176 protein-coding genes and 13 pseudogenes (1 of these 189 cut by a window edge) are annotated in these 230,686 nt (G+C 45.6%); 161 read left to right on the top strand and 28 right to left on the bottom strand.

Annotated elements, in window-relative coordinates:
* The 17 genes from IEY34_RS04935 to IEY34_RS04860 all read left to right on the top strand — a co-directional run.
* Positions 1 to 71: the 3' portion of a DUF4871 domain-containing protein gene (locus IEY34_RS04935; protein ID WP_189008422.1), read on the top strand. It extends 892 nt beyond the left edge of the window; the window shows 71 of its 963 coding nt (coding positions 893-963); its start codon lies off the left edge, out of view; it ends in the stop codon at positions 69 to 71.
* A 212-nt stretch (positions 72 to 283) separates the two neighbouring features.
* Positions 284 to 1,327, top strand: a complete 1,044-nt coding sequence (locus IEY34_RS04930; protein ID WP_189008419.1) for a multicopper oxidase domain-containing protein — start codon at positions 284 to 286, stop codon at positions 1,325 to 1,327.
* Positions 1,328 to 1,348: 21 nt separating this feature from the next.
* Positions 1,349 to 2,527: a ZIP family metal transporter gene (locus tag IEY34_RS04925; protein WP_189008416.1), complete on the top strand. Its 1,179-nt coding sequence runs from the start codon at positions 1,349 to 1,351 to the stop codon at positions 2,525 to 2,527.
* 25 nt (positions 2,528 to 2,552) lie between these two features.
* On the top strand, positions 2,553 to 2,729 hold the full coding sequence (gene tatA / locus IEY34_RS04920; RefSeq protein ID WP_189008413.1) for a twin-arginine translocase TatA/TatE family subunit: 177 nt from the start codon (positions 2,553 to 2,555) through the stop codon (positions 2,727 to 2,729).
* 679 nt (positions 2,730 to 3,408) lie between these two features.
* Positions 3,409 to 5,439, top strand: a complete 2,031-nt coding sequence (locus IEY34_RS04915) for a serine hydrolase domain-containing protein (RefSeq protein WP_189008410.1) — start codon at positions 3,409 to 3,411, stop codon at positions 5,437 to 5,439.
* A gap of 99 nt (positions 5,440 to 5,538) precedes the next feature.
* Positions 5,539 to 7,464, top strand: a complete 1,926-nt coding sequence (locus IEY34_RS04910) for a sensor histidine kinase (protein ID WP_189008407.1) — start codon at positions 5,539 to 5,541, stop codon at positions 7,462 to 7,464.
* Positions 7,457 to 8,077, top strand: a complete 621-nt coding sequence (locus IEY34_RS04905; protein ID WP_189008404.1) for a response regulator transcription factor — start codon at positions 7,457 to 7,459, stop codon at positions 8,075 to 8,077. The genes IEY34_RS04910 and IEY34_RS04905 overlap by 8 nt, the downstream gene beginning before the upstream one ends.
* Positions 8,078 to 8,582: 505 nt before the next feature.
* Positions 8,583 to 10,184, top strand: a complete 1,602-nt coding sequence (locus IEY34_RS04900) for an ABC transporter substrate-binding protein (protein WP_189008401.1) — start codon at positions 8,583 to 8,585, stop codon at positions 10,182 to 10,184.
* Positions 10,172 to 11,146, top strand: a complete 975-nt coding sequence (locus IEY34_RS04895; protein WP_189008398.1) for an ABC transporter permease — start codon at positions 10,172 to 10,174, stop codon at positions 11,144 to 11,146. The genes IEY34_RS04900 and IEY34_RS04895 overlap by 13 nt, the downstream gene beginning before the upstream one ends.
* On the top strand, positions 11,143 to 12,000 hold the full coding sequence (locus IEY34_RS04890) for an ABC transporter permease (protein WP_373291152.1): 858 nt from the start codon (positions 11,143 to 11,145) through the stop codon (positions 11,998 to 12,000). The genes IEY34_RS04895 and IEY34_RS04890 overlap by 4 nt, the downstream gene beginning before the upstream one ends.
* A 30-nt stretch (positions 12,001 to 12,030) precedes the next feature.
* Positions 12,031 to 12,948 carry an ABC transporter ATP-binding protein gene (locus tag IEY34_RS04885; RefSeq protein WP_189008395.1) on the top strand — a complete coding sequence of 306 codons (918 nt, stop codon included), beginning with the start codon at positions 12,031 to 12,033 and terminating at the stop codon, positions 12,946 to 12,948.
* Complete coding sequence (locus IEY34_RS04880) at positions 12,938 to 13,546, top strand: ABC transporter ATP-binding protein (RefSeq protein ID WP_189008392.1); 609 nt, start codon at positions 12,938 to 12,940, stop codon at positions 13,544 to 13,546. Before IEY34_RS04885 ends, IEY34_RS04880 begins: the two co-directional genes overlap by 11 nt.
* A gap of 66 nt (positions 13,547 to 13,612) precedes the next feature.
* Positions 13,613 to 15,028, top strand: a complete 1,416-nt coding sequence (locus IEY34_RS04875) for a PAS domain-containing sensor histidine kinase (RefSeq protein WP_189008389.1) — start codon at positions 13,613 to 13,615, stop codon at positions 15,026 to 15,028.
* A gap of 475 nt (positions 15,029 to 15,503) precedes the next feature.
* Positions 15,504 to 16,859, top strand: coding sequence for a cytochrome ubiquinol oxidase subunit I (locus tag IEY34_RS04870; RefSeq protein ID WP_189008385.1), 1,356 nt, complete (start codon positions 15,504 to 15,506; stop codon positions 16,857 to 16,859).
* Entirely contained in the window at positions 16,856 to 17,881 is a 1,026-nt protein-coding gene (locus IEY34_RS04865; protein WP_189008382.1) for a cytochrome d ubiquinol oxidase subunit II, read from the top strand. Before IEY34_RS04870 ends, IEY34_RS04865 begins: the two co-directional genes overlap by 4 nt.
* Before the next feature lie 45 nt (positions 17,882 to 17,926).
* Positions 17,927 to 18,034, top strand: coding sequence for a cytochrome bd oxidase small subunit CydS family protein (gene cydS / locus IEY34_RS37690; protein ID WP_444544023.1), 108 nt, complete (start codon positions 17,927 to 17,929; stop codon positions 18,032 to 18,034).
* Positions 18,035 to 18,055: 21 nt separating this feature from the next.
* Positions 18,056 to 18,454, top strand: a complete 399-nt coding sequence (locus IEY34_RS04860) for a cupredoxin domain-containing protein (protein ID WP_189008379.1) — start codon at positions 18,056 to 18,058, stop codon at positions 18,452 to 18,454.
* A gap of 165 nt (positions 18,455 to 18,619) precedes the next feature.
* Here IEY34_RS04860 and IEY34_RS04855 read toward each other — a convergent pair whose 3' ends face one another.
* Positions 18,620 to 19,357 carry an IclR family transcriptional regulator gene (locus tag IEY34_RS04855; protein WP_189008376.1) on the bottom strand — a complete coding sequence of 246 codons (738 nt, stop codon included), beginning with the start codon at positions 19,355 to 19,357 and terminating at the stop codon, positions 18,620 to 18,622.
* A gap of 307 nt (positions 19,358 to 19,664) precedes the next feature.
* Here IEY34_RS04855 and IEY34_RS04850 point away from each other — a divergent pair, with 307 nt between their 5' ends.
* The 6 genes and pseudogenes from IEY34_RS04850 to IEY34_RS04825 all read left to right on the top strand — a co-directional run bounded on the left by IEY34_RS04850 (position 19,665) and on the right by IEY34_RS04825 (position 25,327).
* Positions 19,665 to 21,035 carry a dihydroorotase gene (locus IEY34_RS04850; RefSeq protein WP_189008374.1) on the top strand — a complete coding sequence of 457 codons (1,371 nt, stop codon included), beginning with the start codon at positions 19,665 to 19,667 and terminating at the stop codon, positions 21,033 to 21,035.
* 41 nt (positions 21,036 to 21,076) lie between these two features.
* On the top strand, positions 21,077 to 22,087 hold the full coding sequence (locus IEY34_RS04845) for an HD-GYP domain-containing protein (RefSeq protein WP_189008371.1): 1,011 nt from the start codon (positions 21,077 to 21,079) through the stop codon (positions 22,085 to 22,087).
* Positions 22,088 to 22,317: 230 nt separating this feature from the next.
* Complete coding sequence (locus tag IEY34_RS04840; RefSeq protein ID WP_189008368.1) at positions 22,318 to 22,764, top strand: RrF2 family transcriptional regulator; 447 nt, start codon at positions 22,318 to 22,320, stop codon at positions 22,762 to 22,764.
* Between the two features lie 132 nt (positions 22,765 to 22,896).
* Positions 22,897 to 23,541, top strand: a complete 645-nt coding sequence (locus tag IEY34_RS04835) for a nitroreductase family protein (RefSeq protein ID WP_189008365.1) — start codon at positions 22,897 to 22,899, stop codon at positions 23,539 to 23,541.
* 453 nt (positions 23,542 to 23,994) lie between these two features.
* Entirely contained in the window at positions 23,995 to 24,765 is a 771-nt protein-coding gene (locus tag IEY34_RS04830) for a DUF3891 family protein (protein WP_189008362.1), read from the top strand.
* 63 nt (positions 24,766 to 24,828) lie between these two features.
* Positions 24,829 to 25,327 (top strand): annotated as a pseudogene (locus IEY34_RS04825) (GNAT family N-acetyltransferase).
* Positions 25,328 to 25,442: 115 nt separating this feature from the next.
* Here IEY34_RS04825 and IEY34_RS04820 read toward each other — a convergent pair.
* The 4 genes from IEY34_RS04820 to IEY34_RS04805 all read right to left on the bottom strand — a co-directional run bounded on the left by IEY34_RS04820 (position 25,443) and on the right by IEY34_RS04805 (position 28,705).
* The gene (locus IEY34_RS04820; RefSeq protein WP_189008358.1) at positions 25,443 to 26,105 is read right to left on the bottom strand and encodes a stalk domain-containing protein; all 663 of its coding nucleotides are present in this window, start codon (positions 26,103 to 26,105) and stop codon (positions 25,443 to 25,445) included.
* A gap of 445 nt (positions 26,106 to 26,550) precedes the next feature.
* Positions 26,551 to 27,078 carry a DedA family protein gene (locus IEY34_RS04815; RefSeq protein WP_189008759.1) on the bottom strand — a complete coding sequence of 176 codons (528 nt, stop codon included), beginning with the start codon at positions 27,076 to 27,078 and terminating at the stop codon, positions 26,551 to 26,553.
* Positions 27,079 to 27,130: 52 nt separating this feature from the next.
* A complete protein-coding gene (gene pssA, locus IEY34_RS04810) occupies positions 27,131 to 27,673 on the bottom strand; it encodes a CDP-diacylglycerol--serine O-phosphatidyltransferase (protein ID WP_079417750.1) in 543 nt (180 codons plus the stop codon).
* 15 nt (positions 27,674 to 27,688) lie between these two features.
* Positions 27,689 to 28,705, bottom strand: a complete 1,017-nt coding sequence (locus IEY34_RS04805) for an AI-2E family transporter (protein WP_189008355.1) — start codon at positions 28,703 to 28,705, stop codon at positions 27,689 to 27,691.
* A gap of 185 nt (positions 28,706 to 28,890) precedes the next feature.
* Here IEY34_RS04805 and IEY34_RS04800 point away from each other — a divergent pair.
* The 5 genes and pseudogenes from IEY34_RS04800 to IEY34_RS04780 all read left to right on the top strand — a co-directional run bounded on the left by IEY34_RS04800 (position 28,891) and on the right by IEY34_RS04780 (position 31,554).
* A pseudogene (locus tag IEY34_RS04800) lies at positions 28,891 to 29,398 on the top strand (winged helix-turn-helix domain-containing protein).
* Positions 29,395 to 30,216, top strand: a complete 822-nt coding sequence (locus IEY34_RS04795; RefSeq protein ID WP_189008352.1) for a hypothetical protein — start codon at positions 29,395 to 29,397, stop codon at positions 30,214 to 30,216. The pseudogene IEY34_RS04800 and the gene IEY34_RS04795 overlap by 4 nt, the downstream one beginning before the upstream one ends.
* 42 nt (positions 30,217 to 30,258) lie before the next feature.
* Positions 30,259 to 30,729, top strand: a complete 471-nt coding sequence (locus tag IEY34_RS04790; RefSeq protein WP_189008349.1) for a GNAT family N-acetyltransferase — start codon at positions 30,259 to 30,261, stop codon at positions 30,727 to 30,729.
* Positions 30,730 to 30,783: 54 nt separating this feature from the next.
* The gene (locus IEY34_RS04785; RefSeq protein WP_189008347.1) at positions 30,784 to 31,314 is read left to right on the top strand and encodes a GNAT family N-acetyltransferase; all 531 of its coding nucleotides are present in this window, start codon (positions 30,784 to 30,786) and stop codon (positions 31,312 to 31,314) included.
* Positions 31,315 to 31,347: 33 nt separating this feature from the next.
* Positions 31,348 to 31,554, top strand: coding sequence for a hypothetical protein (locus IEY34_RS04780; RefSeq protein WP_189008344.1), 207 nt, complete (start codon positions 31,348 to 31,350; stop codon positions 31,552 to 31,554).
* A gap of 299 nt (positions 31,555 to 31,853) precedes the next feature.
* Here the strand turns inward: IEY34_RS04780 and IEY34_RS04775 are convergent, their stop codons facing one another.
* The gene (locus IEY34_RS04775; protein ID WP_189008340.1) at positions 31,854 to 32,282 is read right to left on the bottom strand and encodes a hypothetical protein; all 429 of its coding nucleotides are present in this window, start codon (positions 32,280 to 32,282) and stop codon (positions 31,854 to 31,856) included.
* A gap of 317 nt (positions 32,283 to 32,599) precedes the next feature.
* Between IEY34_RS04775 and IEY34_RS04770 the strand changes: the two genes are divergently transcribed.
* From IEY34_RS04770 to IEY34_RS04655, 25 genes and pseudogenes are all read left to right on the top strand, one after another.
* On the top strand, positions 32,600 to 34,831 hold the full coding sequence (locus IEY34_RS04770; RefSeq protein WP_189008337.1) for a helix-turn-helix domain-containing protein: 2,232 nt from the start codon (positions 32,600 to 32,602) through the stop codon (positions 34,829 to 34,831).
* 225 nt (positions 34,832 to 35,056) lie between these two features.
* A complete protein-coding gene (locus IEY34_RS04765; RefSeq protein WP_229757473.1) occupies positions 35,057 to 36,025 on the top strand; it encodes an ABC transporter permease in 969 nt (322 codons plus the stop codon).
* Between the two features lie 24 nt (positions 36,026 to 36,049).
* On the top strand, positions 36,050 to 36,925 hold the full coding sequence (locus tag IEY34_RS04760; RefSeq protein WP_189008335.1) for a carbohydrate ABC transporter permease: 876 nt from the start codon (positions 36,050 to 36,052) through the stop codon (positions 36,923 to 36,925).
* 66 nt (positions 36,926 to 36,991) lie between these two features.
* The gene (locus IEY34_RS04755) at positions 36,992 to 38,626 is read left to right on the top strand and encodes an extracellular solute-binding protein (protein ID WP_189008332.1); all 1,635 of its coding nucleotides are present in this window, start codon (positions 36,992 to 36,994) and stop codon (positions 38,624 to 38,626) included.
* A gap of 14 nt (positions 38,627 to 38,640) precedes the next feature.
* Positions 38,641 to 40,395, top strand: a complete 1,755-nt coding sequence (locus IEY34_RS04750; RefSeq protein ID WP_189008330.1) for a hypothetical protein — start codon at positions 38,641 to 38,643, stop codon at positions 40,393 to 40,395.
* 15 nt (positions 40,396 to 40,410) lie between these two features.
* A complete protein-coding gene (locus tag IEY34_RS04745; protein WP_189008327.1) occupies positions 40,411 to 41,442 on the top strand; it encodes a glycoside hydrolase family 88/105 protein in 1,032 nt (343 codons plus the stop codon).
* 14 nt (positions 41,443 to 41,456) lie between these two features.
* The gene (locus tag IEY34_RS04740) at positions 41,457 to 46,979 is read left to right on the top strand and encodes a glycoside hydrolase family 99-like domain-containing protein (RefSeq protein WP_189008324.1); all 5,523 of its coding nucleotides are present in this window, start codon (positions 41,457 to 41,459) and stop codon (positions 46,977 to 46,979) included.
* A gap of 118 nt (positions 46,980 to 47,097) precedes the next feature.
* A pseudogene (locus IEY34_RS38075) lies at positions 47,098 to 47,432 on the top strand (transposase zinc-binding domain-containing protein); the annotation flags it as partial.
* Positions 47,433 to 48,081: 649 nt separating this feature from the next.
* On the top strand, positions 48,082 to 49,920 hold the full coding sequence (locus IEY34_RS04735) for an AraC family transcriptional regulator (protein ID WP_189008320.1): 1,839 nt from the start codon (positions 48,082 to 48,084) through the stop codon (positions 49,918 to 49,920).
* A 97-nt stretch (positions 49,921 to 50,017) separates the two neighbouring features.
* Positions 50,018 to 51,031, top strand: coding sequence for an ABC transporter substrate-binding protein (locus IEY34_RS04730; protein ID WP_189008317.1), 1,014 nt, complete (start codon positions 50,018 to 50,020; stop codon positions 51,029 to 51,031).
* A 127-nt stretch (positions 51,032 to 51,158) separates the two neighbouring features.
* Positions 51,159 to 52,430: an FAD-binding protein gene (locus IEY34_RS04725; RefSeq protein ID WP_189008314.1), complete on the top strand. Its 1,272-nt coding sequence runs from the start codon at positions 51,159 to 51,161 to the stop codon at positions 52,428 to 52,430.
* Positions 52,430 to 53,182, top strand: coding sequence for a response regulator transcription factor (locus tag IEY34_RS04720; RefSeq protein ID WP_189008311.1), 753 nt, complete (start codon positions 52,430 to 52,432; stop codon positions 53,180 to 53,182). The genes IEY34_RS04725 and IEY34_RS04720 overlap by 1 nt, the downstream gene beginning before the upstream one ends.
* Complete coding sequence (locus tag IEY34_RS04715; RefSeq protein ID WP_189008308.1) at positions 53,179 to 54,933, top strand: sensor histidine kinase; 1,755 nt, start codon at positions 53,179 to 53,181, stop codon at positions 54,931 to 54,933. Before IEY34_RS04720 ends, IEY34_RS04715 begins: the two co-directional genes overlap by 4 nt.
* Before the next feature lie 730 nt (positions 54,934 to 55,663).
* Positions 55,664 to 56,632, top strand: coding sequence for an alpha/beta hydrolase (locus IEY34_RS04710; RefSeq protein ID WP_189008305.1), 969 nt, complete (start codon positions 55,664 to 55,666; stop codon positions 56,630 to 56,632).
* A 982-nt stretch (positions 56,633 to 57,614) separates the two neighbouring features.
* The gene (locus IEY34_RS04705) at positions 57,615 to 57,866 is read left to right on the top strand and encodes a hypothetical protein (protein WP_189008302.1); all 252 of its coding nucleotides are present in this window, start codon (positions 57,615 to 57,617) and stop codon (positions 57,864 to 57,866) included.
* 391 nt (positions 57,867 to 58,257) lie between these two features.
* Positions 58,258 to 59,517, top strand: a complete 1,260-nt coding sequence (locus IEY34_RS04700; RefSeq protein WP_189008299.1) for an ATP-grasp domain-containing protein — start codon at positions 58,258 to 58,260, stop codon at positions 59,515 to 59,517.
* Positions 59,514 to 60,347 carry a Rossmann-like domain-containing protein gene (locus tag IEY34_RS04695; protein ID WP_189008297.1) on the top strand — a complete coding sequence of 278 codons (834 nt, stop codon included), beginning with the start codon at positions 59,514 to 59,516 and terminating at the stop codon, positions 60,345 to 60,347. The genes IEY34_RS04700 and IEY34_RS04695 overlap by 4 nt, the downstream gene beginning before the upstream one ends.
* Positions 60,348 to 60,352: 5 nt before the next feature.
* Positions 60,353 to 61,150, top strand: a complete 798-nt coding sequence (locus IEY34_RS04690) for a class I SAM-dependent methyltransferase (RefSeq protein WP_189008295.1) — start codon at positions 60,353 to 60,355, stop codon at positions 61,148 to 61,150.
* 41 nt (positions 61,151 to 61,191) lie between these two features.
* Positions 61,192 to 62,778, top strand: coding sequence for an ABC transporter substrate-binding protein (locus IEY34_RS04685; protein WP_229757472.1), 1,587 nt, complete (start codon positions 61,192 to 61,194; stop codon positions 62,776 to 62,778).
* Between the two features lie 8 nt (positions 62,779 to 62,786).
* Positions 62,787 to 63,758: an ABC transporter permease gene (locus IEY34_RS04680; RefSeq protein ID WP_189008293.1), complete on the top strand. Its 972-nt coding sequence runs from the start codon at positions 62,787 to 62,789 to the stop codon at positions 63,756 to 63,758.
* Positions 63,739 to 64,578: an ABC transporter permease gene (locus tag IEY34_RS04675; RefSeq protein WP_189008291.1), complete on the top strand. Its 840-nt coding sequence runs from the start codon at positions 63,739 to 63,741 to the stop codon at positions 64,576 to 64,578. Before IEY34_RS04680 ends, IEY34_RS04675 begins: the two co-directional genes overlap by 20 nt.
* 11 nt (positions 64,579 to 64,589) lie before the next feature.
* Positions 64,590 to 66,233 carry an ABC transporter ATP-binding protein gene (locus IEY34_RS04670; protein WP_189008289.1) on the top strand — a complete coding sequence of 548 codons (1,644 nt, stop codon included), beginning with the start codon at positions 64,590 to 64,592 and terminating at the stop codon, positions 66,231 to 66,233.
* The gene (locus tag IEY34_RS04665) at positions 66,214 to 67,353 is read left to right on the top strand and encodes a PLP-dependent cysteine synthase family protein (protein WP_189008287.1); all 1,140 of its coding nucleotides are present in this window, start codon (positions 66,214 to 66,216) and stop codon (positions 67,351 to 67,353) included. The genes IEY34_RS04670 and IEY34_RS04665 overlap by 20 nt, the downstream gene beginning before the upstream one ends.
* Before the next feature lie 30 nt (positions 67,354 to 67,383).
* Positions 67,384 to 68,571: a staphylopine family metallophore export MFS transporter CntE gene (gene cntE / locus IEY34_RS04660; RefSeq protein ID WP_373291149.1), complete on the top strand. Its 1,188-nt coding sequence runs from the start codon at positions 67,384 to 67,386 to the stop codon at positions 68,569 to 68,571.
* 418 nt (positions 68,572 to 68,989) lie between these two features.
* Positions 68,990 to 70,507: a malate:quinone oxidoreductase gene (locus IEY34_RS04655; RefSeq protein WP_189008283.1), complete on the top strand. Its 1,518-nt coding sequence runs from the start codon at positions 68,990 to 68,992 to the stop codon at positions 70,505 to 70,507.
* Between the two features lie 1,006 nt (positions 70,508 to 71,513).
* On the opposite strand, the gene IEY34_RS04650 is transcribed toward IEY34_RS04655, so the two are convergent.
* Both IEY34_RS04650 and IEY34_RS04645 read right to left on the bottom strand, forming a co-directional pair.
* Entirely contained in the window at positions 71,514 to 72,536 is a 1,023-nt protein-coding gene (locus tag IEY34_RS04650) for a serine hydrolase domain-containing protein (RefSeq protein ID WP_189008281.1), read from the bottom strand.
* 18 nt (positions 72,537 to 72,554) lie between these two features.
* Positions 72,555 to 73,379 (bottom strand): MerR family transcriptional regulator, encoded by an 825-nt coding sequence (locus tag IEY34_RS04645; protein WP_189008749.1) that lies wholly within the window; start codon positions 73,377 to 73,379, stop codon positions 72,555 to 72,557.
* A 186-nt stretch (positions 73,380 to 73,565) separates the two neighbouring features.
* On the opposite strand from IEY34_RS04645, the gene IEY34_RS04640 reads away from it, so the two are divergent.
* The 11 genes from IEY34_RS04640 (at position 73,566) to IEY34_RS04590 (ending at position 84,790) form a co-directional block, all read left to right on the top strand.
* A complete protein-coding gene (locus tag IEY34_RS04640) occupies positions 73,566 to 73,991 on the top strand; it encodes a hypothetical protein (RefSeq protein WP_189008279.1) in 426 nt (141 codons plus the stop codon).
* A gap of 48 nt (positions 73,992 to 74,039) precedes the next feature.
* The gene (locus IEY34_RS36570) at positions 74,040 to 74,309 is read left to right on the top strand and encodes a hypothetical protein (RefSeq protein WP_229757471.1); all 270 of its coding nucleotides are present in this window, start codon (positions 74,040 to 74,042) and stop codon (positions 74,307 to 74,309) included.
* 202 nt (positions 74,310 to 74,511) lie between these two features.
* Positions 74,512 to 75,717, top strand: coding sequence for an ROK family transcriptional regulator (locus IEY34_RS04630; RefSeq protein ID WP_189008277.1), 1,206 nt, complete (start codon positions 74,512 to 74,514; stop codon positions 75,715 to 75,717).
* A gap of 31 nt (positions 75,718 to 75,748) precedes the next feature.
* Entirely contained in the window at positions 75,749 to 76,852 is a 1,104-nt protein-coding gene (locus IEY34_RS04625) for a carbohydrate ABC transporter permease (RefSeq protein ID WP_189008275.1), read from the top strand.
* Entirely contained in the window at positions 76,849 to 77,679 is an 831-nt protein-coding gene (locus IEY34_RS04620) for a carbohydrate ABC transporter permease (protein WP_189008273.1), read from the top strand. The genes IEY34_RS04625 and IEY34_RS04620 overlap by 4 nt, the downstream gene beginning before the upstream one ends.
* 33 nt (positions 77,680 to 77,712) lie before the next feature.
* On the top strand, positions 77,713 to 79,044 hold the full coding sequence (locus IEY34_RS04615) for an ABC transporter substrate-binding protein (RefSeq protein ID WP_189008271.1): 1,332 nt from the start codon (positions 77,713 to 77,715) through the stop codon (positions 79,042 to 79,044).
* Between the two features lie 27 nt (positions 79,045 to 79,071).
* Positions 79,072 to 80,109: an aldose 1-epimerase family protein gene (locus IEY34_RS04610; protein ID WP_189008270.1), complete on the top strand. Its 1,038-nt coding sequence runs from the start codon at positions 79,072 to 79,074 to the stop codon at positions 80,107 to 80,109.
* Between the two features lie 27 nt (positions 80,110 to 80,136).
* Positions 80,137 to 81,645, top strand: a complete 1,509-nt coding sequence (locus tag IEY34_RS04605; protein WP_189008267.1) for a PHP domain-containing protein — start codon at positions 80,137 to 80,139, stop codon at positions 81,643 to 81,645.
* 36 nt (positions 81,646 to 81,681) lie between these two features.
* On the top strand, positions 81,682 to 82,782 hold the full coding sequence (locus IEY34_RS04600) for a Gfo/Idh/MocA family protein (RefSeq protein WP_189008265.1): 1,101 nt from the start codon (positions 81,682 to 81,684) through the stop codon (positions 82,780 to 82,782).
* 24 nt (positions 82,783 to 82,806) lie between these two features.
* Positions 82,807 to 83,814 carry a Gfo/Idh/MocA family protein gene (locus IEY34_RS04595; RefSeq protein WP_189008263.1) on the top strand — a complete coding sequence of 336 codons (1,008 nt, stop codon included), beginning with the start codon at positions 82,807 to 82,809 and terminating at the stop codon, positions 83,812 to 83,814.
* Positions 83,807 to 84,790 carry a Gfo/Idh/MocA family protein gene (locus IEY34_RS04590; protein ID WP_189008260.1) on the top strand — a complete coding sequence of 328 codons (984 nt, stop codon included), beginning with the start codon at positions 83,807 to 83,809 and terminating at the stop codon, positions 84,788 to 84,790. Before IEY34_RS04595 ends, IEY34_RS04590 begins: the two co-directional genes overlap by 8 nt.
* Positions 84,791 to 85,201: 411 nt before the next feature.
* Here IEY34_RS04590 and IEY34_RS04585 read toward each other — a convergent pair whose 3' ends face one another.
* Entirely contained in the window at positions 85,202 to 86,587 is a 1,386-nt protein-coding gene (locus IEY34_RS04585) for an MFS transporter (protein WP_189008257.1), read from the bottom strand.
* A gap of 113 nt (positions 86,588 to 86,700) precedes the next feature.
* Between IEY34_RS04585 and IEY34_RS04580 the strand changes: the two genes are divergently transcribed.
* Complete coding sequence (locus tag IEY34_RS04580) at positions 86,701 to 87,588, top strand: LysR family transcriptional regulator (RefSeq protein WP_189008254.1); 888 nt, start codon at positions 86,701 to 86,703, stop codon at positions 87,586 to 87,588.
* A gap of 61 nt (positions 87,589 to 87,649) precedes the next feature.
* Here the strand turns inward: IEY34_RS04580 and IEY34_RS04575 are convergent, their stop codons facing one another.
* From IEY34_RS04575 to IEY34_RS04565, 3 genes are read right to left on the bottom strand one after another with little or no spacing between them, the layout of a single operon-like run.
* The gene (locus IEY34_RS04575) at positions 87,650 to 88,735 is read right to left on the bottom strand and encodes a Ger(x)C family spore germination protein (RefSeq protein ID WP_189008250.1); all 1,086 of its coding nucleotides are present in this window, start codon (positions 88,733 to 88,735) and stop codon (positions 87,650 to 87,652) included.
* Entirely contained in the window at positions 88,732 to 89,793 is a 1,062-nt protein-coding gene (locus IEY34_RS04570; protein ID WP_189008247.1) for a GerAB/ArcD/ProY family transporter, read from the bottom strand. The genes IEY34_RS04575 and IEY34_RS04570 overlap by 4 nt, the downstream gene beginning before the upstream one ends.
* Entirely contained in the window at positions 89,790 to 91,133 is a 1,344-nt protein-coding gene (locus IEY34_RS04565) for a spore germination protein (protein ID WP_189008244.1), read from the bottom strand. The genes IEY34_RS04570 and IEY34_RS04565 overlap by 4 nt, the downstream gene beginning before the upstream one ends.
* 184 nt (positions 91,134 to 91,317) lie before the next feature.
* Between IEY34_RS04565 and IEY34_RS04560 the strand changes: the two genes are divergently transcribed.
* Positions 91,318 to 91,704 (top strand): VOC family protein, encoded by a 387-nt coding sequence (locus IEY34_RS04560; protein WP_189008241.1) that lies wholly within the window; start codon positions 91,318 to 91,320, stop codon positions 91,702 to 91,704.
* A gap of 91 nt (positions 91,705 to 91,795) precedes the next feature.
* Here the strand turns inward: IEY34_RS04560 and IEY34_RS04555 are convergent, their stop codons facing one another.
* A complete protein-coding gene (locus IEY34_RS04555) occupies positions 91,796 to 92,374 on the bottom strand; it encodes a TetR/AcrR family transcriptional regulator (RefSeq protein ID WP_189008746.1) in 579 nt (192 codons plus the stop codon).
* A gap of 230 nt (positions 92,375 to 92,604) precedes the next feature.
* Here IEY34_RS04555 and IEY34_RS04550 point away from each other — a divergent pair, with 230 nt between their 5' ends.
* Together IEY34_RS04550 and IEY34_RS37685 are read left to right on the top strand one after the other, a co-directional pair.
* Positions 92,605 to 94,095 carry a DHA2 family efflux MFS transporter permease subunit gene (locus IEY34_RS04550; protein WP_189008238.1) on the top strand — a complete coding sequence of 497 codons (1,491 nt, stop codon included), beginning with the start codon at positions 92,605 to 92,607 and terminating at the stop codon, positions 94,093 to 94,095.
* Between the two features lie 106 nt (positions 94,096 to 94,201).
* Complete coding sequence (locus IEY34_RS37685; RefSeq protein ID WP_189008235.1) at positions 94,202 to 94,528, top strand: transposase zinc-binding domain-containing protein; 327 nt, start codon at positions 94,202 to 94,204, stop codon at positions 94,526 to 94,528.
* A gap of 625 nt (positions 94,529 to 95,153) precedes the next feature.
* On the opposite strand, the gene IEY34_RS04540 is transcribed toward IEY34_RS37685, so the two are convergent.
* Positions 95,154 to 95,822: a helix-turn-helix domain-containing protein gene (locus IEY34_RS04540; RefSeq protein WP_189008232.1), complete on the bottom strand. Its 669-nt coding sequence runs from the start codon at positions 95,820 to 95,822 to the stop codon at positions 95,154 to 95,156.
* Between the two features lie 221 nt (positions 95,823 to 96,043).
* Between IEY34_RS04540 and IEY34_RS04535 the strand changes: the two genes are divergently transcribed.
* From IEY34_RS04535 to IEY34_RS36560, 29 genes and pseudogenes are all read left to right on the top strand, one after another.
* Positions 96,044 to 97,582 (top strand): FAD-dependent monooxygenase, encoded by a 1,539-nt coding sequence (locus tag IEY34_RS04535; RefSeq protein ID WP_189008229.1) that lies wholly within the window; start codon positions 96,044 to 96,046, stop codon positions 97,580 to 97,582.
* A gap of 581 nt (positions 97,583 to 98,163) precedes the next feature.
* Positions 98,164 to 98,943: a DUF817 domain-containing protein gene (locus tag IEY34_RS04530; RefSeq protein WP_189008226.1), complete on the top strand. Its 780-nt coding sequence runs from the start codon at positions 98,164 to 98,166 to the stop codon at positions 98,941 to 98,943.
* Between the two features lie 118 nt (positions 98,944 to 99,061).
* Positions 99,062 to 99,685, top strand: a complete 624-nt coding sequence (locus tag IEY34_RS04525; protein WP_189008223.1) for an FMN-binding negative transcriptional regulator — start codon at positions 99,062 to 99,064, stop codon at positions 99,683 to 99,685.
* Between the two features lie 205 nt (positions 99,686 to 99,890).
* Positions 99,891 to 100,838: an ABC transporter permease gene (locus IEY34_RS04520; protein WP_189008220.1), complete on the top strand. Its 948-nt coding sequence runs from the start codon at positions 99,891 to 99,893 to the stop codon at positions 100,836 to 100,838.
* Positions 100,839 to 100,850: 12 nt separating this feature from the next.
* Complete coding sequence (locus IEY34_RS04515) at positions 100,851 to 101,720, top strand: carbohydrate ABC transporter permease (RefSeq protein ID WP_189008217.1); 870 nt, start codon at positions 100,851 to 100,853, stop codon at positions 101,718 to 101,720.
* A gap of 71 nt (positions 101,721 to 101,791) precedes the next feature.
* Complete coding sequence (locus tag IEY34_RS04510) at positions 101,792 to 103,378, top strand: extracellular solute-binding protein (RefSeq protein WP_189008214.1); 1,587 nt, start codon at positions 101,792 to 101,794, stop codon at positions 103,376 to 103,378.
* Between the two features lie 89 nt (positions 103,379 to 103,467).
* On the top strand, positions 103,468 to 105,207 hold the full coding sequence (locus tag IEY34_RS04505) for a sensor histidine kinase (protein WP_189008210.1): 1,740 nt from the start codon (positions 103,468 to 103,470) through the stop codon (positions 105,205 to 105,207).
* Entirely contained in the window at positions 105,207 to 106,829 is a 1,623-nt protein-coding gene (locus tag IEY34_RS04500) for a response regulator transcription factor (RefSeq protein ID WP_189008207.1), read from the top strand. The genes IEY34_RS04505 and IEY34_RS04500 overlap by 1 nt, the downstream gene beginning before the upstream one ends.
* Before the next feature lie 100 nt (positions 106,830 to 106,929).
* Entirely contained in the window at positions 106,930 to 109,167 is a 2,238-nt protein-coding gene (locus IEY34_RS04495; RefSeq protein ID WP_189008204.1) for an FAD-dependent oxidoreductase, read from the top strand.
* Complete coding sequence (locus IEY34_RS04490; RefSeq protein ID WP_189008201.1) at positions 109,164 to 110,375, top strand: SGNH/GDSL hydrolase family protein; 1,212 nt, start codon at positions 109,164 to 109,166, stop codon at positions 110,373 to 110,375. The genes IEY34_RS04495 and IEY34_RS04490 overlap by 4 nt, the downstream gene beginning before the upstream one ends.
* 272 nt (positions 110,376 to 110,647) lie before the next feature.
* A complete protein-coding gene (locus IEY34_RS04485) occupies positions 110,648 to 115,768 on the top strand; it encodes a golvesin C-terminal-like domain-containing protein (protein ID WP_189008198.1) in 5,121 nt (1,706 codons plus the stop codon).
* Positions 115,769 to 115,985: 217 nt separating this feature from the next.
* Positions 115,986 to 116,876, top strand: coding sequence for a protein-tyrosine phosphatase family protein (locus tag IEY34_RS04480; protein ID WP_189008195.1), 891 nt, complete (start codon positions 115,986 to 115,988; stop codon positions 116,874 to 116,876).
* A 115-nt stretch (positions 116,877 to 116,991) separates the two neighbouring features.
* Positions 116,992 to 117,999, top strand: a complete 1,008-nt coding sequence (locus tag IEY34_RS04475) for a LacI family DNA-binding transcriptional regulator (RefSeq protein ID WP_189008192.1) — start codon at positions 116,992 to 116,994, stop codon at positions 117,997 to 117,999.
* A gap of 155 nt (positions 118,000 to 118,154) precedes the next feature.
* Complete coding sequence (locus IEY34_RS04470) at positions 118,155 to 119,351, top strand: ABC transporter substrate-binding protein (protein ID WP_189008189.1); 1,197 nt, start codon at positions 118,155 to 118,157, stop codon at positions 119,349 to 119,351.
* A gap of 24 nt (positions 119,352 to 119,375) precedes the next feature.
* Entirely contained in the window at positions 119,376 to 120,260 is an 885-nt protein-coding gene (locus IEY34_RS04465) for a sugar phosphate isomerase/epimerase family protein (protein ID WP_189008185.1), read from the top strand.
* Positions 120,257 to 122,095, top strand: a complete 1,839-nt coding sequence (locus IEY34_RS04460; RefSeq protein ID WP_189008181.1) for an ABC transporter permease — start codon at positions 120,257 to 120,259, stop codon at positions 122,093 to 122,095. The genes IEY34_RS04465 and IEY34_RS04460 overlap by 4 nt, the downstream gene beginning before the upstream one ends.
* 6 nt (positions 122,096 to 122,101) lie before the next feature.
* A complete protein-coding gene (locus IEY34_RS37240; protein ID WP_268240105.1) occupies positions 122,102 to 122,350 on the top strand; it encodes an ATP-binding cassette domain-containing protein in 249 nt (82 codons plus the stop codon).
* Positions 122,347 to 123,198 (top strand): ABC transporter ATP-binding protein, encoded by an 852-nt coding sequence (locus tag IEY34_RS04455; protein ID WP_373291157.1) that lies wholly within the window; start codon positions 122,347 to 122,349, stop codon positions 123,196 to 123,198. The genes IEY34_RS37240 and IEY34_RS04455 overlap by 4 nt, the downstream gene beginning before the upstream one ends.
* 34 nt (positions 123,199 to 123,232) lie before the next feature.
* On the top strand, positions 123,233 to 124,006 hold the full coding sequence (locus tag IEY34_RS04450) for an MgtC/SapB family protein (RefSeq protein ID WP_189008178.1): 774 nt from the start codon (positions 123,233 to 123,235) through the stop codon (positions 124,004 to 124,006).
* 33 nt (positions 124,007 to 124,039) lie between these two features.
* Complete coding sequence (locus IEY34_RS04445; protein ID WP_189008175.1) at positions 124,040 to 124,903, top strand: Cof-type HAD-IIB family hydrolase; 864 nt, start codon at positions 124,040 to 124,042, stop codon at positions 124,901 to 124,903.
* Entirely contained in the window at positions 124,848 to 125,642 is a 795-nt protein-coding gene (locus tag IEY34_RS04440) for an inositol monophosphatase family protein (protein ID WP_189008172.1), read from the top strand. Before IEY34_RS04445 ends, IEY34_RS04440 begins: the two co-directional genes overlap by 56 nt.
* Before the next feature lie 8 nt (positions 125,643 to 125,650).
* Positions 125,651 to 125,893, top strand: a complete 243-nt coding sequence (locus IEY34_RS04435; RefSeq protein ID WP_189008170.1) for a metallophosphoesterase — start codon at positions 125,651 to 125,653, stop codon at positions 125,891 to 125,893.
* A gap of 25 nt (positions 125,894 to 125,918) precedes the next feature.
* Positions 125,919 to 126,386, top strand: coding sequence for an MgtC/SapB family protein (locus IEY34_RS04430; RefSeq protein ID WP_189008168.1), 468 nt, complete (start codon positions 125,919 to 125,921; stop codon positions 126,384 to 126,386).
* Between the two features lie 10 nt (positions 126,387 to 126,396).
* Positions 126,397 to 126,525 (top strand): TetR family transcriptional regulator, encoded by a 129-nt coding sequence (locus tag IEY34_RS37680; RefSeq protein WP_189008743.1) that lies wholly within the window; start codon positions 126,397 to 126,399, stop codon positions 126,523 to 126,525.
* Positions 126,526 to 127,327: 802 nt separating this feature from the next.
* Positions 127,328 to 127,550 (top strand): annotated as a pseudogene (locus IEY34_RS04420) (hypothetical protein).
* A 157-nt stretch (positions 127,551 to 127,707) separates the two neighbouring features.
* Positions 127,708 to 129,963 (top strand): ATP-binding cassette domain-containing protein, encoded by a 2,256-nt coding sequence (locus tag IEY34_RS04415; RefSeq protein ID WP_189008166.1) that lies wholly within the window; start codon positions 127,708 to 127,710, stop codon positions 129,961 to 129,963.
* Positions 129,964 to 130,002: 39 nt separating this feature from the next.
* Positions 130,003 to 130,596 (top strand): YdeI/OmpD-associated family protein, encoded by a 594-nt coding sequence (locus tag IEY34_RS04410; RefSeq protein ID WP_189008164.1) that lies wholly within the window; start codon positions 130,003 to 130,005, stop codon positions 130,594 to 130,596.
* Positions 130,597 to 130,842: 246 nt separating this feature from the next.
* Positions 130,843 to 131,334 (top strand): TnsA endonuclease N-terminal domain-containing protein, encoded by a 492-nt coding sequence (locus IEY34_RS36565; RefSeq protein WP_229757470.1) that lies wholly within the window; start codon positions 130,843 to 130,845, stop codon positions 131,332 to 131,334.
* Between the two features lie 27 nt (positions 131,335 to 131,361).
* A complete protein-coding gene (locus tag IEY34_RS36560; RefSeq protein ID WP_268240103.1) occupies positions 131,362 to 131,667 on the top strand; it encodes a TnsA endonuclease C-terminal domain-containing protein in 306 nt (101 codons plus the stop codon).
* Here IEY34_RS36560 and IEY34_RS04400 read toward each other — a convergent pair.
* A pseudogene (locus IEY34_RS04400) lies at positions 131,658 to 132,206 on the bottom strand (Tn3 family transposase); the annotation flags it as partial. The gene IEY34_RS36560 and the pseudogene IEY34_RS04400 sit on opposite strands and share 10 nt — an antisense overlap.
* Positions 132,207 to 132,705: 499 nt before the next feature.
* Between IEY34_RS04400 and IEY34_RS04395 the strand changes: the two are divergent.
* The 7 genes and pseudogenes from IEY34_RS04395 to IEY34_RS04370 all read left to right on the top strand — a co-directional run bounded on the left by IEY34_RS04395 (position 132,706) and on the right by IEY34_RS04370 (position 136,995).
* A complete protein-coding gene (locus IEY34_RS04395; RefSeq protein WP_189008160.1) occupies positions 132,706 to 134,184 on the top strand; it encodes an alpha-L-fucosidase in 1,479 nt (492 codons plus the stop codon).
* Between the two features lie 249 nt (positions 134,185 to 134,433).
* Complete coding sequence (locus IEY34_RS04390; RefSeq protein WP_189008157.1) at positions 134,434 to 134,814, top strand: spore germination protein; 381 nt, start codon at positions 134,434 to 134,436, stop codon at positions 134,812 to 134,814.
* On the top strand, positions 134,715 to 134,972 hold the full coding sequence (locus IEY34_RS37675) for a spore germination protein (RefSeq protein WP_189008740.1): 258 nt from the start codon (positions 134,715 to 134,717) through the stop codon (positions 134,970 to 134,972). Before IEY34_RS04390 ends, IEY34_RS37675 begins: the two co-directional genes overlap by 100 nt.
* Positions 134,914 to 135,390, top strand: a complete 477-nt coding sequence (locus tag IEY34_RS36555; RefSeq protein ID WP_229757468.1) for a spore germination protein — start codon at positions 134,914 to 134,916, stop codon at positions 135,388 to 135,390. Before IEY34_RS37675 ends, IEY34_RS36555 begins: the two co-directional genes overlap by 59 nt.
* Positions 135,351 to 135,641 carry a spore germination protein gene (locus IEY34_RS37670; RefSeq protein ID WP_373291148.1) on the top strand — a complete coding sequence of 97 codons (291 nt, stop codon included), beginning with the start codon at positions 135,351 to 135,353 and terminating at the stop codon, positions 135,639 to 135,641. Before IEY34_RS36555 ends, IEY34_RS37670 begins: the two co-directional genes overlap by 40 nt.
* A 375-nt stretch (positions 135,642 to 136,016) precedes the next feature.
* Positions 136,017 to 136,255: pseudogene (locus tag IEY34_RS37665) on the top strand (Ger(x)C family spore germination C-terminal domain-containing protein).
* A 203-nt stretch (positions 136,256 to 136,458) separates the two neighbouring features.
* A complete protein-coding gene (locus IEY34_RS04370) occupies positions 136,459 to 136,995 on the top strand; it encodes a GerAB/ArcD/ProY family transporter (protein ID WP_268240102.1) in 537 nt (178 codons plus the stop codon).
* Between the two features lie 428 nt (positions 136,996 to 137,423).
* Here the strand turns inward: IEY34_RS04370 and tnpB are convergent, their stop codons facing one another.
* Positions 137,424 to 137,585, bottom strand: a complete 162-nt coding sequence (tnpB, locus tag IEY34_RS37660) for an IS66 family insertion sequence element accessory protein TnpB (RefSeq protein ID WP_373291147.1) — start codon at positions 137,583 to 137,585, stop codon at positions 137,424 to 137,426.
* Positions 137,586 to 137,812: 227 nt separating this feature from the next.
* On the opposite strand from tnpB, the gene IEY34_RS04360 reads away from it, so the two are divergent.
* The 11 genes from IEY34_RS04360 to IEY34_RS04310 all read left to right on the top strand — a co-directional run bounded on the left by IEY34_RS04360 (position 137,813) and on the right by IEY34_RS04310 (position 157,409).
* A complete protein-coding gene (locus IEY34_RS04360) occupies positions 137,813 to 138,502 on the top strand; it encodes an RICIN domain-containing protein (protein WP_189008146.1) in 690 nt (229 codons plus the stop codon).
* 143 nt (positions 138,503 to 138,645) lie between these two features.
* On the top strand, positions 138,646 to 140,169 hold the full coding sequence (locus tag IEY34_RS04355; protein WP_189008143.1) for a sialate O-acetylesterase: 1,524 nt from the start codon (positions 138,646 to 138,648) through the stop codon (positions 140,167 to 140,169).
* Between the two features lie 335 nt (positions 140,170 to 140,504).
* Complete coding sequence (locus IEY34_RS04350; RefSeq protein ID WP_189008140.1) at positions 140,505 to 143,261, top strand: glycosyl hydrolase family 95 catalytic domain-containing protein; 2,757 nt, start codon at positions 140,505 to 140,507, stop codon at positions 143,259 to 143,261.
* Between the two features lie 132 nt (positions 143,262 to 143,393).
* Positions 143,394 to 146,750: a golvesin C-terminal-like domain-containing protein gene (locus IEY34_RS04345; protein ID WP_189008137.1), complete on the top strand. Its 3,357-nt coding sequence runs from the start codon at positions 143,394 to 143,396 to the stop codon at positions 146,748 to 146,750.
* A 179-nt stretch (positions 146,751 to 146,929) separates the two neighbouring features.
* Positions 146,930 to 147,823 carry a carbohydrate ABC transporter permease gene (locus IEY34_RS04340; protein ID WP_189008134.1) on the top strand — a complete coding sequence of 298 codons (894 nt, stop codon included), beginning with the start codon at positions 146,930 to 146,932 and terminating at the stop codon, positions 147,821 to 147,823.
* 12 nt (positions 147,824 to 147,835) lie between these two features.
* Positions 147,836 to 148,738 (top strand): carbohydrate ABC transporter permease, encoded by a 903-nt coding sequence (locus tag IEY34_RS04335; protein ID WP_189008131.1) that lies wholly within the window; start codon positions 147,836 to 147,838, stop codon positions 148,736 to 148,738.
* A gap of 61 nt (positions 148,739 to 148,799) precedes the next feature.
* Positions 148,800 to 151,112 (top strand): FAD-dependent oxidoreductase, encoded by a 2,313-nt coding sequence (locus IEY34_RS04330; RefSeq protein WP_189008128.1) that lies wholly within the window; start codon positions 148,800 to 148,802, stop codon positions 151,110 to 151,112.
* Between the two features lie 33 nt (positions 151,113 to 151,145).
* On the top strand, positions 151,146 to 152,468 hold the full coding sequence (locus IEY34_RS04325; RefSeq protein WP_189008125.1) for an alpha-L-fucosidase: 1,323 nt from the start codon (positions 151,146 to 151,148) through the stop codon (positions 152,466 to 152,468).
* 129 nt (positions 152,469 to 152,597) lie between these two features.
* The gene (locus tag IEY34_RS04320; protein ID WP_189008122.1) at positions 152,598 to 154,385 is read left to right on the top strand and encodes a sensor histidine kinase; all 1,788 of its coding nucleotides are present in this window, start codon (positions 152,598 to 152,600) and stop codon (positions 154,383 to 154,385) included.
* Complete coding sequence (locus tag IEY34_RS04315) at positions 154,382 to 155,989, top strand: response regulator transcription factor (protein ID WP_189008119.1); 1,608 nt, start codon at positions 154,382 to 154,384, stop codon at positions 155,987 to 155,989. The genes IEY34_RS04320 and IEY34_RS04315 overlap by 4 nt, the downstream gene beginning before the upstream one ends.
* A gap of 79 nt (positions 155,990 to 156,068) precedes the next feature.
* Complete coding sequence (locus IEY34_RS04310) at positions 156,069 to 157,409, top strand: ABC transporter substrate-binding protein (protein WP_189008116.1); 1,341 nt, start codon at positions 156,069 to 156,071, stop codon at positions 157,407 to 157,409.
* Here IEY34_RS04310 and IEY34_RS36550 read toward each other — a convergent pair.
* Complete coding sequence (locus IEY34_RS36550; RefSeq protein WP_229757467.1) at positions 157,402 to 158,145, bottom strand: transposase; 744 nt, start codon at positions 158,143 to 158,145, stop codon at positions 157,402 to 157,404. The two genes, IEY34_RS04310 and IEY34_RS36550, sit on opposite strands and share 8 nt — an antisense overlap.
* A gap of 142 nt (positions 158,146 to 158,287) precedes the next feature.
* Between IEY34_RS36550 and IEY34_RS04300 the strand changes: the two genes are divergently transcribed.
* The gene (locus IEY34_RS04300; protein ID WP_189008114.1) at positions 158,288 to 158,878 is read left to right on the top strand and encodes a TetR/AcrR family transcriptional regulator; all 591 of its coding nucleotides are present in this window, start codon (positions 158,288 to 158,290) and stop codon (positions 158,876 to 158,878) included.
* 801 nt (positions 158,879 to 159,679) lie between these two features.
* The gene (locus tag IEY34_RS04295) at positions 159,680 to 160,300 is read left to right on the top strand and encodes a hypothetical protein (protein WP_189008111.1); all 621 of its coding nucleotides are present in this window, start codon (positions 159,680 to 159,682) and stop codon (positions 160,298 to 160,300) included.
* 610 nt (positions 160,301 to 160,910) lie between these two features.
* On the opposite strand, the gene IEY34_RS04290 is transcribed toward IEY34_RS04295, so the two are convergent.
* Both IEY34_RS04290 and IEY34_RS04285 read right to left on the bottom strand, forming a co-directional pair.
* Positions 160,911 to 161,489 carry a transposase gene (locus IEY34_RS04290; RefSeq protein ID WP_189008737.1) on the bottom strand — a complete coding sequence of 193 codons (579 nt, stop codon included), beginning with the start codon at positions 161,487 to 161,489 and terminating at the stop codon, positions 160,911 to 160,913.
* Between the two features lie 12 nt (positions 161,490 to 161,501).
* Positions 161,502 to 162,515, bottom strand: coding sequence for a transposase (locus IEY34_RS04285; protein ID WP_505816271.1), 1,014 nt, complete (start codon positions 162,513 to 162,515; stop codon positions 161,502 to 161,504).
* Positions 162,516 to 163,172: 657 nt separating this feature from the next.
* Between IEY34_RS04285 and IEY34_RS04280 the strand changes: the two genes are divergently transcribed.
* Complete coding sequence (locus IEY34_RS04280; RefSeq protein ID WP_189008105.1) at positions 163,173 to 163,538, top strand: winged helix-turn-helix transcriptional regulator; 366 nt, start codon at positions 163,173 to 163,175, stop codon at positions 163,536 to 163,538.
* Positions 163,539 to 163,564: 26 nt separating this feature from the next.
* Here IEY34_RS04280 and IEY34_RS04275 read toward each other — a convergent pair whose 3' ends face one another.
* The 3 genes from IEY34_RS04275 to IEY34_RS04265 all read right to left on the bottom strand — a co-directional run bounded on the left by IEY34_RS04275 (position 163,565) and on the right by IEY34_RS04265 (position 166,225).
* The gene (locus IEY34_RS04275) at positions 163,565 to 164,128 is read right to left on the bottom strand and encodes an NAD(P)H-dependent oxidoreductase (RefSeq protein ID WP_189008103.1); all 564 of its coding nucleotides are present in this window, start codon (positions 164,126 to 164,128) and stop codon (positions 163,565 to 163,567) included.
* A 109-nt stretch (positions 164,129 to 164,237) separates the two neighbouring features.
* A complete protein-coding gene (locus tag IEY34_RS04270; RefSeq protein ID WP_189008101.1) occupies positions 164,238 to 165,542 on the bottom strand; it encodes a sensor histidine kinase in 1,305 nt (434 codons plus the stop codon).
* Positions 165,539 to 166,225, bottom strand: a complete 687-nt coding sequence (locus tag IEY34_RS04265) for a response regulator transcription factor (RefSeq protein ID WP_189008099.1) — start codon at positions 166,223 to 166,225, stop codon at positions 165,539 to 165,541. Before IEY34_RS04265 ends, IEY34_RS04270 begins: the two co-directional genes overlap by 4 nt.
* A 204-nt stretch (positions 166,226 to 166,429) precedes the next feature.
* Between IEY34_RS04265 and IEY34_RS04260 the strand changes: the two genes are divergently transcribed.
* The 3 genes from IEY34_RS04260 to IEY34_RS04250 are packed head-to-tail and all read left to right on the top strand — an operon-like array spanning position 166,430 to position 168,267.
* On the top strand, positions 166,430 to 166,771 hold the full coding sequence (locus tag IEY34_RS04260) for a DUF6220 domain-containing protein (protein WP_189008097.1): 342 nt from the start codon (positions 166,430 to 166,432) through the stop codon (positions 166,769 to 166,771).
* A gap of 27 nt (positions 166,772 to 166,798) precedes the next feature.
* Positions 166,799 to 167,638: an SGNH/GDSL hydrolase family protein gene (locus IEY34_RS04255; RefSeq protein WP_189008095.1), complete on the top strand. Its 840-nt coding sequence runs from the start codon at positions 166,799 to 166,801 to the stop codon at positions 167,636 to 167,638.
* On the top strand, positions 167,635 to 168,267 hold the full coding sequence (locus IEY34_RS04250; RefSeq protein WP_189008092.1) for an NAD(P)-dependent oxidoreductase: 633 nt from the start codon (positions 167,635 to 167,637) through the stop codon (positions 168,265 to 168,267). Before IEY34_RS04255 ends, IEY34_RS04250 begins: the two co-directional genes overlap by 4 nt.
* A gap of 101 nt (positions 168,268 to 168,368) precedes the next feature.
* Here the strand turns inward: IEY34_RS04250 and IEY34_RS04245 are convergent, their stop codons facing one another.
* On the bottom strand, positions 168,369 to 168,530 hold the full coding sequence (locus IEY34_RS04245; protein WP_189008089.1) for a hypothetical protein: 162 nt from the start codon (positions 168,528 to 168,530) through the stop codon (positions 168,369 to 168,371).
* Positions 168,531 to 168,776: 246 nt separating this feature from the next.
* Between IEY34_RS04245 and IEY34_RS04240 the strand changes: the two genes are divergently transcribed.
* From IEY34_RS04240 to IEY34_RS04155, 20 genes and pseudogenes are all read left to right on the top strand, one after another.
* Complete coding sequence (locus IEY34_RS04240; RefSeq protein WP_189008087.1) at positions 168,777 to 170,621, top strand: cache domain-containing sensor histidine kinase; 1,845 nt, start codon at positions 168,777 to 168,779, stop codon at positions 170,619 to 170,621.
* Entirely contained in the window at positions 170,618 to 172,183 is a 1,566-nt protein-coding gene (locus IEY34_RS04235) for a response regulator (RefSeq protein ID WP_189008084.1), read from the top strand. Before IEY34_RS04240 ends, IEY34_RS04235 begins: the two co-directional genes overlap by 4 nt.
* A 119-nt stretch (positions 172,184 to 172,302) precedes the next feature.
* Positions 172,303 to 173,649, top strand: coding sequence for an ABC transporter substrate-binding protein (locus IEY34_RS04230; RefSeq protein WP_189008081.1), 1,347 nt, complete (start codon positions 172,303 to 172,305; stop codon positions 173,647 to 173,649).
* A gap of 116 nt (positions 173,650 to 173,765) precedes the next feature.
* Entirely contained in the window at positions 173,766 to 174,644 is an 879-nt protein-coding gene (locus IEY34_RS04225) for a carbohydrate ABC transporter permease (RefSeq protein ID WP_189008077.1), read from the top strand.
* Positions 174,641 to 175,444 carry a carbohydrate ABC transporter permease gene (locus IEY34_RS04220; protein WP_189008074.1) on the top strand — a complete coding sequence of 268 codons (804 nt, stop codon included), beginning with the start codon at positions 174,641 to 174,643 and terminating at the stop codon, positions 175,442 to 175,444. The genes IEY34_RS04225 and IEY34_RS04220 overlap by 4 nt, the downstream gene beginning before the upstream one ends.
* Positions 175,445 to 175,606: 162 nt before the next feature.
* Positions 175,607 to 176,449 carry an AraC family transcriptional regulator gene (locus tag IEY34_RS04215; protein ID WP_189008071.1) on the top strand — a complete coding sequence of 281 codons (843 nt, stop codon included), beginning with the start codon at positions 175,607 to 175,609 and terminating at the stop codon, positions 176,447 to 176,449.
* A gap of 166 nt (positions 176,450 to 176,615) precedes the next feature.
* Positions 176,616 to 179,591 (top strand): glycosyl hydrolase family 95 catalytic domain-containing protein, encoded by a 2,976-nt coding sequence (locus IEY34_RS37235; RefSeq protein ID WP_189008068.1) that lies wholly within the window; start codon positions 176,616 to 176,618, stop codon positions 179,589 to 179,591.
* Between the two features lie 239 nt (positions 179,592 to 179,830).
* Positions 179,831 to 180,418, top strand: a complete 588-nt coding sequence (locus IEY34_RS04205; protein ID WP_189008066.1) for a TerD family protein — start codon at positions 179,831 to 179,833, stop codon at positions 180,416 to 180,418.
* On the top strand, positions 180,415 to 180,528 hold the full coding sequence (locus IEY34_RS04200) for a TerD family protein (protein WP_189008734.1): 114 nt from the start codon (positions 180,415 to 180,417) through the stop codon (positions 180,526 to 180,528). Before IEY34_RS04205 ends, IEY34_RS04200 begins: the two co-directional genes overlap by 4 nt.
* A gap of 735 nt (positions 180,529 to 181,263) precedes the next feature.
* Positions 181,264 to 181,905: pseudogene (locus tag IEY34_RS04195) on the top strand (Gfo/Idh/MocA family protein); the annotation flags it as partial.
* Positions 181,890 to 182,069: pseudogene (locus IEY34_RS04190) on the top strand (aldehyde dehydrogenase family protein); the annotation flags it as partial. The pseudogenes IEY34_RS04195 and IEY34_RS04190, both read left to right, overlap by 16 nt.
* A gap of 24 nt (positions 182,070 to 182,093) precedes the next feature.
* Positions 182,094 to 183,116, top strand: coding sequence for a Gfo/Idh/MocA family protein (locus IEY34_RS04185; protein WP_189008061.1), 1,023 nt, complete (start codon positions 182,094 to 182,096; stop codon positions 183,114 to 183,116).
* A 2-nt stretch (positions 183,117 to 183,118) separates the two neighbouring features.
* The gene (locus IEY34_RS04180; RefSeq protein WP_189008058.1) at positions 183,119 to 183,844 is read left to right on the top strand and encodes a ThuA domain-containing protein; all 726 of its coding nucleotides are present in this window, start codon (positions 183,119 to 183,121) and stop codon (positions 183,842 to 183,844) included.
* Between the two features lie 223 nt (positions 183,845 to 184,067).
* Positions 184,068 to 184,272: pseudogene (locus IEY34_RS38070) on the top strand (transposase zinc-binding domain-containing protein); the annotation flags it as partial.
* A 606-nt stretch (positions 184,273 to 184,878) separates the two neighbouring features.
* Positions 184,879 to 185,172, top strand: a complete 294-nt coding sequence (locus tag IEY34_RS36535) for a hypothetical protein (protein ID WP_229757465.1) — start codon at positions 184,879 to 184,881, stop codon at positions 185,170 to 185,172.
* Positions 185,153 to 185,833 carry an AraC family transcriptional regulator gene (locus IEY34_RS36530; protein ID WP_229757464.1) on the top strand — a complete coding sequence of 227 codons (681 nt, stop codon included), beginning with the start codon at positions 185,153 to 185,155 and terminating at the stop codon, positions 185,831 to 185,833. The genes IEY34_RS36535 and IEY34_RS36530 overlap by 20 nt, the downstream gene beginning before the upstream one ends.
* Positions 185,830 to 186,252, top strand: a complete 423-nt coding sequence (locus IEY34_RS36525; RefSeq protein WP_229757463.1) for an ABC transporter substrate-binding protein — start codon at positions 185,830 to 185,832, stop codon at positions 186,250 to 186,252. The genes IEY34_RS36530 and IEY34_RS36525 overlap by 4 nt, the downstream gene beginning before the upstream one ends.
* A 157-nt stretch (positions 186,253 to 186,409) precedes the next feature.
* A complete protein-coding gene (locus IEY34_RS04165; RefSeq protein WP_189008055.1) occupies positions 186,410 to 188,074 on the top strand; it encodes a helix-turn-helix domain-containing protein in 1,665 nt (554 codons plus the stop codon).
* 65 nt (positions 188,075 to 188,139) lie between these two features.
* Positions 188,140 to 189,228, top strand: coding sequence for an ABC transporter substrate-binding protein (locus IEY34_RS04160; RefSeq protein ID WP_229757462.1), 1,089 nt, complete (start codon positions 188,140 to 188,142; stop codon positions 189,226 to 189,228).
* Positions 189,229 to 189,441: 213 nt separating this feature from the next.
* Entirely contained in the window at positions 189,442 to 191,787 is a 2,346-nt protein-coding gene (locus tag IEY34_RS04155) for an FAD-dependent oxidoreductase (RefSeq protein WP_189008051.1), read from the top strand.
* Positions 191,788 to 191,790: 3 nt separating this feature from the next.
* Here the strand turns inward: IEY34_RS04155 and IEY34_RS04150 are convergent, their stop codons facing one another.
* Positions 191,791 to 193,392 carry a helix-turn-helix domain-containing protein gene (locus IEY34_RS04150; RefSeq protein WP_189008048.1) on the bottom strand — a complete coding sequence of 534 codons (1,602 nt, stop codon included), beginning with the start codon at positions 193,390 to 193,392 and terminating at the stop codon, positions 191,791 to 191,793.
* Complete coding sequence (locus IEY34_RS04145; protein ID WP_229757483.1) at positions 193,370 to 195,130, bottom strand: cache domain-containing sensor histidine kinase; 1,761 nt, start codon at positions 195,128 to 195,130, stop codon at positions 193,370 to 193,372. Before IEY34_RS04145 ends, IEY34_RS04150 begins: the two co-directional genes overlap by 23 nt.
* Positions 195,131 to 195,397: 267 nt before the next feature.
* Here IEY34_RS04145 and IEY34_RS04140 point away from each other — a divergent pair, with 267 nt between their 5' ends.
* The 5 genes and pseudogenes from IEY34_RS04140 to IEY34_RS04120 all read left to right on the top strand — a co-directional run bounded on the left by IEY34_RS04140 (position 195,398) and on the right by IEY34_RS04120 (position 204,014).
* Positions 195,398 to 196,360, top strand: a complete 963-nt coding sequence (locus tag IEY34_RS04140; protein ID WP_229757461.1) for an ABC transporter permease — start codon at positions 195,398 to 195,400, stop codon at positions 196,358 to 196,360.
* Between the two features lie 31 nt (positions 196,361 to 196,391).
* Entirely contained in the window at positions 196,392 to 197,282 is an 891-nt protein-coding gene (locus IEY34_RS04135) for a carbohydrate ABC transporter permease (RefSeq protein WP_189008042.1), read from the top strand.
* Between the two features lie 27 nt (positions 197,283 to 197,309).
* The gene (locus IEY34_RS04130; RefSeq protein WP_189008039.1) at positions 197,310 to 198,932 is read left to right on the top strand and encodes an extracellular solute-binding protein; all 1,623 of its coding nucleotides are present in this window, start codon (positions 197,310 to 197,312) and stop codon (positions 198,930 to 198,932) included.
* 248 nt (positions 198,933 to 199,180) lie between these two features.
* Positions 199,181 to 199,390 (top strand): annotated as a pseudogene (locus IEY34_RS04125) (sugar-binding domain-containing protein); the annotation flags it as partial.
* Positions 199,391 to 199,568: 178 nt separating this feature from the next.
* Positions 199,569 to 204,014 carry a 3-keto-alpha-glucoside-1,2-lyase-like domain-containing protein gene (locus IEY34_RS04120; protein ID WP_189008036.1) on the top strand — a complete coding sequence of 1,482 codons (4,446 nt, stop codon included), beginning with the start codon at positions 199,569 to 199,571 and terminating at the stop codon, positions 204,012 to 204,014.
* Positions 204,015 to 204,080: 66 nt separating this feature from the next.
* Here IEY34_RS04120 and IEY34_RS04115 read toward each other — a convergent pair whose 3' ends face one another.
* The gene (locus IEY34_RS04115; protein WP_189008034.1) at positions 204,081 to 205,148 is read right to left on the bottom strand and encodes a Gfo/Idh/MocA family protein; all 1,068 of its coding nucleotides are present in this window, start codon (positions 205,146 to 205,148) and stop codon (positions 204,081 to 204,083) included.
* 182 nt (positions 205,149 to 205,330) lie between these two features.
* Here IEY34_RS04115 and IEY34_RS04110 point away from each other — a divergent pair, with 182 nt between their 5' ends.
* The 4 genes and pseudogenes from IEY34_RS04110 to IEY34_RS37230 form a co-directional block, all read left to right on the top strand.
* Positions 205,331 to 206,149 carry an AraC family transcriptional regulator gene (locus tag IEY34_RS04110; RefSeq protein WP_189008031.1) on the top strand — a complete coding sequence of 273 codons (819 nt, stop codon included), beginning with the start codon at positions 205,331 to 205,333 and terminating at the stop codon, positions 206,147 to 206,149.
* Between the two features lie 85 nt (positions 206,150 to 206,234).
* On the top strand, positions 206,235 to 206,759 hold the full coding sequence (locus tag IEY34_RS04105) for a GNAT family N-acetyltransferase (RefSeq protein WP_189008028.1): 525 nt from the start codon (positions 206,235 to 206,237) through the stop codon (positions 206,757 to 206,759).
* A gap of 74 nt (positions 206,760 to 206,833) precedes the next feature.
* Complete coding sequence (locus tag IEY34_RS04100; RefSeq protein WP_189008025.1) at positions 206,834 to 207,430, top strand: DUF1003 domain-containing protein; 597 nt, start codon at positions 206,834 to 206,836, stop codon at positions 207,428 to 207,430.
* Between the two features lie 109 nt (positions 207,431 to 207,539).
* A pseudogene (locus IEY34_RS37230) lies at positions 207,540 to 207,644 on the top strand (transposase zinc-binding domain-containing protein); the annotation flags it as partial.
* Between the two features lie 541 nt (positions 207,645 to 208,185).
* Here IEY34_RS37230 and IEY34_RS04090 read toward each other — a convergent pair.
* Positions 208,186 to 210,174, bottom strand: a complete 1,989-nt coding sequence (locus tag IEY34_RS04090; RefSeq protein ID WP_189008022.1) for an SH3 domain-containing protein — start codon at positions 210,172 to 210,174, stop codon at positions 208,186 to 208,188.
* Between the two features lie 148 nt (positions 210,175 to 210,322).
* On the opposite strand from IEY34_RS04090, the gene IEY34_RS04085 reads away from it, so the two are divergent.
* The 10 genes and pseudogenes from IEY34_RS04085 (at position 210,323) to ppsA (ending at position 228,286) form a co-directional block, all read left to right on the top strand.
* Positions 210,323 to 210,490 carry a hypothetical protein gene (locus tag IEY34_RS04085; RefSeq protein WP_189008019.1) on the top strand — a complete coding sequence of 56 codons (168 nt, stop codon included), beginning with the start codon at positions 210,323 to 210,325 and terminating at the stop codon, positions 210,488 to 210,490.
* A 409-nt stretch (positions 210,491 to 210,899) separates the two neighbouring features.
* Positions 210,900 to 214,010, top strand: coding sequence for a glycosyl hydrolase (locus IEY34_RS04080; protein WP_189008016.1), 3,111 nt, complete (start codon positions 210,900 to 210,902; stop codon positions 214,008 to 214,010).
* 115 nt (positions 214,011 to 214,125) lie between these two features.
* On the top strand, positions 214,126 to 216,330 hold the full coding sequence (locus IEY34_RS04075) for a helix-turn-helix domain-containing protein (protein WP_189008013.1): 2,205 nt from the start codon (positions 214,126 to 214,128) through the stop codon (positions 216,328 to 216,330).
* A gap of 169 nt (positions 216,331 to 216,499) precedes the next feature.
* Positions 216,500 to 218,035, top strand: coding sequence for an extracellular solute-binding protein (locus IEY34_RS04070; RefSeq protein ID WP_189008010.1), 1,536 nt, complete (start codon positions 216,500 to 216,502; stop codon positions 218,033 to 218,035).
* A gap of 68 nt (positions 218,036 to 218,103) precedes the next feature.
* Positions 218,104 to 223,176 carry a DUF4962 domain-containing protein gene (locus IEY34_RS04065; protein WP_189008007.1) on the top strand — a complete coding sequence of 1,691 codons (5,073 nt, stop codon included), beginning with the start codon at positions 218,104 to 218,106 and terminating at the stop codon, positions 223,174 to 223,176.
* Between the two features lie 329 nt (positions 223,177 to 223,505).
* Positions 223,506 to 223,580, top strand: a pseudogene (locus tag IEY34_RS04060) (DUF4275 family protein); the annotation flags it as partial.
* 14 nt (positions 223,581 to 223,594) lie between these two features.
* Positions 223,595 to 224,395: a P-loop NTPase family protein gene (locus tag IEY34_RS04055; protein WP_189008005.1), complete on the top strand. Its 801-nt coding sequence runs from the start codon at positions 223,595 to 223,597 to the stop codon at positions 224,393 to 224,395.
* Positions 224,396 to 224,526: 131 nt separating this feature from the next.
* On the top strand, positions 224,527 to 224,937 hold the full coding sequence (locus IEY34_RS04045; RefSeq protein WP_189008003.1) for a GNAT family N-acetyltransferase: 411 nt from the start codon (positions 224,527 to 224,529) through the stop codon (positions 224,935 to 224,937).
* A 354-nt stretch (positions 224,938 to 225,291) separates the two neighbouring features.
* Positions 225,292 to 225,411: pseudogene (locus tag IEY34_RS04040) on the top strand (Rieske 2Fe-2S domain-containing protein); the annotation flags it as partial.
* 253 nt (positions 225,412 to 225,664) lie between these two features.
* The gene (gene ppsA, locus IEY34_RS04035) at positions 225,665 to 228,286 is read left to right on the top strand and encodes a phosphoenolpyruvate synthase (RefSeq protein WP_189008001.1); all 2,622 of its coding nucleotides are present in this window, start codon (positions 225,665 to 225,667) and stop codon (positions 228,284 to 228,286) included.
* Positions 228,287 to 228,379: 93 nt separating this feature from the next.
* Here ppsA and spoVB read toward each other — a convergent pair whose 3' ends face one another.
* A complete protein-coding gene (gene spoVB / locus IEY34_RS04030) occupies positions 228,380 to 229,930 on the bottom strand; it encodes a stage V sporulation protein B (RefSeq protein WP_189007999.1) in 1,551 nt (516 codons plus the stop codon).
* A gap of 106 nt (positions 229,931 to 230,036) precedes the next feature.
* Here spoVB and IEY34_RS04025 point away from each other — a divergent pair, with 106 nt between their 5' ends.
* Positions 230,037 to 230,534 (top strand): AAA family ATPase, encoded by a 498-nt coding sequence (locus tag IEY34_RS04025; RefSeq protein WP_373291146.1) that lies wholly within the window; start codon positions 230,037 to 230,039, stop codon positions 230,532 to 230,534.
* Positions 230,535 to 230,686 lie beyond the last annotated feature (152 nt).

Raw genomic sequence — 230,686 nt, 5'->3', positions numbered from 1 at the left:
TTGGACGTTGGCGTTTGCTGCCATATGTACATGGCCGATTGCTTGATCCGATTGTTGTAGAAGTTAAATAGGTTCCTATCGCGCAAGGATTTTGGATGCTCAATATTTATCTGTTTTTCCAAGTGAAAAATAGGTTTACAAACCATAACTTTCAGCTTATAGTTAAATTACATTGTTTCCTTTGGTAAACTTTTTGTCCCATTGGAAACAAATTTTTTTATGCTAAATGTTTCCCTAGGTCAAAAGAATTGCGAACAAGCAATAATTGTTGGGAGGGCCAAAGATGTTTCAGAAACAAGATAAAAAGGTATCGCGACGCAATCTTCTGAAGATGGGAACGGCAGGGGCTTTTGCTGTCATTGGCAGTACGTTATTGAATCCGTCATCTTTGTTTGGTAAATCAACATTAGCGGCGGATAAGCATGACATTCATGAGGCTATGAAGGGACAATTGCACAAGGGTATGAAGCACGGTTATGTACCCAGTGGTGAAGTGACGGAGGGGTTTAAAGCAGCGCAGAAAGCACTCACCACATTTGATTATGGGAAGGTGAGCAAGCAGCCGGACGGAAGAACCTTGCGGGAATATGAGATTACTGCCTATGAAGCAAACGTTGAGATCGCGAAAGGGATCAAATTCCCCGGCTGGACTTTTAATGGCACAATACCTGGCCCAACGATTCGATGTACAGAAGGGGATGTCCTTCGCGTGAATTTTTCCAATGCAACGAGCCATCCGCATTCCATCCATTTTCATGGCATGCACCCTACGAATATGGATGGGCTGGAAGCGGTCAATTCAGGGGACTCTTTTACATATGAATTCGAAGCCAAACCAGCAGGCATGCATGTCTATCATTGTCATGTAGCGCCTCTTGCCAGACATATTCATAAAGGACTATACGGCAACTTCATCATTGATCCTAAGAAGCCAAGAGCTGTTGCCAAGGAATTCAATATGCTTATGAATGGCTATGATCTTGACCTCGATGGGGAAAATGAAATTTATACCGTGAATGGGTATGCCTTTGCTTATCAGCAAGAGCCGATCAAAGTGAAAGTCGGAGAACTTGTCCGTATTTATCTAAGTAATTTAACGGAGTTTGATCTCATTAATTCATTTCATCTGCATGCCAATTTCTTTAACTATTATGCAACTGGAGCAGATCCAGAGGCTCGCCCCAATTTCACGGATACGATTATGCAGTGTCAAGGTGAACGTGGCATTCTAGAAATTGTTTTCCCCGCCCCAGGACGATATATGTTTCACGCCCATCAAAGTGAATTTGCCGAGCTCGGATGGATGGGATTCTTCATTGCAGAATAAGAAAGGAGGCGAACGATTGCTATGCGTTCTTCTAACAAGTTAAAAGCGATTCTTTGGGGCATTCTTCCATTGGTATTATTAATTGCAATTATCATAACGATAGCTAAAGTAGGGACTGGAATTGAAAGTGAGCCTGCTGCTCCAATTGAAGTCTTGAATGTTGAAAAAATTACACTCAATGATGAAGGCATTCAAGTTAGAGTTTTAAACTCAGGACCTGAGGCAATAACTATTGCTCAAGTTGTTGTTGATGGAGCCTTCTGGAACGCTAGTTTTTCGCCAAGTGATACCTTAAAGAGATTTGAACAAGGAACTGTGAAAATTCCATACCCTTGGGTACAAGGGGATCCTCATGAAATTAAATTTATTACCTCGAACGGTTTAATCTTCACGGGGGAAGTGGCTGCAGCGGCCGCAACGCCGGAACCGAGTGGCAAACTCTTTTGGCAGTATGCTTTAATTGGGTTCTATGTTGGGGTTATTCCTGTTGGACTTGGTCTATTATGGTATCCATTCTTACGTAGATTTTCTGTTAAAGGGATGCATGCTATTCTCGCAATGACGATTGGCCTGTTATTCTTTTTAGTTATTGATACCTTTCAAGAAGGGTTTGAAATGGCAACGGAAGCGCCAAGCGTATTTCAAGGGACCGGATTAGTTTGGTTCGGTGCACTCCTTAGTTGTCTTTTCTTGATTGCTGTGGATCAGTCCAATGAACGCAAGTTGAGCAATAAAAGCGATGGAAGAAGGGTGGCTACCAAAATTGCCACAGGCATTGGCCTGCATAATTTAGGCGAAGGTCTTGCAATCGGATCTGCGTTTGCTGTTGGAGAGGCAGCTTTAGGCACATTTCTCATCATTGGATTTACCCTGCACAATATCACAGAAGGCGTCGGAATTGCGTCTCCACTTCTTAAAGAACGTCCAAATTGGAAGATATTTGTTAAGTTAGCTTTGATAGCTGGCGGACCTGCCATTATTGGAACTTGGGCCGGAGGATTCCTATTTAACGATACACTGGCTGCGTTATTCTTTGGCATAGGTGCTGGTGCTATTTTACAGGTCATTTATGTGATTTCTAAAATGATTCTTAAAGAATCGGAGAAGAAGGGACTTTCTCCCGTTTCTTGGTTGAATTTTGGAGGCTTAACAGCTGGAATTCTCATTATGTATGTGACGGCCCTAATGGTGAAATTCTAAAAAACATGAAAGGTAGATGATGAACATGTTTTCTGGCATTGGTGTATCAGGAGTTATCATCCTATTAGCTGTTGCGCTGCTGTTATTTGGTCCTACGAAGCTTCCGCAATTAGGCCGTGCTCTCGGGACAACGATTAAAGAGTTTAGACAGGGAACGAAGGATTTGTTAGAAGAGGACAAGAAAGAGAGGTACAAAGAATAGGGGATAAGGGTAGGAATAGACGAGGGAAGATTAGGGGGGGGCGAGAAATACGAGATAAGACGAGATAAGACGAGGGATGATGAGGGAAGACGAAAAAACGAGATAAGACGAGGAAGATGAGCAATGACGAAAAAAGCGAGATAAGACGAGTGAAGATGAGAAAGATAAGAAATACCGAGAAAAGCCGGTTAATACGAGAAATACGGCTTTGCCGACCTGAGGAATCGGTCTCTAAATTAGCGGAAGAACCGATTAAAAGGAACTCTGGTACGTTATTTAGGAAAATAGAGGGATGCGAGGGGCATAGCGGAACTACAGGGTCTTATTTCCACTAAAACGCTGAAATTGCCCTTGAAACAGCAGAATAGCGTACTATAGTTCCCCCAGCCTCGCGATAATGCCACTTTTTGCTAAAATAGCGCACTGTAGTTCCCACTCGGCTCGAGGCAGCTAGAGTGACTCCCCGATAACCCTCCGCCAGCTTATGGGTACCCAGCAGCATTAAAATTGAGGTCGAGAATCCAATCTCTTCCTCCATTGGTTAGGCGCGATCACGCAATACAAATGCGCGAACGGCGCGGATACCGCGTGGCGATACGGATTTGTCGCTTGAGAGAATGTGCTACGGTAAGGATAGGACGTTAAGTCCCTAACCTATCTCAAGGCAAAGGAGATCCCTATGTACATTCGCTCAGCTTTCCCCGCTTCCAAGATCCGCAAATCGCTTTTGGCTTTGTTGATTGCCACTTTGTTCAACGCAGCTCTGTTCATCCCGCCAGCCAGTTATGCGACCGAGACGAAGGTGCCTCAAGGCGGACCTTCCGATCCGAAGGAGACGGAATCGTTCATCGATGGCTTCTTCAACCGGGCGGACATTCAAGCAAAACTCGCGGGCGCCGTTATTGCCGTCGTCAAGGACGATCAGACGCTGCTGGCCAAAGGATACGGCTACGCCGACGCGGAGCGTCAGATACCGGTCGATCCAGACAAAACACTGTTCCGTCTGGCCTCCCTTTCCAAAACGTTTACCGCCACCGCCGTCATGCAATTGGCCGAGCAGCACAAAGTCGATCTGGACCGCGATATCGGCGGCTATTTGAACGGGCTCCGGATTCCGAACAATACGGGCGCTCCGTTGACACTTAAGCAGCTGATGACGCATACGAGTGGATTCGACCAAACGGAGGCGGACACGGACGAGGGCGCCCCGCAGGATGTGTACCCGCTGGAAGCCTTTGTCAAAGATAACCTTCCTACCGTTATCCGAAAGCCGGGAGAAGCGTTCCGTTACGACAACTACGCATACGATCTGCTGGGTTATATCGTACAAAATGTCTCTGCTAAACCGTTCGATGAAATCGTCGCTGATCACATATTCACGCCGCTCGGTATGACCGACAGCTATTTAATCCTCACACCGGACGTGCAAAAACGACTTGCCGTCCCGCATGACGGAGCCGGCGAACCGCTTGCGCAGTACGCCACGTATCCGAATAATTCGCCAGACGGAGGCTTGATGTCGACAGCTGCCGATATGGCCCGGTTCATGAGGGCTGAGCTGAACGGCGGCAAACTAGGAGAAGCATCGATCCTGAGTGCGCAGTCCATTCGGGACATGCAGCGGCTTGATGTATCGATTCATCCCGACATTCCTGGCGTGGGCTACGGCTTCGAATCCTCGTTCCCGGAGTACGCGAACGGGCAAACCGTCATCGACAAGGCCGGCGTTTCCTCAGGCTTTCAAGCACAAATGTGGCTGCTGCCCGAACGCAAAACAGGGCTGTTCATCGCATTGAACAGTGCGCAGCAAGCGAGAACGATCCGTTCTCAGCTGTTCAAATCGTTCATGGATCATTATTTTCCGAAATCGCCAATTCCGCCGCAAGAAACAGCGCCCCCCATAAGCCAAACGAAAGATCAGCTTAGGCGTCTGGAAGGCTTTTACCGCGATTTAAGGCTTCCAATGTGGCATTACGATGTAGTTGCTCAAGACGGCGGACTGCTCGTCACCGATTCTTACGGGACGCATCGCTTGAAGCAAATCAAGGAGCTGCTGTTCGAGGATGAAGCCGGCAGAAAAGCGGCATTTAAGGATGGCGGCGAAGGCAAGCTGTACTTTTCCTATAATAAAGCGGACAGTTGGTCGGAAAAGCTGCCAGGCCCGAAACCCTTCTCCGATGTGCCAGACAACCACCCCTATGCGAGATTCATCTACTATGTTCAGCAGCAGGGCATGCTCGGGAAAGAAGACAGCCTGGCGTTTAGCCCTGACCAGCCGATCACCCGCGCCCAATTCGTCGGGCAGTTGTTGAAACTATCGGATATCCCTTTGTCCCCGGAACCAGTGTCGTTCGCCGACACCGCGCAAAGTCCGTATGCGGCCGAAATCCAGACGGCTCTTGCGTTAGGCCTCGTCAACGGCACGACCGGCGACGCTTTCGAGCCGGACCGGCCGATCACCCGCCAGGAAGCGGCCGTCATCTTGTCGCGTGCGCTGCTGCTTGGCTTCGGCTCGGCCGGAGCCGTTCCGCTTGAAGCTGCGCTGCAAGGAGAGACCGACGACTGGGCGTTGGAAGGCGTGCAAACCGTCGTCGCCAGAGGCTATTACGGCCCGGAGGTCGTTCCGGACGCAACCGGCGCGGTTGACTACCGGTCGAAACAGCCGATGCTGCGCAAAGAAGCCGCCGCTATGTTTTATCGTTTTCCGTAAAGCAGTCGTTGTTGACATAGAGCAAATCTCCCTTAGGCGGCGAGGTTTGCTCTATTCTTGCGGCATGCATGTTATACTTGAAACGGGTGATCGCATACAATGAACGGACTTAAACGTTTGCAGTCAAAACAAAAAAATGGCCGATGGATTGCCGCATCCGTCGTTTGTTACCTCATACTTGCCTTTTATATACATATCCTTTCTTTCAATGCGCCTTACCTCGGCATCGAGCTTGGGCAATCGTCCAGTGCCGGATGGAAGGTCGAATCGATTGACGAAAGCGGTAAGGCGGCGGTTTGGGATATTCGGCCAGGCGACAAGATTATAGCCATGGACGGCAGTCCCCGTCCGAAACTGGTAGCGACCGTTTCCGGGACCATCTTGACCAGAGCGGCTTATATCGCCGTGGAGAAGCAGGACGGAACGCGGCTCGAGTTCCGAAGCTCGCCACGCCCGAGCGACATCGTCCTGATGATAATCTCGGCCGCCTTGGAAGTGACGCTGCTCGCCATCGGCATCTTTGCCGTCCGGACGAAGCCGGAGTCATGCATTATCCGCCAGTTTTATATGCTGAACGGGATGATGGCACTATGCGTGCTGAGTCAGTTTTCAGACGAGAAAACGGTGTCCGAACTGATCATTATTTTATGCTCGATTTGGCTGCCGCATCTGCTTCTTTCTTTTTATTTGCTGTTGGTATTCCGAACTGTCCATACCCGGTTCAAGAAGCTGCTTGCAGGCTATTTGGTTTATTCGATCGTCCTCTCGCTATCGCTTGTTTCCTTTATCGCTGTGGGTCAAGATGTGTACAATTGGGTCGTGGACATACTCAATTTGACGGTTGTCGGCACACTCCTGCTGCTGGCGGGCATCACCTTCGCTTACTGGAAAACGTTCGGCCAGCGGGAGCAAAACCAACTGCTCGTCCTGTTCGCCGGGCTGTTCTTAAGCCTGTTGCCGTATACGTTTCTATTCGCCATTCCGATACTCGTCGGGGAGGAGCCTATCCTCCCTGTCAAATATACGCTCATCGGCCTCATACCATTTTCCGGTGCGATCACGTATCTGCTTATCGACAGGAGCATGCTCGATATCCGGCTTTATTTTCCCCGGCTGCTTATTCACGGCATTTACTTTGGTAGTTCGTTCGCGTTGTTCACTCTGGCTGCCAAAGGGCCAATGATTGCGACCTACCTGCTTTTTGGGCTGTTTGTCCTGCTAACTTTCATTTATCACAAATGCTTGCACCGTTTTCAGCGCAAATCCGAGCGGCAGGCAGAATGGCTGGAACGGCAAAAGCTGCAGCTGTATAAGCAATTGGCGGAGAATGGGAACAAGTCGCATGCACAAGGCAGTATGATCCCATACAACCGAATCCTTCTTGAGGCGCAGCAATCCGAACGCATTCGCACCACCTATTATTTGCATGATCATTTGCTGCAAAATTTGATCTTTTTGTCGCGGGACCTAGAGGAGCTGCACGATACGGGGATAGCGGACAAAGAGCAAATCGCCGTTTGGCTGAAATGCGTCTACGACTCGCAGCGGGAGATTCGAACACTTTGCGACGACTTATATCCGCCTATCATCGACAAAGGCGATTTGAAAGAGGCGCTGCAATGGCTCATGCGCACGATGCGGGAAAAAGGAGATATCCGAATCGAACTCGCTTATGGGCTCCCTCCCGGAGAACTGGCAAATGAGCTTATCAAAACGAATTTGTTCCGAGCTACACGCGAAATCGTCCATAACGCCTTCAAGCATGCTGAAGCGACTGACGTGACCATCCGATTATGGAAGGACCGGCAAACAATCTGCTGTGAAATTGCCGATAACGGCAAAGGATTCGACATCGCGTCGGTTTTGTATCCTGCTCCTGAGAGGGAAAGAAGTTTCGGCCTTCTGTCCGTGCACAGCCAAATTAGCCATCTCGGCGGGTGTATGGACATCGACTCCTCCCCAGGAAACGGAACGGTCGTCACGATCAAATTGCCAGACGGAACGGAGGCGCATGCCCATGCCTGACCCAATAAGAGTCGTGCTGCTAGACGACCATCCCCTTGTGCTCGAAGGGTTGAAAAACCGGCTCGATAAGGAGCCGGACATCGAGGTGCTGCGAACGTTCGGCGATCCTCGCGAGCTGTTGGAAGAAATTGGCGAATGCCGGCCGGACGTGCTCGTCATGGACATCTCGATGCCGTATATGAACGGATTCGAGTTGGGGAAAACGTTGAAAGAACGCTTCGGCCATTCTCTGAAAATCATCCTGCTGTCCGGCTATACGTATGATGAGTTTTACGCCAAAGCCTATGAAATCGGGGCGCATACTTACTTGTCCAAGCAGAGCACCTATGCCCAGATTATTAATGCCATTAAACAAAGTGTGATGGGCTATGCACTCGTTTCGGAAAAAATGATGTCCCGGTCCCCGGACCATCTTACCCCGAAGGAACGAGAGGTGTTGGAACTGGTCGCTGTGGAGTTGACGAACAAAGAGATCGCCCTGCAGTTGGCTATCAGCCAGCGCACGGTCGAATACCATCTCACGTCGATCAATCAGAAGCTCGGCGTCAAAACACGCATCGGTGCGGTGGCCAAAGGATACAAGTCAGGTTTGCTCGGTTCTTATGACCAATAAAATGAGCTCGCTAGCTTAGCTATCGCGTGGAGATAAGAGAACGTCAAGCCGCGAAACTAGCAAAATGTGTCCAGGATAGCGAGTTCGAGGGAACTACAGTGCGCTATATTTCTGAAAACCGCCATATTCCAAGCCAGAGGGAACTGAAATCCGCTATTCCACCTTTTCCCGGTTGGAATCAGCAGGTTCCGCTTAAATAGCGGATCTCAGTTCCCTTTCATGCTACATTTATCCCAGTTTCCGCCAGTTAGCGGATCATAGTTCCTTTTCATCGACGCTCTCTGTCATTGCAAAGCCCAAAGGGAACTACGATCCGCTAATTTGTCGAAAACCGTTATGAATACACTCATCTCTTGGGGTGGCAAAGCCGCTTTTTTTGCTGTGGAGTCGTAAGAGGCTGGAAGAGTATGGGTTAATATTTTGAATTTGATAATGACTAGATCGACATAATGTGTTACTATTTTATAAAATCGTGTTACTGCACACGTGAACATTAAGGGGTGTAATGAATTTGAGGCATCGTTTATCCATTATTTTGATTTTGTTGTCAGTACTAATTTGTGTATCTGCATGTAAAGCAGAGAAGCCTCAGCGAGTGGCTGAGACTGAGAGAACAGAAATTGTTCTAGCTATCGGTGGCGAACCCGAGGCAGGTTTTGATCCGACAACAGGTTGGGGGCGTTATGGTTCGCCGTTATTTCAAAGCACGCTGCTCAAACGCGACAAAGATTTGAATATTGTTAATGATCTGGCTACTGAGTATGAGGTAAGTCAGGATGGAACGATTTGGACAGTAGAGCTGCGCAAGGAAGTTAAGTTCAGCGATGGACATCCGTTAACGGCAATTGATGTTCAGTATACCTATGAAACCGCAGCAGCCAGCGGCTCATCGATTGATCTAAACAACCTAAGAAGTGTGCAAATCTCAGATGATACAAAGGTAAAGTTTATTTTAAAAGAACCGCAATCAACGTTTGCCCAAATGCTTGTGTCTACAGGCATTGTTCCTAAACATGCCCATGGAAAAGATTATGCTCTTAAACCGATTGGCTCTGGTCCGTACAAGTTGGTTCAATGGGATAAAGGACAGCAATTAATGGTTGAAGCTAATCAAGATTATTACGGAAATAAGCCTTTTTTCCAAAAGATCACCTTCCTTTTCCTAGGTGAGGATGCTGCATTTGCTTCTGCTAAGGCAGGGACAGTTGATATGGCTGCGATTCCTGCAGCATTCAGCAAACAGGCGGTGAACGAGATGGACTTGATAGGCGTCCAGACGGTTGACAATCGAGGCATCATGTTTCCTTATGTGAAATCTGGAAGTAAAACGAAGGAAGGTTATCCGATCGGAAACGATGTTACAGCGGATGCTGCCATTCGTAAGGCGATTAATATAGCGCTGGACAGGAAAGCTTTGGTAAAAGGTATTCTAGAAGGTCATGGCACACCCGCATACACTTTGAATGACGGACTTCCTTGGTTCAACGAAGAAGCAATTTTCGTGGATGCAGACATGCATGCAGCGAAGAAGCTGCTGGCCGATAACGGATGGAAAGACATAGATCACGATGGAATAGTTGAAAAAGAGACATTAAAAGCAGAATTAAATCTGCTTTACCCCGCCAGTGATGTGACGCGTCAGTCGCTTGCTATCGCAGCAGCGGATATGTTGAAACCGTTAGGCATCCAGGTTAAAGCGGAAGGGAAGAGCTGGGATGACATTGAGAAGCAAATGCATGCCAATCCTGTTCTTTTGGGTTGGGGGAGCCATGATCCGCTCGAAATGTACAATGTTTACAGCAATAAATTTGGCGGAATTGAATATTACAATCCTGGATATTACAGCAATCCCAAGGTTGAGGACTACATGACGCAAGCCTTGCGGGCAACGAATGAAAAGGATGCCTGGGCATTCTGGAGAAAAGCCCAATGGGATGGTGAAACCGGGTTAAGCGCAAAAGGGGATGCGCCATGGGCGTGGCTGGTTAATCTCGATCATCTCTATTTAGTTAAATCACGACTCGACATTGGTAAGCAAAACATACATCCACATGGACATGGTTGGCCGGTAACCGCGAACATCGAGGAATGGCGATGGAAATCTTAGTACGCAAAGGAATAGGTCTGATCCTACTGCTGTTTGCCGTAAGCGCTATTTCATTTATGCTGGTTCATTTATCGCCAATAGATCCCATTCAAGCCTATGTTGGCGCGGATATGATCAGGGTTAGTGTGGAACAGCGAGAAGCAATTATGCAATATTGGGGGTTAAATGACCCACCATTCTTGCGATACTGGAGTTGGTTGAGCGCACTGGTGAGTGGAGACTTAGGAACTTCTATGATCTACCGCCGTCCTGTGTTGGAAGTGATCGGTGAACGTTTCGCCGCATCTCTATTCCTTATGGGGGCTGCCTGGGTTTTGTCAGGGTTGATTGGATTCATTTCTGGCGTATTCGCTGCGATGAATCGGAACACTTGGATCGATAAATTAGTCCGTTGGTATTGCTACACCCTTTCTTCAACGCCGACTTTCTGGATAGGCTTGCTTTTCATGCTTGTTTTTGCTGTATGGCTCGGCATCCTGCCAGTAGGGCTTGCGACCCCGGCAGGCATTGCCTCAGATCAGGTTCAATGGATGGATCGAGTCCGGCATATGCTGTTGCCAGTACTGACGCTTAGTGTGACAGGGATCGCAGCAATCGCGCTGCATACGAGAGAAAAGCTAATTGAAGTGATGGATAAGGACTATTGGTTGTTTGCAAGAGCACGTGGCGAACGAGGATTCACAATCTTTTGGAGACACGGGCTGCGCAATGTGGCATTGCCAGCTATCACCCTGCAATTTGCTTCATTCAGCGAGCTGTTCGGCGGAGTCGTTCTGGCTGAGCAAGTATTTTCGTATCCGGGTTTGGGACAAGCGGCTGTTGAAGCTGGACTTCGTGGCGACATTCCTCTGTTATTGGGAATTGTGTTGTTTAGTGCAGTATTCGTGTATACAGGAAATGCGATGGCTGAGCTAAGCTATCGTCTAATCGACCCTAGGATGAAGAAGGGCAGGCGATCATGAAGCATCTTATGCGCGTCGGTATGACGCTTCCCCAATTTCATTATCGACTGAGAATTTGGATTTCATCCATGGCCGCATTGTTCGTATTACTAACTATTATCGCGATGTCCGTGTGGTTCGATGCCTCCGGTCTAGCTACGAACTTGGAACAGCGTAATTTAGGCCCTTCCATCCGACATCTTTTTGGGACAGATTGGCTTGGGAGGGATATGCTCACGCGGACGATCAAAGGTCTTGGACGCAGTCTTCAAGTTGGCCTGATCGCGGGATCTTCAAGTGTGATAATCGCCAGCATGATGGGGATTGCGGCTGCCGTTATGGGTAGTATGGTCAATCGTTTCATAAGCTGGGTGACTGATTTATTTCTTAGTGTGCCACATTTAGTGACGCTGCTCTTGATTTCATTTGTGCTTGGTGGAGGGGCGCAAGGCATTATCATCGGTGTCGCATTGACCCATTGGCCAAGTTTGTCGAGGGTCATTCGCGCGGAAGTCATGCAGATTCAAACAGCGCCCTATCTAGCCATTTCACGCAATTTCGGTAAATCCAGCTGGTGGATCGTGACCAGGCACATCATTCCTCACCTGATTCCGCAACTGTTGGTCGGACTCATACTTATCGTCCCGCATGCTATTCTACATGAAGCATCGATTACCTTTATCGGCATGGGGCTATCGCCTCATGAACCAGCAGTTGGTATTATTTTATCGGAATCCATGCGCTATTTATCTTCCGGGCTCTGGTGGCTGGCCTTGTTTCCTGGGTTGTGTTTGTTATTCATGGTAATGGCCTTTGCTAGATTGGGAGAAAACTTGAAACAAGGGGTGGATCCACGGCATGCTCATGATAAATAAAGTCAGAAATTTGGAAGAAAGGGGCCACTTATGCTGGAAGTAAGTAAGCTTTCTATTCGTTTCAAGCGGTTTGATCGCCGTCTGCGATCGGTGCAGACAGAAATCATTCATAACCTTCAACTATCCATAGCTTCAGGTGAAATTTTGGCGGTGGTAGGATCCAGCGGTTCAGGCAAAAGTCTGCTCGCTCACGCAATACTCGGCATTCTTCCTGGGAATGCTGAAGTTGCAGGCGACATTTATTTCAAGGGAGAAGCATTGACGCCGGACAGGCAAAGACAGTTGCGTGGACAAGAAATGGCGCTCATCCCGCAATCTGTTCAGTATTTGGATCCTTTAATGCGCGTTGGCGAGCAAGTACGGCAATCCGTTCGCCAGGGCGATCCTGCGGAGCTGCAACGGAAAGCTTTTTACAAATATAACCTTGCCGGCATGGTTGCAAAATGGTTTCCATTTCAATTATCCGGCGGAATGGCGCGGAAAATTCTCATTTCGACGGCAACGGTAAGCGGAGCTCGCTTGCTGATCGCTGATGAACCGACGCCTGGTCTTGATGGCTCAGCAATGACGGAGACTCTGAGTCGCTTTCGACAGTTGGCGGAAGAGGGGTGCGCCGTTATGCTGATTACGCATGATATCGAGGCGGCCTTAACAGTAGCGGATCGAATCGCCGTTCTTTATGCAGGAACCGTAGTAGAAATCGCTCTTCGCAGCGACTTCACTGGAGCAGGAGCACTGCTGAGGCACCCTTATACCAAGGCTCTTTGGCAAGCGCTGCCTGGGCAACAATTTGCAGCTTTACCCGGCTCTCAACCGTTGCCTGATAACTTGCCCAGAGGGTGCTTGTTTGCTCCGCGATGCTCATTGGCTACTTCCGAATGTGCTGAGGCTCTTCCAGAAATTCGTACTGTGAGGAACGGCGAAGTGAGGTGCTTGCATGCGACTTGAGGGGAAGTCTCTCGGATATCGTTATCACAAAGCATCATGGGTTTTTCAACATACGGACATCCATATTGAGGCGGGGGAGATCGTAGGCCTGGTTGGACCTAGCGGTTGTGGGAAATCCACGCTTGGAAAATTGCTTGCCGGTCATCTTCATCCCGATCAAGGACAAGTTATTCAAGATGGGAGGCCTATCGCCGCAGGTCAACGGAATCCGGTACAATTGGTATTCCAGCATCCCGAGCTAGCGGTGAACCCAAGATGGAAACTGAAGCGCACTCTTCAGGAGTCAGGAGTGCCCGACGATAATTGGATGACAGAACTCGCCATCGAAGACCATTGGTTGAATCGTTATCCGAACGAGCTGTCTGGTGGCGAGTTACAACGAATTTGTGTAGCGCGCGCGCTTGGAGCAGAGACCCGATATCTGATTGCAGATGAAATGACAACTATGCTGGATGCGATTACGCAGGCACAAATCTGGCATTCTGTGCTGAAATGGTCGAAACGAAATGCTGCGGGTATATTGCTCATCAGTCATGAGCGTCAATTAGTCAACAGGTTATGTGATAGGATAATGGATTGGGAGAATATGACCGGATAAAAAAGGGATTTTCCTATCGGAGACGAATTATCCTAGAAACACTGTTGAATTAGGGGATGTTTACTCATGCGTCTGAAAGAACATCTAATTGATTCCTTAATGAATTTAACCTCTGACGGGATCGTGATTGTTGATACACATGGCACTGTGTTAGAGGTTAACAAGAAATTTGAAGAGTTGCATGGCTGGACAAGGGAAGAAGTTATCGGAAAAGTACTGCCGATGACTCCTGATATTCATAAAGCAGAAGCTCTACGTTTATATCAGACTTTAATAAACGGCGGGCAAGTCAATGATTTCGAAGCGCTTAAACTTAGAAAAGATGGCTCTACCTTTTACGCCAATGTGACGGTTTCACCTGTGAAGAATAATGAGGGAGTCGTTATCGGGTTTGTCGGTGTGGAAAGGGACATTAGTGAAAAGAAAAGAGCGGAAGAAGAGCTGCTGGAAAGAGAAAAACAGTTCAGAAGATTAATCAAGCTTAGCCCTGAACCAATAGTTCTGCATAAAGATGGATACGTGAACTTTGTGAACGATGCTTGCTGCAAACTTTTTGGCGGCGCTACAACAGATGACTTCAAGGGAAGATCAATCTATGATTTTTTCAGTTCAAATGACAAGGATCTCATTTCAGCGCAGCTTGAGCAGGTTATGCAGTCGGATAACTACACGGATTTTATGGAGAGAAAACTTCAGAAATTAGACGGAACTTTTTTTGATGCAGAAATATCTTCTATTTATGTCCACAAAAATTTGGGGTTTCCAGTCGTACAAACCGTGATTCGTGATCTGACAGAGCGCAAAAAGTCGGAAGAAGCGATCATTAGATCTGAAAAACTATCACTAATTGGTCAATTGGCGGCTGGTATCGCGCACGATATACGTAATCCCTTAACTTCTTTAAAAGGGTTTGTTCATTTACTAAAGGCTAAGAAGGCAGACTATGTTGATGTCATGATGGAAGAATTAGAACATATCAATTATGTAGTCAACGAATTTATGACGCTGGCCAAACCACATCTTCATTTTTACATGGAGAGTAAGACGCAAGAGCTTGTGCAAAGTGTAGTTGGTTTTCTGCAACCCCATACTCATCTATATAACGTTCAAATACAATTGAACATGCAGCAAGACGTTCCTGCCATTTATTGCAACCCGGACCAAATCAAACAAGTTTTGCTTAATGTATTAAAGAATGCAATAGAGTCTATGACTGGCGGAGGGTTCATACGCATATCATCCCGAAAGTTAAATCATAGCTTGGTTATCTGCGTCGAAGATCAAGGGGTAGGCATCACGGAAGAAAGATTATCCCAATTAGGGGAACCATTCTTCACTACAAAGGTTAATGGCAACGGTCTAGGTTTAATGGTTTGCAAACGGATCATCGAAGGACATGGAGGCAAATTGTCTATTCGAAGCCAAATTAATCTGGGAACTACCGTTGAAATTGAATTGCCTTTCAAAAAAATAATGGCATAGATTCTTATCCGCCGAAATGGGCGGATTTTTATTTTTCACAGAAATGACTGACTGCCTTGTCTTTTATTCAAATAACTGTTGCAATTATAGCTCTAAGGAGTCATATAAATTATTCATCTTCCAGGTATACTTTAAGACAGATAATTCGATTGTAGAAGAAAAGGAGTAGAGAAACGGAAGTTCATAGATCTGCAACAAGATATTCAAAACCTTGCCACATTCTTTGTGAAAAAAATCACATATCAACTCGCGTTTCGTTTATAATGCCAGTATATCGTTATTTAACGCTAGCTAATATGCCATGGAGGGATGGGTGGCTATGAATCCTAATGAAGAAAACAAACGAATTGTTAAGCAAGAAAAGCGCCTAATTATTCTGTGCATCACCGTAGCAGGCATTATGCTGCTGTCTTTATCCAAGTATCTCTTTAAATAATAATTGTTAGTTAGCCAAGCTTTAGGAGGGGGAATCATCATGTTATTAGCTAGCTACGATCCAGTCATGTATAGCCGAATGCTAACAGGGCTAACGCTTGCATTCCACATTATATTCGCTACCATCGGGGTAGGCGTTCCACTTATGATTGCTCTTGCGGAGTGGATCGGTATTAGACGCAATGATGAGCATTATCTGCTTATGGCAAGGAGGTGGGCTCGCGGCTTTGTCATTACCGTGGCCGTCGGTGTCGTAACGGGAACCGCAATTGGGTTGCAACTCAGCCTGCTATGGCCCAGCTTTATGAAAGTAGCCGGACAATCGATCGCTATCCCGCTCTTCCTGGAGACTTTCGCCTTCTTCTTTGAAGCGATTTTCCTCGGCATTTATCTGTATACCTGGGATCGCTTCAAGAATAAAATGACACACTTCTGGATGCTCATTCCAGTCGTCATTGGATCATCCGCATCCGCGTTCTTTATTACGGTTGTCAATGCCTTCATGAATGCGCCAGCGGGTGTAACTGTGGTAGACGGCAAAATTACCGATATTTCTCCCTTCGGCGCCATGCTGAGTCCGGCGATGCCGACCAAGGTTTCACATGTCCTCATCACTGCTTACCTGACCTGTGCTTTCATTCTAGCCGCTATTTCAGCATGGTCCTTGCTCAAGGGCCGCAATCATGTGTACTACAAAAAAGCCCTCAAGCTCACCATGATTTCTGCTTGTGTATTCCTTCTTTCAAGCGCGATTATAGGAGACTTATCGGGTAAATACTTGGCGAACTATCAACCCGAGAAGCTGGCCGCGATGGAATGGCATTTCGAAACGACCAAACAAGCCCCACTGGTCTTCGGAGGTATTTTGACAGAGGATAACGAGATCAAATACGGCATTAAAATCCCGTACGCACTCAGTATTCTCGCTCATGGACTTCCCAATGCGGAAGTCACAGGACTTAATGATATTCCGGCTGATGAAACGCCGCCGCTCTGGATTCATTATCTGTTCGATTTGAAAATGAGCTTCGTTGCCATGATGGTAGTGGTCGCATTGGCGTTCTTATACTTATTATGGCGCAAACGCTCGCTTGTTTATTCAAATAAATGGCTGCTGCGCGGCATCATTCTTGCCGCTCCGCTCGCGATGCTGACGATTGAGCACGGCTGGATCTTCGCCGAAGTTGGACGCCAACCATGGATTCTTCATGGCATCATGAGAACTTCTGAAGGAGCAACCGTCTCGGATCACGTGGATACGATGCTTATCGTCTTCGCACTTCTCTATATTGTACTTGGATTAACGGCCGTTCGGGTACTGATCCGCATGTTCCGCAACAATCGGGCTGAGGATGAAATCGCGGCGAGAGGGATAGAAGGGGGCGGCCAGCAATGAGCTATGAAGTAATTGGAATTACTGTGTTATGGATATTCCTGTTCGGCTATTTAATCGTAGCTTCCATTGACTTCGGCGCCGGCTTCTTTAGCTATTACAGCACGATAACCGGTAAACGGCACCTGATCAATAAAGTGATCGAGCGTTATCTTTCCCCGGTATGGGAAGTCACCAATGTGTTTCTTGTTTTTTTCTTCGTCGGCTTTGTCGGATTTTTCCCAGATACGGCGTACTATTACGGCACTGCGTTATTGCTTCCAGGCAGTGTGGCTATCATTTTGCTCGCCATTAGGGGATCGTACTATGCCTTTAGCAACTATGGAAGCAAGAAAGACAGTCGGTTTTACTTGTTCTTATATGGGGCAAGCGGACTACTTATTCCGGCTTCGCTATCAACCGTCTTGACCATTTCCGAAGGCGGCTACATTGCCGTAGACAATAACAATCAGATAACTTTCCTGTTCAGCAAGCTGTTCACGAGCGCATACTCTTGGGCCGTAGTTCTTCTTGCGATTGTGAGCGTGCTCTACATCTCAGCCATGTTCTTGTGTTACTACGCCAATCGGGCAAATGATCGAGGAGCGTTCGAGGTCGTACGGAAATATGCGATTGCCTGGAGCGGCCCGACCATTCTGAGCAGTCTGCTTGTATTCTTCGCGATCCGCGGGCATAATGCCGGACATTTCCAGCGGATGGAGGACTATGCTTGGATGTTCGTTCTATCCTTTGTCTGCTTCGTCGTGGCCATTTATCTGGTATGGGCGCGCAAACGGCTAGGGCTGTCATTCATCTTCGTCTTGCTGCAGTTTGGATTCGCCTTCTTCGGCTATGGGGCAGGGCATTTACCATACATTCTATATCCTTATTTAACAATCTATGATAATTTCACCAGCGAACCAATGGCGATTGCGTTAATCTCTGTGTTCGTATTGGGGTTGCTGCTGCTTATTCCATCTTTGTATCTTCTAATGCGCCTTTTCTTGTTCGATGCCAATTATGTGCAGGGCAAGCGCAACAAATGATATCTGATAATTATGCCATGACGGAAAGAAGGGGGTTCATCTATGCTGGAAAATTTTCTTATCTTCGTCGCACCTTTCCTCGTTGTTATTGGCGCCATTGGATTGTTGTTCTGGTTAGGAGGGCGTAAAAGAAGCAGTAATGAGCCACTATAATGAAACGGAAAGGTGGTTCCTATGAGGAATATGACAAAGTTCAGGGCAATTGGGATTATGGCGGGCATCCTTTTTACATGCCTCTTCATCTTGGCTTTATTTTATTTCCAGAACACAGAGTCATCGGCCAATGAACCTGTCATGACGGAAAGCGACGGCTATCAAATTGCGACAATTCAAGTGAAGGACGATGGCTTTTATCCAGCCAATATTGAAGTTAAGGCAGGCGTTCCAACAAAGCTGAATTTCAAAAAGCCAAGCGGCTTTACCTGCATAAGAAGTGTGGCTTCTCGGGACATAGGACTTGATCTCTATCTGGAAAAAGGGGATAATTTCACAACCTTGCAAGATTTAAAGCCGGGAACCTATAAGTTGCACTGCGGTATGTATATGTACTATGTCACACTTACAGTGAAATGAGCAGCAGCCGGCTTCAAATAACCAAAAAGCCATATCCAACGATGTTGGATTATGGCTTTTTGGTCTATGGCTGACTAGGTTGTCGCTTCTTCCATCCGATACCCGATACCCCATATGCTTCTAATCATAGAGGCGGCAGCTGGTGAATAGAGGTGCAATTCTTTCTCAGTATTCATTTTTCATACCAAGCTTTACTGAAAGCGAAGTTGTTGTATGAACGATCTTTTGAATGAGTGTTTCATCTATACTCTCGCGAGAGACAGGACCTGCAATGGTAAGAGAAGCAATAACCTGATTGCGGTAGTCGAATACGGGCGCAGCGATGGCAATAACATCGGGGTAGATTTCGCCGGAGGAGATGGAGTAGCCGTCTATTCTTATTTTGGTTAGACTCTGGATGAGTTCAATCGTGTCAGAATCCTTGATTCCACTTAGGAATTGATCGACTACTTTACTAGGCTCGAATGCAAGCAAAACTTTCCCAGACGCACCTAAATGCAAGGGGAACGCTTTTCCAATTTCAGCTTTTAATCGAATAGGTCTGCTGCTTTCAACGTAATGAATACAAATTACGCTCCCTCCCGATCTTAAGGCGAGGATTGAGGTTTCACCTGTCTCTTTGGTGAGGTCCTCCATGAAAGGGATCGCGAGTTCAATCAATTGCTTGTTAATTTGGTGGTGCACATTGCGGGCAAGATCGAGAATTCGCAGACCCAAAGTAATTTGTCCTTTGCCTTTTCGTTCAATAAGGCCGTGTTGTTCCAAGGTTTGAAGGAAACGGTAGGCTGTACTATCAGGGATTCCAACATTATCTGCGATTTGACTAACCGTTAACATTTCCTGTGTTTCTGCCAAAGCGAACAAAATTTCTAAAGCTCTGTCCAATGTTTGAGTCCCGTTCATAAACTGTACTCATCCTCATCTCATTAAAGTAGGCACAATTTGGGGCGTAATCGTTAAAAAAATCGAATTATCATATATTGATAATAATCTAATGGTTACTAATAATCAATTTAGAATAAGACATCATGTTATTGATGTGACATAACTTGACATTTTAGATTAATTGGTGTTAAAGTCTGCATGTATAATGATAATTCATTATCATATTATGATAATTATGGCGGTGATAAGAATCGAATGACTGCAAACGGGGATCTCGATTTTTGCGAGAAAACTGTGATTACATTACTCCATAGGAGGCAGAACAATGAAAGTCGATCTTGCAATTAGAGGGAATATTGTGCTTCCAGACTGCGTATTGAACAATAGCATTATTGGGATCGAGAATGGTGTTGTCGTATACATCGGGGATCGCAATGACACCTTAGAAGCTGGAGAATATCTTGACGCATCTGGGAAGTTAGTCTTACCTGGGGCCATTGATGCACATGTTCATTGTTACTCATCGATGGAAGAGGGGGTGAGCAACCTCACACGCGCTGCCGCTGCAGGAGGTGTAACTACCATCATTGAAATGCCCTACAATGCAAGTGGGATCATATGTACAGCACAGTTGCTTTCAGAGAAGAAAGAATGGATGGAACAAGAAGCCGTTGTAGATTTTGCTTTATTGGCTACGATACAGAAGGAAGGATCACTGGACGAAATCTATGCAATGGCAGAGGCTGGTGCCTGCGGCTTTCATGTTTCCATGTTTAATAATGACTCCACTAGCATTCCTCGTATAGATGATGGCAGATTGTTGGACGCATTTAGCATCATTGCTGAAACCGAATTACCTGTTGGCGTCCACTGCGAAGTTGATGAAATTATTAGAGCTGCAACTGTCAGTATGGCGCCACTGGGGGGCGATCCTCGAGCTCACTGCTGGAGCAGGCCTAAGATTGCAGAATCCATTGCTGTGAATACGGTGATGGAATTAGCACTGCTGACAGGCGTCAAATTGCATCTGCTTCAATGCACCTTCCCCGAAATCTTCGATTCTGTTCAACATTATGCGAAGTTGGGAGCAGACGTAACGGCAGAAACTTGTACGCATTATCTGGTTTTTCATGAAGACGACATGCTTCAATTAGGGGCTAAAGGGAAAATAAATCCTCCACTCCGGCAGGCAATAGACGCCGAGGGATTGTGGACGTACCTGGCTTCAGGACGTATCTCAATGGTCACTTCGGATCACGCGTCATGGAAACTGGATCGCAAGAGCTCACGAGATATTTTTCAGAATGCCTCGGGCGCACCTGGTGTTGAGTCATTATTGTCTATCCTTTATAGCAGTGGTGTAGCTACGGGCGTTATTAATTTGCATGACTTCGTTCGAGTTATTAGTCAGAACCCAGCGGATAGATTTGGCATGGGGAAATCAAAAGGGAGACTGACTGTGGGATATGATGCGGATATCGTCATCTTTGATCCGGAAGCGCAGTGGAGGATAGATGAGTCCGAAGAGTATTCATCCGCGGGATGGAGCTTATATCACGACATGATCGTCAAAGGAAGAATTGAAAGAACTTATGTGAGAGGACAACTCGTTTATGATGGCAAGGAAGTGTTAGCAAGCGCTTACGGACGATTTGTTAAAGGATCTTATCAGGCAAAGGAATGGAATATGTTGTGATCATACAAATCTATTAGCCGAAAGGGGATCCTGTAACCGAGATGCACAATGAAGACTATACGCGACTGATTGGGAAGAGACTAGTACATAGCATCTGGAACCCGCATGGGGTTTTGATGATTTCTTCCAATGTTATTCTCACTGAATTACATATTAGCCAATTGAAGAAATTAAACATTAATATGCAAGATATTCATGTAAAAGAAGCTATTCTTGATCCTTCCTATGAACAAATCAAGCAAGCGGAGTCCGGATTTCAGGAAATTCAGGATTTTGTTTATCACAATGGAAAGCTGCCTGATAAAACTGCACAGGATAAGGTGCTTCCATCCATTATTGCAGCTACGAAAAAGCGAAACCTGTTTAGCTTGCTTGAACAAATGCGCTCCCAAGAGGATTTCAGATATAAGCATAGTCTCGCTGTAGCAATCGTTGCCATTAAGTTGGGGAAATGGCTTCATCTTCCTGAGGCAGAATTAGAACTCCTCTCTCTAGCTGCTAGCCTCTTTGATATCGGTTCCGTCAAACTTCCCTCTACGATGCTGGATAGCAACGGGCGTTACCAAGCACACGAGAAGGATATAGTCAAGCAACATACGATTTTCGGTTATGAAATTCTAATGAATTCTGACGTGAATCCCCGTGTCGCACTGGCTGCGCTTCAACATCATGAACGGATCGACGGAAGCGGATATCCTAGCGGTTTAATTGGAGATGAGATTGATCCAATAAGTCAAATCATAGCTGTCGCTGATGTGTATGTTGCCATGATTTCAGAGCGTCCACATCGAAAGGCATTGCCATTCCATGAAGTTATCCAAACCATGCAGAATGATGTATTCCAAGGTAAATTCGATTCGAAAATTGGCTTAACCTTTCTGAATATGCTTATGTCTATGCAAGTTGGCAAAGAGGTTCGGTTATTGGATGGCCGACTTGGAACTATTGTACTAACGAATGTGAATTATCCTACACGTCCTGTTGTAGAGATCGAAGGGAAATTGTTAGATTTAAGAGTTTTAGAATTGGAGATAAAGGAAGTACTGGGTTGATAAAGAAATGCAGTCTTCGTTATGGAACCAGCCAAACAGGCTGCCAAATGTCCAAATGGACGATGGCAGCCTTGTTCATATAGCTAGACGCAGATATTCGGTAGATGATGATGAAATACGGGAGCTGGTGCAAGACACACATTCCTTGAATTAAAGCCTATTCTTTGGTACGATGTGAGGAGTTTATTAGTATCAAGTCACTATTGCAGATCGAAGGGAGCAGATTAACATTGAAAAAGTCCAAGCAAAGTCCCCCTTCAAATAACAAAGCTTTTGGATTAGCCTTGCAGGCTCTGGCTGTCATGTCCATGAATCCGAATCGTTTCGCAAGCAGTAATATTGCTAATCACTTATGTTCTGAAGCATCGCTTATGCGCCGTATTATGGCTAAGCTTGCTCATGAACATATATTGGAAGTAAGAGAGGGACGTGACGGAGGCTATTGGATTAAAAAGCCGCCCGAGTCCATAACATTTGCAGATGTGTATACGGCGCTTCAGGTAGGGGAGTCACTGTGCTCTGGGTTGTTAGATTCTACAGGAGACCACCCATTAGGGCTTCAAATGAATGATGTTTTTGCCGATATGGCGGAAGAATTACAACAAGGCATTTTGGATGTACTGAAGAAACGCACGATTGCAGATTTGGCGAACGAAGCCATCATTAAAAGTAATTGACACGTATCTTAAAACAAATTATACTGTGCATAATATCACGCAGTTAACTTTCAGTTTTTTTTAGTGTAAACTGTGTGTATTTTTACTCAGTTTGAATTTGGTTTTATAGAAAAGAATCGGAGGCGCAGAAAGATGGAGACGAACACGAAACAAGGGCAGGACTTTTTTGAGGTAATTAAGGAAAGACGCTCGGTACGCCATTATGACCCTACTGTTCGCATTTCAGAGCAGGAACTGAAAGATATAGTGACAGAAGCGACCCTTGCACCGTCAGGCGCTAACTTGCAACCATGGAAATTTATTGTATTCAATGATCAAGCTGTCCAAGAGAAGCTGCTTCCGATTGCCAATAATCAGAGGCAAGTTGTTGATGCATCAGCGGTAATTGCGGTTTTAGGAGATTTGGAGAGCTATAGTTATTCGGAGAAAATATATGCCGCTGCCGTAGAGGCAGGCTACATGACGGAGGAAATAAAAAACACGATAGTAGCTAATATTAATGGTGTATTGTCCCAAATAGACTCGAATGATCTTAAAAATAGTGTGCTGATTGATTGCGGATTAGTTTCGATGCAGCTTATGCTTGTTGCCAAAGCTCGTGGTTATGATACTGTTCCCATGGCTGGATACGACACAGTTAAATTCAAAGCAGAGTTTGGCATATCCGAGCGTTATGTTCCTGTGATGCTTATCGCGATAGGCAAGGCAGCACAAGCAGGGCACCCAACCGTGCGTTTACCGATAGATGATGTCTTGTTCTGGAATGGTAACCTGTAGTAAGAGAGTGGAAGTGAACCGATGAAAATAGTTCGGGTATATCCTCGGAATCGTAACAGAATCCGCAGGATATACCTTTTTTGTGTTTGAGTGAGTAAGCAAAATTATGGACATATTACAAAAGATGCCATCTGTAATGGGCCAAGCTCCTGTTATCCACAATGCGATCAAAATTATTTTAAAACCTAAAGGTATACTTTAGCTCTGTAACAGGAGCTCCTGTCACACCATCCCCCTGTTTGACGGAGTTCCGATGTGCTGCTCTGACGTTTTGGATACTCTGTTTGGCTTGCCATACATATCAGGATTAGCTGTACGGACGCCAGAGCCCCCGTATAAGGCTACCATTGCTTGTTTGTTTTTTGTTTGACAAGGTTAACTATATTCATTATTTCCATTGACATCCCCTAAGTTAAAAAATAATATTACGTTATAAAAGCTGGGGGTGGAGTGATGATCGTTTATGAGCATAAGGGCACTTTGCGATTCTATGAGCAACATCAGCATGCTCAATTGGCGGGGAAGATAGCGGCTGCCTGGAAAAAGGATTATTTTATTGGAGCGGAGTACTGGGATGATGTGATGTATGCAGTGAAAGAGCATGATCGAGGTTGGATTGATCTGGATGACAGCCCGATGTGGGAAGTTGGTCAACGGTTGCCCTATGGCTTCTGGAACTATCCGCTTGCTATCAAAAAGCATTTTTACCACTTGGGCGTAAATGAAGTAGAGGACGTAAATCTTTATGCTGCTCTTCTTTGCAGCCTTCAATTCTGCAAGCTCTTGCAAATGCTACCTGAAGACCCTCACGCTATTGATTTTCTTAAATTGGAAAAGAAACGTCAGGAAAGGCTCGAGGAACGACTTCATCTCCAGAGCCAAGATGCCAAGGAAAGACTTGCGTTTCACCTAGCCTTGCTCCGTTTCTGCGATGATTTGAGTATATATATGTGTATCCATCCTCCGGGCACTGTGAAGTCGAAGGAGACTTGGTTTCGTGATGGATTGACGGAAACCTTTGATTTTCTCGGGGGGAATCCGGTGATCCCTAGTTGGGACGGAGAAGCGATTGTCCGGCTTACCGCGTTCCCTTTTCAATCCGATTTGCAGCTGGAAGTTCCATATCGTGAAGTTGAGACAGCCGAAGTTTCACTGCTTGGATTAACTGGCGCCTATAAGCAAGCCAAGCTTTCCAAGCTATGCCTTACGCTGACAAAAGCTTAAACGATAAAGGAACTATGGATGGATGAGCAGCCGCGGCGTTGGAATGAACAAGCAATAAAGACGATGAAATGGGGCTGTTCAAGGGTGTATTTTACCATTAGACAAGAACTTTCTGAGGATTATAGCAGGACTGAAAAAATCGTAAAGCAAGCATTTGCTGAAATGGAGCACATTGACAAAAAAGAACATGAATTAGTTTCCCGAATTCGAAAATCCAACATATTCATCCCTGAATTGTCACTGGTGGCAACGAATGATGAGCAGTCTGCGGAATCATTGGCTCTTGCTCCTATTTCCGTTGTACCAGAATATCAAAACCTAGGAGTAGGAAAGCTATTAATGAACGAAGCCCTACAAAAAGCCGCTGAGCTTGGATATGATTCGATTGGTATTGGGGCATCCCGATTATTATCCCAAATTTGGCTTTGATAAAGCCTCCAAGTGGGGGATAAAGGCCCCATTCGAAGTAGCAGATGAGGTATTTATGGCATTAGAATTACGAGAGAACTCTCTTGATCATGTTTCAGGGGTTGTAGAGTATCCGAGCGTGTTTTTTGATTAAAAGTCTATCCCTAATCTGCAGGGTTTGAATATTGTCTTGTATAAAAAAGTCCTTGAAATCATTGATTTCAAGGACTTTTTCGGTATTTGGGGAGGTAAGCGTTCATTCGCAAGCTTTATTTATAGTAAGAAGTTGTTAAAGGTACGAAAATGCCTGATTTATCGTCATTTTCATAAGAATAGAAAACGGTGACATCACTTAATCCCGCTATATTGACTTCAATTGTTTTTAATCCGTCAGCGATACTCACGGTATCTTGTTTAAGCAAAACGCTGTTCTTGTCTTGAATTTTAAGTTGAACATCAGAACCGATAGCAGCAACTTGCAAATAAAGTTTTTGGTACTTGCCTTTTGGCTCTAAGGTGAAGTTGGATCCTGAGCTTTTAGTATCTTTAATGACTTCCGTATAATCTTTGCTTTTATATTTCGTCAAATTAGGATCTTTAATAGCTTCATAGAAAGTTTGTCCAGCATTAACGGGAGTGCCATCAACCTTTTCACCAAATAATACGCTGTTTGAAGCGGCATCATAGTCTACGGCTACGTTTAAAGAATTCGCTATAGCACGTGCTGGCAAGTAGGTGCTTCCATCATATGAAATCGGAGTTACTACATTCCCTTGTGCATCCAATAGCTGAACTGTCGCCCCGTTTACTTTTACCTTTATATCGTTGTTCAGATAAGCCTTAATTTCTTGTAAATTAGCTCCTGCATAAACGCCGCCTGCTGCGCCCAAAAGCAATGACAACCCGACGATAGAAACTATCGTTTTTTTCATCCGTATCTCTCCTCGTATCTGTATTAGTTCCAACTCACCTTTTACACTATATATAACAAATAAAGGAAATACAAGGGTCAAAAGGAGGAATATCCTTGTGCTTGAGATCAAGTCCTGCAAGGTGAAATATTCAATTGGACTGCTTGGAATCGACTAAATTCGAATGTTGAACTCCAGAGGGAACTGTGTTCCCTTATTTAGCCTCGAAACGACCATTTGGCTTGTCAAAGGGAACTATGGTACGCTAATTGGCCTAATTTGCCGGGATATCATCAGAGGTGAAATAAGGGATCCTACTTCCCTTTCAGCTGCAAAATAGAAGGTTCTGGGGCAAATAGGGGATCATAGTTCCTTTTCGCGCGGGAGTGCAGACGATTTGCAATTTGCTATATAAGGTAAGTCTTGTCCATCCTATGACTTAACGCAAGGACGGCTCAAAGCGTCTCTAGAAGAACAAGCGCAGCAAAGAAGCATGATAATTGGAAAAATCGACGGATGCTCCAAGGAAGTAACCGATTGAAATAAAAATAGCACACCAGACCATGGCTCCCATGCCCGAATAGAGCAAATATTTCCGGGGGCTCATAGCGCTTACCCCTGCCAGGTAACAAGTAAGATGGCGGAGACCTGGGATGTAGTAGCCGATGCATATGGCCCAGGGGCCGTAGCGCTCGAACCAAGTCTCTGTTTTCTCCAGCCTTTTTGACGTAAGCTTGATCCATTTGCCGTATTTCCAGAGCAGCGGCTTGCCGAATTTCCGCCCGAGAGCGTAGCTGCACAGCATGCCTGTCATGGCCCCGAAGAAGCTGACCGCAAGGGATAGCGGGAAAAGGAGCAGCCCCATCGAGGAGAGGTAGCCGACAATCGTCATTAGGATTTCATCAGGGACGGGCAAGCCGATAATACCAAGAGCCAAACAGAAGAAAATGGCGATGTATCCGTATTGTATAATGATGTCTTGTAGGAAAGCTATGGCGGCCACGCTCCTTTTCTACTGGAAGTCTGCTGATTTATCGGCGGTTGCCTCAGAAGCTTTTTTTGTGGATAAGATGGGGTTTGCTGATTTTAGGTATTTTGATTCGGCTAACCATCAGGCCGCACAATGCGATTACCAGGATCACCGTTAATTCCATATGATTCAGGATCGGTGACCAAAGCGTAAGCACGGCTAACAGGCATCCTGCAATATGGATAGGCAAACCTGTATGATGACGATGAACACAGGTTGCAATGTTAAACCGAGCCAGGCGAAGTGCTCCGCAAATGATGAAAAGGGAAGCAAGCAGCAGCCCTGAAACGGGCAATTTGTGCAAGCTGATTAGATAAACGATCAAGGCTGGGGCTGCGCCGAAGGAAATCAGCTCTGCGAGCGAACGGAACTCTTTGCCGAATTCGGTGGCAAGGTTCAGTCTACTGACGATATACTCGTCAAATCCGGCCAATACAGCCGCTAGTACAATGCAAAGCACCGCTTGGGATGGTTTATCGTGAAACGAGAAAAACATGGACATCATGCCCCCACTGAGAACAGCCATTTTGAGCAAAGTGGGAATGGTTTGAACTGACATGGGATCACTCCTTTTCTAGGTGTTGGAAAGTTTGGTTTTTTCCGTTTTTTGAATATCCAGAATATCAAGTAAGAAAACAAAGGTTGGGATGCCGATGATCAATCCCCAAATGCCGAAGAAATGCTCGGAAAAGAGCAAAACAAGAAAGGTGTAGAAGACGGGCAAATGCGTTTTGGATGCCATCAGCCGGGGATTGAGCATGTAAGCCTCCACCGCATGAATAATCGTTACAGCAACAACTAGGTAGATAATATAAGTGAATCCGCCCAAACTAAAAGCAATCATACTTAATGGAATCAGTGATAGAAAGACGCCAGCCACCGGGACAAGCCCAAGGACATAAATAAGCAAGGCCAAACCGATCAGATTGGGAAAGCCCATCAGCCATAGCGCGAAGGTTGTCAGCAAGGAGTTGATCAAGGCGATCAGCAGTTGGGCTTCGATGACTTTGCCGAACGTCTGAACGAGCTTTTTGCCGAAAAACTCAACTTCCCTGGAGAACCAGCCCAGCTTGCTGGTGTGGAATTGCGCGGTAAATCGAATGACGTTTTCTTTGCCTAGCAGCAGGAACAGGCTGAGCATCAAGGCCAAAAAGGCTTGAAATCCGAGGTTGCCGATTTTGATCATAAAATCGAAGCCTGGCTTCACCATGCTTGGAAGGTCGAGACTGTCCAACCATGTGGTTATGTAGCCCGCCACTTCGTTTTGAGGATTGTCATAGAGCTGCCTGACAAGCTCGAACAGCTGGGCGATTTGTCGGACCAGAGCAGGGAAGAATTTTGTGCCTGCAACAATCAACAGCGTTAGAAGGGCACCATATATGAGCGCAAGCAGAAATTTGGAGTTGACGGGAACAATTTTTTCGATCCATCGCTTACTGTATTGGTGCAGCCGATTCATTAAAAAAGTCAGCAAGAACGTCAGTAGAACAAGATTCAGCATGCTGCGAATAAAATAGAGAACAAGGCAAAACAATGCTAATACGGCAAAGCGCTGCACTTCTTTTTTTTGCAAAATAGCCTTGATATTCATAAACGACTTCCTTTCAGGACCTCAATTTCTATCTGCTCCATCCTGATTATAGCGGCGTGTTGTGTCCTTCATGTGTTTTATCGGGAGTAATTTTGTATAATAGCTCTATCTGAGAACACATAGAAAACACCAGAATCCGCTATTCTTGTCTTATAACGTACGAGCGTAGAGGAGGCAGCTGCAGCATGGATCGCAAGGTTTTGCTTATTGAAGATGAAAGTTTGATCCGCGAAATCGTAGGCGATTATTTCAAAAGGGAGCAATGGATCGTCTATGAGGCGGAGAATGGCTTGCAAGCGCTAGAAATGCTGGAAAAGCTGGATGCCGATCTGGTTGCTCGTAGCTCGAGCCATCAGTCTGATGAAGCGTGTCGAAGGAACCGTAGGGAAAGACGAGCACCTTCTGAATTTTTGGCAGATTTCCATTAATTGAAGGTCGCATCGGGTCGAAGTGAATAGACAGGAAATCGACCTGACGCCCAAGGAATACGAACTCCTGCTATATTTGTCCAAAAATGAGGGCATTGTGCTCTCCCGCGAAACGATTCTCGATCACGTATGGGGGTTTGATTATTTCGGTGACCTGCGCGTCGTAGACACGCACATCAAAAAGCTGCGCGGAAAGCTCGGAGACGAAGCCCACCATATTCGCACAGTCATTCGATCCGGGTATAAATTCGAGGAGGAACGATGAGAAGAATAGGGGTTACGATGAAGCAGTTTGCATTCACAGCCTTCTTTTTTCTGTTGTTCTACGCGATCATTTTGGTGGGGCAGCTTAATTTATTTGAAACCTTTTATCAGCACCAGAAAACCGCTTCATTAGAAAAACAGCTTAAGACTTTTAGTGACACTTACGAGAAAAAGCGTTGGGATGATCGCCGTATCTCTCGCGAAATGGCGCTGTTCATCAACCAAAATAAAGCGCAGCTTGCCATTCTGGGACCTGAAGGCAATATGAAGTATGATAACTTGTTTCGTATCGTCATTAAGGATGATAATGGAAACTCAATTCGCATCTCCCTCTCCTTTCTACTGAATTCCAACTTGAGGAAGCTGCTGGATGCGAACCTTCAGCGCGGAGATAAGATCGAGGTGCAGGGATACTTTGAGGAACAGAGCACGAAAGATTTCTTCTACCCGGTAATGATTCATCGAGAGGATGGCCCCAAGGATATAGGCAATTTAGATACGGTAACGAACGAGCCATTGGTTAAAATTTCGGGCGTTATCACCGACGGTGTACTGCCTTCGACTAATCAATGGAATTCGCGGCAAGGCATTTTGTTTCTTGCCCTTGAAGAATGGTTCCCGCTGACAGAAGAACGGAAAAGCATTTTAGATAACGGGAAAATGATTGAAGAGGAATGGACAGATACGATTAGTGGGACACGCAGCGTTGTTTTCATTCGACCCCTTATGCGCGATGGGAAGGTGAGTGAGCTGATCATTGTGCTGGCTTCCCTTCAGCAAATCAGTGAAGCTTTTGTAGCTTTTCTGCCGCCGCTGTGAAAAGACATTTTGTCATGTTGATACCTTGCAAGGAGTGGAATTATGGAATTCAGAACGATTGATGTTAAGAATGATAGAGAAACGATTATCTCTTTCCGCAAAGATTCCTATAGGGTGAGCTTTGGAAGCGATGAAGGTTTTGGCGATGAAGATGACTATGTAAAACGCATTGAAGAACGAATCAAATCCTTTCCTGATGGATTAGTTCTTGTTGAAGATAACGGCAAACCGATTGGCCAAATTGAGCTTCAAATCGTTCCCTATGAGGGGAGTGATATTGGTTACGTAAATCTGTTTTACCTAACACCTGAGTATCGCGGCAAGAGGATTGGGCGGCACTTGTTGGCATATGCAGAAAGCTTTTTCAATAGGCATCAGGTGAAGGCGTATCATTTGAGAGTTTCTCCGACCAATCAATTTGCTGTTAAATTTTATGAGAAATGCGGCTTGAGGCTGCTGGAAGAAGAGACAAGCAAATATGTGGTTTGGAGGATGATCAAGGAGCTAGACTGACGGATTATCCACGAGTATCGGTGAGTATATTGGGAAACAAGGGGAGGAAATGATTTGAGCAGCAGCAACATCTATTTGAAACTTCTCGAAATGAAGGACGCCGAGGCTATTCTTGATATAAAGCGAAGAAATCGCGATTTTTTCCAACCCTTTGAACCGATCAGGGACGAATCACATTTTACCTTAGAAGGACAAGAAAATGAGATTGCCAATGGTATTCAAGGGGCGAAAAACGATCAATCTTATTTTTTTGGAATCTTTCTTAAAGAAAATGATGAGTTGGTCGGAAGAATTGCATTAACAGGCATTGCTCGCGGCGTTTTTCAAAACGCATTTATGGGTTATTATATAGACCAAAAGTACAACGGCAAAGGGTATGCAACCGCGGCAGTTTCATTATGTGTAGAAATTGCGTTTAGCGAGCTTAATTTGCACCGTGTTGAAGCTTCGGTCATGCCAAGAAACTTACCGTCTGTTCGAGTGTTATCAAAGGCAGGCTTTAGACACGAGGGCTTAGCTAAAACGTATTTGAAAATTAACGGGGCGTGGGAAGATCACAACATATTTGCAATTACGGCGGAGTAGTATGACGCTGGCAGGGCAGATGGAGGAGAGCCAATGCATATACGTATCTTGCACGAACGAGATGCCCACTTGTATCAAGAGCTGCGGTTGAGTTCGTTAAAAGTCAGCCCTGATGCATTCGGGTCAACGTATGAGAGAGAAGTGGAATTTTCATTAGAGACGGTAGCGGAACGTTTAAAGCCGACCTCTGGCAAATTTGTTTTAGGGGCTTTTGATGGCAGTGTAAGCCGAATTAAGTAGGAAAGCGTCGATAGATGATGGGGTTGATTACTTCCATGTGGGATGAAGGGGTTTCCAGACCAGATCCGTTCACCCAAGTGTAAAAGCCTGTAAAAATATTCCAAGTGGATTCGGTTAAAAAGTGGAAATGCCTGCAATTGGAGCAAACGCAGGAATTTAATCGTTGCGGCTATACCAAGAGCAAAAAAGATGTATAATTGCAGGTTTAGAGAAAGTCGAACCTCTCCGAATCCCAATAGAAAAAGCAAAAAGCTGTCCCTCAAGTAGGTTTATCTACTTATGGGACAGCCCCTCTTTTGTTAGTTGCTTAGGCTTTCTAGAAGTGCTCGCAAGCGTACAGGTATTTCTGCTTTAAGCTCGTCCCATGTCACAAACATGTCGGCTGTCCATTCATAAGGTGTATAGATGAAGCTGGGCTGGAAGCTGAAGGTGCGGAGATGATCTTCGGCGAGCTTGTCGATGTTAACGCCGAATTTGAACTGCCCCTGGAACATCTCGTTTTCCAATACTCCGCCGTTTCCGGCAAATTCGTTGTTGACTGCTTCTACATCCGGAAGTAAGCGGAACAGCTCATCAAGCGCGGCCATCGCATGCTTCCCAGGCTGCACATACACCTGAACGCGGCCATCTTCCTGTATATTGCTGCGATCGCTTAATAAACCAATCATATATTTCCCGTGGAAGCTTACTTCGCAAGAAATGATCTCATCGTTATGTCCAATGTACACCCAAACATGCTCTAAATCGTAAATATGCTGAATGTCGTAGTCCCAATAAATAGCATACATCCATGTAAAGTGCGGGAGCTAAACGAAGCGCAAGCTCCCATAGTTTAGGCTGCTCTTGGCGCATGAAATCGGCAGTTAACATCGGCGGGATCTCCTTTATGTGTAGTACCGATATTATATAAGAAAAATCATCCAGGAAGGTCAAATGAATAATAAAATGAATGTAAAGAAATGAGAATTGTGCATGATTCTTCGAATTGCGTATTGACTTGGCGAACCGTCTCGTTGTACTTTGTACGAATAAAGGGGCTGTGCACATGAGGAAAAAGTGGAGAAATCGCCTTGTATTTGCTTATTTACCCGTCTTCATTCTCGTTATTGTTGTGCTGCTGTGGATTTTTTTCGTCACGATGAGCGAGTTGTCCAAGCAGCAGGCGCTGAAGGCAAACGAGATCTACGCAGAAAATACGATGCAATATGTGGATTCTAAACTGCGAACCGTCGAACAATATATCGTGCAGACCTTTCTCGATGACCAATCTGTGATTGATTTTTACAATGTATCTCCGTTAGCGCAGAATCGTTATTTGAATGACCGCGACGTATATAAGAAATTGATTTTGCTCCGAGACAGCTTCAGTGAAATTGATTCCGTTTATTTATATCGCACCCGCGACCAAATCGTTTTAAGTGACTCGTCTATGGTGGGGCTTGAACAATTCGCCAACAGCTCTTATTTGCATACTTTACTAGCCGCTCCTTCTGCTAATCGCTGGAGCATTGGTCGCGAGTATCTCGACAATTCCGGTGTAACGACACCCGTGGTGTCTCTCATCATGCGAATGCCTTTGCCGCTGGGAACGGATGGCGTACTGGTTGCCAATATCAAATTGCATACGCTCTCAAAACTCATCGACAATGTGTCGCGTTCTAAATTTAGTTATCTGCATCTCCTTGATGCCCGTGGCGAATACCTTATAGGTGACGACACGATAAGCGGAGCAGCAAGCACGAATCGGGAAGATGTTACCGTCATAAAATCGGAATACACGGGTTGGACGATTCGTAGCGGATTTGTTGACGGCGTCGTTTTTCGCTTTCTGTCGAACCTCAATGCATTCTGGATGGTGATCGGCATCTTAACGGTTCTCGCAGGTGCTGTATGGATCGTATACGTGAGCCGGCAAAACTATAAGCCGATAGAGTCGCTACTAGAGCGGCTCTCTTCCGTTCCCTTGCAGAAACCGCATATTCTGGGCCAAGTGAAGCACGATGAATTCAAAATTATTGACAATCTGCTGGATCATCTACTGGAGCAATTCGGTAAGTATCGACTGGAAAACGATGAGAATTTCAGCTATAGACGGCGATATTTGTTCGAAGAATTGCTGACTGGAACGCTGCTAAAGCTGGAAGATGGCTGGGACAAGGAGCTATCGCGTTTCGGCTTTCAAGAGACTAGCGATACATACAGGGTAGCTATTCTTGAGATTGACAAGTATTTGAATTTCACCTCAACTTACACGAATAAGGATCAATATTTGATTAAATTTATCATTGATAACGTCGTTCAAGAGCTGAGTCAGAATGCAGGCATCCTGATTTGCCCGGAATGGATCGAGAAACATCGTCTTTGTGTCGTCTGTCAGATGCCGAACGAGCAAGTATCCAGTGATCTGCTTCATGAGATTATGCGCAAAACGGTGGATTGGGTCCGAACCAATGCAGCAATTACGATTACCTGCGGTCTTGGAACGAAAGTATCAGGCCTGCAACGAGTATCCAGCTCGTATGAAGAAGCTTTGGAAGCGCTCAGCTATAAGACGACGTTCGGAATCAGCAGCGTAATTGATTTCAAGGATATTACTACCAAGTCGGGGGAAGAAATATTCCGATCGCTTCCATCTATACGTGAGCTGGTTCAACTATTCAGGATCGGTGATGCTCAGTGGGAACAGCACTATAAGACCTTGTTTGGAGAAATTCGCATCCAATTGTTTTCACGGGAACAAGTTGTTAATCTGATGAATTATTTATTATTTCATTTTTACAAGGAAATGTCAGGGTTGTCCCCGGAATATTTGGAATGCTGGCGAGAATATGCGCTGAATCCAATTAATGAATGGATAGCGAGCTTCGATACTGTAGATGAATTGGAGCATGAACTGCACGCTATTCTGCAGGATGCCTGCCATCGGCTCGATAACCTTCGCGCGCAGCGAAGCCAACATGATCTGATCGATCAAGTAAAAGCTTATATCGAAGATGAATTTAACAATCCCGATTTCTCGCTTGTTATGCTGAGTGATCGATTTAAGTTGACACCGAATTATTTAAGCCGTTTGTTTAAAGAAGAATTCGGTGAGAAATTTATTGATTATTTGGCTGGGTTGCGGATTGAACAGGCCAAACATTTGCTGGTAACAACATCTACTGCAATCCAGGAAATCGCCGTGAAGGTTGGATATACACATACCTTTTCATTCATCCGTGTATTCAAGAAACTCGTGGGCCGGACACCTGGCGATTATCGCAAGGAGTTTCATTAGACGAAAACGATCTCTTCAAGGATTGCTTCACAAAGTCCTTGAAGGGGTCGTTTTTTGTTGATAAAACCCTTATGCACTGCGGATTATTGAAGTTGTGCATCGCGTCTAAATGTGTGAATTGCCGTATCGATAGACTTCCGTGTACTGTTGTGTTGTGAGCGGAATAGAAACGATCACAACCATGCGATATCACGCTCCGCAGGGCGACATAGGAGGTAAAGTCTCATGCAAGTATCTTCGAAGCACATAGCTATGGATAGGGAAACAGAAACTTGGAGTCAAACGAAAGATAAGAAAAAGAGGAGCAGCAAGTATATAAAGCAAAATATTCCGCTATATATCATGCTAACTCCAGCCCTTGTTTGTTTTATCCTATTCAAGTATGCGCCGATGGGCGGGATCATCCTTGCCTTCAAGGACTACAACTTCTGGGAAGGCATTTGGGGCAGTCCTTGGGTTGGACTCAAGCATTTTGATTATTTATTTACGAATCCGCAAGGATGGAAGATCATTCGAAATACATTCATGCTGAGTTTGCTTAGCTTTATTGGATTTCCAGTTCCGATATTGGTTGCTTTGATGCTGAATGAAGTACGGAAAATGTGGTTTAAGAAAATCGTGCAAACGCTATTGTATTTGCCTCATTTCCTATCCTGGGTCATTGTTGGCGGTATCTTTATTACGCTGTTTTCACAGGATACCGGCATGGTGAACGACGTTCTGGAGAAGCTTGGGTTTGAACGGTTTGCCTTTCTGTATCAACCGTTTTCCTGGATTACTGTATTTATAAGTTCAGGTATTTGGAAAGAAGCCGGCTTCTCTGCGATTATTTATTTGGCGGCGCTTACGACGATTGATCCAAGCTTGTACGAATCGACCGCCATGGATGGTGCTGGCAAATGGCGTCAGATGTGGCACGTGTCGCTTCCGGGCATTCGCCCGACCATCATTTTGATGCTGATTCTTGGCATAGGACGTGTGATGGAGGTTGGCTTCGACCACATCTATGTGATGCAGAATCGCGTAGTCGCCGATATTTCGGAGGTTATCAGCACGTACACATTCAAGATAGGCATTCAGGGGGGCGAGTTCGGCGTTCCCGCAGCGATGGGATTATTTGAATCCCTAGTAGGCTTCACACTGGTACTAACAGCCAACCAAATTGCCCGTAAATTTAACCAGAGTCTATGGTAACTCAGCTTGAAAGGAAGTGAGAACATGAGAGAAAATACCGCAGGGAAATGGTTCCATGCATCGGTGCATACCATTCTGCTGCTCGCAGCCGTCAGCTGCCTGATACCGCTGATCAATATTATCGCTGTTTCGTTCAGCGACTCAGCGGACATTGATTCCGGGTTCGTCTGGCTTTGGCCGATTCATTTCAATCTGGAAGCGTATAAAACCCTTTTTATCGGTTCGAGAGTCATCCCTTCCTTCATGAATAGCTTGTACATCACAGTAATAGGAACGGGGTTAAGCTTGCTCTGTACGACTCTTGCGGCTTACGCATTGTCCCGTAAATACTGCTATGGGCGTAAATTTATGACGCTGGCTATGGTGTTTACGATGATGTTCAGCGGCGGACTGATTCCCTTTTTTCTTCTGATGAAAAGCTTAGGGCTCATTAACACCTATTGGTCCCTATGGCTCCCAGGGTTGGTTGGCGCCTATAATTTGCTGCTCATGCGAAGCTATTTCGAAGGAATTCCCGCCGAAATCGAAGAGTCTGCGCGCATCGACGGCTGTGGGGAATGGCGGCTTCTTGTGCAAATATTTCTGCCTTTGTCCATGCCTGTGATTGCTACGATTTGCTTATTCCTGGCGGTTGGCTACTGGAACTCCTTCCTAAATGTGCTTATCTTCATCAATGATGCAGAAAAAATGAATTTGACCGTATTCGTGCAGCAAATGGTGCAAAGTCAGAGCATGCTGATTCAGACGATTGCCTTGCAGCCGGAAGATCTGGAGAATATGTCGCCTGAAGCTGTCAAAGCCGGAGGCATTGTGGTCATGACCTTGCCGATGCTGATTGTTTATCCACTTCTGCAAAAGTATTTTGTAAAGGGTGTGATGCTTGGCGCTATTAAAGGGTAACCGAGAAATCGTGATAGGATAATGGGATTAGAAATCAGTTGATACATACAAAAGGGGATGAACGAATTGGGAGACTATAAGAAGAAAAGTACGTTATTGACAGTGGTGGCTTTGTTAACAGTAGGGACGGTAGCTGCTGGTTGCAGTAAACCGCAAGAAGAGAGCGCCGTTTCCCCAACCAAAGCGGGGGCATCGACATCCGCACCTGAGAAACGGGGCAAAATCAAAGTGTCCCTTTACGACCGTGGCAATACGCCAGCGGCGGAAGGCTCGATTACGAACAATCGCTGGACGAAATGGATTAATGAAAACGGGCCAGCAGATGTGGAATTTGTTGCCGTTCCAAGATTTGAATCCAAACAGAAATTTAATACGTTGTTTGCTTCCGGAGAAGCGCCAGACGTGATCAATGAGTTTGAGACGGGCTATCGGGATCAGCTCTACAGTCAGAAGCAGCTAATGCCACTGGATGATCTGGTCAAGCAATATGCGCCCAACTACACCGCTATGCTGGAAAAGTATCCGATTTTGCGCAAAATAGGTACGAAGCCTGACGGTAAAATGTATGAAATGGGACGTGTGATTCCCAGCTCCGTGCAAGTAGCTGTCTTCATCCGCACCGACTGGCTGAAAAAACTTTCGCTGCCCATCCCCCAAACACCGGATGAACTGCTTAAAGTTGCGAAAGCGTTCACAGAGCAGGATCCCGACGGTAATGGGAAAAAGGATACATACGGCTATTCGCTCGCTTATTTAGGCGATGAGGCGATTGATGCTATGCATGGCAATACGATGTTTATTAAAGATAACAAGCTGGTCGAAGATGAGGCTAGAATGAAAGCGGCCGTTTCCTTCAAGAAACGCCTGTTTGACGAAGGGGTCGTAGATCGTGATTATTTGACGGATAAAAACGGCGAGAAGGCGAAGAAAGATTTTCTGTCCGGCAAGCTTGGCATCTATGTGGCTGACAACGCGAACGTTGATTTTCTGACGACGCTTCGCAGCACGAATAAAGAGGCAGCGATAGCCCCTATGCTCATGCCGAAGACAGAATTCGGACAATACACGATCAGAATGCTGAATCCGCTTCAGATGACGACAGTCGTGTATGCGGGCTCCAAAAATCCGGCCGCTGCCATGAAAGAGATGGACTTCATGCTGGCTGAGAAGACCTGGAAAACGCTCAAGTTCGGCACGGAAAACGTCCATTGGAAAAATGATGAACTCGGATGTCCGAGAGCGATTAATCCGGATTTGCGCAAAATTGAAATTGGGTATAACACGGATTTGTATATGTCAGCGACAACGATTGATTCCAAAGAGATTTGCAATATTCCAGTTGTTAACAAGGAGATTCCGAATGCCGAGGAATGGAGTAAAATCAAAAATGAAACCCGCGATCTATACGAAAATCCTGCCGTTCCGCTGTATACGCTAACTCATCTTGAGCATATGCCAACGCTTCCGGCTGATTTGCTCAAAATTAACAACGATTGGACGCAGCAAAGCAAGGACTTGATCGCCAAGACAGTCGTTAGCGGAGGCAGTTATACGGTTGATCAAGCAATGAACGACCTGAAAAGCTTAAAACAGAAGATTGGACAAAATCAGACGTTGGATTGGTACGCGAAGTGGTATGAGCAAAATAAAAAGAATGCGTTCCTGACCAAAGACATTTACCAATTCCTAGCCAAAAAATAATAAGGTGAGATAATATGGATTTCATTCAATTGTCCGATGATGCAGAGCTTCTGGCAACCAAGGCCATCATGAGCTTCGCAGAAAGAAGCGCCTACTTGCTCGATAAGCAAATCCAGCAGGATTTGTCCAAGGATCTATACGGAGGCATCGCCATAGCAAACCTAAGCAAAGCCATGTATGTAGAGGCAAGCAATCAGAGTTTAGTGCGATCCGCTGAGTGGTTTCAGCATCCGCATCTGTATGGCCGCGATCCGCAAGGAGAATCCGATTTTGCCGCGATAAAGCTTATACGGGCCCTGTACCAATTTGAATCGGTTGGGCTCTTGGAGGAACAAACCCGCAGCGCCATCCGAAATTTTTATCTGAATGATGATTTTGAAAGCAAATACAAGTCAGAGAATCATATGCTGCTTTTCCATACGTCGCGCTATCTAGCTGCACAGAAGTTTCCGCTAGAGTGCTTCAAGGCGTATGGAAAAGAAGGCAGGGAGCTTCTGGAGGAGGAAGGAAACTTCCTCCGGGAATACCTTGTTTTTCGCGCCAAGCGGGGATGGGCAGAGTTTGATTCCTCCAGCTACATGCCGGAGGTCATGGAGTGTCTGCTGTGTCTTTATGATTATGCCAATGATCCGGAACTGGTTAAGCTTGCCCGGATGATGCTGGATATATTGCTGCTGGACATGGTATGCGATAGCCTCGACGGTTTGTACGGCGGCGCTCATGGCCGCATCTATGCGCCTGTCGCCTTGGATCATGCCCGCAGCGGTACATTCCCTATATACGAGCTGTATTTCGGGCATGGATACAGAGAGATGATTCAGGCTCCCTGCCTGATTGCTGCCATTTGTTCCAGTTATCGGCCTTCTGAGCATATTTATGAGATTGCACTAGGGCGAACGAAGGCCTATGTGCATCAAGAAAGCAAGCATTTACACTGCATCACCTGTGAAACGCCGCACAAGCAGCTGCCGCAGGAGGATGGAAGCATCAACAAATATACGTATTACACACCCCGCTTTATCATGGGGGCCGTGAATTATCAAGATGCCTACGCTCAGGGCAGCGAAGCGGGCTGGTATGCCCATCATCAGCAGCACCAGTGGGATTTGAGTCTTCCAGAGGCAACCAACTTGAAAATATTCAGTCATCATCCAGGGCATCACGGCACAGAAGGAAGCGAGCATGGCTACTGGACGGGAGATTTGGGCTGCGGCTGCGGCCACTTTTTTGGCGAAAAAAATGTCGTAATGGCCATGTATCAGATTCCAGAGGCACAAGCGCTGCATTGGATTCACGTCCATGTTCCGAGGGATGGTTTTGATGAGGTGGAGGAAGAAGGCAACTACCTATTCCTGCGAAAATCAGGAGTCTACATCTCCTTATTTATCCACAATGGCTATAACTGGACAACAGAAGGTGAATTCGCCGGAAGGGAAGTCATCAGCCATGGAAGGCGCAATGCGGTTATTTGCGAAGTGGGAGATGATCGGACCTATGCGGATTTTGCGTCGTTTCGCAGGATGATTTTGGAGAACCGCCTAGATTTCGATTCTGTCCGAATGCAGATAACGTACCGTTCCTCCCAAGTGGGGGAGCTGTTCATGAACCAATCCATGCGAACGGTAGAAGGAGAAACGGTGATCTTTCCGTATCCAACCTATAACGGTCCTTATATGATTTCCGCTTTTAACAGTGGAGTGATTGAAGTGAGGTCGAATGGAAATAAGGCTATTTACGATTTTAACCAAATAACGGTCAAACATGAATAACCGGAGGTGTGTAAAGTGAAAGGAATATTGGAGCAAGTGGTGCAAGCAACGATGAGGATGGATTTTAATGTAGACAAGAAGGGCGATTGGGACTGGGGGGCAGGCGTCGCATTGTACGGATTGCGGAAAGTTTATGAGACGACAGGAAGCCAGGAGATTTATCACTTCATCAAGACGTTCATCGACGCTAACATGGCGCAAAGCCAGAAGATTTCGTATAACATCAATACCACTGCACCGCTGCTTTCCGTTTTGCTGCTATATCGAAAAACAGGAGAACCTCATTATCTTGATTTTGCCGAAAAATTCGCTAATTGGCTGATGAAGGAAGCTCCAAGGCTGTCCAATGGGGCTCTTGAGCATACCGTCATTAACGATAAGTTTGCCGGAGAAATGTGGGTCGATACCGTATTTATGGCCGGGGTATTCCTAACCGAGTTGGGACAGTTGGTGAGTAATGCTGCTTATATAGAGGAAGGGCTGCTGCAGGCAAGGCTTCATATCGAATGCCTGCAAACCGGGGACAATGGCTTGCTATTCCATGGTTACAGCTTTTCAGGCAACGATCATCTCAGCGGTTGTCTCTGGGCCAGAGGAAACAGCTGGGTCACGATCAGCATACCAGAAATATTCACAACCTTGAAAGGTTATGAGCAGGAGAAGGAATGGTTTTTCGGAAGAATTCAGCGGCAAGTCGAAGCACTGGCGGCTGTTCAGAATGACTCGGGCCTGTGGCCTACTATTCTAACTGACGCCTCCTCCTATGAGGAAACCTCCGCCACGGCGGGCTTTGTATATGGCATATGGAAAAGTGTGCAGATAGGGCAACTGGATCGCAAATACTTGCGCTGCGCGGAGAAAGGCTATAAGGCTGTACTTCGGCATATTACGGAGGAAGGGACGGTGACGAGTGTTTCGGCAGGAACGGGTATTCAACCAAGCATACAGGAATACAATACGATTCCTCGGGACTTGATCATGCCATGGGGCCAAGGGATTGCCTTGTTGATGTTATGCCAGGAGATGCACGAGCATGTTGAATCGTGAAGGGGGCAGGTGATATGGGGCCAAGGCGCAGGTACATAGCGATCCTTATGTTGGTATGTATGTTGTCCACGTTAATCGTAAATCCTTGGGAAGCTTCCACGGTTTATGCCGATCCGACAGCTTCTCCGGACAAAGCGGAATATATCTTGGATGAAGATTTTTCTAACCTTGCCACTTCCTATGAGCCTACGGACATTGTACCCAGTGGTTGGGATGTGAAAAGAGCGGGGGGCTCCATTTCCTACAGCTTCAACAATTGGTTCAAAATCAGTGATACCAGTGATGTGCTTCCCGTTTCCATGAATAAAAAAATCCGCTCCCAGGCTAGCGGGACCCTTACTCTGGAGTACCGCTTTAAGATGCCAGCTGTCGTAAACGGCGTAAAATGGCAGCTTCGAAGCGGAGTCACCGAAGGGGTTAGCCTCGAGGTGAAGAATGGCAATCTAGTTCTTGAATCCAGCGATGCCAGCTACAACCTCCAAACGATCAATGCGAACACGGAATATGGGGTCAAAGCGATCGTTAATCTGGACACCAAAAAAGTTCAGGTTTATGTAAACGGTTTATTGAAAGCATCGGCGAAGAACTTTACTCATGATGTGGCATTGCTAGATAACTTTCTCGTTACTACAGGTGATGTTACGACGGGAGAGCTGTTTTTCGCTCCGGTAAAAATTCACAAGGGGTATGCCATTAATGAAAGGTTTCTTTCAACGGTTCAAGGTCCCTTGCCTGCGGATTGGCAGTCACAGACGAACGGCGGTGTGATCGCCGTGGAGAAGATGGATAATGCCAAGCCGCCGGATGTGTTTAGTCTGAAAATGAACGCAGCCCAAGCTGCCTCGGCTATGCGTATAGAGAAATCTATCCCTGCTCAGAATGGAAATCTGATTTTTGAGTATAAAATATTTATTCCAGTCAAAACGGACGATTTCTCAGCAGCGCTAAAAAATGAAAACACAACAGTCTTCCAGTGGCTTACCAAAGACGGCAAATTCGCTTATAAAAACACAAGCGGTCAAACGGTGGGTTTTTACGACTATATTCCTAACCTGTGGTATCATGTGAAGCTTAAACTGAATACAGAGACAGGCAAAGCAGATCTTTATTTGAACGGCAAATTGAAAGTAGAGCAAATCGATGTCCCATTAAGCCCAGTTAACCGTGTTGATTTTTCAATCGAAGGCGCCAATAAAGGGAGTATGTCCTTGGATGATATTCTCCTGTATCACGAGGCGGCAGAGCCTCAGGATTATGTGCCCGCACCTGTTCCGGTGCCTTCGGATGGCGAATTAGTAGGGACTCAGGCTTGTTCCTTATGGAGAGAGGGGCAGCATCTTGGTTGGGATCGGATCAATCCGTATCCAGAAAGGGTGCCCTATCTTGGATTCTATGATGAAGGCAACCCGGAGGTCGCCGATTGGGAAATCAAATGGATGGCTGAGCATGGCATTGACTTCCAGATGTATTGCTGGTACAGACCAACAGGCACGGAAGGGAAGCCGATCAAGGAGCCTCGCTTGGGAGCGGCGCTTCATGATGGTTATTTTAATGCCAAATACAGCAATAAAGCTGATTTTATGATCATGTGGGAGGCTTCTTCGTCCAAAGTTAGCGGGAGCGCTGATTTCCGGAACAATGTCGTGCCGTATTGGATGGAATATTACTTCAAAGATCCCAGATATGTCGTCATCGACAATAAGCCTGTTATTGGCATTTTCAGTTATTCCGGTTTGAAGCGGAATTTTGGCGGCACGGCTGCGGGAGTTAAAGCTGAAGTGGAATATTTAAGACAGGCATGCAGAGATGCCGGCTTCGATGATGTCATTATTTTGATCTCCAATTCAAGCGCTGACCCTGCTGTTATCGAAGAAATGAAGACCGAAGCGGGACTGGATGCGATGTTTTCCTACTCATGGGGAGCTTATGCAGGCAAGGAAGAATTGCAGAAGACAAAGCTCGAGCAGCAAAGAGATGCTGGTTCCATGGATGTCGTTCCCGTTGTCAGCATGGGCAGGGACGATCGCGCCTGGGATGGTCCTGCGGGATATTATGCATCGCCAGCCGAGTTTCAGTCAACAGGGCAATGGGTGAAGGACACTTTTGTGCCATCTTTGCCAGCAAATAGCGTGGGCCGGAAGATGGTTCTCTTGGACAACTGGAATGAGTATGGAGAAGGTCATTTTATTATGCCAGCTGGACTTAGCGGTTTCAATTACTTGAATGCGGTTCGTAACGTGTTTACGGAAGGCGGAGAACATTCGGATGCGATGCCTACTGAGGCGCAGAAGGAAAGACTCCGTGGCTTGTATACCGAGGGGCGGATTGTGCCTCCCAAAACGGTAGAAGTTCCGCCGATTACGGAGACCAGCCCGATAATTTACAGCAAGTTGTGGGATTTTAACACCGCTGGGGACAGTCAGGGCTGGACGGTTGCGAAGCAAGTGTATCATGTGAGCGTTGCGGGAGGCCACTATTCCGGTACATCGACAGGCAGTGATCCAGGCATCCATTCGCCGGCTGGCTTGGGCCTATCCGCAGAAGACAATCCGTATATCCATATCCGCATGAAAAATAGCTCCAGTGATACAGCCGGGCAGATTTATTTCATTACGGAAACCGATAAAACATGGAATGAAGCCAAAGGAATTGGTTTATTTATAAAACCAAATGACAGCGGTTACACGGACTATTATGTTCCCATGTGGAGCAATAAGAAATGGACGGGAAGCATTGAAGCCATCCGGTTCGATCCCCTGACAACGACAGGTGATTTCAGCATTGACCAGATCGGAATCATCAACGTTCCCCTAACGGGTGTGAAAATGTACCTGAATGGGCAAACCATGAAAACGGTAACACCGCTGGAAATGAGGGACGGCAGCGTCATGCTGCCGCTGGCCGAAGTTCTGGCGAAGGAAGGGATTCCCACAGAACGGGATGATACAGGCGCCATCCTTGCTGTCAAGAATGGCAGCGTTATTCGGGTCGTACCAGATCAGCTTACCGCTTATAAAGGAAATACGGCTGTAACTTTGCAGCATTTTCCTGTAGCGTCCAGCTATGATGTGCTTGTTTCATCTGATGCGCTCAAAGAATTGTTTGGATACAACATAGCATGGGATGCGCTTGCGGAAACCTTGTATGTTTCAGGCCCCTTCAAACTGACAGGAGATAATCTGTTGACAGACCCGGGGATGGAAATGAGCACGCTTGCCTACTCCGGCGAAAGAGTCGCCATGGAGCTAAGCACCACGGAGTCTCATTCCGGTCATCAGTCTGTGAAAATCACCAAGGATTATGCATATGGGAAAATACTTTTCCCCGGCGTAGAGAATGGCAAAGAATACTATTACTCGGCTTGGGGCAAGCTGGCTGCCGGCTCCACAGCGGGGGAGAAGCTCCGAATTTGCCTGCAGTACAAAGTGAACGGAGAAACCAAACAAGTGGTCATGGTTACGGGGCCAGCCATGGATGCCTCCACCTGGAAAAAGGCTGAAGGGTATTTTAAGCTTAATGAAACCGGTAATATTACGAATTTGACGATGTATATCTATACGGATTTTCCGGCAACCGCAGACAGCTATTATTTGGATGACGTGGAGATCCGTCCAGTGACGTATGCCAATGATCCAATTCCAGCTAAAGTGTCGGGGGTCAGTTTGAATAAAACGGCGATAGAGATGAATCCTGGAACGATCACAAGGCTAAAGGCGGCAATACTGCCACTAAATGCGGTGGAAAGATCAGTCATTTGGAGCTCGAGCAATCCAGAAGTGGCCATCGTAGACGTGAATGGTGCTGTTTATGGGAAAAAAGAGGGAATCGCTCAAATCACGGTTACAACCGTGAATGGCGGGAAAACGGCTGCTTCCTCTGTCACCGTTCGGGAAGGCGTTCATGAAACGGTTACTTTGACCGTTAAGCCTGACGGAACCGGCGATTTCCTTTCTCCTAAACTAGCTAATGACAGCATCCAGGATAGCAGATCTGCGAAGCCGTATGTCATTCAAATCTATCCAGGCGTATATACGGAGAAAAATTGGGTGGTGAAGCCATTTACCACGCTGCGAGGAACCGACAGGGATCAAGTTATCCTGAAGGGAGAGAATGCGGCCTCGGCCACGAACAGTGAAATTACCAATCAATCGACACTATGGTTGAAGGCGACAGCCAATCTGGAGAATCTCACAGTCACCGCCAAAAACATGCGTTATCCGATTCACAGCGAAGACAATGGCAATAATAAGGATGCGATCCATATCGTGAAAAATGCTCATATCGAACATTACGGCAATCTGGAAGCAGTCGATTATCGAAAGAGCTGGGTGGCTGCGCATCCGGGAATTACGCCACCGGACGACTTAGATCCGGCTAAAGTATGGGGAGGGATCAGCGGGGTTGGTTCCCACGCTTGGGGTTATGGCTCCGCCAGCGGCGTAACGGAAATCGTGTATGGCAGTACTTTTGTATCCAAAGCTGATGGCTGGTATGTGCATAATCGGGAGGATTTCACCAAACCTCAGATCAATGTCATCAACAACAGTAGGATAGTTTCTACGGAAACTTTGAAGCCAATTATGATCGAGTCGTTAGGCAGCGGGACCCGAGATGAGGTTATCTTCAATAACACGGAGATTATAGGCACGTATATGGTTCAAGATGATTTGCCGTGGATTACCCAAAAGCCGGAAAATCAATATGCCAACCATGCGGATTATCGGGTTACTTTGAACAACAGCACGCCTATTGGCTATTCGGATGAGCACCGGGGAAGAGCGCTGGCCATATTCAGCAAGTCGACTGGCAGCAGTTCCAGTGTAAGGGTCAGCGGCAGTGCTGTGCCTGCTCTTCTGGGGTCGTATGAAACCCGGGACGGAGGCGGTGGGCTGAGCGGTTATTTATACGGGTATTGGGATATTTCCGGGATCAAAGTAGGTCTAAACGCCAATATTGATGTTACTAATACGCTTGGCAGAAGGCTGGGGGATTGCACGTACTTGAACCAAACACTGCAAGTGACCTTTGAAGATGGAACAACCAAAACAATCCTATTTAATGAGAATTATACGAATCAGTCCAATGCCTATATTGTGGCGCAAATGAATAGCGTTCTGGGAGCATCAGGAAGAACGGCGGAGTATAACGTCACAGGGACGGAATACTATCCACAGGTGCCAGATAAGCAGTTAACCTTGCAAAATCATACAGCGGTGGGCATTCCCCGATTTGCGGCCGTGCGTTATGATACGGACACTAACACGCTGCGGCTCATGAGCGCCGGTGATTCTGCTGAGAGCTTTGTAGGCATCACGCTGGAGCGGATTATACCTGGGAAGTCGGGAAGAGTGCTGACAGAGGGGATTATGAAAAAAAGCCAATTGAATGGATTTACGGGAACCTTGGCGAAAGACTCGCCGATTTCCATCGGCACGCAAGCTGGGAGCTTCGTGATTGGAAGTTCCATTCAACCTGTACTTCTTGTGGGCATACAAACAGATTGGGCTTATTTTAAAGGGAATAGAGATCCGAATTAAGTAAACGTAGACGCATCTTCTCTTTCGGGGGAAGAGCGTCTTTTTTAGAATAATAAAGTATAGATTTTGCGTGGATTTAAGGGGTTCTACCTTTTTAGTTTTTGGGTCCATTTCGAATATGAAACAGGACATCCTACACCGAATGTTCTTTGATGAGAATCGGCACTGGGAAGCCTTTAAAAGCAAGCATGGCAAAAAGATACGTCCCGTAGTGCTGAAAGAAATCCGGACATTTCGAGATTGTGGAGACCCGAATAAGAGTTTAAGCTGCTCGCATGTGAAGGGTGCCATGATCTTAAGGTGATGTCCTGTCGGTGCCAGTGACTTTTCTGCACGATGTGTTCATGCGGAGAAACGGAAGAGAGGAGCCGGGTCTTGTCTGGGGACGTATGTCCAGTCAACCATCGACAGGTTATCTTGACCGTCGACGAAGGTTTAAGAGACATGTTGTTGGGTTGGGGGGAGTGAAGCTTGCCCAGAATTTAAATGTTGGAGATTGACGCGAGTCTCCAGGCTTGGGTTGTAGGCTACCCCAGCACGATGGAGTGGTTCGATGAGATGGGATGCGATGCAATGAAAACAAGTTAACTGTGAACGTACTTATGTGTTCGAATTGCTGCTGGTGTGGAGGTATAAACAAGCTATTTGGCAGAATGAGATCCTCTAGCTTTGCAATCGTGCGGAGGTAAGAGAACGTGAAGCCGCGATACTAGCAAAATGTGTCATGATAGCAAGTTAGAGGGAACTACAGTACGCTATAATTCTGAAAACCGCTATATTCCACGCCAAAGGGAACTACGATCCGTTATTGCACCATTTCCCGGTTGGAATCAGCAGGTTCCGCTTAAATAGCGGATCTCAGTTCCCTTTCATGCTACGTTTACCCCAATTCTCGCCATTTAGCGGATCATAGTTCCTTTTCACACGACGCACTCTGTCATTGCAAAGCCCAAAGGGAACTAGGATCGGCTATATGGTAGAAAATCGTTCTGAAGACGCTCATCTCTTAGGGATGAAAAGGCGCTTTTCTTATTGCAGGAAGACCTCGTATAATAAGTATAGTACCCAACATAGTCACCAAAATAATGGAGGAAGAACCCTCATGTTTTTAAAGAAAAGTAGTTTTACAAGAAATGGAAAGTCCTATCTCTATTATAAAATTGTCAGCACCTATAAAGATGATACTGGAAAAAATAAGCACCGTGTCGTAAAGCATCTGGGCAAGCTAACGGACGAAGAAGCAGCCGAGGTGCGTCAGGCATTGAAGGAACAAGGTCAGTGGCAAGCTGGGCAGAAGGTTGGATCAGTGGAAAGTGAAGTCAGTCATTTGGCTGAGGTGCGTCAGGATATCCCCGTATTTGTCTTATTGGATACGAAGCAGTTGAGCTACGAACCTTTCGCTCAGAAGGAATGGAATGTGACAGAAGTGGATATGCTGCTGCTCGTTCGTGAGGGAACTGGCGAGTTGTTCATGGATGGGAAGAAGGTCGTACTCAGGTACGGGATGGTTGTATATGCTCCTTCCGGCAGCGGGATGCATGTCGTCAATACGAGCAGCAGCCTGCTGCAGCTTGATAGGATTGCCTTCGATGTGGTGCAGCGAAGCAGCACAACTGCAGATCGGGTCGCCTATCTTCCGCATAAGATGCAGCGTTTGTTTCAAGAGCCGATTCAACTGCAAACGCCATATTGGGCGCTGCAGGTATCCAAAGAATTGGATGCGATGCAAGTGAGTGGACAACCGCAAGGAATGTTCAAGCGGCAACTATTATTTTATACAATGATGGATCGGATTGTTCGCAATACAAGTGAAGAGCGACCACTGGAAACGCACAATGTCATTACACATGCGGTTTCCCTCATCGATCAGCATTATCGGGATGATTTGACACGCGATCAGATCGCTGAGCAGCTTGGCATTAGCCCGGAACATTTCTCCCGATTGTTCAAAAAAGAGAAAGGCATGAGCTTTATCGACTATTTGCTGCATCTTCGCATTGAGAAATCGCGGGAGCTGCTGCTGCTCTCCAAATTCAATCTGCAAGAAATTGCCGAGGAAGTAGGCTTTCAAAGTCAATATTATTTCAGCCGGAAATTTAAACAATTAGTCGGTGTTTCACCTAGCGCATACCTGCTGCAGCCCAAGAAATATGTGTCGCTGGATGCTTGCATGACATCAAGCTTGCTTACCTTGGGTGTCGTTCCGCGTGTTGGTATCATGAACCCGTGGATGTCGGAGCATTACCAGAGCTTGCTCAGTCAGGCGGAGTTCAAGCCGATTGAGGGCTTGGACGAGCAAAGCGCAGAAACGGTCACGGAGCTGCAACCTGATCTTATTTTCTGTAATATCCATAAGCAGGATATGAATTGGATACGCAGTTTAGGCCCAGTCGCGTCGGTCGATATGGAAAATATGGATTGGCGAGCCCAGCTCCGCTTCATTGCGGATGTTGTGGGCAAGCAGCAGGAAGCGGAAGTATGGCTGCAAGCGTTCGACCAGCAACTTGCAGCGGCTAGAGAGCAGCTAGGATGTCATCTATCTGCACAGGATACCTTTATCATCATGAAAATTGTATCCGGCAAAATATATATTTACGGTGATTTGAGAAGCATGGGCGGGCCCATGCTCTATCAAGGGTTGCAACTGTCTCCACCGCCAATCGTCAAGGAGCAGATTATCGATGCGAAGCTGCTGAACCGCTGCATATCGCTGTCTGAACTAGGCGAGTACTCCGCCGATCATGTTTTCCTAATTAATTATGAATCTAATTGGCTGGAAAGCGGGGAATCCTTCAAAGCGCATCCGAACTGGAAGAAATTAGCAGCCGTTCGCAAAAATCAGGTCTATGAAGTCAATCGTGATGTCTTCTATAGCTTCGACCCGCTTTCCTTAAAGCTTCAATTGCAGGAAATGATTGAGCGGCTTTCATCACAATTGTAGGGAATAATCGTCATGAATGTGTATGGACGGCAGGAGGAACAGATTGTTATGATTCCGGTGAGAACTATTATCATTATCAAAGGGAGAGATACACAGCATGATCGTCAAGAAAACATGGTTATCCGCAGGGATGACAGCTTTGCTGCTCGTTTTGAGCGCTTGCGGCAACGGTACAGATACAACAAGCTCAACCAAGACAGGCTCGCAAGCAACAACAACCCCTGCGGCAACTGCGCAAGCAGAAGCGACGGCTTCACAGCCGAAAACATATGCAGCGAAAACTGCGAAGGGAGATGTGACAATTCCGGCTGCCCCCAAGCGTGTCGTAGCTGCTTATTATCATGGGACATTGGCCGCACTAGGCATTACGCCTATCGGCGCCAGCAAGGAATGGTGGATGGGCAGCCCGTTCCTGAAGGAGCAAGAAGCGAAAATGGCGGATATTGGTTCTCCTGCTTCTTTGGAAAAAGTGACGTCCATGGACCCCGATTTGATTGTCATCAACGGATTCTCGGAAGAGAATTACGATAAGTTTGCTAAAATCGCTCCAACCGTATTTATTCCTTATACCGCTTATAAAAATGTCAGAGAAGAAATGAAGCTGCTCGGCGATACCTTCGGTCGACAAAAGGAAGCCGCAGATTGGTTGGCTAAATATGAGCAGAAAGCTAAGGAGAGCCGCGAGAAGATTAAAGCTTCGGTCAAAGAAGGCGAATCGGCTGTCATTATCAATGTCCGCGAGAAAAAGATTTCGCTGCTCGGTGATAATTATGGGCGAGGCGGCGAAGTCATCTATAATATGTTGAAGCTGAAGGTGCCTGATTTTGTACAAAAGCAAGCCATTGACAGCGGTAAGCAGCTAGTCGAAATCTCGATGGAAACACTGCCAACTTATGCTAATACGGATCATATTTTCATCTGCATGAATGCCGGCACAACGGAAGAGCAGGTGAAAGCTGTTCTGGATAGTCCCGTCTGGAAGACGCTGCCCGCTGTGAAGAACAATAAAGTGCATATCTTGGACTATAATACGTACCTATATTACGATCCGATCTCCATACTTGGCCAAGCGGATTTGATCACAGATATGCTCGTTAAGAGCGGCTCTTAAGATTATTTCCGTGCAAACAGCGTTAACACATTCCTTTATGTAGGGTGGGTTAGCGCTGTTCGCGTTACCTAGCTTGCAAAGATATGATAAAATCAACGAATAACAGCTTTGAAAGGAGTGCGAAGATATGGAGAATAATCGGAATTGGGCTGGGAATTACACGTATAGCGCTACTCAACTTCATGTTCCAGCAAACGTGGAACAAGTACAAGAATTAGTAGCTCGCAGCAAACAAATCAAGGTGCTGGGCACGAGGCACTCTTTTAATAGCATCGCCGACTGTGCGGAGGGGCTTCTCTCCCTTCAGAATTTGAACCAAGTCATCGCCTTAGATCGCGCGAACCATACAGTAACGGTAGAGGGCGGAATAAGATACGGAGAGCTCGGTCAATATCTTCACAATGAGGGCTATGCGCTTCACAATTTGGCGTCGCTGCCGCATATTACCGTCGCAGGTGCATGCGCAACGGCAACGCATGGTTCAGGTGATCGGAATGGCAATTTGGCTACCGCAGTAGCTGCTATGGAGATTGTCCAAGCTGATGGGAGCATAAATGTGTTCTCTCGTGGGCAGCAGGACGGAGATTTCTTAGGCGCAGTCGTTGGGCTTGGAGCATTGGGCGTAGTCACGAAAATCACACTGGATGTAATTCCGGATTTTCAGATGAGCCAGCATGTTTACGACAACCTGCCTCTGGCACAGCTTGAAGAACACTTCGATGAAATTTTCTCCAGTGGCTACAGTGTCAGTCTGTTCACCGATTGGAAGATGGCTAATTTCAATCAAGTCTGGCTGAAGCGTCAACTGGTTAATCAGACTTCTGATCAAGTTGAACCTGAATTTTTCGGCGCGAGACTTGCCGACTCGCCGCGGCATCCGGTACCTGGACATACGGCTGAGAATTGCAGTCAACAGTTGGGTGTACCGGGGCCTTGGCATGAACGATTGCCGCACTTTCGCATGGACTTCACCCCGAGTGCTGGTGAGGAACTCCAAAGTGAGTACTTCGTGCCGCGAAGCGATGCCTATGCTGCCTTGTGCGCGCTTGATCGCATTCGGGAACATATTGCGCCGCTGCTTTATGTCTCTGAGGTTCGTACCATTGCAGCAGACAACTTATGGATGAGTCCCTGTTACAATCAGGAGTCAATTGCTATACATTTTACTTGGAAACCGAACTGGGAAGCCGTCCGGCAAGTGCTGCCGATGATCGAAAAGGAGCTTGCGCCTTTCCAAGCACGTCCACATTGGGGGAAGCTGTTTACCATGCCGCCCGCTCAGGTACAATTACGCTATGAGAAGCTGCCAGACTTTCACAAGCTGCTTCTGCGTTGTGATCCGCAAGGTAAGTTTCGCAATGACTTTTTAGATACATATGTGATGGGAAATGAAAGATAATGAATGATGCACGGATTTTGCTTGTTGATGATGAGCAATCGATTTTGGAACTCTTACAGACGGTATTGCGCAAGGAGGGCTTCCTGCATTTGGATACAGCGAAAACTGGTGAAATGGCAGTTGCCGCGTGTGAAGCCCAGAAATATGATTTAATCGTCTTGGATGTGATGCTGCCTGGGCGCAGCGGCATTGAGGTGTGTCCATTTATTAAGCAAACGACAGATGCACCCATTTTGTTCCTGACTGCGCGATCGTCCGATTTGGACAAGCTGACCGGTTTTGTTATTGGCGGTGACGATTATATAACCAAACCTTTTAATCCGCTTGAAGTCGTTGCCCGCATACGGGCGCAATTGCGGCGATATTATGGCTTGAAAGGACTAGCGGCAGAAAAACGGTCAGAAGTACCCGGTCAAAGATCCGCAAACGTTTTTGATTACGGTCGATTTAAGCTAGATGAGCTAGCAGGGGAACTGGTCGTAGAGGGTCAGGCCGTATCCTGTCCGGCACTTGTGTTCCAATTGCTGCTTTACCTATGCAAGAACCCTAATCGCATTTTCAGCAAAAGCGAATTATATGAGAAAGTTTGGGGCGAAGAAGCTCTCAGTGATGATAATACCGTGATGGTGCATATTCACCGTGCAAGAGAGCGTATCGAAGCAGATCCGTCCAATCCTAAGTACCTCATTAACGTCAGAGGACTAGGCTATAAACTTGTGAAAAATGAGCAGCAGGAACCAGCCACTCCATGAAAATCAAACGCAGGTTAACATTAAAGTTCGTTTTCCAACTTACTGTCGCGGGTATGGTCGTCCTGCTGATTGCCGGGATAACACTCTACTGGATGAAGCAGCGCTTTGTCGAAATCAGCGTCACGCGTGATTTTGCCAGTGTAGGATTGGAAAGGCTGGTAGAATCCTCTGTGCTTGAAAAAGAGGGGATTCGGTTTGCGCCTAACTTGCTGGAACAAGTGAAGCAAAATAAAGGCTGGTTGCAGAGTCTAGATGAGAACGGTGATGAAGAAAGCAGCTATTATACACCAAATGACGTGCCCAAGCATTATAGACCAGGCGAGTTGGTAGCCTACTGGACAGGAGTCAAGCCATTTCCCTATCAACTGGCGCTGTTGATTCAACAGAAGAATGGAAGGCTGTATACGCTGGTGTATGGAGCCCCTAATCTATTAGATCCGTTATTAAAGCAGGTGAGCGAGGGAACATTCCCAGTTGCGGATAAACAGTTTGTGCTGCCTGATGCCATAGCTGGGGAAATCAAAGCAGCTCATGCTTATTTCCAATTGCTTGATCCGGAAGGTTTGGAACTGGCCTCCTATAACAAACCTAATGGGGTACCATCGCAATATACCGTTCAGGAGATGGCGCTTCGCACATTATATAGCGAACGATACGGCTTTCATATGAGAACATTATACGACGAGCAGACGGGACGCACATGGTTGGTAGGAGAGCCGAATAAAGGAGTAGATTCGGATTCAGGCACAAAACCCTGGATTCCGGAGGAGTATCAGGTTGTCTTCCTTGGTTTAGCTGTCATGTTTACCGTCTTAGTGGTCTTGTTTGTACTGCTCTCATTATGGCAGGCCCATCGCTTTGGGGCACCGATGCTCCACATGCTGGTATGGCTTGACTCCATCGGCAATGCCGTGTATCAAGAGCCTGTTGATCGGCGTGGATTTCAGCGCAGCCGAACACCTGCTGGCAAATGGCGGCGGAGGTACCGTGTTTATGCCGACATGATGGTTTCTATCGCCAAATTATCTGCTACATTGCAGAAAGATCAAGCTATGCGAGAGCAGTCGGAGAGCATGCGGGAGGAATGGCTTGCAGGCATTACGCATGATTTGAAAACACCGTTGTCTTCGATAACGGGCTATGCCCATTTGCTGGTTGAGCCTTCCTATGACTGGTCGCAGGAGGAGGTACGCAAGTTCTCAGCGCTCATGCTGGACAAATCGGGCCATATGGATAATTTGATCAACGATCTGGCTATGACGTACCGACTGAAGACAGGAATCCTTCCTCCAGAGACTACGGAGGTTGAATTGAACGCTTGGCTCCAGCAAACGCTTGTGCTGGCTGCTGCTGATCCTGCTTACGGGAAGCAGCGAATTGTATTTCATGCTGCGCAAACCGATGTCATGGTTCGAATGTACACCCCTTGGCTGGAACGCGTCGTCAATAATTTAACGGCTAATTCGCTGCTGCATAACCCGCCTGATACGATTTTGACTGTCTCGCTCTTGGCGAGTGAAGACCGCAGCTTTACTATTCGATTCGCCGACGATGGCGATGGCATGGATGAAACTACATTGAGCCGGCTGTTCGAGCGTTATTACCGCGGTACGGATACGGCGTCCACGTCCAACGGCTCCGGTCTCGGCATGGCTATATCCAAGGGACTGATTGAAGCCATGGGTGGACGGATTTCTGTTGAGACCCAACCTGGTCAAGGAACCATTATTTTGTTGATATGGAACGGATAGCCGCAAGTGAGGACAGCAGCAGATAAGCATGGTAGGAGGGACATCTTCAAATGATGATTGAAAAGAGCTAAGCGTCTGCTTAGCTCTTTTGTATGTGTCGTCATCGCCACGTTAGGGGCAAGCGCTAGTCCGAACCAAGCCCGAACCAAGCCCGAGCCGAGCTCGAGCCTTGGTCCCCTAGGCCTTACTGCCCGCGCTGCCGAGTTGAGCTCCAACTGAGTCCACTAGGCCTACTCCCGCACTGCCGAGTTGAGCTCCAACTGAGTTCCTAGGCCTACTCCCGCACTGCCGAGCTTAGCTCCAACTGAGTCCCTAGGCCTGCCCCTGCGCTGCCGAACCGTCGCCGTTTCGGCCCCCGCCCACCGAGCCCTCCGCATCATTAATCTGTCAATCTAATGAACCGCATGATGCTTATAGACGAGAAATTGACTAGTTTGTGCGATCTAATGAATTGTATTGGTGTTATCGACTAGTTTTCAGGCGGAATGGTGATCATTTGCTTGAAATAAGGCATTGGGAATTCATTAGATTTTTCAAATGACCCATTTTGATTAAATAAGGGTTATTGAGTTCGTCAGGGGGCATGCCTCACAGTTCAATGACTGTTTGGAAAGCCACTATTTCAGTTATCGTTGTCACATCATAAATAATTAAGCTGGAATTAAGATACTGTTTTTTCTTGCGTAAGATTGGGCATGTATACTTAAGGGACTACAAGGGAGTGTGAGAGATGAATAAATGGCTTAGAAGATTATGGAAGACTGTTGTTGTCGGGTTGGCAGCTATTCTTGTTCTACTGGGATCAGGTGCGATATATGAGCAGGTGAGCGTCCGAAAGGATCTCAAATCATATACCCCTAGCGGAAAATTGTACAAAGTGGATGGGAAAAACATGCATTTATATTCCGGCGGTCAAGGGGATGTTACGGTAGTATTCGCATCTGGTTGGGGTACAGCCAATCCGTATGTTGATTTCTCTCCTTTATATGAGAAGCTTATGCCACATGTTAAATTCGCCGTCTATGATCGGTTCGGATATGGGTACAGTGATACGACGGACAAGAAGCGCGACATCGATACGATCACGAACGAAATACACGAAGTACTGCAGCTATCCGGCCAGAAGCCGCCATATCTATTCGTGGGGCATTCTCTAGGTTCCCTTGAAACGCTGCGGTTTGCGCAGAAATACCCGGGCGAAGTAAAAGGCATCGTGATGCTGGATAGCGGAAGTCCCGAATATTATTACAACGACACGGATCCAGTAAGCGACGGCTTTATGAAAAAGCTGCTCATAAAAACAGGCGTGATTCGGTTGCTTTTTCAATCTGACAGTGTTGTCGCTAGCTCGCGTTCAATTCGTAACGACTTGAAGTTCGTGCCAGAGGAACTGAAAGGGATTGACCTGACAGCCTCATTGCTGAAGCTTGAAAATGCCAATATAGCGGACGAGCTGCAGCAATTCAAGGTTAATGCGAAGGTCGTATTGGATAACAAAAAGCCATTCCCATTCCCACTTACCATACTGACATCGGATTACTTAGGGGTTACCAATGACGTTTGGAACAAATACGAGGCGGAATTTACTTCCTGGTCCTTGCAAGGGAAGCAGCTAGTGGTCAAGGATACGGAACATTATATCCATCAATACCGCCCTGATCTCGTAGCAGATGAAATATTGGCCTTGGCCAAAAAATAGACCATTGGCGTCAACGAAATGTGATTGGACCGGCCATACAGCCAGAATAAAATCCTGCCCACAAACGATTGAATTCTCGTTTGTGGGCAGGGTTTTTACTTTGAATAATAGAAAGTATAAGTTTTTTCGGTGGATTTAAGGGATTCTCCCTTTTTAGTTTTTTGGTACATGTAGAGTATGAAACAGGACATCCTACACCGAATTTTTCTTTGATGAGAATCGGCACTGCTCGCATGTGAAGGGTGCCACGATCTTAAGGTGGTGCCTTTTTGGTGCAAAGGAGTGTTTCTGCACGACGTGTTCATGCTGAGAAACGGAAGAGTGGAGCCGTGTCTTGTCTGAGGACGTATGTCAAGTCAACCATCGACGAAGGTCTAAGAGACATGTTTTTGGGTTGGGGTGAGTGAAGCTGGCCCAGAATTTAAATGTTGGAGATTGACGCCAGTCTCCAGGCTTGGGTTGTAGGCGGCCCCATCACGATGGAGGGGTTCGATGCGGTGCGATGTGTTGAGAAGAAAAGAGAAGAGTTGTAATAAGATGCGATGATACGAGACGAGATGCGGTGCGATGAGAACAAGGTAGCTGTGAACGTACTTGTTTGTTCCAATTGCTGCTGGTTTGGAGGTATAAACAAGCTATTTGGCAGAATGAGATCCTCTAGCTTTGAAATCGCGCGGAGATAAGGGAACGTCAAGCCGCGATTGTAGGAAAATGTGTCATGATAAGGATCCAGAGGGAACTACAGTCCGCTATAATTCCGAAAACCGCCATATTCCACGCCAGAGGGAACTACGATCCGCTATTGCACCATTTCCCGGTTGGAATCAGCAGGTTCCGCTTAAATAGCGGATCTCAGTTCCTTTTCATGCTACTTTTACCCCAGTTCCCGCCATTTAGCGGATCATAGTTCCTTTTCACACGACGCTCTCTGTCATTGCAAAGCCCAAGGGAAATAGGATCCGCTATATTGGTGAAAACCGTTATGAAGATGCTCATCCCTCAGGGCGGCAAAGCCGCTTTACTTTTTCAAAAAAATGTTGTAATTCAGCAACGCTGGCAGGAAAGTGTAGTTGAGGAGAAGATCCTTGATCTCGTTCATAACAGAGCTTCGCAAATGAATGGCCGCGGCCCAACCCCAACCCTGTTCCCGAATTCCACTGGAAAAACTCCAGTGTTATCGTGTTTTGGAGGTGGAAATGCAACTTTGACTGGAGTTTCTCCAGTGAAAAGCTAAAAACGGCCATCCTAGTGGCTGAAATCCGAATTCCACTGGAAAAACTCCAGTGTTATCGTGTTTTGGAGGTGGAAATGCAACTTTGACTGGAGTTTCTCCAGTGAAAAGCAAAAAACAGCCATCCTAGTGGCTGAAATCCGAATTCCACTGGAAAAACTCCAGTGTTATCGTGTTCAGGAGACGAATAAGCTAATTTGACTGGAGTAAATCCAGTCAAAAGCATAAACCCGCCCACCTAGAGGCCAATATATTTCGTTAGCAAAGCAAGTATGGTTGCAAGGGTCAAGAAGTGGAAAAAATTTCTTTAGACGATTGACAATGTAAAACAGGTGACGTATACTCGCTACTAATAGTAAAATTTACTATTAACGAAATTCCAAGGAGGTATCCCATGGCACATCTTTTAATGATAGAGAGCTGGGTAGGAGCAAGCGGTATTCTGTTGCCGGCTTTGCTCAAGTCGCAAGGGCATACGTACACGTTTGTAACTCGAAAGCTGGAGCATTATCAGCATGCACATAGCCCAGAAAAGCATCCAGTGATCAGAAATGCCGATTCAGTTTATGTAACAGAAACGAATGATATCCCTCATCTAATTGCATTTTTGCGCCCCATGTCATTCGATGGTGTCATTACTGTTTGTGATTACTACATTGAGGTGGTGAGGGAGGTAGCAGACGCTTTGAATCTCCCATGTCCGTTCCCTAAAGCAGTGAAAACCGTCCGTCATAAACATCTTATGCGCCGCGCACTTGATAGAGCGGGTCTTGCCAACCCTAAGTATCGTCTTGCGCATCATCTCGCAGAGGTCGAAGAAGCTGCTCAAGACATCGGCTTTCCGCTAGTTATCAAACCGGTAGATCTGGCATCCAGCGCATTTGTTAGGCTCATTCAGAATGCAGATGAGCTAAAGGACGCTTATCAGGCATTGGAGGACTTCCCGCTTAATTTTCGAGACCAGGCAAGGGACTGTACCTATCTTCTCGAAGAATTCATGACAGGGGAAGAAGTGAGTGTAGAGAGCGTCACCTATCAGGGTGAAACAACCATAATCGGCATTACAGACAAATCCGTAACCGGCTCCCCCTATTTTATTGAGAATGGGCACATGTTTCCTGCAAAGTTAAGCGAAGAAACGCGAATGGTAGTGACCCAGTTTGTTCTAGACGCGCTGAAAGCCGTAGATTTTAATCATGGGATTGCCCATACAGAAGTGAAAATTACCGCAGATGGGCCGCGTATCGTCGAGATCAATCCAAGGACGGCAGGGAACTATATTGTTGAACTTATACAAAATGTTACGGATATACATTTGCTTCAAGCATTTGTAGATATCTCATTAGGCTCCAAACCGTACATCGCTCCCCAAAATAACGGGATTACAAGCAGCGCTGTGATGTTCCTCGTTCCTCCGCATGGTGGCAAGCTTACTCGCATTCAAGATATTGATTTACTAGCGTCGGATGACCATATTACCCGCTTCAACGTCGAAGACTGTGAGTGCACAACAATTGCCACTCCGATAGATAACGCCTGCTACTTAGGCTATGTCATCACCCATGATAAGGAAGGTTTAAATGCTAGAGCTTATGCAGAAGAAGCGGTTAAGCGTATGATCTTTCATTATGATCTTCATGAGGCATCCGAATGAGACCACCCCTGACAGATTCACCGCATACAATTGCGGAATTGCTAGAAGCCGTACTGGAAGGCAAGCTTGGACCAAAACCAGAAACGTTAACAGTTACGGGATCATCTTACATTTATCAAACGACGCAGTTTCCAGCCTCCATTACCAAGTATCACAATTACTATTTACTAGTTAGAGTGGAAGCGGCTTTCGGCGCTTGTTCACATACTTCGGAGCAAGTGGAAATGGAAGCGGCAGCGCAGCTTTCTGGAATGCCGTTGCATATTGCGCTGCAGGATAAGAGGTTGCCAGTGCAGATCGCGGCTTTGGATGCTTACCTAGGCAGTGTCTACCCGCATGAAGCGTTAAGCGACAGGATAACGCGAATCCCCGCTGGAACGCCTATTCAGAAAGCGAAGCTGCGTGATGCCCTTATTGCGGATATGGCGAATATTCAACCCTCGCAGAAAGTGGCGCTCATCGGCGTGGTCAATCCACTAATTGAAGCGATTCGAGCACATGGCGGGATTTGTTTGCCTTGTGATTTGCAGCTCGCGGAAACCCAGTGGGGAGATATTGTGGAGAAGGACATGGATAACGTGCTGAATGATGCGGATAGTGTGATCTGCACAGGTATGACGCTAAGCAATGGAACGTTTGATCATATTTTGGAAAGAGTCCGGGCAAGGCAAATTCCTTTAACCGTATATGCACAAACAGGAAGTGCTGTTATTGCTCAATTTATCAATCAGGGCGTCACAGCGCTAGTTGCTGAGCCGTTCCCATTCACCCAGTTCAGTGCAGGCGAATCACTTCTCTACGGCTACACAAGTGAAAAGGAAGGAAGATGACGCGAATGAACCTCAAGTTGGATACAGATAATTTCTTGCATACGAACCCATCGCTTTACTTGGCATTCAGTGGCGAACATGATCTAAGCATGGCGCATTTCATACATAAGCTTTTGAGCGAATATAAGGTAGGCAAAAAAGTGCTGGATATCGGCTGCGGACCTGGTCGTGAAGTAGCTTATCTGAATCGTATGGGATACGAGGCTGTCGGGCTTGACAACTCGGAAGAGATGCTCTTCTGGGCAAAAGAACATTATCCCGAATTGTCATTCGTATACGGTGATCAAGCTAATTTCTCGCTTCACCAGCAGTTTGATGCGCTCTTTTGTGTGGGAAGCACCTTTCTATACAACTTCTCCAATGATGCTGTTCTCTCAAGCTTGCAGTGTTTCCGCAGGCATCTTCATACAGATGGGCTGCTGTACCTTGATATGCGAAACGCCGCTTTTTTTCTGACGAAAGAAGGGCAGCGTTGGCTTACAGATGAACTGGTTGAACAGAGGCAGGTGAAAGAAAAGGTTGTTTCTCTGCAAACACGATTCAGCATAGACTTGGCAAACCAAATACTGGAGCGTGATTATTGCTGGACAGTTGATGGCTTTAAGCCGATTGTAGAGCATCTCAAACATCGTCTCTTATTTCCGCAAGAATTGGTGCAGTATCTCGCTTCTTCTGGTTTCCGCCTCGTGCAGCTCTTTGATAAACCAGCGCCTCATATTAACAATTACGACCTGCAAGGCCCGCTTACTTATAGCAATGAAATGGTAGGCAGACGAATGCAAATCATTGCGCAAGCGATATAAAATTTTGCATTTCTTAGGCAACGAATCATAAGGAGGCTCACATGAAGAAAGTTTTTCTTTCAATATCGTTATTATTCGTAATTATTACAGTAATGGGATGCGGCAGTAACAACGATAACAGCACTAGCAAGAGCAGCATTACGGCATCACCAAGTGCTCAGTCAGCCAAAGCAGAAGTTAAAGACTTGGTTATTGTCGGTCAGGAGATCGCAGCCAGCTTGGACCCTGTGCAACCATTGACTTCCAGCTATTTGAGAAACATTGGCGCAGCAGAGGCTTTATTTAAAGTGAATTCATCCGGGAAAGTTGAACCGTCTCTGGCCGAGAATTCCCAAGAAGTGGACGCTCTGACTTGGGAAATTAAATTAAGATCCAATGCCCATTTCTGGAGTGGGAAAGCTATCGATGCTGCTGCTGTAATCGCCTCTTTGGAGCGTTCCAAGGCCAAGGACCTACAAGCACTGCCATTTCTGGCTGATCTAACGCTCACGAGACTTGATGACTACACCATACAAGTGAAAACGACCAGTCCGCATGTGCCGGTGCCTTTGAACCTTTCCTACTACCAAACGGTTATTCATAACACGGAAGCGAAGCAAGCCGCTGTAGATTCCATGGATTTATCAGGGATGTATAAAATCGTTGAGTTCATCCCTAAGCAGAAAATGGTGGCAGTGCTGAATGAAAACTATTGGGGGAAGAAGCCAACGATCAAAAGAGTGATATATGAAGAAATCACGGATGGCCAAACTAGAGTGCTTTCTGTATTAAGCGGGAAAAGCCAACTGGCATTGAATATACCAGTAACCAGCTTGGCACAATTCAAAGACAATAAAGACGTAAGAATTTCCACTGCTCCGGCAGCCAATACGCAAACCATCTATTTAAATGTAAGCAAACCGCAATTGGCGGATATCCGAGTAAGGCAAGCACTTTCCTGGTCGTTAGATCGCAAGGAGCTGGTTGTTCTTGGTGCAGAAGGGCAGAGTATTCCAGTATCCACATGGCTAAGCTCCAACCCAGAATTTGCAGAAGCAAGAAACGCTGTTTACCCCAAATCTGATTCCGCTAAAGCCAACCAATTACTGGATGAAGCGGGATGGTTGAAAGGTGCTGATGGCATAAGAATGAAGGACGGCAACCCCTTATCGATTCGCTTGATGACGTGGGGCGGCGATAAAGCGCTTGGGGAAGCCTTGCAGAACCAATGGACCAAGCTTGGTGTGAAAGCAGACGTACAGCACGGTGACTACAGTCTAATCCAGGCTGCTCGTGACAAAGGCGATTGGGATGCTTCTATTGAAGCATGGAGCACCTTTGGCAATACGCACACTCTGCTAAGCGGGCAGTTTTCACCCAAAGGCAAAGGAAACTATGGCGGTTACAACGATGCTCAAACGAATGCCTTGCTCGATCAATTGAAAGCCGCTGGAGATGCGGCTGCACGTCACGAGATCGCTCTGCAAATGAATGAACGAGTCGCTCAGCAAGCTCCGATTATTGCTTTATTCCCGCGTCCACAACTGACAGCCGTAAGCACAAATCTCGCAGGATTCGAAGAACATTTCATGCAATTCGAGAATGCCGTGAATGCCAACCTTTCCTTCGGTTCTGGCATCGGTAAATAAGGGACTTTATGAGCAAAGCATTGTTCGCAAAGGGATTACAAGGCTTCATTACGCTATTTTGTGCAACGCTGCTTATATTCATTTTGACTCATTTGGCTCCAGGAGACCCTGTGAGTTTGCTGTTGAACCAACCGGCGCAAGTCGCGGGCAGCCACACGGAGGCGTATGAGCAGAAAGCGGCGGAGCTGCGCGCGGAGTGGGGTCTCGATCAGAACATCCTTGTTCAGTATGCGACATGGATGGGGCATCTAGCCCGGTTGGATTTGGGTACGTCCATGCATACGGGGAGAGATGTTGGCATGGAAATAGCAGGAAGACTCCCGGCAACTATGCTGCTTTCCCTATCAGCTTTGTTTATACAAGTCGGCCTGGGGCTGTTGTTTGGCATCGTTTCAGCCCTTCATGCAGGCAGGTCCTTGGATACCATTATTCGCTTTATTTGTGTGGCGCTCGCCTCGCTCCCGGCATTTGTCATCGGCTTGATGTTATTATCCCTCTTTGCCGTGACGTGGCACATGTACGAAATAAGCAGCGACGCCAGCCTGAGCAGGTTAAGTCTACCAGCCATTACCTTAGGCCTAATTGGCGCGCCACAATTGATTCGCTTAGTGAGAGCAAACATGCTATCCGAGTTTGGTCAGAGTTATGTCCTTTCAGCCCTTTCAAGAGGATTGTCAAGAAAGTTGGTCGTCGGGCATGCCTTAAGAAATGCTTATCTGCCTATCGTAACGATGGTTGCTTTATCACTTACAACACTTATAAGCGGAGCAGTCGTCATTGAAAGCATCTTTTCATGGCCTGGCATTGGCAAATATGCGCTTGATAGTATCCTTGTCAAAGACTATCCAGTCATTCAAGGCTATGCATTTGTCATGGTTACGATCGTGGTACTTATCCATGTACTTGTTGATGTGGTCTATCTCCTCATAGATCCTCGAATCTCATACAAAGGAGGGGCAGATGCCAAAGCGAAAGCGTAAATTCAAATTTCCGATCAGCTTCGTTGCAGGCTGCGTATTACTTGGTTTAATCGGCATTCTTGTTATAGGAGCTCCCTTGTTTACGCCATATGACCCCTTGGAGCAGCATGTCTTGGAACGGCTGGAGAAACCAGCTATGGCTCACCCTTTAGGCACAGACCGATTTGGCAGAGATGTTCTTTCACGAACACTTCACGGTGGGCAAACGACGCTGGTATCAACCATCCTCGCGCTTGGAGCAGCACTTCTTATTGGACTGCTCGTGGGATTAGTTGCCGGCATGTTCCACGGAACGATCATCGATATCCTATTGATGCGGCTGATTGATGTGCTGCTGGCTTTTCCCTTCATGGTGCTTGTAATGGTCATCGCGGCGCTGTTCGGCACAAGCTATATTCACTTGCTAATTGCTGTCGTATCTGTATGGTGGGTATCTTTTGCCCGATTAACGCGCAGTGTTGTTCTGTATGCCAAGAGTGAAACTGCTTTTGCTGCAGCCCAAGTACTCGGGGCCAAGAACGAGGTCATCATCCTGCGAGAATTATTCCCAAAAGCTTTAAGTCCAGTGCTGATTTTGGCGACTTTTGAGTTAGGGAGCTTGATTCTTGCCATCTCAGCCCTTTCATTCTTAGGGCTAGGCGCACAACCGCCGACGCCTGAATGGGGCAGCATGTTAGCAGATGGACGTGATCACTTTCTGCAAGCGCCCTATATTTTACTAGGACCAACACTTTTTATCATTCTTACTGTTTTAGCTTTCAATTTAATTGGCGAGGGACTGCGAGACCGGCTTGATCCATATGAAATAACCAGGCTATAGGAGAATCGTACATGGCAATCAAACAGCGCGAGGCCATCCTGCAAGTAAAGAATCTACATGTGGCTTATAAGCAAAGTTCTCAAGAAGTGAACATCCTGAATCAGCTTTCTTTCGAGCTTAGAGAAGGGGAAATCCTGTCGCTGTTGGGCGAAAGCGGTTCGGGGAAGTCAACGATTGCCAAGGCGCTCACGGGACTGCTTCCTGCTTCTGCCCATATCCAAAGCGGGATGCTGCATATTGGCACTCAAGTTGTTGCCGAACTTGCCAGCACAACAGTGAATTGGAAAGCTATCAGGGGAAGACAGATCGCTATGCTTTTTCAGGATGCTCGGCAAGCCCTTAATCCGGTTCTTAAGATCAGAGACCATTTCAAAGAAACACTGCTTTTCCACCGCGCGGCCGCATCTGATCAAGTCATACCGATTACAATTCAATTGCTGAGGAAGCTTCATTTTGAGGATGAATTAAGGATACTGGATTGTTACCCGTTTCAGCTCAGCGGCGGCATGTGTCAACGTATTTGTCTTGCACTGGCGTTGTGCCTCAAACCATTAGTGCTAATAGCCGATGAGCCAACGTCATCTTTGGATATCGTGAGTCAGAAAGAAGTGCTCGATTTGCTCAAAAGTATGCAGGAAGAATTCGGCTTATCCGTTCTCCTTATTACACATGATATAGCCGTAGCTAACGCAGTGAGTGATAGAGTCCTTGTTTTACATAAAGGTGTCATTGAAGAAGAAGGGGATGCCCGAAGTGTTTTCACCAACCCGCAGACTGCCTATATGCGCCATTTGCTCAATTCTCGCTATCACATAGCAAGTCCTTCCCAAGTACTCGGGATGCGGGATGAGCATGAACTGATTCTCGAAATTAGCCAACTGGAGAAGAGGTATGATCAGAAGCCTGTTCTGCATGATGTCAATTTGCAGCTTCACAAGGGCGACATCGTAGGGATTCTAGGAGAGAGTGGATGCGGTAAATCAACTTTGGCTAGATGTCTAACCGGTTTGGAACCTCTGAGTCGAGGGAGTATCCTTTATCGCGGCAGAGAGATTAGCCGCCTGAAAGGCAAGGAAAAGCGTGAGATGTGCCAGCATATTCAAATGGTATTTCAAGATGCCAGAGCAAGTCTCAATCCTGGACGTACGGCTTGGCAATTGGTGCAAGAACCACTGAGATACTTGCATATTGGTCAGAAAAAAGAATGGAAAACGATGGCCAAATTGGTTTTGGAAGAGGTAGGGATCTGTGGAGATGCACGGAATAGGAGACCTCCTCAATTAAGTTCAGGTCAATGTCAACGTGTTGCCATTGCAAGAGCGCTGGTGCTTGGCCCGGACATCCTGATTTGTGATGAGGCGGTATCATCACTGGATATGAGCGTACGAGCACAAATATTAGAATTGCTGCAGCGTATGCAACAACAACTTGGTTTCTCGATCATCATGATTTCACACGATATTCGTGTGCTTGAGTCTTTTTGTCATCATATTGCGGTGATGAATCAGGGGAAGTTTTGTGAGACGAGACCGGCAGATCAACTCCGCGCAAGTACGCATGCTTATACCCAGTTGCTGCTCAACTGTGCTGGCGATTTGGAAGATGGCTTTTATGCAAAAGGAGGGAACAGGACATATGATTTGCAGTATTCTTGAGACCATTGGCAACACGCCGCTGCTAACGATAGCAGGTAGCAATAAGGCGAATGAAGGCCAAGTTTTGTTCAAATACGAACGATATAATCCTGGAGGAAGCATCAAAGATCGCGCAGCCATGTATATCATTAACGAAGCCGAACGAAGAGGTTTACTCAAGCCTGGAGGCACGATTATTGAATCTTCAAGCGGCAATTTCGGTATTTCCCTGGCGATGATTGGTGCGGCCAAAGGCTACCGTGTCATCATCCTGGTAGATCCCAAAACGACCAAGTCTAATCTTGCGCTCCTAAAATGCTTTGGGGCAGAGGTCATTGTCGTCACGGAACAAGATGATACGGGCAGTTATCATAAAACAAGAATTTCACTTGCCAATAAACTGGCCAAAGAAATTGATAAGGCCTACAGGCCTGATCAGTGCTTTAATCTTCTTAACAGTGAAGCCCATTACAAGAGCACAGCTCGTGAAATTATGGATGACTGCTCCAATCAGATCACTGCTTTCATAACAGCGGTTAGCACAGGAGGGCAATTAGGCGGCATTTCCAAGTATCTCAAGACATTCGCTCCTCATGTGCAAATCATTGGCGTGGATGCTGTTGGTTCTTCCATATTTGGAGGCGACACCCATTCCTATCGAATACCAGGTGTAGGCCTCGGTTGGACGCCTATGAATTTGAACATGGACAACATCGATTGCACGTATAAAATTACAGATGAACAAGCCTTCCTGACAGCCCGCGCTTTTGCTCGCAATGAAGGCATATTGATGGGACCTTCCAGCGGGGCTTGTGCGTTAGTTGCCCTCAAAGTTGCCCAGGAGCTTACACCCCAAGATCGTGTTGTCTGCATGATTGCAGATGGAGGGGAGCGTTACATCCATACGTTATTCAATGACGAATGGATAGAGCAGCAAGGGTTCGCAGCCAAAGTTAAGATGGAAACAATACGTGCGATGGCACAAGAACTTCAGCCTTGGAGTCAAAGCCCTGCCGCTAGCGCAAATTATAGGCTGGACTTAACTCAAAGCCTGGATGTTCCAGAATCTACCCTGCACATGAACTCAGAGTTGTTAAGGCGAGACTGTGATACGCATGATAGCTGCATTTATATTGATTAAATCTACCCTAGCTGTTGGAGGAGTTTGGCATTGAGTACTCAACTGGCCACTTCGTGGCCGTATCTGCGCCTTTATGCGCTCGCCTTCCTCTTTTTCAGTGCAAATGCGATCTTGAATGTGATTGTTCCGATAAGGAGTGAATCCATGGGCGCGAGCAACACGATGATTGGAATCATCATGGGCACGTATATGCTGACGTGCATGCTATTTCGCCCGTGGGCAGGTCATTTTGTACACAAGTATGGACCAGCTAAGGTGCTGCGTGTGCTATTGATTATCAATGGAGGCGCGCTCATTTTATATACGGTGACCGGACTTGATGGCTTTATTGTGGCACGATTTCTGCAAGGCGCCTCTACTGCTTTTTTTTCCATGGCGCTGCAAATAGCTATTATAGAATCCCTCTCGGACGAGCAGCGATCTCAGGGAGTTTCCTTATATTCTCTCTTTACTTATATGCCTACCATCGTGGGACCTTTGATTGCTTTAGGGATTTGGGGATGGGGAGGCATGCAGGCATTCACCGCTACAATGATTGCTATTGCGGTCATTACAGGTTTATTTGGATACCGTACACGCATCGATCATGTTTCCAGTGGGAGGGAGGAAGAGAAGACAGGTCAAGGCGTGCTGAAAGCAGTTAGCCAATTAGTTCGGCAGCCGGATTTGCTCATTTGCAGTGTTTTGATGCTCGCGGCTTCGGTCGTTTTCGGATCGGTTGCTTTTTTTATTCCACTTTATGTGAGCCAAGTTGAATACGGCAATGCTGGTATTTACTTCATGTTGCAGGCGGGGGTCATCGTTCTGTCACGCTTTATGTTTCGCAAGCGCGTACCTTCCGACGGGAAGTGGCATGCCCGTTTCGTCAGCGGAATTATGCTGCTGGCTGCTGTCGCTGCACTGTTGTTATCGATATCGGCGACCGCTGGACCGCTGTTTCTCTATTCGGCTGCTATCCTTATGGGCATCGCGCAAGCCATGCTATACCCAACGTTAACGACCTATTTGACGTTCGTGCTGCCAACTTCCTCGCGAAACGTCATGCTCGGTATATTCATTGCTTCGGCGGATCTCGGAATATCGCTCGGAGGTGTTGCGATGGGACCCATTGCGGACTTGATGTCCTTTTCTGCTGTGTATGTGCTCTGCTCCTGCTTAGTGTTAATTACTGCCAGTCTGGCAGTTGTTTATAAAAAGAGATTGAATCGTTATGTATAATTGTAAAAGTTGAGAAGTAAGAAAGAAAGTTCTCAAATTGGAAAAGATTAGTTCAACATTAACAGCGGCAGTCTACGACTTTTTTAAGTCCTAGACCGCCGCTGTTTCATTTTTGGGTTTAGTTGTCGTTCCTTCCTGATTTTTCGGAAAAGGTTCACACAATTGTAAGTATTATTTGGAAATTCATTAAACATTTGTTCTATATTATAGTGATTGAACTTATAAGCGTGGACTTTCACGCTATTCCGATTCTCCGATAAGGCTTGTCGTATAGCTTATAACTATCATATAATAGTATATAAATATGTAATCGATAGGGTAATAATTGAACCAGAAAAGGTGTGTAACTAGGTCGCGCCATGGCTTGCTGTAGCGCCTACATCCTTTCTGCAAATTTTAGGATATAAGGATGGTAAAGATGAGCAACAGAGAAACGAAAACAGACGTAATCTTAATTGGTGCCGGAATCATGAGTGCGACTTTAGGGACACTTCTGAAAGAACTAAAACCGGAATGGAAAATTACAGTGTTTGAGAAGCTCGAGAATGCAGGTGAGGAAAGCTCAAATGAGTGGAATAATGCAGGAACAGGGCATGCAGCACTTTGTGAGCTTAACTACACTGACGAAAAATCAGACGGATCTATAGATATTAGCAAAGCGATCAAAATTAATGAACAGTTTCAGCTTTCCATGCAGTTTTGGTCTTATTTAGTAAATAGCAAGCTGATACGGAATCCGCAGGACTTTATCATACCATTGCCTCATATGAGTTTGGTACAAGGGGAACAGAATGTAACGTTTTTGAAGAAGCGTTTTGAAGCAATGTCAACGAATCCTTTGTTTCAAGGGATGGAATTTTCCGATGACCCTGCAAAACTGATGGAATGGATTCCACTTATTATACAAGATCGACCTACGAATGAACCTATAGCAGCAACGAAAATTGACTCGGGTACGGATGTGAACTTTGGTGCTTTAACGCGCATTTTGTTTGATCACCTCAAGAGTAAAAAAGTCGATATTAAATACAAGCATAGCGTAGATAATATCAAACGTGCGGAAGACGGCTCATGGGAATTGAAAGTAAGAAACAACAGCGATAAAGTTGAACGCCACACGGCTAAGTTCGTTTTCATCGGAGGCGGGGGAGGAAGCCTGCATTTACTGCAGAAATCCGGTATTCCTGAAGGGAAACATATTGGCGGCTTCCCGGTAAGCGGCATTTTCATGGTGTGTAATAATCCGGATGTTGTAGCGCAGCATCATGCCAAAGTATACGGTAAAGCCAAGGTCGGAGCTCCTCCAATGTCTGTTCCGCATCTTGACACCAGATTTATCGATAATAAGAAATCATTGTTGTTTGGACCGTTTGCCGGCTTCTCGCCAAAGTTTTTAAAAACAGGTTCCATGTTTGATTTGGTAACTTCCGTAAAACCGGACAATCTTGTTACGATGTTGTCGGCAGGTGCCAAAAACATGTCACTAACCAAATACTTGATCGAGCAAGTTATGTTATCGAAAGAAAAGCGCATGGATGAATTGCGCGAGTTTATCCCGACCGCCAAAAGCGAGGATTGGGATTTAGAAGTAGCAGGCCAACGTGTACAAGTTATCAAAGATACAGAAGCAGGCGGCAAAGGTACGCTTCAATTTGGAACGGAAGTTATTAGCGCAGCGGATGGCTCGATTGCAGCATTGCTAGGTGCTTCTCCAGGTGCTTCCACGGCTGTTCACGTTATGCTTGAGGTCATTACCAAATGCTTCCCAGAGCATATCAAAGAATGGGAATCGAAAATTAAAGAAATGATTCCTTCTTATGGCGTGTCACTCTTGGAAAATCCAGAGCTTCTGCAGGAAATTCATACTTCAACAGCAGAGACCCTTGGTCTAAACGGAAACTTACCGTTACAATTAGCACGTCGAACCGTATCATAAAAACCTTCGGAGTCTGCCTCGCGGCAGAGCTCCTTTTTTTTTATTGGAAGGGTCGATGCGCTGAGAATAAGGCAGCTAGAAGTGCTTACTTGTTTGAATGGCTGCTAGCTGGGGCAGTCCAGAGAGGGGCTGTCCAATACGTCGATGAACCTGGGGGCACGCACCCCGCGTACCCCGCGCATCCCTACAGAATCCCCTTGGCCGGCTACCGAACTTTCCCCATGCCCCCTAACGAACCCTCTCCCCACGCTTCCTAACGAAGCCTCCCCCCCATGCTCCCTAACGAACCCAATACCCGTTATTTAACAAAAATGGGGCATTTGAAAAATCTAACGAATTCCAGATGCGTTATGTCATGTAAAATGACCACAATTCCGCCTAAAAACTGCTCGTAACGCCTATTCAGTTCATTAGATCTCAGAAGTAGCCAATTTTTCGTCAATAAGCATCATTCAGTTCGTTAGATGTCAGATTGATTGTGCAGGGGTTCGGGAGCGTTGCGCGGGATGCTAGTGCTCGGAGGGCAGTGCACTGCTGTCCAATAAGTCGATGAACCAGAGGGCCCGCCCGCTGCTGGGGGCACGCACCCTGCGTACCCCGCGCATCCCTACAGAATCCCCTTGGCCGGCAATCGAACTCTCCCCATGCCCCCTAACGAACCCTCTCCCCACGCTCCCTAACGAACCCAATACCCGTTATTTAACAAAAATGGGGCATTTGAAAAATCTAACGAATTCCAGATGCGTTATGTCATGTAAAATGACCACAATTCCGCCTAAAAACTGCTCGTAACGCCAACTCAGTTCATTAGATCTCAAAAGTAGCCAATTTTTCGTCAATAAGCATCGTACAGTTCGTTAGAATGTCAGTTTGATGTGCAGGGGTTTGGGAGCGTTGCGCGGGGATGCTAGTGCTCGGAGGGCAGTGCCCTGCTGTCCAATGAGGGAGCTAGGAGCAGAGGCTAGTCTGGCTAATCTGGCTAATCTGGTTAATCTAGTTAGTCTAGTTAATCAATCAAAGCCGGAATAATATGCTCCTTAATGAGAGTCCACCTATCACGAGGATTAAGAATGAACTCCGATGCAATAGCTACAACCAAGTCCTTGTCTGGTAAGCAACAAATAACATGACCACCGTCACCTAAAGCGAGGTATGCCAGAAGCCCGTCCTCTTCGCGTAACCACCATAAATAACCGTAGTTATTGGGGTTCATAGCTGTTGATTTATCAATCCACGAACTAGAAATAATTTCCTTGTTGTCCCAAATCCCTTGGTTCACATACAGCAAGCCAAAACGAGCCATTTCACGGGGGGTTAGCGTAAGTCCCCACCCGCCAGTGGAGTTACCAGCTGGGTCATTCACCCATCCTTTCACCTTTTTCCCGAATAAGTCCTCAAACTCGAATGATTTCATTTCATAATGCGGAATTTCTTTGATGCCGATGGGTTTAAATAATCGTTCATTGGCAAACTCCCTAGCACTTTTACCTGAACTGCGGGTAATAATAGATGAGAGCAAGTGTGCACCAGCAGTGGAATACTTGAAATCCCCGATAGTACCATTTTCCCCCAGCATATCCAGCGTATACGTCACCCAATCCGGTTGCATACACATCTTATCCAGGGGTTCATGCCAGTTCACGAATGGATAGGGGACTGTCATCGTGAGAAGATGGCGTATCGTGATTTCACGTTTCGTGCCATTCGAAATCTTGGGTACATATTCAGGGAAAAAATCCAGCACCTTCTGGTCTAGATGTTTAATAAATCCTGCATCTATGGCAATGCCAATGAGTGCTGATAAAATACTTTTCGTTACAGATGCCACGTGATGCGTATCATCCAGGCCATACCCATTATAATAATTCTCATAAGCAATATATCCATTTCGCACAATAACAACAGCGTTTATATTGCTATACTCGGATTTTATCAAAGGTTCAAGCTCGGAAAGTTTATCAGAGTTCATTCTCAGGGATTCCGTAGCTAAGGTTTGCCATTCTTTCGTCGGCCAGTAGTTTCTTTGCATGACATATGCCTCCTGAACTTATTTTTTCTTCACTGGAAAATATACCTCGGTTATTATTTCCTCGGGGTCGGTGGCATGATTTGGGTCAGTCACATAGATTTCATAAGGAGAATTGACCAATTCATATCCTTCCACTTCAACCCATTCACGGAGCTTAGCATATACCGATGTCAATTGTGAGTACGATCCTTTCAAAACAGACATCGCACAAAGGCCCCCGGATAAATCTCTCGTTCCTTTTACGGTTTCCTTGATGGAAATAGCAAACTCAGTATCATTACCAGCTGGATTGTATTCAGCCCTGTGATAAATCGTCATTGGCGTGCCAAGCAAAGTGAGTTTCTCTCTAGCAATAATTTCATATAGCCTGCTAAAATACTTGCCATATCCGGCAGCATGGTCATCACTAGTCAACATCTGACGCATACAAAGAATATTCAATGGCTGGGTTTCAACAAGTTTCACTTCTAATTCGTCAATGTAAGATAAAACAGATAATCCTTTCTCCATAGCCAAAATATCAGCGCTCATTTGGTTTAGGGTATATTCAAAAGCATTTAGCTTTGACTGAATTTCCCTTCTTTTGCTGTGAAGAGCCGAGTAAAGATGATCTTCGGATTGATTCTTATCCAATTCGAGAATAGCTTTGATTTCATCCAAAGAGAAATGATAGGATTTCAAGCGGTTGATGAAGAGCATCTTTTTAAGCTGCTTGATGGAATAGTACCTGTACCCGTTCTCAGGATTAATTTGATCAGGAGTAATTAAGCCAATTTCATCATAGTAGCGAAGCGTTTTGGTTGATACTTCGCATATCTTTGAGAATTCCCCTATCGATAGCATGCGGTTATCTCCTTTCTTCAGGACTTGGTTCAGTTCCAGTATCCACCTTACCCTAAGGGCAAAGTCAACTGCCAAGTCGTAAGGTTTCCATAAAAAACACAGAAAACCTTTAAGTTTCACCATGGTGTGCAGGGTTCCACAACGGTATGATGTAATTCTATAAATTTGAATCATACGGAGGCAATAATGGAAATCGTTAGAACATGGTTGGAACATCCAACTCTCGTCATGGAACTCGGTCAACCAGCCCATCTCCAGCTTGGTGACGTATTTCCGAGTGTACGTATTCAATCATACACAGAGTTGACGATATGCGCATCCGTACATACGGAGGCAGGAGAGGACATCCATACTCCGTACCAAATGTTTCAACCGGGAGATGAGCAAACAATCACTTTTTCAGGAGTCGTTAAGAGGTTTGGTACGCACAGTATACAGCTAACACTCTCTCGTCCTGGTTATCCGAATTTGCACGATGCCTTTTACTATTATGTAGAAGATCCATTGCTAGATAGAATCGATCAATTGAACCTGGAGAAGGGGATGCTATATCGCGCATTCAGGAAGCCATTGATATGTGTTTCTCGATTGCAAGTCCAGCATGGACTATAACACAAGTGAACCGCATCATCGCTGTCGGTAGGCGGATTGTACGACAACGTGAAGGCGCCCATCGCTATTCAAGACCGCATTTGGCTTGGCAGTGGACACGGTTGGGCTGGAGCCAACTATGTCACATGGAACACGGAGGGAGATTTAACACTACAGCCGCCGCCGACTGCGCAGAATTATGCGGTTGGTCACGTTGGTGAAAGGATGAAAGGGCGGGCACCGAATGAACATTGGAGGACCGACTCAACAGGTAAACGAAAATGTGGAGGATCTAATGCTTATAATGAGATAAATAGTCAACCGTTGATGAACCGGTAACCACTTAGGGGGGCATTTTTTTCCTATTTGTTTGCCGGATCACATGTTGATGAAGGGGGAATGAATTGCAAGAATTTTGTGAAAATAACAATTGACAAGTACTATATCTGATACGTTATAATACGTGTATAAGGTTAGTTAGTTTTTCTAACTAACTAAATGGTTAAAATTACTACATCAGCTGACTAAGAGGGCAAATGACATGAAACAGATGAAAATGATCAGTAAAAATGACATGAAAGAAACGAACCGCATGAGTATTTTGCGCACAGTCAGAAGGGGAATTTGCTCGCGAGCAGAAATTTCTACGGAGCTTGGTTTAAGTAAGCCTGCTGTATCCGCGCTGGTTGATGAATTGATCAAAGAGGGTTTGATTTACGAAACAGGTCGAGGTGATTCTACAGAGGCTGGGGGAAAAAGGCCGATATTGCTTGATTTAAATGCGGATGCTGCCTACATTGTGGCGGTATCTTTCAACAATGAGCGCTATGAAGTTGCTTTATGCAATCTGGTTGGTAAAGCTTTGTTTTATGTCAAAAAGAAGATCGAGATCTATGAAGATTATAAACAAACGCTAAACATGATTGTGGACGACATTCACCAGATTATTGAGGAGTCACGAGTACAAGGAAATAAGCAGCCTGTTATCGGAGTTGGCATGGCTGTTCGCGGTTTGGTTGAAACAAGATCTGGCATCTTTCTCCATTCTTCGGCATTACCTTGGAGGAGCGCACCGATCGGAGATTATATGAAGGAACGTTTAAACATCCCAATTGTTATTGAAAATGATGCTCGAGCAGGGACTTATGTGGAACTTCTGAATAGCAACGGCGAATATAAGGAAACGCTTGTCTGCGTGAGTGTTGGATTGGGAATAGGCACTGGGGTGGTCATTCACAACGAAGTTTACAGGGGGGCTTTTGACGCCGCAGTTAATATTGCGCATGCCACGATCAACCATGACGGACCACTATGCCGCTGCGGTAATTATGGGTGTTGGGATGCTCTCGCTTCGATTACGGCTCTAGGTGAAGAATTATCACGAAGGGATGGGAAGTACAACGCGCTCGATTTCGAGTCGATCCAAAGCTTGTATCATGAAGGTGATCAGGTAGTCGTAGATGTACTGCTGAATTATACTGGCTATTGGTTAGGCGTTGGGATTGCCAATATACTGAATATTTTCAATCCAGAAGAACTGATCATTCAAGGTGATATTACGAAAGTCGGGCAGGAGTTGGAGCGTAAAATCATCGAAGTTGTTCAAAAAAGAGCACCGTCCGCTGTCTCCAAAAACGTCAAAATCAGATTCTCCAAAGATTCAGAAAAACTTCAAGTTAGGGGAGCAGCCGCCGTTATCAGCAATCATTTTTTCTCTGATACCTTGCACCGCATCTTTTGGAACTAACCCAATATACCATGGAGGGAGGGATGGGTTGATGCAATTGGAGAATAGAAAGCCTGCAATTTTATTTCTCCTGCTGTCTGTAATGGGAATCGTCACTAATATTTTTGCATTGACAAGCAACATAGATCCTGCAGCGAAATTTAGCATCATCGGCGTAACGATTGTATTCATCTTCTTATGGTCATTGTTTTTTTTCGGAGATAAGTTTATACGTTACACACTCACGATCCCGTCCTTCATTATTCTTTTCTGTGTAACGTCAATACCGGCCATATTCCTCCTGTATCTCAGTGTTTTTGATGTATCGTTGTTGAATTTCAAGGGAGATTGGTCGTTCGTCGGGCTGACGAATTATATCTACTTTTTTACCAAAGACAAGCTGTTCTATGCGGCTGTAATCCGGACCGTTGAATATATGGTTATTGTGCTAATGCTGCAAATCGTGATCGGGATGTGTCTGGCGCTGCTGCTGCAGCGGGAATTCCGAGGTCGCTCATTGGTATCGACGATTCTTGTTATTCCGGTTATGACATGTCCAATCGTGATTGCGATGCTATGGAAATATATGTACAGCAGCTATAACGGATTTATCAATTTAGTGCTGAATAAACTAGGTTTCGCCGAGGTGCCATGGCTGACCAATCAACCATTACCCTTCATAGATTCTATCCCGGTCATCGGAGATTTTCTGATTAAGCATCTGAATGCCAATATCGGATTTGTATCGGCGATTATCGTGAATATTTGGCAGTGGACGCCGTTTGTATACTTGATGTTTCTAGCAGGTCTAAGCTCCTTGCCAAGAGAGCCGTTTGAAGCTGCCAAAGTTGACGGAGCCAGCAGTTGGCGTACATTCTGGCATCTAACGTTTCCAATGCTTCGCCCAGTGATTGGGGTTGTCATCTTGATCCGAATCATCGATTTAATGAAAGTATACGATCAGATCTGGGCATTATTCGGTGATTCGGTAGCGATGCGAACGCTTAACATTCATATATTCTCCGTTGGTTTGACGGGTCAGGATTACAGCAAAGGTGCAGCATTATCGATCATCGTACTTCTTTTCATCATTGCAGTTAGTTTCGTGTTTTCCGGGATTGGAAAATGGGTTTCTACAAGGGGGCATAGCCAATGAACCTTTCGATAAAAGTAGCTGCCGCAAAAATAGCGCTCGCCTGTGTTATTGCTCTTATTCTATTCATTTGGGCTGTGCCTATTCTCTGGATGCTGTTAAGCAGTTTCAAACCCACTCAGGTCATCATTGAGCCTAAACTTGTCCTATGGTTTAAACCTACTTTGGATAATTATAAATTTATTTTTGAATCGCAAAATTTTCTCCAGTATTTAGTGAATAGCTTGATCGTCGCTATATGCGCTACCTTCATATGTACCACTGCAGGAACACTCGCTGCCTATAGTATTGCCCGATGGCGAACCGGAGGCAACGCTTTTGCGAACTGGATCATTATTACGAAAATGGCGCCTCCCGCGATCCTCATTATCCCCTTTTTCCTTATGTTCAAAAGCATTGGCTTAATTAACACCGTATGGGCGCTTGTCATTGCCAACATTACGTTCAATATTCCTTTTGTTATCTGGACGATGCGCGGTTTCTTCGATGAACTGCCAGCCGAAATGGAAGAATCAGCACTCATTGACGGATGTTCAAGGCTTGAAGCATTTTGGCGCATTTCCCTTCCAGTTGCCCGTTCCGGGCTCGTGACCACCTGCATTTTCTGCTTCTTATTTGTCTGGAATGAATACCTGTTTGGATTAACGTTGGCGCTTTCTGAGAAAAGCAAAACACTGCCTGTGGCAACAGGCGACTTCATTACAGGTTATTCGATTAATTGGGGACCGGTTTTCGGCTCGGGCAGTTTAATTCTATTACCTGCTTTTATTATGGTTTTGTTCTTGCAGCGCTATATTGTGCAAGGCCTAACCGTAGGTGCAGTTAAATAGATCAAACAAAAATGAGCAATGGAGGGGTAAGTCATGATGAATTGGAAAGGGAACAAAGGGATGGCTGTACTATTAGGAACATCGCTGGCCGTTGTAAGTGCTTGTTCAGCAGACAGCGGTAAGCAGCCCGATCAGGGAAGTACACCAAGTGGTGGAGTGGCGACACAAACCGTACAAAAAACACGAGAAATTACTGTCTTTACACGTACAGGTCCTGACACAAGCGACTATGTTAAAGAGCAGGCGAAGGAGTTTACAAAGCTAACGGGTGTTAAAGTAAACTTCACCGAACAAGGCGCGAGCAACTACTTTACTAACTTGACGAATCAATTGGTCGGCGGAACCGATGCGTTCGACTTAGCGACTACCAATAACACGTATGTCGCCCCGCTGGCTGAAGCTGGAGCAATTGAGCCATTCGACGAGTACATCAAAAAGTTTGACCCGAATTACGACTGGAAGGACATGGCTTTCCAGTATAAGTACAAAGACAAGATTGTTGCGATACCGTACAACTTGAGCATTCATTTGTTTTATTACCGTTCAGATCTGATTCCGACACCGCCTCAAACATGGGATGACTTTGTGGCGGAGTCAAGAAAATGGACGAAATCCAAAAACCCGAATTCGCCGACGCCATATGGCGCTTCGTGGACCGCTTTATCCGGCTCGGAACAGCCTAAAGTGTTTTATTCGATGATGTGGTCTTACGGCGGAGAGATTTCCAAAGATAACAAAGCTGGCGTTGGATCTCCAGGAGCGATCAAGGCAGGCGAACTTTGGCAATCGATGATGAAAGAAGGAGTGATTCCTAAAGATACGCCGAACTGGGGGTTTACGAATGTATTTGATGCTTTGAAAACAGGTACGATTGCAATGGCAGCCCCAATGTGGAGCGCTGCGTATACGGAGCTAAAGAAAAGTGATAGTCCGTTCAAGGACAAAATTAAAATTGCTGTCGTTCCAGGCGTGAAGCAGGCTGATGGGAAGATATTGAGGACGCCATTGTTCCATTCATGGTCGCTGATTATGAATAAAAAAGCGAAGAACAAGGAAGACGCGGCCCAATTTGTTGAGTTCATGACAAGTAAGGATGGGGCCATGCGCGAAGCCAAGCTCGGAGGACTGCCGATTCGTTACTCGGTTCTAAATGATCCTACGCTGCAGCCGAGAGAGTTTTACGACACTGTGATGGAATCGTTAAAGGTGGGCAGGGATGAGCCGCTAGTGCCTTATTATCTGAAGCAGCATGAGCTTATGAACACTGCTCTTTCCAGTATAATGACCGGAACCAATACGCCTGATGCGGCGCTTAAGAGTGCTGAGAAGGATTTGCAGACGATTATTGACAACAACAAAAAGTAAAAGTTGTACGTATGAAGGAGTGAGATCATGCGGAATTCTTCCTATCCTACAGATAAGCAGCGCCTACTCGGCTATGTCGGCGATATACGTCAATTAGCAGGATTCCAGCGAATGGAACTGCTTCAGGGAAAGGGCAAGGGCAATGAGATCATCCAAGTTCGCAACGGGTCCGGGCTGCAGTTTCAAATTGCGGTAAGCCGTGGCTTCGATATCGGAATTTGTGAGCTCTATGGCGTCCCGCTGGCCTGGATGTCGCAAAATGGCCCGGTTTCTCCCTATGCCTACGAGAAAGACGATTGGAACCGAAGCTTCGAAGGCGGCTTGTTAGCCACATGCGGATTGACGACGATGGGGAAGCCAAGCATGGAGGAGGGGAAGGCGTTCGGTCCGCATGGACGCCTTTCTTCTACCCCTGCCGAGCTGCTGCAGGCAGAAGGACGCTGGAACAGCAACGGCCAGTATGAGCTGATTTTCCGTGGCATTGTTCGAGAAAGTACAGTGGCCGGTGAGAACATTACACTTGAGCGGACGATCATTACCCGATTCGGCGAAAACCAAATCGTCATGACTGATATCGTGACGAATGAATCGTTCCAGCCTGTTGAGCATCTCATGCTGCACCATTTTAATCTCGGCTTTCCGCTCATTGGAGAGCACTGCTTAATAGACATTCCGAATGGACCCAAAAGGTGGATTAATGGTGAAGGAACTACGGACGAATGGAGCAGGTTTCCTCAACCAAAGGAGAATGGACAGCCAACGGTTATGGTCCATGAGGATGTGTTTGCCGAAAAAGGCGATGACATTCGAATTAACATAAGCAATAACCTGGTTCACAATGGTCAAGAAAGAAAACTTTCCTTCTATCTCACCTATGACAAAACTGCGAGTCCTTATCTAATGCAGTGGAAGCATCCTGGAAAAGGTGTGTATGTATTAGGCATTGAACCAGGCAATGCAACAACGGAAGGACGCGCTGTTCACCGTGAACGGGGAACTCTGCCCATGCTGGCACCTTGGGAGCGAAAGGCTTATACATTTTGCATGGATATGCAGTTGGAATAAATATAGATGAACGGGAGTGAATGGTGGATGAAATTGTACTGGGGAGATTTGCATAATCACTGTGGAATTACTTACGGATTTGGCAGTTTGGAGAATGCCTTGGCGGCGGCGAAGGAACAATTAGATTTTTGCGCGATTATTGGTCATGCCATGTGGCCGGATATGCCGGAGCGAACAGAGGAACTCCATTTTTTGGTTGATTTTCATACCAAAGGGTTTGCCAAGCTGCAGAGCAACTGGGAACATGTACGTGATACAGTGAAACACTGGAACGTATCCCATCAGTTTGTAACGTTCCAAGGCTACGAAATTCATTCCAGTGAATTCGGTGATCATCATGTACTCTCGCCATCTGATGAACTTCCGCTAGTTGAAGCAGGTTCTCCAGCCGAATTGGTGGCGATGCTTTCACCGCTGCCGGTGATCGCAGTTCCCCACCATGTTGGGTATACGCCTGGCTATCGCGGGGCCAATTGGGAGGCTTTCTCAGAGGACAACAGTCCAGTTGTGGAGGTGTTTTCCAAACACGGTTGCAGCATGTCAGATACCAGTGCGTATCCTTATTTGCATACGATGGGCCCTCGAGATTCACGAAATACGATTGTAAATGCGATTCAGCGCGGGAAGAAATTCAGCTTCGCCGGCTCGACGGATCATCATGCCGGTTACCCAGGGTCATATGGAGATGGCAGAGTGGCTGTGCTGGCTGCCGAGAAAACGAGGGAAGCGATCTGGGAAGCTTTACTGGCACGGCGGACTTATGCCATTACGGGGGATAAAATCGAATGTCATTTTACTGTAAACGGGGCAGTATTCGGAAGCGAAGTTAAGGATAATGGACGCAGACACCTTTGTCTAGACGTTAAGGCCTGTGATGGCATAGAAAAAGTTACCGTTTATAAAAATGGGAAACCATGGATGATTCAGCACGGGATTGGCAGTGATCCTTCTCAACAGCTTGGGAATAAGCATGGTAAGTATAAAGTACGTGTAGAAATGGGATGGGGAGACCTCACGGAAGGCTATGATTGGAAGGGAAGCGCATGTATAGACAATGGAAAATTAGTAACTGTAGAAACGTGCTTCAGGGGGCGAAGCGTACTTGCGCCAACACCGGATATGCAGGACAGCCCGGAAATCAACGCGCTTGGGAATAAGCTGATTTCGACTACAGAAACGGAAGCCCAATGGACATGCACCACATTTAAAAATCACTCCACACTTCATCCGCAAACCGCTGCTCTTATTTTCGAAATGGATGGTGATTTAACCAGTGTCTTGACGGTTACAGCGAACGGCCGGACAATCGTGTATTCCATTGGTGAACTGTTGGAAGGCAGTCGTTCTGTCCATATGAAACCGCACAATTCAGAAGCTGTGTTAATTCATCGGGCTATCCCTGAAAGCGAATACAATTTTGTCGGGGAATGGACTGACGATACCAAAGAATTCGAATGCGATGCGTACCATGTGGAAGTCAAGCAATGGAATGGACAATATGCATGGATATCTCCGGTATTCGTTATAGGTGACTGAGAATAGGAGAAATCTTTCAAAGGGTGTGGCACAATCATGGCAAAGGAATTAAGAGTCGGCATCATCGGCTGTGGAGGTATTGCATGGGCAAAGCATATGCCTAGTCTTGCCAAGCTTCCTCAAGTAAGCATGACCGCTTTCGTTAATCGAACGATAGATAAAGCCCGTCAGGCGGCCCAATCCTTCGGATCTGCCGATGCCAACGTGTATTCTGATTATCGTGAGCTGCTGGAAGACCAATCGATTGATGTTGTCCATATCTGCACCAGCAACGACTCTCATGCAGAGATTGCCATTGCTGCGTTAGAAGCCGGCAAACATGTCATGTGCGAAAAACCGATGGCAACAAGATCGGATGAAGCCCGACGAATGGTAGAAGCTGCCAAACAATCGAACCGAAAGCTGACCATTAGCTACAATAACCGTTTCCGACCGGATTCTCAATTTTTGTATCAGATGTGTAGAGCCGGTGACTTGGGTCACATTTATTTGGCTAAAGCACATGCACTTCGAAGAAGAGGTGTTCCGACTTGGGGTGATTTCCTTCATAAAGAGAAACAGGGTGGAGGACCACTGATCGATATCGGCACCCATGCGCTGGATTTAGCCTTATGGTTGATGGATAATTACAAGCCGCATACAGTACTCGGGACAGCGTTTCATCAATTGGGAAAGCAGTCGAATGCAGCCAATCCTTATGGCTCCTGGCAACCTGAACAATTCACTGTGGAGGACTCTGCCATAGCTATGATTACCATGGAAAATGGGGCCTCTTTGACGTTGGAAGCGAGTTGGGCGCTGAATATTGTCCGCGAAGGAACGGGGAAAGTGACCTTGTGCGGAACAGCTGCAGGTGCAGATATGTGGGATGGATTAACGATTAATGGGGAAAAGTACGGCAAGCTATACACAACACGGGTACATCTGGAGGACAATGGAATCAACTTCTATGAAACGCAGCAAGAAAATCCGGCTGAGCTAGAGGCACGTTTATGGATTGAGGCTATCATGAATGATAGCGAACCGGTGGTCAAGCCAGAGCAAGCGGTCGTTGTTCAGGAAATTCTCGAAGCCATCTATGTTTCTTCAGAAACGGGAAAAGCTGTTCAGTTGATGAAGGGTATCCAGTCTGTTTAGTTTCTATTGGATAGGAGGCTATTTATGATTCAGGCAGCAATTATCGGAGCGGGTTGCGTTGGTCAGCGATATGCGAAGCATCTATTGAAAACAGAGCTTTCAGAAATTGTCGGCGTGTACGACGCGGATGTCGAGGCAGCCTCCCAGTTGGGCATGGCATCTAATTGTCAGTCGTTTACTAAATTTGAAGCGTTGACAGCAGCAATACCAGCAAATACGGTATTCGTATGTATGGAGTCTGCGATTGGCAGCCGGAAGCAGCACATCTTACTGGCTTTACTTCATGGACGTCATGTGATAACACCGTTGACAGCTGAGTTGAGTCTAACGGATATTAAAATTTTGATGGAGGCTTCCTATAAATACAATACCCGTTTATTGTTTCTCCATCCGGAGAAGTTTACTGCCCATAATAGGGATATCCAAAAAAATATTGACGATGGCGCTATTGGCCAAATCGGCATGATCAATGTCAAGCGATACAGTATGAAGCCGTTGTTCAGCGCATGGCATGATCTGGCGATTCTTGATATTGATCTGCTGCGGTGGATCGTTGGCGATGTCGCAACCGTGTATGCCATGCGTACTTCTTCGGAAAATGTGGATTATACGTTGATTACATTAAAGTTCACGAATGGCGCGATTGCCAATATTGAAGATTTCCTCGGGTACCCAGGGGAATATACATCCGCAGTAGAATACGCTGGTTCCAAAGGGGTTATCCGGTACGATAGCCGTAAAACCAACGCGTTGTATGTTCATAAAACGGCAGTTCCAGCATCTCAGCCCGCGAAAACTGGATTCTGTCCGTCCTTCCGGGATCCTGAATATGAGGAGCTTGTGTATTTGTTGAACTGTTTCCAAGATAATCACTTTTCAGTTAGCACTGTGGAGGATGCCTTCGAAACTCGAAAGGTGATAGCGGCAGTTGCACAATCCATAAAGACTGGGAAGCCTGTAAGGCCAGCAGACGCGATATGGAAGGATGATCTTTATGCAAATGCTGAAGATGGAGGGCAACAGCATGCATAAAGTGAAGGTTGGATTGATCAGTTTCGCCCATCTCCATGCGGTCAGTTATTTGCAAGCATTGCTGAAGCGTCAAGACGTTGAAGTCGTTGGGATTGCTGATGAAGATAGGGAACGAGTAGAACCATATATTCAGACGTATTCAATACCCTATTATGCAGATTATCACGATCTGCTGAACAGCAGCGTCGATGCTGTGATCATTAGTTCTGAAAACTCCCGTCACGCGGAGATGACGATACAGGCAGCTCAGCATAGAAAACACGTATTATGCGAGAAGCCACTCGGTATTTCCAAGGATGAAATGCAGCGAATGATTACAGTATGTAAAGAAAACGGTGTACAACTGATGACTTCTTTTCCAAACCGTTACATCCCGATGGTTGTGCAAGCCAAAGATGTGATCAGTCGCGGAGAGATCGGTCGGATTGTAGCCGTTAAAGCAACGAACAAAGGGGAAATGATTGGCGGCTGGTTCAATGATCGTACACGTTCCGGAGGCGGTTCGGTGATAGATCACACGGTGCATGTCATGGACTTATTGAACTGGATATTTGGTTCCCCTGCGGTGGAGGTTTATGCGGAAGCGTCTAACATTTTCCATGACATCGAGGTTGAAGATACGGGAATGGTTCATGTGAAATATGCGAACGGAGTCATCGCTGCACTCGATGCAAGTTGGTCGCGAACACGGGCGTTCCCTTACAAACGTGATTTGACAATGGAGCTAATTGGGACTGAAGGCGTTATATCCATTGATTATTTCGCGCAGATTAATGAGGTATATAGCGAAACTATGGGTCATGCGGAGTGGAGCTACTGGGGTGACGACAAAGATCAGATGTTGATCGAAGATTTTATCACCTGCCTGAAAGAAAAAAGACCTGTCTCAATTACAGGAGAGGATGGTTACAATTCCACTATCATTGCGTTAGCCGCTTATGAATCCATCCGTCTAAAACGTCCAGTCAACCTTTGACTGGACGTTTTTTAGAAGAATAGAAAGTGTAAGTTTTTGGGTACATAAGGGCACGTCAAGCCGCGATACTAGCAAAATGTGTCAGGATCGCGAGTTGGAGGGAACTACAGTGCGCTATAATTCTGAAAACCGCCATATTCCTAGCCAGAGGGAACTACGATCCGCTATTTCACCATTTCTCCGTCGGAATCGGCAGGTTCCGCTTAAATAGCGGATCTCAGTTTCCTTTCATGCTACGTTTACCCCAGTTCCCGCCATTTAGCGGATCATAGTTCCTTTTCACACGACGCTCACTGTCATTGCAAAGCCCAAAGGGAATTAGGACCCGCTAGATTGCTGAAAAGCGCTATGAAGACGCTCATCTCTTTTGGGCAGCAAAGCCGCTTTTCTTAACTAGAATTTATAGTGGGCCTAGGACGCTTCCAATTGTCCTGACTCCCGGCGCCGCCAACTCATGAATACCAAGGACAAGGCAATTACCGAGAGGATTGCCCCCAACATTCGGAATCCACCGAAGCTGAACATATCTCCCATTACGATACTTATCAATAAGGAGGAGAGAATGGCTCCCAAGTTTCTTGATGTGCTAAATAATCCAGAGGCTACTCCAATTATTTCTTTTGGAGAGCTTTTGAACAAGGCTGCTTGCATGCCGACACTGTTTAACCCGTTGCTAATACCAAAGGCAGCTAACGCTAAGCACACGCTAATAACCGGTGAAGTTGGATTCCATGTCACGATCCACACGGACCCCAAAGTCATCAGGATTGCGGACAAGAGCAGTGCTGGCCTAGGTCCTGATTTATCGATCCAGCGTCCTGCTAGCGGAGAGGCGATGAGGGAGCATAAACCTAAGCTGAGCATGAGTATCCCTGTGTGGAACTCGCTGACATGACGAACCATTTGCAAATAGGAAGGAATCCCGAAGAAGAGTGCGTAAAAGAGTACGTTAACGACGATGAATTGGACGTTAACCCAAGTTAAAGCTGGATATTTGGCGAAAGTGCGCAAAGGGATGAACGGTGACTTGGTTTGCAACTCATGACGCACGAAAATCCCCAATGCAACTAGGCCTGTTAGCCCGATAATGACATTCATGAAGGAGACATGCCCAGATGATTTTGCTGACAGTAAGCCAACGAATAAGGCGACGAGACCCACTGTGAAGAGCAGGATCCCCGATGCATCAATGAGATCCAACCATTTGCGAAAAGACAGTCCCCGTGCGATGGGTGTTGGCGCTTCATCTTTAGGAATAGTCCTCCAAGAAAGAAGAAAACTCACTACTACGAACGGGATATTGACGAAAAAGATAGCTGGCCAACCCCACCAGTGAATCAAAAGCCCGCCAATAAAGGGGCCGATGGCTGCCGCTCCGGATTGGAAGATGGTCAGAACGGACAGCGCAGTCGCTTGTTTCTCCGTAATATGAATTCGAATAATGGCCATTCCTACTGAAAGCATCATACTTGTTCCAACAGATTGCACAATACGGAACACGATGAGCCAGCCAAAGTTTGGTGATAGCGGCGCTAATAATGATGACACGAAAGCTACAACTAGCCCGGCAAGAAATATCTTCTTGCGTCCGAATAAATCGCTGGCCTTTCCCATGACAGGATTAGAGACAGCACTTGCAATGTAGAACGAGAAAATAATCCAGGCAACTACGGTAAAGTCAAGTTGGAACGCATGTTGCAGCCTTGGAATAGCAACAGCGACCATCGAAGAGTTCAATGGGTTCAAGAGCATCCCAAGTCCAACAGAAATCATCAACCACCTACTGCTAGTATTCATCTTTGAATTCCCCCTTCGTGTTGTAATGATATCGTACTTGAAATCGATTATTTACTCCAACGCATTCTATGTTATGATCTCATTGACTAGGAGGAATGAAAGGAGGGTGAGAAGTGGAGCTTCTTCAATTGCAATATTTTCTCGCGGTAGCTCGATTGGAACATGTGACAGATGCCGCTCGAAGTCTGCACGTCACTCAATCGTCACTAAGTAAAACGATTCAACGCCTGGAGGAGGATCTTGGAGTCCCCTTATTCGATCGAACAGGAAGGAAGCTGCGATTGAATGAGTTCGGAAGCAGGTTCCTGCACCGAGCGGAACGGGCTTTATTTGAATTGGAACAAGGGAAGCAGGAGCTTAGCGATTTGTCCAGCCCCCAATATGGCACCATTGAATTAGCAGTGACCAATGCAAGCACGCTGCCTAATATCCTTCGAATATTTCAGAAAAAGCATCCCCATATCCAGTTTCATGTGCAAATGCTGACCACACAAGAAATGATTACGCTTCTTTACCGGGGAGAGGTTGATTTCTGTTTGTCCTCACCCCCGATAAATGAGGATGGAATTGAATGTCAAATCGTGTTTGCCGACCCCATCCTTGTAGCTGTTCCATTGGGGCATCGGCTGGCAGACCGAAGCCGCATATCTTTAACAGAACTCAAGGACGAAAGGTTCGTCGGTGTCAAAAGAGGCTATCTTACTCGCGATTTAGTAGACTCTGTATGCAGTTCGGCTGGATTTGTGCCTAGATATGTGTATGAGGGAAATGAGCCAACGAGGCTAAGCGCTCTCGTGGAAGCGGGAATTGGGATTGCCTTCATACCAAGCACGGCAGTGAATTCACGGGAACAGATCCATTATCTCCAAGTAGAGGATCATGAATTGGTCAGGGAGATTGCTTTATTAAGCAATAGGAGTCGTTACCTTTCGCGGGCTGCGCTGGAATTCCGTGAGGTTGTTGTAGACTATTTCGGGGCGATCTCCCAAGAGACAAGCTAATTCAACAATAAACAAGCTGACACGGGTAGAGTCACGGCGTCAGCTTGTTTATAGAACTTTTTTATGACACGGGTTTCTTGATTTTATTCGGAGACTTAAGATAAAGACTATTCAGTATGGTAACGTCTACGGTAATGTCATGTTCCATATTCATAAACCAATGTTGTTTCCAAGATTTAATCTGCTCTTCGTTCATCTTTTTTCGAAAGAGTTGTCCTATGCCAAGAGCGTCTGCGCGATCATTTTTGAGCTGATTTAGTAATTTATCGGCTCTTTTTTCAATGGTTTCTTTGAGTTTCGTTGCAATCTTCTCCTCGGATTCTTCGTTTTTATTCTCCAAGATTTCTACTTTCAATTTAATGCGACTTTTTATTTGAGGTCCTGTTGCAAGCCATTTGATGTCATGTTTGATACTTGCTTTTTTAATTTTAACACTGCTTTGATCGGCAACCTCAATGGTACCGCCGGTATACTTTTCCTGGAAAACATTATAAATCAAAACTTCATCAGAAGTGATTTCATCTACCATTTTATCCTCACGGATGATGGCTGATCCTTCAAATTGATAAAGCGTGTCCGTTCCTTTAGTAAGAATTGGAATGGACATGTCTTGCGTATAAGACTTCATATCCCGGTATGCTTCCCATAGGCGTATGATCGTCGTTTCGGGCGTCCAGCCAGCCTGCTCACTGAAAAAATCATAAGAAGAAAGCTCTGGGTTCGCATTTATCTGGTGATGGATAACTTCGCCGAAATTTCCTCTAACAATTGCCAGCAATCCTTTAATGGAGATATCGTTGGCCTGCACCGCGTAATCGATGATATCACCAAGATCTTCTTTGGCCGTTTTCTCACAGACAAGAAACAGCCGGATATGTAGAAGATCGATACCTTTTTCTGATTTTGTCCGAATGTTGTCAATCGCATTGGTGATTGTCGCTGAGCTGCTTTCCATAAATTGCGAGCCTTGCTTTTCTGGACTAGGTATTTGCAAGATAATTCGGTAATCCTGATTTTTCTCCTTGCATATTCCCATAACAACGGGCATGAGTCGCTTATTAATATCTTTCGTGTCCCAACAGCCTGTAAGGAGCGCGCTTAAGGTACATAACAGAAGTATAACCGATACGAATGAGCGACGGATCAAGCAGGATTCCTCCTATACCTCAGACTCATGAGAATGACGGCAAGCGGTATACCAATAATACTGTAGAAGCAGAGGTAGGTACGCACGATAGTAAATTTCTCCAACGTATCAATATTATCCAAATAACAGCTGAAGATATAGGATAATACACCAACGATGAGGACTGCGATCCCCCTTTTCTTTTTCAAAAATAGCTTTTCAATCAACGTTGCCATCATCCAGAAAGTCACTGCCGTTTCTATCATAGAGATGGCGATCATTGCTATAACAAAAAAAGTAGGGAGCCAATCAAATACAACCCACTCACTATCAACCGTATCTGATGTCAACACATTCGGATAGCGAAAATAGATAATCGATTCCTGACCGAAAATGAGCATCGGCACATAAACAGAGGATAAAGCAAAAATAAAAAGTATGCCTAAAATAGGAATGACATAGCGCAAAGGCAACTTGTGTCTCAGCTTAACCATACCTAAGAATAAGAAACCGGCATGCACAAAAAAGGCAGAATAAAACATCGGCCTCTTGAAGAAATTCAACCGAGTATCATAGAGCGGAAAGATGTTATCGAAATCGAAATTACTCACCGCGCTTATCAAAGAGAATACGACCAAAGGCAGCACGCAGATGAATAACAAAATCCCCCCTCTTGAAATCGCTCCGTAGCCTTTCCAAGCAATGTAAAGGGGAATGACATAGAGTAATACAATGAAATACGTTGGGGTATTAGGCAGCAGAAGGATGCTGACCGATTCCATCTCATAGCTGTGGGTAATGTTGGAATTCAAGAATAAAAAGGCCAACAAAGGAATAAGCAGAAGGCGCGCCATCCAATTCCCCGCCACCATTTTACATATATCCACAATATCCTTACCAGGAAAAGCAGAGAGCCCCTTCACATATACCCAAACACAACACAATTCTATAAGAAAACCAACAATAATAGGTTCCCAATGCCCTGTGGACGTTGCTTCAATCATTTTGACAGGATAGATATAAAAATACAGCGAGAGATGAACGATGACAAACATGGTTAATAAGGCTCTATTGCTCATTTGGATTTCCCTCTTTTAGTGGAGAGGCTCAAATAAGGTACCTCAAACGTTGTAATCGTCCCAAGGTAAAAACAAAATAAGGCGATGGACGACATAAGTCCGAGTATGCCATACAATGCACAAAACAAGATTACGACATACTTGTACAACCGAATGGAGACAGTGTTCATATACGTGCCCATCGTAAAATGCGCAATCGTCGAGCCGGCCACGACAATAATAAGAAAGTAACTGACTAACCGGGCTGAAACGACAGCTTGTCCCAGAATAATACCTCCGACCATCGTGATGGTTGGGCCAATACTTTTGGGAAGACGAATACTCGCTTCGATAACCATTTCAATGATAAACAGCATCATCAACAATTCAACAAGAACAGGATAGGGAACGCCCTCCCTGGAGTTTGTGATCGATACAGCCAACTGGATACGCAAAAGTTCAGGGTTGACTGAATTGAGAACCACATATAACCCTGGCAACGTAATGGCGATGATTAAACTCGTGATACGAACTATCCTGTACAAATACATATACAGCGTAGGTTGATCTTTATCCGTTTTCACATCCCAGAAGTCCGATATAATCGAGGGGAATGAAAGTGAGAAAGGAAAATGATCCAAGAAGATGACCACGCGGCCGTCCATTAAATTGTGTTTGGTTGTAGAAGGAAGCTCAGAAGTTAGATAAGTAGGAACAATACTGTAACTTGGCTGTTTAAGAGCTTTCATCAGTCCTTGCACATCTGAAATATCCATGCTGGCGTTATCATTCAAACAGGTATGGATGAGTTGAATGACATTCGGATCGGCTTGCCCTTCCACATAGAGGACAGCCACTTCACGAGGGAGTTCTGCCCCAAGGGTGTAAGTCTGGACGTGTAAATCTTTGACCCGCATTTTTCTGCGAATGAGACTTATATTTGCATACATGTCTTCCGTAAAGGCATCTAATGAAGTCTGAATCGGATTCTCCGTTTGAGCTTCCATAATACTGCGACTGCTGTTGATCGAAGAGGGCTCAATCACGATATTTTCGTATCCATCTTGGGGGAAAATAATCAGCATTCCTTGTAAAATAGAATTCACGAGCTCGGTTAAGGGAACATTCACTCTAGTTGAAGGGGATAGGGCGATCTGTTCGATCAGGTTATCCTTAACATCCAAATGTGCCAATCTGGCTACTAGTGTGTCATAAGAATCTTCATAATGAACGAGTGTCCCCAAATAGCAGACTTGGACCTGGACCTGATAAATATAGGCTTCCTTATTAATAAAATCAGAATTACGCTCAAAAACTTGATCGATATAGGTTAGTTTTGCTTCCCTTGTCGAGGTGTTCATCTCTCATCTCGCCTTTTGCATATAATTTCCGCTGGACTTAATATCCGCCATTTGTGTTTCAATTACTCTTTATTTGAAAAAATAGTTAATATACTTTTTTGAACAACTTCCCCTTGAACAAACGAAAAACGATGGTTATAGTAAGAGTGTGAAATAAAACCCAACCAAGGGAGGATGTTTATTCGTGGCAAAACTTACACCCTATATTATCTCTGAGGACGCAAGAGCTCAAGCAGCGTTCTACATCAGCGCTCTCGACGGAGAAGTTGTGTCCGTTATGACACATGGCCAAATGGGGGATACCTCGGAAGCAAACAAAGACAAGGTCATGCACATGTGCATAGCTGTCGCGGGATGTAACCTGTTTATGAGTGATTTCGATGGACATACTCACGGGAATGGCATTAGCTTGAATCTTGAATTCGCTTCGGAAGGCGAAGGCCGCGATGCTTACATCAAGTTATCGGAAGGCGGTAATGTGCTATTTCCATTCGGACAAGCACCTTGGGGCGGCTTTTTCGGACAGTTCGTGGATAAGTTTGGTGTGTCCTGGATGTTTACGGCTTCCTAGGCTAATCAATAGACCTGATTCTTGTTTTTAACAAGCTCAAAGAGGCTGTGTCACAAGGTTGAAAACCTTGCGAGCAGCCTCTTTGAGCTTGTTATTTTACTTCTTGCTGAGGGAGATGGAGCAATTCTGAAAGCTGTGCAGCCAAATAAATAGGCGTATAGGGTAAATCATTGCGAAGCCAGAAAACAATCGTACCAATAATGGCGGAGGAGCCGTACCAAATTGCAATATCTTTTTGAACTTTCAATGTTGAGGATTCCTCTAACTTGTTCATTCGAGTGGTAATAAATTCAGCGAACAGCTTCATGAGTCGTTCCGTAAATACGGGTATACGTTTGGAAGCGAGCAGAACCTTATAATATTTCGAATTTTCCGCGATATGTTCAAGTATTTTGATGATCATTTGCATATTTGAATCGGAATGGTTAGGAAATTCCTTCAAGATGGCATGGATTTCATTAATCATATCATCAGCCAATCTATCGATCATATCTGGAATATCTCGATAATGAAGATAGAAGGTGACACGATTGATCGTCGCTCGCTCCGAGATACGATTCACAGTTATTTTCTCAAGTTCAAGCTCGTAAAGCAATTCAATAAAGGCATCTCGAATCAATTGGCGTGTGCGAAGTACACGCGGGTCTATGCGTTGTGGCTTTGTTGACATGGACATTCACTTCCATTCTCCTCAAGGGTATTATGCGACAAATTCAGCGAGAGTTGTGGATTATGTATTAGTTAGACGACATATCCGTTGGAAATGTCATTTAATATACATTTATAAAAAAGCTGTAGCTTGTGAACAGTAAGATAGATGACTATAATACTATTTACATCAATTAATTATACTACACAATGTAAATTAGTTTGAAATTGAATTTGAAAGGAATAAGTGAAATGAGTAAAATTGCAGCATTTGACAGTAGTTCCATTAAGAAAGGACCCTTATTGTTTGTAATGATTTTGGGAGCGTTCATTGCCGTTCTGAATCAGACGATTATGAGTGTTGCCTTACCTAAGCTCATGGTTGAATTTGATATTGCCGCTTCGACAGGGCAATGGCTGACCACGGGTTATATGCTGGTTAACGGTGTCTTAATTCCGATCACAGCGTTCCTGATGCAACGCTTTACAACGCGGGAGCTGTTCCAAGCTTCCATGATTATTTTCCTCATTGGTACTATTGTTTCAGCCGTGGCACCTGGCTTTGAATTATTATTGGTTGGCCGTCTGATTCAAGCGGCTGGGGCTGGTATTATCATGCCGCTTCTCATGAATGTCATCTTGACGATCTATCCACCAGATAAGCGTGGCGCAGCTATGGGAATGGTTGGGTTGGCGATCATTTTTGCCCCTGCTGTTGGACCTGCCATAGCTGGTTATATTTTGGAGCATTATTCATGGCGTACCCTTTTCTATGGCATCATCCCATTTGTTGTCATCGTTATTATCGTTGCTTCTATCTATCTGAAAAATGTCGCAGAACGCACCTATCCCAAAATTGATGCGTGGGGTGCTGTTCTCTCGACAATCGGATTCGGTTTCCTGCTTTACGGTTTCAGCAGCGCTGGCGGTAAAGGTTGGTCGAGTGCGGAAGTTATCCTATCTATCATTGTAGGTGTTGTCGCTTTAATATTGTTTACATGGCGTCAACTGGTTATTAAAGACCCACTCTTAGACCTTAGAGCGTTCAAATACAACATGTTTACCCTGACAACACTGATCAACATTGCGGTTACAATGGTTATGTATGCGGATATGATGCTGCTTCCATTATATTTGCAAAATGCCCGCGGATATACGGCGCTAGAATCAGGTATCCTTATGCTCCCAGGAGCCCTGCTCATGGGACTCATGATGCCAATAGCTGGTAAGTTGTTCGATAAGTTCGGAGCAAAATGGTTGTCCGTAGTCGGAATGATCATTACCATCGTAACCACACTTGGATTCATCAATTTGACGGATTCTACCAGTTACACGTATTTAGTTCTCATGTCCACAGGACGACGCTTTGGGATGGCGCTCTTCTTAATGCCAATCACGACAGCGGGCCTGAATCAATTGCCTTCAAGACTGAATGCGCATGGGACAGCAATCTCCAATACCATTAAGCAAGTAGCAGGTGGCGTCGGAACAGCATTACTGATCACGGTTATGACGACAAGAACCAAATCTCATTTGATAGAGATGATGACAGCAAGCAAAACAGCGACTGCGACCAAGGAACTTATCAAAGAAGCATCAATTCAAGGGATCAATGATTCTTATCTTGTCATTATTGGCATTGGCGTTGTTGGCTTGCTGCTTTCCTTCTTTATTAAACGTGTAGGTCAGGCCGAAGAAGAACCGGAATTCAAAACAGCACCGAAACCCGTTAATGCAACTTAGAAATAACAGATAAAAAGGTATGCGGAAAGGGCTTCTCCTTGAAAAGGGAGAGGCCCTTTCTTAGAATACACGCCAGAAAATATAAGTTTTTGCGTGGATATAGAGTATGAAACAGGACATCCGACACCGAATTTTCTTTGATGAGAATCGGCACAGGGAAGCCTTTAAAAGCAAGCATGGCAAAAAGATATGTCCCGTAGTGCTGAAAGAAATCCGGAAATTTCGAGATTGTGGAAACCCGAAAAAGGGTTTAAGCTGCTCGCATGTGAAGGGTGCCACGATCTTAAGGTGGTGCCCTTTTCGGTGCAAGGGGCGTTTCTGCACGACGTGTTCATGCGCAGAAACGGAAGAGTGGAGCCGGGTCTTGTCTGAGGACATATGTCAAGTTACCCATCGACGAAGGTCTAAGAGACATGTTTTTGGGATGGGGTGAGTGAAGCTGGCCCAGAATTTAAATGTTGGAGATTGACGCCAGTCTCCAGGGTTGGGTTGTAGGCGGCCCAACACGTTGGAGTGGTTCGATGCGGCACTATGGGAAGAGAAGAGAAGAGAAGAGCTGTGATGAGATACGATGAGATGATGATGAGACGAGGCGAGATGTGATGAGAACAAGGTAGCTGTGAACGTACTTATGTGTTCGAATTGCTGCTGGTTTGGAGGTAATAAACAAGCTATTTGGCAGAATGAGATCCGCTAGCTTAGCTATCGCGCCGAGAAAAGGGAACGTTAAGCCGCGTTTATAGCAAAATGTGTCATCATCGCGAGTTGGAGGGAACTACAGTACGCTATAATTCTGAAAACCGCCATATTCCGCGCCAGAGGGAACTACGATCCGCTATGTCACCATTTCTACGTCGGAATCAGCAGGTTCCGCTGAAATAGCGGACCTCAGTTCCCTTTCATGCTAGGTTTGCCCCAGTTCCCGCCATATAGAGGATCATAGTTCCTTTTCACACGACGCACTCTGTCATTGCAAAGCCCTAAGTCGCGGTGTTGTTAAAAAGCGCTATGAAGACGCTCATCTCTTAGGGCGGCAAATTTCTTTATTGCTATCATCCTTAATCCTCATATTCTGTAAAAAAAACATCATTAAGAATCGCTTTCGCTTTCCTTAAGTTGCGGGAATCCAGTTTGTTGAGCATCGCCATGACTTCGTTCATCTCCTCAGCAACTGTTACAGAAGGAAGGAGCTTGTCAGTGTCTTGCACAGAGTTTGACTCCGAATGAATCCAAGATGCATGCAAAGTTTCGTGAAGGGTTGTGACTAGAAATTGCAATTCATCTTCGTTATACCGTTGCAAGAATTTATTGACCCCAAGATCAATTTGCTGATGCAAGGCTAGATGCAAACGATAAATTTCCTTGCCAAGTGATGTGGTACGAAACAGAATTTCCTTTTTGTTATCGGGAAGGTATTCAATAACGATGATTTGTTTGTCCAGCAGTTTCCTCGTGATTTTAGAGACATTCCCTTTGGAAAAGCCGAATTGCTTAGAAATCGTTATACCGTTTACGGGCTCAAGCTTACCAATTGCATCCAGCACATGCAGCATCATAACAGTCAATTCTTTCAGCAATTCAGCAATAACAGGAGTAGGGCTATTCTGGACTAGCCACTCTTTCTCTTCGTCATCTTCCGCCTGGTATTTATGTTGTATCCCCTTCACAGCTTCCAATACTTCCTTGATTAAGCGATCTTTCTTTTGTTTGTCCGCATGGTTGATCATGGATATCTCCTCCGATAGTTAACCTAATTCCAGTATAGCAAGGGGAGGTCCACAAATAAAGTTTCTTGGAAACCATATTGACAAAGAAAAGGGGGATGTTTTATTATTGTTTCAAAGGAAACTTTAAGTTTCTAAGGAAATTAAATTACTGAGATAAGCTACTCGAGAAAAAGCAGCGTATCCAATCAATTGCGCAACAAGAACATAGGAGGTTGATTCAATTGACAGAACATAACGATATCGATGTACTCGTGGCCGGAGCTGGCCCGACAGGCTCTACGCTGGCGGCGGATCTGCTGCGGCGCGGCCTTCGCGTCCGACTGGTTGATAAGGCGCCGCACGCCTTTAGGGGCTCCCGCGCGAAGGGAGTCCAGCCGCGCACCCTGGAGGTTTTGGAAGATCTCGGCTTACTGGACGAGGCTCTCGCAGAGGGCGGCCCTTACCCGCTCGCGGGCTTCCATCTTGGACCGTTCATAGTGCCGTGGCGGATGCAGCAGCAGAACAGACCGACGCTGAGCGTGCCGTATCCGAACATTGTCATGCTGCCTCAACACCGTACCGACGCCATCTTGCACCGCCTGCTCGACCGACTCGGGCTGCGCATCGAGTTCGGCACGGCGGTGGATGGTTTCGAACAAGATGCTGGTGGTGTGACGACGACGCTCTCATCGGGAGAGAAGGTCCGCAGCCGGTATCTGGTTGGGGCCGACGGAGGCTCGAGCGCCGTCCGCAAGGCTTCGGGTATTCGGTTTGTCGGAGAGACCAACGAGTCCGACCGAATGCTCATCATCGACGGGTCGATCGATGGTCTATCACGCAATCGGTGGCACATATGGCCACGCACGCACGGCAAAACGGTCGGAGCCTGTCCGCTGCCCCACACCGACCAATTCCAAGTCATGATCCGGCTTACACCGGACGAGACGCCTGATCTGGACGAAGCCCATCTGGCCTCCCAGTTCCGCACGCTCACTGGTTCCCGGCTCCGCGACATCACTTGGACCTCGGTGTTCCGGCCCAACGTCCGACTAGCCGAGCACTACAGGGCGGGCAGCGTCTTCCTGGCGGGGGATGCCGCCCACGTCCACACGCCTGCCGGCGGGCAGGGCCTCAACACCGGTGTGCAAGACGCCTACAACCTTGGTTGGAAACTCGGCCAGGTCATCGCAGGCGCACCCGATAGCCTCCTCGACAGCTACGAGGCCGAACGACAACCGATTGCCGCGCGGGTCCTCGGCAAGTCGAGCGAGCTTTACGCCAGTCTCAGCAAGCACCGTATCTCCGGTCTTAAGCGCGGAGACGAGGAGCGACAGCTCAAACTCTCGTACCACGGCGGTTTACTCGCTCCCGCCGACGCGCCATCCACGAAGACCCTGCATGTGGGCGACCGCGCACCTGATGCGCCGTGCACCGGACCCAGCGGGGAACGACGCTTGTTCAACGTGTACCAGGGGCCGCACTTCACGCTGCTGGCTTTCGGTGGCAACGCCGCTGCCATACTCCCCAAGCTGAACTGGCCGACTGGCGGCGCAGAACTGCACCGATACGCTGTCGGTACGGGGTACAGCGTCGAGCTCAATTGCCTCAATGACACCGCGGGCAGTTTGACCAGCATTTACGGTATCACCGGTGACACGTTGGTCCTGATCCGACCAGACGGTTACATCGGAAGTATCATCACTTCTGACTGGTTGGGAGCATTCGACAACGTGGCTAGGAGCTTAACCCCGCATAAATCCCATGCTGCCCATTCGATTTAGGGATGATGAGGACTACCAGAGAACTATAGTTGAGTAGGGAGTTGCCTCTTCTGAGGCAGCTCCCTTTTTGAGAAGAGAGTATAAGTTTTTGGGTGGATTTAAGGGGTTCTCCCTTTTTAGTTGACGTCCACCGCAGGCCTCTTTGCTTTGGGGTTTTTCGGTCTTAAGTGGCATCTAATGAACTGTAGGATGCTTATAGACGAGAAAATGGCTACTTTGGAGATTTAATGAACTGGATTGGCGCTACCTGGCACTTTATTGGCAGAATGGTGATCATTTTCTTGAAATAGCGCATCTGGCATTCATTAGATTTTCAGAGTGAGCGATTTTGCCCAAATAAAGGGTATTGAGTTCGTCAGGGAGCTTGGTTTTCCTCAAGGTTCATTGACTATTTGACCTAGCCGCAGGCTAGGTTTTTAGTGTTGAAATGACAGGCTGAGTTGCTCTAACGTGCTTTAGAATGTAGGTGGGACGAGAACAGATACCGAAAACAAGAAATAATAAACGAAAAAGCTTCTCTTTTTCATTAGGCACTGTTCCTCTATTCTTGATCTAACTGAATATGGAAGGAGAAAGCTTCATTGAGACCAATCATTCAACTATTGCATTTTGGCTATCATCAGTCGATGAGCTGTATATTCCCTGTTGCGATCTTTGGAACTTTAGCCCTCTCTAACGTAATAGCGGTACCTTTCCTTCATCGTTATGATGCTATTCTACTTATATTGCTTGGCGTGCAATATTTCATGTACCGCAGCGGATTAGAGACGATTGATGAAATTAAAGTAATCTGTGTATTTCACTTCATTGGATTGATGCTGGAAATATATAAGGTAGGGATGGGATCATGGTCTTATCCTGAGCCAGGGTATACGAAGTTGTTCGGTGTCCCGCTCTACAGCGGATTTATGTATGCAAGTGTAGCAAGCTTCATGTGTCAAGTGTGGCGGAGACTACGGATGGACATGACTGGCTGGCCTGGTCTTAAGTCTTCAGCTCTATTGGGCGGTGCGATCTATTTCAACTTTTTTACCCATCATTTTATTCCAGATTTTCGTTGGTGGTTGACGGCACTTGTCTTTATTATCTTCCGGAAAACACAGATCATCTATCGGGTAAGGACGATCACATATCGAATGCCTTTAGCGCTTGCTTTTATTATTGTAGGTTTCTTTATTTGGTTAGCAGAAAATATCGCTACATTTTTTGATGCGTGGAAATATCCTGATCAGCACCAAACTTGGCATTTGGTTAGTTTCAGCAAGATCAGCTCATGGTTCCTTCTGGTTATCATTAGTGTTATCCTTGTTGCCCAACTTAAAAAGGTTAAAGCTAATCGGACACGGAGTGATTCCTTCTAATCTCGAGCTTCGTTAATTGGTACAATAATAATAGTTAGAATCGGTACTTCTTTGAATTCAGCGCTATGGTTATGATGTTAAATAGCTAATATGTGAATTTGATAGGAGGTAACCATCCTTGTATATTCCGTCCCATTTTGAAATGACAGATGTAACTGTCGCTTGCAAAATGATAAGAGAAAATAGCTTCGCAACTTTGTTTTCTCAACATGAGGGTGCGCCATACGCGACTCATTTACCATTGATTTTAGATAAAGAAACCAAGTACTTATACGGACATTTTGCTCGTCTAAATCCGCAATGGAAAGATATTGATAAACAAGTTGTATTGGCAGTATTTCATGGTCCTCATTGCTACATCTCACCCTCATGGTATGAGACCAATAAAGCCGTTCCGACTTGGAACTACGTCACCGTTCATGTTTATGGCGAAATAGAACTCATAGAGGATGAGAATGAACTCATGAATTGCCTGCATGACATGGTAGCAAAGTATGAAGCGCCTAACAGCTCATATAGCTTGCAGCATTTAGACGAAGAATTTCTGAGTGGGTTGAACAAAGGCGTTCAAGGATTTAAATTGAAGATCAAGAAGATCGAAGGGAAAGCAAAGTTAAGTCAGAATCATTCCTTGCATCGGCAAGAACTAGTTATTCAGCAACTGGAGCAAATTCCTAAAACGGATGAGCGAGAAATTTCTTCTTTAATGAAAGAAAATCTGAAAGTTAGCAAAGAGGTATAAGTTAACTCGCGACTTCGAGTACAACGGACAAAGTGAAGCACCTAGACAAGGTGACGGTCACTCTGTCCGTTTTTTCATGCCGATTACATTGAAATAATCCAAGGCAGGAGTAACTTAATATCTTATAAGAAATTCTCGAAATTACAGAAATTTATCCGTTTGGGCGATGCTATTATACAAATATAAACATAGACGAGGTGATGAAATGCAAGCGAAATTGGCAGCCGACGCCATTCCCTTCCCCAAAAAGCGGAATTCATGGATAAGGACGATACAAAAGTATAAAGTGATGTATGCTCTTTTGTTCCCGGCATTAGTTTACTTTGCTGTATTCAAATACATTCCTATGGCGGGAATCATTATTGCTTTTAAAAACTATAATCTGGCTTTGGGACTATGGGACAGTCCGTGGGTTGGATTGAAAAATTTTAAGGATTTTATTAACGGCGTTTATTTCTGGGACATCATGAGAAATACGATTCTCATATCGCTGTATAAGCTATTGTTCGGTTTCTCTGCTCCTATCGTACTAGCTTTGCTGCTCAATGAAGTTTATACCCATTGGTTTAAGAAAATCGTACAAACGATTACATATTTACCCCATTTTCTGTCATGGGTCATTGTGTATGGACTGATGGTGGCCTTATTAGCCCCCGGAGATGGCCTGTTTAATATGATTTTGAAGGAAAATGGTGTGGGGCCGATCTCGTTTCTAACGGAACCTGCCTGGGGCCGACTGCTGGTCATCTTATCTGAAATATGGAAGGATATTGGATGGGGAGCGATATTGTACCTTGCCGCATTAGCAGGAATCGATCCAAGCCAATATGAAGCGGCTCGAATTGATGGCGCTTCCAAGTGGAGACAGCTCTGGCATGTCACCTTACCCGGCATTCGAGGCGTCATTATTCTGATGCTGATCCTTAAGTTGAGCCACATTCTGGACGCAGGCTTTGATCAAATATTCATGTTTGCCAACAGCTTTAATCAGGAGAAGATCGATATTATCGACACATGGGTATACCGTGAAGGGTTGGAGCGGCTGAAGATTGGCTTGGCTACTGCAGTGGGTTTGTTTAAAGCTGTCATCGGATTTATATTGGTTCTGGCTGCAAACAAGCTCGCCAAAAAATTCGATGGGCAAATTTGGTGAGGTGGTTTTCGTATGATTAATCTGACAATCGGGGAAAAAGTCTGGCAAGCAGCCGTTTATTGTATTCTTATCGTGTTATCCCTAGTTTGCTTACTTCCCTTTCTATATGTGGTTGCTGTTTCCGTGACGCCAGAATCGGAAGTGTTAAGAAGAGGAATTGTTATCATACCGGAATCCTTTACTTTTACAGCCTATAAAGAAGTATTCATCTCTCATGGTATAGGGCAGGCGTATAAAATTACGTTGTTTCGAACAATTGTAGGCACTGCGCTTAATGTGTTTTTTACAATCATAGCAGCTTATCCATTATCCAAGAAATATTTACCTGGCCGCAAACCATTTTTACTATTCATTGTGTTTACCATGATGTTTAGCGGAGGGTTAATTCCGTCGTATTTGTTAATTCGCTCTCTGGGATTGCTAGACAGTCCGTGGGTATTGATTATACCTCAGCTCATTAGTGCATTTAATCTGGTGATCATTAAAGGCTTTTTCGAGCAATTGCCTGCTGAAATTGAGGAATCGGCGAGGGTTGACGGCGCAAGTGAACTTCAGTCGCTATGGCGGATCATTCTCCCGCTGTCCTTGCCCGTTCTTGCTACCGTTTCCTTGTTTTACGCAGTGGGGCATTGGAATAGTTATTTCGATGCGATCGTTTACTTAAATGATTCGAACTTAATGCCGCTTCAAGTCGTCTTGCGCAACATTCTGCTTAACGTTGCCACGCAAAGCGCTGATTCAATTGCCAATTCCGGAGCGGTTAGCAAGTTCGCTGTGCAAATGGCGGCTGTTGTCGTGACGACGGTTCCGATATTAATCGTTTATCCCTTTATGCAGAAGCATTTTACGAAAGGTGTGCTCATGGGATCGATTAAAGGTTAAAAGGCAATTTCTACCTAGGTTGTTACGGGGACACCGTGATAATATATATACAAGCAAAAGGAGAGGTCAATATGCAACGTAAAAAGATTTCACTTACCGTTCTGGCAACTATCGTAGGATTGGGAACGCTATTGTCAGGATGCGGAGACCAAGAAAAAGTGAAGCCAGCAGCTTCGAGCAGCCCTCAATCCGGGGCTAACAAATTTGCGAACAAAATGAAAGTCACGATGTTCAACCAAGGTACTTTCAACGCTGCTGCTCCGATACCTCCACGTGAAGAAGATATTCAACGTCAAATGTTGGAAAAGGCAGTGAACATCGACCTGGATATGATGATTCCTCAAGCAGGGCAAGCAACGACCAAACTGAATACGCTCATTGCAGGCGGGGATATTCCAGATTTGCTCTTCTTGAAAAGTCGTTCCGATCTAGCGCAATACTATGACCAAGGTGTTCTTGCGGATCTGACTCCGTACTTGGACCAATTTCCTGAATTAAAGAAGCGTTTCGGTAATGACTCCTGGGATGCAACGTCCTATATGGGAAAAACCATTGGAGTACCGGGTTATGATAATGTGAACGGTATCAGTCGAAGCTTCTTCATCCGCAACGATTGGCTCAAGAAGCTGAATATGAAAGTGCCGACAACCCCTGACGAGCTGTTCGAAGTGATGAAAGCCTTTACGGAGAAAGACCCGGACGGTAACGGCAAAAACGATACGTACGGATTCATCGGCGGTATGAATAAAGAAGGCAATCTGCAAACCTACGGCTTCGATAGCTTGATGTGGATGTTCGGCGTCAATCCTCCTTCAGCCATTGAAGTGAAAGACAATAAACCGGTGTTCCTGTTTATCGATCCCAAAATGAAGGAAGCGCTCGCTTACATCAATAAAATGATGACAGCCAAAGTGGTGGACCCCGACTGGGTGACGATGAATACGCCTGATTTGTTGGACCAAAAGTTATTTAAAGGTAAAGTTGGCTTCATGATTAGAGATGCTCGCAGACTGGAACCGGATTATCAGCAGAAAATGAAAGAAATCGGCGGAGAAGTACCGGAATGGATCGTCATTCCTCCTATGAAAGGGCCTTACGGCGATCAAATCGTGGAGAGAAAATCGTTCCAAGGCAATTCATGGGCCATTTCCAAAAAAGCAGACAAGGACAAAATTATTCGGATATTGTCTATGCTGGAATATCTATTTACGGACAAAGAGGCCTATCCGAATTTCGCATACGGCATTAAAGGGATTCATTGGGATATCGTAGATGGCAAGGTCAAAAATAAAACCTCTGAGTTATCGAAGGAAGTGAAAGAAAAGTATCTATGGGTTGATCATTATCGAATGCCGCGCCGTGGCGATGATGCCGAGTATTTCAGCTTCCAGAATCCGAAGACGGCAGAGGCTTTCACGAACAATCAGAAATATGTGGGGCTTACTTTGCCCGGAAATTTATTGACTGCAGACCCAAGTGATACTTTGGCAGCAGATCGCACACGTTTCATTAATGAAAGTTTAGTCAAATTTATGACGGGCAAAGACCCTCTGACCAACTGGGATAATTTCCTCAAAACGTTGGATACCAAGTTTGATATGCAGAAATATAAGGATACAGCGATCAAGCAATTTAAAGATGCAGGCCTAATCAAGTAAATAAACGAAGAGAGTGGCGATAAATTGCCCCTCTCTTTGTTGTCCTATGCTATTCTTAGGTTAATCCAGATGTAAAAGGAAGATGACCGATGCGAAGAAGAATCAGCTTGCCTTTAAAACTATTTTTTATCGTGTTCGCCTTTGTATTAAGCTGCATTATCTTGATAAGCCAATTGTCCTATCGCTATGTCCAAAAGGAAATAAGGACCAATGACATGTATTACACAAATCAAATATTGGACAAAGTTGACCAGTATTTGACGGTTAATTTTTCCTCTTTCCAGACGATCCTGTTCTCGGTTGAAACGTCGGTGAAAGCAAATATTAACAATACGGAAGTGATTATGAAGCAATTAAGAGAGCTGTATGAGCTCAATAGTAATTACGTCAGTAACATTTACTTGATCAAAAGCGATTTATCTATTCTAGGTGGAAGTACGCCCACGCGAATTTTCGATGGACCTTTGGCAGACAGAAAACCTTTGTTTGATGCAGCCGACAAGAACAGAAGGACTACATTTGTCAGTGATCCTTATAAATCCAAGTATTCCGGCTGGACCGTTACGATGGTTCGCTATCTGAACGGATCTCCGTTTCCTATGGCCATCGCGGTAGATTTGGATCTCAATGCTATTGAAGAAACCTTGTTCAAGATTAATAAGAAAGAGCAAATGAATCTGGCCCTGATCACCACAACGGGTAAAATTATTGCCGGATTTTCAGAAAATAGAGGACCGCTGAATATTCAAGATCATACGTTTGCAATCGGGGAAACGTCGGCGAGAGAAATTCTAGATACTACGGGAACAAGCCTTCAACTACATACCAAGGATGGCATGCCTGTCTCAATTCTGAAGAAACAGACAGAGAAATTCAATTGGTCCATCATCTCGATCAACGATGAATCTCGCTTGGAGGCTGCGTTATCCAGATTGGAAACCTATTATATCTGGCTTCTAGTCGCAGGTCTTCTATTAAGTCTGTTCATTTCCTTTTTTATTGCCAAATATATAAGAAATCCGCTCTATGCGCTCAAAACAAAAATGAAGCGGGTGGAGCAAGGCGACCTGACAACGACAATGACGATAAACCGCAACGATGAATTCGGCGATCTTTCCCGAGCTTCCGACCGTATGCTGCAGCAAATTGTGGAACTAATTCGGCGAGCGGAGCTTCATAACGAACTTGAGCGAAAGCTGGAAATTCAAGTACTGCAATCGCAAATAAACCCTCATTTTCTGTATAATACGCTTGGCTCTATCAGCAATGTCATACGTCTTGGACAAATAGAGAAAGTAGATGTGGTGATCGGATCTCTCATTTCATTATTGGAATACGGCATAGCCGACGCTTCGGAGAAAGTATCACTGCGTCAAGAATTGCAAAATGTATCGGACTATATCGAGATCCAAAACATCCGATATAACAGGCACTTTGACTTGATTGAGAATGTTGAAGAGGGGTTAATGGATTTCCCGGTTTTTCGAATGCTATTGCAGCCCATTGTGGAGAATAGCATCTTCCATGGCTATAACGGAGGGGGAATCGAAGGTTCGATTACTATTCATGCCTACAGGGAGGGCGGTATCGTCATGATTGAAGTCGTTGATCAAGGCGAGGGAATTCCAGCGGATCGCATAAAGCATATTCTAGATTCAGAACCGAGTGATGTAGCGGTAAAAAGGAAAAGAATCGGGCTGAACAATATTCATGGACGAATAAGACTTCACTATGGCGAACAATTCGGGCTCCAAATCATAAGCATACCGCATGAAATCACCCGTGTTCGCGCCATATTCCCGGCAGGTATGTTTAAAGGAGATGCATGATGGCGAGAGAGTACACCTGCTTCATCGTTGATGATGAAGACCTAATCATCCAAAGATTGGAACTATTTTTTAGCGAGCTCTCCGAGAAGGAAAGACGGTTCCATTTGGTAGGCAAAGCGAATAACGGGTTGAAGGGGATCGAGGAGATTCTACGGCTTAAACCAGATATCGTGATCTCTGATATCGTCATGCCAAAGATGGATGGAATCTCCATGATTGAGCAGTTAAAGCAGGAGCTGCCCAACACCCAATACATTCTTTTGACCGCCTATTCGTCTTTTGAATACGCGCAGCGAGCTATCCATGCCAACGTATTGGAGTACATCGTTAAGGTTCCTTTGCGCGAAGCGGATTTGGATCGAGCTTTGGATAAGGCAGCCGGAATTTGGGATGAGATTAAGAAGAAAGAAGAGGAATTTCAATCATTAAATGTATCCGTTCTGGAAAATAAATATAGAGTCCGCAAGCAATTTTTTAACGAGCTGATTCGAGGCGAAATCCCGTCATATCGGGCATCCGATTTTGCCAATCGTATGCAGTTCCATTTCTTTCAAGCTAATTATTGCTGTTTTATTGTTGAAATGAATTTGTATGAGAGTTTCCGTCATGAATATTCAGCGGTTGACCAGAACATCTTGAAATATGCGATCACGAATGTAATCGAAGAAACGGTGATGAATTGCGGCAGGGGGGTAGCTGTGGATCTATCCGATAATCGTTTTATCGGCTTTCTTTCCTGGGAAAATAGTCGCAGTGATATGGATACGGAATACGCTTGCCAGACTTTGGGGAGTCAGATCGTGTCCCATTTGCAGCAATATTTGAATCAAAGGGTATCTGTCGCTTTTGGCGGTCCGCACCGAGGCTGGGAAGCCATTAAACAAGCTTACACGGAAGCTCATATTGTGAGCGAGGATTTCTATTATCATACAGAGAAAGCAGTGAAGACACCTGCGCATCGGTTCCATTACCGCAATGACAAAAAGGAGGACTTTCAGCAGAAACTGGCTGATTTACTAGCCTGGCTGCAAAGAAAGGTTTCCAAGGACGAGCTGGAGAAAGAATTTGCTGCTCTAAATCAATTTGTTACGGAACATAAAATCCATAAGTCTATCATGGCACCCATGCTTCGAGACTTGTACAGAGCCATTACGGCGAAATTTAAATCGGGAAACACGTTGACCACTGATGTGGCTGAGTTTCCCCTAGAATTTATGGCATTTCGGGAACAGCTTGCGTATATTGGCGACTTTACATTCGAATATGTGCACGCAGGCCAACTCATTCATCGGGTAGAAATCATGAGTGCTATGCGATTTATCGAGAAAAATTTGAAGCAGCGTTTAACGTTGGAGGCTATTGCGGAGGAAGTGAATTTAGCTCCGTCGTATTTCAGCAGTCTTTTCAAAAAGACAATGAACGAAGGCGTTATCAGTTACATCAATCGTAAAAAAATTCAATTGGCTCTTGAGCTGTTAAACGTTCAGGATTATTCTTTATTGGAACTGTGCGAGGAAGTAGGGATTGTTAACGAAGGTTATTTTTGTAAATTATTTAAAGAATATACAGGTGATACACCTAAGCAATATCGGATAAAAATGACGCGCTATGAAACCAAATAAGGTTGCGAAAAAATGTGTGAGTTTTTCTCGAAATCCTGTAAAAAAACGGGGATCAAAAGGACTACCATGATACTTGTATCTAATCATGGAGGTTATCACAATGGAGCTTATTAAATCGGATGTAACGGTCGTAGGCGGAGGTATTGCGGGTCTATGCGCCGCTATAGCTGCGGCACGGCAAGGGTTGCAAGTTTCACTTATTAATGATCGTCCGGTTCTTGGGGGCAATGCCAGCAGCGAGGTCAGGGTTCATATTAATGGCTCGGCGTATCTCGGAAACAGTCCATCCTATTATGCGCGTGAGGGCGGGTTAGTGGAAGAACTTAAGTTGAAGATTTTCCACTATAATCCTTTATACAACAAGAAACTTATGCTTTCGCTTTCGGATACGGTCTTGTTGGATATGATCTATGATGAGCCTAACATTGCTCTATTTCTGAATACCTGTGTGCATGAAACGGGCATGGAGAACGGCAGAATCAAATGGGTAGAAGGTCTTCAATTGGCGTCTGAAAAGAAATTCCGCTTTGAAAGCCGTACCTACATTGATTGCTCTGGTGACGGGGTTGTCGGATATCAAGCAGGTGCTCTCTTTAGGCGGGGTAGAGAAGCAAGTCATGAATTCAAGGAAGATTTGGCTCCTGAAGTGGCGGATCATTACACCATGGGAGACACGATCCTGTTTCAAGCCCGTGACGTCGAATATTCCGTTCCGTACAAGCGACCTGGCTTTGCGTATGATATTACGAAGTTGGAATTTTTTGATAGTATCCGAATAGGCTTGAACCATCGGGCTTTTCCTAGAAAAATCAACGGGCTCGGCGGATTGTGGTGGCTGGAATATGGCGGACATATGGATGTTATCGCAAACAATGAAGACATCGCATTGGAACTGCGGAAATTGGTTTATGGGATTTGGGATTATATCAAAAATAGCGGCGAATTCGATGATGTGGACAATCTTATCTTGGATTATGTATGCCCGATTCCGGGAAAAAGGGAGTCAAGACGGTTTATTGGGAATCACATGTTGTCCCAGAACGATCTTACCACAAAGCCGCATTTCGAAGATGCGGTATCCGTCGGGGGATGGTATATGGACTTGCATGCTGCTAAGGGCATCTATGATGAGGGACCAGCTACAGCATGGAATTTCGTCCCTGGCTTGTACAATATTCCGTTCCGCAGTTTATTTTCCCAAAATATTCCCAATCTTATGTTCGCTGGTCGCAATATAAGTGCTACTCATGTTGCATTCGGATCTACAAGAGTAATGGCTACCTGCGGTTGTATGGGGCAGGCGGTTGGAACGGCTGCTTCATTATGCCTGAAATATGAGGCAGACCCAGCAGCGATCGTCGAAGCTCATATGGGAGAACTGCAAGCGCTGCTGCTTCGAGACGGACAAACGATTGTTGGGCTGCAAGAGAAATTGGATCCTTATTTCGCTGACGGATTACAGATTCGCGCATCATCTCAGCGCAGCTATGCCAATCCTCATTCAACCGAAGCGATTCCCTTGGAGAAAGGGTTATGTTTGGTCCTTCCGATTGAGACGTCCGCAGCAGAAAGCGTGCGGATTAAAATTAAAAATGTTTCCGAGTATTCAGAAATGCTGCATGTGAAGCTGTTTGGCGGGGACAGGAAGGAAAATTACATTCCTTCTTGCGAGCTGAAAGACTACGGCTTGGCTATTGAAGCCGGACATGACGACTGGATTACACTGGACTTGGGCTGCGAGAAGCCGGCAGACGACAAAATCTACATCGTGCTAGAAGGTACGGCTAGGTTAGCCGTTTATGTCAACGAAGAGAAGATTACAGGCGCGGTTAGCTTCCATTATAAGCCGGAAGTGCCGTCCAAGCTGAAGAAATTCAATCAAAGCATTTGTTTTAAGGACCTGCTGCCATCTCAGATTATGTATAATCCCGAGAATGTCGTCAACGGCTACTCCAGACCCTATGGTCTGCCGAACGGTTGGATTTCCGAACGTACGGAAGGAGGGGAATGGTTGGAACTCACCTTTGAAAGCCCCAAAAATCTGGAAGAAATCCATCTGGTTTTCAATTCGCAGTTGGATTTGGAGCATTTCGACGATCCCATCGAGTCCCTTATCCAAGATTATGATATGACCTTGACTTTCGAAGACGGAACGGAGAGGGAAATCGTAATCAGTGGCAATTATCTCACGCTGAATAAACATAAAGTGGATGCGCAAGGTGTAACCCGAATCCGCTTCGATTTCTCCGCGACTTTCGGTTCGCCTTATCATGAAGTGTTTGCTGTAAAATTGTTTGCTCCTACAACGATAAGCAAGGGTCAGGTGAAGTTGCAATGAACGAATTATTCCCTCGAAGAGGACTGCCTAATGTCATTCAGAAGTTGGAGAATGGGGAAAGCGTGACAATCGTCTACTTTGGCGGCAGCAATACGCGTTCCGAAGGATACAGGGTCATGACGGCGGATTGGCTTCGTGGGCAGTATCCCAAGTCGGATATCCGCTGTGTGAATGCAGGCATTGACGGAACTGGATCGGATTTGGGCTGCGCCCGTTTGGAGAGGGATGTGCTGCGTCATCAGCCTGACCTCGTGTTTGTTGAATTTGTTGGCAACGATGGCGGAGTGCCGGAGTCCAAGGCGCGCATCGAAGGGATTGTCCGACAAATCCGCAAGATGAGCCGCTTTACCGATATCCTGTTCGTTTATACGCTGAAGGAGCGCGATTTGGCCTTATTTCAGTCCGGCGAATACCAGAAGGGCGCGCTTATGCAGGAGGAAGTGGCCGATTACTACGGTATTCCTTCGATTCATCTGGGCGTAGCAGTCAGTCATTTGGTATCCGAAGGAAAGCTCATTTTTACTTCAGGGCCCGATAAGTCGATTCCCGGAGCTATTGTTTTTACGCATGATTCGGTTCATCCGACCATTCCCGAAGGACACCAGATTTACACGGATACGATCACCCGCTCGTTTGAGAAAATAAGTGAGCTTCGAGATCCCTCTGGACGTTTCGAACATAACTTACCTAAGGCTTCTTTGGTCCTAGCGAATCCTTGGGAGTACGCGACGATGCTGCCGCTGGATGGTCATGCCCATGTATCAGCGGGATGGTCCTACGTAACTCCTGATGATTCAGCTTTGGCCCGCAAGTACGACTGGTTGTTCTCCGGACTATGGCGAGCAGTCGATCCGGGGGAGGCTGTCACAGTGCAGTTCGAAGGCACACATATTGGACTGTTCGATATCGGGGGGCCAGATTCCGGCAGATTGAAAGTGACGGTGGACGGCGGAGACCCCTTCGTTGTGGATCGATTCACCCTGTATAACGATCATAATCGGAATCAGTATGTATTCTTGCCAGAGCTCCCGAATGGGAAACATACCGTTCGCTTCGAAATCGATACCGAGAAGACAGACAAAGCGGCCGTGTTTGAGGCATGCGGTAATGAACGAAGCCTTGCGCATGTTCGGCAGCATCCGGATTGGTACGATCAAACAGTGATCCAGCTTGGCAAGTTGTTGTTCGTAAAGCCGCCATTCGTGTAGTTTAAAGTCGGTTTGTTCCAAATGTAAAACTTGCAACGTTTCTGACTGCTGTTAAGCAGACGAAAATGTTGCAAGTTTATTTTTTACTTAAAATCTTATAAGAAATTCTAGAAATTAAAGAAATTTCACGGTTAAGCGACATGCTATGATATCAAAGACGAAGGGGGGGATTAGCCGGTAGGATGCGGATAATTGCTTCTTTGCGGACATGGGAATAAAGGAGGTTGCGGATTTTTGAAAGCGTTACCAAAATAAGGAAAGGGATGAGTTGTATGAGGAAAAGAGAGTTGTTTTTCTTAATTTTATTTATCATGACGATATTAGTTCCATTAAGTCTATTCGGAATAAGGACGGCTAGTGCGGAAACTGTACCGTTCAAGACCATCATCATCGATGACGGCAGCCTCACGATCGATGGGGTTGTGACCCCTGACACGGATAATGCGGATAACGGATACTCGGCTCCGAATTGGACCACAAGCACAGGAGTGAAGGGGTATAATAATTCAAGTTCCAAATATACAAGCACAGCAGGCAGAGCCATATCGTGGAGTCCGCGATTGAAAGCTGGAACGGCGAGAATATCGTTCTATAAGCTGAATTGGGAGGACAAAGCCGATAGTAATGTGAAAATCGAAATCGTTCATAATGGGCTGACGGATGTTGTCTATATGGATCTGAGACCTTCCGTTGGCGCTCCTGCGGGATGGGTTGATTTGGGCGAGTATTATTTCTCTGGGTCTGGCGAGGAATTCGTTAAATTGACTCGGTCTGCCAGCAGTAGCAGTACGGTTCTAACACGTGCTGATGCGGTCAAGTTCGAAGGGAACATTCAGCAGAAAGAGCCTTATAAGACGATCATTATTGATGATGGAAGCCTCACGATTAATGGTGTCGTCACCACCGATGTGGAGAACAAGAATAACGGATATTCGGCTCCTTATTGGAGCACAAGCACAGGAGTGAAAGGCTTTAATAATTCCAGTTCCAGCTTTACAGATGCGGTGGGAAGAAGCATCACATGGAATCCGCGATTGGAAGCAGGAACGGCGAGAATATCGTTCAACAAGCTTAATTGGGCGGATAAAGCCGATAGTAATGTCAAAATCGAAATTGTGCATAATGGGATAACGGATGTTAAGTTTATGGATCTGAGGCCCTCGTCGGGCCCATCTGCTGGATGGGTTGATTTGGGAGCGTATTATTTCAGCGGCAATGATACCGAATTTGTCAGGCTGACTCGAACGCAGCCAACGACGGGCACTATCATTACGCGGGCGGATAGCGTCAAGTTCGAAGGAAATATTCGGCAGCAGGCTCCACCGCTGCCTCCGCTGCGCAGCCGCACATTGGCGAATCTCAGTTATACGAACAAAGGCAGCATCGAGAACGCTAACTATAAGGCAACTTTCTATGAAGCTGCTTGGGATGGAGGTAAATCCATCGTTCGTGATCTGTTCTACAAGGACGCGGTTACGGGCAACTGGGTGGCAATCAATAATGTGGCGGAAAGACTTGAAGAACAATGGGTCTTGTTGGATGGGAATGCGGGAAGTCGTACCAATTACTACGATACGATGAACAAACGCTGGATTACATTCGACGCGATTAATTTCCCAGATAGCCACACGGCGGTATTAACAGATTCTTCCCATGGAAGCGATTACGATTTACAAGTGAACTGGTCCTTGTCAGGGGACAAACCAGATGTTTCCTTCGCCTTTACACCTCGCCGGGATGGCAATTATGTGATTGGCTATCAGTCTTTCACGACAGAACAAATCTCTGGCATTAATGAAGTGTTAAATGGTTTCAGATCGCATGCCAAAATGGTAGGTTCTGTGGAATCAACAAGCTTAAGAGAGTTGAGCGCTCCGATAAGTTTGATTGAAAAGAATGATGGCGCGGGTAAAGTTTTGACCTATGGTGTATTTGTACCGTCGGAAGAACTTCCGGTCGAATTTGAGCCGACAGGAGGCGTTACGAAACAACGGCTGGGCATGAGTCTTGTCAACAACGAAGGCAGCGTGCAGCCGATCCTGTACGCTCCTCAACTAGGGACTTATTCACAAATGACTGCGGAAAGCACGTATCAATTTCATATGGGGCTAATCGCTCAAAGCAGTAGTCTCTATAAAGCATACGGGGATATTCTCCGTAATGAATACGGCTATTCGGCCTACAGGGAAAATGTCGCGGAACAGTCACTTACGGATGCGATGTTCAATATGATCGATCTGCTCAAGATTGAGCCTCAGGGTGACGACTCTGTTAACTATGTTCCGTCGCCTAGCGGGTGGTGGAACCGAGCCAAGGGCTTCATTGATATTGAGAACGAGGATAGCGTTCGAACAACATCGAATGGGGTTCTTCTGGGAGCCTACTATTTGACAGGAGACAACCAACTTTATGATACGAGGGCGCTGCCGTCCATCCAATACGGTGTATCGCGAAATGGTATCGGGTGGTCACCGACACAGAAGCCCGTATATGGCGTGCCGTCGTTATGGAAAATGGCAACTTTGCCGTTCGATGTTTCAAGCGTAGCCGCTGTCAATCAGATGATGGGCACTTCGGCTGGAATTAAAGCGTTAGGAAAGCAAGAGTACCTTGTGCGCAATCCGGATCAGAAAGATCGCGGGCCAGTTATTCAGCCCCTGATGATGTATCGTATGACGGGGGATGCGCAGTATTTACAGGCTGCCAAGGATGCAGCCGACAGTTATATCGTTCAAAATATCGATACTCCTGAGACAGTAAATGTAAGTAAAAATGAGTTTATTTATTATTATGGCAAACTGTGGATGGAGATCTTGGAGCTCTACGAGGAAACGAAGGACCCCAAATACTTGAATGCCGCTTACAAGGAAGCCAAACAGTATGCGACCATGTTCGTTGCTCGTCCGGTTCCCGGAGGCACCGTTACGATTCCGCAGCCGGAGACGTATAATTACGCGGAGTCTTTCCATTGGCCGGCAAGCGGTAAGTACAATTATCCCAGGACTAAGCTCCCTGAAGACGTAGCTGGTGGTGTTCAAGCCGACAGTTGGCTTGTTTCACCTAACGGGTTGACGTTTGAGGCGGGAAGTACAACCGGCTATTATCGGATGAATGCGCAGGAAGCCCCTTTCATGCTGAGATTGTCACTCTATACAGGTGACAAATTGCTGCAAGATATCGCTCATAATGCGGTTATCGGAAGGTATTCCAGTTATCCAGGTTATTACTATAAGGGCTTCGCCGTTAGTCAACTGGAACCGGATTTTGCTTTGAAAGGTCCCAGCGGGGCTACATCCATCTATTATCATCATATGCCAGCACAGCTCGGCCAAACGATGGATTATCTAATCAGCGAACAATCGCTGAAATCCAATGGGAACATTACATTTCCTTCTGTATTCGAAACTAATTTTCTATGGTTCAAATATCATCTCTATGGGAATAAACCAGGTCAATTCTACGGCAATTCGAACGTTTGGCTCTGGATGCCCAAAGGGATTATCCAGACGAACAATCCTCAGTTGAACTGGATAACGGGGGAAAGTGGAAATAAGTTCTACATTGGACTAAGCAACGAATCGACTGCTGAAGTGCAGACTCCAATCAAATTGAATGCGCAGCTCATTGGGTTCAACCCAGCACAAGATTATAACGTAACCATCATCCGTGATAATGGCACACCAGAGCAAGCGGTTATGAGCGGCGGAATCATTCAGGCCACGGTTTCAAGCAAGGGAATGACAGCGATCATTGTGGAAGGACTTAACATTCATGTGCCGCTGCATCAGGTTAGAACGGCTGATACATCGGATGCAAGCTATTTCTTCGATGTTCACAGTCCAATAGATGCTGTTAAAGGCATGCTAATCGTCAAACCCGACAAAACGTCTTACGATGCTTATGTAGAGGCCAAAACGACGAAACCAGCAACGATCCATTACTCATTGGACGGCGGGGCCACGTACACGACCGTTCCGGATACGATCTATCCGATGGAATGGTCGATACGGGTAAACGATCTATCACAAACCTTCACTTATTACGTGGAATCGGATGGGAAACAGACCCGCAAGCGTACGCTATATCTGCCTGATCAAGTAACGGAGACGCCGGTCCAACCCGATTGGCAGGCAGGGTCATCCATCATTGTGGATAATACGGAGGCGGAGACAGAAGGCGTCTGGATACGGGATACAACGGCTAATGACTATTACTACGATAACTATGTATATGCCAAATCAACTTCGACTACAGCAACTAGCAAGATTGTCTGGCGGCCCGAGCTGCCGGAAAGTGTCACTTATAGCGTGTATTACAAGCTCCCGCAAATAACCGCCACGAGTGAAAATTGGGCAACCAATGCCGCTTTCACCGTTTATTACAGCGGTGGTTCACAGACGGTTACCGTTGATGAGACAACGGCCAATGGGACTTGGGTGTTCCTGGGAGCTTACCCTTTTGCAGCAGGCGATCGTGGATACGTTGAATTAACCAACAAGGCCAATAAGTCACGGGTAGTTGCCGATGCGATGATGTGGGTGGATCCGAATCGGATGCCGCTGCTGGAATCGGTGGCCATCCTGTCGAATCAGGATGAGCTGCAGATGACGCGAGCTGCTCAACTGAGCATAACCGGTTATTTGGACAACGGTCTGATCGGTGATCTGGCACATGCCAATGTGCAGTATTTTGTTGATAGAACCGATCTGGCTATAGTGAACAGCAGCGGTTTGTTGACCCTTCAAAGCCTTGATGGAGCCACAGATCATATCACGGTGTGGGCCACTGTAACGATGGACGGAGTGACCTTAACAACACCGCCTTTGGCAATAACGATTAAGGACCTGACAGTTATTGTCGATAGCACGAATACGACTGGCTTATACACGACTGAAGGGTCTTGGAGCCAAAGCAATTTAGCCGGCTACAAAATTGGTGTTAAGTCTCGGTACTCTACCGTACAAGGATCATCCGCTACGTGGAAGGCTCAATTTCCTGAGGGAAGATATACAGTCTCCATCTACAAGCTCGTCCACACGACGGCAAACGATAATCATGTCAAAGTGGAAGTGAAGCATCAGTCGGTTACCGAGACTACGTATATCGACGCGACAGTCGGCTCTTCGGGTTGGGTTAATCTGGGAACATTCGACTTTGCAGGAGATGGCAGCGAGTATGTTCGTTTAACCAGAGAGACTCAGACAACGGTAGATCCGCCAACCCTTCCTGCCGATATGATTTATACGAGGGCTGATGCCATCAAATTCGAACGGCATTCTGAAGGCACGGCATTTCTTGGCAAGTATAACATTAATGCTAATGTATGGCGGGGAACACAAACACTAGGTACCCAATCGGCAATTACACTTTTTCGAGAAATGCAAAATGATTGAACATGGAACGATAACTTAATTTACTACTAAATGAGGCTGCCGCGAAGTTATTCGGCAGTCTCATTTAGCTTAAGGGCATCCTACCGCAAGACGTCAGTGGAGCAGCATCTAGACATTCAAAACTAAGCATTGACAGGAAAAGGAAGGTTAAGATAATATATTGGTAACGTTACCGGAAACGTTACCAATATTATAATCTGGGAAGAGGGTATTCGACTTGTGCACCAATAAAGAGCATTTGAACGGTCAAGTGAAGGCAGAGCCTCGTTGTCTGATTGATGTGAATAACATCGATCAATTGCCTAAACGGTTTCGCATGACAGCAGCGCCTGTGCAAGCGGGAGGAATGGATCAACCTAATTTAGCGGGATTAGCTGAATTGCAGGCGTCGGGGAGCGGAATGTTTTCAGAAAAGGGGCTTCATTGTATGAATGAAACGATTGGTCATAAGCCTCTAATGATCATTGACCTGCGTCAGGAAAGCCATGGCTTCGTTAATGGGATGGCGGTAAGCTGGTACGGTTTGAATAATAACGCAAATAAGAACTTGCGTGATGAAGAAGTGAGAGCGGAGGAGCGACGTCTGCTAGATGCACTAGCAGTAACTCCGGCAATTACTTTTGACGTGTTGGAAGGGAAATCAATTCAATTGGAAGGTCCTGTGACCGATCCCAAGCAGGTATTGACAGAGGAAGAACTGGTTACTGGGGAAGGCTTTGGCTATCAGCGATTTTTTGTCTCTGATCATCACCGTCCTCTGGATGTCGTTGTCGATCAATTTATCACATTCGTGAAAGCGCTCTCTCCAGGAGTGTGGCTGCACTTTCACTGCCGTGGAGGCGTAGGCAGGACGACTTCCTTCCTGCTCATGTACGATATGCTGCGCAATGTTGGTATTGTTACCAAGGAAGATATTATGCGCAGGCATATTCAAATTGGCGGTAAAGATATGACGGATGCCGATCCGAATGATGCTCTCAAGTATGGTCCAGCCATGGAGCGGCTTGCCTTTATTCATACGTTCTACGAGTATTGCATCCATAACTATCGGGATGGCTATTCAACCTGTTGGTCCGATTGGCAAGCGATCGCTGAATCGGCATCTTGAACGGATGAGCGCGACATCAGCCCTGCTGCCTAATGTTTCAGTTGACATGACAAGGGACGATGTCATACAATTTTGGTAACGTTACCGGAATCGTTACCAAAGGAGATTTACAACTATGCCAACAATCAAAGATGTAGCCAAACATTTGGGTGTATCCGTATCCACTGTCTCAAGAGCATTAAATAATCATCCTGATATTAAGCAGGATACGAAGAATGAAGTGCTGGAAGCGATGAAGCGAATTAATTACACACCGAACGCGGTGGCCAGAAGCTTGATTAGCCGTAAGTCGAATACGATAGGATTAATGATTCCTGATATTACTGATCCCTTTTTCTCGGCCATGGCGCACGATGTTGAGGAGGTCCTATCGGACAATGGCTATCAAGTCGTGTATGTGAATACCTCAAGAAGGCTAGAGAAAGAGAAGAGATTTCTAACCAGTGTAATGGAACGGAAGATGGATGGCATCATTGTAACGCCAGATTTTTTGGATGAAGAAGCTTTAGAAATTATGCGTCGCTTGGAAATTCCTGTTGTATTCCTGCGCAGGAGACCTCCGCAAGATTTGGATATGCCGTTTGTCGACGTTGATCATTATGAGGGTGCTTGTAACGCGATGGATTATTTGCTCTCACTGGGACATTCTCGAATCGGGTTTATGGGGATGCCGCCGTATTCGTTTACCGGTCAGGAACGATATCGTGGTTATGTGGATTGTCTGAAGAAACGTGGATTGGAGCCTGATCCCAGTGGCATCGTATGGGACGGACGAACCATCGCATGCGGGTACAGAGCTATGGGCAAGTTGATGGAAGATTACCCGTCCATGACAGCTGTATTTGCGGCAAACGACTTGCTTGGTATTGGCGCCTTAGAATGGTTAGCGGAACACAAACTATCTGTGCCAGAGCGTATGAGTGTAATTGGCTTTGATAATTTGGAAGTGTCGGATCTTCACTGGATTAAACTAACGACTGTTGCTCAGCCGAGGAAGGAAATGGGCCGTAAGGCGGCTGAAGTACTTCTACAGATGTTAACAGAGAACAAATTGACTGCGCAATCGATATTGTTGCCTACGAAGCTTATCATTAGGGAAACCTGCACCTCAGTAATAAAATAAGTAATTTAACTACGAGAGGGAGACTGCGGTATCCTCTTGTTGAAAGAAATGTTAACGCTTACTTTCTTGTTTAAGGATAAAAGGTGGAACGATTTTACGGATCGTTTTGGTTGAAGATGCAGTCATTCAGTAATAAATCCAGGAAGAGGTGTTTTATGAAAAGAGTGAGGAATTTTTCCGCATTATTACTAACCTTCACCATGGTACTTGCAGCATGCAGCAATTCAACTTCAAACGTGAAGAACACAACAACGGGATCTAAGGGAGAGACTAAGAAATCCGAGTGGGCCGAGCGTGTCGGACTTTACAAAACAGAGACTGCTGACGAACTCTACCAAAAAGCAAAAAAGGAAGGTAAAGTCACGGTTTATTCCACATCGGGAAGAATCAATGATGTTGAGAAGACGTTCGAGAAGAAATATCCGGGTATCCAAGTAGAAACGTTCGACCTCAAGTCTAACGCCATTATGGATAAGGTGATCCGTGAACAGGACGCTGGTATCTTTAACGCAGATCTCATCTTGACGAAGGAAGTTGGCGGCGGCATCGAAGAGGAGCTTGTCAAAAAAGGCCGTGTATTCAAATATTTGCCGACCGATATTGCGGAGAAAATATATGAGCCTTGGAGAAGCAAGAGCATTGCATTCGTGCCTTACCTGGAATTTCGCACATTGTTCTATAACACAGAGCAGAATAAGACTCCTCCACTTTCGAATTGGTGGGATTTGACCACGCCGGAGTGGAAGAATCGGGTATTAATGGTCGATCCCCTGCAATCGCCCGCACAGATGGATATGTTCGTCGCTTTTGTCGCTAATTCCGATGATATGGCGAAAGCCTATAAGGAGAAGTTTGGCAAAGATATCGTGCTGAATGGCACGAAAAACGCCGGTTATGAATTTTTACAGCAATTTTATAAAAATGTGATTTTGGTGAAAAGCAGCACCGACGGCCAAGATGCGGTGGGCAAGGCGTCCCCGAATAAACCGGCTCCCGTATTTATCGGTGTTTCTGGCGATATTCGTAAAATGGCGCAAAATAATTTGAAGGCGGACATCGTCTGGGATCTTAAACCTAAGCTTTCTGTTGTCGATGAGGGATTGCTGTTCGTGGCCAACCAAGCACCGCATCCGAATGCGGCGAAGCTGCTGATGCGATGGATGGCAGGGGAAGCCGACGGTAAAGGGGAAGGAACGGTGCCATTTAGTGAAGTTGGGTCTTGGATGACTCGCTCGGATTTACCTACCAAGAATGCCAAAAAAATAAATGAGATTAACGTTTGGCAGTACGATAGTGAGAAATTTTACCCGATTTATCAGGATGTTGTGAATTTCTGGATTAAAAATCAATAAGAACTTGGGAATGGAGTGTGGAGCATGCTAGGTTTCTCAATACAAGCACCCGTATTTCTAGGCAAGCCGAGTAAAGACAGCGCGAATGATTTGATTGCACACTACGACAATGAGGAGCTTATTCTGCACGCTTTAAAGTCGGCGGGCGTCGAATCTATAGAGATCCGAATCCTTCCTCGAGGGGCAGAAGAACGAGCATATCGGGATTTGATTCAACGTATCTGGGATGCCGGTTTGCAAGTTACGATTCACGGTCATGTGGCGGGGGAGTTTCCAGGCTCCCGCTTTGCCGACATTTATCCTTCGATGAGCTATATTTTACAGCATTTCCACCAATATCAAAGCAGCTTGACGATGGCGCTGCACGCATATGATGCAAAGACGGGCTCGGAGGAAGAACTTCACCAACAGACGGTCCGACTGCTGCATGAATGGGTTGCAATCACTGATGCAGAGCAACTGCCTCTGAAGATTGCGGTAGAGAACAATCGCAAGAAATCAATTAAGGTGGATCCGGGAGATTCCATTGAAGGTGTGCTTCGAATCGTGAACGAGGTTAATAGTCCTAGCGTAGGCATTACGTGGGATATGGGACACTATTATTCGAACCTTATGGATGAACGGAGCTTGAAATCAGCACCTGAAACACATCTGCTTGATCTTCCGCCTGCTGCGTTTCTAGACAAAGTTTATCATACTCATATTCACGGGCTAGGTCTGACGGGTACGCATAATCCTTTGACGCAAGCAAGAAGCTTGCCCTTGGAACATTATGTTTCCGCTCTGCAACGTTCCGGCTACCAAGGCATTTATAATTTAGAACTTACGATGAACAAATTTGATACGGACCGAACGCTCAGTGAGCATGTGCTGGCTTCCATTCAAAGATTGAAAGAGGCTTCGTTATGAGCAAAATGGAATTAGCGAAACGGCCTGTTTCTAAATTTACGATGAGTCGGGCGAAGAATATGCTGAAAAGCATGGTTACGAATCCGCTGCATGTGATTAGTCTGATTGCCATCCTTTTCTTAGGATATACCATCGTTATTCCAATGTGGGAAATCGTTTCGAATACCTTAACGTGGCATCCGGAGGACCTCCGGGCCAATCGCGATGCTATTCCTGGCAATTTAACCTTGTATCATTGGGCACATGTGATGTACAGCGACATTAGCTCGTCGATCTTTTATAAGCCGTTGTTGAACTCTTTCAACATTGCTTTATTTGTTTCTATCTTTTCGCTAATTGTTGGCGGCGGGTTGGCGTGGTTGGTAACACGGACAGATTTGCCTTTTAAAAAGACGTTTGCTTTTCTGGCTATTATTCCTTACATGCTTCCTTCCTGGATCAAATCATTTGCGTGGCTTATTGTATTTAAGAACGATCGCGTCGGCGGCACACAAGGCATGTTGCAATATGTATTCGGAATCAATCCGCCAGATTGGGTTTCCTATGGCTTTTTCCCGATTTCGATTGTACTTGTCGGTCACTACTATACCTTCTTTTATTTGTTGATTGCCGTTTCACTCAGTTCGATTAACGCTAGTTTAGAGGAAACGGCCGATATCCTGGGAGCAAGCCGATTTACGATTCTTAGGAGAATTACGTTCCCGCTTGTGCTGCCGGCCATCTTATCCGCATTAATTCTGACATTTTCCAAGAGCATGGGTACGTTCGGCGCAGCAGCCTTCCTTGGTCTTCCTGTCAAATACTATACGATCGCCACGATGTTATACGGCAGTATGAAAAACAGAATGATTTCAGATGCTTATGTGCTTAGTCTTATTCTAATCATCATCTCGTCATTAACCATTTACATCAACCAGCGAGCCATTGGCAAACGCAAAAGTTATGCGACCATCGGTGGCAAAGATTCGCGTAAAAATTTGAATCCGCTTGGCATTTGGAAAGCGCCTTCTGTTGTCCTGGTATTTCTGTTCATGTTTAGTGCGGGGATATTCCCCATGCTGCTGCTGCTGTGGCAGACATTTATGCTGCAAGACGGCAACTACAGCTTAAGCAATCTGACCACGCATTACTGGTTCGGGGATTCATATTTCTCGATTGCCTCCGGCGAGGTGGGCATTTTGAAGAGCGAAACCATTTTGCTGGGATTGAAAAATTCACTCTCCATTGCTTTTGTAGCTGCTTCGGTCGCAGCGGTGATGGGTCTGATTTTCGGATATGTGATCTCCAAAAGCAGAAAGACGCTTTCCGGCAAGCTGGTTGAGCAGCTTTCATTCATGCCTTATCTGATTCCCGGCATTTCCTTTGCTGCGATCTACTTATCGATGTTCGCTCAGCCCAAGCTCTTGCTGCCTGCTTTGTATGGGACGCTCGCACTTGTCATTCTGATTACGATCGTCAAGGAATTGCCGTTTGCGACGAGATCCGGAACAAGCACCATGCTGCAGATCAGCGGGGAGTTGGAGGAGGCAGCCAAGCTGCATGGCGCTTCATGGCCGCGCAGATTTCTCAGAATTATGATGCCGCTTAGCCGCAAGGGCTTGATTAGCGCATTCCTGCTTCTGTTTATTAGCGCCATGAAAGAGCTCGATTTAATCATCTTGCTCGTTACCCCCAAAACAAGCACACTGACGACGCTTACCTTCCGATATGCGGAGAAGGGCTACCAGCAGTATGCCAACGCCATCGTTGTCATTATTATTGCCTTAATCATGATTACTCATTTCATCGCAACGAAGTATGGAAAAGCGGATCTTTCAAAGGGCATAGGAGGCTAGGCGTACATGAGCGGTATTAAACTTACCAAAGTAAACAAGTACTTTGACAACAATCATATTCTGAAAGATCTGGATCTATACATTGAGGACGGCGACTTTATGACGCTTCTTGGACCGTCCGGCTGTGGGAAAACAACAACGCTCAGGGTTATTACAGGTTTGGAGAACCCAGAAGAAGGTATTCTGACGATCAATGGCAAGGAAATGGTGAACGGTGCCAAAAATTATACTCGCCTCCTTCCAAACGCGGGCTGAACCTGGTATTCCAGAGTTATGCGCTTTGGCCGCACATGACAGTATTTGATAATGTGGCGTTCGGTCTTTCCATTCATAAGATGCCTAAGTTAGAGATTCGTTCCAAAGTCGAAAGTGCTTTGGAGAAAATGCGCATTAGCAAATACAAGGATCGCTATCCCTCGGAGCTTTCTGGGGGCCAGCAGCAGCGTGTCGCGATTGCTCGGGCAATCGTTACGGAGCCTAAGATATTACTGCTTGACGAGCCTCTATCCAACCTGGATGCCAAGCTAAGGCTGGAGATGAGAGCAGAACTCAAGAGGCTGCATCGCGAACTGAAAACGACGATCGTCTATGTAACGCACGATCAGGTTGAGGCGCTGACCATGTCCACGAAGATTGCCGTTTTCTTCGAGGGCAACCTTGTGCAGGTGGATACACCGCGCAACATTTATCGACATCCGGTAGATTTGCGTGTAGCCGATTTTATCGGAAACCCCAAGATCAATTTCATTGATGCAGCCTGTACCTATGAAGGGGGAACCGCATTAGCCGAATCGGAGCTGGGCAGACTCGTCATTCCGTGCGCAAATCCAGCATCAAGCAAGGTCGTTATGTCGATCTATCCGGAGGATATCCGGATTTCAGCAGAGAGCGTGGAGGGAGCGATTCCACTTATCGTGTATTCCGTTATGCCAGCAGGTTCGGAAACCTTGATTCAATTGACGACAAGTCCCGAAAATTTATTGCTTGTGAAAGTCATCGGTGAACTTGACTATCCGGTAGGCAAAACGGTGTGGATCACATTACGCCTGGATAGGATCAATCTATACGATAAAGAAACAGGCAGGCTAATCAATCTGGGATGATCGCCGAAATTCTAAGTGGGCGGGAGATTAAGAAATGGGAGATATTCATGGAAATATTTGGGAAATAACGCACCTGGAACTCGTATTCCGCATGATATTAGCCGTTGTACTTGGCGGATCCATTGGGATCGAAAGAGAATGGAGCAACCATGCGGCTGGCTTCCGAACGCATATTCTGGTTTGCCTGGGTTCTGCAACAATCATGCTGCTATCGATTTACGGATTCTCACAATTCGTTAATGAAACGAATGTCAGGGTGGATCCAGCGCGCTTGGCGGCGCAAGTGATTAGCGGCATTGGTTTTCTAGGAGCTGGCGCGATTATGCGCAATGGGAACATGGTGAAAGGTTTAACGACGGCGGCTTCCGTTTGGGTAGTGGCAGGGATCGGCTTGTGCGTTGGTTCCGGCTTTTATATGGGGGCGTTCCTTTCTACTTGCCTAGTGTTAATTAGTCTCTATGTCCTGAATAAGTGGGAGAAGCATATGCTCCTGCACAGAAGACCGCAAGAGGTCGAACTAGAAATAGTGGATTATCCTGGTGCGCTTGGCCGAATTGCTTCTACCTTAGGTGAGCATGAGATTCAAATTGCCAATGTGAAAATGCGCCAAGGCGAAGAGAGTGCTGGAGAAAATAACATCCCAACGATGCATATCTGTTTTAGCCTCAAAATCAATAAACAAGAAAAACTTCTAATTGCCTGTGAACGCATTTCCGAGATGGAGTTCGTGTTGGCGATGGAGGCTAGCAATTTTCAAATGCAGAAAAAACAGATCATGAACAGCCAAGGCGGTTCAATCGTTATATAAACAGATATAAGATGGATAGGTGGCGAAAGACTGGTGAATCAAACATTATTCGTTTCAGACCTTGACGGGACTCTGCTGAATAAGGATCAGCAAATTAGCCAGCAAAATTTGGCGGCAATTCGAATTTTCCGCGAGCTTGGCGGAATCTTTACTTTAGCGACGGGAAGAATGGAAGCGGCTGTTACGCCATTTATTAAAGAGCTGAACCTAGACGTACCCGTAATTCTTTACAATGGCGCTAGAATTTACAATCCAATCACAGAAGAAGTTCTTTACGATAAGCATCTCCCCTTACTCCAGGAGCTGTGGCAGCAAATTGTAAGCAGTTTGACTGATGATGTAGGTTTATTCGTTTATCGAGACGGCCAAGTATATACCCCTAATCGGAATGAGATTGTAAAGAAGCATGAAGAGAAGGATCAAGTTAAGTGTTCTCTGCTTACTGAGAATACGGTCATGGATAGGGTTACAAAGCTGCTGCTAATTTCCTCCGATCTTGGCTTGCTGAAGGCTGTAGAGCAGCTCGTTCAAGACCATGGTATGCCGAATGAAATCGTATATTCGGAGTGGAACTATCTAGAGATATTGCCTCCCGATGTGTCAAAGGGAAATGCCTTGCAAGAACTTATGCGTATTCTGTCTATAGAAAATGCTTATACGATGGCCGTTGGCGATAATTTAAACGACATCTCTCTTATGCAAAGCGCGGATATGGGGTACGCCGTTGAGAATGCGCATCCCGATTTGAAAAAGATGGCTGATGATATCACCATTCATCATGAGCAGCATGCGATTGCTGCCATCATCAAAAAATATTTGATCGAGCAGGGGGTAACTATGGATGAATCATTTGGAGATTGCGCAAACGATGGCGAGACTAGCAGGCGAGTTGATTAAGTCAAAGATGGGGAGCGGTTTTATTACGGAGGACAAAAGCTCCAGCTTCGATGTTGTGACAGAAGTAGATAAAGCTTCTGAACTATTCATCAGAAACGGAATTCTTGAGCAGTTCCCACTGCATAAATTCCTAGGAGAAGAAGAGTCATTCCTCAATGAGAAGCCTCTGGAGGAAGTGTTGAAGGGAGCAGCAGAAGAGCCGTACTTATGGATCGTTGATCCGATTGATGGAACCAGCAATTATGTGCAAGGCATCCCTGGCTTTACGGTGTCAATTGCCTTGGCCTGTTATGGGCAACTTCAACTGGGCGTCATTTACGATCCATGTGCAGATGAAATGTTCTGGGCGGAGAAGGGGATGGGAGCGTTTCTTAATGGTCGTTCCATTCACGTATCCCCTACGAATGAGTTAGGGCGCAGTGTTGTTGCAACAGGTTTTCCATCCAATATGGAGGCGCGGAGAGCCGTTTATGAAGGGCTTGGACGGTTGATTGAGAAATGCCGGACGATTCGCTCCCTCGGTTCTGCAGCTCGTCATTTGGCCTACGTTGCGTCGGGAAGATTACATGCATTTTGGGAAAATGGCTTAAACGCGTGGGATATTGCTGCTGGAGTACTGATCATACAAGAAGCCGGAGGCAAGGTGACTGACACGAAAGGGAACGCCTATAACTTGCTAACTACCAACGTTGTTGGAAGCAATGGGCATCTTCACGAACCCGTACTTCATTGTTTATAAGGTTAACTATGCTAAATCTTCGGAGAGATGGCACGTTTACAATCGTACAGCTCACGGATTTACATTGGAAAGATGGAGGCGCTTACGATTATTTGCGCAGCCAAGATCTCATTCGTGAAATACTCCGTGCGGAGAAGCCGGACCTTGTCATTATTACGGGTGATGTCGTGGACAAGAAGGAATGCCCCGATCCGTTGCTTTCAATCGAGCAGGCGGTTGTAGGACTTAGATTTATAAAAGCTCGCGTGTGATCGTGATCGTTACGGAGGTGTTAGCTTGTCTCAGATATGGCATATTCATGCGGGTGGTATTGGGTTAAGATTACTGCTGTCTGTGGTTTTTGGGGGGGCCATCGGGTTGGAGAGAGGTTGGCGAAATCGCGATGCTGGATTCCGAACTCATATCTTGGTGTGCATGGGATCGGCACTCTTCATGATGATATCCATATTCGGATTCGGGGATCAGCATGTCGATGCTTCCACCCATCCTGTGGACCCTCTTGTAGAACCAAATCTGCTCGCAGATCCCTCACGTTTAGCGGCTCAGGTAATAAGTGGAGTCGGGTTTCTGGGAGCGGGGATGATCATGCAAAATGGCAAAACTGTATTTGGACTCAGCACGGCTGCCTCAATCTGGGTCGTGGCAGCCATAGGTTTATGTATGGGAGCAGGTTTTTTCTTCTGCGGTGTAACTGCTGCATGTTTAGTACTTATTGTTCAGATGATCTTCTCCGTCAAAGGATGACTGGCGCAGTCTGATTGAATGGAGTAACGGTTATGAGGTAACCTCGCTAAATATGCTGCTTCAAGCAACTGGTCTCAGTAAAAGCAGCTTTTATGATTCTTTTGGCAGTAAGCACGGAGCTATTTTTGGCAACGTTTAATCTCTATCATAAAGATCGCATGCACTTTAAGAAGAATTTTGTAACATATAAGTAAAGTTAGTCTGTTTGTGAGTGATCGCGGAGTTAACCTCGCTGCCTCGCGCAGAGGGAACTACAGTGCGTTATTATAGCAAAAAGGAGCATTTTCTCGAGCGAGAGGGAACTATGGTGCGCTATTTTGCTGTTTGATGGGAAATTGAGCTCATTTCGTCGAAATAAGGGACTGTGGTTCCGCTATGACCTTGGCATCTCCGATATTTGCCAAAATAGCTTACTTGAGTTCCCTTTCAAAAATTTGTCGCTTGGAAGTAGTTCCTCTTCGCCAGGTAGAGAGTGCCGGATTTCTTAGAACCTTATTAAGGGTTCGACCATGGAAAATAAAGCAGCTGAAAGTACATTTTAGCTCGAATGGCGTCTTCTACGGAGAGAGGAGCACACAAGCTTGCGTGGGAACGCTGGCCTACAACCGATGCTATAAACGTGCTTCTTCCTGTTCAAAATCGAGTAGGTTCACGTGTGCCAGTGATAGGTGTTGGGGGGCTTTCGTCCCCTTAAGATATAATCGCTGCGTTGGATACAGGCGTGCCATTAGTATCACTGGGACATGCGTTAGTCATGGAGCCTCAATGGGTGGAAAAGGTTGCAAATGATCAAGAAAATGACATTAGAATAACATTGCCTAGATCAGAGAATTAGCCATTCCTAAATAAATTATGGAGGATTTAGATGAGTTTCCATGATGTTATTTTCAGCAGAGGCAGAGGATATGTGGCATAAACCAACTATCAGAGGTGGAAGAAGAATGAGCTTAACATTATCCTTGGATTATCAGTACACATCATCGATTGAGAAAGTTTGGGCCGCTTTAACCGATTCCAACTCGTTTATCCTATACGTTTGCCAGCGGTGAGGAGCACACAGTCACATGGACGTTGCAGGATATAGGGACGGAAAGGTATAATCTTCATCTCGAACAAACTGGAAACTCCAAGCCTCAAGCACTGGGTGAGGCAAAGCCTAGTTAGACTAACTGGTTAGGTGAGCCAGAAAAGATGCTCGTACAATAATCGAAATCAATAGACCTGAATCACCATAAACCGGCTGCATGTAGTTTGCAGCCGGTTTATTAATGGTACAATAGGAATATTAGTTGAAATTAACACGATCGGAAGGAAGTTGAATATGAGCGAATCTAATCAGGAATATATTGTAATCTCGGGTGCGAGGGAAAACAATCTCAAGAATGTATCCTTGCGCATTCCCAAGCGGAAAATCACAATTTTCACCGGGGTATCCGGATCCGGCAAGTCATCGATCGTCTTCGATACGATCGCCGCAGAGTCTACGCGATTGCTGAATGAGAATTTCAGCTTATTCGTGCGCAATTTCCTGCCACGCTATCCCCAGCCGGATACGGACGCGATCGAGAACCTGAGTATGGCTGTCATTGTAGACCAGAAGCGGTTGGGCGGCGGTTCTCATTCCACGATGGGTACGATTACCGATATCTCTCCGATTCTCCGGCTTCTCTTCTCCCGAGTAGGTCAGCCCTATGTTGGACAAGCGAACATGTTCTCATTCAACGATCCGCAAGGTATGTGTCCCGAGTGCAACGGGATCGGTCGCAGACTGTCCGTCGACATGAGCAAGGCGGTGGATACGTCAATGTCGCTGAATGAAGGGGCCCTCCTGCTGCCGGGCTATGCGGTGAACAGCATGGATTGGTCGATGATCGTGCAATCGGGATTCTTCGATCCTGACAAGAAGTTGAACGATTATTCAGATGATGAGCTAGAACAATTGTTGTACGGCAAAGCTAGGAAAGTGGAGATGCAGTTCGCCGGGAAGGCAGTGAATATCACAATAGAAGGCATCATCGAGAAATTCACGAACAAGTACATCAAGCAGGATGTGAAGACCAAGTCTGAGCGTACGCAACAAGCTGTTGCGCCGTACATCTGCGAGGGGCCCTGCTCAAGTTGCCGGGGTGCGAGACTCAGTCAGGCTGCGCTGGGCTGCAGGATCAATGGACGCAACATTGCGGAGTTAGCATCGATGGAGGTCGGGCAGCTCATCCGCGTTATTCGGGAGGTCGACGATTCTATCGCCGGGCCGGTCATCAAGTCGCTGACAGAACGGCTGCAACATTTGGTGGATATAGGACTTGATTATTTGACGTTGGATCGTGAGACGGATACTTTGTCCGGCGGCGAGTCGCAGCGCGTCAAGATGGTGAAGCATCTAAGCGGCAGTCTGGTGGATGTTACGTATATCTTCGATGAGCCGAGTGTTGGCTTGCACCCCCGTGATGTACACCGCTTAAATGGCTTGCTGCAGAAGCTGCGCGACAAGGGCAATACCGTGATTGTCGTCGAGCATGATCCCGATGTGATCAAGCTGGCGGATCATATTGTCGATGTCGGGCCTCACGCTGGCAGCCGCGGCGGTACGATCATGTATGAAGGCAGTTACCAAGGCTTGCTGGAAGCAGGCACACTGACTGGCACTCATATGAAGCGGCCGCTCCAGTTGAAGCATGATTGCAGGCAGCCATCTGGCAAACTGTCGATCAGGGATGCCAAACTTCACAACCTGCGGAACGTGAGTGTAGATATTCCAACCGGCGTGCTGACCGTAGTTGCGGGTGTCGCTGGCTCAGGCAAGAGTACGCTGATTAACGACGTATTCCTTAGCAAACATCCGGATGCAATCGTCATCGACCAATCGGCGGTAGGCGTGTCAACCCGATCGAATCCTGCGACTTACACAGGCATTATGGATGATGTGCGCAAGGCGTTTGCCGCTGCGAACAAGGTCAATCAAGGCTTGTTCAGCTTCAACTCCAAGGGGGCATGCGAGAACTGCCAAGGGCTGGGAGTTGTGTACACTGATCTTGCATTCCTCGACAGCGTGAAGCTGCCATGCGAAGTATGCGGAGGCAGACGCTTTAAGGAAGAGGTGCTTGCGTACAAGCTGAACGGCAAGTCAATTGCAGAAGTGCTGGAGATGACTGTGGAGCAGGCATTGAATTTTTTTGAACTAAAAGAAGTTGTTCGCAAGCTTCAGGCGATGAGTGATGTGGGACTGAACTATATTACACTCGGCCAGCCGCTTAGCACACTCTCCGGTGGTGAATGCCAGCGCATCAAGCTGGCAAGCGAGCTGCATAAGAAAGGCAGCATCTATGTGATGGACGAGCCGACGACCGGGCTGCATATGTCAGATATCGGTCATCTTCTGGAGATCATGAACCGCCTCGTGGATGCCGGCAATACGGTGATCGTCATCGAGCACAACCTCGATGTGATCAGCCAAGCGGATTGGATCATCGATATGGGACCAGATGGAGGCAGCAAGGGCGGCCAAGTCGTGTTCGAGGGCACCCCCCCGCAAATCATCCATTCGGAACAGTCGATTACGGGAAAATACTTGAAATAATTATTTGAAATAAGTGACAAGCAAAAAGGGGGGGCTTTGATGACAACTAGTCATTTGAATCCTAAGGTTGATGGTTTTTTAAATAAGGCTAAAACCTGGAAGGAAGAATATGAGAAGTTGAGAAATATCGTTCTTGACTGTGAGCTGACCGAAGAATTTAAGTGGATGCATCCTTGTTACACGTTTCAGGATAAAAACATTGTTTTAATACATGGATTTAAACAATACTGTGCTCTATTGTTTCACAAAGGTGCCTTGTTGAAAGATGCCCATGGCATCCTAATCCAACAAACGGAGAATGTACAGGCGGCGCGCCAGATTCGGTTCACGGATGTTCGAGAAATAGCAGCAATGGAAACCACCCTAAAAGACTATATATATGAAGCTATTGAAGTTGAAAAAGCCGGTTTGGAAGTCAATTTTAAAAAGAGTACAGAATTCACAATGCCTGATGAATTTCAAAATAAGCTCGATGAAATCCCGGCTTTGAAAACGGCTTTTGAAGCATTGACGCCCGGACGGCAAAGAGCCTACCTTCTTCATTTTTCTGCTCCCAAACAATCCAAAACGCGAGAATCTAGGGTTGAAAAATGTATCTCGCAAATACTCGATGGAAAGGGATTAAATGATTAGGGTGTGTGCAAACCCAACGTAAGTTGTCAGTTTAGCGAATATCGGGTGACAAATAAGTTTTGAAGTAGACAATAAAGTTTTGAAGTGACAAATATAGTTTTGAAGTAACAAACAAAGTTTCGAAATATAGAAAGTAACCCATTTGGCAAGATTGTATAGTACCAAGATGTTTAGGACATTTGTCCTTAGTTAGCAGCTGCGTTCACTCCTTTGGGTGAACGCCTATTTTATTTTAGGGGGGAAAGAATGATGAATAGAGGTAGTACTATACTCAAAACGCAGATGAATAGACTTAAGGACGGTAGAGGTCAAGGATATGGAAAGGATTATAAGCCTTTCATACAAGTAAGTGACAATAAAGCACCTTCTGAAGGATATCTTATTAGGGAGTTGGGATGGAAAACTGATAGAATACACCACACTCTTTCTAAAGGAGAATGCTGTTGCCGCTATCTTATGGTGTTAAGCTGGTCGGATGCTGTTGTTGATATAAGAGAACAATACCCTCTTACCCCGATTGAACGGAGCATTGAAATTGCAGACCAATTGAATATTAAGCACGCACATCAAGATAATGTTCCTGTTATTGCAACGACCGATTTTAATATCACAATTGAGACGGAGAAAGGATTAGAAGATATTGTTAGAACCGTTAAGCCACCTAGTGATTTAACCCCGAGGACCATAGAACTTTTTCAAATAGAGAAAACCTTTTTTGAGGAGCAAGGCATCAACTGAGGTATTATTCTTTCTACACATTTGCCTATGAATCTAGTGAATAATGTGGAATGGATGTATGATGGTAAGTTTTTGGATAGTAGAAATGGATTAGACGCAGAAGTGGTCGAGAATATCTCAGAGGCATTCCTTCACTTACTTATAAAAAATAACGGTCAAAGCACTATTCAAAAACTATATCAGCAAGCGGATAAACAATTTGGGCTAGAGGAAGGATCGTGCATGTTCATTCTAAAACACCAATTAGCTAACAAACGGTGGCATACTGACATGATGAATCAACAAATTAGAATGTCGAAACCATTAATCATCACAGGAGGAGCAATGGTTTGATCCCATGCCACAAATTTCTTAGAATCGGGGGCACAAGAAGTTGTTCCCTCACCCCATATTTCCTGCATTCGTACTTTGAAAATAGCATTTACTACTTCGGAAATCGCGTTGCGAAGGTTATCCTTGTGAATGAATTTACGCCGGACGTAAAGAAGGTCTTTGTAGCTTTCACCATGATCACCGGCGCTGACACGCTTTAAACCGGTATTCGTTCCCAAACCGTAAAGAGATAGGATCAATCGCTTTTGCAGCGTATTCCGGTCTAATATCTCTCGATGACCCACCGTCTTGAACATTTCTGTAAACGAAATACGTAGATCAGTTTCCTTCAAAATATCTAGCAAGCTGGTCATTGGCCAGCGGCGCGTAATTTCACCTTTGATCCGGATTAAATTAACCGGCTCTTCTTGCGGTTCCAACGGAGAAACCGAGATCCAGCCTTTACCTTTATCAGTAATTCGTACTTTAGGGTTCTTCGGCATTCCCTCGTTTAATTTTTCAAGACCTTGAATCATTTCCTGTTTTAGCTTATTGATGAATTTGTCTCATGGAATGATATACATGTATATAGGGAGTGCAATGACATTTGTGCTGCTTGCTTTATGGCACCGACCGAATGGACCCACAAGTGATCTGCAGGATGACCGTGTAGCCCCAAATATATAAACCGCAATTAAGCTTAAAACCTAATCAATAAACGATCAAATGTTCCCCATCGGTCGTTCATTAATCCACTTCATAAATTGGTTAACGTGAAGCTTAATCTTATAGAACTTCTAAGAATATCACTGTATTTTTAAAGTTTATTCCATTTTTTAAGGTTTGCTTTTCAATTATACTGAGATTATATGAATGAAAGGGGAACTACCTATTATGACAACCCATTCTTTAGCAGCAGAAAGTGTCTATGAATGTGAAAGCGAAGCGTTATTAGGACTATATCAGGTGGTGCGTTGGCAAATAATACAGATGTGAACTGACTGTAGAAATAGCTAATCTAGAAACATAAATAATTAATAGAAAGTGAAGGATAATAGTATGTTTAAGCCAACTTTTGAGTCATTGTATCAGTATGAGAGTCCAGAATGGTTTAGAGACGCCAAGTTTGGGATTTGGAGTCATTGGGGACCGCAAAGTGTTCCTATGTTTGGAGACTGGTATGCAAGATATATGTATGAACAAGGAACGGCTCAATATAATTACCATTTAAGACATTATGGTCATCCATCAAAATTTGGTTATAAGGACATTTGCAAGCTATGGAAAGCAGAAAACTTTGATCCAGAGGGGTTAATGGAACTGTATTATAAAGCTGGCGCAAGGTATTTTGTGGCACTGGCAACGCACCATGATAACTTCTTTAATTATGACTCCAAAGTCAATCGATTTAATTCCACTCAAATTGGTCCAATGAAAGATATATGCAGGCTTTGGCAAACAGCAGCTAAAAAGTATAATCTTCCATTTGGGTTGACAGAGCATTTAGGCGCATCTTTCAGTTGGTGGAAAACAAACAAAGGCAGCGATAACTATGGTCCCTACAAAGGTCTACCCTACGATGGAAATGATCCCGACTATGCTGATTTTTATTATAATAATTATGAACATGCTCAAGATAGGATCGATACAATTGGACCATGGTATACGTTAAACGAGAACTTCCATCAATATTGGGTAGATGCAATCAAGGAAATGATAGATGAATTTCAACCGGATTTACTATATAGTGATGGAGTTTTGCCTTTTGGATCGCATCACAACAGCTGGGAGCATGAACAAGGTTATAGAGATGTCGTTTCACCGGGAGATCCATCTTATAGGCCTGGGCTTGAAGTATTGGCTTACCATTATAATAAATCAATTGAAAAGAACGGCAGCAACCAAGCGGTTTACTTGCAAAAGGATAAAAGACCGGAAATTTATAATGTTGGAATACTTGATATTGAGAAGAGTCAAATGCCGAGAGTTACAGAAAAACCTTGGCATACAGATACATGCATAGGAAATTGGTTTTATGATGCCAAACAGACCTATAAGAAAACTGACCAGATTTTAGAAATGCTAGTTGACATCGTTTCTAAAAATGGCAATATGCTATTGAATATTCTTCAAAGACCTGATGGTACAATTGATGAGGAAGCAAAATATTTATTAGATGAGCTTGCAAAATGGTTCGTTGTATGCGGAGAAGGAATTTATGGAACACGCCCATGGAAGGTTTCTGGTGAAGGAAATACATTAGTGAAAATCGTTCCTTACGTTGAAGAGAAGACAAGTTGGAATAGCTCGGATTATCGTTTTACTAGTAAGGGTAATCATGTCTACTCATTTATCATGTGTCCTCCTGCAAATGGTGTTTGTGTGCTAAAAAGCTTTAATGATGAAACCGTCAAAAGCGTACAAATTCTTGGAGGAGGCAAATTGGAGTTTACGCAAGACAGTGGCGTACTTGCCGTAAAACTTCCACAAGAACTTCCTGCAACCTATTTTAATTGCTTGAAGACAGAACTAGAATAAAAACAAACTCTATGAAGAGAGCCCTGCAAAACATCAAACTCTCGCTTGATCCACTCCGCCACGCGCTGCTAATGGCTAGATCTCTTCAATCTTCATGGATTATCGCCTCATTTGTTAATTGTGTTCTATAAAGATGATTCCTGTCATGCATATTGCATAGGGGTCATCTTTTTTTAATTCTTCATTCTTGATTTATGTAAAATTAATTAAACATGTACGATATGACTGGAAATAGTGGAGGGAGATCTCGTGAATCCTGTTCACTCGGAGATCGATATTCATACGAAGGAGCAAGAGTTAAAAGAAATTTTCAGGAATTGTTCAGATATTACATTTCGTCAAGTTCAAATAGATGGCGAGATCGTCATCATGATGGTTTACATTGACGGACTTGTAAATACCGACATTCTGGATAACGCCTTGCTTAAGCTCAGTTTTGAAGGTGTTCCAGAAGGTTTAGGTAATGTTGAAACTAGCGGCGAAGCTCTCATGCAACAGATTTTGGCTGTAATGGAGACGCAGGTGACGCTATTCTTGCCAAATTACAGGGTTTCGATAAACGGACTATTCAAGAACCGAGTATTGAGTATTCGATTCGCGGACCTAAAGAAAGCTTTACGGAAACCTTGAATACGAATACAAGTTTATTGCGGAGGAGAATCCGGAGTTCCAAGCTTAAATTACAATCGTTTACGGTGGGGGAACTCACACGAACAGGGGACTCACTCGGTGTTAATTGTGCCAATGACGCTGTGGTCAGGATTACAGAGTCCAGATGTCTATTATGAAAAATTTATTTATATGAGCTGTATTCGCATGCTTCGCTTACTCATGGTTCTAGTCTCGTTGTTCCTTCCTGCATTTTACGTTGCGGTTTCCACCTTCAATCCGCAATTAATCCCGTCCAATTTATTATTCAGCATTATTAGCGCCAGAGAGGGAATTCCTTTTTCAGCCGTTGGTGAAGCGCTGATTATGGAAGTTATGTTTGAAGTATTGCGTGAAGCAAGTCACAGACTCCCCAAACAGATCGGTTCAGCCGTTAGTATTGTAGGTGCGTTAGTCATTGGACAAGCTTCTGTGCAAGCTGGTATCGTGTCTGCTCCAATGGTTATCGTTGTTGCAACAACAGGCATCTCGCTTCCTTTACCATTCCTCGCTATATCATGGGTTTTGCTTTTAGGCTGCTTCGTTTCCCGATATTAATTTTGGGAAGCATATTCGGCCTATATGGCGTAGTCTTGGCAGCACTCGCGATGGTTATTCATTTGGTTACCCTTGAATCCTTTGGGGTTCCCTACCTAACTCCCGTTGCACCGCAAGTGTTATCTGGTTTGAAAGATACGCTGGTTCGTGCGCCCCGCTGGTCAATGAGCAAGAGATTGCCGTTCATTTCAAGCAGGAATAATACCCGCATACCTAAAGACGAGAAAACGGGGCGTATAAAAAATGATTAAAAAAATTAGATGTTTTTTAGTCCTCTCTGTGTGTATAGCTCTTACGACCGGATGCTGGGACCGCTTGGAATTAAATGATGTTGCCTTTGCAGTAGGTTCAGGTCTTGACCTATCAAAGGATGGTAATATCATATTAACGAGCCAATTTAAACTGCCGAAAAGAAGCATATCAGGGGAATCAGGTCAGAATTATTTCACGGCAAGGGCAAGCGGAAAGGATTTGGAAGTTTCAGTTATTCCGGTACCCATATGAGGAGTAAAATTCAACCCGAACTGATCGGGGATCACTTACAATTTCATTTAACATTAGAGGGGAAAGGTTCAATTTTAGAATCGTCTACGACACTCGATCTCTTGTAAACCAGTAATCTTAACTTGATCGAAGCTATTCTCAACAAGGAGACCGAAACACAAGTTCTGAAGACGATTAGAAAAGTACAGAAACGATATGGGATGGATATTTTTGGTTTCGGTGAGGCGTTTCATAAAAATACCCGAAAGATTGGCAAGCCTTAAAAAGTGACTGGGAGCGTAAATTTGCTACTGCGGAGGTTGACGTGAAGGTGAAGCTAAACGTGGAACAAGTGGGACAACCGGACCATCTTTATATTTGAAAAAAAATGAGATCCAAAAATGAAAAAAATGAACTTGACAGGGATTCAAATGTTCTGGATCGTCTTTTCATTCCAATGCGGCAATACGCTCCCCCTTACATTATCCGCCAATATTAAAGAGGGACAGCAGGATGCCTGCATAGGAGGCATAATCGCCGGGATCATATATATTACTTATATGGGGGGGGCGAAGGCATGGGGCTTTGTCTCCTTTATCATTCTTTGGGGAGATTTGTATGCTGTCCATGCTTATTTCCTTTATGAAACAGCCCTTGGAAGCCCCCGTTCGAGCCATGCTAGGACTTGGTGTAGTTTGCTTCCTATTCATTGTATCCACTCTTTTTGTCATTATGGTATTTGGGCCGGGGTTATCCGCGCATATGATACATCCGTTTTTTGATATGGTTAGATTTATATCCTTTGGTGGTTTTATCGAAAATATCGATGTGGTTATCGTGTTAATTTGGATCATTAGTGTATTCATCAAAATGTCTCTCTATTTCTTTATAAGCTGCTATGGGACTGCGCAGTGGCTCCATATCAAAGATTGGAGGGGGCTGATTTGGTTTATCGCACCGATCATACTCGTTCAAGCATGGTTGTATCCGAATATAACGGTGTCGGATATCGAATATGTGACTAGATATTGGATTCCTATCGTATTACCAGTTAACATGATTGGAATTCCATTGTTGCTATGGATTGTGGCAAATATTCGTAAGAAATATGTGACGGTGTGATAAAGAAATTGCGACAGGGGAGAAGTTCAAAGGATTTCCCTGTTTCTTCTCTGTTTTACCCATGTATTCTAGTGCTCTTTTCAATTAAATTGGAAATACATATAAGGGAAGAGTGGTGATTGAATGCTTATTGACAGTGTCAGAAGGAAGAGGAACAGCCTGGTATTGATTGTCATTCTGTTACTTGTTTCTTTTTCTGACGGAAAGTATGCAAGCGCTTCCGATACGTCGGCAGAAACTATCTATGAATGTGAAAGCGTTACCAGAATTGTATCAGGCGGTACGTTGGCTAATTATCCAGATTCGAATAGCGTAAGCATCAAACAGCCCCCGCATTGTCACCAAGTTGAGGGCTGTTTTAGGTTGTAACTACGATTTGAAGACCCTGCAAGATATTGGAATCTTGGGTGACCAAGGCAATAAATGGTCTAGCGCCTCCGGACGGTAAAGAGCCAGAATCCTGCGTGATCCCATTGCAGAATTTTGAATTTGTCTCGCCGTTTGTTGCAAAAAACGAAGAGGCTTGTGCAGGAATCTCCCCCGTGACCGCGATCGGCAACCGCGTTTCCGTGATAGGACAAGTTTCGCATGTTCTTTGAAGTGTGCACAGGTGGGATGTATTTGACGCTTACCTTGTTTTTGATGTTTACATGTAAAAGTAGATGGAATATGTTGGAGCAGGGAGGTGATTGTAAGGGTTTACAATATCCTATAGAAACGTACCTGCTGTACTTCGTGGAGTAAGACGGAAACATCATGCTCTATGGAAATGATACGGGATGGTTCATGTCCTAAATGAAAATGGAGGAAATTATCAATGGCAGAAATCAGGAAAAGGAAAAGTAGGCTGTTTGCTGCCGGTATTGCGGCAAGTTTGTTGTGTGCGTTGGTTTCCCCATTATTCGGAGCGGCGGAAACAGCGAACGCCGCCACGGCTGGCATTATCTCTGGAGAGACCTACACCATTACTGCCAAACATAGCGGCTTAGCCGTAGGCGTATCAGGGGTAAACAATACCCAGGAAGGTTCTTCGGTTATTCAAGGATCGGATGCCAGCATGGACGAAGCGAAATGGGAAATCACGAATTTGAACGGCAACTATTATAAAATTATTAACAAGAACAGCGGCAAAGCGTTAAGCGTTAACAACGCTGCCATTTCGAACAATGCCACCGTTGTTCAAAATACGTACACATCCGGGAATGTTGCAAATGATGAGTGGTTGCTAACAGACGCGGGAGCGGGATATTATGGGCTAATTAACCGAAACAGTGGGAAAGCGCTTAATATCCCAGGGGAGAGTCAAAAAGCTGGGACTGCGTTGACTCAAACGACAATTGAATCTAGCGATACGCAGAAATTTATGATCAAACAAGTGCCTGCTTCAACTTATAAATTTGTTGTTGCCCATTCGGGAATGGCGATGGATGTAGAGGGAAACAGTGTGAGCGAGCGTGGGTTATTCAAAATCCTTATAACGGCTCGTCCAGTCAGCTATGGAACGTAGTTAAATTAGACGGAGAATATGTCAAGATTATTAACCGAAACAGCGGTAAAGCCCTTGCCGTTTATGGCTATTCTACCTCCGATGGAGCCAGAATTATCCAAAGGTCTTACTCGGCGGGGCCTACGGGGGATGATGAATGGAAATTGGTTGATCTGGGCGGCGGAAAGTATCAGGTCTTGAACCGCAATAGCGGCAAGGAGCTCAGTATATTCGGCTCATCGACAAACAATTCAGCCCCATTTATTCAGTCAATCGTAAATAACGGAGATAACTCCAAACTTCAAGTCATCCTGGTTCCCAATGGCGAAACAGGGATTACACTGCCTAATTTCTTCACGACTGATATGGTCCTGCAAAGCAACAAAAACCATGTCATTTGGGGGAAAGGAGTTGCCGGGGTAACACTTAACGTTAGCTTGACCAATGGAAGTTCTCTATCGCAACAGGACACAGTCGTTGACGCAGGCGGGAATTGGACCGCTTCATTATCCCCGCTGCCTGCAGGAGGGCCCTACACGCTTAAAATTCAAGGCGGCGGCTATGAGAAGACGATTTCTGGCGTATATGTAGGCGATGTATTCGTGCTTGCAGGTCAATCCAACATGGAGTTGAGATATCCCACTACCGGCACGTATGCGTCAGTAATCCCTACCCTTCCCACAAACCCAATGATTAAACACTTCTCGCTAGCTCAAATCGATGCCAATGAGGCTCGTTTCAATGTTCCGCTTAGAGACAGCAGCAACTCGTGGTTAACCTTATCCGAGGGTAATAACAAGACAGTGTCTTTGATCGGCCTCTTTTTTGCAGAACAAATGCTGCAAGCAAATCCGAATGTCCCCATCGGGCTTATGTCGGTTGCCTGGGGAAACACCGTTATAGCGAGATGGATTCGCAGCGCACCGGAAAACAACTCGCCGAACTTCACGGCAGATAATGGAAACATTTATAATACCCATGTAGCTCCGATAACCAAGTATAAAATAGCCGGAGTTTTGTGGTATCAAGGGGAGAGTGACGCCTCCCGAGGAACCAATTATACGGAAGCCTTCCCTACGTTGATCAATGATTGGCGGAACCAATGGGGCCAAGCGGATCTGCCCTTCTTCTATGCGCAGTTGGCACGTAATAAAAACTCGGATTTCACTGCTGTACGTGAATCCCAACGTCTTACGTTGACGAATGTAACGAATCCATCTCAAATCGGTATGGTCGTTACATTAGACACTGACTTAGGTTTTTCTAACGACATTCATCCACCCGGCAAAGATGTGATCGGCAAGAGGATGTCTTTGTTGGCAAAAAATATGGTCCTGGGTCAGTCATCGGTCGTGTTCACAGGTCCGTTATTCAAGAACGCAACCATAAACGGCAACAAAATGATTGTTGAATTTGAAGCTAAATCGATCGGCGGCGGCCTCATGATCAAGGACGTATATGGACACACGAGCGGCGGAACCCTAAAAGAATTCGAGATTGCGGGTTCGAATGGGATCTTTACACCCGCCACAGCGGTGATCAATCCTTCAAACAACACCGTCGAAGTAACTGCTGCTTCCGTTCCATCTCCCGTCTATGTGCGTTACGCGTACAGTATGGATCCTCAAAATCCTAATTTGTTCAATCAGGCGGGACTTCCAGCCAGCCCGTTTACAACGAAGCATTAACGACCGAAAGCCTTACTGATCGTGTAAGGAAATTAATAACTTATTGTTAAATATTGCATCAATGGCAGAAGGAACACTCCCATCCCGAGCAAAAAAAATTTGATGCTTGAGATGGGAGTTCACATCAAAGTAATAGCAGGTTAACAATTGGTCGGATATTTAAATTTAGATGAGAGCGGGATCTTGAACTGGATTAAGCGTCAATTATGTAACTTCCCTAGTGGCGCCAGGGCGAAGTTCAAAGGACATCACTGTTTTTTCACTGTTTTACCCATGTATTCGGGTACTCTTTTCAATTAAAGTGGAAATACATATAAGGGAAGAGTGGTGAATGAATGCTTATGGACAGTGTCAGAAGGAAGAGGAACAGCCTGATTTTGATTGTCATTCTGTTACTTGTTTCTTTTATTGACGGAAAGTATGCGAGCGCTTCCGAAACGTCGGCAGAAGCTATCTATGAATGTGAAAGCGTTACCAGAATTGTATCAGGTGGTACGTTGGTTAATTATCTAGATTCAAATAGCAGTGCCGGCGCTTGGAATATGCTGTCAACATCTACTGTCGGAGCATACGTCGAATACACGGTGAATGTCCCTGCTCCAGGTGAATACACCATATATGTGAAAAACAAAAAGGTGAACACAAGAGGTTCTTACCAGTTATCTATCAGTGGCATCAACCAGGGCGGTATCGTGGATCTTTATTCAAGTACTCCTCTATATACAGAAGTTAATCATGGTACAGTCAACTTTACTTCTGCTGGAAGCCAAACATTTAGATTCTCGGTAACTGGCAAGAATTTCAGCAGCACTGGGTATACGCTTGGCTTGGACGCTATAAGACTGGTGAACCAACGTCAATCATTGCGCCTATGGTACTCCGCACCTGCTGCTAACTGGGAAACCGAAGCACTCCCGATAGGTAACGGCAAGCTTGGGGGAATGGTTTTCGGCGGCACCGGCGTTGACAGAGTCCAGGTGAATGAAGCAACTATATTTAGCGGGCAAAAGGTACAGACTACACCAACCAACTACACAGAATATTCACAGATAAAAACGGCCCTGAACAACAATGATTTTGCTTCTGCCAATACGCATGTTAAAAATTGGCTTAAAGATACGCCAGAGGATTTTGGAGAATACCAGAACCTTGGCGATATCAATCTGATATTTGCAGGACATGAATCAGGTATAAGTAATTATGTTCGTGAATTGAACCTTAATACTGGAGTTGCCAAAGTTTCGTATGTAAAGGATGGTAGAACGTTTACAAGAGAGTATTTTTCCAGCTACCCTGACAACGTGATGGTCATAAGGCTCACCAGCAGTTCTCCGCAGTCCATTACGACCCAGGTGTCAATGGCTAGTCCCCAATATAATATCGTACAATCTTCAAGCGGAAACAATACGTTGATTGTCGATGGGCAAAACAATACCGGTGCCCTTAGTTTCCAGACCAGGATTAAGATACTGCCAAGCGGCGGTTCCCAGTCCATAGCTTCCAATGTTGCGAGTGTGACCAATGCGGACAGCGTTACCATACTCATGTCCACTTCTACCACATACACCAATAATTGGCTGGACTATGCCGGAAATACGGATTATGCAGAGGATGTAACAAGTGCTGTAAATAACGCCGGAAACAAGACATATGAACAGCTCAAGTCAACACATACCTCGAATTATAAAAATCTATTCGACAGGGTCAGCCTTGATTTGAAGGGGACCAATATGGACGCCGTCCCTACCGACACACGATTGACCAATTATAAGAACGGTTCCGCTGATCCAGGGCTGGAAAGTTTGTTATTCCAGTATGGACGTTACCTGTTGATCAGCAGTTCCAGACAAGGCGGTCAGCCTGCCAACCTTCAGGGAATATGGAACAACAGTAATACGCCACAATGGGGCAGCATGTATTGTTTCAATATCAACTTTAACATGAATTACTGGCCTGCAGAGGTTACCAATCTGACCGAAACCCATATGCCAATGATAGATTTCATTGACAGTATGAGACCTAGTGGCAGGGAAACGGCCAAAAATTATTTTAATATCTCGACAGGCTGGTTTGCATCCAAGAAGATAGATGTTTGGGGCTTCACAATGCCTTACACTCCGGCTGTGAGCGGGCTTTTCATGGGTGGTTCCGGATGGCTTAGCCAGGATGTATGGGAATACTACAGCTTCACTAGGGATATCAACTACCTAGCAACCAAAGGATATCCGATTCTGAAGGAAGCAGCACAATTTTATCTTAATTTCCTTACGCCATCGGGCAATTTTTTAATCTCAACGCCTACAACATCTCCTGAGAACTCATTTAAATATAACGGTGCTTCCTATCAGATTTCTGCAGGTACGGAGATGGACCACAGGATCATTGAAGAACTTTTCAATAATACCATAACGGCAAGTACGATCCTTGGTGTGGATAGCACGTTTAGAGCGCAGCTTCAAACCGCTGTTGCTAAAATACCGCAGCCGCAAATTGGCAGCTTAGGGCAAATCAGGGAGTGGTATCAGGGTGATTATACAGAGCAAGAAGTAACTCACAGGCATATTTCCCAGTTGTACGGCCTATTCCCCGGCAATTCGATTTCACCGCTTACAACTCCGGCATTGGCTGAGGCAGCTAAAGTATCCCTCAATAGACGCGGGGATTCAGGCGTTGGTTGGAGTATAGCGTGGAAGATAAACGCATGGGCTAACCTTTTGGATGGACAACGTGCCTATACGCTTCTGAACATGCAGATTAAAAATAAGATATATAAAAATTTATTTGACTTTCATCCACCTTTCCAGATTGATGGTAATTTAGGCTTTACCTCGGGTATTGCTGAAATGCTCATTCAAAGCACTTACGCTAAGGAAATACATCTTTTACCGGCGTTGCCGTCAAATTGGCCCAGTGGCAGTGTGAAAGGACTTAAAGCCAGAGGAAATTTCACTGTTAATATGGACTGGACTAGCGGGAGCCTCACGAAAGCTGTAATTAAGGGTTCTCCAAACGATACAGGAACTATAAGGTATGGAACGTCGGTTATCCCATTTACGTTGGATAGCAGCGGTGTTTATACCTATATGCCATAGGGAAAAGTTATAAATAAAATTGTTTTGATTTGCTGGAAACAATTTACTTGTTTCCAGCTACTATAAATCAAAAAAAAAATACGAAGGAGTTGAAGGTTTATGTTAAAAAGAGGAATTTCAGGTGTAATGGTGGTGTTGCTTTTATTCTTCGGTACTGTTTTTGGAATGCCTATGGCGACGCAGGCGGCAGGAAACACCTACTACGTAGCCACAACCGGCAACGACAGCAATCCAGGCACATTAAGCAGTCCGTTCAAGACCATCGCCAAGGCTACAAGTGTAATGGCTGCAGGTGATACATGTATCATCAGAGGAGGTACATACAAGGAAGTCATTCAGCCTACAACATCTGGTACAGCAGGGAACCCAATCACTTATAAGTCTTATACCGGCGAAACGGTAACGATAAGCGCCACTGAAAAGGTTACCGGGTGGACGCTTCATTCCGGAAACATATACAAAGCGCCGATGAATTGGAATCTGGGAATGGAGAACCAGGTGTTAGTTGATGGTGAGTTGATGCAAATAGCCCGGTACCCCAACCGGACGGACACCAACCTCTACAATCTGAACAAGGTACAAATGGATAGTGGCAGCGACTTTACAATTAAAGATTCAGTTCTTAACAAACCTACAAATTACTGGATGGGTGGATACGTTTGGCTTAAGGGCACATGGGTGGCTCAAACGACTTCTATTACCGCTTCAAGCGGAGATGAAATTACATTAGGACAGATTCCGTCTTACTCTTACGGCTCCAATCTAAGTCCATATGCCGGCAGGGAATTCTTTGTATTCAATTTATTCAGCGAGCTTGATGCCGAAAGGGAATGGTTCTATGACAGCAGTACCCAGACCATGTATTTGTGGGCGCCTGGAGGCGTAAACCCCTCTACCTTGGATGTGCAAATCAAAAAAAGAAATGATTGTATAGTCCTTAATGGGGTTTCTTATGTCAATATCGAAGGCCTGAGCACTTTCGGAGGCACAATAAGAATGGAGGACAATTCATCCAACAATATAGTGAAGGGGATAGACGCAAAATACTTATCCCATAGGATGCTTCTTCAAAATGCATATTACAAGGATGACACGGGGGTTTATGTCGGTGGCAGCAACAATACCTTGAGGGATTCCAGCCTAGCTTACAGCTCCGGAAATCTTGTAGTCGTTACTGGTACAGACAATAAGATTATTAACAATCTTTTGCATGATGCCAACTATATGGGAACTTACAACGGAAGCATATTTATAAAGGGCAAAGGACATTTGATAAGCTATAATACCGTATACAATGCAGGCCGGGATATCATTCAGGTATCCAACATTGATGCGGTTATTATCGAGTATAACGACTTCGGCCATTATGGACTTATAAACAAGGATGTCGGTGCAATTTACGTTGTAAAAGAAGATGGCGGAGGTACAGAAATCAGGTATAACCGTATACATGACGTTACGGCTGACGTCTCTTCCGGCATATATTTAGACCAGCACAGCCACAATTTTGTTATCCACCACAATACGGTCTGGAATACTTCTTACATTGGAATTAAAGCCAGCCAGCCGTCTAATTTTGTACTCATGTATGATAATATGGTGAATGGCACGATGGGAGGTACTTTTGGCGTTGCACATGATGATGATGGATATGGAACCCGGATGTACAATAATGTCGCAACTGAGGGCTACAAGATAGACGGAGATGCCCTCCGGTATAACAATACAACGGTAGGGTATAACCAGAATCTCTATCCTCCGACAGGACAAAACTTAGCTAATCCACCTAATCCTACCTATATGTTGTCAACTAACCCATACAAAAATAGGGTTACAAATGCCTTCTTTGACTTTAGCATGGATTCATGGACAAAAACTGGTGCAGCAACGGCAGTTTGGTATAGATCAACTTTCGATGTTATGGGAATCGATAATAGAGAAGTAAGGTCAACTGTTGGAAGTTTAAAGCTTGGCAGCGGGCAGAATGGGGTAGAACAGTTGATAACCGGTTTGCAGCCCAATACAACCTACGAATATTCCGCTTGGGCAAGGGTACCTTCCGGTGAAACTGTACAGATCGGTGTTAAGGAATATGGCGATGCTCCAATTTATAAAGAAGTAACTGGAAATTATCCTTACTGGACAAGGCAGAAGGTGCAGTTTAGAACGGGTTTAAGCCATACAAGCGCAAAGGTTTATATTTGGCAGAGTTCTTCGGGCGCAGCTGTCTCCTATGCAGATGATGCGGGGTTGATTCCGGTTGATACAGTAACCAGGATCGTGGATAATGATGACCCTAATTACAGCGAGCTTAGCGGTTCATGGCTTAACAGCAGCTTTACTGGTTATAATGGAAGCGCTACTAGGTACGCCGGCTTAGGTGCTTCGGCGAAATGGATCGCTCCAATTCCATTAGCCAACACTTATGATGTCTATATCTATAAGGTGATTAATAGCACCTCTGATAGTAATACCAAGGTAGAGGTGGTTCATAACGGTGTTACGAGTGCAGTTTATGAGGATTATTCCACCGGTACTTCTGGCTGGAAGTATTTGGGTACTTATGCGATGACACCGGGGCAATCCAACTATGTACAAATCACCAGAGGTAATAACGCTCTCAGGGCAGATGCTGTAAAGTTTGTAGCTTCAAATAATACGTTTGACCCTGCGGTATATTATAAAATTGTCAACAAGAAGAGCGGGAAACTACTGGATGTTGCTAATAGTTCAATGAATATTGGCGCAAAGGCAGTACAGTTGGGGAATATAGGCGGAGAAAGCAAGCGGTGGCAGATTATTTATAACGGCAGCAATTATAGCCTAGTAAATAAGAACAGTGGTATGGCGGTTGATGTTGCAGGAAGCGCGGCAGTAAGCGGTGCGGGAGTTATTCAATCTTCATACGGTGGAATTGTCAGTCAAGGGTGGCAGATTGCCGATACTGGCAATGGTTATTATAGGATCATCAATGCGAACAGCGGTATGGCTGCTGCCGTTAAAGACAGTTCCCTAGCAGATGGTGCAGAGGTCATTCAGTCACCATACGTTGGAGACGACAATCAACTGTGGAGCATCGTATTAGACACAGGTGGAGATACCTCGGTAGTGGATAATGGAGATGCCAACTACACTGAAGTAAGCGGGTCATGGACAAACAGCAGCCTAACCGGCTATAAAGGAAGCACGGTCAGGAACAGCGGCAGCAGCGGTGCCTCAGCGCAATGGACCGCTCCCATGACTGTAGGTGGAACTTATGAAGTCTTTATCTATAAGCCCATTCATAGCACCTCCGATACCAATACGAAGGTAGAGGTGGTTCATAACGGTACTACCAGTACAAGCTATGAGGATTATTCCACTGGTACTTCAGGCTGGAAGTATATGGGTACTTACACGATGACGCCTGGGCAATCCAACTATGTGAAGATCACCCGGGGCAATAAAAGTCTCAGGGCAGATGCCGTAAAGTTTGTTAGAGCTGATTGAGAATAATAGTTAGTTGAATAAGCGAAAAGTCCCGCTGTCTTTTAACAGACACGGGACTTTTGTTCGTATTTTTGATGAAAAGATCAAAGGATTTCACTGTTTCTACATGGTTTATCCCATTCATGCAAGCCCGCTATTCAATTATACTGGGCAAATAAAGAGAAAGAGAGGTAGCGTTTATGAGACTCAAAGAGAAAACGAGAGAGAACGTAGCTGGATATTTATTTATCCTTCCGAATTTGCTAGGCTTTATTACTTTTATTTTGTTTCCCTTACTATTCAGCTTTGTCTTAATTTTTACGGATTGGGATTATTTACAGGGGTTTAAAGGTTTGGTATTTGTAGGGCTGGATAATATTAAGAGGCTGTTTCATGATGAGGCGGTGTTGCTTTCCTTGAAGCATAACGTAGTCTTTTCCATTATGACAGTCCCCACGGCGATGGGAATCGGCTTGCTATTAGCTTCGATATTGAACAATAAAGTTTATTTGAAAGAAATGATCCGTACGCTCATTTTTATTCCATATATGAGCAGTATAGTTGCCGTCGCTGTTGTTTGGAGAATTATGTACAATTCTTCTGAAGGGCCTATTAATGCCGTGCTTCGAGCAATCGGCATATCGCATCCGCCAGGTTGGCTAGCCAGTCCAGATTCGGCTTTGATCGCAATTAGCATCATGACAGTTTGGACTTACATTGGATATGTGATGATCTTGTATATGGCGGGAATTCAAGGTATCTCCAAGGATCTTTACGAGGCAGCTTCTATCGATGGAGCTTCTGCAATCAAGCAGTTTACTAATATTACTGTGCAGATGCTGAAGCCTACTACCTTCTTGATCGCCGTCACCTTAATTAATGGATCGCTCCAGATATTCGGATCCGTCCAGGTGATGACGAATGGGGGGCCGCTTGAGTCAACGAAAGTCATGGGGCTTCATATTTATGAACTGGCATTTAAAATGAACCAAATGAGCTATGCATCAACGGTTTCCTGGCTATTGTTCTTGGTCATTTTCCTCGTAACGCTTGTTCAATGGAGAACTCAAAAGAAATGGCAGGATCAGTTTTAGGAGGGAAAACAGATGCAAACCCAAAGCCAAACTCAAAGCAATACCCGAATCAATACGATTCACAACAGCATAATTATACGAAATAGGACACGGAGGAATAAGCTTATCAAAAGCGTTATGACACTTTTGATGCTAGGTTTCGCAGTGATGATGGTGTTTCCTTTTCTATGGACCTTGTCCTCTTCGTTTAAGAACACCGCAGATATTTTCGAGATTCCGATTCGAATAATTCCGAAAAAGTTCGATTGGTCCAATTATAAGAAGGTTTGGACGGGGTCGGCACCATTCTATGTGTTCTATCTCAATTCGGTGAAGATCACGTTTCTTCAAGTACTAGGGTCCCTTGTTACAAGCTCATTAGCCGGTTTCGCATTCGCCAAGCTGAGATTCAAGTATAAAGATACGATATTCTTGGCTTACTTGGCTACGATGATTATTCCGGCTCAAGTTTTGTTTGTTCCGAGATTTATTTTGTTCGATCGATTGCATCTCGTTAACACGCATGAAGCTATTATTCTACCCGGCATGTTTACCGTCTTGGGGACATTCCTGATGAGGCAATTTTTCAGTACGCTGCCTAATGAGTTGTTCGAGTCCAGCAAAATAGACGGGGCCGGATATTGGAGGATGTTCTGGCAAATTTCAGTGCCTTTGGTCAAACCGGCTATAGTGACATTGTTGATTCTAACGTTCACCTGGCATTGGAATGAATACGAAAATCCGCTTATTTTACTTAGAGATCGCGACTTGTTTACGATCCCGTTAGGATTGACGAGCTACACGGACGAGAATGGTACAGACTATCCGCTGATCATGGCGGCCTCCGTCTCTGCCTTTGCTCCTCTCGTCATTATTGTCGCAATTTGTCAGCGCTGGTTTGTGGAGGGAATTGCCGGCACGGGGATAAAAGGCTGACTTGATAATAGAAATAATAAAACTATTGCCCTACACACTTGAAACAAAGGAGACACACAAAATGAAAATTAAATCGGAAGTTTACCAAGTCGTCGTTTGTGGTGGGGGATTAGCTGGATTTTGTGCTGCGGTTGCGGCTGCCCGTCAAGGAGCGCGCACGGTTCTAATTCACGATCGTCCGGTATTTGGCGGCAATGCCTCTTCCGAAATTCGGGTAACGCCGCATGGAGCGGCTGCCTTCCATGCCTACGCTAGAGAAACCGGAATCATCTCGGAAATCACCATTGAAGAGAGAGCACGCAATCATGAAACCATAGGTGAAAACGGGAAAATTAATAGTGTTTCAGACATGGTGATGTACGATATGGCTGTTCGTACGCCGAATCTTACTTTTTATTTGAACACAATGGTGACAGAAGTAGAGAAGTCAGACGAAAGAACGATAAAGTCGATCAAGGCCATTGTCGCTAATGCGGAAACGGTGCTTCATATCCAAGGCGATATCTTCATCGACTGTACAGGAGATGCGATCGTTGCAGATAAGGCTGGTTGCGAGTGGCGTTGGGGAAGCGAAGGCTTCGATGAATTCCAAGAACCGCATGCGCCTCTAGAGGCAAGCAGTGATACAATGGGCAGCTCTATTCATTTCCGTGCTGTCAATATGGGACGACCTATTCCTTTTGAAGCGCCGGAGTGGGCAATTAAGCATGAGAATCCTGATTATTTCTATAAACAAGGACGTACTTTCTACGAACTTGAATCGGGTTATTGGTGGATCGAAATCGGTGTTCCTTGGAATACCATTTATGACAATGAGACGATCCGGCACGAGCTTACCCGACATACGCTCGGTATATGGGACTGGATGAAAAATAAAGATCCCGAGTTGAAGGAGAAGGCTGCTAACTATGCGCTCGATTGGATTGGCCAGGTGCCGGGCAAAAGAGAAAGTCGCAGAGTCATTGGCCAATATTTTATGACCGAACATGATCCAGCTAATAATGTGGTATTCCCGGATGAAGTGGCATACGGTGGTTGGTTTATAGATCTGCATACGCCTGGAGGTTTGCTAGCTCCTACATCAGAACCTGCAAGCGCGGAAGGATATGCGGAAACGTCGGAATACGCTCGGAAAAGTTATTGTGGCCCATACGGAATTCCATTCCGAATGTTGGTTGCGAAAGACGTTAATAATCTGATGATGGCGGGGCGCAACGTAAGCGTTACGCATGCGGCACTAGGTACGGTACGTGTAATGGCTACCACCGCGTTGATGGGGCAAGCTGTAGGCATAGGTGCCGCAATCGCTCTAGATAAAGGGATTGCCGTTCATGATATTTATAAGGATGCTATTCATGATGTTCAACAAACGCTTCTTCGAGACGGTTGCTTCCTACCGAATATCCGCAATGAAGAAGTACGCGATGTAGCATCTTCAGCTAAGGTATCCGCAAGTAGTTCGGCGCTAGTTTACGGAGCAGGACCGGAAACTGAAGACTTTACGTTCGGACTTCGTACGCAGCGTGAGAAGAATATCAGGACTACTGAAACTGAGCCTCTGGCACATCGAAGGGGTCAATGGATTGCAGTGGGTACGGAAACCATTGAATCGCTTTCTTTCTGCCTAACCAATCTGACGAATACGCAGCAAATCGTGAAAGCGTACGTGTCTGCAATCAACCATATTTGGGATTACAGGACGATTCCGGGAGAGCCTCTTGCCGAAGTTGAATTGAGTGTGCATGCGAATGCGCAAAGCGTATGGGTGAATTGGCCGCTGCAATTAACGCACGGTCGTAAGGCGGGTACATATATCCGTTTAGATCTTGATAGTAATCCTAACGTCATTTGGCACTCAGCTGGTACGGCTATCCCTGGTCATACAGCTGCCAACGATATGGGTGCAGGCAGAATGCGACGTTATAAGAGAGATGGCGGGACATTAAGCTTTCGAATTTCACCACCGCAACCTGCGTTTGAGCCAGATCAAGTCATCACTGGCGTTACTCGTCCTCACGGCTCGACGAATGTATGGCGCTCCGATCCGAATCAACCGCTTAGTCAATGGCTAGCTTTGGAGTGGGAGAGTCTACAAACCTTATCGGAAGTACACTTAACGTTCCCAGGGCATGTGTACAGAGAACTTCATAATTACGGCCCATTCTACCGTGATCCGCAGTGTCCTAAACAGTACAAAGTCGAGGCATGGGTTGGAGGGAGATGGATGAACTTGGCTAATGTGGTAAACAATTACCATCGATTGCAAAAGCACGTTCTCGATCAGCCAATTGCAACGACTCAGATTCGCATCGTCGTGGAAGCGACGAATGGGGATCCTTCAGCGGCGATTTGCGAAGTCCGTTGTTACACGTAGTGTACAGGAAAAAATATGGAAGGTGTGGAACGAATGATGGGTAATTCTTCGATTATTAATGAAAGAACAGAGCGTACGCAGTGGTTTTTGCAAGATAGGTTCGGTATGTTTATTCATTGGGGGTTGTACGCAATTCCGGCTAGAGGTGAGTGGGTACAAAGTGTAGAACGTATTTCCAATGAGGATTATAAGACGTATTTTGACGAGTTTGATCCCATTCGTTATGACCCTTCGGCATGGGCGCGTGCTGCTAAACAAGCAGGTATGAAATATGCCGTATTGACGGCGAAGCATCATGACGGATTCTGCCTTTTCGATAGCGCGCTCACCGACTATAAGTCGACAAATACGAGAGCACGACGCGATTTGGTCTGGGAATTCCTTGAGGCGTTTCGCGCAGAGGGGTTGAAAGTAGGTCTTTATTACTCTCTGGTTGATTGGCACCACGAGGATTATCCAGCCTTTCGCGACAATCACCATCCAATGCGAGATAATGAGAATGAGAAAAGAAACCCTGAAACTTTCAGCCAATATCTTTCCTATATGCATGGTCAAGTTAGGGAACTGCTGACGAACTATGGTAAGTTGGATATTATGTGGTTCGATTTCTCTTATGGCGAAATGGTAGGAGAGAAATGGAAAGCAACAGAGCTTATGGCCATGATTCGTTCTTTGCAGCCCCATATCATCGTAGACAACCGTTTGGAATCAGGCGGAGAAGGTGGCGGGAGCATCTATACGAACAATCCGCTCAGCTATTCGGGCGACTTTGCTTCGCCTGAGCAGATCATTCCTCCGCATGGCGTTAAGGATCAAGATGGCAACTCGATTCCATGGGAGGCTAATATTACTCTGAACAATAACTGGGGGTACACAGCACATGATCTGCAATACAAGTCAATCACAACCGTCATCAGGAAACTGGTTGAATGTGTAAGTAAAAATGGGAACTTACTGCTGAATGTAGGACCCAATGCCATGGGGGAGATTCCCCGAGATTCCTTAGATATTTTGGCGGGAGTTGGGAACTGGATGGCGCAAAATAGCGCCAGTATCTACGAGTGCGGGCAAGCGGATTTATCGAAACCTGAGTGGGGGCGATACACACAAAAAGGAAATAGACTGTATGCCCATATTTTTGAAGAGAATATAGGTTCAATCAATTTGAATGGCCTTGCCGGCAGGATTAAAAAAGCCAGATTGCTCGCGGATGGTTCGGAAGTTTTCCTTAACCGTCCATGGAATGCTATACTATTTATGGAGGATGCATTCTTGAGTTTTGCCAAACCGGAGGCTCTGACCTATCCTCTGCCGGATAAGCGCAACACGGTTGTCGAGTTAGAGTTATTAGAATGATGGTGAGCATTCCGTCAGATAGCATTTTTTTTAAAAATGGGGGGGGCCAAACGGCCCCCTGTTCGATTTCTATCATTGATGCGATATAATAAAGGTGTCATTTATTTGTGCATGAGGAGGCAGCGGTGATTGATCATCAACTGGAACCCTTTGAACTCGATTAGGGGCAAATTTATAATAAACTTTATGCTGATTGTAGTCGTTCCTACGCTTGTTATTTTCTTTTTTTATTCCTATCTATCGAAGTCGGTAATCGAAAAAGAAATATATGAAACTAATCAGGAATTGGTTGAAAGATCTGCCGCTGCGATGAATGATATGGCGGGAAGAATGATCAAAGCAACTGTATTCGTCGAATCGGACTTTAACCAGTTCAATAGAGTTGATCTTTCGAAATGGAACAGTGATTATGATTCGTTTAGCATTGTGAAACAGTTGCAATCCAGGCTGACAATCACTCGCGACTTGCTTCTCGACAGCGATGCTTTTCTCCATGTTGTTGACGACCGGAAGTTTGCTATTTCAACTATTCTTGAGTTTAATAGGCAGAATGCCTATGAACAATTGACTGGTGAGAAATGGTATGCAGAAGCGAGACAAGACAAAGGTAGTCCGTTTTGGTCGCTTTCTTATCGCTTGAAATCGAATCTGGGATATACGCGCCAGGGGATCGATTCCTTCGTCATGATGTCGCGTTCTCTCTTCGAGGCTGACGGTGGCATGCTTGTTGCTGCGGTTGGAGTTCCGAGCGAGATGTTTTTCGGCAAACAGGTGATGCAGGAGGGCCAAGTTTCCAGACTATTGATCAGATCAAGCGAAGGGCAAGTGACGGACACGGAGGGAAACGCTTACGATCTTCATTTTGATGAAAAGCGAACAGTGAATAAGAGTGGATCAATCGTGAATACAAGCGTTATGATTAAAGGAAACCGTTATCTCGTGAATATATCGGATGTTCCGCAAGTCGGTTTTTCTCTTCTGTATCTTATGCCTTACGATCAATTAATGAAGCAGCTTGACCAGACCCAGAATCGCTCATTAATCGGGATTTTGCTCATTTTTCTCATTGGCACGATTGTTTTTGTGTTTATTATGATCCATATGACAAGGCCGATTTATTCACTTCTCGACTCGATGCGGCAAGTTGGCAAAGGAGATTTCCAAACAGTCATCCAGTTGAAAGGGAGAGATGAGATCTCGCTGCTCGGACGCAATTTTAACCAAATGGTTAGGCGACTGGAGCAATTGATCTTGCATTTAGAGGAGGAGCAGAGAAATAAGGAGGAAGCGCGATTTCAAGCGCTGCAAGCACAAATCAATCCTCACTTTCTATTCAATACGCTCAATTCCATTAAGTTGATGGCTATGCTTTCGGGTACGAATCCGAATGTGAGCGACATGATTACAGCGCTTGGCAAGTTGCTCGAATTCTCCATGAAACAAACGGAGCAATTTGTGACGCTTCGCCAAGAGCTTGAATATTTAGAGCTATACATGTCGCTGCAAAAAATACGTTATCACGACAATATTCAGATTCATATGAATGTCCCTGATGAACTGTTGGAGATGCAGGTTTTGAAATTTAGCTTGCAGCCTCTGGTGGAAAATAGCCTTATTCATGGCGGACAGTTTCCGTTAACTGTGTGGATTAAAGCGGCGTATACGGAGGATCGGACAGGGATGGTCGTTTCCGTGCTTGATAACGGAATTGGCATTAAGGAGAGCGAATTACTGCAGATTTTGGAAGAAATGACCAATAACAACCATGCGAAGTACAGCGGAATCGGAGTATCGAATGTAGATAAGAGGATTAAGATGCTTTTCGGAGCTACGTATGGAATTTCATTTGGCATCCTGGAATACGGGGGGCTTCAAGTCAATATCAGATTGCCTATTCGAAAGGCGGGGTCCGAATGACGCGCGTGTTAATTGTAGATGATGAAATATTAGTACGAATATCACTCAAAACGTTGATTCCTTGGCAAGCAAATGGTTTTGAATTGGTCGGAGAAGCGGAAAACGGGAGACAAGCCCTTGCCATGTTGGAGACGTGTCCGTGTGATATTGTGCTAACCGATATACGCATGCCTGAAATGGACGGCATCGAATTAATGAGCGCGATTCGAGCCAAATGGCCAGGGACAAGAATCATCGTATTGTCCAACCACAATGATTTCGAATACGTTCAGCGGGCCCTTCGGATGGGTGCGAACGACTATATTCTGAAGTTGGCATGGGTGCCTGCGGAATTATTGGAAAAGTGCATGGACATACGTAATGACATGGAAGATGAGCTTATAAAGCATGACGAGGAACGTCAGCTTGCCTTTAAAATAGAACAGTTAGAGATAGAGACAAAAGAAAAGCAACTAAGAAAGTTACTGCTTAAGCAAGGGACAAGTGTTGAGACTGACAATGTATTGCGTGAATTTCAATTTAATAACAAAGAACAAGTGTACAGGTTTATCTGTGTTTCCATCGACAATTATCAGCAAATCGCTGAAGAAAGCAGATTTAAGAGCGAACAGCTTTTTGGGTTTACTATCGCAAACATTTTAAACGAAATTCTAAAGAAATATGGGGGCGGCGAATTAATCGAAGTCAAGAACGGAAGATTTGCTATCTTGGTGGAGAGGTTATCCGAAGACATGTTAATTGATATGCGTTCCGCGGCTGCAACGTTTGCCCAAGTATCTTTAAGTTTCGGAATCGTCAGGGATGCAATGAAACTGTACGACCTTCACGATGCTTTCGTTAAGGCGGAAAACGCACTGAATGCCCGGTTCTATGATAAGGAAGCGCATTTCATGTACGATTTCGAAAAAAGCGGCACAGACAGCAGAATGGAATGCTTTCAAGAAGACTATTGGAGCGAGTTGATCGACGGAGGTCACTCTGAACGCTTGCATACAGCCCTTCTGCAATGGTACGAAAAACAGAAACAAACCGATGTGTCTCCAAAGGTGATACGGGAGAAATGGCTTCAATTATTGTTTTTGTTTGAAAAAAAACTGGCGTATATCGGCAAAGATCTCTATGCTGTTCCCTCCTACAATGGACAGTATCCGTTTGATGTCATCCGAAATGCGGAAACATTACAAGAAATTGTAGCTTGGTTTGGCGGGTGGGCTGTTCTAACTATCGATTATATGCGACAATCTGCGAAGCTCAGGTATCGCTCTGAGATTGTCGAGGTTATGAATTTGATTCAGAAAGAATACCAAACTTCGTTGAAGGTTGCGGATATCGCGAAACGCGTAGGCTTTGCGGAAAGCTATTTAAGCGTGTTGTTCAAAAAGGAGACCGGAGAGAAGATCATCGAATACTTGACGAAAGTAAGAATGAAAAAAGCCCGTGAGCTGTTAAAAGATCCATCTTATAAAATTTATGAAATCTCGGAGATGATCGGTTATGGCGATCCGACACATTTCAGCAAGTATTTCAAGAAAATCGAAGGCGTTTTTCCGTTAGAATATAGGAAGTCAGCCCTAAACTCCTTAGAAAATCACGATAACATATAAGATTATACCATTCGGATATTCCCCCATTGTCTGTATAATTCGAAATGTAAATAAATTAATTTTGTAGGGGGACAGAACAATGAAAAAAATAATGATGATGGGTGCTGTATGTGTCGTATCCGTATCACTATTGGTAAGCGCTTGCGGTAAGACCGAAAATCCATCGAGCACTCCGACGTCATTAGCAACCAGCACGCCAGCAGCGCAACAAGTGGTGAAACTGAAGTGGTGGGGAGGCACTCCTCCGGAGAACGGGCCACAATCTGTAGTAGATAAATGGAACGCGGCGAATAAAGACATTCAAGTGGAATATGTGCGATTCGTCAACGACGAATCCGGAAACACGAAACTGGACACAGCGCTTCTCTCGAACAATGATGCACCTGACCTGTTCATCAGCTATGCGGATTCGTATTTGGACCGTAGAACTCGAGCGGGAATGGCCGAACCGTTAGATGACTTAATTAAAAAAACCGGATTTGATCTAGATGGTGTAATCGGATCCGAAAATGCGAAGAAAAAAGATGGCAAAATCTATTCCTTGCCAGGTGCCAAAAATTTGGTACTCATGATGATTAACAAATCATCTTTAGACGCCGTAGGTGAAAAAGTCCCATTCGATTGGACCTGGGACGATTATGCTGCTCTTGCGAAGAAGCTAACCAAGCCTGGTCAATTCGGAGCTTTCACAGAGCCAGGTTGGGCGCCGCTCGCTACTTACGTTATGATGTCCGCACAACCGAAGAATACTTATTACGCGGCCGATGGCACATCCGATTTCAATCATCCCGCATTCAAGAAAGGGCTTGAAATTCAGAAGGATATGCTGGATGCCAAAGCATTACCACCTTATGCAGAAAGTGTAGCCAATAAAATTACTGGACAAGACCAACTACTTACAGGAAAGGTGGCCATGGCTTTAACTGGAACGTACTTAATTCGTTATGTGAAAGATGATAGTGCGTATCCTAACCGCAAGTACCAGATTGCTTTTGCTCCTGTTCCGCAACTAGAAAAAGGTAAAAATGTGAATAGCGGCGGATTTACTGATGAAATTTCGATAAACGCCAAGAGCCCGAACAAGGAGACGGCTATGAAGTTCTTGTCTTGGTATTTGAATGAAGGCAATATGAATATGGTTCCTGGCGGGCGAATTCCTTCCAACAAGAAAGCAGATGTCAATAAGCTTTCCGATATGTTGATTGGCGATAAAGGACAATATTTTGATAAAGATTCGTTTATGAAAGTATTAAAAGGAAATTATACTTTTGCATTTAACACGAATACCACAGCTGCAAATGAAATCGGCAAAGCCGTACAAGAAGAGTCTGAAAAGTACTTCATGAACAAACAAACCAGCGATCAAACTGTCGAAGCTTTGAAGAAAAAAGCCGATCAAGCGATTAAAGCAGCTAAATAACAGTTAGAGGATGCCGTCCGGCATCCTCTTCCTTTTGGTTCATAATGGATATTCGTATCCTGTTGGTTTCTAACCATTGTAGGGACGTGCTGGTGAAACTGGTTAAGGGCCTAGCACCAAGGTAGTTTTTGGAAGCACCTACGGAATGTGCTGCTTCTGTTAATGCAGATTTTAGATATTTATTTCCTTTCTTGCCTTTAGAAGACTTCCTTTTGCCTGCGCTTTCATTATGTCCAGGTACTAGTGCTGCCCATGAACACAAGTGTGCCGCGCTTGGAAACTGGTTTTCAATATTTCTTCCAATTTCAGCTAAGATTTGTTCAGCCATTCGAGTGGCGATCCCTGGTATAGAATCTAATCGCTCGATGTCTTCCAGATCGGAGATAACTCTTTCAGCAACTTCTTGATCTAACAACGTAATTTGTTCGGTGAGGAAATCGATGTGGGCTAAGATGGTTTTAAGCATCATTCGTTGATGTGGGTTAACGTAACCTCGAAGAGAGAGCTCGAGTTCATCTTTTTTCTTTTTCATTGATCGCCGAGCGAGGCTGGCTAGTTCTTCTATGATGCTTCGGCTGTACAGAGAAAATAAAGTTATAGACTGCTGTTTTATTGAACTGTCGTACCAGTTAGCCACGAAAGCAGCGCTGCACCACAGAGGATGAAAATGGGTGCAGCTGGCCGTATCCTGGTGTGCGAGCGGTGCCAATAAACGGCATTCAACAATTTGTTTCAATACAACATCTGTTGTTTGAACAACAGATGTTGTATTTGTATGTTATAATAACAACCGAATGGTACGCAATCATCAATAACCATAAACCGTTGTATAGACAACACGATTTCTATAATGTCGTTTTACTGGGGAGATCTTAACCATGACAATTAAAAAGAATGAAGCTGATCCTCGTGTGATTCGTACACGTCGACTCCTTCAAGACGCTTTTGCTTCATTAATTCAAGAAAAAGACTTTGAATCGATAACCGTTAGGGATATTGCAGAGCGGGCTACTGTTAACAGAGCGACTTTTTATGCTCACTTTGTAGATAAATTCGAAATTCTTGAGGCCAGACTAATGGAATCGTTTATGACAATCATAAATCGTAGAATAAGCGGTCACGAAGTATTGAATGAAGAAACAATTCAGAGCATTTTTCTGGGAGTATGCGAATTTCACAAGGGACTAAGCACTATGTGCAAAAGAAGAAATACATCGCTTGTACCTGTATTCGAAATTCAAATAAAGGGAAAAATTCAAACGATACTTCTTTCCTTTATAGACAAAGACATGATGCTATCGACTCCAAACGCGCAATTCTTAATAAATACAGCTTCTATCATGTTAAGTTGGGGGATGTATGGGGCGGCTTACGTTTGGAACAATGAGGGGTGTCTAATAAGTGAGGAATCATTCGTTAAACAGTCTTTGCCCTTAGTGATGAACGGAGCCAAAGAATTGCTGGGATAGGTCCTTTCGCTATTGCTGTGCCCTGCCCGTTCAGATGAAACCATTAACTTGAATCACCAGTTGTTGTGTATCACAATGAATCATCCCGCTATCCTTGGTATGCTGTACGACGACAAGGCCCTAATCTCGTGATCATCCTACCCGATCGTCGACTTGCACAGCATCGTTGTCTTGCCAATTTTGGATATGACCATCTGGGTGGATTAGAACATCCACCCTTCAGATGTTCTATAAAAAGCCTGCTGAGCATTTTCATAGAGTCCAGAATGTCCACTCCTGCAGGATTGCGGTTAACCGAAGAAGTTTATCATGGGCAATGGCATTCACTAGGAAAACATCGGATGGATGAAATTCGTTCTGATCAAGTTAGAATTCCTATTCGTTGGCTATCTGGTATAAATACGATACGAGCAGAAGTAATGAGTAAAGAGGGAATGTTTGGTTGGGGGGCTTAGTTTAAAAATCGGTCTGTAGGAAGTAATAAGTTTACCGTAGTTAAGCGGGTAACGATAGTTTAATAAACAAAGTGGGCTGCCGCTGGTACTGTCAATTTAGGAAAAACCCTCCTCTTCGGAATATTTCTCCATTTATATCCATTCGTTTGCACCAGGTGTCAGCTACGCTGGTATTGGGCCAAATTATATATTCGTATACCAAAGACTAATACAAGACGGGATCCCCAAGTTCGTTCGCTCGGACCTATCAAGCAAACAAGCGGTACTAAGCCCGGTTATGCTTAGCCAAGTCTCGTTATGTTGCATTGGACGTCTATCCTCACTTGTAACTAAGTAAAATTTACAAATGTCTTTGGGCAATTGGGGTTTTTACTTTGTTATAGGAAAGCTCATCAACGCATTTTCTGAAGATATGCTTAAAAGGCAGTACACATTGAGCAATGATAGTGATAATGAATGCGCTCATAGCTTGTACATTACAATGATAGAGGCTTCATTGACCAAAGGAATAAATATCGACTATGAGGTAATTCGCAGGGCATTCGATAGATTCGATCCATTTTTTAACAGCATGGCATTCACGAATAGTAATCAATTTTGTTTGATGTGCATAAGTGCATTTGATCAGACAGGTAATATGGAGTTGCAAGAGACAGCCGAGTATATCTACCAGAAATATAATTATCAAAGAGCTGCGAGAAATTCCGAGGAAACTGCCATTGTTACAATCAAACTCATCCAGATAAAGATACGTAAAAATGGCAATATTGAAGCAGAAGATTCCGAGACACTCATTTTAATGAAGAGAGATTTTCCGTATAAAGACCAACCTGAATTACACTTTTGCGCAATTGTATTACTTATGAATAAAACCGAAGCAGCATACACATTTAGAGAATTTCAAATGCAAAGACAAGAGTATTACCGGAAGCTACCGATTTATCACTTATATTCACAGTTACAGTAATGAAAATAACACGAATCGGATTCCGTAATCGGGTTATTTTTTAGAAACAACTTTAGGTGGTTTTCTCTTTCTCAACACATCGAGAAACAATTGACGAAAATGCAAAAGCAGGATGAAAATTAGTACAGGTCATACCGACAAACTATAATGGCAATCGTAAACCTACAGCATATTGAGATTATTTTTGAACAACCAATTCAAAAATAATAATATGAGTAATAATGTGTTGGCCGCATCAGAAATTAAACTATCTGGATAACTTTTGTTGAAGGGGATAACTTTATTAATTGTTTGTAAGAAGTACTTCAAAACTTAATTTGTAAATCACTTTTATAAGAAAAACCAGCAAACCCTTGAATTTGCTGGCTTCTTGTACTTCAGAACTTATTTGTCACCCTACAGCGAAGCGAGTCGCCAAGTGGGAACTACAAGCCGCTATTTTAGCAAAAAGTGAGATTAAAGTGGGCTTAAGGGAACTACAGAGGCTGTCGATTCACCCTGGATATAATGAAGTCCTTTCCTCATTTTCAGTGTTTACGTGGCTTTGAATCTCGAACGATCTCATTTTCTTTCGCAAAAAGAGGAATGGCAGGCTTACTTTCTTGGTAACTTAGGCGGTACGGTTATGGCGAATAAACCCAGGGCTGGGGTTAAATAACCGCCTCACCGTGTGTTTTAAATTGAGGACTATTCCGGCAAGCGTGGCTTTAATGGAGATTGCCTTCTTGCTTCGGGTTTCGACTTTTCCTAATCCGCAATCGTTTTTCAACTCTTGGTTTTTGCGCTCAACGTGGTACCTTAGTTTGTAATTCCGGATACCTTCTTCACTTGCGTTATAGGCCTTTGCTAGTTCGTAGATCTCGTAATGATCACTGTGAAACACGCTTCTACCATTTTGGTTGCTTGTACATTCCGTACGGAAGGGGCAATCCTTACAGTCCTTTTTTGCAAAAAAATATTGCCATCCTTCAATTTTTGTGTTGTGGTTTTTCCAGACAGTCGTCTTGTTGCCAGGACACCGATACAAATCGTTTTCGCAATCATAGGAAAAGTGGGAGATATCATACAAGCCAGTAGGATTCTGAGTTGTAATCACAGGAGCTATAACGGAAATACCTAGCGATGCCAAGGCTTTTCGCTGTTCACCATGTCCGTACGCTGTATCACCTAAAACGGCACTCGGAGTGATCCGAAAGAAGCTTTAAATACCTTGAACCATTTCAAACATCGCATCTCTATCATGTTCCATAGCCGGAATCATCTTCGTGTCCAGAATCACTCCGCTGGCCGTACACAAATTCTGTGTTTTGTAACCTCTCGTTGTTTTATGATTCTTTTTGCCAACTCGAGCGTCTGGATCCGTTACGCTAATAATGGCGTTCTTTGGGCGTTCTTTGTAAGGAATTTTTTCATACGTTATCTCAGTGGATTGCTGCTCTTCAGGATCGTCAACAGAGCCGTCATCGCTTGGAGGCGTGACGCGGCTATTTTCTTCCAGAATGCGTTTCAGAATTTCTTGTAATTCCAGAGATTTTTGCTGTGCGTTCTGGTTTGGCCAGGCTTGAAAGTGAGCAGCTACGTCATCCAGCTGGAACCATTGCAGCAAACCATACGCCTCAGCCACTAATTTACTGAAGGCCAGCATCTGCTCGCTGGTAGATGACTCCGAAGAGCAACGAATTAGCATGGCATCCCGCGCAACAGATTGTTCAGCAAGTCGGAACAATCTACGATGGCTTCGTTTTAAATGTTGAAAAATGCGAATCATACCCTGCTGAATCAAGCGATACGCTCCCGATCTCGACATAGCGATGTTGAACGGGAAGGAGTCAATAATCCACTGCTCATCCTGGTCTCCCCATAAACCAAGGCTATGCATTTGAGCAAGAATATACAGATGGCAAGCTTGGAACATAGCGGTCCCCATGCGTGAACGATCTAAACCAATGGTGCTGTGATCGAAGCCAAAGAAGTCTACAGGCAAGCCCAAAAAGCGCTTAACGAACAAATCGCCGATGATCTTTTCTTCTACGAGTCGATCGGAAAGGGCGTAGTAAGCCTGAATGTGATGGATTTTGAGTTTAAGCGAGGGAGCATAGGGATGCTGACCACGTCCAGAGTACAAAACAGAGCACAACGAGTCTGCAAAAGAGAAATCAATCTTTTTTTCAACGTTACTCCAAAAAGAATGAAGTGGCAGTTTAGAGTAGACCATCATATCCGCAAATGAGATTTGATCAAATGTTTTGTAACGAACTCTATTTTACATCCAAAAGACCCCCGATATGAGTATAGTGTAATTATACCAAGAAATCGGGAGTAAATGGGAGAAAACCAGCTAAAGTATTGAATTTTTCGTAGTATTTGATCAATTCGCAATAGTAATTTTGGGGACTGAGATATCTACAATGAATCGACAGCCTCCTACAGTGCGCTAATTTGCGGTTTGGCGGGAAATTCTGCGTTTTTTTTGGGAATAAGACCCTGTGGTGGTTCCGCTATTACCCTGAAATATCAGATTTATGCCTAAATAACGTACTACAGTTCCCAACAGGAACAATAACTAGAAAACATCGTCGACACCTGAGTAAATATAAACAAAAGGCTGCCCCCCGTAATTAGTTCAGCCAATTGCGGGGGGGCTTATTTCATCTTGACCCTAACGCTAACGTCAGGGTTTAGAATAAGATAAGAAGTTACAAGTGAATATTTGACCGTATAATCTATCGGGAAAGGAAGAGATGCTTTATGGATCTTACACCACAAGAAGAATCCATGATTAAAGCTTTCCGCGAGACGGAATTACCAACCTAAATACTCAGACCCACAGCATGTGCTGTGGGTTAATTAACTAAAAAGGAGCGTGTAACTTATGCTCGAAACCTGTGTTCCGACTGGCGTGGAATTAAAAGATACTGGTTTTGGATATACGTTGTCTTTGATAGGCGGTAAATATAAAATGATCATTATGTATAAGCTGTCTGATAATAAGGTTATGCGGCATAATGAGCTGAAGCGAAGTATCGGTATTATTTCCTTTAAAACGCTAAGTATTATGCTAAAGGAGCTGGAGGCAGATGGGCTTATTATACGTAAGGAATTCCCCCAGATACCTCCAAAAGTTGAATATTCGTTATCAGAGCGTGGTCTTTCTCTCCTTCCTTTGTTAAATATGATGTGCGAATGGGGAGAGAAAAACAGTTCGCGAACTCTGGAAGTTTTAGAGTGTAAGGCATAGCTAAGCTGTTTAAATAAAGTTACCTGTTAGAGGTTGTCAACAAAATTCAAATAATCTTGTGTGCTTTTTTCTAATTCGCTTGCAGGTTGCTCATTTTCTGTACCAGGCACATTCTCACCAGGCTCATTCTCCGTACCATAAAACGCAAAGAACGAACGGAAATTTGCATTGCAGTACAGGAAGGTAGATTCATAAGGTGACAATAAATGAGCAAGTGTATGGCGATATTTTCCCTCTTGACTATAATTTTCTTCCTTAATTCCGGCAGAAACAGCTAAGGCAACTTTGCGATTCTTTAATTTATCGCCTCCATGTGACCCATATGCCCAACCATAAGTTAAAACATCGTCAAGCCATTTTTTAAGGAGTGGTGGACAATTAAACCAAAATATAGGGAACTGCAAAACAAGATTTCCGTGTGATTCAATCAAGTTTTGTTCCTTTTCCACGTCTATGTGTCCGTCAGGGTATACCTCATGCAGTTGATGAACCGTATACTTTTCCGGATATTTCTTGAGTTCTTCTACCCATCGCTTATTAATTACGGAAGTTTCTATGCTTGGGTGTGTTACCACAACAAGAGTTTTCAAGGGTTGTTCCTCCTTAGTTCTTATATATTTCCTTTTTTGAGTATAAAGATGTTACTGCGAATATGTAAGTATGCACTTTTAGTACAGGTACTTACATAAAGGTGAGTGTTTATCCGATCCAGCCGGTAAAGACGCTGCCCCCTTGGCTGCGATTCTCTGCCACAAGATCACCGTAGTGCGCCCTCACAATTCGTCGAGCAATTGTAAGTCCAAGCCCGCTGCCGCCGTACTCTAGGTTTCTCGAGTCGTCACCCCGGTAGAACGCATCAAAAATATGGGGTAGTTGTTGCTCGGGAATTCCGGGTCCGGTATCTTCGACGGTAAAGTGGGCTCGTGATTCCTCCCTTCGCAAGCGGATCATCAAATTGCTGCTTGCTGGAGAATAGTGAAGGGCGTTATCGATCAGGTTTCCGATCGCACGCCGCAGCAGATGGGCGTCACCCTGAATCACGATGTTCTCCGCCGGAGCCTCGTACGTCAATTTAATTTCTTTGTCCCAAGCCAGGGGCAAATAATCCGCTGTGATATCCTCGAACAATTCGCCGATGTCCAGCGGCTTCAGCCGCAGCAATTGCTCTAAGGAAGACATCTGTCCGTATGAAAAAAGATCGGATACGAGACGTTCCAATTGCTCGGCTTTTTTGCTGCATATGGCGGTATATCTCGCTGCCTTTTCCGGATTGGCACCGCTTTCCAGTCTCGTCAAAAACCCACGCAACGCGAATAACGGGGTCCTTAAGTCATGCGCGATTGAACTGATGAAGAACCGTCGCTCCGCTTCCAGTTCGGATTGGCGAATGAGCGATTCCCGGAGGCTTGTGCCCATCACTTGAAAAGCGTCGCGCACGTCTGCTACCTCCTTAACCGTAGAATCAGGAAGTTGGAATTCCAAATCTCCGCTGGCGATTCGTCTGGCCGCGTGGCCCATGGCTTCCAAAGGCTTCACGACGACGCGGGCCATCTGGAAGCCAATGAACAGAATGGCGAATACTCCCGCGAATAAGGCGAACGCCGTCGCTAGTTCGCTCCTTTGTTTGGGCGCGTAGAACAGAGCTTTTCCCCGCAGTTGACCTTGGTCCATTACGCTTAATTCTCGCTGAGCAGTCGACTCTGACCGCGAGGGGACGGAACGGTAAATTTCACGGCCTGAAGCATCGAGCAAGACGATCCCCGAATCTGAAGCAGCGGTCTTTTTTTCGATTTCAGCCTGCCAGTCTGGATTGCGCCAGCGAATGACATCCGCTTCGCCGACTTCGCGCATCAAGCTATTTATGGCTTCCTGCTGGCGCGAAAATTTGGCATTTTCTAATACATACTTATCGAATAGGCCTGGGATTTCATAAAACAATTGTGGAAGGATGAGTACGATAAGCATGCCAATTACCATCCACTGACGGATGCGGAGCGGTTTCATCGCTTGCCCCCTTCGAAACGATAGCCTACGCCCCAGACGTTGGCGATGTACACTGGTTTCTTCGGGTCTTCTTCGATTTTTTCACGGATTCTACCGATATGAACGGTCACAGAATGCTTGTCTCCGATCCCTTCCCAGAAGCGCTGCAGCAATTGCTCGTAGGTGAAAACTTGGCGGGGGTACTCGGCGAACAAGCAAAGAATATCGAACTCCTTGGGCGTCATCGATACTGGAACCCCTTCAATTCTTACTTCATGAGCCATGACGTCTAGGATGAGCCGGCCGAAGTCCAGTTCGAGCTTGGGATTCTTATCCTGTCTGCCGTAACGGCGGAGCACGGCTTTAATGCGGGCAACAACTTCTTCGGGCGTCGCAGATTTCACGATATAATCGTCGCTACCCAAGCTGAGTCCTCTGATTTTGTCCATGTCATCACCGCGCGCACTAAGGAATAGGATCGGTGTATCTTGCGTTTTCCGAATTTGCCTGCAAAGATCCAGCCCGCTCTGGCCAGGCATCATTACGTCCAGTAAAATACAGTCGACGCGGTTGCGCTCTATTGCTTCAATCGCTTGAACAGCGTTATATGCTTCCACCACTTCGAACTGTTCGTCTTCGAGATAATCCCTCATTAATTCCGCGATTTCTTTATCGTCATCGACAATCATTATCGTTTGTTTCATATGGATGCTGTTTCCTCCAAATTGGCCCAGAAAGCCCTGAATTGGCACCATTATAGCATATCCCCTCAGGCTCGTGTCTCAATTGAGCGGAATGATACCAGATGTTGAGCGTTTTGTGACTTATTCGCTCGGTGTTTGGTGATAATCATCCGTTATCGTTAACTATGTCAATATGCTAATCACAGTAGGAGGGAGGAAAAGCGCATGCCAGTCTGGGGATTCATATTCAAAGTAATGGCTTGGACATTTCTGGTCTGTATCGTGGCACAAGTCTTTATCGCCGGAATAGCCACTTTCTCGGATACTTCCAGTTGGGAGACGCATAAGTCGTTCGTCAAAATTTTCGCTTTGGCTCCCTTGCTTATGTTCCTGCTGACATTCGTCGGTAGAATTAAGGGTCCTAAACGTTGGGTGAGTCTTGGACTGTTCGTGCTTGTCGTGTTTCAGTTTCTGTCTATCCAAGTTTTCTCGTCGACCGGGATAATTGCGGCGTTGCATCCGGTAATCGCATTGCTGCTGTTCTGGGGTTCGGTCAAAACGGTATAATTAATTGCAAAAGGAGAATCGAATACCATGGAAACGCATTTGAATCCGCAATGGGTTAAACTGATTCAATCGCAGCACCCCGAGAAAGTATTGACTTATGCGCGCTACCTGGACGACAAGGTTTTGGCAGCAATTTACGGCATGGACCTGGATAAGTACCTGCTCGTTAAAGCACAATTGATTCAACAAGCGAAAGAGGTGGCAGAGCATCTGCTTGAAAATCCCGATTTTGCTGCTCTCGTCGATAATTTGCCGTTCAAAGCTGGCGAAACTGTTATCGGAGTGGGAGAGAGCACGACAGACGACTTGCTTTCGTGGTTCGAAATTCTTCGCCACCTGCTTGAACTACAAAGGCCGCGGGATGGAATTCGTCTGATCAACGAAGGAATCTCTGGGAATACATCCACCCAAGTACTTAGCCGAATTAACGGGATCGTTAGTAAACAACCGAATTGGATCCTTTGTTTGATCGGAGGTAATGATGCCATGAGGGTCGGTCCAGAATCTGCCAAAACGCAAGTGAGCGCCGAGGAAACGGCCAAAAATCTGCATGAGATTCGGCGAATTGCTGCGGCGAGAAGCCAATCCCGCTGGGTATGGTTGACGCCATCGACTTTCGATGATGCGCGAGCAGCTGCGTATCCGTATTTCCAGATGGGGCACCTCAGCTGGAGAAACGAAGACATCATCGCCATTGGCGAAATGATGCGCGGCATGTCCGATCCTGTCGTAGACACGCAAGCGGTTTTCGGGCAACAAGCGCAGCCGAAATTTATAGGCCCGGATGGTGTCCATCCCTCGATCGATGGACACATTGCGATCGTTCGTTGTGTTGTCGAATGCCTTAGCGGGGGCAAAGAGAGATGAAAATCGTCGTATTCGGAGCTACGGGAGGAACCGGCCGCCAAGTCGTGACTCAGGCTATTGAGTTGGGCCACGAAGTCACCGTCATCGCGAGGAAACCCGAAGCCGTCGATATTGCAAGCGAAAGGTTGGAAGTTATCCAGGGGGACGTACTCGACTTATCGTCGTTCAGCAAGCGGATCATTGGTCAAGATGCTGTGATATCCGCGCTCGGCGTCAATCATCGCAAGCCGACGACCGTTTACTCTGAAGGAACGGAAAATATCATTAAAGCGATGGGGGAGGCGGGAGTGCTCCGATTCATCGGCTTGTCCTCCTCCGGTTTGAAGATACCTGATGATATGCCGTGGATGGTGCGGCAAACGATCCGTTTCGTCATTCAACCGATGTTTAAATACGCTTACGAGGATATGGCTCGGATGGAAGAGAAATTGCGGAAATCCGGGCTAATCTGGACCGTCATTCGCCCTCCGCGACTAACGAATGGACCGTGGTCGGGGGTGTACCGGACGGCGTTTAATCAACATTTGACGAAGGCGCAGGGCATTTCGCGGGCGGATTTGGCGTCCTACATGATCAAATCCGTTCAGGATTCGGCGTCCTATCAAGCCATCGTCGAAATATCTAATTAAATGTCTTACGGCTGGAATGCAACAGGGAATTATAGATGAACATACGTAAAGGAGGCTGCCATTACAAATGGCAGCCTCCTTTATGCTAATAGTTAGGTTCGTTAAGATTTCTTTATGGTGTAAAACCCAAATTGTTCGATTTCATCAAGAGCCTTACGTCCAAAAGATTCTATTAGCTCATCGGCGCGGATCTTGGTTCCCCCTAAAATTAGTCCATCCCAGCGTACAATTCTACCGTCTTTAACCAAAAAATAATCATCCATATTATAACCTCCCAAATTAAATTTTTTGGAAATCTCTGTGCGCTAGCATTGGCAGATAATCAGCCTGCCTATCCTTATTTTAGCACATTCTTCAAGGGAAACATAAAGTACCTAACACGTTAGCTTGAGATTTCTCCAGATTTGCTTTATTGCCTGCTTTCAGCCGTAATAGCCTTGCAATTTTATCCTTTTTTGTGTGAAAATTAGTTTACAAGCAGTGTATGAAAGAAGGGAGGGATGGTGTCGATGCTAAAGTTCAGGTCCATTCAATTCAAGCTATTCGTAACGTATTCCATCCTCATCACAGCCATCGTAGCCATTGCAGCTATTTCATTTTATTACTATGTCTCGGATATTTTAAGCAAAAGAGATTCGGAATCTATTTTTCAATCGACGACTTATATTTCCACACAGCTCGATTCGCTCATTCAAAATATCGACAACGCTGCTGTCAAGGTCATTTTCTCGGACGACATCAAGCAATTATTTTTTGAAGAAGATAATCCGGTCGATCCAACGATTTCCTCTTACAATGTTAGAAAAATGAACGATTATATTTTTTCGATTATGGGTCCAATTCAATTGGATTGGCAAATTAATCTTTTTGATATGAATGGGCGCTTTTTTGGAACTGGTAATAATTCTGTCAGCAAACTTTTCCCGGGCGGGAAAATGAACAATATGGCATGGGTCAAAGATACGCTTGCTGCCGATGGTGCGAAGGTGATTTCACCCCCTCATTCAGATGATTGGGACAGCTCGGGCAAGACGGTTATTTCTTTGGCTCGCGTCTTCTCATGGGCTTTGGGCGGTAAGCAGCAGGGTATCCTGGAAATTCAACAAAGCTACAGCGTTATGGCTAATTTGATCGGAAAGCTTATGGCTGAGCCTAATGGGGGGGCCAGTGTAAATAAATCGATTTATATTTATAATCAGGCGGGGAATCTGATCTATCCATATAGCAATCAGCCCAACGCTTATCCGGAGTTATATTGGAAGCAGCTGCAAAGGGAGCATTTGGCGACTGGCACATCAACGATTAACAATCCGCTTAATAAGCAGCGTGAAATTATGGCTTACACGCATTCGGATTATTCGAATTGGATTGTTGTGGCCGAAGAGTCGGAAAATGTGCTGCTGCAGCCTGTGGTGACGTTTCGCAATTCGATGTTTATCGCTGTGCTTGGCTTGCTGCTCATAACCTTAATCGTCTCGTTCTTCGTTGCGAGGGGGTTGACGCTGCCTATTAAGGAAATGCACAAATCCATTCGCGCGCTGCGGGTCGATACACTGCTGCCGTCATCACAGATTGAAAGCAACACCAGTTTGAATGAACTGGATATTCTGAATACATCGTTCAAGCGAATGTGCATCCGATTACAAGATTCTATTGAAGAAGTCATCCAATCGCGTTCACAGGAAATGCAGGCCCGAATGGTTGCCTTGCAGTCGCAGATGAATCCTCACTTTCTCTATAACACGATTACGCTGATTAGCATCATGGCCGAGGAGAAGGAGGATTACGATATCGTAAAGGTATGCAAGCATCTTTCGAAAATGCTGCGCTACATCTTATCCAATCACGCGAGGAACGTAACCATGTCGGATGAACTGGCGTATGCCGCGAGCTATTTGACTTTGATGCAAATTCGATATGGGGAGAAGCTAAGATTTCAAATTGATGTCGATCCAGCCATGATGGAAGTTGCCGTACCGATTCTAATCATTCAACCGATCGTGGAAAACTGTATGAAATACGGCATTCATGTTGCGCCGCCTTGGAAGATCGAACTGACAGGGAGAACGGATGGAGAGAAGTGGACGATCCATATCCGCGATAACGGCGGAGGCTTTACCCCTGAAGCGCTGCAAGCCTTGTCCCAGCCAAAGCTGAATTTGTATGCCCAGGAATCGCAGGGAAAAGGGTTGGGACTCAAGAACATCGCCGAAAGATTACAGCTTTTGTATGGAGAAGAAGCCATTTTCGAAGCCTCCAACCACCCGGAAGGCGGGGCATGGATTGTGATAGGCGGCCTGATCCGCCAATCCGAACAGGATTCTAAACCATCAGAGGAGGAACTGGCAGGATGATAGCAAATACGAAGGGTTCCTACCGAATTCTTATAGCGGAGGATGAACCTCTGATCATGAGAAATATCGCTACGAAAATTGAAAATGCCACGAATAAGTTTGAAATCCTCTACGCTGAGAACGGAAAAGAAGCTTTGGATGTGATTGAAGCCTTGCAGCCGCAGGTGCTTTTTACGGACATTCAAATGCCGCAGATGAACGGAATTGAATTGATTGAGCAGGTTTCCCGCAAATATCCACGCATTCAGATTGTTGTCATCAGCGGGCATGATGAATTCGATTACGCCCAGCAGGCGCTCCGCTGCGGAGCCAGAGACTTCCTGCTTAAGCCGCTCGATACCGATGATATTAGAAAAACCTTATCCCGCATATTCGCTCAGCTAGATCAAGAAAAGGCTTCTTTCGAAAAGGAGCAAGTGCATTCCGCTCTTCAAACAGGAGAGATTGTTCAACAGAATATAGCTTTGCAAGACAGTGTTTTTCAGCTTTTTCTAATTCAAATCGGGCATTTGGCGAATGCTTCGTATTCATCTGGACTAGCCGGATTTTTTGACAATCTATGGCTGCAGGTGAATAGAAGCAAGGCGATTCCAACCTTGCTTGGAGATGTAGAGGACTGGTGGCTGGTGGACCAATTACCCTTCCACGGCAAGTATCTTGTGATCAAAACAGAGGAAGCGGTCATCCAGCAGCCTCTTGTTTGTGCTGATGCTTTACTGGCAGCGGTTCGCGAGCAAGTAGAGCCTTATTCCGTCACCATCGTTCATGCAGCGGAGCCTGCAAAACTGGATAGATTGTGGAGCACCTCACAAGGATTGAAAGTCGCCATGGAAAAAGGGGTCGCTCTCGGTAGGTCGGCTATCTTAACAAACACTGGAAAAGCAAGGGATTTACCGTCGGCATGGATCGATCCGAACACCCAACACAAGCTGGTCTCTTTCATCCAAGGAAATAAAAGAGTGAACTTCAACAAGGAGCTGCGCAGCTTATTCGAGCATTGGACCGAACAAGCGTACCCGCAAAAATGGATCGAGAAAAAATTGCAGCATCTCATTCAAATTGTCCATCAACAGGCGATTCATTTCTCCGATGAGGAAATATTCCATCTAGAATACGATATGCTGAATACCCTCTATACCGCTGCCGATTTCCCGAGCATTTTCGAGAGAGTTCTGACCCTTTTAGAAAACACAGCCTTTCTAAATGAGGAGCATCTTTCGGAAGGCGCTGAAGAGTTGACCCATTCAATCGAGAGCTACTTGAAGACAAACTTTGCCCATCCGATCACGCTGGAGGATATTGCGGCAAAATTCAATTTCGACTCCTCCTATTTAACGAAAATTTTCAAAAAATACAAGCAAATGACACCAATTAAATATTTAATCTCGCTGCGTATGGACGAGGCTAAGCGCTTGATACAGCAGCATCCAGAGCTAAGCTTTAAAGAAATTGGGGCGATCGTTGGTTACCCGGATTCACATTATTTCAGCCGCATCTTCAAGAATATGACTGGACAAAATCTATCGGACTACAGTGAGGGAATGAAGCTGCAAGGTGAATAATAAGGTGAAAAAAGTCCATCGCAACTAGCGCATTTTGTGCATCGAAGATAAAATGAAAACGCTTTATAATTCAGAGGCAGACGAGAAATAGTCTGAAAAAAGCTTAGGGGGAATGAACATTGAGAAAATCTCTTCTAGTGATGCTTACCTGTATATCGACATTTTCACTTGTGATCTCAGGCTGCGGCAGCAGCTCCAAAGATGCAGCAAGCTCAGTGAAACCAGCAGAAAGTACAGCAGCAACGCAAGCTCCAACGGCAAAACCAGATGCAGCCAAAAAGGATGTCACGATTACAGTCGGTGCTTCTCAAAACTGGATTAAAGACATTGACCGTAAGCTTGCTAATCAATTCACACAAAAAACAGGCATAAAAATTGATTTTCAGGTGAATCCGGATGATCAGTATATCAATATTCTCAAAACCAAGATTGCGACGAAGGAAGCGCCGGACATCCTCTATATGGCGAGCGGCATCGGAATTGACAGCTTCCAGCCGGAAAAGAATTTTATGGACTTGTCGAACGAGCCTTGGGCAGCCAATTATACAGATTGGGCCAAAGCGGGAGCAAGCATTGGCGGCAAGATCTACGGATTCAACACATGGTCTGTTGATGGATGGGGCCTGCTTTACAATACGGATATTTTTGCCAAGTACAACTTGCAACCGCCAAAAACATATGCAGAGTTTACGCAAATTTGCGATACGCTTCTAAAGAATGGCATCACACCGATTTTTGAAAATGCCAAAGATGAGTGGCATCTGCCTATCTGGCTGCAGGAATTGGCTGGAGCAGCGATCAAAGAAGATCCAGGATTCATCGATAAATTGAATAACAATACGGGGAAATTTGCCGACAGCAAAGTGCTGGCAACGGCTCTGGGTCAATACAATGAAATGAACAAAAAGGGGTACTTTGGCAAAGACGCCTTATCGAACGAATGGACCAAAGGTTATGAAGCTATGGGTTCCGGAAAATACGCGATGGATCTCGTCTATACGACCTACCAACAGGAAGTATTAGCGAAGTTCCCAAATTCGGGTGCGGATAAATGGAAGATGTTCCCGGTTCCAATGGGGGACAATACAACATTCGGCCACTCTGCCGGAGGAATTATCCGCGTTGTGAATAAAGAAACGAAAAACATCGAATCCATTCGTCAATATTTCGCTTTCCTATCTAGTCAGGACAATTTAAAAGCATACTACATGGAGCGAAAAGATTTAGGCCCAATTTCTTTTAAAGGCATAGAAGTTGCACCTGCAACGCAAGCTCTGCAAAGCGTACAGTCCATTGCCAGCTCTCAGCTTATTGATTTAAACGATTCCGTCAAATTCTACGGGGATTCAGGGGCAATCATCGCCAAGGCGATGCAAGATATGTTGTTTGGTAAATTAACGCCATTAGATGTCTTGAAAAAATTGGACGACAACAGAGAAAAATCTTTCAAGGCAACTGCCAAATAATTGGATGTACATTAAAACGGCTTCACCGGTGAGCAAAATGTGTATGTTCTATCGTTCACCGGCGCCGTTGTCCTTCAGACTTTAAAGACATATGGCTAATAGGAAGTAGGGGCGATATGAATACGAAGAGGATTTACCCTTTTTATTTTCTAATATTACCGGTAGGCATTTATACACTTCTGTACTTTACCCCGAGTTTATTCAGCTTTTATTACGCTCTGACCGACTGGAATACGTATAACGAAAAAATGCGCTTTATTGGGCTGGATAATTTCAGGGATATGTTGAAAGATCGCGCGCTTTACTGGGAATACATTACACACACTTTCGAATTTGCACTGTCGACTACACTGTTGAAAAATTTGTTGGGCTTATCTTTAGCTCTGCTGTTGAACGAAGGTCTGCGCACGAAAAATGTGCTCCGATCGATCTTTTATTTACCCGTCACGATCTCTCCCTTGATAATTGGGTTAATTTTTTCCTCGGTATTCGATCCGAGCCACGGCTTAATCAACAATTTCCTAGGTTATATCGGACTGGAGAGTTGGAAGCATGCTTGGCTGGTAGATGTAAAATTCGCCATGCTTTCCGTTGTTTCGGTAGAAACATGGAAATTTATCGGCTTTAATATGATTATTTATTTGGCCGGCTTGCAAACCATCTCGCGCTCTTATTACGAGGCGGCTTCCATAGACGGTTCAAGCAAATGGCAGCAGCTCATTCATATTACACTGCCTCTTATCATGCCTGCAATTACGATTAATCTGATATTGAATCTCATCAACGGCTTTAAGGTATTTGATCTCATCTTTGTCCTTACCAAAGGCGGTCCCGGCAATACGACGGAGGTTCTGAACACCGCTGTTTTCAGAGAGTTTTCTTCCGGGCGTTACGGCTCAGCGACGGCTATCGGTATTCTCCTGTTTTTAATGACCACCTTGATTGCGCTTTCCACGCTAAGCCTGTTGTCCAGGCGGTCGGAGGTTAGCGAATGAAAATTGTCAAGGAAGTTTCGGTATGGTTGCTCACGTTGGTCATTTTAATTCCATTATTTTTGGTCGTTATCAATTCAGTGAAAACATCGGCGGAAGCAGATTCAATGAATCTCAGCTTTCCCAAACACATTCAATTTAATAATTACGCGACAGTTATAAAAGAAGGGAAAATGATCCGCGCTTTTAAAAATAGTATGATCATTACCGCCGGTTCGGTATTGCTTACGAATATCGCGTCCGCGATGGGGGCTTTTGTTCTATCCAGAAGAAGAACACAGCTAAATAAAATGTTGTATTACTATTTTATCGTCGGCTTAATCGCACCTATCAATATGATACCTACGATTAAGATTATGCAGACCTTGCACATTATGAACACGTTTCAAGGAATCATCTTACTCTATTCGGCATTAATGATGCCGTTTACCGTCTTTCTCTATTACGGTTTCATAAATTCCGTCCCCCGAGAAATGGATGAATCGGCGGTGATTGATGGCAGCAACGCGTGGCAGCTTTTTTTTCGGATTCAATATCCGCTGCTTATGCCGGTGACGATTACTTCGCTGCTGATTAATTTCATGAATGCTTGGAATGACTTTATCCTGCCACTGTACGTATTTAACAAATCGACGAATAACCCGATGACACTGGCCGTTTATAACTTTTATGGCACCTACATATCCAGCTGGAATCTAGTATGCGCGGCAATTGTGCTGACGACACTGCCGATTGTCATCGTGTATTTATTTGGGCAGCGCTATATTGTGTCAGGCATGCTTTCGGGTGCGGTGAAAGGTTGACTTAAACTGTCCATAGGAGGAAAATCAATGGAATTAATGGATGCAAGGGAGCGCCTCAGTTTAAATCAAATCACAACGGAGCGCTGGAGCTTGAAGGAAGCGGTAGAGGGAAGCGTCCGACGTTTTGCCAAACATGTCTAATGATTCAGGAGGAACGCCGCAATGAGCAATCGTAGAGTGATCGATCTCTCCATCCAAGGAATTCATTTGTATGAAGTCAAACATGAAGAAGGGGATGTGATTATGGAGCATGACCATCCTTTCCATGAAATTCTATATGCGTTGGATGGCGAGGGTCAAATTACACTTGACGGAAAGCAGTTGGATTTCAACAAGGACCATGGCGTTGTTATCGTCCCGTTCTCTCCGCATGCGGTAGTATCCGATTCCAATCTGACGATTCTCGTGCTTGCCTTTGATGCACAATTGCTGGACATCTCTGTACAAAAAGAGCTGCTCGCCGTTTTTTTCAACGTTTCCAGCTTGATCCGTTTGAATCCGTTTCTCGGCAGTGAGCTTCGGCAGCTGCTGCGGAAAATGCTGTTCGAGCTGTCTCACGGAAATCCGCTGAATTTTCTCTCCATGAAGCTTAAATTGTCTGAGCTGCTGCTCGTGCTTGCAAGGGCGCAGCAGCCTTCGCACGTTATTGATGCGGACAGCCTGCGTGCGGAGAAGCTGCGTCTTTATATTGATACGCATTACTTTGAAATTCTGCATTCGAACGATATTTCCGTCAAATTGGGCATGAGTACCAGGCATGTTAACAATATTTTCAAAAAACAGTATTCAATTACACCGATTCAATATTTGACCGAGGTCAGAATCGAAATGGCCAAAAAAATGCTTGTCGAAACGGACAAGGAAATTGTCTGCATTTGCTTTGAGGTGGGTTTTGAGACCTTATCCAGCTTCTACAGAATGTTCAAAAATTATATCCAGATGTCGCCAAACCAATATCGGGTCGTTCATCGGGTACGGTCCAGAAATGAACAGGTCTTAGTATGAATGGTGATCGATAAAACGTGCGCTATTTTTAATAACAAATTTCTGATTTTAGGAAGCTTAAATTTATTATTTAACCTATTGTTAAATAAGGGAGTTCTTATCCCGTTCAATCTGCAAAAGCTATCTTAGAGGAACTTCCCAAAAATTAATTAGGAGGTGCTTAAGAATGTCAACGTTCAAATCAAGTCAAAAAGGCTATGTCTGGGGGTTATTGTTGGTGTTTGTGTTGTCGGTTGCAATACCGACAGGATTAAGTGGTCCGACTACAGCATTTGCTTCCGAGCAAGCGGATGACTGGGCGGCGATTCAGAGCCTGCTCTCTGGCATTTCACCAACCGTTACTACACCGATTAGCGGCGTGCAAACGAAAAATTACTCGCCGGGTCAGCTTCTAGGTAACGGCAATATCGGTGTGGTGGCTGGAGATACCGTCAGCAGCCAGAAATTTTATTTTGGCAAGAACGATTTCTGGGGGAATGCCATTAAGAATCCGACGGATACGTCCAATTCTCCATCATGGCAGCCGTCTATCTTGTCCGCCGGCGGATTAACGATCAATTCTCCTACTGCAGGCACGAATCCAGCTTCGGTCTATAGCATGAAACAGGATATTCAAAACGCACAAGTCATCACGAACATGCAGTTCGGCAGTACGACCGTAACGATGACCTCATGGACGGCGGATTCGGACGACGTGTTCGTTACCGAGTTATCAAGTCCAGCTGGAAGCAGCGCTGTCACGATAAACGCGGATTTATGGGTGCCGGATAAAATTACGATATCCAACGTCTCACAGGACAATAACAGCACGTATCCCTATTCAAGCGGGATTACGAGCGGAGTACTTTGGGTCTCGCGCGAGAACAATTTGAATGGCGCAACCGACTATAAGTCGCGAATTGCCGTAGCTACCAAGCTGTTGGGCGCCTCCTTCAGCGGTACGACGGACGGCTCAGCGGATGCCAAAGGAACGTTTACTTTGAGTCCCGGGACGACGGTGCAGCTTATTACGACTATCAAAAGCGGAATCGGCATCGGCAGCGCGGCCCCATCTTTAACTACCGTGAAGAATAATGCGATCAATGGCGTGAATGCCTTAACCGCAGCAAATATCACAACGCTGAAAGCCCAACACCAAACCTGGTGGAAGGACTTCTGGATGAAATCCTATGTGAATCTGAATGACAGCGTCATGAATAAGTTTTATTTTGGCGCACTTTATGTATTGGGGGCTTCCAGCAGAGCGAACAGCGTTGCGCCGCCGTCGATTTGGGGCAACTGGATAACCAACGATATACCTAATTGGGGCGGTAGATATTTCTTGAATTACAATGCGGAGGCGCTGTATTATGGAGCTTTTTCCAGCAACCGCTCGGATTCGGTCTTGCCTTACAGCAACGTGATTGTGAAAGAATCGCCATTTCAGCAAAATAAAACGGCATCGGCGGGCTATAAAGGTATTTTGTATCAAAGGAGCCTTGCTCCTTACAATTTAATTACAACTCCGCCATCCATTAATACGCCCGCTTCATCCAAGGATTGGACGAAGCTTCAAGACCAGAAGTCCGACGGCAGTTTCGCGGTGATGCCGCTAATCTGGTATTACGAGTACACTGGGGATAAAACCTATTTGCAAAATACGTTATATCCGCTTGCCAAAAATATTGAAGCGTTCTTTCTCGATTATGTAACGAAAGTGGATCTGGGCGGCGGGAATTATAAATATGATATCCAGCATAGCTCGGCACATGAAGGCGGAGACGATTTGAATCCTGCCATCGACATTGGCTTTATCAAAAGATATTCCCAATTCCTGATTGATGCGAGTCAAACGTTGGGTGTGGACGCTAACCTTGTAGCTAAATGGCAGGACTTACGCGATCATATCGCTTCTTACCCTACCCAGAATTTCACGGTGAACGGGGTGGCGAATACACCGGTTTATGTGTTAATGGAAGTTATGGGACCTAACGATGCTGCTCCTGCATACATCTACGTTGATGGACAGCCGGTTCAATTGGAAGGCTCTGTTTTTCCGGGAGAATCCTACGTCAGCACTGATACGGCTTACAAACAAACCGCTACAAATACACTAAGCTATATGCATCCTTGGACTTTAACGGGATACAGCAACCATAACGGCTTCCCGAAGGTTTGGCCGATTGCGGCAAGGTTAGGCTGGCCTGCGGCGGATTTGTTGAGTAAGTTCAAGGCTTCTCTGACGAACACGACTTCAACCAAGCTGTGGAGAGAAAGCAATGTAACAGCTTTTGAAGGCGGAGGCGGTATCGAGACATCTGGAGCCATTGAGGGTGTGAATTCGATGCTGATGCAAACGGAGAACGGCGTCATCAAACTGTTTCCCGACTGGCCGACGAGCAATGACGCTACCTTTAAACGGCTCCTAGCCAAAGGCGGCTTCGAGGTATCGAGCGCATTATCAGGCGGAGCCATAAGCAGTATTCAAATTAATAATGTGAATAAGCAGCAAATCACTTTGCCTGTCACGATTAAAAATCCGTGGAGCAGCGGTACACCAAGTGTACAACCGCTTGACTCTAGTGGAAATCCCAACGGAAGCGCATTTACGCCGACAGTAAGTGGAGGTAATATTACATTCAGCGCGGATTACAATCAAAAATACCAGATTACCATTGGCACATCTACACCAACACCGACGCCAACAGCAACAGCAACGCCAACTGCGACACCAACGCCAACACCGACTCCTACCCCAACACCAACACCAACACCAACACCAACACCAACACCAACAAATTATGAGGCGGAAGCGGCAACCTTGAGCGGTACGGTAGGGATTGCCAGTTGTTCTTATTGCTCCGCAGGCAATGCGGTCAATAATATTGGAAACGGCACGACGAATTATGTTACCTTTGCCAATGTCAATGTGGCAACGGCAGGGACTTACACGATGAAAATTAATTATTTAACCAACAACACCAAGACCTATTATATAAGCATTAACGGCGGTGCTGGAACAGCTTACCCGTTAACGGGCACCTCTTGGAGCACGACTTACAATTCGACGATCTCCATTCAGCTGAATGCAGGGAATAATACGATTAAATTCTATAATAATACAGGCAGCGCTCCGAATCTGGATAGTATCGTCATTCAGTAGGTATTGCCAGGAACAGAACACTATTCAGTCATAAAGATCGCTTGCTCCATTGGCCTACTCGGCTGAGTGGAGGGCGATCTTTTTTTGCCATTTTGGAAACATTCCGGTCTATTAGAGGTGCTTTACAAATGCCTAATAAAATTTTTGTTGAACATTATTTCTTTTTTGGAACTATTTGAGAGTATCGTCGTACTAGTTTCATAAGTGATTGATTCCCTAGAAAGGAGGTGACCTAGACAATGAGTATTAATCTCGTAAAGGGTCAGAAAATAGACTTAACTAAGGGCACTACTGGCCTTTCTAAACTTGTAGTTGGCCTTGGATGGGATCCAGCGACAGAATTTGGCCAAAAAAAGCAAACGACTCCAGAAATTGATTGTGATTCTTCTGCACTTCTTCTTAATGAACATGGCAAGTTAGTGAAAGACGAGAATGTAGTATGTTTTCATAACCTTGCCAGTGACTGTGGATCTGTCATGCATTCTGGTGATAATTTGACAGGCGATGGACATGGCGACGATGAACAAATTGCAATTGATCTTGCCAGAGTTCCATCAGATGTTCATAAGATTCTTGTAGTTGTGAACATTTATGAAGCTGATGAAAGAGACCAGCATTTTGGCATGATTAAATCGGCTTATATCCGAGTAGTCAACGCTGCCAATAATCAAGAGTTGATTCGCTTTAATTTAACTGACAATTACTCTACTATGACGGCGCTGATTACGGGAGAATTATATCGTAATAATGGCGAGTGGAAATTTAATGCAATTGGCGAAGGAGCTCATGCAGCTCATATTGATTACTTAGCTGAACGTTACCAATAAAAATCGTAGGCGAGTTATATAGGAATTCATGTGAGTGGAAGTTCTCAGCGGTAGGCAGTGGATATAAAGATGGTCTTGGTGGTTTAGCGAAAGATTATGGTTTAGCTTAGTATCAATGTCGGTCAGCCGTATGTACCTAAGAAATTCTCCGAGTTGTGTAAAACTCGGGGAATTTTTTTTGAGGAAAAAGGGTCTTGGTTTCAAACCGTCTAGCATTAATGTTAAAAAATCTTGTGTTTAATTACTTCCGCCTTTTAACAAGGGCAAATACTGTAGCAACCGACAATAACAAAATAGCCAAAGACCATCCTATTGTTGGAGCGAAGGTAGTGATACCTTTTCCAGCAATACTAAACAATATAGATGCGCTAGCAAGAAGACAAAGAAATACAACAATTTTATTCACAATCATCACCTCGGATTGATTTTTTTATTGTACAAGTTCAAACATACGCTTAACATCCAAAAAATTTATTTTTATTTCACCCACTGTTTTTATTTTACCTAATTTATAGGAATTTTGAATGATTTATTTTCCAATTAAGGAATTTATTATAATGGGTTTAGAGTCACCATAACGTTAAAAAGCTAACTTTGGTTGCATTCGACCAATCACTCACAGTTTTAATTAACCCCATTAACTATTAATCATGCTAATCACTGTTAACTGACATCTGAGCTCCTACAGAAAAAAGGGGGAATTGCATGATCGGCCGTCTGAAAACGGGATAAAATCAACTTCCATTATAAAGAATGCAGTTCCTATATGCATAAGACGTATTCGCTTTAGCTGACTTATGATAAGAATATTCCTTTGCTTGTAGGCAATGAAAGGGGAACTACACATGGCAGAATATACAATCGGCATCATCATGAATGGAGTAACTGGCCGGATGGGAACCAATCAACACCTGATCCGTTCAATTATTCCAATCCGCAATCAGGGCGGCGTGAAGCTTGCCAGTGGGGATGTGCTAATGCCTGATCCAATTTTGGTTGGACGGCAAGAGCATAAGCTGCAAGCGCTGGCGAAGACGTACGGCATTTCGCGTTGGAGCACGAACCTTGACGAATGCTTGGCAGATGAGCGTGACCAGATTTATTTTGATTCGCAAATGACGAGCTTCCGTGTAGATAGCATTCGCAAGGCAATTGCGGTAGGCAAGCATATTTATTGTGAAAAGCCTACAGCCCCTACCTTGGAGGAATCCTTGGAGCTGGCACGGCTGGCCAAGGATGCCGGCGTGAAAAACGGCGTTGTGCAGGATAAGCTCTTTCTACCAGGGCTGTTGAAGCTGAAAAGGCTTATCGAAGCCGGATTTTTCGGTCACATTTTATCTGTACGGATGGAGTTTGGCTACTGGGTGTTCGAGGGGGACTGGCAGCCAGGGCAGCGTCCATCATGGAATTACCGGAAGGAGGATGGCGGCGGAATTATCGTGGACATGTTCGCGCACTGGCGCTATGTGATCGATGCGCATTTCGGGTAGCCGAGCAGATCGAAGTCGGATTAACCTGGGTCAACACGTGGTTTCTCCGTGATCCAAGAACGCCTTACGGCGGTGTCAAAGAGAGTGGGATTGGACGGCAGGGCGGCATGTACAGCATCGATTTCTATAGCGACATCTCGACGATTTGCATGAAGTATTAGAGCTGACGGAATGGAGTGAGACGTTTGGAGAAAATAAAGGTGATTCAAATCGGACTTGGCGGCTTTGGAAAGTTTTGGCTAGGTGCCGTCTTGAATGTGGAAGAAGTAGAATTGGTCGCCGTAGTGGATATGGAAGAGAATAATTTAGCGGTGGCGGCCCAGAGGTTAGAAGGGAAAAATATTCCATTATACCAGGACCACAAAAAAGCGCTGCGCGAAGTGAAGGCAGATCTCGTACTGCTCATTACACCGCCACATACGCATAGGGCTTTAACAATTGATGCGGTGGAAGCCGGCATGCATGTGATCATGGAGAAGCCGGTCTCCAGCAGTTACGAAGATGCTGTTGAAATATATAAGTTCGCCCAAACCTGCGGCAAATACGTCATGGTCAATCAAAATTACCGCCGCAGACCCGTCATTCAAGCGCTCAAAGCATGCGTGGATTCGGGTAAAGTGGGCACAATCGAAAACGTCGAATGGCGGTTTTCCTTGGATCACAAGAATATTGAACTTACCGGCTGGCGCCGGGCTTTCGATGACATCATGCTGAAAGAAATGAGCATTCATCATTTTGACTCCGTCCGTTATATTCTCGGGAAAAATCCGATTTCGGTCTATGCAGAAAGCATGAATCCTACTTGGAGTCCAATCAATGGGGAGTCGGTGACCGCAGCTGTGTTTAACTTTGAAGGCGGCGTATTCATGACTTATTTTGGAAGCTGGGTGAATAAGGGGAAGTGCACTTCATGGAACGGTGATATTATTCTTACGGGCAGTCAAGGAGCTATTGAACTGAAGGACGATGTACCTCAGATCGTTTGGTCGGATGGTACACGGGAAATTATTCCGATTCCTGCTTTTGAATGCAATGATTCGGATTACCTGGAATATTCAATCGGAGATATGGTCGATGCGATTCGGGAACGTAGATTGCCTGCCACGCATATTGGAGACAATCTGATCAGCTGGTCGATGGCATGCAGTGCGGCGGATTCGGCGAAAAGCGGCATGAAAATAAAAATAGAGCCACCAAAGGAGATTTAAACATGGAAGCAACGATTAACGTTACCGTCTGGAATGAGTTTAGACACGAATTGAACTATGAGCCAGCGATGAAAATATATCCGCAAGGCATTCATCGCGTCATTGGAGATTATTTGAGCAAACAGCGATTAAACGTTACTACAGCAACCTTGGACGAACCGGAGCACGGGCTGACCGATGAAGTGTTAAACCGCACCGATGTGCTTGTCTGGTGGGGACATATCGCAGGCGATGAAGTACGGGATGATATTGTTGAAAAAATACACGATCGAATCCTTGGTGGGATGGGACTCATCGTACTGCATTCAGCTTCCCAATCGAAAATATTCAAAAAGTTGATGGGCACCTCGTGCAATATCAAATGGCGGGAAGCCAACGAGAAGGAGCGCATCTGGATTCTCCAACCGAACCACCCTATCACCGAAGGACTTGGGGAGTATATCGAGCTGGCGGAGGAGGAGATGTACGGCGAGTTTTTTGATGTCCCGGCACCGGATGAGCTCATTATGGTGAGCTGGTTCCAGGGCGGAGAAATTTTCCGCAGCGGTATGACTTATACGCGTGGCAAAGGGAAGATTTTCGTCTTTAGACCTGGACACGAAACCTCGCCTACGTACCATAATCAGGAAATCCTGAAGGTGATTTCGAATTCCGTCCACTGGGCCGCACCGGTCAAGGGTACGACAGTCCCAGTCTTCGGCAACGTCAAGCCGCTGGAGAAGCTGTAAACGCTGCAAATGAATTGTGATTTTGGTAAAAAGCTTTCCAAGAGCCGTTGCTCTGGAAGGCTTTTTGACCACAATAGAAAGTATAAGTTTTCGGTTCCCGAAAACGTCTTTCTATTCGGCGATAAAACCTACCTCTAAACGCGGTCGCTCATCTTTGAATGGCCTCGCTAGAAATTTTCTCAGAATATAAGAATTTATATGTTTTGGGGTGAGCGAAGCTTACCCGAACAAAGGGTTTAAGCTGATCGCATGTGAAGGGTGCCACGATCTTAAGGTGGTGCCCTTTTCGGTGCAAGGGACGTTTCTGCACGACGTGTGCTTGCGGGGAAACGGAAGAGTAGAGCCGAGTCTTGTCTGAGGACGTATGTCAAGTCAACCATCGGCATGATATTTTGACCATCGACGAAGGTCTAAGAGACATGTTTTTGGGTTGGGGTGAGTGAAGCTAGCCCAGAAATTAAATGTTGGAGATTGACGCCAGTCTCCAGGCTTTGGTTGTAGGCGGCCCCATCACGATGGAGTGGTTCGATGCGGTGCGAAGAGAAGAGAAGAGAAAAGAAGAGAAGAGAAGAGTTGTAATGAGATGAGATGCGATGATACGAGACGAGATGCGATGATACGAGACGAGATGCGATGAGAACAAGGTAGCTGTGAACGTACTTATTTGTTCGACTTGCTGCTGGTTTGGAGGTATAAACAAGCTATTTGGCAGAATGAGATCCTCTTGCTTTGCAATCGCGCGGAGATAAGGGAACGTCAAGCCGCGATTGTAGGAAAATGTGTCATGATAGGGATCCAGAGGGAACTACAGTGCGCTATAATTCCGAAAACCGCCATATTCCACGCCAGAGGGAACTACGATCCGCTATTGCACAATTTCCCGGTTAGAATCAGCAGTTTCCGCTTACATAGCGGATCTCAGTTCCTTTTCATGCTACGTTTACCCCAGTTCCCGCCATTTAGCGGATCATAGTTCCTTTTCACACGACGATCTCTGTCATTGCAAAGCCCAAAGGGAACTAGGATCCGCTAGATTGCTGAAAACCGTTATGAAGATGCTCATCTCTCAGGGCGGTAAAGCCGCTCCTGGCATGCACATGGAAGCCAAGGTGACAAGTGAGGCCGAGTTGGAGTATTACTCCATCTTTTATAGCTTGGATAAGATGTCTGTTGAAAATAGCAATCATGAGTGTAATTCTCATTTCAAGCTTGAGGTTGAAACCATCCCAAAAGTCATTGAAATGTTGACAATGCTTCATCAGAATGCCCATACTCCTGGGGGAATCGGTAAGCTTCGTGAGAAATTACATGAATCTGGTGACACTTGAAGAGTTAGCAGACATAAATGCCATGAATAGCAAACGCTTCTCGTACTACTTTTATAAATATACGGGTTTCCGTCCTATCAACTTTTTTATTCAGTATCGAATGGAGAGAGCTAGTGAGCTGCTTAAAATTGGTGATTTTCCTATTAGTTACATTGCGGTTAGTGTCGGCTACGCGAATCCGCTCTATTTCAGCAGGGCTTCGTTATTATTCATAGCTGAAAGGATGTTAGCAACCAGTGAATACAGAAAGACAATTATGCATCGGGTTTTCTTTATCGGCAACTTGGATGAAAAGGGCACAGCTGGCGGGAACAGGATAGCGGTGTCGAGAAGCTGGCGTCAATCGATTATTATATCCACTTGGCCCAATTGGCAGAGAAGGCCAAGCTCGATTTTCTTTTCCGAGCAGATTATCTTTATATTAGCCCGCAGATGGTGGCCAAGAACGATTACAGACGCAACTAACCGCAAAGTGGTGCTCAAGGAACGTCCGAAACGCGTAGCCGTGCTCCATCCGTTGTATCTGGATTATTTCTTCGGAAAAGCGGAGATAGCGGACTTAGGCGCCGGAAAAGACTTGAATATGGAAGCGATTATTGAGGCAATGCCGGATGTCATTGCGCCCGCATTATTAGCAAAGAGGATAAGGCGGAGCAGTTGATCAAAGAAACTCAAGGAATTATCAATAATACCAAAGATCAGTTGGGTGACTTGAAAAATAAAAGCTTCGCTTTGTTAAGGGTTGACAGCAAATCCAATTTTACCGCTCAGGGGATCAAAAATATCACGTACTATAACGAAACGACGGGCTTTGGGCTAATGAAGCCCGATCGATATCCGGAAGATAGCGTCATCCTTACTCTGGAGGCTTTGTCGGAGATGAATCCTGATTATCTTATCATCCAGCATACGCTTGAGGTGGCTAAGCAAGCCATTCTGGAAAAGGAAGGTTTGGCCGTGTGGAAATCATTGAAAGCCGTAAAGAACAATCATGTCGTCTTGTTTGATAATTCACTCAACACGGGAAGCGTCCTGGCTATCCGCTTGGCTGCCGAGAATCTCTTGAAATTAGCGCAGTAAGCGCTTGGCTTTGACTATTCCGCAATAGTAAAATAGAATAATTTCTAACTAACTCCTAAGTTGTATTTCAACTTAGGAGTTTATGATTATTATTACATGCCATGTAAGAAAATTGTTTAGTACAATTTTTATTGTTTGGCTAAAGGGTGGGAAGAGATTGGAGAACCCCGTTTATATAGGTTTGCCGAAAGGGACTCAATTCGGCCATCCAGTGAGGATGAGTTCGGTGGAATGGCTGCAGCAGGGTGAGGATTGGATGGTTTCTGGAAGCTTATTGCTTGCTGTTTGGCAGGGGACCCTCATTTGCGAGGTTGAAGATAAAGACAAGTTAGTACTTGAGGCAGGAGATGTGCTGCTGTGCGGATCGAAGCTAAGATTGAGATTGCAGCATGCGGATGAGATCCAACATGGACGGAATATCGAAGTGCCGGCGGAAGGTATGCTCCTTGAGCTGGACCTGCGGCTGCCTGGGGGGAAGACGGTGACTCCAAAATGTCAGTATCTGAAGCAGGCGGGATCTGAATTACTATCAGCGGCCAAAAATTTGGCGCGCAATTGGGTCGGGGAGCAGGGAAATCCTTGGGCGCTGCAAACGCAATTTCTGGAGCTGATGAGCCAGTTAAGCGAGGAAGAGCAGAGGCGGGAAAGACAGCAGGAAGGTTGGATGGAGGAGAGTATAATTTACCTGCATACTCATTACGGCGAAGAACTGACTCGTGAGGATATGGCAAGGCGGGCCGGGATTAGTCCGGAGCATTATTCGCGATGCTTCCGGCGTCATACCGGCACTACTTTTTCGGCTTATCTGACTTTGTTGCGGGTGAGGCGTGCCCAGGAACTGCTGCTGTCAGGCCAAACCACGAGTCTGAATGACACAGCCCACCAGGTCGGTTACCGGGAGGGGCTGTATTTGAGCCGCAGATTTAAGCAGGTTATAGGTGTATCCCCATCCGCTTATATCAAGTCTACTCTGCGCCCGGCAGCTCTTAACATCAATCATAGCGCTTCCTTATGGGCGCTTGGCATCCAACCTGAATGGGGAATGTACGCGAGTTGGTTTGCTGCAAGTCAGGGCGCAAAGGCGCATTATTCTCCGGAGCGACTGTTGGACGGTTGGAACAGGAAGGGCCGGGCGGTGCCAAGACCGGATGTGATACTGGATTATGAACTGCCGCATCGATATGAAAAGTTGCTTGAGTTAGCGCCCTTGGTGCAGTTGTCTCCTATGCGAATGAGCTGGCGCGGCCAGTTCAAGTTGATTGCGAATATGGTTGGCCGCCAGCGGCAGGCCGATGAACTGCTGGAGCAGATCGGCGAGGAAGCCGAGCGCTTGCGCGATGGTCTGAAGCGGAGGTATGGCGCACCTGGCAGCGCAATCGTATGGGAGATTGGAGACCACATGGCTTATGGAATCGCGGCGAGTCATGGCCGTGGTGCGCAGTTAGTATATGGCGAACTCGGATATCGGCTGCCTGGGCAGTTCAAGGAACAGAACATTGAACACAAAGGATATGTTGAGGTGGATATCGGAGATCTGGCGAAGCACAAGGCGGATTACATTTTTATTACAGGCTGCCCAAATCAACCGCAGGCGTCAGATCGATTGAAGTTGGTGCTGGCCTCAGAGGAATGGAAGTGCCTAGAGGCTGTACGCGCTGGACGTGTGTTCATGCTGGGGCAGTCAGAGCTGTTTTACGGGTATGATCCAATATCATGCCGTGCGCAGCTGCAGGAGTTGGAACGAATGATGCTTAACGGCGGCATCGTGTCGACTTTGTTGACATCACAAAAATCCATGCCTTCTTATCATGCCAAGGCATAGCCAAAGATTGTCCAGTTGTGTACTGTTAATTGAGAATCAATATCAATTAGGAACGGGGAGAGAACATGACAAACATATTTGGGCAATCGATGGTCCCGATAGAGGTCGAACACAGCACAATAATCGGAAGGAAAACGGAGAGAACTGCCATTGGTCGTGCGATTGGCTGGCTGGCGCCAGCTATACTGATGGTTGCGCTGACGGCATGCAGCAGCGTCGGGAATGGCACAGCGAATAGGAACGGTGCTCAAGGCGCAGAGGGCGCAAGCATTTCCGGGACTGCGAAGACAGCGGCAACCGTTTCCCCCGTCGCAGAGCAGAGGACGGAAGTAAAGACGGTAAAGACAATGAACGGCGATATCAGAATTCCTCTGCAGCCGCAGCGGATCGTCGCCGAGGAATATCTCGGGAGCCTGATTCCGCTTGGCGTTATTCCGGTTGGTGCTCCAAGCTTGATTCTGAAAAATCTTTATTTCAAAGAAGCACTCCAAAAGGTTGCGGATACGGGAGACTACGGGAAAATGAATCTTGAGAAAATCGCTCAGCTTAACCCGGACCTCATCTTGTCCTCCAATAGCGACAACTACGCGCAGCTGAGCAAGATTGCTCCAACCGTTATTGTGCCTTACGGGGAACTGAAAAATGCTCATGAGGAGTTGACCTACTTCGGGCAACTGCTTGGCAAGCAAAAAGAAGCAGCAGCATGGCTAAACGATTATGACAGGCGTATAGCCTTAGCCAAAGCCCGCGTGGACAAAGCTGTGCCGGCGGAGGCAACTTTCTCGATCCTGGAGGTAACGGAAAAGACGATATATACTTATGGAGACAACTTCGGACGAGGCGGCCAGCCTGTGTATCAATCGCTTGGACGCAAGCCTCCTGCGAAGGTTGCCAGCACGATTATGGAAAAGCAATGGGCGGAGCTCAGCCCGGAAATGATGGTGGAATATGCCGGGGATTATTTGGTCATAACCTCCAACAGCAAAACACTTGAAGACTTTCAGAAGGATCCGCTGTGGAATTCACTGCCTGCTTTCAAGAACAACCATGTCTATGTCTGGAAAGAAGAGCACTCTTGGTATTACGATCCCATCGCCGTACTGTCCCAAACGGAAGAATTGGCGAAATGGCTGGCTCCAATTTCATCTAAGTAAAGTAAGTTGCAAGAGATGATCCGTTTACAAGCGACAAATTCTGGTAAGGTAGGGAACTACAAGACGCAATTTAGGCAACCAAAATGAAGGCATCAAATCAAAAATGGAGATATTTTATTATAGTTGTACGCACGATAAAGTGTAGAGGAGGAAAAGAAAACGCTATCATCTAGGGATAGGTAGATGAGGCTTGAATAAGGGAGAATTGAGCAAATGACGACTGATTTCAAAGATACTCGTACAGCAGGGAATCATGCAGCAAGAAAAAATCGGCAAAAGAAGGAGAGGTACGATGTTGTTGTTTGTGGAGGCGGGCTGGCAGGTTTCTGTGCGGCTGTTGCTTCAGCTAGACAAGGGGCGAAGACATGTCTGGTCCAGGATCGCCCCGTCTTCGGAGGGAATAGCTCGTCCGAGGTCAGAGTGACACCGCATGGTGCTGCAGCGTTTCACGTTTACGCCAAGGAAACCGGCATCATATCGGAGTTGTTGATTGAGGAACGCGCGCGCAATCACGAGACGGTATTCGAGAACGGCTGGACGAACAGCGTTTGGGATATGACGATGTATGATCTGGCACAACGAACAGAGAATTTGACCTTCTATTTGAATACGTCCATTCTGGATGTTCGGATGAGCAATGAGCGAAAGATCGCGTCGGTCGTGGGTTATGTGGCAAACGCTGAGATTGAACTTGAATTAGAAGCGGATGTATTCGTCGATTGCACAGGGGACGGCATCGTTGCCGACCGGGCCGGCTGTGAATGGCGGATGGGTTCCGAAGGACGCCAGGAGTTTGGCGAACCGCATGCGCCACTTGAGGCCAGCGGAGATGTCATGGGGAGTTCGATTCATTTTAAAACGAAGGATATTGGTTACCCGGTTCCGTTCACCGCTCCTGATTGGGTGGCGAAGCTCGATAATCCGGACTTTTTCTATAAACAGGGACGTAACCCGAACGATCTGCGTGGGGGTTACTGGTGGATCGAGATTGGTGTGCCTTGGCATACGATTTATGAAAGTGAAGATATTCGTCATGAGCTGACGCGCTATGTCTTGGGCATTTGGGATTGGATCAAGAACAAAGATCCGCTTACCAAAGAACTGGCTGTCAATCATGCGATGGATTGGATCGGTCAAGTGCCGGGCAAACGAGAAAGCCGCAGAATTATGGGGCAGTATTTAATGACCGAGCATGATCCTTTAAACAACACCGTCTTTGAAGACGAAATTGCTTACGGAGGCTGGTTCCTTGATTTGCACACGCCGGGTGGATTACTTGCGCCTACGAGCGAGCATGCCAGCTCTGAAGGTTACGATGAGACGTCCGCCTATATGGTCAAAAGCTACTGTGGGCCTTATGGCATTCCACTCAGGTCGACGATTGCCAAGGATGTCGATAACTTGATGATGGCCGGCAGGAACATTTCTGTGACACATGCAGCATTAGGAACGGTGCGTGTTATGGCGACGACCGCGCTTGTTGGGCAAGCGGTTGGAACAGCCGCAGCGATTGCTTTGCGGAAAGGACTGGCACTTGCCGATGTGCCAAGCCAGGCCATTCAGGAAGTGAAACAAACGCTGCTTCGCGATGGCTGCTTCCTGCTGAATACAACGAACGAAGACGAGTTGGATCTTGCGCGCTGCGCGCAAGTGACAGCAAGCAGCCAAGCGGCGTGCCATGGCGCTGAAGTAAGGGCGGATCTGCAAGCGTCTGGCGAACGGGGGCCCCAGGATGATTTTCTTCGCCAACGGAAAGGGCAATGGATGGCGATTTCGGAGGGAGTTCTGAACCGGGTTTCGGTTTGTTTGAGCAATTGGAGCGACTCCCCGCAAATTGTGGAAGCCAGAATCATTCCTGTCGATCATATCTGGGATTACCGCTCGGAAGCGAATCCTGCGATTGCCTCAGTGGAGCTGCGCATCATGCCGGGCAAGTATCAATGGATCGATTGGGATGTCCATCTGGACGAGACCACTGGCTTGAAGTCTGGCAGCTACGTTCGCTTGGATTTGCTTGCGAATCCCCACATCGTTTGGCATTGTTCAGATGGCATTGTGCCAGGGCAAACGTGTGCATATGAAATGGGTGAAGGGAAGATGCGCCGGGATTGGAATGGGCCGACCCGCAGCTTCCGCGTGGAGCCTCCGCAATATGCCTACCGTCCTGAGCATATCATTAATGGTGTGACTAGACCCTATCGATATACGAACCTGTGGCGCTCGGATCCGCGCGAGTCGCTCCCGCAATGGGTTGAGCTGCGTTGGGAAGATCTTCAATCAATCCAACAAATTGAGATTACGTTCCCCGGCAGCCTTCTATGGGAATACCGTGGGTATGCGCCGTTATATCGCGATCCGCAATGTCCGAAGGATTATCGGATTGAAGCCTTCGTTGGCGGTGACTGGCAGCAGCTCCTTGAGGTAAAGGAGAACTACCAGCGTCATTGCCGATATACGCTTGAGCAGCCAGTTCAAACAGCTAAGCTGCGTGTTGTCATCGAGGCAACCAACGGTGACCCGTCGGCTGCAATCTATGAAATTCGTTGTTATCAAGAATAGAAGTTACTTCGTTTTCCGATGTTCCTTTGGCGATACGCCAAAGTAGTTTTTGAAAGCACGAGAGAAATGATAGAGATTGCCATACCCCACCTTTTCCGAGATCTCATTGATCCGTAAGGTGGGGTCTTTGAGCAGCTTCTGGGCTTCTTCCATGCGGACTTTGATTAAGTAGGCTGTGAACGTTAAACCGGTTCGCTCCTTAAAAAGCTTGCTGAAGTAAGAATAATTCATCGATACCCGATTAGCCACCTCGGCTAGCTGCAGCTCGCGGTTGTAATGCTCACGAACAATGGATTCGGCTACCGTAATGACCGTTTCATTGAGAGTAGACTGCTCGGTGATAAGTTTCTTCGTATCGGTGGCGTAGCTTTTTAAATAATGGCGAAGCTCGCCTAACGAATGGAACGAATCGAAAGCTGCTGCTTGCTCACCTTCATCAAACAGGAAGCGATCATGCACATGCCGATAAATCTCTGTAAGCACTAGATCATAGATCGCTTTGAGCTGTTCTAAGAACATTTGGGTTCGTAGCGAATCGCTAAAATGGTGGTCAATCCAGAGGTGGATACGTTCCAATTGCAGTGTCTCTACAATTTGCTTGAGTTCCTCCACATCCTTTTTGGCAGGCAGCCAAGTTTCTGTCCTTCCAAGGGATTCAACTGTCTGAAGGACATCACACGATTCCCGAAGAATTCTCTCTGACATCGCATGATACGCTTGCTTATACAAGCGAGATAAATCATCCAAACCCTCTCCGAATTGGCTGATTGAGGCCGTAGATATTCGGTCATTTCCTCTTCTCAGCACATGCACAGCTTTGCGAAGAAGGCTGGTAATCCTATCAAAAGACAAAGACCTAGAGAAGTTGAACACAAGGCAGACACTGCCTTGCCTATCATGAAAAGCTAGGAAGCGCAGACCAGCAGCCAAATCATCGGTTCGAATGAGGTTCTCCATACAATCCTCTACCGTTTCCAAGTGCTCCTTACTGAAGGTAACATCGTCAAAAGATAGTATGGAAATTGCATACAAGTGATGAAGAAAGTAAGCTTCAAGCGAATGATGCGAATCCGATTCTTTCATGCCCGCAGACACATCCTGTTCAGAAACAGATATTGCAGAGGCAGAACTGCGCTTTGTCCCATGAACGACTTGGGGTAATTGAGCAGCAAGCATCGCTCTTGCAACTGTTTCATTTTTTTCGGCGAGTTGGTCGTTCAGGTTGTCTTTCTCAATACGGGCAATTGCAGACTGCACTTGCTTGCCAAGCTCATCGGAAGCAGCTGGCTTCAACAAGTAATCCTGCGCACCGTACTTGAAAGCTTCGCGGACGTAGGGGTAATCCGCATATCCGCTCAGCATAATAAATTTCGTGCGTGGCAGAACCTGCGAAAGCTCCTGAATGACTTGAATGCCATCGATATCAGGCATACGAATGTCCGTAATAATGATGTTTGGTCTTAAGTTTGTTGCCATCTCAAGCCCCTGCGGGCCACCGATCGCGACATCAATAAGACGAATACCGGCAACATTCGCCCGTTCCAGCTTAGCCTTCACGCCTTGCCCAATCCATTCCTCGTCATCAATGATTAATATGGTGTACATGTTCATCCTCCTTAATTTTCCTCGTGGGATTTGGAAGGGTCAATATCGTTTCGGTGAATTGACCTTCGATACTATTTAGCTGTAAGGGATAATTCTCTCCATAAAATAACTTCAATCGTTCATTTATGTTGCCCAGTCCGATACTTTCACGATCCCGATCGCCTTTGGCGAGATAGACGGACGTGCGGAACTGCTCGTTGATTTCTCGAAGCCGAGCAGCTTCGATGCCAGAGCCGTTATCCTTTACATGTAATCGAATACTGCAATCCTTCTCTTGGCTAACGTAAATGTCAATATCGAGTGTGTCTTGCTTAGCGAAGCCATGTTTCACACTATTCTCGATAATCGGCTGCAGGATGAACTTCAACACCTGAATAGAAAGGATCTCACTTGGCGCGTGGATCTGAAAATGAATGCTATCTCTAAACTTAATCTTCTGCAGATTCAGATACTGTTCCAAAAAGCGAAGCTCATCCGCTAATGTGGCAAATTTGGATTGTCCGTCGATGTGATAGCGCATCATTTTACCAAAGTCGGCCATGGCATCGGACACGTCATATTGACCGGCCAGCTCCATTTTTGCACTGAAAATATCCAGCGTATTATAGATAAAATGCGGGTTAATCTGCGATTGCAGCGCGATGAGCTGCGCATCCTTATGCAGGGTTTCTTTCTTGATCATATCGCTTAACAGATGGGATATTTTATTAAGCAAAATATTGAATTTCTCCGTGATGACACCGAACTCGTCCTTTCGTGTAATAGGAATGGGCTGAAACCCTGTTTCAATGGCGAGATCCATCTGTTTAATGCTTGTTTTCATTTTACTTAGCGTCATTTTAAGGATGAAGTAGAAAGCGAACAATAAGACGATATAAGTAAGAATAAAAACCAGGTTAGCCGCAACCTGCAAGGAACCAATTAGCGGTGGGAGCGGTATGGCCATGACGATGACATGTTGGACCCCTTTTAACGTATCTGTGACATATAAAAATCCAGATTGCTTTGCATAGCCTTGCGAGAAGAGGGCAGGAGAAATATCTGCTACATTTTCCGTAGCGTCCTTACGTCCCTGGGAAATGATCTTATGATTTTCATCTAATATAAAAATAGGCTGATTCGCAAGATTGGGGCTTTCAGCGGGTTCAAGCAGATCGCTTGAGCTTACATCAACAATCGTCATGCCTCGATACTGACCTTCAATAGAGATCATTTTTTGAATATATAGGAAACTATTGCTTCTGTCTGCTTGGTTCGTATTCAGCACCCAGAGGGATTTGTGATCCGAGGCCATGAAGGCATCATACCAGGTCTCTTTCTTGATTTTCTGCTCCGAGTAAAAGGAACCAAATCCTTCTGGGATGGAATTATTATTCATATAAATAGAAATCTTTTGGATATTAATTTTTTGAAATAACATCGCGTAGCTAACAAGCGGAGCGGCGTAGTTGAAATAAGTATCTAAAGAATCTTTCTCCAAGGAATAAGGCTCGCCTAGAAATTGCTGCAAGCGAAAGTTGTAGGTAATATTATTGCTAACGCTCTCAATAAGGTCGATTTTATTCTCGATCGTATATTTGATCTGCTTAATGGTTGTTTGCGAATTCATCAGCAATTGCGCTTGAATGTACTGCTGCGACTGATTATAAGTATAAAGTCCAAGCACACTGAAGGGAATTAAAATGAAAAAAATAAAGGCAAGCGTCACTTTATTTTTGATGCTCATGGCATGAAACATACGCTGCAATTGCACACTCCTTCTTTCTCCAAAAGATGTTGTAGGGAGGTATTCGACAGAAGGTATGATAAACCTTTCGTGGGAAGGAGAGAGACCAAATAAAGGTATCAAAACTAAAATGGTGATATTTTTATAAGCGCTTTCAAAATGTATAGTGAGGATAGGATTCCGAAGTTGCTTTGCTATAGCAGAAGTTGAGTTGAAATTAAAGAGAACGCTGTCATCTAGTCATCTCGACTTGGGACAGTGAATCGGGGGGAAAGTCTAGTGGATGGAGCTGTAAATGCGAAACAACGTGTTCGAGCGCCACGATTATCAGCGTCTGGCAGATGGTTGCGCTTCAAGAGCCAGTTCGCGCTGCAAAGCATGGTATGGCCGGGGATTTTGTTTCTGCTTCTGTTCTCGTATGTTCCGATGTATGGCATTCTGATTGCGTTCAAGAACTATGATCTTTTCTTGGGTGTGATGAATTCTCCGTGGGTAGGATTCACGCATTTTCAGGAATTTGTGAGTGATCCGAATTTCTTGAATGTCCTTCGGAATACGCTGGCTATGAATCTGTTGGGATTAGTTCTTGGATTTCCTGCACCCATCGTCTTTGCACTTTTTCTAAATGAGCTGAACAAGAAACGATTCAAGAGCTTCGTGCAAACGATTTCTTACTTGCCTCATTTTGTTTCGTGGGTCATTTTTGGTGGATTAGTTCTGACGGTGCTATCGCCTTCGAACGGAATTCTCAATCTCTTACTTACGAGTATGCATATCATCGATGAACCGATTAATTTCGTTGCTAAACCGCATCTTTTCTGGATGATAATGGTTAGCGCTGAAATTTTGAAAGGTATTGGCTGGGGAGCGATCATCTATATCGCCGCGATTGCCGGTGTGGATCAGGAAATGTATGATGCCGCCAAAATTGATGGTGCAGGTAGATTTCAACGAATGTGGTATGTGACATTGCCAGCCATTATGGGGACTGTAGTAATTATGCTCATATTTGCAATTAGCTCCATATTGAACACAGGTTTTGAGCAAATTATGGTCATGCAGAATCCGCTGAATCTAGATGTGAGTGAAACGATCGATACGTATGTCTACAAGGTAGGCCTAAGGCAAATGAGGTATTCCTATTCGACTGCGGTTGGTTTAGCGAAATCAGTCGTCGCCCTGATTCTGCTGTTCGCTGCGAATTATATATCCCGTAAAGTGACAGACAACAGTTTATTCTAACAGGATGCCTGCGTGCAAGGAGGAACACATTATGAATATCCGTTCCAGTAGGGACAAATGGTTTGACAACTTTAATATCATCTTCATGTCGGCAATTGTATTCGTCACGCTGGCTCCGTTCTGGTTTGCTTTGGTAGGTTCATTAAGTGATGGGTTGGACTATCTGCGAGGAGGCGTATATTTATGGCCACGGGAATTTACGATCGCCAATTATAAAGCTGTCTTCTCGGATACGACGATTTATCACGCGTATTTCATTACGATTTGCAGAACGCTGCTCGGTATGACCACGCATATCGCATTCACAGCGCTCGTTGCCTACGGCATGTCGCGAAAAGGACTCGGCGGTCGCAACGTATATCTCGTTATTATGCTAACGACGATGTTCTTCTATGGCGGACTGATTCCGACATACTTGCTGTATAAGCAAATCGGCTTGCTAAACAATTTCATGGTCTATATTATTCCCACTTTGTTCAGTGTATGGGATATGATTATTATCATGTCCTTCTTCCGAACGATCCCTGAACAAATTATCGAATCTGCCAAGATCGATGGGGCAGGGGAATATAGGATTTTACTGCAATTAGTCATGCCCTTGACGAAGCCCGTGTTAGCAGCAATTGCTTTGTTTAATGGCGTGTATCATTGGAACTCTTATATGGATGCGTTGATGTTTACGACGAAATCATCCCTAGAGCCTGTTCAACTGGTTCTGATGCGTATGGTGACGGATGCTTCCTATGGGGAATCATTCAGTCAGCAGGCGATGAGCTTTATGCCAGAAGAAGCGAAGAATGTGAGTTCAGCTACGTTGAAGCTTGCAATGATGGTTGCCACAACAGCGCCAATTGTCGCCATCTATCCCTTTCTGCAGAAGTATTTTGTAAAAGGCGTGCTGATTGGTTCTGTGAAAGGTTAATGTATGAATATCAAGGGGGGAAAGCAAATGAAAAAGAGTTTAGTTAGTTTAGGGCTTGTCACCACACTGTTCGGAACTTTGCTTGCAGGTTGTTCGGCAGATAAGGGGACAGAGGTGTCGAGTTCGCCCAAGGCTTCACAGGATACCGCAGCTTCAGCAAAACCTGATGATAAGTCCCCAATCAAGATTACTTGGTTCGTTGATCAAGAGTCCTATAAGAAGAATTGGGATCCGATTAATAACCTGCTGGATAAGAAAATTACAGAAGATACGGGTGTTTCAATTGAATTTACTTCAGGTAATGATGATAAATTAAGCGCTCTTATCGCATCAGGAGATATCCCGGATATGATTACCGTGGATAAATGGGTGCCGCAGCGAGGTGTGCTTGAGAAGTCCGGCTTGGTCGCTCCACTGGATGAGCTGATTAAGAAGTACGATCCTTCCTTTAATGTGGCGAAGTCCATGCAGAACTGGTTCCGTAATGCGGATGGCCATTTCTACGGGTATGCCAATTATTTCTGGGCCAAAGAATCGTTCAAACCTGGGGACACCATTTACAGCAACCAAGGCTTATATGCACGTAAAGATATCATGGATCAGCTTGGAATCAAACCAGAGGACTTCAGTACCAAAGAAGGATTGGTCACAGCTCTGCGTAAAGTGAAGGATTCGAAAACGAAATATAATGGCTTCGATGTGATTCCTGCTTATTTCGAAAGCTGGATAATCGCAAACTTCTTCGGTAGTCCGCGTGAAGATGCGCAAGGTAATCTTGTCGATCGTGAACGAACACCAGAATCATTGGAAGCTTATCAATTCCTCAATCGTTTGTATCGGGAAGGGCTGCTGCCAGAAGATAGTCAAACGTTAAATCAGACACAGCTTACCGAGAAAGTGAATAATGGCGCTGTCTTTGCGCTTACAAACAAGGGCATTAAATCGGATGCTTTATATGCCAAAGATCCGAAGGCGATCTTCGTTTCCGTTGGACCGGTACTTGGTGACAAAGGCAAACAGCCGGTGATTGATCCAGTTCCAGCCTCCGGTTGGACAATGACGATGGTTAGCAACAAAGCCAAAAATCAGGATCGCATTATTAAGCTCATGCATTATCTTTCCTCCGATGAAATGAGTTTGAATGTGACCTATGGTCCTAAAGGCATTACGTGGGATTACGATGCGAATGGCAAGGTGAAATTATCAGATGAGTTTATTAAGGCCAGAAGCGAGGATGCAGCGAAAACGAAATTAAAATACGGAAATTCAACGTTAGATTGGCTGATTAACTACGTGCCCGTTCAACACACATTGCCGATGAACGGTGAACAAGAGGCCGAAAAAACAAAAGCGAATATTTATTTTAGCAAATACACCTACGATATGCTTGCTTTCGAATCCATTGCTCCGCTTGGCGGCACAGAAGAAGCTGGGATCAATGCGAAACGTGAAGAAGTTCGTGTCAAAACAAGAGCGAAAATGATTCTGGCCAAAGCGCCGGAAGACGTCGAGAAACTCTACAAAGAAGGCATTGAGCAAGAAGAAAAGCTGGGTTCTCAAAAGCTGGTGGAATATCAAAATAAGAAATTCCAAGAAGCAAAGAAAGCATTAGGCGTCCAGTTCGTCTGGCCGACGAATATCAAGAAATAAGCTTGTGATCTATTAAGGAAGAACAATGGCATATGCAACGTTCGTGAGTGGATAGCTTTCATCACACGCTTGCATATGCTTTTTAGCGCGATTTAATAGGGGTAAGACTGCTTAAAAAGAAAGGGATTAAGTCTATGAGACATAATCATTTCGAAGAGGTTCAACTACCACATACGAATAAACTCGTACCCCATCACTATTTTAGCGAAACGGACTATCAGTTTATTTCCTGGTAACGCCGTCACTTTGAGATTCCTGCGGATTGGACGGGGAAAAGTTTGCTTGTGGAGTTCGATGGTGTGATGTCTGTTGCGGAGGTTTATGTCAATGGCTTTTTCGTCGGTGAGCATCAAGGGGGATATACTTCCTTTTCATTCGAGATAAGTGAATGGATTGTGATTGGGGAATCCAATGTGATTGCTGTCAGAGTTGATTCGACACGTAGACCAGAGCAGTAAAGGGGGTGATAGCTGCCGAGGTGGTACTTCGAACGGTGGCGCTGCAAGCGCCAATTGTTCCGGGACCACGTCTGACGACGCAATGGAAGTAGAGAGCACAGGCGCGTATTGCCTAGAATTGTGCCTATGGATCGTGGAGGAGTCATCTGTAAATCGGAGTTAAAGGAGCTAAGTAGCGATGTACAAAGCGATTCGTAAACGATTGACTTCCTTACTTATTTTCACCACGGTAGTTTCTGTAATCGGCAGTGGCGGTATTCTCGGCTATGCCCCGACTGCTCAAGCAGCCGATGTGTGGAAGCCCATCGACACAGAGCCGATGATCGTAACCGGCAGTGCTTTGGATGTATCCGGCATGAATGATGCGCCAGCAGGTAAATATGGCTTCATCCAACAAGGGGCTGACGGTGACTACACGTTCGAGCAAGCGCCGCAAAAGAAAGTGAAGTTATACGGCGCCAATTTAACTTGGAATATGCTCTACGACTCGCATGAAAGTGTGGATAAAACCGTAGATCGCCTGGCGCGGTTAGGCTATAATGTGGTTCGGCTTCATACGGTAGATGCCATGGCCGAGTGGTCCCAAGGTATTTTTGTCCAAAATAAATCCACGACGCCACAATTGAAAACAGATCGTCTAGATTCCTTAGAGTATTTGATTGCAAAGCTGAAGTCCAAAGGCATTTATATTACGATCGATATTTTTCACCTCTACGATTTTAATGGAATCAGCGGGCTTGGCAACTATGCGAGTGGGACCAAATCCGCTTATTTGCTGCCACTTCTACCACAAGCGCTTGATATGTGGAAAGCGATTGCATCCACGTGGTTAACCCATGAAAACCCTTATACAGGGCTCAGCTTGCAGGATGATCCCGTTCTAATCGGGGTTAGTCCTTGGAATGAATCCTTGCTCCTGAATATGAATTTTAGCTCGATGACAGGAGATCTTCGCGAATACATGCTTACTGATTTTGACACGTATCAGATGGAGCATAGCAAGCCGAGGTTCACGAGTTTCCCCAGTAATTATTGGGATGCACCCGGGGAAATTAAGGATCAGCTTAGTGCTTATTATTCCGAGAGAACCATCCATGTCTCGAATCAGATGAGAACTTATTTGAAGGATGAGCTTCACATTAAAGCGCCAATCGGGGGCTTAAATTACATCTTTAGTCCGAATGTGAACTACTGGCGTGATCAAGCGTCGGATGTGTATGAAACGCATGCCTATAATCAATTCGTCGATTTTCGCATTAGTGACGGCTATGAGTATAATCCACTCAAATTTCCGCGATTAAGTATGGCGTTCAATAGCGCGACAGCTGCCAATTATCCAAAGTCCTGGGCGACGGATACCCATTTTGGGAGTTACTATCCGGGTCTGTCACTGAGGCAGCCTTATAATAAACCATTCTTGCTTACCGAGTTTCAGGATACCCAGCCTGTCAAAGGGCGGGAAGACATCGGGATTTTCATTGGAGCAGTCGGGGCTTACCAAGGCTGGGATATGATGAATCGCTATTCGTTTGGTGTGAATCAAGGAGATGGTTATAAGAATTTGAAGCTGGGCACTCCGGAGCAGTTCTCCATTGCGGGAGATCCGCTTGCAATCGTGTCGGAGACCGAAGCGGCGCTCTTATTCCGAAATGAGACGATTCAGGCCGCTAGCCCGAAATTCGTGCTCGTATGGGATCGCACTTGGTCGTCCGATAAGGCGGCAGCTTCAGAACTTGAGGCCAATCTGACGAATCTGAGGTACATTCCGCATTTATTCAAGACCGTTTCCGTGTATGCAGATAAACCGAATGAACCGTTCTCTGTGTACAAAATTACACCGGATTTGACCTCGCAGCAGATTGCGAGCGGCAATCTGCCAGCAGCGAATAAGTTAGCGATTTCGTCTTCCATGTCGAATCGCCAGGTGGCTGAATTGTTTATTAATGCGCTCGATGATGCGAACAAAAAGGGAGAAATGCTCACTGCCTTGAACCAGAATAAGCTGCTTTCGGACACAGGGGAGCTTGTGTTTGATCTTAATCTGGACACTTACACGGTGAACACGCCGAAAGCCGTAGCATTAGCTGGAACAATGAATAATCATACATTCGCACTGGGGCAAGCGACGGTGACAGGCGATGTCTATAAAGGGACGTTTTTCGCCTCTTCTCTAGACGGGAAATCGCTGTCAGATAGTGAACGCATGCTGCTCGCCTACACAACAGATGTAGCTGCTACAGGGGAGCAGTATGTGACTTTACCTTCTGGCTTGGTTGATTATCACAAGGGCACGCTGCCGACACTAGCGAAGCAGCAAACGGCTCAATTTACGCTAACAACCAACAAACCGACCGGTGGGTATAAAGCGTTTAAAATTGCGCTGAATGGGGCGCGCCTTCAGGAAATTCCTGTGACCGTGAACGGCCAAGTGTTGTCCCTCACCCTGGATACCAACAAAGGATTTACGTTTGAACTTGTGTTCGAACCCCTGTATGCCACTGGTTTTGAGTCAGGTGCAGCAGAGTGGACGGCAGTCAATGGGAGCTTTGGGATTCAGTCGGAGAGCAATGGCAATCATGTGTACGCGTCGTCTATGCCATCAACCTCCGTGCTTTCTCAGACGTATGGGACGGACTACTATGTTGAATCCGATGTTCGGATGACAAGTCTTACAAATACGTTTGGACTTGTTGCGAGATATGTGAATCCAGATCAGTATTATAGCTTTACCTATGATGCGCTTCAAGGTAAGGCTTACATCCAGAGGAAAGGCAGCGGTCAATCGGTCGTTCTTCAATCTGCATCCGGGCTGACGATGCCGATGGGGAATTGGAACAAACTGCGGTTTGAAGTGGTTGGGAACAGCTTATCTGGTTATATGAATGGTCAATTGGTGGTGACAGCATCAGATAACACCATGGCAAGCGGTTCGGTAGGAATAACTACGACGGATCAAGGGAGTTCAACTTCCGCAGCTTACGATAACTTCCTCGTTGCTAATCGCGATGTAACGCTGCCCTCGGTACCTACGAGTGTGACCACAACGCCACTTTCCTCTTCTGAAATCTCGTTGAACTGGGCACCATCTGCGGATATGGGCGGTATAGGGGCTTACATTATTTATCGGGATGGGCAAGAAATTGCTGAAATTGTGACTGTAAATAATGCGAGCACAACCTACAAAGACACAGGGTTAAGTTTTGCTACGACCTATCATTACAGGGTCAAGGCCGTTGACATTGCGAATAATCGATCTGCAGCAAGTGAAGAAGTGATGGGTACAACGACGAACAAACTGCTTGAGGAGAATTTTGAAACGGGAAGCGCAAGCGGGTGGACGCCCGTATGGGGAACGTTTGCCGTGGTACAGGACGGCGGTACAAAAGCTTATCTTTCGAATAATGCGAATGACGGTGGGACTCGATCTGTTGCAGGGTCTTCGGATTGGGCGGATTATCGTGTAGAAGCCAAGGGGAAAATGGAGGGAACGAGCGGCCGAATGGGGTTAGTGGCCAGGTACGTGGATTATAAAAATTATTACAGTATGACTTATGATAACTATACCAAGAGAGTTTATATCAGCAAGGTGCAAAACGAAAAGCTAGCCGACCTTACGGTTTCAGCTCCGATCACACCGCTTGCCGCAGGTATTTACCACACGTTTGGATTCAATGTAACTGGAAATATCCTGCAAGCTTATGTGAATGGGCAGCTGATTGCCATGGCGACGGATAGTAGTTTCACCAAAGGCAAGATAGGCGTCTATACGCACATGCTTAAAGGTTATTTTGATGACGTTGTGGTGAAGCTTGATCTCTCGGAGCCGACCACGCCGACCGGTTTGACGGCTTCAGCACTTTCGTCTTCCGAAGTTGCGTTGTCATGGGCGCAATCTACCGATGATACGGGGGTAATCGGCTATGAGATTTATCGAGACGGCCAGTTGATCGCTATCGTGAATGGAATGGTCAATACGTACAAAGACACAGGCTTGAATGTGACCACGACGTATCATTACACCGTCAAGGCCAAGGATGGGGCGAACCGCCTCTCTGAACCTAGCAGTGAAACTGTCGTAACGACGAAAAGTACGCTGTTCGAAGATCATTTCGAGTCCGGCAGCGCGAGCGGATGGACGGTCGTTGGTAATTGGGGAACATTCTCCGTCGTGACAGACGTCTACGGCTCCAAAGCGTACTTATCCGATAATGCTAACAACGGTGCAACAAAGTCAGTCACAGGAGTCTTGTGGAATAATTATAGTGTTGAGACAAAGGTGAAAATGGAGGGAACGAGCGGCCGAATGGGGTTGGTAGCCAGGTATGTAGACTATAAAAATTATTACAGTATGACTTATGATAACTATACCAAGAGAGTTTATATCAGCAAGGTGCAAAACGAAATGCTAACCGATCTTGCGATTTCAGAGGCGATACCATCGCTTGCCGCAGGCACTTATCATACGCTTCGATTCACCGTGAATGGAAATACGCTGCAAGCTTATGTAAATGGGAAGCTCATCGTTACAGCGACAGACAGTGCTTTCACAGCTGGGAAAATCGGTGTATACACGCATTTGTTAAAAGCTTATTTTGATGACGTTGTGGTGAGTGCAGCTCCATAACTTGCCGCAATAACAACAAACGGCGGAATCGCAGAGGATGCGTTCCGCCGTTTCTTATTTATAACCCTAGAGGCGAACTTCCCGGCCTGTTGCAGCAGATTCATAAATGGCTGACAAAATTTTAATCATTTCCACGCCATGCTCCGGACTAATGATCGGCTCTGATCGGCCTGCAACGCAATCGAGGAAGTGATTGATATTGGCATGATGCATCTTGACTGGCTTCCGATTCGAACGGGAAGGTTTCATATCCATTAATTGGCCGTTGTTCTCCGCAAATAAGCTTAGCTCGTAGTTTCGGTAACTGGCGCCGGCTTTTGTGCCGCGAAGTTCAACAAAGTACGTCTCTTCTTCAATATTGGAAGCCCAGCTGAACTCAATTTGCAGGGTGGCTCCGTTGTCGAAGCGAATGAAGCCTACAGCCAAATCCTCCACGTCGAACGTACCGTCCGATTGTGCCTCTCCGAAGCTGCTATGTTTGGAATCGGAAACATCGTTGTCGGCAAATTTACGGTAGGTAGCTCCGCTGACTGCGACTGGCTTCGGATTTCCCATCACCCACACCGCAATATCGATAAAATGGACACCCAAATCAATTAACGGTCCGCCTCCTGACAGTTCTTTCGTTGTAAACCAACCGCCTTTGCCGGGGATGCCCCTTCGTCGAATCCAGCCACAACGTCCGGTATAAATCTCGCCGAGGCCGCCTTCTTTAGCATACTGCTGCAAGAATTGTGCATGCGGATGAAAGCGATTGTTGCGGATCGTCATGAGTACCTTGCCGCTTTGGGCAGCTGCGTCTGCCATTTTCTGCGCTTCGATTGGAGAGACCGCGTCCGGCTTCTCACAAATGACATGGATTCCCGCTTGCAAGGCGGCAATCGCAATTTCCGAGTGATACAGATTCGGCGTGCAAATGTCAACGATATCCACATTTGCCTCAGCCAGCAGTTGCTTATAATCGGTGTAGACGAGTTGCGCTCCTGCCAGCACCGCTATTTCGTGTGCGCGTACTTCATTCACATCGCAGATGGCGACGATTTCAATCTCTTGATTTTCCAACCATGCCGATAAATGCGACTCTTTGAAAATGCCGCCTGCGCCGACGATGCCAATCCGATATTTTGCTCCCATTGTTCGATCCTCCTCATAGTAGGTAACACATGCAAATGCTAGTTAACTTATTCTGCAAATTCTAGTTATTGCTAATATCGCATTTATTATAATAAATATACGTAAGAAGAAGAATATCCGATCTTGTAACGATTGACTTATCTTGCAATATTTTTTATGCTGACAAGTAGAAGGGGGACGTCATGGAAAGTTATGGATTTCGTTATGTGCATGTGGGTTATGCCCACCATCGAATGCCGCACCGCAACCAGTTGGAGCGTAGACAGGACGGTGTCCTGCTGCGGTTGCAGGTGAATGGTGTTTGCCGCGTTGATCTCAACGGAATTCCCTATCAGGTTCGGCCCGGCGATCTGGCTATCTCCAAATCTGGTGGTACCTATCATCTGATGATTGGCGAAGAGAACAGGCAGGGTGGACAGAGCCATGTCGATAGTACGGATTACTATTTGGTATGCGGGGGCGAATGGGTAGATCATTGGCTCGCCAGTCAGACATTACCCGATGTCGTTCCCATTGAGGTCAATGAGGAGTTGCTTAGCCTGTGGCGAAGGCTCATCTATGAAAAGCGGAATTTGCATGAGAACAACGCAGAAATCATTATTTGCTGTGCTAAGCTGCTCTGCTTGACACTTGAACGGTCCATTGCCAAATCATTGTCCGCCGACGGCCGCAAGGAACATTTCATTGCCTATAAGCTCAAGCAATATATTGAAAAGCATGCGACAGAACCGTTCACGCTGGATGAGCTAGCAGCTCGCAATGGCGTCAGTTCCTCAACCGCCTCCCATTTGTTCAAGCTGGCCTTTGGCTTGCCGCCTATCCGTTATGCTGTTGAGGTTCGTTTGGCAATTGCCTGCGACCGTATCCTGTACAGTGATATTCGGCTTGAGGACGCTGCTGAAGCTTCCGGTTTCCGCAGCTATCCTTACTTCTGCCGTGCCTTTCGCTCAAAATATGGCCATAGCCCTAGTGAATATCGGTCGCGATACCGGAACGTATAGTGCTTGTGGTAAAATAAGTCTGATGGCAGATTCTCGTATTTGTGGGAGCAGCAAGCGAGAGATTTAGGAAAGGCGGGCATATAACATGAAGATTATGTTACTACACGTTAATACAGAGGAAGACATCGCAGAAGTTGCTCGATTGGCGGCTGAAATATGGCGCGAATATTATGTATCCCTCATTACAATCGAGCAGATCGAATACATGATTGGTAAATTCCAAGCGGTTCCAGCGATTACGGATCAAATCTACCATCAAGGCTACGAATATTACTTAATCCATCACGATGGCTTCGCAATCGGATATATGTCATCCAGACAAGAGGAGGGGAAGCTCTTCCTGAGCAAGTTTTATATCGGCAAGAAGCACCGGGGGCGCAGCTATGCCAGCCAAGCGATGGCATTTCTGGAGCAGCTGCGTAAAGACCGCAATCTAAGCCATATTTGGCTGACGGTCAATCGTGATAATGAATCGAGTATTGCGATTTATGAGAGAAAAGGTTTCCGGACAGTACGGGAACAAATTGCAGATATCGGGAATGGGTTTGTGATGGATGATTTTATTATGGAAAAAGAGATGGAATTAGGAAACGGCAGTTTACTCGAATAAAAACCTGCGAATATGTTAAAAATAATTTTGGGTGAAATCACGAACTAATTGTGTATAAGGATGGAAGTAGAGGTATGAATAATAAAAAAATAAAAAGCACTAACAATTTTGATGAAGCCTCTATCATTCAGGGGTTTGACATTGAGCTTAGTGAAAAAAATGCGCAACGTATAGACAGATTAGTTGATGATTTCGAAAAAAGTATTTTAAATCGAGTGGATGAAGAGTATTCGGTAAATACAACATTTTCTGAACGTGTTGCAGATAGAATTGCCAAGTTCGGTGGAAGCTGGACTTTCATAGGTTACTTTGGCGCAGTACTGCTGGCTTGGACGGTATGGAATATGCTTCCTTTTATCAAGCCTTATCACTTTGACGAACCTCCATTTATTCTTCTAAACTTGTGCTTATCTTTTCTCGCAGCCTTTCAAGCACCAATCATTATGATGAGCCAAAATCGACAAAATGCCAGAGATAAACATGAGTCGGTTATCGATTTTGCCATTAATTATAAAGCAGAACAAGAAATTGATGATATTCAAAAGCACTTACATCGTATTGAAGAAAATAGTTTGCACAACCAAGAACAGTTTAACAACGAGTTGATGCAGATTAAACAGCTTCTTGCTTCCATTGAATCTAAACTTGAGCATAAGAAATTGGATGAATGAGGTACGGATAGCGGTAATTACTTGTAGTCGAAACCCCAAAAAAGGCTGATTCGTTTCATCAACGAACAGCCTTTTTGGGTATTGTGAAAGTATACGTTTTTAGTTGGAAGGGTTTAAACTGCTCGCATGTGAAGGGTGCCACGATCTTAAGGTGGTGCCCTATTGGTGTAAGGGACGTTTCTGCACGAGGTGTTCATGCGCAGAAACGGAAGATTGACTCCAGTCTCCAGGCTTGGGTTGTAAGACACCCCATTTTCCGATGGAGTGGTTCGATGAGATGAGATGAGATGAGAACAAGGTAGCTGTGAGCGCACTTATTTGTTCGAGTTGCTGCTGCTTTGGAGGTATAAACAAACTATTTGGCAGAATGAAATCCTTTAGCTTTGCAATCGCGCGGAGATAAGGGAACGTCAAGTCACGAAACTAGCAAAATGTGTCAGGATAGGGATCCAGAGGGAACTACAGTGCACTATAATTCTGAAAACCGCGATATTCCACGCCAGAGGGAACTACGGTCCGCTATTTCGCCATTTCTCGCTCATAATCAGCAGGTTCCGCTTAATTAGCGGATCTCAGTTCCCTTTCATGCTACGTTTACCCCAGTTCCCGCCATATAGCGGATCATAGTTCCGTTTCACCGACGCTCTCTGTCACTGCAAAGCCCAAAGGGAACTAGGACCCTCTTTATTGTTGAAAACCGTTATAAAGACACTCATCTCTCAGGGCAGCAAAGCCGCTTTTCTTAATGCAGCGGCTTAATTTCCCGGCGCGATCACTTCCCAATCTCGCTGCATAAGGATGCGTTCCCCAGCCTTGAATTGGATGGAGAGGTGATTTATCCCCGGTTTCAACTTAACGTCAAGTCCAATATCCGATAAGCCGAATTGATAACCCAATTTGTAGAGGTGCTGTATTTGAGCCAGTTGAATAGGGGACTGGTTGTCAACAGTTTCACGGTTGTTGACAATGATTTGCAATTGCGGTTTAATCGCCTTTTCATCCTTGTACAAGTCCTCATAAAGCAGCCCCGTGAGATGAAGCTTTGCTGCGACGTCTGCCTTCTCCGGCAGGTCAATGTCGGAAATCTCATACTCCGTGGTGCTGAGCGTCACATTTCTATCTCCATAGGAAACCTTGTCATTGTAGGCTGTTGTCACGCCGAACAAAATCCTAAGGTGGGTTAAGCTTAGAAGAGGAGCCCCTTGTTTCGAATCCGAATCCGTAGCCGGCGCTTCCGTGAGTTTCACGACATTAGCCAGCTTGCCGTTCCAGAATGTCTTGGCAGCAGACTCGCCAGCTTTAAGTTGTACCGCATAGCCGTCCGCGTTCTTAAAGGTCCACCAGCCCGCGGAGTCAGGCCCAGATAGCTCATAGTGATATAGGCTGGCCAAAAATGCTGAACGAAAAGCCGGTTCACCCTTCTGCATACCGCCAATCGTATCAAGACCATACGTAAATACACCGGATTCGTTCTGATAAAATACCCCTTGATAGGAGGTTTTCGAACGCATTTGGATGTCATTCTCATGGTCTTTCAGTACAACACGATCTTGATATGGATTCATTTGAATCCAACCTTGGCCCACAAAGGAGTTAATTTTGAACCAGCGTGTGCCGTCAGGTGCGGTCCAAGCAGCGAGAGGGGAGATCGTTTGAGCCCCGATTTGACCATTATCCAGCGGTATTCTTGTATTCGGGAATCGGTAGATCGCTGTGCTGTACGCCTTGAGCTCGATGGTAGACGTATCGTCCATGGTGTCTTCGGGTTCGGCATAACTCTGGCTGAACCAGCCTTCGGCTTGATCGTTTTTGACATGATACCAGTTCTCAGGGTTCCATAGCGCATCCAAATTGGTAGTGGTCTCTATTACGTTCAGATCACCTGAAGGAAGCGTTGCTGTAATCTTCGCGTTCGCATCTGGATACGCGAATAAAGAACTTTGATGCTTTCGTTTGAGGGTTTGCTTTTCGGGCACAATCCGCATGCCTGGTCCGAACGCCCATTTCAAGCCTTGTTTCGTTTCAAATTGATAGGCGCTTCCAAGTTGAGAATGGAATTGGGCTGTTTGATGAACGAAAAGTGACGTCAGGTACCCCTCAAATTGATACGAAATGTAATCCATTTGCGGTTTGCTATTGTAATAAGTACTCGCATAGAAAACTTGCTGATCCAGCGGCTGCAAATTCCCGATCTCATCCAAATGCAAATGAATCCACTGATCCCCTAGCCACGTTGTGTGGATTTTGATCCACCGCTTCGGATTATAATTCCCTTCAGCTTGGCGAAACCAGGTCTTCTCCGCATCGACGACAGTGACTTCCTGCGGCGACAGCGCCGCGGTTGGAGCTCCGGCTTCCGATGGCCGTGCGTATAGCGGCGTTTCGGACATTAAGCGCAGGGTCTGAGGAGGAGCGACTTCAATTTGCCATGGCGCGGTTTTGATCCAACGGTCGCCGATGTCCGTATGTATTTTCCACCAATTGCCGCCTGACGCCCAATGGACCTCGGCTTCAATGACTTCAACCGACTGCGGCGCGAAGGTGCCTTCTGGCTGATTGCGCAGCGTATTCGGGATGACATAGTAGGGCATGTTTTCAATAAATGTGAGCTGCTTCGGAATAAAAATGCCGTCTGCCGGCTCTGTTGGCGTATCGGCATATTCATAGGCGATTCCTGTTGCTGTTAACAGACCGAGCTGCATGCTGACTCCGAACAGTACGAGGAATGAAACTTTTTTCCACATAAGGCCATCTCCTTCATTCCTATATTTTCAATGTCTAGTATATTCTACTAGGAAAAAGATCAGAAGTTGTGCTCATGAATCAGTGACATTCACCTATTTCCTGAATGGTTTAATGTAAGATAGGGAGAATTCATTTAGGAGTGAGCATATGAATAAGATCATCAATCTTTGGAAACCTGCATCCACGAGTAAGCTTAAAATTAACAAACCCATCGGCGATTTACCCCGCGGCCCGTTTAATTTATTCGCTCGTTTCATCAGTCCGAATCCAATTACATCTTTCAACCCCGTTCAACGTTTCCCTAACACGGATTAGTTCACGAATATGTTTGGGTAGGTAACCAACAGTACTCGATTTATATCGATAAAAGCGTCCATTGCTCACGGCTCATTCATATCGATGGATGCCGTAATTTCCGAAGGCATAAGAATTGCACCCAATCGATTCGTTCCGTCTGGCGCGCATATAGTTCCTGCGGTGTAGCGTACGAGCAAGGACGTTTATTGAAAAAATGATACCAAGTAGTAGAGAAATTCCTTTTGGGGAACCCATGGGGATGAGCTGTTTTTAAGATAGTTGGTATTATTTTGCGATATCTTGAATAAACAAAACATTTGTAGGTTTTTGTTTATATACGCCCTTCCAAAAGAACTCTAAAATAGGTGCAGCGGAGAGTTGAGCAACATAGATCTCCTGATTCAGTTTAACAACGGAGGTCATAGGAATGAAAAGGAAAGAACCAACCGATTACGAGCTTCTAAGAGAAAAATTTAGGACGCCTCCGATGGAACATCGCTCCGTACCGTTCTGGTCATGGAACGGTTTGCTGGAGCAGAACGAATTGGACGCACAGATTGAAGGATTCAAGAAACAGGGAATGGGCGGCTTTATGATCCACGTAAGGGAAGGTCTGGAAACGCCGTACTTAGGTGATGAATTTATAGAACGTATCAAAGAAACAGTTGCCAAAGCGAAGAAGGAAGGCGTTTCTGCGTGGTTATATGATGAAGACCGCTATTCTTCAGGAATGGGGGGAGGCAGGGTCCCCCGGTTAGGCGGCGACGCTGTGCGGGCTAAAGCATTATCATTAACGATTTGCCGCAATTATGAAGAGGACGATACGATCCAGGCCGTCTATCAGGCGAGTATTCTCGGTAACGAGTTGTATAGCTGCAAACGTATACACGATTGGAGAAATCCGAATCATTTGCAAGCGGGAGAAGAAGTTTACTTGGTTATGCGCCGTCATATCGCATCGCCGAATGAGTGGTGTCACGGTGATACCTATCCAGACAACATGAATCCCCAGTCGGCTAACTTATTTATTGAGACGACATATGAATGCTATAAGGAAGCTGTGGGAGAGGAGTTTGGGCGCACGGTTCCAGGGATTTTTACGGATGAACCATCGATTCGAGGATTTCAGGAGCAGCTTCATGAGCCGGAGTTGACTTGGATATCTTGGTCCGATCTCTTACCCCAAACTTTCTTAGATAGGAACGGTTATGAGATTTGGGATACACTCCCTTACTTTTTTTTCCTGGGCCCGTTCTCCTCGAAGATTCGCCATGATTACTGGAAGACCGTCACGGAAATGTTCTGTGATGCCTACACGAAGCAGATCGGCAACTGGTGTGGAGTAAATGGTATCTCTTTTGCTGGGCATTTCTGTGAGGAAGGAGATATCGTCGGCGCAGTCCGACACTGCGGAGCTGTCATGCCTCATTATCGGTATATGGATATCCCCGGAATCGATACGTTGTGCGAGCAAACGGATGAAAGCCTGACGATTAAGCAGGTGTCCAGCGTAGCGAATCAATATGGAAAGAAAAAGGTCATTACGGAAACATATGGTGTCACAGGATGGGGCCTGACGTTCGAAAGCCGCAAATGGATTGGGGACTGGCAGTTTGCGCTTGGCGTTAACTTTGTGACCCATCATCTTGCCATGTATTCTCTTCGTGGATGCCGCAAGCGCGATTATCCGCCTTCCTTCAATTATCATGTGAACTGGTGGGAGCATAATCGTGTCATGGAAGATTATTTCGCACGGCTTGGGGGAGTGCTTAGTGAAGGCACCGTGGTCAGGGATATATTGGTGATTCACCCGGCGACCTCGGTTTGGACGAAACTAGGCCAGGATGTTTGCTCAACCGAATGGCTCAATCAAGCCGGAAATATGGAAGAGCTGAAGGAATACAACAGAGCATTCAACGATCTCATCCAACAACTCCTTGGCGAACACTATGATTTTGATCTGGGAGACGAATTGATTCTGGAGGAGATAGGTCGCGTACATCAAGACACGCTACTTGTAGGACAAGCAAGTTACCAGGTTGTCGTACTGCCTGGACTCCATAACTTGCTCAGAACGACGTACGAACTGCTGATCACTTATCTGGATGCGGGAGGAAGCGTACTATCTTGCGGAGAAGTGCCATTGTGCATAGATGGAGAACAAACGCACGAATTGCAATCCTTGCTGGGTCACCCACGATTTCATCGGCTTCACACCCAACATGAGCTTTTGAAAGAACTTGCATTTTATGCAGGCCGTACGATTCGTTTAATAGACCACAACGGACAAGAGGCCGACCAACTAATGTGCATGCGTCGAGAGCTGTCGGACTGCACGGTTTTATTTGTCGTCAATAATGACCGAGAATCCGGATGTGAGGTAGAAGTTCGAATCAAAGGTAGTGGACGGATAGAAGAATGGAACCCGCTTACAGGTGAAAGTTGGGAGAAGCTTGTCCATTCTCACAATGGGGATATCATTTTCCAAGAGCATTTCGGTCAAGCAGATTCCAAATTGTATATCTTATCCCATTCTGAAGAGACAACGTTGCCCGCAGAACGGAAATGGGGTAATTCACAGCCATTGACCAGCCTAGGGCCAGTTACCCGGTTCACGAAAGCAGCTCCTAACGCCGTTGTCCTTGATTCCTGCCAATACCGGATCAAAGATGAACCATGGTCTGAGATGATGAGTGTTTGGCAGGCTCAACAACTCGTTCGCGAGAAGCTGCAGATGAGACAAGTTTTTGCCAATGGCAATCTTCAGAGACATTTTTGGATCCACGATTCTCATGTGAATAATGGCACGCCAATGACGATAAGGTTCGTTTTCCACGTGAAGGACATCCCGCTAACCGATACGTTTATTGTTTTCGAGCAAGCGCATCGCTTTCAATTTCGATGCAATGGACAACTCATTTCAGATCATCCAGACGAATGGTATTTGGATCGCAGCATGTCAAAGCTTAAGCTTCCATTACTGCTTCAAGGAGAGAATAGCCTCGAGATCAGTTGTGAATATACACATGACATGGAGATCGAGGATGCATTTCTAATCGGCGACTTCGCTCTTGACAACAATTGGAGTCTGGTTAAGGAACCAACGAGTCTGCAATTTGGAGACTGGTGCTTGCAAGGTTACCCGCACTATTGCGGAAGTATGGTCTACCACTTCGAGCTTGATGTGAAGCTTGAGGAAGGCAATCGAATCGTGTTGGAACTTGGTCCTTATGAGGCAGTCACATTATCTATGACTATAAATGGACAGCATAAGCTGCCAATCCCATGGCGTCCTGCGAGGGGAGTAGAACTGACGGGCTCACTCATAAATGGTGTCAACTCCCTTGATATCGAGGTTGTTGGCAGTCCGCGAAATTTACTTGGTCCTTTGCATGAGGCCGGGCCAGATCCAAATTGGGTTGATTGGTGGTCTTTTCGTCCTACAGGACAGGCGTATTCGCCCGAATATGTCCTTCGTCCATATGGTTTGATGGGGCAAATTCATATTTACCAGATCGCCCCCAAAGCAAATACTTAGAGGAACTGAGCCCGCGTTAGCGCGGGTTTTCATATTTTTAAGCCGAGCGAAAAACCGCCTTTACATGCCAGTACTTCCTCTGATTAAATGGTAGTATCAAGAAAGGCGGAGCTGCATGAGAAAACTTCATCCATTCTTTTATATCAAGAATAGATCCACCTCTTTGTTTCTTCGACTTCTCTCAGGCTTTCTGTGCATTACTTTGCTTTTGAGTACCCTTACGTTGTATTCTTTCACTGTTTCCAAACAAAATGTCCGAAAGGAAATCGTTAAGTATAATACCCTTATGCTGCATAATACGATGGAGAGCTACGAGAAGCATTTTGACATGATCAAAAGGCAAATGCTGCTTTATTTCATCAGTGAGAAAGTGCAAAAGTTTCACTCGAATCCGAAATACATTGATTTTCCCGGCATCCAACAGGATATAAATTCATGGGTCTCCAATAATCAGTTGTTTATCAACAATATTGTTCTATACTCGAAGCGCAATGAGATGATCTTGGAAAAGGGAACGAGCACAAAAGTAGATACGATGTTCCAGGTTTTCTATGAGAACGACGCGTATTTGCCTGATTTCTGGCGCGGGCAGTTTAACCAGGTTTATAACATTCGCATTTTTCCTTCCGCCATTTTTCATAACCAGATGTATCGGGATCAGACAGGGGACGAAGAGCTGATTCCCGTCATTATCAAAACGGCAGGTAATAGCGATTTCATGATGATCGTATTCCTTGATGCGAGCAAGATGTATGAAGCTTTTCATCGTACGATCAACGAAGATTTTATGATTCATAACGGACAGGGGCTAGCCCTCTTCCGAAGTAAGGGTCAGGATCCGCCCATTGATTTAGAAGAGCTGGGCAAGCACAGTACCACAGAGTACCAGAGGGAAGCTGCCTATTATTTTCAGTCTACGGGAGCAGAAAGCGGTTTCACATATGTCCAGCGTGTCCCGATTGAAAGAATCGCCTCCCAAACCCGTTTAAACATTACCTTAATCATCGCCATTGCGATCTCAATCGCGGCAAGTATCGTCATTTCCTGGTTGTTCGCTGCTGGCATTAACAATCCGCTTCAGAAGGTCATCGCAACGATTCGAGGGGAGAATGACGGAAGCGTCTTCCGTTCCTCCATTCGAGAATTTAATATTATCCGCCATCAATTACAGGACAAGAACAAGATGCATAAGCAGTTATCCTTTCTCCACCAGCTAAGAGCGATACAAGGCCAGGACGCAGCCCCCATCGCATTTGTAAACAAGCCATTTATGGTCGTTTTGTTCCACGCGATGATCAGAGGAGAGGGAGAGAAGGAGCAATCTTCTTTTCAAACTTGGCTTAGCTACATGAATGTGTATATGGAAAATAGACTTAGTAAGGCATTTCCAGGTTCCTTAACTTTTCAAGTCGAGCATAATCAGATCCTTAGTCTTGTTTTTTCGGACAGGAGGGAGGAATTAGCGAGTCAACTTGCCCGAATGGAAGCTTTATTCGAGCAGGATAGAGCATTCGGCACGATTACGATGGGGGTTTCCTCCGTGCATCGTCACTCCGAAGAGATTGCTGTTGCTTACCGAGAAGTTCAGATTTTGATTCAGGAACGCAGAATGATTGACACAACACAGATCATAATGGAACGAAGGGAACAGGCAGATTTGATCGCCTTCGCATCGGATCAATGGAAGGAGTTCCAGGTTAACCTGCGCGAAGGAAATGAGTTGCAGTTGACGAAATTAGTGGAACGAACGTTCATCAGATGGCTAGGGAAGGAACCGACTGCTGCCACGATGGTTGAATTCGGAGGAAGCTTGGTTGGCAAAATAAAAAGCGAGGCGTCCCCGCTGGATATTTCTCTAGGCCGGCTGCAGTCCATCTTCCAACATGCCGAAAGCCAACTGCAGGCTTGCATTACGATGAAAGAACTGGAGCAGTTGCTTCTCAATTGGGTTACGCAGGCTGCGGAGGCATTCCGCGAGAAGAAACAGCTTCGGGATCCAATCACATCGTTCGTTGTCGATTATGTAACCGACCATCTTGAGGAAGAGATCTATCTGGACCTCCTTGCGGAACGTCTGAATTTAAGTGGAAGTTATTTGTCCTACTACTTCAAAGAGAAGACGGGGATGAATATTGTAGACTTTATTAACGAAAAAAGAATTATGCAGGCAACTACACTGCTCGCCGACAACAAATTGAAAATCCACGACGTTGCAGCAGCTGTAGGGTACCGGAATATTACGTCATTTAATCGTATGTTTAAGAAGTATGTCGGGCTTACACCTAGCGAATTTCGCAAGAAACCCGAATTTGATTCCTAACCGTAAGCTCCGCAGTGCGGAGCTTTTCCTTTTACAACGCAAGTTGTGCACTTTTTTGGCTTTTTGAAATTTTCTTTGGATATACCAAAAAAGTAGAAGAATGAATGGCTTTCGTTCATTTACGGATCGTTCATTGGTTTCTATGATAAGGATTGAAAGGAGTTATTTAATGATACAAGTATCAACGAGAAGTTATTTGGTTTCGATGATCGTTTTGGCATCCGCAGTGTTTGCAGGCTGCAGCAGCTCCACCGATCATTCAGCAGAACCTAATCGTACAGGAACGGTGAGTCCGACCAACAATGCCGTATCGAGCTCAGCAGCTTTGGCTCCCGCGACGATTCGTGTGTTTACCGAGTACAATACCGCTTGGCCTCCGAAAAAGGATTGGGGTGTATGGAAGTGGGTGAAAGAAGAGACGAACATTACGGTCAATCAGAAAACGGCGACCTCACCAGAGTCGCTCTCGCTGGAAGTCGCCTCCGGCAGCATGCCGGATGTCATGTCCGTGTTCCCAGGTGATGTTCAGAAATTCGGCGCACAGGGAGCTTTCCTCGATTTGTCCAAGTATATGGACAAAATGGCCAACGTGAAAGCTTATCTGGATGCTAAGCCGGATATTCGTGCCAGAGTTACACAGCCCGATGGAAAGATTTACAACATCATTAACGATGGAGCGGGTACAGGCAACCAGTTAGTCTGGTTCTATCGCGACGATGTTTTCCAAAAAAACAACTTGAAAGCGCCGTCGACCTGGGATGAGCTGTATCTTACAGCGAAGAAGTTGAAAGAGCTTTATCCGGAAAGTTATCCTCTAGTATTCCGCCATGGCATTAATACTCTGTTTGCATTTGCTCCTACGTTCGGGGTGTATCCGGAATTCCATAAAGATCCGGTTACTGGCAAGATGAAATACGGTGTGAACGATCCTAATTTCAAGAAGATGATCGGGTATCTGAATAAGTTCTATACAGAGGGGTTGTTCCCTCCCGATTGGCTCTCCATGGATTATAAAGCTTGGTCCCAATTCATGGCGACGAACAAATCGTTTATCACCGTGCAATACATTGGTCAAATTGAAATCATGAACAATCAGATGAAGGAAGGACATTTGAAATTTATGGCGCCTCCGCTAGGAGCAGGCAGCAAAGCGTTTCTGCCAAGAGGCAATTATGAAGATTACGGCTTTGCTGTTGCCTCCAAGACGACAAACCTGGATGCATCGCTGCGTTACCTGAATTTCATCTATTCGCAGAAAGGCCGCGATGTGCTCAGTTGGGGGAAAGAAGGAGAGACGTACACCGTCGAGAACGGCAAGCGCAAATTTAAACCGATCTTTAAGGAAGCGAATGATTTGCGCAAAGAAGCTGGCATTCAGACAGCAGGAACGTACGGTTGGTTTGACTTTGACGCTTGGCTCTCCCTTGTAAAAGATAGCGAACAAGAGGCTTATGTTGAAGCGCAGAAATACCAATTCCCAGTCAACAACATGTTACCTATTTTGACGAAAGAAGAGATCGACTCCATCGTGACGCAAGCTGATCAACTCAATAAATACTACACGACTTCCGTTAGCAAGTTCATCATGGGCGAAACGCCGTTGGCACAGTGGGATACATTCATCTCCTCCTTGAATCAGTATGGACTTCCTAAGCTGCTAGAAACGTACCAAACCGCTCTAGAACGTCAGAAAGCGGGCAAATAATGCTTTGCAGGAAGTTTTTTACTTTAGTGTAGGGGTAATGCCGATATCATGAGAAAGGGGAATGAATAATGCGTTTAAGAATAAAAAGATTCATAGCATTCTGGCTTTCCTTGCTGTTGCTAGGGGGACTATATCCTGCTTCGCTGCCACAGTACGCCAGTGCTGAAAGTACTGCACTGCAGTGGCCGGTATTCGCCAATGGCGAGCATATGCCTTATCGGCCGGAGGATTCGCTCGTCACCTCGCAAAGTCCGCCCGATTTCAGCTGGCCGCCCGCACCAGGGGCGGAATCGTACCAGCTTCAAGTATCGCGAACGTCGGATTTTGCGGTAGTTTCACACGAAGTGAGCGCTTTGGCGACCAATTTCTACAACTTTGCTGATGCGTTCGCAGCGGGTTCTTGGTATTGGAGGGTACGCTATTTCCAAAGCGGAACGGCTTCGGAATGGACGACAATTCGGCGGTTTCGAATCGAGGAGAACGCTATACCTTTTCCTGTACCCACTGTAGATACAATGATCAGCAAGGTGCCAGCAGCCCATCCACGCATATGGACGACACCCGACACGCTTCCGCAGTTCCGCAGCTACGCGTTGACGAGCGGTAAAACGTTCTATGATGCCAAATATGCGCAAGCTGTCAGCAATTTGAACGCATCAATACCTGCGGAGCCAACCACCCAGGGGAAATCATATACCGATGATGTTTTGAACAATTTAATGACTGCTGCTTTTGTTTACCTGATTTCAGGCGAGGAACGATTCGGACAAAGTGCAAAGGCGCAGCTGCTCAACGTGGCTAGTTGGAATACGAATGGCACAACGAGTTACGTGAAAGTTGACCAGGTGCACCGCGCAATCACTTATCAATCAGCAATGGCCTATGACTGGGTGTATAGTTTGCTCAGTCCAAGCGATAAAACGAAGATTCAGACGATGATTGTAAGCCGTATGACTGCCATGTATGATGATCTTCTCGTCCAACATCCGATTACGAAGAATCCGTATGATTCACATGGCTGGACCGCCTTAGGGTTCATGGGGATTGTCTCCATTGCTCTCCTGCGTGATATCCCAAATGCGGAGCCGTGGTTTAAAGCAATTGTTCCGACCTATATCAATTTGATGCCCAACTGGGGCGGTGAAGATGGAGGCTGGTCGCAAGGAACCGGGTATTGGCAATGGTCAAATTTGACGAACAAAGAATTTATGGACGTTCTGCTAAGCGCTACAGGCATGAATCTATATGAGAAAGCGTTTTCACGTAATGAAGGATTGTTCCCCCTATATGCATTTCCGCATGGATCGCCCAAAGGGATCATCGGCGATGGGACACATGACGCTCCGGGAGCGCCAAACGTTACCACTTTTCAAAGACTGGCTCAAATGTTTCAAGACCCGCGGATGCAATGGGGCGCGCAGGCAGTAGGCTCGCCTTCGTTAGATCAATTGAGCAAGTATTTCTACGGTGACAACAGCGTAGAGGCTCGCCCTCCGGTCGATTTGCCAACATCCAAATGGTTTAAAGACATTGGCCTGGTGGCCATGCATTCCGATCTTCTGAACCCGGAACGCATTTCCATGTATTTCAAATCAAGTCCGTATGGGAGCTATATCCATAGCCAAGCGGATCAGAACAGCTTTGTCATCAATGCGTACGGCGAATCGCTTGCGGCGAAGACCGGCTATTACGATGACTTTAACAGCGCCCATCGTACGAATTATACGGCTCAGACATTATCAAGCAATGCGATCACGATTGACGGGAAAAAGGGGCAGCCCATCAACAATATCGATGCAGATGGAAACATTCTCGGTTTTGTAACGCATCCTGATTTCGATGCGACCAGCGGCGATGCCACAGCAGCCTATCAGGGAAGTCTGACAAAGGCCGTCCGGCATATGATTTACGTGAAGCCGTCCATGTTCGTTGTGGTAGATCAACTGAAGTCTGCGAATCCAGCCGGTTCTGAATTCGAATGGAGACTGCATGCCGAGGACCAGCTAATACTAGATGCGGATCAGGCTGGTGCGACCATTCTCAAAGGAAAGGCGGGGCTCAAGACGCGAATCCAGTATCCTGCGAACATGCGAGCGACGCTGGAAGATAAATTCATAAGCATGGATGGGCAAGAGGTACCGCCGAAAGGCGATTATGCCAATATACCGAGTCAGAAACATGCTGCATTCATTACGCCCAAGTCTAACAATTCGACGATCGTTGCAACCATGGGGGTCTACGAGTCAGGAACAGCAGCACCGAATGTCGTCTCGGAAAACCTTGGGAATTATATGAAGTTGAGTTTTGAAGATGGGAGTACGGTGTACGTCAGGCTAACGGAAAGCGGAGAAGTCGATGCCGGAGCGATTCGCTTCGACGGCGCAGCAGCTTCAGTCCGTGGTGATTCTGTCATGCTCGTATCGGGGACGAGGCTTGTGAAGGACGGCGTCACACTGCTGACCAGCGATAAGCCGGCAACCATCGCATACGGCAAGCAGGAATTGTCTATTTCAGGAACGGAAGAAACGAACGTGACGATCCGTACGAATGGTATTGTTCGAGTGAGAGATGCGCAGGGGACGGATATTCCGAATACGGGAAGTGCGAGCGAATCTATGGGACTCCGTGGAGTGTTTTGGCAAGCTTCGTCCACGGCGCTTACGTTGCGTGTCGAGAAGGGCTCGCAGTCGTTTAAATTGAATAACGCCCCGAGTTCGGAACCATTAGGCAACGTTACGCTTCAAACTAACGTCAACGGCTCGAATCAATCCGTCGTGCTGCATGCGCAGAGCGATCTGGAAGGTAATAGCGTAGCTTGGGGCAAATTGGTTAATTCCGAAGGGCTTTATGAGGTCGTTGAGGCACCGACTGGCTTTCTATTCGAACACAGCGGAAGTCAGAAAACCCTCTATTTGGAACAGGATGCGTCTATTATTTTACATGGAGCTGCAGATCATCCGCTAACGCTTCACAAATTGGGGTCAAATATTCCAATCGACACGCAGGTTCGAGCTGATTATGACAATGTGAGAAATTTGCTTAGCGTCCAACAGGAAGCAGAAAGGTTCGATTCTTCAAGAGGAGGGACGTTCACCCGGTATGCGACGCGGGAATTCTTGTCTAATAAAATTGGAGTCGGCAACTGGATTACAAAAGGGCAATGGCTTAGCTATTCTCTTGATGTACCGAAACGAGGCAACTATGACCTGGTTCTAAAGTATGTGTCCGGACCAGCCGCTGGAACGGCAAGGTACTTGCAAATCGGAAACAACATTCCCGTCTATTTCCAAGTTCCTCCTACGCTGGATTTCGGGCAAGTCGAGGCAAATTGGCGATCGCTGCGGGTCAAAACGGGTACAATGCTAGAGCCCGGACCCGTTAGATTGACCATGTGGAACTCGAACGGTCTGATGAATTTGGATTGGATCGGCCTTATGGAAGTGAAGGATGACGAAGTTCCTCCGACGATCCCTGCCAACCTTCGTCTGGTAACGACCACGGATACGACGGCGACGATTCGTTGGGATGCCTCCAGCGATAATGCGGGCATTAAGGAATACCGAATTTATGTGAACGATGTACTTCAAGCGACCGTTCCAGGGAACGTGACGGAGGCGATCGTTCCTGGGCTCACTTCTGGAATCGGCTACCGGATTAAGATGAGAGCAATCGATACGAGCGATAACCCGTCGTTTGACAGCTTGCCACTCGATATCGTGACGGCAGATTCCGTTGCACCCGACTGGAGTGGTGATGCTGCCTTGCGTACGACGCTTATTTTCGCCGAGACGGCAAGGCTGTCTTGGAGTGAGGCGACTGATAACTCCGGTCAACCAGTTGCTTACAACCTTTATCTTATCAACGGATCCGCCGTAGACAAGATTGCGACTGTCAGCGGGACAACATATGATGTGCAAGGATTGCAGCCTAGCAGTATGTATCGGTTCAAGGTGGAGGCTGTTGACTTGCGAGGCAATCAATCCATGGACGGACCATCCGTCTTCGTGAAGACTCTGGCTCCAGGCTTAAGTGGAGGATTTTATGAATCATTTACGAATATGCCTATGGGAGCGCTTGCTTCCGGAAACGGCTGGATAGTCGATACGAATCACGGAACGTCAGTGAGCGTAACATCGTCGACTTACGCATCCGATAAGACGGTCAGTCTCAAGGATACGTATTATGACCTAGCGGATGAATACCGAAGAGCTCCCGTCTTGGCAAGGAACATTCCAGCTATGAGCGGAAGAGTTGTCTTCGAAACAAAATACAAGTTCAACCCGATCAGCAATCCATATGGCAATTATGAAATTGAGCTTCACAAGAGCGGAGCGATCGCGGCTCGTCTGTCAGGCTTTTCGGGAGGAGCCTTTGGTTATTGGGTCCTGATAAATGGCGCTTTGAAAACGATGTCGATACCGTCCAATACAGGAGGTTTCAAAATTCCTGTCGGCGATTGGATCAAATTAAAGGTCGTTGTTGACACGAATACGAAAGCCTATGATTTTGAGTTCGCCACAGCTAGTCTGAAGAACTACACCGGTATTATAGATTCTCCTGGCACATTAGACAAGACGAACGGTATTTATCGAATATTCGGTGTGCCCTTCTATAACGGGAACACGACGATCAATGCTATAGATACTTTCAATTTTAGCCCGACCCGGTACACGGGGGAATATACATTGGATGATCTGGCACTCTACAAGGAAACCGTCCTGCCTGAGGCTGCGCTTACAGCGCCTGACCGTGCAGGAATAGCTGAATTAGTTCCTATTGATTTCAGTTTGCGTAATGTAACAAATATTGCCTCTGAGAAAGTCGCTTTTCACTACAATACTCAATTATTTGACTTTGTCGGCGTGAACAGCACTCAAACCGGTATTACGGTTACGAATACGGTGTACGATCAAGCTAACGGAACGGTTACCGTCAATGTCAGCAACAGCGGCTATGGAAGCGGAACGATCAGCGGTAATCAAAAGCTGCTCCGATTGATGCTTCGTGCCAAATCGGCAACAGGCATCGGCAGCGTTGAGGTCACCTCGGCACAAATAACCAATTCGACCGGGACGGTGACAGATATCAACGGTTTGCCGGGTAGAACGATCAGTGTGCATACCGTCACGGATGTGTATTAACCATGATAGACTCAAAATGAGTGCAGAACCTAGCCGCAGGCTAGGTTCTCTTTTTTGCTCAAAGGCAGGCGTAAAATAATAATAGCCATAAACGGCTCTGCCGCCTTCTCAGAGATTGGTCAGGAGAGTTTAACCTTGACTCTTATAAATGGTGTGGGTATTATTACCATAACATTGATGGATTGGGGAGAAGTGAATGGGTTAACGCTGTTCGCGCTTCCCAACCTGCGATATATAACGCGTAGAACCAAGGGTCTAGCACGTTTTTTGTTTCTATAAACCAAAGATTTCTTTGGAGTCTAACACGATAACGAAGAGAGGTATTTTTTGATAAAAATCTTACATGGACGTACGTGCACACCCATGAATCAATGTGCGGACCATACTTTTATAAGAATGTTTAGGAAGAGAGAATCGCATGCGGAAAAATTGTAAATTGATTTTGGTTGAAGGGTTGTGCGGCACAGGCAAATCAACTTTAGCAGAACGATTGCATGGCCACCTGACACAGCAAGGCATTTCCTCCCGTTTCTATGACGAGGGATCAAAGGGGCATCCAACGAGTTTGAATTGGCACGCTTTCTTCCGCGAAGAGGAATATAAGGAACTTCTGATACGGTATCCAGATGCCGCTAATGAAATCCGTTCAAGGGCCATAAAAAATGGCAGCAATTATCTGATTCCTTATCGTGAAGTCAAGGAATTTCACGAGTTGGATGCACTCTATTCCGAGCTGAAGTCTCGTGAGCTATGTTGGACGGATTCGCCCGTAGCCGCGTTGTCAGAGTTTACATTTTCGATTCAGCGGCATTGGGCACGTTTCGCTGAGCTTGCCGGCGCCTCGGAGGAATTATATGTGCTCGAAGCTGTGTTTTTCCAACATCAGATCCATGATTTGTTGGGTCATTATCAAGCTGTTGATCGCCAAATCGAGCAGCATATTCAGGAAATCGCCAATCAGATTGCTGCTTTGCATCCTGTGGTGATTTATTTAACTCAGCCGAGTGTGCGGGAGCAGCAGGTTTGGATTTCTTCCATCCGTTCAAAACCCCACGTCGCAACGGAACAAAATATTAGGTTTATGGAAAACCGCAAGCGGATCGAATTGAGACTGCTGGATAGGCTGCCATTTCCAACCTATACAATTGAAAATGAAAACCTTGACTGGGAAGAAGTTTTTAGTAATATTGTAGGGACCATTGGTCGATACATAAAGTAGGCGCGTTGCGTCATAACAAACGCAATTGAAACAGGTTACGTTAGTGGTTACTCGGACGCAACGTTCAAACCGGATGTATGCGTAACGGAAGAAGAGATAAGTTGATTACTATGGTATCAAGGAGGGATAAGATGAAGATAGTTGTCGCAACTGATTCAGACTTTGATTACATATTTCAACATGATCATCATATTTTAGAGAACTTGATATTACCCAAAATTATGTATAAACAAATATATATACTAAGGAACCAAGATGGAAGTAATATTGGATGGATGAGGTACGGATATTTCTGGGATAATACGCCTTTCATGAATATGATTTGGATCGAAGAACAATATCGAGGCAAGGGTGTAGGCAAGCAAGCTGTCTTATTATGGGAAGATGAAATGAAACAAAAAGGCTTTAAGATAGTAATGACGTCTACCCAGGCTAATGAAGAAGCACAGCACTTCTACAGAAAGTTAAGCTATCGGGATGCTGGATGTTTATTACTCGAAAATGAACCGATGGAAATCATTCTGACTAAAAAATTAATTTAAATGAGGAACGATTGCTACATAATATTTTGTAGTATCAAGGCAATCAATAAAGCAGCGGCTATATGCTAGCAGGGGTATAGAAAGCAACCAATTCAGGACGGTTGTTGGTGAAGCAGGCAATTACTTGCTGGCGCTGCTGAAGTCGCTTCCTAAAATGTAAAAAGAGATACAACGGTAGTCGGTTCATCACATGAGAAGCCATCTATCGTGAAGACGAAGCAAGAATCACAGGTGGCATGCGATTATGTTGTGGTTTCTTCTCATTTTCCGTTTAATGACCTTCAAGGTTTATACTTCTCAAGTCTTGTGTGTTGGTTGCCCGAACCGAGTAAGCATATCCAGGTGGACACTTAAGAATGGAATGAAGCAGAACGAACTTGGGACTGTCCTTGCCATGGATCGAGATATTCATTCCAAGGGGATGTGATTGAGGGACCAGCAAAGAAGGCGCTTGATAAGATACAATGGCCTTGATTTTTTTGTGAACGGGAGCACTTTTGCCACGGCAGCTAGGGGAGCTTCGCGATCACTCTATATATTCAAAAAAGAACCTGGATAGTTTTATCCGGTTCTTAATATTGCATATAAACAGACACAATGATATAATCAGATCACGACTAGATTAACCTTCATGGACATAAATCATCCATCCTACGATTTAAATATACCATGTCGGTAAGCTCTTGTCAAATGATTTTCTCAATTTAATCGTTAGGAGAGATACGGAATGAATTCTTTGGTTCTTGGTTTTCAGGAAATAGAAAAAACGCAGCTTATGCTCGTTGGCGGAAAAGGATTGAATTTAGGGGAATTATCAAAAATTGAAGGCATACAAGTACCAGAAGGATTTTGTGTTACAACACGGGGATATCCTAAAGCTATCGAACAAAACGAAACGTATCAGGATTTGTTGGATCGATTAACCGTGCTAAAAGCAGAAGATCGAAATCAAATTGGTGAAATCAGCAGGAAGATTCGAGAAATCATTATGGAAGTAGAAATTCCTTCCGATGTTGTGAAAGCAGTTACTCACTATCTCTCCCAGCTTGGTGATCAACAACCTTATGCAGTACGCTCTAGTGCGACTGCTGAAGATTTACCGCATGCCTCTTTTGCTGGTCAACAAGATAGCTATTTGAATATCATCGGCATAGAAGCAATCTTGCAGCATATCAGCCAATGTTGGGCTTCCCTGTTTACGGACCGCGCGGTAATCTACCGTATGCAAAATGGATTCGACCACAGCCAAGTTTATTTATCCGTTATCGTTCAAAGAATGGTTTTCCCAGAGGCTTCGGGGATTTTATTTACCGCTGATCCCATTACTTGCAATCGTAAGTCGCTATCCATTGATGCCAGTTTCGGACTTGGAGAAGCGCTGGTCTCTGGCTTGGTATCTGCTGATAGTTATCAAGTGCAGGAAGGGGAAATCGTCAATAAACGGATAGCTACCAAAAAATTGGCTATCTATGGACGACAAGAAGGCGGAACAGAGACAAAACAGGTCGAGCTTGATCAGCAAAAGACTCAAACACTTACTGAACAACAAATTCTTGAACTGGCAGGCATTGGAAGACAGATCGAAGCTTATTTTGGTTGCCCGCAAGATATCGAGTGGTGTTTGTTTGATGATACATTTTATATTGTTCAGAGCCGGCCAATCACGACTGTATACCCGATCCCTGAGGTGAATGATCAAGAAAATCACGTCTATGTATCTGTTGGTCATCAACAAATGATGACCGATCCCATAAAACCACTGGGATTGTCTTTTTACCTGTTACTAACTCCTGCGCCCATGCGTAAAGCCGGCGGAAGGTTGTTTGTGGATGTTTCTCTTATGCTGGCTTCACCTTCTGGCAGGGAAACTTTAATAAATGTCCTGGGAAAAAACGATCCGCTCATAAAAGATGCATTGACGACCGTCATCGAGCGGGGGAATTTTATAAAATCGCTACCGGATGATAAGAAAGAACCGAGTTACGGTAAAAGCAATCAAGGTCCGGCGCCTGCGAATTATCAAACATTAAACGATTACGATCCGACAGTCGTTTCTGATTTGATTAAACGAAGTGAATCATCGATCGAAGAGTTAAAACATAAGATCCAAACGAAATCAGGAACGGATCTATTTGATTTTATTCTGGAAGATATCAAGGAATTAAGGGAGAGGAAGAACATATCTGATCCACAAAGTTTTGGTGTGATTATGACTGCTATGAATGCTTCATCATGGATCAATGAAAAAATGATGGAGTGGTTGGGTGAAAAAAACGCAGCAGATAAGCTGTCTCAATCTGTACCAAACAATATCACTTCGGAAATGGGTCTGGTTCTAATGGATGTCGCAGATGTGATACGTCCTTATCCTGAAGTCATTAATTATTTGCAACATGTAAAAGATGATCACTTCTTGGATGAACTGGTTAAATTGGATGGCGGTCAGGAAACCCAGGACGCGATCTGTGCTTATCTTAACAAATACGGAATGCGGTGCGCCGGAGAAATCGATATTACCAGAACCCGTTGGAGCGAAAAACCAATTACACTTGTCCCCATGATTCTAGGGAACATCAAAAACTTTGAGCCTAATGCTGGAAAGCGGAAATTTGAGCAAGGGCGACAGGAAGCTTTGAAAAAAGAACAAGAGTTATTAGATCGACTGAAGCAATTACCGAATGGCGAACAAAAAGCCAAAGAGACAAAACGAATGATCGACCTAGTCCGGAATCTCATTGGATATCGAGAATATCCAAAATATGGATATATTAATCGCTTCTTCGTTTATAAGAAGGCTTTACTGAAAGAAGCAGAACAACTCGTACAAGCGGGTGTTGTTCGTGAAAAAGAAGATATCTATTACCTCACTTTTGAAGAGCTTCACGAAGCAGTACGCACCAATAAATTGGATTACAAGATCATCGGCAAACGAAAAGACGAGTACAAGTTATATGAGAAACTAACTCCGCCACGTGTTATCACGTCTGATGGCGAAATCATTGCAGGCAAGTACAAACGAGAAAATCTCCCAGCTGAAGCTATTGTAGGTCTGCCTGTTTCTTCCGGAGTGATCGAGGGGCGAGCACGTGTCATCTTAAACATGGAAGATGCTGATCTAGAAGATGGAGACATACTAGTCACCTCCTTTACTGACCCTAGCTGGACACCATTGTTTGTATCCATTAAAGGACTAGTCACCGAAGTTGGAGGACTGATGACCCATGGAGCAGTTATCGCTCGTGAATATGGCTTGCCAGCAGTTGTTGGAGTGGAAAATGCTACCAAACTGATAAAAGATGGGCAACGGATCCGCGTTCATGGAACAGAAGGGTATATTGAAATATTGTAATCGCTGAAGGGGTTCTTCCCAAAAGGATTATTTAAGCAAATAGTAAATTGAAAAAGCAGCCGATCAAGGCTGCTTTTTCCTTTTCAAGTAAACTTACCATGGAATCGAAAATCGGTGACGCGTACTTTTCCAATTCAATGTACCCGTCAATAGGAGTGCAGCGAAATAGAGAAGCAAGGAACTGACGATTGAAGTGACTACACACCACAACTGCGACATACCGCGGCTGGCAACATAGTCATAGGTCCAGTGACCGCATATCACCATCAGCATCATGCAGATCACAACCTTGGCATAAGGGCGAATATTCCAATAGAATCCAATCGAGCTTGAGATGGAAAAGAAGTTCAGCAGCGTTTGTATCACAATGCCGATACCGATGCCGTACGCAACGCCAATAATACCAAATTGGCTGCCGAACACGAAGATCGAGACACCCTTGAAAACGGTAGCTATTACATAATTCCACAACGTAGTCTTCGCACGCCCGAGCCCGAGTAAAATCGCATGAAGCGGAGCGTCGAAATAATGCAGGAAAAACATCGGCGCCAGGATTTTCAGAAGCAATCCTGCTTCCGGTGCATGATAGACAAGTATCATTAGTGGAGTTGCCCACTCATACAGGATAACGGTCGCTGGCGCGCCGATCAAGAGTCCCAAGATCATAGCTTGATTCATCCGCTCATGTATGAGCAGACTATTCTTGTTCGCCGCTGCCTCGCCAATTGCAGGAATGAGAGCGGTGGACAATGACTGCGTGATAAAGCTAGGCATGAACAGCAACGGAAACGCATAGCCGGCTAGCTGGCCGAATTGCTTCGTTGCTAACGCTGTGCCTATGCCGGCCAGTGCTAAGCTGGTTGTAATAAGTAGCGGTTGAAAAGTGCTATATAACGAATGAATGACACCGTGCACGGTCGTCGGCAGTCCAATCTGCAGTAGCTCGCCAAGTGTGCTTCTTCCTTGTTTCAAGTGGCTTGCCCAAGTTTCGCCGGGCAGCTTCGACTCACCGTATAGCTTGTAGCTTATCACAAGGAATAGGAGGCTGATTGCTTCGCTGACAACAGAGGCAGTCATTGCTCCGGCAGCTGCGTATGCAACGCCATATGGCAGCAATAGGTGGACCAGTGCAAGTACACAGGCGATTTGTACCGTATGCTCCAACACATCGGAAGCGGCAATAGTCTTCATCTGCTGCATGCCGCGGAAATATCCCTTTAATACGGCGGAGACAGCGACGATAGGCGCGATAGGCGTAATCGCCAGCATCGCGTAGTAAGCGCGTTGGTCGCTTAGAAGAATGGATGCAATCCACTCAGATCCAAGTAACGTTACGGTCGTGAGCGCTACGCTCAAGACACCTGTAACAGCAAGTGAGACGTGCAGGATGCGCCTGACTTTCATTCGTTCGCCGCGAGCGTGGGCCTCTGCAACCAACTTTGAAATTGCCACCGGCAATCCAAGCTCCGTAATCGTAATGACGAGCGGGACGAGCGGATGCGCCATCATCAAGATACCGATTCCCTCTGCGCCCAGTACGCGAGCGATATACATACCGCTGATAAAACCGAGAATACGGTTGATGAAAGCAGCGACAGACAAGACCAGCGTACCTCTCATGAACGATTGCCCGTGTTGTGACATGTCATGTGTCCTCCTGTTTATCGAATACTTAAATGTATTCAATAATTGGGAAAGCATGCGAACGAGCTGCTCGTGATGTCATTTGGGGACGAATAGGTGAAGGAAATTGAAGCTCTTTTACAGAATTAAGCAATTACAACTTTCACACAAAGCGGTGATCTATCTGAATAGGAATAATCCGAACAAAATACATATAATAGGCTCAGTCGGAAGCGGAAAAACTACACTTGCTAGAAATTTATCCCGAAAGATCAACGTTCCTTATTATGAATTAGACAATGTGGTTTGGAAAAGGCATAAATCTGAAGATATTAGAAGATCTGACGAAGAAAGAGATGAGTACTTAAATACTATTATTCGTACTGATCGATGGATTATAGAAGGTGCTCATAACCATGAATGGGTTTTCAAAAGCTTCCAGAATGCTGATTTAATCATTTTCTTGGATACCCCGTATGCAATAAGAATAATTAGGATTACAAAAAGATTTATTTTGCAAAAACTAGGGATCGAAAAAGCGAACTATAAACCAACATTCACTATTTTCAAGAAAATGTTTGAATGGAATGCTGGATTCGAAAAAAAACTACGACAGTATAATTAACTAACCGTTCAATAAATCCCATTTTCGCTCTAAATCATTGAGGTAACCTTCGGTATTGCGATTAAATTTCTTGCGTAATATAACGCTGGTTAAACGCTGATTCCACAGTGCTTTTCGGGATTTGTAGCGACTAAAGGAAACCGATCGAAGTC

The sequence above is a fragment of the Paenibacillus marchantiophytorum genome (genome assembly GCF_014640555.1).
In the GTDB taxonomy this organism is placed as follows: domain Bacteria; phylum Bacillota; class Bacilli; order Paenibacillales; family NBRC-103111; genus Paenibacillus_E; species Paenibacillus_E marchantiophytorum.
The sequence above is the reverse complement of the archived record's forward strand: the minus strand, read 5'-3'. Positions and strand labels throughout refer to the sequence as shown.

What these genes read in the sequence shown, in the direction of transcription:
- IEY34_RS04795 (WP_189008352.1), top strand. Translation starts at nt 29,395, where the DNA reads ATGAGAAGAATAGGGGTTACGATGAAGCAGTTTGCATTCACAGCCTTC.
- IEY34_RS04150 (WP_189008048.1), bottom strand. Translation starts at nt 193,392, where the DNA reads ATGTACACCATATTAATCATTGATGACGAGGAATGGATTGGGCAAGGC.
- IEY34_RS04695 (WP_189008297.1), top strand. Translation starts at nt 59,514, where the DNA reads ATGAGACCACCCCTGACAGATTCACCGCATACAATTGCGGAATTGCTA.
- IEY34_RS04285 (WP_505816271.1), bottom strand. Translation starts at nt 162,515, where the DNA reads ATGGTCTACTCTAAACTGCCACTTCATTCTTTTTGGAGTAACGTTGAA.
- IEY34_RS04820 (WP_189008358.1), bottom strand. Translation starts at nt 26,105, where the DNA reads ATGAAAAAAACGATAGTTTCTATCGTCGGGTTGTCATTGCTTTTGGGC.
- IEY34_RS04585 (WP_189008257.1), bottom strand. Translation starts at nt 86,587, where the DNA reads ATGAATACTAGCAGTAGGTGGTTGATGATTTCTGTTGGACTTGGGATG.
- IEY34_RS04110 (WP_189008031.1), top strand. Translation starts at nt 205,331, where the DNA reads ATGGAAAGTTATGGATTTCGTTATGTGCATGTGGGTTATGCCCACCAT.
- IEY34_RS04765 (WP_229757473.1), top strand. Translation starts at nt 35,057, where the DNA reads ATGCAAGTATCTTCGAAGCACATAGCTATGGATAGGGAAACAGAAACT.
- IEY34_RS04350 (WP_189008140.1), top strand. Translation starts at nt 140,505, where the DNA reads ATGCTTATGGACAGTGTCAGAAGGAAGAGGAACAGCCTGATTTTGATT.
- IEY34_RS04670 (WP_189008289.1), top strand. Translation starts at nt 64,590, where the DNA reads ATGGCAATCAAACAGCGCGAGGCCATCCTGCAAGTAAAGAATCTACAT.
- IEY34_RS04930 (WP_189008419.1), top strand. Translation starts at nt 284, where the DNA reads ATGTTTCAGAAACAAGATAAAAAGGTATCGCGACGCAATCTTCTGAAG.
- IEY34_RS04750 (WP_189008330.1), top strand. Translation starts at nt 38,641, where the DNA reads ATGGATTTCATTCAATTGTCCGATGATGCAGAGCTTCTGGCAACCAAG.
- IEY34_RS04655 (WP_189008283.1), top strand. Translation starts at nt 68,990, where the DNA reads ATGAGCAACAGAGAAACGAAAACAGACGTAATCTTAATTGGTGCCGGA.
- IEY34_RS04495 (WP_189008204.1), top strand. Translation starts at nt 106,930, where the DNA reads ATGGAGCTTATTAAATCGGATGTAACGGTCGTAGGCGGAGGTATTGCG.
- IEY34_RS04435 (WP_189008170.1), top strand. Translation starts at nt 125,651, where the DNA reads ATGCTAAATCTTCGGAGAGATGGCACGTTTACAATCGTACAGCTCACG.
- IEY34_RS04690 (WP_189008295.1), top strand. Translation starts at nt 60,353, where the DNA reads ATGAACCTCAAGTTGGATACAGATAATTTCTTGCATACGAACCCATCG.
- pssA (WP_079417750.1), bottom strand. Translation starts at nt 27,673, where the DNA reads ATGTCAGTTCAAACCATTCCCACTTTGCTCAAAATGGCTGTTCTCAGT.
- IEY34_RS04550 (WP_189008238.1), top strand. Translation starts at nt 92,605, where the DNA reads ATGAGTAAAATTGCAGCATTTGACAGTAGTTCCATTAAGAAAGGACCC.
- IEY34_RS04250 (WP_189008092.1), top strand. Translation starts at nt 167,635, where the DNA reads ATGAAAATCGTCGTATTCGGAGCTACGGGAGGAACCGGCCGCCAAGTC.
- IEY34_RS04160 (WP_229757462.1), top strand. Translation starts at nt 188,140, where the DNA reads ATGACAAACATATTTGGGCAATCGATGGTCCCGATAGAGGTCGAACAC.
- IEY34_RS04905 (WP_189008404.1), top strand. Translation starts at nt 7,457, where the DNA reads ATGCCTGACCCAATAAGAGTCGTGCTGCTAGACGACCATCCCCTTGTG.
- IEY34_RS04465 (WP_189008185.1), top strand. Translation starts at nt 119,376, where the DNA reads ATGCTAGGTTTCTCAATACAAGCACCCGTATTTCTAGGCAAGCCGAGT.
- IEY34_RS04075 (WP_189008013.1), top strand. Translation starts at nt 214,126, where the DNA reads ATGAGAAAACTTCATCCATTCTTTTATATCAAGAATAGATCCACCTCT.
- IEY34_RS04310 (WP_189008116.1), top strand. Translation starts at nt 156,069, where the DNA reads ATGAAAAAAATAATGATGATGGGTGCTGTATGTGTCGTATCCGTATCA.
- IEY34_RS04235 (WP_189008084.1), top strand. Translation starts at nt 170,618, where the DNA reads ATGATAGCAAATACGAAGGGTTCCTACCGAATTCTTATAGCGGAGGAT.
- IEY34_RS04620 (WP_189008273.1), top strand. Translation starts at nt 76,849, where the DNA reads ATGAACCTTTCGATAAAAGTAGCTGCCGCAAAAATAGCGCTCGCCTGT.
- IEY34_RS37670 (WP_373291148.1), top strand. Translation starts at nt 135,351, where the DNA reads ATGGGTTTTGCTTTTAGGCTGCTTCGTTTCCCGATATTAATTTTGGGA.
- IEY34_RS04610 (WP_189008270.1), top strand. Translation starts at nt 79,072, where the DNA reads ATGCGGAATTCTTCCTATCCTACAGATAAGCAGCGCCTACTCGGCTAT.
- IEY34_RS04720 (WP_189008311.1), top strand. Translation starts at nt 52,430, where the DNA reads ATGAATGATGCACGGATTTTGCTTGTTGATGATGAGCAATCGATTTTG.
- IEY34_RS04900 (WP_189008401.1), top strand. Translation starts at nt 8,583, where the DNA reads ATGAATTTGAGGCATCGTTTATCCATTATTTTGATTTTGTTGTCAGTA.
- IEY34_RS04450 (WP_189008178.1), top strand. Translation starts at nt 123,233, where the DNA reads ATGGGAGATATTCATGGAAATATTTGGGAAATAACGCACCTGGAACTC.
- IEY34_RS04780 (WP_189008344.1), top strand. Translation starts at nt 31,348, where the DNA reads ATGCATATACGTATCTTGCACGAACGAGATGCCCACTTGTATCAAGAG.
- IEY34_RS04520 (WP_189008220.1), top strand. Translation starts at nt 99,891, where the DNA reads ATGCAAGCGAAATTGGCAGCCGACGCCATTCCCTTCCCCAAAAAGCGG.
- IEY34_RS04440 (WP_189008172.1), top strand. Translation starts at nt 124,848, where the DNA reads ATGAATCATTTGGAGATTGCGCAAACGATGGCGAGACTAGCAGGCGAG.
- spoVB (WP_189007999.1), bottom strand. Translation starts at nt 229,930, where the DNA reads ATGTCACAACACGGGCAATCGTTCATGAGAGGTACGCTGGTCTTGTCT.
- IEY34_RS04205 (WP_189008066.1), top strand. Translation starts at nt 179,831, where the DNA reads ATGAGTATTAATCTCGTAAAGGGTCAGAAAATAGACTTAACTAAGGGC.
- IEY34_RS04510 (WP_189008214.1), top strand. Translation starts at nt 101,792, where the DNA reads ATGCAACGTAAAAAGATTTCACTTACCGTTCTGGCAACTATCGTAGGA.
- IEY34_RS04675 (WP_189008291.1), top strand. Translation starts at nt 63,739, where the DNA reads ATGCCAAAGCGAAAGCGTAAATTCAAATTTCCGATCAGCTTCGTTGCA.
- IEY34_RS04790 (WP_189008349.1), top strand. Translation starts at nt 30,259, where the DNA reads ATGGAATTCAGAACGATTGATGTTAAGAATGATAGAGAAACGATTATC.
- IEY34_RS04130 (WP_189008039.1), top strand. Translation starts at nt 197,310, where the DNA reads ATGAAAAAGAGTTTAGTTAGTTTAGGGCTTGTCACCACACTGTTCGGA.
- IEY34_RS36560 (WP_268240103.1), top strand. Translation starts at nt 131,362, where the DNA reads ATGAATCTAGTGAATAATGTGGAATGGATGTATGATGGTAAGTTTTTG.
- IEY34_RS04875 (WP_189008389.1), top strand. Translation starts at nt 13,613, where the DNA reads ATGCGTCTGAAAGAACATCTAATTGATTCCTTAATGAATTTAACCTCT.
- IEY34_RS04650 (WP_189008281.1), bottom strand. Translation starts at nt 72,536, where the DNA reads ATGCAAAGAAACTACTGGCCGACGAAAGAATGGCAAACCTTAGCTACG.
- IEY34_RS04645 (WP_189008749.1), bottom strand. Translation starts at nt 73,379, where the DNA reads ATGCTATCGATAGGGGAATTCTCAAAGATATGCGAAGTATCAACCAAA.
- IEY34_RS37235 (WP_189008068.1), top strand. Translation starts at nt 176,616, where the DNA reads ATGTCAACGTTCAAATCAAGTCAAAAAGGCTATGTCTGGGGGTTATTG.
- IEY34_RS04835 (WP_189008365.1), top strand. Translation starts at nt 22,897, where the DNA reads ATGGAGACGAACACGAAACAAGGGCAGGACTTTTTTGAGGTAATTAAG.
- IEY34_RS04865 (WP_189008382.1), top strand. Translation starts at nt 16,856, where the DNA reads ATGAGCTATGAAGTAATTGGAATTACTGTGTTATGGATATTCCTGTTC.
- IEY34_RS04555 (WP_189008746.1), bottom strand. Translation starts at nt 92,374, where the DNA reads ATGTCAACAAAGCCACAACGCATAGACCCGCGTGTACTTCGCACACGC.
- tnpB (WP_373291147.1), bottom strand. Translation starts at nt 137,585, where the DNA reads ATGCGAAACTTGTCCTATCACGGAAACGCGGTTGCCGATCGCGGTCAC.
- IEY34_RS04270 (WP_189008101.1), bottom strand. Translation starts at nt 165,542, where the DNA reads ATGAAACCGCTCCGCATCCGTCAGTGGATGGTAATTGGCATGCTTATC.
- IEY34_RS04490 (WP_189008201.1), top strand. Translation starts at nt 109,164, where the DNA reads ATGAACGAATTATTCCCTCGAAGAGGACTGCCTAATGTCATTCAGAAG.
- IEY34_RS04180 (WP_189008058.1), top strand. Translation starts at nt 183,119, where the DNA reads ATGGAAGCAACGATTAACGTTACCGTCTGGAATGAGTTTAGACACGAA.
- IEY34_RS04565 (WP_189008244.1), bottom strand. Translation starts at nt 91,133, where the DNA reads ATGAACACCTCGACAAGGGAAGCAAAACTAACCTATATCGATCAAGTT.
- IEY34_RS04485 (WP_189008198.1), top strand. Translation starts at nt 110,648, where the DNA reads ATGAGGAAAAGAGAGTTGTTTTTCTTAATTTTATTTATCATGACGATA.
- IEY34_RS04915 (WP_189008410.1), top strand. Translation starts at nt 3,409, where the DNA reads ATGTACATTCGCTCAGCTTTCCCCGCTTCCAAGATCCGCAAATCGCTT.
- IEY34_RS04335 (WP_189008131.1), top strand. Translation starts at nt 147,836, where the DNA reads ATGCAAACCCAAAGCCAAACTCAAAGCAATACCCGAATCAATACGATT.
- IEY34_RS04225 (WP_189008077.1), top strand. Translation starts at nt 173,766, where the DNA reads ATGAATACGAAGAGGATTTACCCTTTTTATTTTCTAATATTACCGGTA.
- IEY34_RS04055 (WP_189008005.1), top strand. Translation starts at nt 223,595, where the DNA reads ATGCGGAAAAATTGTAAATTGATTTTGGTTGAAGGGTTGTGCGGCACA.
- IEY34_RS04340 (WP_189008134.1), top strand. Translation starts at nt 146,930, where the DNA reads ATGAGACTCAAAGAGAAAACGAGAGAGAACGTAGCTGGATATTTATTT.
- IEY34_RS04630 (WP_189008277.1), top strand. Translation starts at nt 74,512, where the DNA reads ATGAAACAGATGAAAATGATCAGTAAAAATGACATGAAAGAAACGAAC.
- IEY34_RS04100 (WP_189008025.1), top strand. Translation starts at nt 206,834, where the DNA reads ATGAATAATAAAAAAATAAAAAGCACTAACAATTTTGATGAAGCCTCT.
- IEY34_RS37240 (WP_268240105.1), top strand. Translation starts at nt 122,102, where the DNA reads ATGAGCGGTATTAAACTTACCAAAGTAAACAAGTACTTTGACAACAAT.
- IEY34_RS04600 (WP_189008265.1), top strand. Translation starts at nt 81,682, where the DNA reads ATGGCAAAGGAATTAAGAGTCGGCATCATCGGCTGTGGAGGTATTGCA.
- IEY34_RS04725 (WP_189008314.1), top strand. Translation starts at nt 51,159, where the DNA reads ATGGAGAATAATCGGAATTGGGCTGGGAATTACACGTATAGCGCTACT.
- IEY34_RS04105 (WP_189008028.1), top strand. Translation starts at nt 206,235, where the DNA reads ATGAAGATTATGTTACTACACGTTAATACAGAGGAAGACATCGCAGAA.
- IEY34_RS04220 (WP_189008074.1), top strand. Translation starts at nt 174,641, where the DNA reads ATGAAAATTGTCAAGGAAGTTTCGGTATGGTTGCTCACGTTGGTCATT.
- IEY34_RS04590 (WP_189008260.1), top strand. Translation starts at nt 83,807, where the DNA reads ATGCATAAAGTGAAGGTTGGATTGATCAGTTTCGCCCATCTCCATGCG.
- IEY34_RS04120 (WP_189008036.1), top strand. Translation starts at nt 199,569, where the DNA reads ATGTACAAAGCGATTCGTAAACGATTGACTTCCTTACTTATTTTCACC.
- IEY34_RS04605 (WP_189008267.1), top strand. Translation starts at nt 80,137, where the DNA reads ATGAAATTGTACTGGGGAGATTTGCATAATCACTGTGGAATTACTTAC.
- IEY34_RS04730 (WP_189008317.1), top strand. Translation starts at nt 50,018, where the DNA reads ATGATCGTCAAGAAAACATGGTTATCCGCAGGGATGACAGCTTTGCTG.
- IEY34_RS04665 (WP_189008287.1), top strand. Translation starts at nt 66,214, where the DNA reads ATGATTTGCAGTATTCTTGAGACCATTGGCAACACGCCGCTGCTAACG.
- IEY34_RS04145 (WP_229757483.1), bottom strand. Translation starts at nt 195,130, where the DNA reads ATGTTTCATGCCATGAGCATCAAAAATAAAGTGACGCTTGCCTTTATT.
- IEY34_RS04880 (WP_189008392.1), top strand. Translation starts at nt 12,938, where the DNA reads ATGCGACTTGAGGGGAAGTCTCTCGGATATCGTTATCACAAAGCATCA.
- IEY34_RS04685 (WP_229757472.1), top strand. Translation starts at nt 61,192, where the DNA reads ATGAAGAAAGTTTTTCTTTCAATATCGTTATTATTCGTAATTATTACA.
- IEY34_RS04910 (WP_189008407.1), top strand. Translation starts at nt 5,539, where the DNA reads ATGAACGGACTTAAACGTTTGCAGTCAAAACAAAAAAATGGCCGATGG.
- IEY34_RS04515 (WP_189008217.1), top strand. Translation starts at nt 100,851, where the DNA reads ATGATTAATCTGACAATCGGGGAAAAAGTCTGGCAAGCAGCCGTTTAT.
- IEY34_RS04155 (WP_189008051.1), top strand. Translation starts at nt 189,442, where the DNA reads ATGACGACTGATTTCAAAGATACTCGTACAGCAGGGAATCATGCAGCA.
- ppsA (WP_189008001.1), top strand. Translation starts at nt 225,665, where the DNA reads ATGAATTCTTTGGTTCTTGGTTTTCAGGAAATAGAAAAAACGCAGCTT.
- IEY34_RS04330 (WP_189008128.1), top strand. Translation starts at nt 148,800, where the DNA reads ATGAAAATTAAATCGGAAGTTTACCAAGTCGTCGTTTGTGGTGGGGGA.
- IEY34_RS04710 (WP_189008305.1), top strand. Translation starts at nt 55,664, where the DNA reads ATGAATAAATGGCTTAGAAGATTATGGAAGACTGTTGTTGTCGGGTTG.
- IEY34_RS04715 (WP_189008308.1), top strand. Translation starts at nt 53,179, where the DNA reads ATGAAAATCAAACGCAGGTTAACATTAAAGTTCGTTTTCCAACTTACT.
- IEY34_RS04395 (WP_189008160.1), top strand. Translation starts at nt 132,706, where the DNA reads ATGTTTAAGCCAACTTTTGAGTCATTGTATCAGTATGAGAGTCCAGAA.
- IEY34_RS04540 (WP_189008232.1), bottom strand. Translation starts at nt 95,822, where the DNA reads ATGATCAACCATGCGGACAAACAAAAGAAAGATCGCTTAATCAAGGAA.
- IEY34_RS04240 (WP_189008087.1), top strand. Translation starts at nt 168,777, where the DNA reads ATGCTAAAGTTCAGGTCCATTCAATTCAAGCTATTCGTAACGTATTCC.
- IEY34_RS37685 (WP_189008235.1), top strand. Translation starts at nt 94,202, where the DNA reads ATGAAACAGGACATCCGACACCGAATTTTCTTTGATGAGAATCGGCAC.
- IEY34_RS04080 (WP_189008016.1), top strand. Translation starts at nt 210,900, where the DNA reads ATGAAAAGGAAAGAACCAACCGATTACGAGCTTCTAAGAGAAAAATTT.
- IEY34_RS04500 (WP_189008207.1), top strand. Translation starts at nt 105,207, where the DNA reads ATGGCGAGAGAGTACACCTGCTTCATCGTTGATGATGAAGACCTAATC.
- IEY34_RS04260 (WP_189008097.1), top strand. Translation starts at nt 166,430, where the DNA reads ATGCCAGTCTGGGGATTCATATTCAAAGTAATGGCTTGGACATTTCTG.
- IEY34_RS04885 (WP_189008395.1), top strand. Translation starts at nt 12,031, where the DNA reads ATGCTGGAAGTAAGTAAGCTTTCTATTCGTTTCAAGCGGTTTGATCGC.
- IEY34_RS04090 (WP_189008022.1), bottom strand. Translation starts at nt 210,174, where the DNA reads ATGTGGAAAAAAGTTTCATTCCTCGTACTGTTCGGAGTCAGCATGCAG.
- IEY34_RS04740 (WP_189008324.1), top strand. Translation starts at nt 41,457, where the DNA reads ATGGGGCCAAGGCGCAGGTACATAGCGATCCTTATGTTGGTATGTATG.
- IEY34_RS04890 (WP_373291152.1), top strand. Translation starts at nt 11,143, where the DNA reads ATGAAGCATCTTATGCGCGTCGGTATGACGCTTCCCCAATTTCATTAT.
- IEY34_RS04705 (WP_189008302.1), top strand. Translation starts at nt 57,615, where the DNA reads ATGAAGATGCTCATCCCTCAGGGCGGCAAAGCCGCTTTACTTTTTCAA.
- IEY34_RS04470 (WP_189008189.1), top strand. Translation starts at nt 118,155, where the DNA reads ATGAAAAGAGTGAGGAATTTTTCCGCATTATTACTAACCTTCACCATG.
- IEY34_RS04360 (WP_189008146.1), top strand. Translation starts at nt 137,813, where the DNA reads ATGGCAGAAATCAGGAAAAGGAAAAGTAGGCTGTTTGCTGCCGGTATT.
- IEY34_RS04280 (WP_189008105.1), top strand. Translation starts at nt 163,173, where the DNA reads ATGCTCGAAACCTGTGTTCCGACTGGCGTGGAATTAAAAGATACTGGT.
- IEY34_RS04860 (WP_189008379.1), top strand. Translation starts at nt 18,056, where the DNA reads ATGAGGAATATGACAAAGTTCAGGGCAATTGGGATTATGGCGGGCATC.
- IEY34_RS04215 (WP_189008071.1), top strand. Translation starts at nt 175,607, where the DNA reads ATGAGCAATCGTAGAGTGATCGATCTCTCCATCCAAGGAATTCATTTG.
- IEY34_RS04700 (WP_189008299.1), top strand. Translation starts at nt 58,258, where the DNA reads ATGGCACATCTTTTAATGATAGAGAGCTGGGTAGGAGCAAGCGGTATT.
- IEY34_RS04415 (WP_189008166.1), top strand. Translation starts at nt 127,708, where the DNA reads ATGAGCGAATCTAATCAGGAATATATTGTAATCTCGGGTGCGAGGGAA.
- IEY34_RS04070 (WP_189008010.1), top strand. Translation starts at nt 216,500, where the DNA reads ATGATACAAGTATCAACGAGAAGTTATTTGGTTTCGATGATCGTTTTG.
- IEY34_RS36565 (WP_229757470.1), top strand. Translation starts at nt 130,843, where the DNA reads ATGATGAATAGAGGTAGTACTATACTCAAAACGCAGATGAATAGACTT.
- IEY34_RS04265 (WP_189008099.1), bottom strand. Translation starts at nt 166,225, where the DNA reads ATGAAACAAACGATAATGATTGTCGATGACGATAAAGAAATCGCGGAA.
- IEY34_RS04760 (WP_189008335.1), top strand. Translation starts at nt 36,050, where the DNA reads ATGAGAGAAAATACCGCAGGGAAATGGTTCCATGCATCGGTGCATACC.
- IEY34_RS04045 (WP_189008003.1), top strand. Translation starts at nt 224,527, where the DNA reads ATGAAGATAGTTGTCGCAACTGATTCAGACTTTGATTACATATTTCAA.
- IEY34_RS04295 (WP_189008111.1), top strand. Translation starts at nt 159,680, where the DNA reads ATGTCTTTGGGCAATTGGGGTTTTTACTTTGTTATAGGAAAGCTCATC.
- IEY34_RS04770 (WP_189008337.1), top strand. Translation starts at nt 32,600, where the DNA reads ATGAGGAAAAAGTGGAGAAATCGCCTTGTATTTGCTTATTTACCCGTC.
- IEY34_RS04245 (WP_189008089.1), bottom strand. Translation starts at nt 168,530, where the DNA reads ATGGATGATTATTTTTTGGTTAAAGACGGTAGAATTGTACGCTGGGAT.
- IEY34_RS04850 (WP_189008374.1), top strand. Translation starts at nt 19,665, where the DNA reads ATGAAAGTCGATCTTGCAATTAGAGGGAATATTGTGCTTCCAGACTGC.
- IEY34_RS04115 (WP_189008034.1), bottom strand. Translation starts at nt 205,148, where the DNA reads ATGGGAGCAAAATATCGGATTGGCATCGTCGGCGCAGGCGGCATTTTC.
- IEY34_RS04300 (WP_189008114.1), top strand. Translation starts at nt 158,288, where the DNA reads ATGACAATTAAAAAGAATGAAGCTGATCCTCGTGTGATTCGTACACGT.
- IEY34_RS04255 (WP_189008095.1), top strand. Translation starts at nt 166,799, where the DNA reads ATGGAAACGCATTTGAATCCGCAATGGGTTAAACTGATTCAATCGCAG.
- IEY34_RS04805 (WP_189008355.1), bottom strand. Translation starts at nt 28,705, where the DNA reads ATGAATATCAAGGCTATTTTGCAAAAAAAAGAAGTGCAGCGCTTTGCC.
- IEY34_RS04460 (WP_189008181.1), top strand. Translation starts at nt 120,257, where the DNA reads ATGAGCAAAATGGAATTAGCGAAACGGCCTGTTTCTAAATTTACGATG.
- IEY34_RS04085 (WP_189008019.1), top strand. Translation starts at nt 210,323, where the DNA reads ATGAATAAGATCATCAATCTTTGGAAACCTGCATCCACGAGTAAGCTT.
- IEY34_RS04895 (WP_189008398.1), top strand. Translation starts at nt 10,172, where the DNA reads ATGGAAATCTTAGTACGCAAAGGAATAGGTCTGATCCTACTGCTGTTT.
- IEY34_RS04325 (WP_189008125.1), top strand. Translation starts at nt 151,146, where the DNA reads ATGATGGGTAATTCTTCGATTATTAATGAAAGAACAGAGCGTACGCAG.
- IEY34_RS04315 (WP_189008119.1), top strand. Translation starts at nt 154,382, where the DNA reads ATGACGCGCGTGTTAATTGTAGATGATGAAATATTAGTACGAATATCA.
- IEY34_RS04845 (WP_189008371.1), top strand. Translation starts at nt 21,077, where the DNA reads ATGCACAATGAAGACTATACGCGACTGATTGGGAAGAGACTAGTACAT.
- IEY34_RS04475 (WP_189008192.1), top strand. Translation starts at nt 116,992, where the DNA reads ATGCCAACAATCAAAGATGTAGCCAAACATTTGGGTGTATCCGTATCC.
- IEY34_RS04615 (WP_189008271.1), top strand. Translation starts at nt 77,713, where the DNA reads ATGATGAATTGGAAAGGGAACAAAGGGATGGCTGTACTATTAGGAACA.
- IEY34_RS04735 (WP_189008320.1), top strand. Translation starts at nt 48,082, where the DNA reads ATGTTTTTAAAGAAAAGTAGTTTTACAAGAAATGGAAAGTCCTATCTC.
- IEY34_RS04065 (WP_189008007.1), top strand. Translation starts at nt 218,104, where the DNA reads ATGCGTTTAAGAATAAAAAGATTCATAGCATTCTGGCTTTCCTTGCTG.
- IEY34_RS04925 (WP_189008416.1), top strand. Translation starts at nt 1,349, where the DNA reads ATGCGTTCTTCTAACAAGTTAAAAGCGATTCTTTGGGGCATTCTTCCA.
- IEY34_RS04870 (WP_189008385.1), top strand. Translation starts at nt 15,504, where the DNA reads ATGTTATTAGCTAGCTACGATCCAGTCATGTATAGCCGAATGCTAACA.
- IEY34_RS04410 (WP_189008164.1), top strand. Translation starts at nt 130,003, where the DNA reads ATGACAACTAGTCATTTGAATCCTAAGGTTGATGGTTTTTTAAATAAG.
- IEY34_RS04625 (WP_189008275.1), top strand. Translation starts at nt 75,749, where the DNA reads ATGCAATTGGAGAATAGAAAGCCTGCAATTTTATTTCTCCTGCTGTCT.
- IEY34_RS04135 (WP_189008042.1), top strand. Translation starts at nt 196,392, where the DNA reads ATGAATATCCGTTCCAGTAGGGACAAATGGTTTGACAACTTTAATATC.
- IEY34_RS04855 (WP_189008376.1), bottom strand. Translation starts at nt 19,357, where the DNA reads ATGAACGGGACTCAAACATTGGACAGAGCTTTAGAAATTTTGTTCGCT.
- IEY34_RS04680 (WP_189008293.1), top strand. Translation starts at nt 62,787, where the DNA reads ATGAGCAAAGCATTGTTCGCAAAGGGATTACAAGGCTTCATTACGCTA.
- tatA (WP_189008413.1), top strand. Translation starts at nt 2,553, where the DNA reads ATGTTTTCTGGCATTGGTGTATCAGGAGTTATCATCCTATTAGCTGTT.
- IEY34_RS04595 (WP_189008263.1), top strand. Translation starts at nt 82,807, where the DNA reads ATGATTCAGGCAGCAATTATCGGAGCGGGTTGCGTTGGTCAGCGATAT.
- IEY34_RS04640 (WP_189008279.1), top strand. Translation starts at nt 73,566, where the DNA reads ATGGAAATCGTTAGAACATGGTTGGAACATCCAACTCTCGTCATGGAA.
- IEY34_RS04570 (WP_189008247.1), bottom strand. Translation starts at nt 89,793, where the DNA reads ATGAGCAATAGAGCCTTATTAACCATGTTTGTCATCGTTCATCTCTCG.
- IEY34_RS04830 (WP_189008362.1), top strand. Translation starts at nt 23,995, where the DNA reads ATGATCGTTTATGAGCATAAGGGCACTTTGCGATTCTATGAGCAACAT.
- IEY34_RS04505 (WP_189008210.1), top strand. Translation starts at nt 103,468, where the DNA reads ATGCGAAGAAGAATCAGCTTGCCTTTAAAACTATTTTTTATCGTGTTC.
- IEY34_RS36530 (WP_229757464.1), top strand. Translation starts at nt 185,153, where the DNA reads ATGAATCTGGTGACACTTGAAGAGTTAGCAGACATAAATGCCATGAAT.